The sequence below is a fragment of the Peribacillus sp. Aquil_B1 genome, assembly GCF_022603275.1.
Lineage (GTDB): Bacteria > Bacillota > Bacilli > Bacillales > DSM-1321 > Peribacillus.
The window spans coordinates 346,029-516,963 of sequence record NZ_JAKXEE010000004.1; the positions used below are offsets into that span (position 1 = coordinate 346,029).

General features: G+C 35.8%; 178 protein-coding genes, 4 pseudogenes and 1 other annotated feature (1 of these 183 running past the window's edge). Of the genes and pseudogenes, 142 read left to right on the forward strand and 40 right to left on the reverse strand.

The annotated features are described in order from the left end of the window. Positions 1 to 763, forward strand: partial view of an L-serine ammonia-lyase, iron-sulfur-dependent, subunit alpha gene (sdaAA, locus tag MPH60_RS22910; protein WP_096340651.1) — the 3' portion only. Its footprint begins 113 nt before the window's first position; only the last 763 of its 876 coding nucleotides appear in the window; the start codon falls outside the window, past its left edge; it ends in the stop codon at positions 761 to 763. A 626-nt stretch (positions 764 to 1,389) separates the two neighbouring features. Then, positions 1,390 to 1,908 carry a DinB family protein gene (locus MPH60_RS22920; RefSeq protein WP_241591958.1) on the forward strand — a complete coding sequence of 173 codons (519 nt, stop codon included), beginning with the start codon at positions 1,390 to 1,392 and terminating at the stop codon, positions 1,906 to 1,908. A gap of 200 nt (positions 1,909 to 2,108) precedes the next feature. Here the strand turns inward: MPH60_RS22920 and brnQ are convergent, their stop codons facing one another. Beyond that, positions 2,109 to 3,443, reverse strand: coding sequence for a branched-chain amino acid transport system II carrier protein (brnQ, locus tag MPH60_RS22925; protein ID WP_241591956.1), 1,335 nt, complete (start codon positions 3,441 to 3,443; stop codon positions 2,109 to 2,111). A gap of 676 nt (positions 3,444 to 4,119) precedes the next feature. On the opposite strand from brnQ, the gene MPH60_RS22930 reads away from it, so the two are divergent. From MPH60_RS22930 to MPH60_RS22955, 6 genes are all read left to right on the forward strand, one after another. Continuing rightward, positions 4,120 to 5,211, forward strand: a complete 1,092-nt coding sequence (locus tag MPH60_RS22930) for a GerAB/ArcD/ProY family transporter (protein ID WP_241591954.1) — start codon at positions 4,120 to 4,122, stop codon at positions 5,209 to 5,211. 700 nt (positions 5,212 to 5,911) lie between these two features. Then, positions 5,912 to 6,850 (forward strand): agmatinase, encoded by a 939-nt coding sequence (gene speB, locus MPH60_RS22935; RefSeq protein ID WP_241591952.1) that lies wholly within the window; start codon positions 5,912 to 5,914, stop codon positions 6,848 to 6,850. Between the two features lie 42 nt (positions 6,851 to 6,892). Next, positions 6,893 to 8,260: an APC family permease gene (locus tag MPH60_RS22940; protein WP_241591950.1), complete on the forward strand. Its 1,368-nt coding sequence runs from the start codon at positions 6,893 to 6,895 to the stop codon at positions 8,258 to 8,260. 43 nt (positions 8,261 to 8,303) lie between these two features. Then, positions 8,304 to 9,947 (forward strand): amidohydrolase, encoded by a 1,644-nt coding sequence (locus tag MPH60_RS22945; RefSeq protein ID WP_241591948.1) that lies wholly within the window; start codon positions 8,304 to 8,306, stop codon positions 9,945 to 9,947. 103 nt (positions 9,948 to 10,050) lie between these two features. Continuing rightward, positions 10,051 to 10,629 (forward strand): TetR/AcrR family transcriptional regulator, encoded by a 579-nt coding sequence (locus tag MPH60_RS22950; protein WP_241591945.1) that lies wholly within the window; start codon positions 10,051 to 10,053, stop codon positions 10,627 to 10,629. Between the two features lie 423 nt (positions 10,630 to 11,052). After that, positions 11,053 to 11,544 (forward strand): DinB family protein, encoded by a 492-nt coding sequence (locus MPH60_RS22955; protein ID WP_241591943.1) that lies wholly within the window; start codon positions 11,053 to 11,055, stop codon positions 11,542 to 11,544. A gap of 419 nt (positions 11,545 to 11,963) precedes the next feature. Here the strand turns inward: MPH60_RS22955 and MPH60_RS22960 are convergent, their stop codons facing one another. Then, the gene (locus MPH60_RS22960) at positions 11,964 to 12,494 is read right to left on the reverse strand and encodes a PadR family transcriptional regulator (protein WP_241591941.1); all 531 of its coding nucleotides are present in this window, start codon (positions 12,492 to 12,494) and stop codon (positions 11,964 to 11,966) included. A 46-nt stretch (positions 12,495 to 12,540) separates the two neighbouring features. Then, entirely contained in the window at positions 12,541 to 13,722 is a 1,182-nt protein-coding gene (locus MPH60_RS22965; RefSeq protein WP_241591939.1) for a YhgE/Pip domain-containing protein, read from the reverse strand. A gap of 664 nt (positions 13,723 to 14,386) precedes the next feature. Between MPH60_RS22965 and MPH60_RS22970 the strand changes: the two genes are divergently transcribed. Further along, complete coding sequence (locus MPH60_RS22970) at positions 14,387 to 14,830, forward strand: cell wall hydrolase (RefSeq protein ID WP_241591937.1); 444 nt, start codon at positions 14,387 to 14,389, stop codon at positions 14,828 to 14,830. 124 nt (positions 14,831 to 14,954) lie between these two features. Further along, on the forward strand, positions 14,955 to 15,149 hold the full coding sequence (locus MPH60_RS22975) for a hypothetical protein (protein ID WP_241591935.1): 195 nt from the start codon (positions 14,955 to 14,957) through the stop codon (positions 15,147 to 15,149). Between the two features lie 112 nt (positions 15,150 to 15,261). Here MPH60_RS22975 and MPH60_RS22980 read toward each other — a convergent pair whose 3' ends face one another. Continuing rightward, positions 15,262 to 15,624 (reverse strand): hypothetical protein, encoded by a 363-nt coding sequence (locus MPH60_RS22980; RefSeq protein ID WP_241591932.1) that lies wholly within the window; start codon positions 15,622 to 15,624, stop codon positions 15,262 to 15,264. Between the two features lie 398 nt (positions 15,625 to 16,022). Between MPH60_RS22980 and MPH60_RS22985 the strand changes: the two genes are divergently transcribed. Beyond that, on the forward strand, positions 16,023 to 16,778 hold the full coding sequence (locus tag MPH60_RS22985) for an SDR family NAD(P)-dependent oxidoreductase (RefSeq protein WP_241591930.1): 756 nt from the start codon (positions 16,023 to 16,025) through the stop codon (positions 16,776 to 16,778). Positions 16,779 to 17,012: 234 nt separating this feature from the next. Beyond that, on the forward strand, positions 17,013 to 18,104 hold the full coding sequence (locus tag MPH60_RS22990) for a GerAB/ArcD/ProY family transporter (RefSeq protein ID WP_241591928.1): 1,092 nt from the start codon (positions 17,013 to 17,015) through the stop codon (positions 18,102 to 18,104). Positions 18,105 to 19,137: 1,033 nt separating this feature from the next. Here the strand turns inward: MPH60_RS22990 and MPH60_RS22995 are convergent. Beyond that, on the reverse strand, positions 19,138 to 19,818 hold the full coding sequence (locus MPH60_RS22995; RefSeq protein WP_241591924.1) for a DUF1796 family putative cysteine peptidase: 681 nt from the start codon (positions 19,816 to 19,818) through the stop codon (positions 19,138 to 19,140). A gap of 769 nt (positions 19,819 to 20,587) precedes the next feature. Beyond that, positions 20,588 to 21,097: a DoxX family protein gene (locus tag MPH60_RS23000; RefSeq protein WP_241591922.1), complete on the reverse strand. Its 510-nt coding sequence runs from the start codon at positions 21,095 to 21,097 to the stop codon at positions 20,588 to 20,590. A gap of 378 nt (positions 21,098 to 21,475) precedes the next feature. On the opposite strand from MPH60_RS23000, the gene MPH60_RS23005 reads away from it, so the two are divergent. The 11 genes from MPH60_RS23005 to MPH60_RS23055 all read left to right on the forward strand — a co-directional run bounded on the left by MPH60_RS23005 (position 21,476) and on the right by MPH60_RS23055 (position 32,009). After that, positions 21,476 to 22,645: an MFS transporter gene (locus MPH60_RS23005; RefSeq protein ID WP_241591921.1), complete on the forward strand. Its 1,170-nt coding sequence runs from the start codon at positions 21,476 to 21,478 to the stop codon at positions 22,643 to 22,645. Positions 22,646 to 23,431: 786 nt separating this feature from the next. Next, positions 23,432 to 25,072 (forward strand): spore germination protein, encoded by a 1,641-nt coding sequence (locus tag MPH60_RS23010; protein WP_241591919.1) that lies wholly within the window; start codon positions 23,432 to 23,434, stop codon positions 25,070 to 25,072. Between the two features lie 300 nt (positions 25,073 to 25,372). After that, entirely contained in the window at positions 25,373 to 25,807 is a 435-nt protein-coding gene (locus MPH60_RS23015) for a hypothetical protein (protein WP_241591917.1), read from the forward strand. Between the two features lie 274 nt (positions 25,808 to 26,081). After that, positions 26,082 to 26,828: an alpha/beta fold hydrolase gene (locus MPH60_RS23020; RefSeq protein WP_241591915.1), complete on the forward strand. Its 747-nt coding sequence runs from the start codon at positions 26,082 to 26,084 to the stop codon at positions 26,826 to 26,828. 371 nt (positions 26,829 to 27,199) lie between these two features. After that, positions 27,200 to 27,484 carry a hypothetical protein gene (locus tag MPH60_RS23025; RefSeq protein ID WP_241591913.1) on the forward strand — a complete coding sequence of 95 codons (285 nt, stop codon included), beginning with the start codon at positions 27,200 to 27,202 and terminating at the stop codon, positions 27,482 to 27,484. Between the two features lie 398 nt (positions 27,485 to 27,882). Next, on the forward strand, positions 27,883 to 28,119 hold the full coding sequence (locus tag MPH60_RS23030) for a hypothetical protein (RefSeq protein WP_241591911.1): 237 nt from the start codon (positions 27,883 to 27,885) through the stop codon (positions 28,117 to 28,119). A 143-nt stretch (positions 28,120 to 28,262) separates the two neighbouring features. After that, on the forward strand, positions 28,263 to 28,436 hold the full coding sequence (locus MPH60_RS23035; RefSeq protein WP_241591908.1) for a hypothetical protein: 174 nt from the start codon (positions 28,263 to 28,265) through the stop codon (positions 28,434 to 28,436). A 570-nt stretch (positions 28,437 to 29,006) separates the two neighbouring features. Next, complete coding sequence (locus MPH60_RS23040) at positions 29,007 to 29,156, forward strand: hypothetical protein (protein WP_241591906.1); 150 nt, start codon at positions 29,007 to 29,009, stop codon at positions 29,154 to 29,156. Positions 29,157 to 29,631: 475 nt separating this feature from the next. Beyond that, the gene (locus tag MPH60_RS23045; protein WP_241591904.1) at positions 29,632 to 30,423 is read left to right on the forward strand and encodes a phosphotransferase; all 792 of its coding nucleotides are present in this window, start codon (positions 29,632 to 29,634) and stop codon (positions 30,421 to 30,423) included. Positions 30,424 to 30,565: 142 nt separating this feature from the next. Beyond that, positions 30,566 to 30,931 (forward strand): nuclear transport factor 2 family protein, encoded by a 366-nt coding sequence (locus tag MPH60_RS23050; RefSeq protein WP_241591902.1) that lies wholly within the window; start codon positions 30,566 to 30,568, stop codon positions 30,929 to 30,931. 217 nt (positions 30,932 to 31,148) lie between these two features. Continuing rightward, a complete protein-coding gene (locus MPH60_RS23055; protein WP_241591900.1) occupies positions 31,149 to 32,009 on the forward strand; it encodes a transporter substrate-binding domain-containing protein in 861 nt (286 codons plus the stop codon). Between the two features lie 342 nt (positions 32,010 to 32,351). On the opposite strand, the gene MPH60_RS23060 is transcribed toward MPH60_RS23055, so the two are convergent. Then, positions 32,352 to 32,510 (reverse strand): hypothetical protein, encoded by a 159-nt coding sequence (locus tag MPH60_RS23060; protein WP_241591898.1) that lies wholly within the window; start codon positions 32,508 to 32,510, stop codon positions 32,352 to 32,354. Positions 32,511 to 32,777: 267 nt separating this feature from the next. On the opposite strand from MPH60_RS23060, the gene MPH60_RS23065 reads away from it, so the two are divergent. The 4 genes from MPH60_RS23065 (at position 32,778) to MPH60_RS23080 (ending at position 35,508) form a co-directional block, all read left to right on the forward strand. Beyond that, positions 32,778 to 33,128 carry a nuclear transport factor 2 family protein gene (locus tag MPH60_RS23065; RefSeq protein ID WP_336275415.1) on the forward strand — a complete coding sequence of 117 codons (351 nt, stop codon included), beginning with the start codon at positions 32,778 to 32,780 and terminating at the stop codon, positions 33,126 to 33,128. Positions 33,129 to 33,537: 409 nt separating this feature from the next. Next, complete coding sequence (locus MPH60_RS23070) at positions 33,538 to 34,221, forward strand: VOC family protein (protein WP_241591896.1); 684 nt, start codon at positions 33,538 to 33,540, stop codon at positions 34,219 to 34,221. A gap of 57 nt (positions 34,222 to 34,278) precedes the next feature. Continuing rightward, positions 34,279 to 34,728, forward strand: a complete 450-nt coding sequence (locus MPH60_RS23075; RefSeq protein ID WP_241591894.1) for a hypothetical protein — start codon at positions 34,279 to 34,281, stop codon at positions 34,726 to 34,728. A 288-nt stretch (positions 34,729 to 35,016) separates the two neighbouring features. Next, positions 35,017 to 35,508 carry a DUF6584 family protein gene (locus MPH60_RS23080; protein ID WP_241592104.1) on the forward strand — a complete coding sequence of 164 codons (492 nt, stop codon included), beginning with the start codon at positions 35,017 to 35,019 and terminating at the stop codon, positions 35,506 to 35,508. Between the two features lie 137 nt (positions 35,509 to 35,645). Here the strand turns inward: MPH60_RS23080 and MPH60_RS23085 are convergent, their stop codons facing one another. Further along, positions 35,646 to 36,290, reverse strand: coding sequence for a YczE/YyaS/YitT family protein (locus MPH60_RS23085; protein ID WP_241591891.1), 645 nt, complete (start codon positions 36,288 to 36,290; stop codon positions 35,646 to 35,648). Between the two features lie 207 nt (positions 36,291 to 36,497). On the opposite strand from MPH60_RS23085, the gene MPH60_RS23090 reads away from it, so the two are divergent. The 9 genes from MPH60_RS23090 (at position 36,498) to MPH60_RS23130 (ending at position 43,485) form a co-directional block, all read left to right on the forward strand. Beyond that, the gene (locus tag MPH60_RS23090) at positions 36,498 to 37,016 is read left to right on the forward strand and encodes a GNAT family N-acetyltransferase (protein WP_241591889.1); all 519 of its coding nucleotides are present in this window, start codon (positions 36,498 to 36,500) and stop codon (positions 37,014 to 37,016) included. Between the two features lie 249 nt (positions 37,017 to 37,265). Beyond that, positions 37,266 to 37,448, forward strand: coding sequence for a hypothetical protein (locus tag MPH60_RS23095; protein WP_034310968.1), 183 nt, complete (start codon positions 37,266 to 37,268; stop codon positions 37,446 to 37,448). 106 nt (positions 37,449 to 37,554) lie between these two features. Continuing rightward, a complete protein-coding gene (locus MPH60_RS23100; RefSeq protein WP_221408526.1) occupies positions 37,555 to 37,686 on the forward strand; it encodes a DUF6254 family protein in 132 nt (43 codons plus the stop codon). Between the two features lie 1,151 nt (positions 37,687 to 38,837). Then, entirely contained in the window at positions 38,838 to 39,173 is a 336-nt protein-coding gene (locus MPH60_RS23105; protein ID WP_241591887.1) for a hypothetical protein, read from the forward strand. Positions 39,174 to 39,322: 149 nt separating this feature from the next. Then, the gene (locus MPH60_RS23110) at positions 39,323 to 39,811 is read left to right on the forward strand and encodes a GNAT family N-acetyltransferase (RefSeq protein WP_241591884.1); all 489 of its coding nucleotides are present in this window, start codon (positions 39,323 to 39,325) and stop codon (positions 39,809 to 39,811) included. A gap of 430 nt (positions 39,812 to 40,241) precedes the next feature. Continuing rightward, complete coding sequence (locus tag MPH60_RS23115; RefSeq protein ID WP_241591882.1) at positions 40,242 to 40,520, forward strand: alpha/beta hydrolase; 279 nt, start codon at positions 40,242 to 40,244, stop codon at positions 40,518 to 40,520. Between the two features lie 168 nt (positions 40,521 to 40,688). Further along, positions 40,689 to 41,219, forward strand: a complete 531-nt coding sequence (locus MPH60_RS23120) for a hypothetical protein (RefSeq protein ID WP_241591879.1) — start codon at positions 40,689 to 40,691, stop codon at positions 41,217 to 41,219. 145 nt (positions 41,220 to 41,364) lie between these two features. Beyond that, positions 41,365 to 42,120, forward strand: a complete 756-nt coding sequence (locus tag MPH60_RS23125) for a class I SAM-dependent methyltransferase (RefSeq protein WP_241591877.1) — start codon at positions 41,365 to 41,367, stop codon at positions 42,118 to 42,120. A 93-nt stretch (positions 42,121 to 42,213) separates the two neighbouring features. Then, positions 42,214 to 43,485, forward strand: coding sequence for an MFS transporter (locus tag MPH60_RS23130; protein ID WP_241591875.1), 1,272 nt, complete (start codon positions 42,214 to 42,216; stop codon positions 43,483 to 43,485). Positions 43,486 to 43,665: 180 nt separating this feature from the next. On the opposite strand, the gene MPH60_RS23135 is transcribed toward MPH60_RS23130, so the two are convergent. Continuing rightward, positions 43,666 to 44,382 carry a vanadium-dependent haloperoxidase gene (locus tag MPH60_RS23135; RefSeq protein ID WP_241591873.1) on the reverse strand — a complete coding sequence of 239 codons (717 nt, stop codon included), beginning with the start codon at positions 44,380 to 44,382 and terminating at the stop codon, positions 43,666 to 43,668. A 225-nt stretch (positions 44,383 to 44,607) separates the two neighbouring features. Between MPH60_RS23135 and MPH60_RS23140 the strand changes: the two genes are divergently transcribed. The 11 genes and pseudogenes from MPH60_RS23140 (at position 44,608) to MPH60_RS23190 (ending at position 52,809) form a co-directional block, all read left to right on the forward strand. Further along, entirely contained in the window at positions 44,608 to 45,468 is an 861-nt protein-coding gene (locus tag MPH60_RS23140; RefSeq protein WP_241591871.1) for a hypothetical protein, read from the forward strand. Positions 45,469 to 45,521: 53 nt separating this feature from the next. Then, on the forward strand, positions 45,522 to 46,433 hold the full coding sequence (locus tag MPH60_RS23145; protein WP_241591869.1) for a VanW family protein: 912 nt from the start codon (positions 45,522 to 45,524) through the stop codon (positions 46,431 to 46,433). Between the two features lie 652 nt (positions 46,434 to 47,085). Continuing rightward, entirely contained in the window at positions 47,086 to 47,655 is a 570-nt protein-coding gene (locus MPH60_RS23150) for a nucleotidyltransferase domain-containing protein (RefSeq protein WP_241591868.1), read from the forward strand. Positions 47,656 to 47,834: 179 nt separating this feature from the next. Then, the gene (locus tag MPH60_RS23155; RefSeq protein WP_241591866.1) at positions 47,835 to 48,203 is read left to right on the forward strand and encodes a hypothetical protein; all 369 of its coding nucleotides are present in this window, start codon (positions 47,835 to 47,837) and stop codon (positions 48,201 to 48,203) included. Positions 48,204 to 48,389: 186 nt separating this feature from the next. Continuing rightward, positions 48,390 to 48,566, forward strand: a complete 177-nt coding sequence (locus MPH60_RS23160) for a DUF4083 domain-containing protein (RefSeq protein ID WP_241591864.1) — start codon at positions 48,390 to 48,392, stop codon at positions 48,564 to 48,566. Positions 48,567 to 48,612: 46 nt separating this feature from the next. Further along, positions 48,613 to 49,059, forward strand: a pseudogene (locus MPH60_RS23165) (isochorismatase family protein); the annotation flags it as partial. Positions 49,060 to 49,224: 165 nt separating this feature from the next. Beyond that, positions 49,225 to 49,983: a carbon-nitrogen hydrolase family protein gene (locus MPH60_RS23170; RefSeq protein ID WP_241591862.1), complete on the forward strand. Its 759-nt coding sequence runs from the start codon at positions 49,225 to 49,227 to the stop codon at positions 49,981 to 49,983. Between the two features lie 234 nt (positions 49,984 to 50,217). Further along, positions 50,218 to 50,781 (forward strand): MOSC domain-containing protein, encoded by a 564-nt coding sequence (locus MPH60_RS23175; protein WP_241591858.1) that lies wholly within the window; start codon positions 50,218 to 50,220, stop codon positions 50,779 to 50,781. A 336-nt stretch (positions 50,782 to 51,117) separates the two neighbouring features. Then, positions 51,118 to 51,696, forward strand: coding sequence for a hypothetical protein (locus MPH60_RS23180; RefSeq protein WP_241591856.1), 579 nt, complete (start codon positions 51,118 to 51,120; stop codon positions 51,694 to 51,696). Between the two features lie 242 nt (positions 51,697 to 51,938). Continuing rightward, positions 51,939 to 52,439, forward strand: a complete 501-nt coding sequence (locus tag MPH60_RS23185) for a helix-turn-helix transcriptional regulator (RefSeq protein WP_241591854.1) — start codon at positions 51,939 to 51,941, stop codon at positions 52,437 to 52,439. Then, a complete protein-coding gene (locus MPH60_RS23190; RefSeq protein ID WP_241591852.1) occupies positions 52,429 to 52,809 on the forward strand; it encodes a hypothetical protein in 381 nt (126 codons plus the stop codon). Before MPH60_RS23185 ends, MPH60_RS23190 begins: the two co-directional genes overlap by 11 nt. Before the next feature lie 368 nt (positions 52,810 to 53,177). Here the strand turns inward: MPH60_RS23190 and blaI are convergent, their stop codons facing one another. Beyond that, complete coding sequence (gene blaI, locus MPH60_RS23195; protein ID WP_241591849.1) at positions 53,178 to 53,558, reverse strand: penicillinase repressor BlaI; 381 nt, start codon at positions 53,556 to 53,558, stop codon at positions 53,178 to 53,180. After that, complete coding sequence (locus tag MPH60_RS23200; protein ID WP_241591847.1) at positions 53,539 to 55,350, reverse strand: BlaR1 family beta-lactam sensor/signal transducer; 1,812 nt, start codon at positions 55,348 to 55,350, stop codon at positions 53,539 to 53,541. The genes blaI and MPH60_RS23200 overlap by 20 nt, the downstream gene beginning before the upstream one ends. Before the next feature lie 213 nt (positions 55,351 to 55,563). Between MPH60_RS23200 and bla the strand changes: the two genes are divergently transcribed. The 11 genes from bla to MPH60_RS23250 all read left to right on the forward strand — a co-directional run bounded on the left by bla (position 55,564) and on the right by MPH60_RS23250 (position 64,409). After that, positions 55,564 to 56,511, forward strand: coding sequence for a class A beta-lactamase (bla, locus tag MPH60_RS23205; RefSeq protein ID WP_405389026.1), 948 nt, complete (start codon positions 55,564 to 55,566; stop codon positions 56,509 to 56,511). 197 nt (positions 56,512 to 56,708) lie between these two features. Beyond that, a complete protein-coding gene (locus MPH60_RS23210) occupies positions 56,709 to 57,062 on the forward strand; it encodes a DUF6157 family protein (RefSeq protein WP_241591845.1) in 354 nt (117 codons plus the stop codon). Between the two features lie 210 nt (positions 57,063 to 57,272). Continuing rightward, positions 57,273 to 57,680 (forward strand): hypothetical protein, encoded by a 408-nt coding sequence (locus MPH60_RS23215; protein ID WP_241591843.1) that lies wholly within the window; start codon positions 57,273 to 57,275, stop codon positions 57,678 to 57,680. 565 nt (positions 57,681 to 58,245) lie between these two features. After that, the gene (locus MPH60_RS28020) at positions 58,246 to 58,542 is read left to right on the forward strand and encodes a DUF4181 domain-containing protein (RefSeq protein WP_405390679.1); all 297 of its coding nucleotides are present in this window, start codon (positions 58,246 to 58,248) and stop codon (positions 58,540 to 58,542) included. Between the two features lie 370 nt (positions 58,543 to 58,912). Then, complete coding sequence (locus MPH60_RS23220) at positions 58,913 to 59,146, forward strand: cyclase (protein ID WP_241591842.1); 234 nt, start codon at positions 58,913 to 58,915, stop codon at positions 59,144 to 59,146. Positions 59,147 to 59,220: 74 nt separating this feature from the next. Then, a complete protein-coding gene (locus tag MPH60_RS23225; protein WP_241591840.1) occupies positions 59,221 to 59,790 on the forward strand; it encodes a dihydrofolate reductase family protein in 570 nt (189 codons plus the stop codon). Positions 59,791 to 60,251: 461 nt separating this feature from the next. Beyond that, positions 60,252 to 60,638 (forward strand): DUF192 domain-containing protein, encoded by a 387-nt coding sequence (locus MPH60_RS23230; RefSeq protein WP_241591837.1) that lies wholly within the window; start codon positions 60,252 to 60,254, stop codon positions 60,636 to 60,638. Positions 60,639 to 61,446: 808 nt separating this feature from the next. Beyond that, positions 61,447 to 61,767 (forward strand): CPBP family intramembrane glutamic endopeptidase, encoded by a 321-nt coding sequence (locus MPH60_RS23235; protein ID WP_241592084.1) that lies wholly within the window; start codon positions 61,447 to 61,449, stop codon positions 61,765 to 61,767. A gap of 227 nt (positions 61,768 to 61,994) precedes the next feature. Further along, positions 61,995 to 62,204 carry a hypothetical protein gene (locus MPH60_RS23240; protein WP_063235826.1) on the forward strand — a complete coding sequence of 70 codons (210 nt, stop codon included), beginning with the start codon at positions 61,995 to 61,997 and terminating at the stop codon, positions 62,202 to 62,204. 259 nt (positions 62,205 to 62,463) lie between these two features. Then, complete coding sequence (locus MPH60_RS23245) at positions 62,464 to 63,108, forward strand: DUF4272 domain-containing protein (protein WP_241591835.1); 645 nt, start codon at positions 62,464 to 62,466, stop codon at positions 63,106 to 63,108. A 503-nt stretch (positions 63,109 to 63,611) separates the two neighbouring features. After that, a complete protein-coding gene (locus MPH60_RS23250) occupies positions 63,612 to 64,409 on the forward strand; it encodes a fumarylacetoacetate hydrolase family protein (protein WP_101226022.1) in 798 nt (265 codons plus the stop codon). Between the two features lie 119 nt (positions 64,410 to 64,528). Here MPH60_RS23250 and MPH60_RS23255 read toward each other — a convergent pair whose 3' ends face one another. Both MPH60_RS23255 and MPH60_RS23260 read right to left on the reverse strand, forming a co-directional pair. Next, entirely contained in the window at positions 64,529 to 65,218 is a 690-nt protein-coding gene (locus MPH60_RS23255; RefSeq protein WP_241591833.1) for a DUF421 domain-containing protein, read from the reverse strand. A 345-nt stretch (positions 65,219 to 65,563) separates the two neighbouring features. Next, positions 65,564 to 66,559 carry a zinc-dependent alcohol dehydrogenase family protein gene (locus MPH60_RS23260; protein ID WP_241591832.1) on the reverse strand — a complete coding sequence of 332 codons (996 nt, stop codon included), beginning with the start codon at positions 66,557 to 66,559 and terminating at the stop codon, positions 65,564 to 65,566. Positions 66,560 to 66,823: 264 nt separating this feature from the next. On the opposite strand from MPH60_RS23260, the gene MPH60_RS23265 reads away from it, so the two are divergent. The 3 genes from MPH60_RS23265 (at position 66,824) to MPH60_RS23275 (ending at position 70,070) form a co-directional block, all read left to right on the forward strand. Next, entirely contained in the window at positions 66,824 to 67,192 is a 369-nt protein-coding gene (locus MPH60_RS23265) for a winged helix-turn-helix transcriptional regulator (protein WP_241591830.1), read from the forward strand. A 301-nt stretch (positions 67,193 to 67,493) separates the two neighbouring features. After that, positions 67,494 to 69,179, forward strand: a complete 1,686-nt coding sequence (locus tag MPH60_RS23270) for a methyl-accepting chemotaxis protein (protein WP_241591828.1) — start codon at positions 67,494 to 67,496, stop codon at positions 69,177 to 69,179. Between the two features lie 468 nt (positions 69,180 to 69,647). Then, entirely contained in the window at positions 69,648 to 70,070 is a 423-nt protein-coding gene (locus tag MPH60_RS23275; RefSeq protein WP_241591826.1) for a DUF4181 domain-containing protein, read from the forward strand. Positions 70,071 to 70,293: 223 nt separating this feature from the next. On the opposite strand, the gene MPH60_RS23280 is transcribed toward MPH60_RS23275, so the two are convergent. The 3 genes from MPH60_RS23280 to MPH60_RS23290 form a co-directional block, all read right to left on the reverse strand. Beyond that, positions 70,294 to 70,758, reverse strand: coding sequence for a DMT family transporter (locus MPH60_RS23280; RefSeq protein WP_241591823.1), 465 nt, complete (start codon positions 70,756 to 70,758; stop codon positions 70,294 to 70,296). A 13-nt stretch (positions 70,759 to 70,771) separates the two neighbouring features. After that, positions 70,772 to 71,200: a DMT family transporter gene (locus MPH60_RS23285; protein ID WP_241591821.1), complete on the reverse strand. Its 429-nt coding sequence runs from the start codon at positions 71,198 to 71,200 to the stop codon at positions 70,772 to 70,774. 82 nt (positions 71,201 to 71,282) lie between these two features. Beyond that, positions 71,283 to 71,597 carry an ArsR/SmtB family transcription factor gene (locus tag MPH60_RS23290; RefSeq protein ID WP_241591819.1) on the reverse strand — a complete coding sequence of 105 codons (315 nt, stop codon included), beginning with the start codon at positions 71,595 to 71,597 and terminating at the stop codon, positions 71,283 to 71,285. 347 nt (positions 71,598 to 71,944) lie between these two features. Between MPH60_RS23290 and MPH60_RS23295 the strand changes: the two genes are divergently transcribed. The 9 genes from MPH60_RS23295 to MPH60_RS23335 all read left to right on the forward strand — a co-directional run bounded on the left by MPH60_RS23295 (position 71,945) and on the right by MPH60_RS23335 (position 80,859). After that, positions 71,945 to 72,430: a DinB family protein gene (locus tag MPH60_RS23295; RefSeq protein ID WP_054399368.1), complete on the forward strand. Its 486-nt coding sequence runs from the start codon at positions 71,945 to 71,947 to the stop codon at positions 72,428 to 72,430. A gap of 943 nt (positions 72,431 to 73,373) precedes the next feature. Continuing rightward, positions 73,374 to 75,146, forward strand: a complete 1,773-nt coding sequence (ltrA, locus tag MPH60_RS23300; protein WP_241592074.1) for a group II intron reverse transcriptase/maturase — start codon at positions 73,374 to 73,376, stop codon at positions 75,144 to 75,146. Positions 75,147 to 75,450: 304 nt separating this feature from the next. Further along, a complete protein-coding gene (locus MPH60_RS23305; RefSeq protein ID WP_241591817.1) occupies positions 75,451 to 76,101 on the forward strand; it encodes a class I SAM-dependent methyltransferase in 651 nt (216 codons plus the stop codon). 218 nt (positions 76,102 to 76,319) lie between these two features. Next, entirely contained in the window at positions 76,320 to 76,820 is a 501-nt protein-coding gene (locus MPH60_RS23310) for a GNAT family N-acetyltransferase (protein WP_214812352.1), read from the forward strand. Between the two features lie 171 nt (positions 76,821 to 76,991). Then, positions 76,992 to 77,603, forward strand: coding sequence for a Type 1 glutamine amidotransferase-like domain-containing protein (locus MPH60_RS23315; protein ID WP_241591815.1), 612 nt, complete (start codon positions 76,992 to 76,994; stop codon positions 77,601 to 77,603). A 201-nt stretch (positions 77,604 to 77,804) separates the two neighbouring features. After that, on the forward strand, positions 77,805 to 78,344 hold the full coding sequence (locus MPH60_RS23320; protein WP_241591813.1) for a GNAT family N-acetyltransferase: 540 nt from the start codon (positions 77,805 to 77,807) through the stop codon (positions 78,342 to 78,344). Positions 78,345 to 78,507: 163 nt separating this feature from the next. Next, complete coding sequence (locus MPH60_RS23325) at positions 78,508 to 78,792, forward strand: DUF3784 domain-containing protein (protein ID WP_241591811.1); 285 nt, start codon at positions 78,508 to 78,510, stop codon at positions 78,790 to 78,792. Between the two features lie 99 nt (positions 78,793 to 78,891). Continuing rightward, positions 78,892 to 79,386, forward strand: coding sequence for a hypothetical protein (locus tag MPH60_RS23330; protein WP_241591809.1), 495 nt, complete (start codon positions 78,892 to 78,894; stop codon positions 79,384 to 79,386). Between the two features lie 270 nt (positions 79,387 to 79,656). Further along, entirely contained in the window at positions 79,657 to 80,859 is a 1,203-nt protein-coding gene (locus MPH60_RS23335) for an IS110 family transposase (RefSeq protein ID WP_241591807.1), read from the forward strand. Positions 80,860 to 81,289: 430 nt separating this feature from the next. On the opposite strand, the gene MPH60_RS28025 is transcribed toward MPH60_RS23335, so the two are convergent. After that, positions 81,290 to 81,673 (reverse strand): UPF0715 family protein, encoded by a 384-nt coding sequence (locus MPH60_RS28025; protein ID WP_405389036.1) that lies wholly within the window; start codon positions 81,671 to 81,673, stop codon positions 81,290 to 81,292. 207 nt (positions 81,674 to 81,880) lie between these two features. Between MPH60_RS28025 and MPH60_RS23340 the strand changes: the two genes are divergently transcribed. The 4 genes from MPH60_RS23340 to MPH60_RS23350 all read left to right on the forward strand — a co-directional run bounded on the left by MPH60_RS23340 (position 81,881) and on the right by MPH60_RS23350 (position 84,630). Beyond that, positions 81,881 to 83,233 (forward strand): hypothetical protein, encoded by a 1,353-nt coding sequence (locus MPH60_RS23340; protein WP_241591804.1) that lies wholly within the window; start codon positions 81,881 to 81,883, stop codon positions 83,231 to 83,233. Between the two features lie 274 nt (positions 83,234 to 83,507). Further along, positions 83,508 to 83,768, forward strand: a complete 261-nt coding sequence (locus MPH60_RS23345) for a CPCC family cysteine-rich protein (RefSeq protein ID WP_144481125.1) — start codon at positions 83,508 to 83,510, stop codon at positions 83,766 to 83,768. A gap of 76 nt (positions 83,769 to 83,844) precedes the next feature. Further along, positions 83,845 to 84,216, forward strand: a complete 372-nt coding sequence (locus MPH60_RS28030) for a DUF4181 domain-containing protein (RefSeq protein ID WP_405389039.1) — start codon at positions 83,845 to 83,847, stop codon at positions 84,214 to 84,216. Between the two features lie 255 nt (positions 84,217 to 84,471). Further along, positions 84,472 to 84,630 (forward strand): DUF1540 domain-containing protein, encoded by a 159-nt coding sequence (locus MPH60_RS23350; protein WP_241591802.1) that lies wholly within the window; start codon positions 84,472 to 84,474, stop codon positions 84,628 to 84,630. A 188-nt stretch (positions 84,631 to 84,818) separates the two neighbouring features. Here the strand turns inward: MPH60_RS23350 and MPH60_RS23355 are convergent, their stop codons facing one another. Continuing rightward, entirely contained in the window at positions 84,819 to 86,054 is a 1,236-nt protein-coding gene (locus MPH60_RS23355; RefSeq protein WP_202317492.1) for an IS110 family transposase, read from the reverse strand. Between the two features lie 337 nt (positions 86,055 to 86,391). Here MPH60_RS23355 and MPH60_RS23360 point away from each other — a divergent pair, with 337 nt between their 5' ends. Both MPH60_RS23360 and MPH60_RS23365 read left to right on the forward strand, forming a co-directional pair. Next, complete coding sequence (locus MPH60_RS23360; RefSeq protein ID WP_241594732.1) at positions 86,392 to 86,640, forward strand: hypothetical protein; 249 nt, start codon at positions 86,392 to 86,394, stop codon at positions 86,638 to 86,640. Between the two features lie 125 nt (positions 86,641 to 86,765). After that, the gene (locus tag MPH60_RS23365; protein WP_095395662.1) at positions 86,766 to 87,176 is read left to right on the forward strand and encodes a hypothetical protein; all 411 of its coding nucleotides are present in this window, start codon (positions 86,766 to 86,768) and stop codon (positions 87,174 to 87,176) included. Between the two features lie 252 nt (positions 87,177 to 87,428). On the opposite strand, the gene MPH60_RS23370 is transcribed toward MPH60_RS23365, so the two are convergent. Continuing rightward, complete coding sequence (locus MPH60_RS23370) at positions 87,429 to 88,373, reverse strand: hypothetical protein (RefSeq protein WP_241594733.1); 945 nt, start codon at positions 88,371 to 88,373, stop codon at positions 87,429 to 87,431. A 288-nt stretch (positions 88,374 to 88,661) separates the two neighbouring features. Between MPH60_RS23370 and MPH60_RS23375 the strand changes: the two genes are divergently transcribed. The 8 genes from MPH60_RS23375 to MPH60_RS23410 all read left to right on the forward strand — a co-directional run bounded on the left by MPH60_RS23375 (position 88,662) and on the right by MPH60_RS23410 (position 93,327). Then, entirely contained in the window at positions 88,662 to 88,919 is a 258-nt protein-coding gene (locus MPH60_RS23375) for a hypothetical protein (protein WP_241594734.1), read from the forward strand. A gap of 67 nt (positions 88,920 to 88,986) precedes the next feature. After that, the gene (locus tag MPH60_RS23380; RefSeq protein ID WP_241594735.1) at positions 88,987 to 89,478 is read left to right on the forward strand and encodes a GNAT family N-acetyltransferase; all 492 of its coding nucleotides are present in this window, start codon (positions 88,987 to 88,989) and stop codon (positions 89,476 to 89,478) included. Positions 89,479 to 89,830: 352 nt separating this feature from the next. Beyond that, positions 89,831 to 90,274: a GNAT family N-acetyltransferase gene (locus tag MPH60_RS23385; RefSeq protein ID WP_241594736.1), complete on the forward strand. Its 444-nt coding sequence runs from the start codon at positions 89,831 to 89,833 to the stop codon at positions 90,272 to 90,274. Positions 90,275 to 90,299: 25 nt separating this feature from the next. Then, positions 90,300 to 90,830, forward strand: coding sequence for a PepSY domain-containing protein (locus MPH60_RS23390; protein ID WP_241594737.1), 531 nt, complete (start codon positions 90,300 to 90,302; stop codon positions 90,828 to 90,830). A gap of 14 nt (positions 90,831 to 90,844) precedes the next feature. Next, complete coding sequence (gene fosM / locus MPH60_RS23395; protein ID WP_241594738.1) at positions 90,845 to 91,267, forward strand: FosM family fosfomycin resistance protein; 423 nt, start codon at positions 90,845 to 90,847, stop codon at positions 91,265 to 91,267. A gap of 28 nt (positions 91,268 to 91,295) precedes the next feature. After that, complete coding sequence (locus tag MPH60_RS23400; protein ID WP_241594739.1) at positions 91,296 to 91,988, forward strand: aspartate/glutamate racemase family protein; 693 nt, start codon at positions 91,296 to 91,298, stop codon at positions 91,986 to 91,988. A gap of 158 nt (positions 91,989 to 92,146) precedes the next feature. Then, positions 92,147 to 92,476, forward strand: coding sequence for a hypothetical protein (locus MPH60_RS23405; RefSeq protein ID WP_241594740.1), 330 nt, complete (start codon positions 92,147 to 92,149; stop codon positions 92,474 to 92,476). Positions 92,477 to 92,886: 410 nt separating this feature from the next. Further along, entirely contained in the window at positions 92,887 to 93,327 is a 441-nt protein-coding gene (locus MPH60_RS23410; RefSeq protein ID WP_048687801.1) for a CoxG family protein, read from the forward strand. A gap of 474 nt (positions 93,328 to 93,801) precedes the next feature. On the opposite strand, the gene MPH60_RS23415 is transcribed toward MPH60_RS23410, so the two are convergent. The 4 genes from MPH60_RS23415 to MPH60_RS23430 form a co-directional block, all read right to left on the reverse strand. After that, complete coding sequence (locus MPH60_RS23415) at positions 93,802 to 96,261, reverse strand: SpoIID/LytB domain-containing protein (RefSeq protein WP_241594741.1); 2,460 nt, start codon at positions 96,259 to 96,261, stop codon at positions 93,802 to 93,804. 540 nt (positions 96,262 to 96,801) lie between these two features. Continuing rightward, the gene (locus tag MPH60_RS23420; protein ID WP_241594742.1) at positions 96,802 to 97,092 is read right to left on the reverse strand and encodes a hypothetical protein; all 291 of its coding nucleotides are present in this window, start codon (positions 97,090 to 97,092) and stop codon (positions 96,802 to 96,804) included. Between the two features lie 310 nt (positions 97,093 to 97,402). Next, the gene (locus MPH60_RS23425) at positions 97,403 to 97,819 is read right to left on the reverse strand and encodes a MarR family winged helix-turn-helix transcriptional regulator (protein WP_241594743.1); all 417 of its coding nucleotides are present in this window, start codon (positions 97,817 to 97,819) and stop codon (positions 97,403 to 97,405) included. Positions 97,820 to 97,902: 83 nt separating this feature from the next. Then, positions 97,903 to 98,271 (reverse strand): winged helix-turn-helix transcriptional regulator, encoded by a 369-nt coding sequence (locus MPH60_RS23430; RefSeq protein WP_272492868.1) that lies wholly within the window; start codon positions 98,269 to 98,271, stop codon positions 97,903 to 97,905. Between the two features lie 220 nt (positions 98,272 to 98,491). Here MPH60_RS23430 and MPH60_RS23435 point away from each other — a divergent pair, with 220 nt between their 5' ends. The 4 genes from MPH60_RS23435 (at position 98,492) to nfsA (ending at position 102,589) form a co-directional block, all read left to right on the forward strand. Then, complete coding sequence (locus tag MPH60_RS23435; protein WP_241594744.1) at positions 98,492 to 99,541, forward strand: LLM class flavin-dependent oxidoreductase; 1,050 nt, start codon at positions 98,492 to 98,494, stop codon at positions 99,539 to 99,541. 16 nt (positions 99,542 to 99,557) lie between these two features. Continuing rightward, positions 99,558 to 100,685, forward strand: coding sequence for an NtaA/DmoA family FMN-dependent monooxygenase (locus tag MPH60_RS23440; protein WP_241594745.1), 1,128 nt, complete (start codon positions 99,558 to 99,560; stop codon positions 100,683 to 100,685). 39 nt (positions 100,686 to 100,724) lie between these two features. Next, a complete protein-coding gene (locus MPH60_RS23445) occupies positions 100,725 to 101,693 on the forward strand; it encodes an NAD(P)H-dependent flavin oxidoreductase (protein ID WP_241594746.1) in 969 nt (322 codons plus the stop codon). Positions 101,694 to 101,848: 155 nt separating this feature from the next. After that, positions 101,849 to 102,589, forward strand: coding sequence for an oxygen-insensitive NADPH nitroreductase (nfsA, locus tag MPH60_RS23450; protein ID WP_241594747.1), 741 nt, complete (start codon positions 101,849 to 101,851; stop codon positions 102,587 to 102,589). Positions 102,590 to 102,941: 352 nt separating this feature from the next. On the opposite strand, the gene MPH60_RS23455 is transcribed toward nfsA, so the two are convergent. After that, positions 102,942 to 103,664, reverse strand: coding sequence for an NADPH-dependent F420 reductase (locus tag MPH60_RS23455; protein ID WP_241594748.1), 723 nt, complete (start codon positions 103,662 to 103,664; stop codon positions 102,942 to 102,944). Positions 103,665 to 104,155: 491 nt separating this feature from the next. Between MPH60_RS23455 and MPH60_RS23460 the strand changes: the two genes are divergently transcribed. Both MPH60_RS23460 and MPH60_RS23465 read left to right on the forward strand, forming a co-directional pair. Then, the gene (locus MPH60_RS23460; protein ID WP_241594749.1) at positions 104,156 to 104,785 is read left to right on the forward strand and encodes a TetR/AcrR family transcriptional regulator; all 630 of its coding nucleotides are present in this window, start codon (positions 104,156 to 104,158) and stop codon (positions 104,783 to 104,785) included. A gap of 22 nt (positions 104,786 to 104,807) precedes the next feature. Further along, positions 104,808 to 104,972, forward strand: a complete 165-nt coding sequence (locus MPH60_RS23465) for a DUF2197 domain-containing protein (protein ID WP_241594750.1) — start codon at positions 104,808 to 104,810, stop codon at positions 104,970 to 104,972. Positions 104,973 to 105,321: 349 nt separating this feature from the next. On the opposite strand, the gene MPH60_RS23470 is transcribed toward MPH60_RS23465, so the two are convergent. Then, positions 105,322 to 105,738 carry a hypothetical protein gene (locus tag MPH60_RS23470; RefSeq protein ID WP_241594751.1) on the reverse strand — a complete coding sequence of 139 codons (417 nt, stop codon included), beginning with the start codon at positions 105,736 to 105,738 and terminating at the stop codon, positions 105,322 to 105,324. A 500-nt stretch (positions 105,739 to 106,238) separates the two neighbouring features. On the opposite strand from MPH60_RS23470, the gene MPH60_RS23475 reads away from it, so the two are divergent. From MPH60_RS23475 to MPH60_RS23520, 10 genes are all read left to right on the forward strand, one after another. Beyond that, complete coding sequence (locus MPH60_RS23475) at positions 106,239 to 106,766, forward strand: RNA polymerase sigma factor (RefSeq protein WP_241594752.1); 528 nt, start codon at positions 106,239 to 106,241, stop codon at positions 106,764 to 106,766. After that, positions 106,750 to 107,889 carry a DUF4030 domain-containing protein gene (locus MPH60_RS23480; protein WP_241594753.1) on the forward strand — a complete coding sequence of 380 codons (1,140 nt, stop codon included), beginning with the start codon at positions 106,750 to 106,752 and terminating at the stop codon, positions 107,887 to 107,889. The genes MPH60_RS23475 and MPH60_RS23480 overlap by 17 nt, the downstream gene beginning before the upstream one ends. Positions 107,890 to 108,174: 285 nt before the next feature. Next, positions 108,175 to 108,498 carry a hypothetical protein gene (locus MPH60_RS23485; protein WP_241594754.1) on the forward strand — a complete coding sequence of 108 codons (324 nt, stop codon included), beginning with the start codon at positions 108,175 to 108,177 and terminating at the stop codon, positions 108,496 to 108,498. A 709-nt stretch (positions 108,499 to 109,207) separates the two neighbouring features. Beyond that, positions 109,208 to 109,759, forward strand: coding sequence for a GNAT family N-acetyltransferase (locus MPH60_RS23490; protein WP_241594848.1), 552 nt, complete (start codon positions 109,208 to 109,210; stop codon positions 109,757 to 109,759). A 412-nt stretch (positions 109,760 to 110,171) separates the two neighbouring features. Further along, positions 110,172 to 110,474, forward strand: coding sequence for a hypothetical protein (locus MPH60_RS23495; RefSeq protein WP_241594849.1), 303 nt, complete (start codon positions 110,172 to 110,174; stop codon positions 110,472 to 110,474). A 631-nt stretch (positions 110,475 to 111,105) separates the two neighbouring features. Further along, on the forward strand, positions 111,106 to 111,399 hold the full coding sequence (locus MPH60_RS23500; protein ID WP_241594850.1) for a hypothetical protein: 294 nt from the start codon (positions 111,106 to 111,108) through the stop codon (positions 111,397 to 111,399). 209 nt (positions 111,400 to 111,608) lie between these two features. Beyond that, positions 111,609 to 111,761, forward strand: coding sequence for a hypothetical protein (locus tag MPH60_RS23505; RefSeq protein ID WP_241594851.1), 153 nt, complete (start codon positions 111,609 to 111,611; stop codon positions 111,759 to 111,761). Positions 111,762 to 111,985: 224 nt separating this feature from the next. Next, positions 111,986 to 112,642 (forward strand): VanZ family protein, encoded by a 657-nt coding sequence (locus tag MPH60_RS23510; protein ID WP_241615867.1) that lies wholly within the window; start codon positions 111,986 to 111,988, stop codon positions 112,640 to 112,642. Between the two features lie 156 nt (positions 112,643 to 112,798). Then, positions 112,799 to 112,978 carry a hypothetical protein gene (locus tag MPH60_RS23515; RefSeq protein WP_241594863.1) on the forward strand — a complete coding sequence of 60 codons (180 nt, stop codon included), beginning with the start codon at positions 112,799 to 112,801 and terminating at the stop codon, positions 112,976 to 112,978. Positions 112,979 to 113,094: 116 nt separating this feature from the next. Further along, positions 113,095 to 113,382, forward strand: coding sequence for a hypothetical protein (locus MPH60_RS23520; RefSeq protein WP_241594864.1), 288 nt, complete (start codon positions 113,095 to 113,097; stop codon positions 113,380 to 113,382). A gap of 182 nt (positions 113,383 to 113,564) precedes the next feature. Here the strand turns inward: MPH60_RS23520 and MPH60_RS23525 are convergent, their stop codons facing one another. Further along, positions 113,565 to 114,800, reverse strand: a complete 1,236-nt coding sequence (locus MPH60_RS23525; protein WP_202317492.1) for an IS110 family transposase — start codon at positions 114,798 to 114,800, stop codon at positions 113,565 to 113,567. Positions 114,801 to 115,339: 539 nt separating this feature from the next. Here MPH60_RS23525 and MPH60_RS23530 point away from each other — a divergent pair. The 9 genes and pseudogenes from MPH60_RS23530 (at position 115,340) to MPH60_RS23570 (ending at position 124,110) form a co-directional block, all read left to right on the forward strand. Beyond that, positions 115,340 to 115,837 carry an LURP-one-related/scramblase family protein gene (locus MPH60_RS23530; RefSeq protein ID WP_241594037.1) on the forward strand — a complete coding sequence of 166 codons (498 nt, stop codon included), beginning with the start codon at positions 115,340 to 115,342 and terminating at the stop codon, positions 115,835 to 115,837. 276 nt (positions 115,838 to 116,113) lie between these two features. Then, positions 116,114 to 116,344: a hypothetical protein gene (locus MPH60_RS23535; protein ID WP_241594038.1), complete on the forward strand. Its 231-nt coding sequence runs from the start codon at positions 116,114 to 116,116 to the stop codon at positions 116,342 to 116,344. Positions 116,345 to 116,502: 158 nt separating this feature from the next. Continuing rightward, positions 116,503 to 117,069, forward strand: coding sequence for a hypothetical protein (locus tag MPH60_RS23540; protein WP_241594039.1), 567 nt, complete (start codon positions 116,503 to 116,505; stop codon positions 117,067 to 117,069). A gap of 412 nt (positions 117,070 to 117,481) precedes the next feature. Further along, on the forward strand, positions 117,482 to 118,864 hold the full coding sequence (locus tag MPH60_RS23545; RefSeq protein ID WP_241594041.1) for an aminotransferase-like domain-containing protein: 1,383 nt from the start codon (positions 117,482 to 117,484) through the stop codon (positions 118,862 to 118,864). A 211-nt stretch (positions 118,865 to 119,075) separates the two neighbouring features. Next, positions 119,076 to 120,281: an aminotransferase-like domain-containing protein gene (locus MPH60_RS23550; protein WP_241594043.1), complete on the forward strand. Its 1,206-nt coding sequence runs from the start codon at positions 119,076 to 119,078 to the stop codon at positions 120,279 to 120,281. Positions 120,282 to 120,572: 291 nt separating this feature from the next. Beyond that, on the forward strand, positions 120,573 to 121,466 hold the full coding sequence (locus MPH60_RS23555) for a DMT family transporter (RefSeq protein WP_241594045.1): 894 nt from the start codon (positions 120,573 to 120,575) through the stop codon (positions 121,464 to 121,466). A 394-nt stretch (positions 121,467 to 121,860) separates the two neighbouring features. Further along, positions 121,861 to 122,799, forward strand: coding sequence for a bifunctional helix-turn-helix transcriptional regulator/GNAT family N-acetyltransferase (locus MPH60_RS23560; RefSeq protein WP_241594046.1), 939 nt, complete (start codon positions 121,861 to 121,863; stop codon positions 122,797 to 122,799). Between the two features lie 253 nt (positions 122,800 to 123,052). Then, positions 123,053 to 123,178 (forward strand): annotated as a pseudogene (locus MPH60_RS23565) (serine hydrolase domain-containing protein); the annotation flags it as partial. A 251-nt stretch (positions 123,179 to 123,429) separates the two neighbouring features. Continuing rightward, a complete protein-coding gene (locus MPH60_RS23570; RefSeq protein ID WP_241594048.1) occupies positions 123,430 to 124,110 on the forward strand; it encodes a hypothetical protein in 681 nt (226 codons plus the stop codon). Positions 124,111 to 124,479: 369 nt separating this feature from the next. Here MPH60_RS23570 and MPH60_RS23575 read toward each other — a convergent pair whose 3' ends face one another. Then, positions 124,480 to 125,211, reverse strand: a complete 732-nt coding sequence (locus MPH60_RS23575; RefSeq protein ID WP_241594050.1) for a DUF6843 domain-containing protein — start codon at positions 125,209 to 125,211, stop codon at positions 124,480 to 124,482. Positions 125,212 to 125,491: 280 nt separating this feature from the next. On the opposite strand from MPH60_RS23575, the gene MPH60_RS23580 reads away from it, so the two are divergent. The 4 genes from MPH60_RS23580 to MPH60_RS23595 all read left to right on the forward strand — a co-directional run bounded on the left by MPH60_RS23580 (position 125,492) and on the right by MPH60_RS23595 (position 130,923). Continuing rightward, entirely contained in the window at positions 125,492 to 125,971 is a 480-nt protein-coding gene (locus MPH60_RS23580; protein ID WP_241594052.1) for a hypothetical protein, read from the forward strand. A 260-nt stretch (positions 125,972 to 126,231) separates the two neighbouring features. Next, the gene (locus MPH60_RS23585; protein WP_241594054.1) at positions 126,232 to 127,587 is read left to right on the forward strand and encodes a TrkH family potassium uptake protein; all 1,356 of its coding nucleotides are present in this window, start codon (positions 126,232 to 126,234) and stop codon (positions 127,585 to 127,587) included. 605 nt (positions 127,588 to 128,192) lie between these two features. After that, positions 128,193 to 128,663, forward strand: a complete 471-nt coding sequence (locus MPH60_RS23590) for a DUF6530 family protein (protein ID WP_241594055.1) — start codon at positions 128,193 to 128,195, stop codon at positions 128,661 to 128,663. A 13-nt stretch (positions 128,664 to 128,676) separates the two neighbouring features. Further along, positions 128,677 to 130,923: an AAA family ATPase gene (locus MPH60_RS23595; RefSeq protein ID WP_241594056.1), complete on the forward strand. Its 2,247-nt coding sequence runs from the start codon at positions 128,677 to 128,679 to the stop codon at positions 130,921 to 130,923. Positions 130,924 to 131,146: 223 nt separating this feature from the next. On the opposite strand, the gene MPH60_RS23600 is transcribed toward MPH60_RS23595, so the two are convergent. The 4 genes from MPH60_RS23600 to MPH60_RS23615 all read right to left on the reverse strand — a co-directional run bounded on the left by MPH60_RS23600 (position 131,147) and on the right by MPH60_RS23615 (position 135,018). Beyond that, positions 131,147 to 131,428 (reverse strand): hypothetical protein, encoded by a 282-nt coding sequence (locus MPH60_RS23600; protein ID WP_241594057.1) that lies wholly within the window; start codon positions 131,426 to 131,428, stop codon positions 131,147 to 131,149. 9 nt (positions 131,429 to 131,437) lie between these two features. Then, the gene (locus tag MPH60_RS23605; RefSeq protein ID WP_241594058.1) at positions 131,438 to 131,827 is read right to left on the reverse strand and encodes an SHOCT-like domain-containing protein; all 390 of its coding nucleotides are present in this window, start codon (positions 131,825 to 131,827) and stop codon (positions 131,438 to 131,440) included. A gap of 15 nt (positions 131,828 to 131,842) precedes the next feature. Next, positions 131,843 to 132,208: a DUF2089 domain-containing protein gene (locus MPH60_RS23610; RefSeq protein ID WP_241594060.1), complete on the reverse strand. Its 366-nt coding sequence runs from the start codon at positions 132,206 to 132,208 to the stop codon at positions 131,843 to 131,845. Between the two features lie 647 nt (positions 132,209 to 132,855). Continuing rightward, complete coding sequence (locus MPH60_RS23615) at positions 132,856 to 135,018, reverse strand: immunoglobulin-like domain-containing protein (protein ID WP_241594061.1); 2,163 nt, start codon at positions 135,016 to 135,018, stop codon at positions 132,856 to 132,858. Between the two features lie 508 nt (positions 135,019 to 135,526). Here MPH60_RS23615 and MPH60_RS23620 point away from each other — a divergent pair. The 5 genes from MPH60_RS23620 to MPH60_RS23640 all read left to right on the forward strand — a co-directional run bounded on the left by MPH60_RS23620 (position 135,527) and on the right by MPH60_RS23640 (position 138,635). Next, positions 135,527 to 136,177, forward strand: a complete 651-nt coding sequence (locus tag MPH60_RS23620) for a Type 1 glutamine amidotransferase-like domain-containing protein (RefSeq protein WP_272492853.1) — start codon at positions 135,527 to 135,529, stop codon at positions 136,175 to 136,177. A gap of 78 nt (positions 136,178 to 136,255) precedes the next feature. Beyond that, a complete protein-coding gene (locus tag MPH60_RS23625; RefSeq protein WP_241594065.1) occupies positions 136,256 to 136,567 on the forward strand; it encodes a hypothetical protein in 312 nt (103 codons plus the stop codon). A 22-nt stretch (positions 136,568 to 136,589) separates the two neighbouring features. Beyond that, on the forward strand, positions 136,590 to 137,087 hold the full coding sequence (locus MPH60_RS23630; RefSeq protein ID WP_241594067.1) for an SRPBCC family protein: 498 nt from the start codon (positions 136,590 to 136,592) through the stop codon (positions 137,085 to 137,087). 202 nt (positions 137,088 to 137,289) lie between these two features. Further along, positions 137,290 to 138,189, forward strand: a complete 900-nt coding sequence (locus MPH60_RS23635) for a DMT family transporter (protein WP_241594069.1) — start codon at positions 137,290 to 137,292, stop codon at positions 138,187 to 138,189. Positions 138,190 to 138,215: 26 nt separating this feature from the next. Continuing rightward, positions 138,216 to 138,635 (forward strand): VOC family protein, encoded by a 420-nt coding sequence (locus MPH60_RS23640; RefSeq protein ID WP_241594071.1) that lies wholly within the window; start codon positions 138,216 to 138,218, stop codon positions 138,633 to 138,635. A gap of 49 nt (positions 138,636 to 138,684) precedes the next feature. On the opposite strand, the gene MPH60_RS23645 is transcribed toward MPH60_RS23640, so the two are convergent. Next, on the reverse strand, positions 138,685 to 139,551 hold the full coding sequence (locus MPH60_RS23645; RefSeq protein WP_241594072.1) for an SDR family oxidoreductase: 867 nt from the start codon (positions 139,549 to 139,551) through the stop codon (positions 138,685 to 138,687). Positions 139,552 to 139,727: 176 nt separating this feature from the next. Between MPH60_RS23645 and MPH60_RS23650 the strand changes: the two genes are divergently transcribed. Then, the gene (locus MPH60_RS23650; protein WP_241594073.1) at positions 139,728 to 140,162 is read left to right on the forward strand and encodes a GNAT family N-acetyltransferase; all 435 of its coding nucleotides are present in this window, start codon (positions 139,728 to 139,730) and stop codon (positions 140,160 to 140,162) included. A gap of 115 nt (positions 140,163 to 140,277) precedes the next feature. Here the strand turns inward: MPH60_RS23650 and MPH60_RS23655 are convergent, their stop codons facing one another. Continuing rightward, positions 140,278 to 140,667, reverse strand: a complete 390-nt coding sequence (locus MPH60_RS23655) for a hypothetical protein (RefSeq protein ID WP_241594074.1) — start codon at positions 140,665 to 140,667, stop codon at positions 140,278 to 140,280. 209 nt (positions 140,668 to 140,876) lie between these two features. Here MPH60_RS23655 and MPH60_RS23660 point away from each other — a divergent pair, with 209 nt between their 5' ends. The 5 genes from MPH60_RS23660 (at position 140,877) to MPH60_RS23680 (ending at position 143,797) form a co-directional block, all read left to right on the forward strand. Beyond that, positions 140,877 to 141,053: a hypothetical protein gene (locus MPH60_RS23660; protein WP_241615868.1), complete on the forward strand. Its 177-nt coding sequence runs from the start codon at positions 140,877 to 140,879 to the stop codon at positions 141,051 to 141,053. A gap of 493 nt (positions 141,054 to 141,546) precedes the next feature. Further along, positions 141,547 to 141,810, forward strand: coding sequence for a hypothetical protein (locus MPH60_RS23665; RefSeq protein ID WP_241594078.1), 264 nt, complete (start codon positions 141,547 to 141,549; stop codon positions 141,808 to 141,810). A 62-nt stretch (positions 141,811 to 141,872) separates the two neighbouring features. Beyond that, complete coding sequence (locus MPH60_RS23670) at positions 141,873 to 142,067, forward strand: hypothetical protein (protein WP_241594080.1); 195 nt, start codon at positions 141,873 to 141,875, stop codon at positions 142,065 to 142,067. A 197-nt stretch (positions 142,068 to 142,264) separates the two neighbouring features. Then, entirely contained in the window at positions 142,265 to 143,269 is a 1,005-nt protein-coding gene (locus MPH60_RS23675; RefSeq protein ID WP_241594082.1) for a phosphotransferase enzyme family protein, read from the forward strand. A 15-nt stretch (positions 143,270 to 143,284) separates the two neighbouring features. Further along, positions 143,285 to 143,797, forward strand: coding sequence for a GNAT family N-acetyltransferase (locus MPH60_RS23680; protein ID WP_241594084.1), 513 nt, complete (start codon positions 143,285 to 143,287; stop codon positions 143,795 to 143,797). A gap of 92 nt (positions 143,798 to 143,889) precedes the next feature. Here the strand turns inward: MPH60_RS23680 and MPH60_RS23685 are convergent, their stop codons facing one another. Then, positions 143,890 to 144,687: a peptidoglycan-binding protein gene (locus MPH60_RS23685; RefSeq protein ID WP_241594085.1), complete on the reverse strand. Its 798-nt coding sequence runs from the start codon at positions 144,685 to 144,687 to the stop codon at positions 143,890 to 143,892. A 289-nt stretch (positions 144,688 to 144,976) separates the two neighbouring features. On the opposite strand from MPH60_RS23685, the gene MPH60_RS23690 reads away from it, so the two are divergent. From MPH60_RS23690 to MPH60_RS23750, 14 genes are all read left to right on the forward strand, one after another. Then, on the forward strand, positions 144,977 to 145,627 hold the full coding sequence (locus MPH60_RS23690) for an HAD family hydrolase (protein WP_241594115.1): 651 nt from the start codon (positions 144,977 to 144,979) through the stop codon (positions 145,625 to 145,627). A 113-nt stretch (positions 145,628 to 145,740) separates the two neighbouring features. Further along, positions 145,741 to 146,235: a GNAT family N-acetyltransferase gene (locus tag MPH60_RS23695; protein WP_241594086.1), complete on the forward strand. Its 495-nt coding sequence runs from the start codon at positions 145,741 to 145,743 to the stop codon at positions 146,233 to 146,235. A gap of 50 nt (positions 146,236 to 146,285) precedes the next feature. After that, entirely contained in the window at positions 146,286 to 146,525 is a 240-nt protein-coding gene (locus MPH60_RS23700; protein WP_241594087.1) for a hypothetical protein, read from the forward strand. A gap of 337 nt (positions 146,526 to 146,862) precedes the next feature. Further along, complete coding sequence (locus MPH60_RS23705; RefSeq protein WP_241594088.1) at positions 146,863 to 147,795, forward strand: ABC transporter ATP-binding protein; 933 nt, start codon at positions 146,863 to 146,865, stop codon at positions 147,793 to 147,795. Then, the gene (locus MPH60_RS23710; protein WP_241615869.1) at positions 147,792 to 148,751 is read left to right on the forward strand and encodes an ABC transporter permease; all 960 of its coding nucleotides are present in this window, start codon (positions 147,792 to 147,794) and stop codon (positions 148,749 to 148,751) included. Before MPH60_RS23705 ends, MPH60_RS23710 begins: the two co-directional genes overlap by 4 nt. A 152-nt stretch (positions 148,752 to 148,903) precedes the next feature. Beyond that, on the forward strand, positions 148,904 to 149,059 hold the full coding sequence (locus MPH60_RS23715) for a hypothetical protein (RefSeq protein WP_241594091.1): 156 nt from the start codon (positions 148,904 to 148,906) through the stop codon (positions 149,057 to 149,059). A gap of 80 nt (positions 149,060 to 149,139) precedes the next feature. Continuing rightward, positions 149,140 to 149,682: a hypothetical protein gene (locus MPH60_RS23720; protein ID WP_241594093.1), complete on the forward strand. Its 543-nt coding sequence runs from the start codon at positions 149,140 to 149,142 to the stop codon at positions 149,680 to 149,682. 584 nt (positions 149,683 to 150,266) lie between these two features. Beyond that, positions 150,267 to 156,257, forward strand: coding sequence for a DNRLRE domain-containing protein (locus tag MPH60_RS23725; RefSeq protein ID WP_241594095.1), 5,991 nt, complete (start codon positions 150,267 to 150,269; stop codon positions 156,255 to 156,257). Between the two features lie 70 nt (positions 156,258 to 156,327). Beyond that, positions 156,328 to 156,906 carry an Imm64 family immunity protein gene (locus tag MPH60_RS23730; protein ID WP_241594096.1) on the forward strand — a complete coding sequence of 193 codons (579 nt, stop codon included), beginning with the start codon at positions 156,328 to 156,330 and terminating at the stop codon, positions 156,904 to 156,906. A gap of 869 nt (positions 156,907 to 157,775) precedes the next feature. Then, a complete protein-coding gene (locus tag MPH60_RS23735; protein WP_241594097.1) occupies positions 157,776 to 158,765 on the forward strand; it encodes a DUF5050 domain-containing protein in 990 nt (329 codons plus the stop codon). Positions 158,766 to 158,905: 140 nt separating this feature from the next. Beyond that, entirely contained in the window at positions 158,906 to 159,169 is a 264-nt protein-coding gene (locus MPH60_RS23740) for a CPCC family cysteine-rich protein (RefSeq protein WP_241594117.1), read from the forward strand. A gap of 177 nt (positions 159,170 to 159,346) precedes the next feature. Further along, positions 159,347 to 159,430: a putative holin-like toxin gene (locus MPH60_RS28035; RefSeq protein ID WP_405390682.1), complete on the forward strand. Its 84-nt coding sequence runs from the start codon at positions 159,347 to 159,349 to the stop codon at positions 159,428 to 159,430. 431 nt (positions 159,431 to 159,861) lie between these two features. Next, positions 159,862 to 160,065 (forward strand): zinc ribbon domain-containing protein, encoded by a 204-nt coding sequence (locus MPH60_RS23745; protein ID WP_241594099.1) that lies wholly within the window; start codon positions 159,862 to 159,864, stop codon positions 160,063 to 160,065. Positions 160,066 to 160,318: 253 nt separating this feature from the next. Next, a complete protein-coding gene (locus MPH60_RS23750; RefSeq protein ID WP_241594101.1) occupies positions 160,319 to 161,215 on the forward strand; it encodes a DMT family transporter in 897 nt (298 codons plus the stop codon). Positions 161,216 to 161,239: 24 nt separating this feature from the next. On the opposite strand, the gene MPH60_RS23755 is transcribed toward MPH60_RS23750, so the two are convergent. Next, positions 161,240 to 162,649, reverse strand: a complete 1,410-nt coding sequence (locus tag MPH60_RS23755; protein ID WP_241594102.1) for a LysM peptidoglycan-binding domain-containing protein — start codon at positions 162,647 to 162,649, stop codon at positions 161,240 to 161,242. Between the two features lie 351 nt (positions 162,650 to 163,000). Between MPH60_RS23755 and MPH60_RS23760 the strand changes: the two are divergent. After that, a pseudogene (locus tag MPH60_RS23760) lies at positions 163,001 to 163,509 on the forward strand (DinB family protein). 69 nt (positions 163,510 to 163,578) lie between these two features. Here the strand turns inward: MPH60_RS23760 and MPH60_RS23765 are convergent. Continuing rightward, the gene (locus tag MPH60_RS23765; RefSeq protein WP_241594104.1) at positions 163,579 to 163,998 is read right to left on the reverse strand and encodes a hypothetical protein; all 420 of its coding nucleotides are present in this window, start codon (positions 163,996 to 163,998) and stop codon (positions 163,579 to 163,581) included. A 338-nt stretch (positions 163,999 to 164,336) separates the two neighbouring features. Between MPH60_RS23765 and MPH60_RS23770 the strand changes: the two genes are divergently transcribed. From MPH60_RS23770 to argS, 3 genes are all read left to right on the forward strand, one after another. After that, positions 164,337 to 165,368: a fatty acid desaturase gene (locus MPH60_RS23770; protein ID WP_241594105.1), complete on the forward strand. Its 1,032-nt coding sequence runs from the start codon at positions 164,337 to 164,339 to the stop codon at positions 165,366 to 165,368. Positions 165,369 to 165,461: 93 nt separating this feature from the next. Then, the gene (locus MPH60_RS23775) at positions 165,462 to 166,007 is read left to right on the forward strand and encodes a response regulator (RefSeq protein WP_241594110.1); all 546 of its coding nucleotides are present in this window, start codon (positions 165,462 to 165,464) and stop codon (positions 166,005 to 166,007) included. A gap of 66 nt (positions 166,008 to 166,073) precedes the next feature. Beyond that, positions 166,074 to 166,292, forward strand: a binding site (T-box leader). Positions 166,293 to 166,327: 35 nt separating this feature from the next. Then, a complete protein-coding gene (gene argS / locus MPH60_RS23780; protein WP_405389070.1) occupies positions 166,328 to 168,007 on the forward strand; it encodes an arginine--tRNA ligase in 1,680 nt (559 codons plus the stop codon). A gap of 52 nt (positions 168,008 to 168,059) precedes the next feature. On the opposite strand, the gene MPH60_RS23785 is transcribed toward argS, so the two are convergent. From MPH60_RS23785 to MPH60_RS23800, 4 genes and pseudogenes are all read right to left on the reverse strand, one after another. Beyond that, complete coding sequence (locus MPH60_RS23785) at positions 168,060 to 168,476, reverse strand: SET domain-containing protein (protein ID WP_241594118.1); 417 nt, start codon at positions 168,474 to 168,476, stop codon at positions 168,060 to 168,062. A 12-nt stretch (positions 168,477 to 168,488) separates the two neighbouring features. Then, positions 168,489 to 169,568 (reverse strand): annotated as a pseudogene (locus MPH60_RS23790) (CotH kinase family protein); the annotation flags it as partial. 114 nt (positions 169,569 to 169,682) lie between these two features. After that, positions 169,683 to 169,982, reverse strand: coding sequence for a hypothetical protein (locus tag MPH60_RS23795; protein ID WP_241594113.1), 300 nt, complete (start codon positions 169,980 to 169,982; stop codon positions 169,683 to 169,685). Positions 169,983 to 170,180: 198 nt separating this feature from the next. After that, the coding region (locus MPH60_RS23800) for an NAD(P)/FAD-dependent oxidoreductase (protein WP_241591294.1) at positions 170,181 to 170,935 on the reverse strand (755 nt) is incomplete at its 5' end.

A 170,935-nucleotide genomic window follows, 5' to 3' on the forward strand; every position in this document is an offset into this window, starting at 1 on the left:
CATTGAAAAGATGGACAGGAATTTGACAGTGATGGAACAAGCGGTGGAAAGAGGTCTGAAAGGTGTGCAATCCGTTACAGGCCTTACGGGCGGAGATGCCGTTCTTTTGCAAAACTATATCAAGTCGGGCAAGGCACTGGCAGGTAATTTATTATTGGATGCCGTCAGTAAAGCTGTTGCAACGAACGAAGTGAATGCTGCAATGGGAATGATTTGTGCCACTCCGACTGCTGGTTCTGCTGGCGTCGTTCCCGGCACATTATTTGCCGTGAAAGAAAAATTAAACCCGACCCGGGCAGAGATGATTGAATTTCTTTTCACTTCAGCTGCTTTTGGGTTCGTGGTGGCAAACAATGCTTCCATTTCCGGTGCGGCTGGTGGCTGCCAAGCAGAAGTGGGCTCGGCTAGTGGAATGGCCGCAGCTGCGATAGTGGAACTGGCCGGAGGTACACCAAGCCAAGCGGCAGAAGCGATGGCGATCACATTGAAAAATATGCTTGGATTGGTCTGTGACCCAGTGGCTGGATTGGTTGAAGTCCCTTGCGTGAAACGTAACGCAATGGGTGCATCCAACGCGATAACGGCAGCTGATATGGCACTTGCAGGTATTACGAGCCGCATACCATGTGATGAAGTTATCGATGCCATGTATAAAATAGGTTTGACCATGCCGGTTGCACTTCGTGAAACGGCAGAGGGAGGCCTGGCCGCGACTCCTACTGGGCGTAGATTGGCAAAGGAAATTTTCGGTTCATATAAATAAACATTCAGTCCCATTAACAACAGATTTGTTAATGGGATTTTTAATTTGTCTAACCCTCAACCTGCCCAAAAATAAGGTTATCTTTTAGTGAATGGAAAAAGGAAATTAGAGGAAGATGGAGGGATTTGGCGTTTATGGACACGGAGATGGAAACAGTCGTTTAAAATTCTGAATTATCAGTGAATATGGAGCCGTAGCAACTTTGTGAGTTATCACATTCAATGATAAGATGAGTACGAAATTCACTATGGGAAGGATTGATTCTTCATTAATTTTCTCGAATTAACGTACACGTCGGCAATGGAAAAAGCGATGTTTCAGGCTCATGGAATCGGCTATGCACTATATGCTCAAAAACTGGAGCAGCGCATGATGGTTGAACAAGAACGGGAACAGGATTATCTAAAAAGCAGGCGTATATCAGACGAGATGAGAGCCAATCTTTTTTTGGGTAGTTAATTTCGAAGATATCGAATAACATAAAAAGAAAAAATCTTGAACAAGCGAAAGAGCAATCTTAAAGATTGCTCTTTTTGTCCTGCACTAAAAGGTAATTTTCCACTTAAAAAGAAGGAAACAACACTTTTAAATAGAATGTACGTTGATGTAGAGGAGGATTGATCTTAGTGGAGAGAAGAACATTACTAGTATCTGCATTACCGGGATATGAAGAAGAAATTGGGCGGTCGCTATGGTGTTTAGAGGATGTTCGCCGTACGCTTATAACGAAATTAACTGGAATCAGCCAAAATATACTTGATTCGAAAATCGATGAAAGGCAAACGATCGGCTCGATGCTCTATCACATAGCTCTGATAGAGGCAGATTGGTTATACGAGGAGGTCCTTGTTTCGAAATGGGATTCGGAAATACGCGCGTTGTTTCCATTGGGATGCCGTGCTGAAGATGGCTCCCTAAACCATATTGAAGGACAAACATTAGAAGAACATTTCTACCGCCTCAATAAGGTGCGTGAAGTATTTCTTTCAAACTTTCGCACAATGGACCTAAAGGATTGGCGTAAACCGAGGGTACTTAAACAATATGACGTCACGCCTGAATGGGTCGTTTACCATTTGATTGAACATGAATCACATCATCGAGGACAGATTTTTCAGTTGCTGAGGAAATTACGGAATGAATAAGAAGTGAAAGAAATGTGATTTTTAGTGGCCTGCTATCCATATCCGTTTGTCGACAAATCTGCCGAATAACTGCTTGGCAGACGGCCGGCGGATAGAAAGAGGATTTTTGAAACGTTTGTCAAAGAAAAAAAACTGTAGACAAACTCGCTTTTCCTCGAGTTTTTGTCTACAGTCAATTTGTTTTGGACTGATTTAGATCATTAATCTATTTGGTGATTGAATTTCGACTTTAAGACGCTGCTGGCATACCCAATGAATCCTCCAACAATGGCAGGGATGACCCATCCTAGTCCTGCCTCATACATAGGAAGTATTGCAGTGAATAAATCATTGATGAATGAAATGTGTACACCTGCTCCACTTAGTCCATCAAATAAACTGACGATGAATGTTAAAAGTAAGCTGCCTTGATAAACTTCAGGTCTTCCTTTAAATAAAGAATGAAGAAATGTTAAGAAAATCAAAACAATCGCTAATGGATAAATGGCTGTCATAACAGGTACTGAAATGGCAATCAACTCGGTTAGTCCAATATTGGCAATGATTGCACTGAATATGGATAAACTTATGGCAATCGTTTTGTAAGGCAGGTTTGGAAATAACTTATGAAAGTACGTCGAGCAAGATGTAATGAGTCCTACACTTGTCGTTATGCAAGCCACTGTAATCATTAATCCTAATAATAGCCCACCATATGCTCCAAAGTAATAATCCGAGACTTTTGCCAAGACAATGCCTCCATTTTCCAAGCGACCAAGTTCCCCAACGCTTGAAGCACCCATATAAGAGAGAGCTGTATAAATGGTAGCAAGGATAACGGCCGCAATGGCAGTCGCTTTTCCACAAACGATCATTATTTGTTTTTTTGTTTTAGCCCCTTTTTCTTTGATGGCATTAATGATGATGATGCCAAAAACAAAAGATGCAAGAGTATCCATCGTTAAATATCCTTCTCTGAACCCATTGAAAAATGGTTGAACTATATAGTGCTCAGCTGGTGCTTGAAAATCTCCGATTGGATTAACGAAAGCGACTACCACCAGGATACCAATGAAAGTCAACTTGATGGGTGTTAAAACTTTCCCCACAATTTCGACAATTTTCGCAGGATTGAGCGAAAGAAGGCACGAAACTGTAAAAAAGATGATGGTGAAAATAAGTAAAGGCAATGGACCTGAATCTTCAGGCAAAAAAGGTTTTACTCCGATCTCAAAAGAAACATTTCCTGTTCTAGGCATTGCGAATAATGGACCAATGGCTAAATAAAGAACGGTTGTGAATACAATACCAAAGACTGGATGGACACGGCTCGCTAATGATTGTAAGTCATCTTTTCCCGAAAAACCGAGTGCCAGCACACCAAGTAACGGTAGTCCTACTCCTGTGACCAAAAACCCTGCATTAGCTGACCAGATATTCATACCTGCTGATTGTCCAAGCATTGGCGGGAATATTAAATTCCCTGCTCCAAAGAAAAGGGCAAATAACATGAACCCAATCACAACTATAAATGAAGATGGTACCTTATTAGACAAAATAAACCCTCCGAAAAACCAAAATTTGCTATTTTAGAAAATTATTAAATTTTCTAAAAATTATATACACAGTAATACTAAGACCGTATCGTATTATAACTAAATTAAATTGATATTTCAATATATTTTTTGTTTTTTATTTTTTACCTTGATGATCAGTGGTCCGCCCTTACCTTATTTTGAACATCTAAGAGCTGCTCATACTAATGAAATTCATTTTGAATAGATGAAATTTAAAGGAAATGAGGGTGCTGAAAATAAAAAAATTCTTAGCTTTTTGTTCCTATTCGTTGTGTTTTCAGGTGCAGGTGCCTGTAGTGGAAAGCGGCATTCGAGGTTTTATAAACCCAAATTAAAATGAGGAAACCTTAATTTTCAAAGTGTTTGTCTACAGTCTGGGCTGCTTATGCACCTCCTTTTTTATGGAGCTATAGGGGCAGCTATTTTGCGGAATATGCCGGCATTATTAAAAAGTGAATCGAAGCTCTAACGTATCCTATCAACGGGAGTCATGATTTATAAAATTTCAAACTGCCTGCAGCTTGCAGTGGCAAAAAATAACTTGTAATCAACAGGGTTTGTATATTCTTCTTCTGTCAATAATGGTTATGATGGAATCAGAATTTCTGCCGTTTGTATATAACTTACCGTTTTGTCGTGAAAGGAATTTATGAAAATGCTCGAGAAGGGTAAAATCGGAAGCCGTCAACTGATGATATTAGTGATTTTATATACGCTTGGAGATTCTATATTAGTCATTCCATCCATTGTCGCTTCTGAAGCTAAACAAGATGGTTGGATTTCGGGTATTTTAAGCGTGGCGATTGCACCGTTATTGGTTGTTTTTATATACGACGCTTTAAGGAAATGCTATCCTGATTTAACATTAGTGGAATACAGCCAAAAAATTCTGGGTAAGTGGCTGGGAATAGCCATTTCTCTTTTATTTATAAGCTACTTTTTTATAACCACAGCGACTTACCTGAGTGAAATTGGGGATTTTATGATAAATCATATTATGCCTGATACACCAAATCAAGTGATCATGATTCTTTTTATGAGTGTCGTCCTCATGGCCGCACGTCTTGGTTTGGAACCTTTGGCCCGAAGCGCGGAAATGTTTTTCCCTTTTGTTGTATTACTTGTATCAACATTGATAATTCTACTACTTCCTGAGATTAAATTTCAAAACCTGCAACCGGTATGGGAAGGGGGATTGAAACAGGTTATACGGGGATCTATACCATTTATCGTTTTTCCGTTTATTGAACCTGTTGCGATTCTAATGATCCTCCCGTTCATAAGTGAAAAAGACAGAATAAGAAAAAGCCTTTTTGTCGGTCAATTGTTGGCTGGAAGTGTTTTGATCATTATAACCATGTTAGCACTTCTTGTACTGGGTCCAGAGTCAACAGCAAGACAAAATTATCCAATCTATATGTTGGCTAAGAAAATAAATATCGCTGATTTCTTGATGCGGGTGGAAGCACTACTAGCCATAATATGGTTCATCACAATTTTTATTAGATTTAGTTTGTTTTTTTATGTGACCGTTTTAGGTCTGGCACAAACGTTAAAATTGCAAGATTATCGTCCTCTGGTTTTTCCGTTTGGTATCCTTTTGATTGCCTTTACAACGATTATGACACCGAATATCGTCCATTATAGTAAATTCATTTCAGAAATCTGGCCGTTTTATGCAATGACATTCGGGTTTCTGCTTCCATTGTTATTACTAATAATCGCCAAAGTTAAGAAAAATGATTGACGTAACTAAGGTCGGGTCTTTCTGTTAAGAAACTAGTGTGAAATTCTAAGCTCAGGTGTTTTTCCATTAAAAGGCACAATTTTTTACTTTGTCTCAATTTTTATAAGGGTTTATAAACCTCGACCGCCGATTGGAACGTAGGGCACTCGCTTTCCGCGGGCGGTCCGGGAGCCTCCTCGGCGCCTATGCGCCTGCGGGGTCTCCCCTCGACACGCTTTTCCCGCAGGAGTCTCGTACCTTCCGTTCCCATCAACTTTGTTTTAAAATTTAGTTGAAACTCCTTTTGTCTACAAACTGGTTACTTGCTCATTCTTATTAAGTATGTGAGGGGTTATATAATAATTGTCTTCGATTGGAACGTAGGGCACTCGCTTTCATCGAGTTTGTCTACAGTCTGGGAGCTGCTTTTGCAGCTCTTTTTCTTATGGAGCTTAAGGGACAGGTCAGTGTAACAAGAATCGGTGGCTTAACTTTAATGGAGATTAAAAGGGGATTTGAAAGACAATAAAAAATAGTTTGACTTTTTTTACAACTATGTTTATATTTGGTTTTATACTAACTACCGTTAGTTAATATAATTCCGAAAGTGGGTGTTATAAATAAAAAGTAAGCTAATGAACCATGGGTTGTAAGCGATTACACAACGTGTTTGTAAAATTTGCATGGAATGATTTTCATTTAAAACCAGGAGATGATACTTATGAAATATCCACTTACACCAGATGTAAAGCCAGAGTTTTGTACAACAGGAACCTTTATGCGTTTACCTTCTCGAAAGCATGATGCCAAGCTGGCAATTGTGGGTATGCCTTTTGATACAGCAGCTTCTTTTAGGGTGGGAGCCAGGTTTGCTCCTCAAGCCATTCGCCAAGCATCCATGACCCTGTTTCCTTATCATCCTATTCATAAGGTATATCCTTTTGAACAATTGAATGCCATTGATATAGGGGATATCCCTGTTATTCCCCACAATATTCATCGAAGTTATGATCTAATGAAGGATTCCATGTTTGAATTGATGTCCAAAGGAGTCATACCGATTGGATTAGGGGGAGATCATTCTGTCACTTTAGCTAGTTTACGAGCTGCGGCAAAGGTATATGGTCCAGTAGCCATGATTCATTTTGATTCCCATACAGATACTTGGGATACATATTATGAGGAAAAATATTGGCATGGATCTCCATTTATACGTGCACACGAAGAAGGTTTGCTGCAGGCAGATAAAGTATTTCAAGTAGGAATCCGAGGTACGCTAAACCACTCTGGAGATTTACAGGCAAGTCTTGATTTAGGCTATCGTTTGATTACAACTGGTGAACTATCCAATCGTGGATTTGAAGATGTTTTGAAAGAAATCAGAAAAAAGATTGGCAACACACCTTGTTTCTTGACATTTGATATAGATTTCGTCGATCCTTCTTTTGCTCCGGGAACAGGTACGCCTGAAGCAGGTGGTTTTAGCAGCTTTGAAACACTAAAAATGATACGTTCCCTAACTGAATTTAACTTTATAGGGTATGACGTGGTTGAAGTGCTGCCTTCATATGATCCAAGTCAAATCACTTCACTTTTAGCAGCAACACTTGTACATGAATTTGCCAGCCTCGCAGCATTAAGCGAGAAAGAAGATAATTGATAATTCACTTCAACTATTTAATAAAGGAGGCAGTTCTTTGCGATGAAAGGATTACCCGAGCTTAAGCGTTCACTGAATACAAGATATGTAATTGTATTTGGACTTTCCTTTATGGCGCCTGTGACAGTCTTTAGCACATATGGCATCGCCATTGATCGTACCCATGGAATGGTTCCGACGGCATACATAATTGCCTTAATCGTCATGCTATTCACTTCATACAGTTACGCAAAAATGGTTCAGGTATATCCCACTACCGGTTCAGCTTATACCTTTGTGCAAAAAGGAATTAACTCACACCTTGGTTTTCTGGTAGGATGGGTCATTTTATTGGATTATCTTTTCAGTCCTATGATCAGCGCTTTACTTTTTGGGATTATGGTGAATGCTTACTTCCCTGGTATTCCTATCATTGCAGTTATCATTTCTTTTATTATTGCTGTGACAACCATTAATATTTTTGGGATCAAGGTTGCTGCAAATGTGAATACCTTTTTGGTGATATTTCAATTTCTTTTTATCATGATCTTCAGCCTGCTTTGCATTAATGGACTTTTAGCTGGAAAGGGTACCGGAGAGCTGTTTTCTAAGGATCCTTTTTTTAGTGCTGACGTGAATATTAATAATCTGCTTTCGATTGTACCTCTATTATGTTTTAGTTTTCTTGGGTTTGATGCGGTTACTACACTTGCAGAAGAAACCAAAAATCCAAAAAAAACACTTCCTAAGGCCATTTATGCTACGACGATAATTGGAGGGTTATTATTTGTTGCATCTACCTATTTTGCACAATCTATTTTCCCGAATTTTACTGCTTTTAAGAACCCTGATACAGCTATAGTGGATATCATGATTTATACCGGAGGGAATTTACTGAATAGTTTGTTTATTTCTGTGGTAGTGACATCTGCTACTGCTTCTGCGATAGCTTCAGGAGGAAGCGGCGCCAGGATTTTATATGCAATGGGGAGAGATAATGTTCTGCCTAAGAGGGTTTTCGGATATGTTTCTCCAAAATTTCAAACGCCCATATTCAATATCTTGATCATTGCCTGTGTTGCAATGAGCGCCGTATTTTTGGATATCGCGACGGCTACTTCTTTCATTAATTTTGGAGCACTGTTTGCTTTTACATTCGTTAATCTTTCTGTGCTTATCCATTATTTTGTGAGACAGAAGCAGAGATCTCCTAAAGGTATCATTTTATATTTCCTTCTTCCCTTAATAGGCACCGGCATAACCATATTGTTTATGACAAAGTTGGATATCCATTCTTTGGTATTAGGAATCATTTGGATGGCAGTAGGGTTCATTTACTTATTGTACTTAACAAAAATGTTTAAGGAACGTCCTCCTGAACTGAATTTTACAGAGCAAAAAGAAGAGTTTGATGTAAAACTAGTTCAATGATCAGTTACTGTTTAATTATTTTGAATGAAAAGAGGTAAACTCCATGGCTATTAAAAAAGCGGATATCATTCTTTCCAGTGATGCTATTTTCACAGGGCTTACACATGAGCCAATGTCTGGTGCAATTGCGATCTTAGGTGACAAAATTATGAGTGTAGGATCAAAAGTAGAGATTGAACCTTTTATAGGAAGTGGGACAAAAGTATTTAACTATGGCAATCAATTGATCATGCCTGGATTTCATGATTTTCATCTCCACATTATGTTTAGTGCACTAAGTTTAAATAGTATTAATTTATTTGAAGCCAGATCAGCTCAAGAAGTGGCTGCAAAAGTACTTGCATTTTCTAAAGAATGTTCTGAGGAAGAATGGATTATCGGCATGCAATGGGACGCAGGTTATTGGCATGATAAACAAGAGCCCCATTATAAAATTCTTGACGCTCTCATTCCAGATCGACCTGTCGTTCTTTTTCATGCTGAAGGTCATTATACATGGGTGAACAGTAAGGCCATGGATTTAGCAGGAGTTACTGAGGATATAAGTGATCCTGATTTTGGTCGCTATGAAAGAGATAAGAATGGTTTACTTACCGGCATTTTATATGAGGAAGCCCAGCAAATCGTATTAAAAGAGGCACTACGATTAACACAAAATAAAAAAGAAACGATATTAAAAGAGTTTTTACGATTGTTATCACAATATGGTATTACTTCTGTAAACGATTTGTTTGCGCCAATAGATGACTTCCTTCAAGACTATGATCTTTTCGAGAAATTGGATAAGCAAGGAAAATTAACGACTAGATTTCATATCACTCCTGAATTGGATGGCAATTTGGACAAAGCTCAAATAATGAGAAATAAATATGAATCAAAGAAACTGCAATTCTCAGGATTAAAGCAATTTGTCGATGGAACAGTCACGGGTCATACCGCTTACTTCCTGAAACCTTACTCCGATCAATTGGATATTTGCGGTGATGCAGCTCTAAATCCAGAAGTATTGATTGATCGAGTTGTTAAAGCGGATGAACTTGGATTTAGAATCAGGTTTCACGCTATTGGAGATGGGGCAATCCGTTTAGCTTTAGACGCTTTTGAAGAAGCTGTACGCAAGAATGGAAAAAGGGACTCAAGGCATACAATCGAGCATATTGAAGTAATCGATAAGGAAGACATTGAACGTTTTTCAAAACTGGGGGTCATTGCCTCCATGCAGCCTGATCACATGGCGGCTTCATCAAGAGAGGTATATTCTTCAATTATAGGTCCTGAACGGGAAAAAAATGTTTTCCTGACGAAGTCGCTTTTACATTCAGGTGCATCTTTAGCTTTAGGAACGGATTTTCCGGTTTCCATCTCATTAAATCCAATGCGGCAAATATATACGGCCATTACAAGAGTGGATAGTAGCGGGGATCCGCAAAACACATGGCATCCTGAACAAAAGCTCACTTTGGCAGAGGCATTGCGAGCATATACATATGGCTCAGCCTATGGAAGTTTCAGGGAGCATGAGCTAGGCACGATAGAAGCGGGGAAACTTGCCGATCTTGTGGTTTTAGACAGAAATCTTTTCGATATTCCAGAAAGTGAAGTGCTCAAAACTAAAGTGGAACTTACAATAAATGATGGGAAAGTCGTGTATAAAAGCGAAGAAACTTCTTTATCCGGCATATTCTAATTCTCTTATCATTCAGAGGAACAGAGGTAGCAAATATTTAGTTTAAAAAAGGAAATGTGTTTATAATGATATTAACTAACGTTAGATAGTTTGGGGGCTCATTATGACAAAAAATGAAATTAAAAACATTTCCTTAACACTTTTTACTAAGTACGGATATGAGGGAACCGCTTTATCGGAAATTGCCAAGAGGGTAGGTATACAAAAACCTTCAATTTATAACCATTTCAAGAGTAAGGATGACCTTTTCTTGTGTCTGTTTGAAGAAATCCTGGAAGAGCATATACACCAGGTCGAACAATTTGTCGAAGAAATAAATACACTCTCTTGCGAAGAAAAGTTAAAGCACATCCTTCTTGATACTTGTAATTATTATAAAAACCATGAAGATAAAGCAACATTTTTAAAGCGGGCAATGATCTTTCCGCCGGAGCATTTGAAGCACATCTTGAATGAAAAATTCCTTAAATCCGAAGAATTATTTTCCGCTATCTTACATGATATCTTTGTCGAAGGAATTGCCAAAAAAGAAATACGCCAAGGAAAAATCGAGAACTTAATCATGTCTTATCTCTGTTTGATTGATGGGATATTCATGGAATTTTCTTATTATGGCAAAGAGAATATGGAACCTAGAATTCAGAATATATGGGAAAATTTTTGGTATGGACTGAGTGGATGATACGTTCATACATTTCATAATCTAATTTTGAGTTTGTCTACAGTTTTTAAGGGTGTGTACAATATTTATCGTGGATAGGAACGCAGGGCACTCGCTTTCCGCGGGCGGTCAGGGAGCCTCCTGGGGTCTCCCTTGGACACGCCTCTCCCGCAGGAGTTTCGTACCTAATAATCGAATTCTCTTCCAATTCTCCTGGACCATCAAACATATAAAAGATGACTTTACGCTAACCAAAATGGTTATCGTAAAGTTTCTTTTTCAGTTAACACAACTTATGATAAAATTAGTTATCGGAATTTTCAAAATAACGGAACATTCATTGTTCCGTTAAAGGGCCAGTATAATAGCTATCTATAACCGCCGCAAATGATTTTTTACCAAAAGGATTAACTATTAAAGGGATTAAATTGGAGGGAATAGAAAATGGATGTAAAGACCCTTTTGTTACAGCAATGGGCAAGCTGCTTAGATGAAGAAGACTGGTTTCCACCACTTGAAAAAGTGCTAGAGGACATCACTTTTGAACAGGCAATTTGGAAACCAGCTGATGGGACAATGAATTCCATTTGGGAATTAGTTTGTCATTTACTTTTCTTTGAAAAGAGATATCTGATGCGATTTCTTGGTGAAACAGCGAATGAACCACAGGCAGAAAATAATGACTCTACATTTCGATTACCAACTGAGACGTTAGAAAATTGGAAGGAAACAAAACGAGAATACTTTTATGTTCATCGTGAACTTGGAAAAATACTGGCAAAATCAGAACATGAAGATTTGTATAGACAGGTTCCAGGAGATAATTCATTAGTGCTTGAACTGAAGAGTTTAGCAATGCACGACGCATATCATATTGGGCAAATTGTATTCCTTAGTAAAATGCAAGGTGCTTGGGCAGCGAAACGCAGCTTTTAAAAAAGCTTCATTAGCTTTACAGTTATTCCATTATAGGGGGGCTTTAAGGGTATAAGAACGGGAACGTCCATATCGGACGTTCCCATATTTTATACCTGAAAAACAACAAATCTATTTAACAAAGCCTACTTTTTATAGGGAAGAAACCTCATTGTATTGAAGAAATTGGCGACACTCCTGCCGAACAACTGGCTAGCCGAGACCCCACAGATTGCGTCGAGGAAATTTGGCAGGCAGTCGGTGGAAAGGGAGCGAATTTCTGAAATCAACACGAAATTGTCTACAGAAAAGCTATGTGAATATAAGATTTCACATAGCTTTTATTTCTGGTTATGCGATTGTGCTAATTTCTGAGTATTTGGCAATTACTTCCATATTTCTTTTGATCTAAAGTTTGGAACGCTTGCCAAAAAGTAAACTCACAATTCCTTTGTCTTAATCCTTTTAATTAACTCTTCAAACCAATATATTGTGTGATCTGTTCTGGTCGAAAAATAGCCATCCAAAAATTCACGAATATTCTCGTTGCCTTTAGGTTCTGGCTCGAAATTCCCAAGCTGCTCCCAAAAAGCCTTGATGGACTTTACTTTTTTTTCTAATATATCTACTACTTTATCCCGATCTACATACTTGATGTTGGCTAAACCTACAATCATGTCCTTCATTTCATCCGCATTTTCAAATAATTTATATATTTTTTTGGGTAGTTCCTCACGACCCTTAGCCGTAATCGCAAATACTTGTTTATCAGGCCGATGTTCTTCTTTTATCACTTCAACTGGCTCGACTAAACCTTGTTTTACCAATGATTCAAAATGGTAGTACAGTTTGCTTTCCGTTAACCCTCCTAGGCGATCCAGTGGAATGGGCTCTGAAAGCTGCTTTTTTAATTTATAAGGATAGTTCATATCCTCCATCAGCTTGCTCAGTATAAAAATTTGAATAGACATTTTCTACGCTCCTTTAAGAAGTATTATCTCCTTATTGTAGCAAAACCTAAGCTGTGATTTCAGCCGGATTCTTTTCAACTTCTGTTTCAGAAAGCTGTCCAGGCATCGGTTTTTGAAGAAACGCGACAATAGCCATATTAATTAACATCGCAACGGCACCAACCGCAGCCATTGACCAAATATACGGACTTGGACTGATGCTGCCAAATAGGTTTGCAAAGTACGCTTGCACCGAGTAATACATCGGTGAAATGTGGCTCATCCATTCATAAGGTAAATGCATCATATCACGTGTGATAGTGGCACCATTTGCTATTGTTTGCATTAATAAAATCGGTAAGTTTAGAATCATGCCGCCTTCACCAAATAAGAAGATTAAAATCGCGGTGAAATTAAAACATACCATATAGTTTAGTATTTGTTGACCTACTATACCGAAGAATAGGTCACCGCTTGGCTTATCAATTAAATACGCTACACCTACAGCAATGACTGATGAAATAACTGCAATCAATAACGCAGTCAACTGCACATAAATGAATAAGCGTGTTTTACTAGCTTTTCCGCGGCTGGCTCTAAATGCACCTACTATTTGCATCGCTCCGATCATCGCCCCAACATAACCGGCCATTGTTAAGAACATGGGCAGCATATTATGATTCATGCCATCTGGTATTTCGTTGATTGTAACGACATTTCCTACATACGATTTCTCAATCTTTTCCGCTAATTCAGCGGCTTGTTTTTCTGGTACATTAAAGTTCATCAATACGCCCTGAGCTGTTTGCTGCGAGAATTGAGTGCTAAACTGGTTGTTAATTTCAGTTACGATAGCATTCATGGTAGAAGAAACGACTGTTGCTCCTGCCTCATTTATTGTAAAGTCGATGCTTGATGACGCTTCACCTTTTTGGATATTGGCAGAGAAGGTTTTTGGGATGTGTACGACTAATGCTAAATCATTTTGTTCTAATTCTTTTAAGGCTTGTTTATTTGTTATATCTGTCTCGATTTCTTTAAAGGGTAAATTTTCTTGTAACTGTTCGGCAATCATTGCTCCATTTTTACCAGCATCATCATTGATGATGGCGATCGGTAATTTATCGACATTTCCTGGAATGGCTGTATAACCGGGCAAGAAGATGCCTAACATGGCAACTGCATAGAAAATCCCCATAAAGATTGCCGCAGTTGCACCTCTTGTTTTTAAGAATGCAGTAAATTTCATATGTTGAATCCATCCTTTTAATTTAATTTCAGTACTTTACTCAATTTAAAGTACTCTAATTTGAGTAGTTTAAATTGAGTACTTTGTATTTTATTTTATTTTTTTAAAAAAGTCAATTGAAAAATTTTATGTATATGAAAAAACTCCCAACAAAAGCAGAACGTCAAAACCTCTGCTTTGTTGGGAGTAACTATTAGGGAGGGGGTTCATTTGGATTCCTATCGTGAAGCCGGTGCCGCATATCTTCTTTACTTGGCAGATTAGTATGACCAAAGGTTCAAAGAACGAATCCAGAGATGTGCAGTCTTCTTTTTTATCAGGCTTCATTCTTCAAATCATCAATATCAAAAGCAGTTTGTTGTATTTAACCGTGATGAGAGCGTTTATTTTACCGTTTAATGAGTCTCTTAAATTCGTTGCGATTTTTCTCAGGATTCGGCTCCTTTTCAAAATTTTTTTTGCTAAACATGACAAGTCATTTCGGTTAATTATTTGATTATTGATTTACTCTGCCGGAACAATTTTTCTGTGATTACTCAAAAAGTAGCTGTCTTTAAGTACTTATCTAACTTAAAAGATAAGCTTTAAAAATTAAGCAATCTTAATTTATGAGCAATGACATTAATGCAGTCTTTTTTTCATACGATATTTTTGGGGTGAAAAAATGGCAAGAGTAAGTTACCGGAGCTCAGACGTCGACTTAATGGCAAGGATGATGAGAGCAGAAGCCGAAGGTGAAGGGAAACAAGGGATGTTATATGTTGGAAATGTTATTGTTAATCGTCTTAAAGCAAATTGTATAGACTTTATAGATCTAAGAACAATTCCACAAGTCATTTTTCAGATACAAGGAGGAAATTATTCTTTTGAAGCTGTTCAAAAAGGTAATGTATTTTATCAAAGAGCAAGATCTGCTGAAAAAAGATTAGCAAAACAGAATTTGGATTATTGGAGAGAACACCCAGGGAAATATGCCCTTTGGTATTTTAATCCATATGCCCCATGCCCGCCAACATGGTACGATCAACCTTTTGCTGGTCAATTTAAAAATCATTGTTACTATGAACCAAAACCTGGAACATGTGCAAGTGTTTATACAGGAGGTTGACTGGGAGCTATTATTTTATTTCAAGGGGCTGAGATCAGCAGCTCCTTTTCTTATGCAGCAAAGGGGAACTCCAACAAGTAGTTAAAATAAAGGAAATGACGGATTGTTGTTTGGGGGATTTTTAGTGGAGGCTATCATATTTATTGTTTATTTTACTGTTGGGTTATTCATTCTCTATATAGTTATTGAAACAGCAGTAAGAAAAGGAATTAACCATTCAATTATCGGTCAACATCTTGAAAAAAAGTATGGAATTAAAGAAGAAAAAAAGTCTTTTCTTGATGATGATTTAGATAATGAAAATAAAACGGATCATTAAAATAAGGAGGTTGCTGCAGCAACTTTTTTTTTGTGGGAATTTTTTAAAAAGTTAATTCAAAAAGACAACAATGGTTTTACTCAAACAGATGCCAGTTGTCGGAAAAGTACACCTATTCAGCGTCTTTCCGAGGGCGACGAAATTCTCCGTAGAAGACCTTCCGCTTTTCTGGTTCGGATTCAATATTTTCGATGAAAGCTGTTTTGGCTTCCTCCAGTAACAACCCCTTCAAATTCCGAAGCTTTATTGGTCCCACTCCTGGTAACTTATTAGGTATAAGAACCTCGAAATCCCCCTGCCGTTTATAAAAACGAATGCTGCCAAGCCCCGTTCTTTCGACTTTCCCCAAGGTATATGTGAATTCAAATCGTTGCTGAATGAATGAAGATAACTCAGGCAGCCCTAAACCTTCATAGAGAGGAGGGAATTCATGATAAACTGGAGGTTCTTTGAATGATATTGAAAAGATCTTCAAATGGATACTCCTCCTTTGGTGAAATAAAGACAGACATACGTTGCCTATATTATTGTGCTATGGTCCGTTTTTTTAAACATCCTTACAGTGCTCGTGCTTTCCTGTAATCAGGAACCGTGGATTTTATTAGGGCAGCATCGGTACTTTCCCTTAAAACAATATCAACTAAGTTAGCCGAATTTGATAGGAATCAAGATGGTTATAAATGGGTGCTGAAATTCAATATGTAATAGCAATAAATCTTCAGCAAACGTGCGCGATTCTTTAATGGGGTCGCTTTTTTCAATGAGCTAACGTGACACTTCAATAAGAAGTCTATGGTATTAAAAATAGATAAACCGATAAAACTTTAAGTGGAAGGTTATTAGATGGTACTTAAGTTGAAAGGGGCTTAAAGGATGACTGAATTAAACGGGAAAGTAATTATAGTAACAGGTGGGGGGAGCGGAATCGGAAGGGAGTCTGCATTACAGTTATCAACAAAAGGTGCATCCGTAGTAATCGCAGACTATAATGAAAATTCTGCCAATGGAGTGGTTGCTGAGATAGAAGCAGCATCTGGTATGGCAGCTTCCTATAAAGTTGATGTATCTAAAGGTGATGAAGTTAGTGCTCTGATTGATTGGACAGTAGAAAGATTCGGTACCTTAAACGGGATCTTTAACAATGCTGGAATAGGTCTGGTAAAACCTTTCTTGGAGATGGATCCAGAATCATATCATCGGGTTATTGATGTTGACCAACACAGTGTATATTATGGGATGTATTATGGAGCTAAAAAAATGGTTGAATTAAATGTAAAAGGAACTATCGTTAATACAGCATCCATTTATGGAACAATGGCAGCAGTTGGAAGCTTTAATTATAACGCAGCTAAAGCAGCTGTGGTCATGATGTCTAAATCTGGGGCATTAGAGTTAGCTGAACACGGTATCCGAGTTGTAGGTGTGGCTCCAGGATTCATCGATACGCCAATACTTGGTGACAATGAAGAAGTGAAAAATGCTTTAGCTGCACAGCATATGCGGGGAAAGCTCATCCAGCCGAAGCAAGTGGCCAGCGTAGTTACGTTCTTGTTTAGTGAAGGAGCTAGCGCAATTAATGGTCAAACAATTCCTGTTGACGATGGTTTCCTAAGTTTCAAATCTAATTAAGATATTCTTAAAAAAAGACTTTACGGTGTAAATTCGAAAATTCTCGATTTCACACCGTATTTTTATGTAATTTATAGTTAATTAGTTTTTTAGGTCTAATACATGGTAGAAATGTATACCGACGTAATTAGAAATGTAACCTTCCCTTCAGTTGTAGTCCCTTTGAATAAATCACTCCTGTTAGAGCCAGATTATTAACATAGGAAATACGAGTGATATAAATGAGGGGCCTGTATGAACCAAGCTGGTGTGAATGAAAAGTATAAGGTATCGCCATTCTATGTGTTTTTTTTACTGCATTCCATGCAAACTGGATTAGGTGTGTTAAATTTTCAAAGAGATTTAGCTAAGGCGACGGGGACCGATGGCTGGATTTCCATAATACTAGCCGGACTGATTGTTCATATATTAATTTGGCTTATATATAAGATTTTTAGCTTTGTTCCTGGTGATATCATTTCTGCTAATAATTATGCATTGGGTAAATGGATAGGGAATTTCTTCAGTCTTTTATTCATTATTTATTTCTTTGTCCTTGGAATGACGATCATTATCGGCTATATAAATGTCATTCATGTTTGGATGTTTGAAGAGGTACCTTCTTGGGCGTTTGCTTTGGTTTTCCTGCTCCTGATTTATTATATAAATGCGGGGGGGTTCCGAACCATTACGGGTATTGCCTTTTTAACTGTAATCGTTTCATACTGGCTTTTATTTGTACCGTTATATGGTTTTAAATATGCTGATTTCATTGGTTTTCTTCCCATTTTCGATCATACTTTAATGGAAATAATGAAAGGAACTAGAAGTACTTCATTATCAATGCTTGGTTTTGAAATGCTCCTGATGTATTATCCGTTCATCAAAGATCCTGAAACATCACAAAAATATGCTCATGGAGGAGCCTTGACTACTACGTTATTGCTCCTATTACTTTATTTTGTTTCAACAGTCTTTTATTCACAGAAACAATTGGTCCTTACCCTATGGCCAACACTCTCATTGACCAGTGTCATTGAATTGCCCTTTATTCAACGGTTCGAATACATAACTGTTTCTTGGTGGACCATCGTCATCATTCCCAACATGGTCATTCCTTTGTGGGCTGCCAGCCGGGGTGTCAAACGCTTATTCAATGTCCAGCAAAAGTATCCCTTATGGGTAATGTCCATATTCATACTACTTGTCAATATATTTTTTTTCGATGTCGATTCCTTATATGTATTAAATAAAATGATCAATCCATACAGTGTGTGCTTCCTTGTTTTATACTTGCCGCTTCTTTTGGTTTTAATAAGCATAAAAAAAAGGAGGAAACGTTTATAATCCAATTATCACTGCAGTTTTTTTAAGAAAAAGCTCCAGGTGATTTCAGAAATCCGCTCCCTTTCCGCCAACTGTCTGCCAAGCCTCCTCGGCTCAAGCGCCTGTGGGGTCTCGGCAAGCCAGTTATTCGGCAGGAGTGTCGCAAATTTCTTTCATCTAATAAGGATTACCGAAAAAAACTTATAGGATAAACTAGTCTTAAACATAAGTAGGGATGAGACCAGCCTGAAGTTTTTTTAAGAAAAAGCTCCAGGTGATTTCAGAAATCCGCTCCCTTTCCGCCGACTGTCTGCCAAGCCTCCTCGGCTCAAGCGCCTGTGGGGTCTCGGCAAGCCAGTTATTCGGCAGGAGTGTCGCAAATTTCTTTCATCCAATAAGGATTACCGAAAAAAACTTATAGGATAAACTAGTCTTAAACATAAGTAGGGATGAGACCAGCCTGCAGTTTTTTAAGAAAAAGCTCCAGGTGATTTCAGAAATCCGCTCCCTTTCCGCCGACTGTCTGCCAAGCCTCCTCGGCTCAAGCGCCTGTGGGGTCTCGGCAAGCCAGTTATTCGGCAGGAGTGTCGCAAATTTCTTCCATCCAATAAGGATTACCGAAAAAAACTTATAGGATAAACTAGTCTTAAACATAAATCAGGATGAGACCAGCCTGCAGTTTTTTTAAGAAAAAGCTCCAGGTGATTTCAGAAATCCGCTCCCTTTCCGCCAAGCCTCATTAAAGCAAGCGTCTATTTTTAAATGAGCTATTACAGATCTTCAATCATCTTAGTTTTGGTCAAATTTACAATAAGTCTTATGTAGTTAAGGCAGGTTAGTTAACGCAGCTAGCTTACATTTACATCCAATCATTTATAGCTTTATTCAGATCCTTTTAGGAAAGCAACTTTTCATTTTGGTATATTAATTTGAAAGTATTTAATAAAAAAAAGCCAGGAAACCCTGCCTATATTAATGAAACCCTGCTTAATATATTTATCTCTTTATGAAATACTTCATAAAGGAGAAGGCGCAGCTAAAAGGGTCATCTTTTTTAATTTGTTAAAGTTATTCCTTTTAAAACCTGATCCCAAATGGCATTATTACTGGGATCATTACGAGGAACTTGTACAAAGCAAATCCCATCATGTGGCCAGTTCATGTCTTTAACTCCTTTTAAACCATCTACCGGCTGCATAAACAATAAGTTAAACTTACCCGTTGTAAGTTGAGATAAAATAGATTGTAATTCAATAATATCTTCATAGTTCGCCGTTGACCATTCATATCTGATGAATAAAGTATTTTTACTTTGTTCGATTTTTGTAAGGAAATTTTGGATGCGTTGATTCAGCTTATTTTTAAAAGCTGGATATTGAACGATCCAATCTTGGTTTGGTATCTTCGGAAAATCATGAACGGAATCGATCTTATATTGGCTATCATGAACAAAATGTGCTTTTGATGGTTGAGTACCCCCTGGTTCAAGAACAACATTTCCTTCATCAACAAAATGAGCGAGTATATTTTTCTCATGCATATTTTCTAACTCCATATATCCCTCGAATTTATTCTTTAATAATCTATTTACTTCAGGGAGAAAACCAGATTGAACCCAATCCAAGGGAAATGAATGCCTTCTTAAATTTAGCCTCTTTGTATGGAGGGCAGGACCACACCAGCTGCCCAAACCAGCGATCAATTCATATGATCCTTTTATGTCCAATAAATTCAAATAATCACTCCTCTGCTTTTTAATATTCTATAACCGAGCAATTCTATTTGATTGGACAATTAAAAAATGTGTGTAAAAAAGGTGTCAACGCGAAAAAAGGTTTCCACGGAAGCTTTTTCATTGTTGAACTATAGAAGTAAGATACCAAACTTTTCTTTTACCGAAAGCAAGTTCGTGAAGTATTGTACTTAAACTAACAGGTGCGTTCGTTCATTAGTAAGCTGTGGCGATCAGCTCTTTTCTCATGGAGCTAATGGGGCAGGGGAGTTCAAAATTTGAATACTTTGGAATATTTTACGTTTATAAATAATTACTCTTTATTGTTATTATTTTCTCAAAGGTTACTGATAATGAGTTTAATTTAATATGATATCGTTAATTCACCATTAAGGAATGTGGTTTACTGTGAGTTCAATAAATAAAATTAACTTAGTTACAAAGTTATTAATCTTTTTAATTTTCATCTCTTTTAATACATATATTTGTTTTTATGCAAAAGACAAAACAGAGGGCATAGTTACTGTGTGTATAGGTATCTTTCTAGTGACTTTAGTTGCAACTATTGGATTTCTTCTAGATAAGAAGCAAAGGTAATCGGATTTTCTACAAAATACCTTCCATAAAAAGGTGAAGGAAATTGGGAGCAGTAACAGACGTTGCATTCAAATAAGTGAATGTGGGATGCAGAAATACTTTACATAATCACAAGATCAGCAAAAAAAAGGTAGGGATCACTATCCCGACCTCTTTTTTTATACTCTATTTTTTGTTAAGCTACATTTTTTACCCCTCTTGTTCTGTTAGCAAATAGTTTTTCTTTAAGAGTAGGTATAATCATACCATCTACCCCATACCTTCCTGCATTCATAGCAGAAACAAGGATAAACATAGATAATAGAATAAGTTGTGGATTGGTACTTGTCGTACCACTAAACAGATAAGAGAAGTTCATAACTAGACCAAAAAAGACAGCTGTTTTAGTGCAACAACCCACTATTAAACCTATCCCGACGAGGAATTCTCCCCAAGGTACTAACATATTGAATATCTCTACATTAGGAATGGCTACATTCTCAAGAAATATAACCCACCATCCCTGAACAGCCGGATGCTCTCCAGTTGCATTTGCCAAAGCACCCTGTAAGAAACCAGAAGCATCAAATTGTCCGCCTGTTAACTTCCCCCATCCAGCCATAACCCACGTATATCCGAGATACACACGCAACACAGCCAAAAGGATGGAGACATTTTTGTTATGCTTTAAAAGATCAATAAACATACTTTTCCTCCCTAAAATTTATAAATAATAACTAGAAGCTATGATAACACAATTGAAAATGATTTTCATTATCATTTATGTAAATAGATATAAACAATCTCCTTTTAATACAATTTGAGGTAATATAGCCTACACTAAAAATATATAGAGGATAGGAGCGGTATTTAGGGCAGCTTTTTTCTTATGGAACTATAGGGGGCAGTTTAGTTACCTAAGGAATATGTTGCAAAAAGGGATTATTACTGTTAAGGCGAAATAGTTATTAATTGGATTTATTCTTAGATTTGTCGATTAATTATGTTTATCAACCAACGGGTGCTTTAGTTCATTACCAGGAGCTGAACATCTGCAATTTATTATTTAAGGGGCGGTTTCGAATTGAAAAACAGTAACATTTGGATATTAAGCTTCGTTAGTTTTTTTACAGATATGGGTACCTATATGGCGACTCCTTTAATCCCAATTCTTCTTGCTTCGTCAGGTCCTTTAATTATTGGGATTATAGATGGTTTATCAGAAACCCTGGCTAGTTTTTTGAAATTTTTCTCTGGTCGTCGTTCGGATCGTCGGAAAAATAGAAAAGGGTTTGCTTTGTTTGGTTATGGCTTATCAGGTCTAGGAAGAATATCTTTGATTATTTCAAGTTCTTGGGTGGGCGTTTTCATATGGAAACTGATAGATCGTACGGGAAAAGGGATACGAACGGCTCCAAGAGATGCTCTTATATCTGAGTCTGGAGGGAAAAATAAACAAGGAAGAGTCTTCGGATTACATCAAATGATGGATATGTTAGGTGCTTCTATCGGGATCGGAGCTGCTTATTTCATATTACAGATGAGTGGAAATCAAAACTTTCATAATGTTTTCTTGTATTCTTTAATCCCTGTAATTATTGGTTGGTTCCTGTTATTGGGCATAAAGGAAAGAAAGAATGAACCAATAGTTAAAGAAATTCCACCTACCACGAAACCTAAACTTGACTTGAAACTTCTAAATCCAAATGTAAAAAAATTATTGTTTATTGTATTTCTCTTTACTATTGTTAATTCATCAAATTCGTTTCTTTTACTAAGAGCAGCAGATTTAGGAGTATCTACTGCTAATGTTCTATTATTATATCTACTCTTTCATCTTACTGCGTCTTTATTTTCATATATTTCCGGAGCGTTTTCAGATCGCTACGGACGCAGAGGTATACTAACTATAGGATATGCGCTATATGGATTTGTATATATTGGTTTTGCGGAAGTAAATACAACGATTGGTCTAATCGTTCTATTTACGTTATACGGGCTGTATTCAGCTTTTACTAAAGGGGTTGAAAAGGCACTGGTTGCTGATATATCGAATCCAGAAAGTAAAGGAACTGCACTTGGTTTCTATGCTATGGTTACAGGGATTGGTTTATTTCCTGCTTCTTTGCTTACAGGTTTGTTATGGCAGATATTTGGTGCTGAAGTTTCATTCTTTATTAATGGGATAATCGCTTTGGTTGCATCTATTTTGTTATTTAGAATGCTCTCTATTAACGTAAGGAAAGCAACATAGGCTTAAATGATTGATAGAATGCTTACACATCGAGGCTGCACCTGTATACGGTAGCACACACAAGTGGTTAGGCAGATTATGAACAAAGAATGAATATACTTCCATTAAAAAAGGCGATTCATTAATCTGAATCGCCTTTCTTAATGAACTAACAGGTGCTTTACTTCAATAAATGAGTTGCTTTGGCAGCTCTTTTTCTTATGGAACTATCGGGGCAGGTTAGTTCTACAAGCACAATGTAGTCGAACTGTGCTGTACTTTCTTAAAAAATACATTGAACCTCTTACAATTTTCTCCTTTTCCAGATAAAATAGTTGCTGATAGTTTACTACTAATTTCAACTCTAAAGGCGGTAGTCCCAATTAAATTTCTTCAAAAAAATGAAACCAATATTTATATAATTCTTCTAGTACTCACTACAATTAATGGATTTTTTAATAAAAGCGCAGACGAAGGAACACTAGATATTATTATGGTTTTTGTCTTTTTCATAATTTTAATTATCAAGGTAACATTGATTTTTTATAGAAAAAGAGATGTTGATTAAGCAGTTTTAACACAGTTTGTGTCAACACTACAATAAATCTTAATGAACTAACGGGTGCGTTAGCTGAAGATCGGAGCTGTCTTTAAGGCAGCTTTTTCTTATGGATCTAAAGGGGCGGTTAGTTCCATAAAAAAGACCTAAATATTAGATTTAATAGTATCGTTGGGAATGATGGTATCCATAAAAAACAATTTTTTTGGACAGAATAAAAAGAAATAGAAATGAAAGAGGTCCGGTCTATGGTTTCTTTTTTCAAACAAAGGGGACAAATGAAGAAACGTGAGAAGCGACGGATTGATGAAAAAGACCCATCTAAAGGTAAAACAACTGAACTTATTGACAGCTCCATTTCAGCCAATCTGGAAAAGGTGAAACAGAAAACAGGTAACAGTCCCGACATTATTATCCGAAAGTTGAAAATCAGTCAAAATCCTGAGATTAAAACGACTATTTTGTATGTGCAGGGTCTGATTGATAATCCAAGCGTTACTGACTTTTTAATTGAATCCATCATGAAAAATCCTCATCTTAAAGGAAAACTACTTCCACAAGAAGCGTTGGAGGTAATCTCTAAAGACGTGGTTTCTCTCGGTGGTGTAAAAACCGTAACGGACTGGAAACAATTATTTTTGTCATTATTATCAGGAGATAGCATCATTTTTGTTGACGGAATAAACATAGCCCTGGTTGCAAGTACAAAAGGGGGAGAAAGGCGTTCCGTTCAGGAACCTAGCACAAATTCGGTGGTTCGCGGTTCAAGAGAAGGATTTACGGAATCGAATGTAATAAACATAGCCCTAGTACGCCGCATCATTAACAGTCCGGATTTATGGATAGAATCGATGAAAATTGGGACGGTGACAAAGACGGATGTTACCATCATGTATATAAATGGAATTGCCGAAGAGAGGATAGTCGAGGAGATTAAAAAGCGCTTAAAAAGAATAAATATCGATAGTATTCTTGAATCTGGATATATTGAACAATTGATAGAAGATCAGGTCATGACCCCATTCCCCACCCTTGATTATACAGAAAGACCGGATAAGGTCGCTGGCAACCTCCTTGAAGGAAGGGTAGCCATTTTTGTAAACGGAACGCCTTTTGTCCTGGTGGCGCCTGCGTTATTTATTCAGTTCTTTCAATCTGTCGAGGACTACTATGATCGCTTTGATATAGTCTCAGCAATACGTTTTTTACGTGTTTTTATTTTTTTTATTTCTCTAATTACCCCGTCTCTTTATGTGGCAGCTACAACGTTTCATCAGGAAATGATTCCGACAAAGCTGCTCATCATTATTGCAGCGCAACGGGAAACGGGGCCTTTTCCGGCAGTTATCGAAACATTGATTATGGAAATTACATTCGAACTCTTACGAGAGGCAAGCATACGGATGCCCAAAGCAATTGGTTCAACTATGTCCATTGTTGGTGCTCTTGTAATTGGGCAGACTGCAGTCGAGGCTGGCATTGTATCGCCGGCAATGGTCATCATCGTATCAATCACCGCCATTGCAAGTTTTGCGACCCCTTCCTATGCCATTACAATTTCGGCTCGCTTGCTACGGTTCGTATTTATTATTTGCGCAGGCACAATGGGTTTATATGGTATGATTTTAGTCTTTTTTGTCGTCGTAGTTCATTTATGTAGCCTACGTTCATTCGGAGTTCCTTATATGTCACCACTTGCTCCACTTAACCCGGAAGGACTAGGCGATACTTTCTTTAGGAGACCAATGTGGGCGTTTAAATACAGACCCGAATTTTTAAGCTCCAATAATAATTTGAAAAGGGAAGGCGATAATCAAAGGCCACTGCCTCCTACATCACGTGGAATAAAGACTTCTAACATAAAAAAAGGTGACGGCACTAAATCGTGACAGCTTTTGTTAGCTTAAGATCAGAGCTGTTTTTAAGACAGCTTTTTCCTATGGAACTAACGAGGCAGCATTCCTGTAATTAATGAAATGAGTTTTGAGCACACCTTTCATATTAAACAAGAACAGCTAAGTTTGTGATTTAATACACTTAAACTAACAGGTGCGTTAGCTGTAGATCTGAGCTGTCTTTAAGGCAGCTTTTTCTTTATGCAACTATCGGGGCAGGCAGGTTAGTGGGAGAAGGGAAATTTCGGTGAGATAGCGAATTATGCAATAAAATGAAACTAAAGGTGATTAGCTATGACCACAAGTGATGTGCAATATCTACGCTCAGGATTAAGAGTCAGGTGTGAAAAGGATGTAAATCCATCAGTAAGACGAACTTGTTTAAGCTTTGCGGTTTGGTTACGTACATATATGGAATTTCCTGTAAGGGTTGTTGTATATCTAAAAACGGATTATCAACTTAAAACCAGAGATACAAGAGAACTGGCAAGTGCTACTTTTTTTGCACCTTATGATAAAACTGTTGAACCTTACATAAGAATTGCAACAGGAGATTATGAAGAATTAGTTTCAGAAAGAGGGAAAAATGATGCTTTATGGGCAATTTTACGCAGCATGGCTCATGAGATAATCCATTATCAACAATGGTTAGAAGATAAGGAAATGGATGAGAAAGAAGCAGAAAACGGAAGCGAAGAATTATTAGATAGTTACTATGAATTTTTGTAATTGATATTCTTGTTGAACAAACAGGTGCGATAGTTGAGATCCAGAGCTGCCACGTGGTGGCTTTTTTGCTTAATGAACTAAAGGGGCAGTTTAGTTGAAGAGAGGTTTTTAACTTGTGTTCTACATTCGGGCCATATCCTAGAATAAGGAAGGAAATTAAAAGGTGCTTCTTGAATTGTAAGTTAAGCCCGAAAAAAGCAGGATTATTTAAGAAGATAACATAGTTTTAGTTATTAAATTATAAGATTAAATTATAATGAATGGAGGGATTTCAATGGATTTGTATTACGAAGTTAATGGTAATGGTCATCCTGTGGTTCTCCTTACCGGTGGTGCTGATGTACGGAACTGGACATTTGTTGCATCTCTATTAGCGAAACACTACAAGGTCGTTGCTTTTGACGGACGTGGGACCGGGAAATCACCGACCCCTTTAAAAGATGTCAACCATGTTGAAGATTTGCTGTCGCTGCTTGATCATCTAGAAATCAATCAGGCGACACTTATCGGTCACTCAATGGGTGGCCAAATTGCCACTGAATTTGCTCTAAATTATCCTGAAAGGGTTTCAAAACTTGTTTTGCTTGCGCCTGGATTATCTGGGTTTAGCTATTCAAAGGAATTTGAAAAGAATATGAAGGCGATTCATGAAGCTGCCCCCGATATCGGTAAGATGGTTGAGCTTTTGCTCAGTGGTCCATCGTATCGTGTTGTAAAGGTGAGTCCTCACCTGAATTTGATGGTTCAAATGTTCCGGCACCATATGAAGCGAATGTTTGAATGGCCGGCTGTTAAATTGATTTGGCCGCAACCACCGGCCATCGAAAGATTAGGAGAATTGACGGCCAAAACATTATTGATAATCGGTAAGGAGGATTCACCCGATAACCTTCGTGTTGCCAATTACTTTCGAAAGCACTCAAACGCTCGAATCATAGAAATTCCAGGTGCTGACCATATGGTCAATCTCACCCATCCCGAGAAGCTATATCGTCAAATTACTGGTTTTATGAGGGAATGAAACGTTTACAATGCCAAGGACTCCGGAAAATCATTCGTCAGTTTTGTAACTTATCTAAATTATAAAACGGGCGATAATATAATATTAATAGTTCAATTAAAGGGCGCTTTTCTTTAATAAGAAGGCGGCTTTTTGCACTAGATTCTGGAACAACCTATTTTAGGGATTGAAATATATTAAAGTTTAGAAGAGATTGTGAAGGTTTCTACTTAAACTATAGGGTGCGTTAGCTGAAGATCGGAGCTGTCTTTAAGGCAGCTTTTTCTTTAGCAACTATCGGGACAGTTTAGTTCTATAAGGTGGGAATATTTTTATATATGAAATAGAATTTTTTTCGCTTATGCTGAAAATAAAAAAGAAGGTTAAGTTGTATGAATATCACTGAATTACTTGTTTTGTCTGTGGTTTTAGGCTTAATTAATGGTTTTAAGGGCAAGAAATTTAAAAAGAAAAGTTTTTTCAACACGTTTTTAATATTTTTCACATCAGGTCTAATCTTCATCATAACAGGAGATCTATTTTTGATTGATTTATTAGATAAATATCTTCCTAATGAAGAATATGGGATATTGCTATTTGGAGGTTTGTTATTGTTATATCCTATTTATACAACAATTAAAGGATTTAAAAAAAAGACCACTAATTCACTTCGTTAATTATCTATAGGGTGCGATCCTTTCGTATTGAAAAGACGGGGCAGATTTGTGAAAGAATGATAGTTTAACAGTGATTACAGAAAATTGTTATAAAAGGTGATTTTATGGATACTTCAAGTTATATATTTTTAGCAATTTATTGGGTCGGAATTATTATATGGTCGCTTAAAAATAAGGAAAAGGCTAAGAAAGAATTACTTCAAATAAAGAAAAATTGGAAGACAGGAGTATCAATATTGCTAATTGTTTTATTTCCATTTTTAGTTTTGGCTTCAATGATATTTGTATTGTAAAGTTTGTTTCCATTGTTAAGTTAAAGTGGCAGGACTAACAGGTGCGTTAGCGCCATAAGAAGGCCACCAAATGGTATAATTAAACATATCCTAAGGAGGTAGATTATGTTTAAGAAAATCCTTTTGTTATTTGGCTTATTAATCACTTTCATTGGTCTTTTTTCTTTCCAATCTGATTTAGCAAATGCGCCAGTACCAGTAGATGAAGAAGTTATTCTTTTACCTGGAAGTGACACATTAGTTGAAGATGACATTGAAACAGCAAAAAAACAAAGAGAAAAAGCGATGCAAGACATGGCAGATCGCCCTGAATTGTATCAAGATGCAACTGAAATTGAATGATAAAGGACTCCTTTATTGCAAAGGAGGTCTTTTTTTTGGTCATTTCTCTCATGGAACTAAAGGGGGCAGGATAGTTGCATAAAGAAAAAGAAATTTCGTGGTAATATTAGTTAATTATGTAGATTAGGGAGGATATTGAATAAATGAGTAATTGGTTATACATTCTTTATGCTGTAATTTTAGGAATAGTATCTTGGTTTACAGGGGAAATAGTAACCTTTGTTATGTTGGGGGTTATTCTAATTGCACTGAATAATATAAATTTAACACTTAAAAAGATTTATTTTCAAAATAATGAGAATAGTGAAGATAAATAAATTTGAAATAAAACTAACAGGAGCTGTTCAGAAGCTCTTTTTTTTATGGAACTAAAGGGGCAGGTTAGTTAAATCAGGGATATAAGTAGAAAAGTTAATAATAAGGGGTGATATTTTGGAGAAAAATATTGGGGAGGTAGATTTTTTTAAACAAGTAGTAAAAAGACTTGCAAAAAAACAATATCTCCCCTCAGAAACCTAAATTTGAAATGATCGAGAACGTAAAGGTTATTAGTATTAAGAACCATTTAAAAGATGGAGTAGACCTAGATTGTATTAATATTTTAAACCTTATTTACCGAACAAATTGGACCTTTAGAAGAGAACTGAACAAACAAAAAATGGAATTATTGAGGCTTATGCAGAGTCTGAAGGCATTTTATTTTGATTATAGCAATGAAATGAATACCAATTGACGATGAATTATTTTACTAAGTTTTTAATGTTTTTACTGATATATGCAAAGTTAGCAGTACACTAATAAAGTAATAAGGTTTATTTCAGTAAAATAAGGTATATTATATTTGTTGAATAGATTCTCTTTAAAGACAAGAAAAGTAGGTGAACAAAGTGGGAAAATATCAATTGGATACCAAAGGTCAGGCAGCTGTGACAAAATTTCATGAAAAACAGAAGCCTGCCAAATTTGATAAAAAGAAGCAACTTGAAAAAATACGTGCGGAGTATTTGAAAAAGAAGCAACAACAAACAGATAAATAATATGAATGAAAACATAGGAAGACTAAAATCTCCCTATGTTTTTCTTATTCGAAGTTCTTTTTTCAATTGATGATAGAGTTCATATTCCCATGAATTTCAGATTCGGTGACAAAAAACTCGTCATCAGATATCCATTCCTCACTAAAAATTTCAGTAGCAGAATCAATAGACCAGCCAACGGCTGCTTTAATTCATACTTTCAATTTTGCGCTTGACGAGTTAACTGCTGGGTTTTCGCTTGGAAAAAGGAACAAGGTAAATAATTCACATTATTAAATTGTTTGTTAAGCTAACGTGTGCTTTACATCAATAAGGGAGGTTGTTGAAGCAACCTTTGAACTAACAGGTGCGTTAGCTGAAAATCAGAGCTGTCTTAAGGCAGCTTTTTCTAATGTAACCAAAGGGGCAGGAGGGTTGAACAAACAGGAATTGGTTTACGGATTATAGAAAGTCATAGTTGGGGAGGAATATATAGATGTCAAACCATGAAAACGAAGAGATGCTAGCAGGAGGGAATGTGTCTAAGGTTTATCATTCGGGAGATACAGTGAGACGAGAATTAAAGCCAGATAGTCCCAAAATTCATAAGCTATTAAAGCATTTGGAGAACAATGGTTTCAGTTATGCACCAAAGTTTTTAGGTATTGATGAAAAAAGAAGAGAGATATTATCATTTATTGAAGGAGAAGCTGGTAATTATCCTTTAAAAGAATACATGTGGTCTGAAGATGTCTTAATAGAAATAGCAAAAATGCTCCGTCTTTATCATGATTCTGTCAGTGATTTTACATTTGATGGTAGCTGGGAATCGATAGATAACACCCCCCAACAATTTGAGGTACTATGCCATAATGATTTTGCAATGTACAACATTATTTTTAATAATAAAAGACCAATAGGCATTATTGATTTTGATGTTGCTGGACCTGGTCCAAGACTTTGGGACATAGCCTATACTCTTTATACTTGCGTCCCCTTAAGTAGATTTTATCTTTCTGAAACAGGTGAGAAAGTTTATTATAATCCATTACAGCATGCTAACCGTATAAAACAAAGAGTTAGATTGTTTTTTGAATCTTACGGTGAGGGAATAGAAGGAAATTATTTGGAAATGGTATTGCTACGAGTAGAAGGGTTATGTAAAACCATTACAAGAAAAGCCCGTGAAGGTGATATTGCTTTTCAAAAAATGATTGCTGAAGGGCATCTCGAACTTTATCAAAATGATATCAAATTCATTCGACAACATGGAAAAGAGTGGATGTAATAGTGGGGTTTTGTTGAACTAATTGGTACTTAACGCTGATCAGCAGATCCTTTCTTATGCAACAAACGAGGCAGGTTAGCTTGAAGAGCGAAAGAGTATTCGGAATATTTTTATAATGGATAGTAAAAAAGGGGAGTGGAAAATGGAAAGGGAATCTTCGTTAAAAGAACATTTACGTCAACTGGAAGAGAAGTTGTTAAAACCAGAAATTCGTACATCTAAAAAAGAGCTTAATCATTTACTTGCAGACAATTTTTTTGAATTTGGAAGTTCTGGTAAAGTCTTGTACAAAGATGAGGGGATTGGTGAAGAAGGAATAGGTGAGGTAAAGATGACATTGAGTGATTTTGAAATACATCCATTGTCAGAAGAAATAGTGTTAACTACCTACCGAATTTTTAACGAAGGTAAAAAACAACATTCATTGCGAAGTTCAATTTGGAAATTGAGAGATGGAAGATGGAAAATGTTTTTTCACCAAGGCACAAAAACAAATCCTTCGCTTTAGTTACTGAACTAACGGCTGCTTTAGTTTAAGCAGAAATTAAATTAGGACTACACATTTTAGATATCACTAATATGTGTAGTCCTTTTCATATCTACTGCTACGCTAATCTGACCTACATAAAAAAGTGTTTGCTTTTGAAGGTAATTCATTTATTTTGTTGTATTTTTAATAATTAGTAAATCAAATAAAAATATATAAAAATTGGAGGTAAAATCACATGTTTAACAATTGGAAAAAAGCACTGATGGCTGGAGTGATCAGCTTATCCTTGCTAGGAACTGGTTATGTCGGTCACGACCTGATCTCCTCCCAAAACGTCTCGGCTGAACCGGCATCTGAAAAAGCACCAGGGCATTTGAAAAAAGTTGACTCTTCTCAGCTTGATGAAATAATCAAACGTGGGTACATTCGGGTAGGAATGACCGGGGACTACAAACCATTTACCTATTTGAACCCTGAAACAAATGAGTATGAAGGCTTTGACGTGGACGCTGCCGAAGAGCTTGGCAAAGACCTTGGTGTCGAGGTGAAATTTGTCGCTACCACATGGCCTGCAATGATGAAAGACCTGCAAGCGGACAAATTTGATATCGCTGTTGGCGGTGTGACTCGCAACACAGCCAGACAAAAAAGCGCTTATGTTTCCCAAGGTTACCTTTCATTCGGTAAGGTGCCTTTGATTCGCAAGGAAGATAAAGACAAGTATCTTACCATTGAAGATATCAACAAGCCTTCTGTACGCATTGGTGTAAATCCAGGCGGAACAAACGAAGAATTTGTCCGTCAGTATCTAAGCAATGCTAAAGTAACGGTTGTAGAAAACAATCTTGATATCCCACATCTTGTTGCAGAAGGTACGTATGATGTAATGATCACTGACACAGTAGAAGCAATGCTGTATGCAAAAGCTGATCCCAGATTGTATGCGGCTCAAACTGACAAGCCATTCACAAACAGTGAAAAAGGCTATATGATCCCAAGAGGTGATTTCATTTATGCAAGCTACTTGGAAATGTGGATGGATGAAATGAAGCTTCAAGGGAAATTTGATGCCCTCTACAAAAAGTGGATGGAATAGAATATGGAGATGCTCTCCAAAAGCTAATCTAAATACTGCAGTGCAGGAAGCTAACGGGTGCTTTAATAAGTAGTAGAAGTGAATTAGAAGGCTTTTTTACGGATTATAAAACCATAAGCTTGTCTCAGTCCTACTCGTTGGCCATTACGCACAGTCAACCCCATTTCGAACACAAAAGTTTTAAACAGTTAATATTCTGTATTTCACCACCTGTGTTAGTACCTTAAAAAAAGGCCATCATTTGATGGCCTTTTACATGTAAAAAAATATCCTTAATACTAAAGGGGCAGGCTAGCTCAATAATTTTGAAGAAGAAAAATAAAAAACCACTCAGAGTGTTTTTTAATCGCGCATTGCTCCTGCTTCTCGGGAAGTCATTGCACCTTGTCCTTCGCTTACATCTTTTTGAATTTGTTGTTTTACTTTTTGTGCATCAGTTCCGGCAAATTCCGGTTTCATAATTGGGCCCTTGTTACCTTTAGCTGGTTGATTTTGTTGCATACAAGTCCTCCTCAATTTATTGTTTAACAATCTTATTATTTACAAAAAAGTTCAAGAATACTATTAGATTTGTTCAACAATTGGGCCAGATTGTTGAAGAAACAGAAGCCACTTACTTTTGCAAAAGTAGATCTGAAAACCAGTAAACTTCTCGGAAACTTAGGTGATACCTACATACTTAATCGTATTATTTTGTGGGGATTGAAGGGAATATATGTGTCGTAAAGAATATATAATGGAAAATTATATTGATGTGAGGGGTATATTATGATTAGTGAAAAGAGCAAAGAAATCATTGAAAATTATATTATGGCCTACAATTCGTTTGATATTGAAAGTATGGTTAAACTCCTTCATAAAGAGATCATGTTTAGGAATTTCACGAATGGCGAAATGAACACAGAGACCAGAGGAATACAAGAGTTTAGAGAACTGGCGGAAAAGTCTTTAAAGATTTTCTCTAGTCGCCGTCAGACGGTTATTGACTATAATGCTATAGAAGATAAGGCAGAAGTGCAAATTGAATATGAAGCAATACTGGCTGTTGATTTGCCTAACGGATTAATGTGTGGAGATAAGATTCAATTAAAAGGAAAGTCCATATATGGACTTGAATGAAGGGAAAATATCATTAATTGAAGATTATAGTTGAGTGCATCTAATATTAATTGGGCAAACGGATTTCTTTATGGCAATAACGCGTGAACAAGCTTCCATAGCTTTTGATAATATGGTCGGTACTCAATAAAAGGGAGCGGTTCTTTAATAAGACATGCTTTTCTTAATGAACTAAAAGATACTTTTCTTCATTATCAGGAGCTGATCAGCAGCTCCTTTTCTTATGCAGCTAAAGGGGCAGTGATTGCAAACAATAAATATGTGAGATTACAATAAGGTGAGTTAGTATATATAGGTAAAAATAGAATAAATTTACTTGAAATGATAATTATGATTTAATCAGAATGTCAGATCGTTTTATAAATGATTTTCTTACATAATTAGATAGACAAGGAAGGTGTTATTATCCATGGAAATTAAATCGATTGTTTTACAGACTAAAAGTTTGATGCAAATGAAAAATTTCTATATTGGAACGTTAGGTTTTTCTTTAATTAATGAAGATAAGAATAGCTTTCGAATTGCTGTTGGTACAGGTGAATTTGAGTTTACAACAAAAGAAGTAAAAGGTGACCCCTATTATCACTTTGCTTTTAACATACCAGCTAACAAATTTAATGAGGCAAAATCATGGGCAAAAGAAAGAGTGAGTTTACTTGTTGAAGATGGGGAAGATGAAGCTAATTTTGCTCATTTACCTGCCCATGCTCTTTATTTCTATGATCCTTCTGGTAATATAGTAGAATTCATTTCAAGATATGAAATTGCTGAAGATAGTATGGAGCCTTTTTCGGTTAAAAGTATTATAAACATAAGTGAAATAGGTTTAATTGTAGAAGACACGATAAGTGTTAGCGAAAAATTAAATGAAATTGGTGTGTACGAGCGTGACAATCATACAATAAGTAAAAAATCCCTTAATTTCATGGGGGAAAGAAGGAATGGAGTATTTATTATATTAGCCCAACCTGGGAGAAGGTGGATATTTTCCGATAAAACATCTGCCACATTTCCTCTTGAGATTACATTAATAAATAACAATAAAATAACCATCAATCCTGATCATGAATTTCAAATATATCGAGACAGGTGAAAATTTTCTAGATTTAGTAAGTGTATGGTTTTGATTCTTTGAGGGGGAAAGGCAATTATGAAGAAAGTTTGTTTGATATGTATATTTGTTTCTGTCCTTTTTTTCGGGTGTAGCAATGAAAAAAAAGATTTGAAAGAAGACCCTGGGCTTGATAAAACCCAAAAGATAGAAGTATCGTCAGAAGAAAATCCAGACTTGGTTTTAAGCGTTATAGATAATCAAGATGAAGTAAGTGAATTTGTTAATACACTTGAAATTGATAAATGGCGTATTGCAGATGCTCCTTCAACTTCAACTAGAGAGTATATTTATAAGATGTACCAAGAAGATACAGTCAAACTTGGAGAGTCAAAAACAGATAAAAAGGAACTTGAACAAATCGCTACAATTATTACATATAAAGATAGCCCTTATATCGAACTTAGAACCAAGAAACTGCATTTGAATTTTAAAGTTCCAAAAGATGTAGCAGAATACCTATCCAAGAAAGAGAATCAAAAACATTGACCATACAACAATTTAGTCATACTTTTTTGTAACAAAACCTAAAAGGCGGTGTAAATTTGTTAACTACTATAAATATTCCAGGATTAATTCTATCTTCTCTTTTCGCAATATTAATTTTGTTTTTACTAAGAAAACTGGTGCAAACTATTAGACGGTAAAACCGTCTTTTTTATATGTCATCTCTACATAAGTCTTATGGAACTAAAGGGGCAGGTTGTTGGAGAAGGGACTATTTTGAACTGTCTAGAAATAAAGACTATAAAGAAAAAAAGATAATGAGGTGTTTGTATAGAAAAGGTACCTGTTAAAACGATTAAGAAGATAGAAGAGGACATTGAAAAAAATGATTTAGGGAAAGCAAGGGATAGGCTACACGGGTTAATTTCCACCTATCCTAATGAGTTAGAACTCCGCAGAAAGTTGGGGGACATCTATTTTGCATTAAAGTATCCTTCAATGGCAGGTCGTTACTGGTATTTAGAAAAGAAAAAGACATCACAGATGGTGAAAGCGTGTATTTTGTTCGAAAAATCCATGGGAAACGATTCTTTTAGAATAGTACGAGCTCTGAAATTTAAAGGTGATAGGGAAATTTTAATAAGACTGGAATTTGATCAGGTGATATCGCCTATACAAAATCAAGTGAAAGAGAGTCTGCTGGAACAACCTGACGATCTATTGAAAGATAAGTTGGTTAGTTTGGGTTGCTTCTCAATAATAATAGTAACAATTCTTTTTGCATTAATCGGAGTTTACGCTCTTTTCAACTGGATTTTTTAATCCGTAATCTTGCTTTATAAGAGACTTTTATAGTACTTGTTCTTTCCCTAACGGGTGCGTTACTTTTAAGATCTGGCTGCCATCGCTGGCAGTCTTTTTAGGGGCAAGTTAATTGAACAAGAAAAATAAAAACCATTCTATAATGAATGGTTTTTATCTTTATCATAATTTAGTGGTGTATTGGAGTGTGTTAATATGCGGTCTATTAATTTTTTAGTAAATGGCATAAAAAAATTAAGTATTAGCCCCCCTAAACAAACGGTTAATAAAGTTCCCACGCCAATTGGTCCATTTGAAATCATTGCCAATATCAAGAATAGGAGGTAAATGACTGTTCTCGAATAGAATATATTTGTTTTAGTTAATTCTTGTATGATTAATGTTAATCGGTCAACTGGGATCGGTGCAAAATTTGTGTGTAAATATGTTGCAGTTCCTAATCCTATAACAACTAGGCCGATTCCAAAACAAACAACTTTGCTGAACCATAGTTCAGGAGTTATCAAATTGTGCAATAAATAAAGCCACAAATCAATACCTATACCCGTTATAAATGCTGTTAACATTCCCAAAACTTCTGGTCTTTGCCTTTTTAAAAATGAATTAAAACATATCAACATTAAAGCTATAATTATTTCCCAACTCCCCACAGTAAGCCCCACATTTATGGACAGTCCCACCAAAAGTGCATCAAAAGGTGAAGTTCCAAGGTCTGATTGTATAGTGAAAGAAATACCAAGGGTTAATATTAATATTCCCAATACATAAAAAACATATTTCACTATACCGATCCCCTTCATCATTATTTTTTTGTTGCAAACGCAACAAAGTTACGTTAAATTAAATATATGCCATTTTTATTGCATTTGCAACAAAAATACGTGCTGAGGAGTTAATTATGAAGGGAATTCTTCGAGAAATTGGAATGGAATATGTTAAAAAGGGAAACAAGAGAAATTATTGATTATATAAAGGAGCGACATATTTAAATGACTAAGAATATTAAAAAGTGTACCCTTGAAGATTCACGTGAACTTCAAGAAATTAGTTATGAAACATTTAATGAGACATTTAAGCATCAGAATTCTCCCGAAAATATGAATGCCTATTTGGAAAGGGCATTTAACTTAAACCAATTAGAAAAAGAATTATCCAATATGTCTTCACAATTCTTTTTTGTTTATTTTAATAATGAAGTCGCTGGATATTTAAAGATCAATACCAATGATGCTCAGACTGAAGAAATGGGTGATGAATCACTCGAAGTCGAGCGGATTTATATAAAGAACAAATTTCAAAAACATGGGCTTGGTAAATATCTGCTAAATAAAGCAATGGAGATTGCGATGGAACGTAATAAAAAGAAAATCTGGCTGGGCGTATGGGAAAAAAATGAAAATGCCATTGGTTTTTATAAGAAAATTGGATTTGTTCAAACTGGAGCCCATTCTTTTTATATGGGTGATGAAGAACAAACGGACTTTATAATGACCAAAATACTTTTATAACTTATTTTGAAAGGCGGCACATTATTTAACCCTCAGATTCAATAATTGACGGAAAAGGCAAACCTAAAAAGATAGCGTTGGATGGTACTGCACTAACGGTTGCGTTAGCTGAAATTACCTAACTGGATCTTATTATTCACTTTGCTTTTTTACCCGAATTACATGACGGATTCATGTTACTATCGGTTTTTAATCTGGGTATATTTCTTCTTTCTGATCTCATACTAAAGATAAGAAGGAGGGGTTTACATGGCAAAACGAACAAAGAAAAATGATGCAGATCAAAAGAATAAACAAGGATTTGATTCAAGCAAAACTGATTCTGAATTCTCTAAGGAATTTGGCAGTGCAAATGCTAATCAAGCGCATAAAAATAAAGCAAAAAAAGAAAAAGCATCTAAAAATCAAGGTGAGTGGAAAGGCATGCATTAATTAATAATATTTGTCAGACTCGAACTTATGATAAGTGATGCCTCACCGAGTACGCTTATCGTGCTTCAAACTTTTTACTGAACTTTATGTAAAGGAGCTTATTTAGATGACTCAATCTAAGCGACAACAAGAACGCCAATGGAAAGATCGTAAACAATCGCAGAATCCACATGGTAAGGTCCCTTCATTTGAACAATTAGCTGAAGATACGGGCAAAAATGAATCTGAAACTAAGTAAAATTGTTTATGAATGAGAGGCGATCCCTTCTCTTTTCTTTACCTAAAAGGCCATAATCATCGATTGTGATGATCATGGTTTTTTTAGGTTTATATATACGAGCTGGCTGTTTTTATGGTAATTGGATGGATAATAATTCGTATGTAATCCCCTCAAGTAGATACTAAGACAAAAGACAAAGACTACATAAAAATACGGATTATTACAAAACCTTTTAGTAAGGAGTTTTTTGGAAGGGGGGAATAGATCAGATATATGTTTTCATTACGGGGAGATGCCCATAAAATTTATCTTCAATTAAAAAAAGCATCATACAAAGACCGATCTTTCAAAGGTATAAAGAAACTAATGGAAGTGGAAAAAATTCAAAAATTTTATAGTTCCATTGATAGCGATACGTTAAAAAAAATTTATTATTGTATGATAAAAGAGAAAAACGGATCGGGAATCATTCCTATTATAATATCCTCTGGACCTTGGCTTTTTCTTCTGTTTTCAAATCAATTGCAAGATTTCCTTTTTAAGGATGGGAGTTTGCTTTGGGTCGTCTTTAGTATAATATATATTTCGATTCTTTCCATAAGTGTGTTTCTTCACTTTCATGAAAAATCATGGTCTTTCGTTCATATTGAAATCATTCAAGAAATTTTACATGATCGGAAAGCGATAAGGGAAAAGACATGAAGTTCCCTCAATGGGGAGATCTTTCTACATATTCAATCTTTATCCCAATTACCTTTTCATTCTATTCGTAAGTCTCGGTCGATATTTGTCTACTAACTCATGAACTCTTTAATAAGAATCGCTGATTTTGTAGACAAAAGGGGTTCCCCATCTGCAAAGTTGATTGGATCTGGTGTTCGAGACTCCTGCGGGAAAAGCGCGTCCAAGGGAGACCCCACAGGCGCCAAGAGCGCCGCGGAGGCTATCGGACCTCTCGCGGAAAGCGAGTGCCCTACGTTTCAAACGACGTTCATATTTTACACTTAAAAAAATGTAGGCAATCTTAATTAATATCGAGTTTTTTTAAAGTCTGCGCGATTCTTTAATAAGAATCGCTTTTTTTTATGGAACTAACAGGGCAGGTTACTTTAACAAAAGTAATGTAAAATATAATAAAAAAGCGTGTAGTAGAGGGGTTAGAAAATAATATGGAATGTCTTTGTGAACAAAAAGAAACAAATGAGTTAAAAGTTGAAGGTGATGTTGGGGCCGACTCTATATGGTGCAATCAATGTGGTTGTAACTTGGATATAGAGGACATTCCGATTTCAAATAAGTTAATAAGAGAATTGAATGAATGGGCAAAGATGTATGGTGAATGGATTGATTGGGATGAAGATAAATGGCTTCCTAATGGGATTGAACTTGAAGAAGAACACAATAAGCAAGGATTAAATTTAACAGAAAAAATTAAGAAAGAACTTGAAGGGAAATATAGAATTAAAATTTTCACCTTCGACAATGGCAGGAGTGTATGTAAATAAAAATCATTAACCCTTATTCCACGGAGCTGTCTTTAGGACAGCTTTTTCTTTTGGCAACTATCGGGGAGGTTAGTTCATGAAGGACAAATGAAAGTTTATATCGAAATTAATGAAGTAAGAGATTAATTAATTATAAAAGAGGTATAACCATGACTGTTTCATTCAACCCCGTTTCCAAAGATGAAAAGCATATCCTTCAGAATTTATATTCCCTATATTTACATGACCTTTCGGAGTTTACCGAGGGTTTAGACATATCAACAGATGGTTCATTTGAATTTGATTCATTTGAATTAATTTGGAAGAAGGATGGATTAACACCATATTTTTTGAAGAAAGATACGAAAATTGTAGGGTTTTTATTAATGTTAGAAAGGCCGTTTTTAAATAAGGACTATGATTACAGCATTAATGATATTTTCATTTTGAAAAAATATAGAAGAAAAGGTGCTGCCATTTCATTATTAAAGGAATTGTTTAAACAAAAAAAAGGTAGTTACTTTGTTGTTCAATTAGCCAAGAATATTCCTGCCGTTATATTTTGGAGAAAGATTTTTAGTGAGCTAAATATAGATTTTGAAGAAAAAAAGAAAATTGTCGATAATGAAGAATGTTTGGTTCAATCCTTTCAAATTTAAACAGATATTAAACAATGGGCGTATTAGCTAAAAATCTGAGCTGTCTTTAAGGCAGCTTATTCTTTATGCAACTAACGGAGCAGGTTAGTAAAAATTATTGTTTTTATAAACTATAGCAAATTACATTAGAAAGCGAGTGTGAAAAATTGAAATCCAAATCATATTTATTAACATTGATTTCTCTTATGTTGGCTTTGGTTACATCTAACTTAGATATTCATACTGATATTAAATCTGTTATTTATGGATTATCGGCGTTAGGTTTAATTTTAGGCGGATACTTGAGTATAAAAAAACCAAAAGAAAATAAAGAAGTTTAGAGAGTGTATAGTGGAACTATCGGGGCAGGTTAGTTCAATATGAAATTGGTTTATTATGGTATAATTTTTAGGTGGTTGTTTTCGATACTCAATGTTAGGGTGGTAATTTAATGGTTCGAAATTTACCTCGACTTGGAATTGGTCTGCAAGCAGTTTTCTTTATTTTATTCTTTGGAACTTTATTACCTGAAATAAATAATATGGTAGCCGCCTTCGTTTGTCTATTTATAGGTTTTTCAAGTTTAATTGTTGGTATATACTCGGTTAAAAGGCAACAATACTTAATTTTATCTATTGCAGTCATCATTATTGCATTTCTTATTTTAGGCTTTACAATATTCGCATATTTTTTGGGTGAGGCAGGTTACCCACCACTAATAATGCAATAAAATTTCAATCTGTATTATATGTAACGGTGGAGATTGCTAATAAAGATAACATCTTTTCTTATGGAACTGAAAGGGTGTATTAGCTAAAAATCGGAGCTGTCATTAAGGCAGCTTTTTCCTATGGAACTGAAGGGAAGGGTAGTTTTGTGTTCTCGGAGGGGAAGATTGTTGAATAAAAGGATTTTAGGATTTACCACAGTTGCTATTTTACTATTTGCTGTAATTTTAATGTTTTATGTTAACGATTCTAAGCAGTTATATGGAAATGATAAAGAGTCCATAGTGAGAGTAATTAACTCAATTGAGGGATATGGAAATAACTCAATTGAAATTCTAGAGATAAAAGATTTTAATGACTTAAGAGTTGTAGCATTTTTATCTAACAATAGCCCAGGCTATATTCAATTTAATAAAAATAAAGATCGCAACTATAAATGGAATCATATTGAAGTTATGGATAACGAGACATTTAGTTCTTTCGTTCCTGACCTTCCTATGTTTATGTTTGTAACTAATAATGAAAATGAAATTGCTAAAATGCAAGTAATTATAAATGGAGAGAAATTAGAGCAAGAGTTTACTCCTAACGAGGCAACTGTTAATTGGATGGACTTTCCTCAATCGAATAAAAATGAATATACATTTCGGAATTATAAATATTATGATAAAGATGGAAATTTAATTGAGGAAAACGAATAATTATTATTTAACTAAAGGGAGCGTTAGCTGAAGATCGGAGCTGTTTTTAAGGCAGCTTTTTATTAATGCAACTAACGGACCAGGTTAGAAGAAGATTATCGAAGTGATGGGGATGAATTTAAAACAAAAGCAGGGAGGAGTTAACATGAATCAAAATGTTGGTACAGAAGAAGCGATTAAAAGGTGGGATAGTTTCGCGGATACATATTCTGCAAATCATACCGAGCAAGGAGATCTTCATAAAGAAGTTTTTTTAAATCCAACTTTATTATCACTTATGGAAACAGTAAGTAATAAAAAGGTTTTAGATGCCGGGTGTGGCGAAGGGTATTTAAGCCGGATTTTAGCGAGGTCCGAAGCGACTGTAACTGCTGTGGATTATTCATCACGGATGATAGAAATTGCTAAGGGAAGAACCCCAATTGATTTGTTGATTGATTATAGGCAGGGTAATTGTGAGGACTTGAATAGTTTAGAGGACAAAAGTTTCGATTTAATAGTATCCAATATGGTTATTCAAGATCTTGCAAATTACGAAAAAGCATTTCAAGAAATGTATCGTCTATTAGTAGATGGAGGCTGTTTTATATTTTCGATTTTGCATCCTTGTTTTGTTACTCCAGAAAGTGGTTGGGAGAAAACAAAGGACGGTAAAAAGCTGCATTGGAACGTAGATAAATATTTTTATGAAGGTGTGTATGAACAAGGTTTAGGAGATAAAGAAAAAATGCTATTCTTCCATAGAACATTAACAAGTTATATAAACACTTTAATCAAAACAGGTTTTATTTTAGAAAGCATAATAGAACCTAAGCCTTCAAAAGAGATGTTAGAAAAATATCCTTCATTTGAAGAAGATTTCAGATGTGCTGATTTTATCGTTTTTAAACTAAAAAAGTGAAGGTGCATATTTTATTAGGTATTAATGCATTCGTCTAGAGGAAGGTGTACATGATGGGGAGAAATTACAGAATGAAAAATGAGGTCTTAACAAATGTCCAGTAAATCATATCAAATGAACCAGAGTTATGTAGATTCTCAAGAAAAACAAAAAATGTTATACAAACGTACATTGATTATTATAAGCATTTCACAAATTTTTGGTGGTGCCGGGTTAGCAGCTGGAGTTACGGTGGGGGCACTTCTTGCACAACAAATGCTTGGCACAGACGCATTTGCTGGAGTTCCATCAGGTTTATTTACTTTAGGATCTGCCGGGGCTGCGTTAATTGTAGGGAGACTTTCGCAACGTTATGGTCGCCGTACAGGTCTAACAGCTGGTTTTATGATAGGTGGACTTGGAGCGATAGGAGTCATAACGGCAGCTATCATGAATAGCGTTTTCCTTTTATTTGCTTCCTTGCTCATCTATGGTGCAGGAACAGCGACAAATTTACAAGCTCGTTACGCTGGAACGGACTTGGCTAACAATAAACAGCGAGCCACTGCTATTAGTATTACCATGGTGTTTACAACATTTGGTGCAGTTGCTGGGCCGAATTTAGTCAACGTAATGGGGAATTTTGCCCTTTCTATTGGCGTTCCTTCACTCGCTGGTCCTTTCATTTTATCAGCAGCAGCATTTATCTTAGCAGGTCTTGTCCTTTTCATTATGCTTCGTCCAGATCCATTAGTTATAGCAAGAGCAATAGAAGCCTCCAAACAAGAAAGGAATCGAATAGGATATTCGGCTGCTACTGAACAAATAGAAAACAAAAGAGGGATTATTGTTGGTGCGACAATTATGGTTCTTACACAAATTGTAATGGTGGCCATTATGACCATGACACCAGTTCATATGAGACATCATGGACATGACTTGGGTGAAATAGGTCTCGTTATTGGATTTCATATAGCTGCCATGTATCTTCCTTCATTGGTTACAGGTGTCCTTGTTGATAAGTTTGGCCGTACTGCCATGGCTATTGCCTCTGGAGCTACGCTGCTTCTGGCCGGTTTAATATCGGCGATTGCACCAGGCGATTCTATGATTCTCTTAGTTATTGCTCTTTCTTTACTTGGATTAGGATGGAATTTTGGTTTAATAAGTGGGACTGCTCTTATTGTTGATTCAACTGACACTTCAAATCGGGCTAAAACTCAAGGTACAGTGGATGTTTTAATTGCCTTATCAGGAGCTTCTGGTGGCGCCTTATCTGGAATGATTGTGGCCGGTTCAAGCTATACAACATTATCATTTATTGGAGGGTTATTATCTTTATTATTGATTCCAGTGGTGATCTGGTCTCGGGGAAGTAAAAAATAAAATAATCATTTTCTAAAGGGTCCATACAATAAGAGAAATAAAAAAGTCATTTCCTACCATACAGGAAACGGCTTTTTGTTTATCATACAGACTTCACCGTTAACAGTCATTCGACCAATTTAATGCAGCTTTTTCTTTATTTAACTAAAGGTTCAGGTTAGCACAACCTGAACCCAAACATTATTGAAGCGTATTTAGATTTTGTGCCCTTAAAAAACTTACTACTACCTCTCCAACTTGTCTGCCTAGCTTTAAGCCTTCATTGTTATCCACATTAAAATGTACGCCAGCGTACAAACGAGATTGAGCACTTTCTTCCATTAGTTTTTTTATTTCGGAAGACTCTTGAGGGAAGATATAACTTAATACTTTCTCTGCACATCCCGCCACAGTTGCGTGTGCAGAAGGGTAAGCTGGAAAACGGGGGGTAAACAACACAGTTGACAGATTTCTGTCATATTGATTTGGTCGTGCAACATCCCATTGATATTTAAAAAACCACGTCATGACAAAGGTATCATTCATAGCAGCATGGAAATAACTCTGAACCCTTGCAACACTCGGCGATCCAAGCATATACTTTTCAGCTAAATTAAAAATTAGAGTGGTAATTTTAGCGGTTAATTCACCTGTTCCCCAATATTTTGCGATGCGTATTTGCTGGGAAGTCAATGACTTTAAGGTCTCCTCTACAATGAATAACTCTGTTTCCCAATCAATATCTAGAGGATTTTTAATTTGCCAAATGATTCGTTGATGAAAGGGGTCCAGGAAATCATTATCTCTTCCCCTTGAAATAAAAAACATTGGCCAATTTCCTGCCTCTGGAGAACCTTTAGGTGGGATACTTTCCCCTGGGTAAGGAAATTCTGTCCATCTTCTATAATTTGTTCTCATAAAGACCACCCTCAAATAAATGTTCTCCTTGTTCCTTATGATTAAGAGTAATGAAATATGACCATTTAACTTTTGGCTCCCTTAGGGGGTTGAGCCCTTTTAAGCCTAAAAGCTGATTCCAACAAACCTTTATAACATAGTTTTATTTGAAAAATTCCCAAATATTAAAAGGTATTCAAATGACCATGTCCTGAAATAATAAGAAAAACGCAGGAGAAACTCTATATGAACAGAAAAAAATGTTATAAAGAATTTTTTGCAATTTTTATTTTTATATTTGTCTTAATGTTGAATCACTCGGTCTATGCGATTGATTGGGAAGATGAAGAAGTACCTATAAACTTCAAAATTGGGATATTACCTTGGGAGATAGTAAACAACATTATTCCTAATAAAACGACTTTCACCATTATAGACATTGAAACGGGATTATCATTTAAGGTTCAACGAAGAGCAGGTAGTCATCATGTCGATGCTCAGCCACTAACCAAGGATGATACTCAGATTATGAAGAAAATTTATCATAATCAATGGAGCTGGAAAAGAAGAGCGATTATTGTATTCATTAATAATCAAATGATCGCTGCCTCTATGAATGGAATGCCGCATGGTGCCGGTTCTCTTCAAAATGGTTTTCCAGGTCACTTCTGTATTCATTTCTATGGAAGTTTAACACATCGTTTAAAAAATGAAGATTCCGCCCATAAATTGATGATACTGAAAGCGGCCGGTAAGCTTGATGAATATTTAGGCACGGTAAGTCCCTACGAACTTATCCATATTTTTACCGTTGCCATAAATCAAGGAGATCAAAAATTATTATCAATGACCTTATCAAATCCGGGTCATTCCATTCGTTCCAAAAAACTTGCTGAAAATATTACATACTTAGCGGTTAAAGATTTTTCAAGACAACCTCTTAAAGACGCAAACGGGTTAATATTCTTGGATGTACCGGTTCAAGTGAAGGTTTATAAAGAGGGAAAAGGGAGTGAAAGCAAAAACATCCATTTTATGATCCGAAGGGAGAGTTTGACGGATCGTTGGTTCATTGATCAAGATGCGATTTATGAAGCCTTAAGGTGAGATTTTTGAGGATACGGAAAAATAAATTCCAATCCAGTCTGGGGGTGCGTTCAATGCGATTATCATGGATTGCCGGACTTTTACTATTCGTTCAACCAGTGAATATTTCTGAAAGCTTATCGGTAACCCACCAAGGACAAACGATTGCCAGTGTCAACCATGATGATATTACTTTGCCCTTACTTGATGTTCCTATCTTGGACATGGATAAATACAATCAATTTGTCGAAAAAATAGATCGACAAGTGTACCAAAAACCTGTAAATGCCACAATAGGCAAACAAGGTAATATTCTTCCTGGGCGGGTAGGTTACAAGCTATACCATCAAGCATTTAAAGAGCAATTTTATTCCTTTTTGTACAGTAGTGAATCCTACAAACTAGAAGTGCCTTTGCTTGCTATTCATCCAAAAGTTGATAGCGAATTACTTGCGGAGATTCGTGAAAAAAAGATAGGTGAATATAGAACCTATTTTAATGTGAACAACAAAAATCGTACAAATAATATCTCGCTTGCTACAGAAGCCATTAATAATTATGTCGTGTTTCCTGGAGAGGTGTTTTCTTTTAATCAAGCCGTAGGCAGGAGATCAGTAAATAAAGGATATATGCTCGCTCGAGTTATCGTTAAAGGAGAGTTTTCAGAAGGGATTGGCGGAGGGATATGTCAGGTGTCATCCACCCTGTTTAATGCTATTGACAATGCAGGGTTGAAAACTATTCAACGCTATTCCCATACTAGAAGCGTTCCGTATGTTCCATCTGGCCGCGATGCTACAGTAAGCTGGTATGGTCCTGATTTTAGTTTTAAAAACACGTACAATCAACCTATCCTAATCCGAGCTACAACCCAAGGGGGAATGGTAAGTATCATGGTTTACTCTTCAGATATGATAAATAATAAGACACGAAAAGTTCCCGCTGCTTCAAATCAAAAATCAAAAGAACAGATTTACCGTTCCTAAAAGTTTTTAAATCAACAAAGCCGTACCACCTATTTATGTGGTACGGCTTGTTTTCTTTCCTATTATTCTTAGGCCTATAAGATAGAATATCTCAATATTTGAATATTCTTAATAGGGGGTAGAGGTGCAATTTATCTAAATAATGGAAATTGAACTGACCCATGGATAAGAATCAGTTCTTTTTATTTGAAAGATTCATTATAGAGTCAGTCGTTGATCCAGATCCATGCGAAACTCACTTAACGTTGTACATTTATTCATTAATAAGGTTCCTTGTATTAATTTGATCAAACTTTGTTTCAAAGCTAAATAAGACGATCTTTAAAAGGACCGTCTTATTTGAAATTCTTGTTTCACTTTTCTAAACTTCTTTGTAATGGTTCAGGCTCTCATAAGTATTATTTACAGGAGTAATAGATACTTTCTGTCATAAAAATTATTTACCATACTCTCCAATCTTGGTATTCACTTTAGTTGTTCGAGTACAACAATTTTATCCCATTCTTTATTTTTATAATCGGATTCTTCCTAACCAACGCGGTAAATGCTACCAGGTTCTGGCTTGGATACCCTGGATGGATTCAGTAAAGAGGTTTTTCACAATAGAAAAAGAATAGATAAGGATATAAGTTTTTAAGTCTGGGGGATTCATATGCCATTTGAGCAATGTCATAGCATTACTTCTTTATTGTCAGGGTTTAATAAAACGTGGTTCTTTGCAGGTGGTTGGGCAATTGATCTTTTTATCGGCAGAGAAACAAGAGAACATCAAGATATAGAGATTGCACTATTTCGAGAAGACCAATTGTATCTGAAGGAATATCTTAAAGAATGGGATTTTAAAAAGGTTATTAAAGGTAAATTCTACACTTGGGAAAATGAGTTTTTAGAGTTACCTATTCACGAAATACAGGCTTTGAATAAGTCAAATGGAGATATATTAGAAGTTCTTCTAAATGAAACTAAGGAAAATGATTGGAAATTCAGAAGGGATTTAACGATTTCCCATCCACTTAAGTCAGTTTGGAGTTATTCTGATACAGGCATTCCTTATCTAAATCCAGAAATTGTACTTTTATATAAAGTAAAAAACACAAGAGAAAAAGACCATCAAGACTTTATGGTGATAATAGACAAACTAGATAATCAGAGGAAAAAATGGCTTCATTACGCTATACAATTGCACGAACCAGAACACAAATGGCTTCAATTCTTAACATAATGTCATAAAGAACTAAAGGGGCAGGATAGTTCTATAAGGCATTTTTTTTGCCTTAATGTTGTAAAAGACAGTTTATATTATCATTTCAATCAAAGAGCAAATAGAAAAGTTTTATAAATCCAAAATTAAAAAATAAGTTTAGAGTTTCTTAAACTTAATTTAGAGGGAGAAATATATTAATGAAAAGACCTTTAGGTGTTTCTTTAATTAGTTATTTTTATATTTTAGGTGCTATTGTTTTATTATCGACATCTATTTTCTATGATTCTAATGCCAATCAAATAGGTATAGCTACAAGATTTGGGTTATCAAATGTCCCTGAACAATTAATAAGGGTGTTAGTAGCTCTAACATCTTTTATTATTATTTTTGGATATATGAGGCTTAAAAAATGGGGATTTTGGATGATGCTTGTTTATTCTTTGTTTTTTCTTGTAATAAGTTTTTCTTTATCATTAACACACAATCAACATCCTTTTACCGGAAATATGATATGGTCGATTCTTGTAATTTCATATACAATCTATGTAAATAAATACTTTTTATAAAGTAGCCCATGAGTCAATGTTCATTAACAACTTAACGGGTGCTTTACTTCAATAAGGGAGGTTGCTGAGGCAGCCTTTTTCTTATGGCACTAAAGGGGCAGGTTAGTTCCATTAGCGAGGTGTTAAAGAACAGTTCAGTAAAAATATGGTACAATAACACCGGTACTTGGAAAGGTAGGGATTAATATGAATATTGGTGATGTAATATTTCAACTATTTACGTTTATTTGTCTATTTGGGATATTTTTTGGTGTGTTTTTTCTTGTTCGTTCTCTCGTTACTAAACAACCAAGCAAGTCAGAAAATATCGAACAAAAGCTTGATAGAATTATTGATTTACTTGAAAAGGATAAGAAAAATTAATTTTTTTTCTCTTTTGGCATTAATCCTTACTGCACTATTTATTCAACTCTTCTTATGGAGGGAAAAGTGCTGGCAAGTAATACATATTCAACACATGTCCGATAACCCTAGTTCTCAATTCCATCCAAAGAATGAAGGATTCGCTATAAAAGAATTGGTTAAGCCTCTTGGGGAAGAAGTAATTATAACAAAGAAAGTAAATAGTAGTTTTATCGGTACAAAATTAGAAGAGTTTTTAAAATTAAATGATATCACAACAGTAGTAATAACAGGTTTGACTACGCCCCACTGTGTGTCTACGACCACAAGAATGAGTGGGAGTTTAGGTTTTAATACATACCTTATTTCAGATGCGACAGCAGCATTTGGCATAAAAGGCCAAAATGATAACTATTATGATGCCGAGACTATACATAATATTTCTTTAGCTACCTTAAATGACGAGTTCGCCACTATACTTACAACAGAACAATTAATAAAAGAAGTATGTTAAGTTTGTAAACTAACACCGTATTTTACTTCAAAAAGGGAGATTGCTGCGGCAATCTTTTTTCTTAAGGAATTAACGGGGCAGCTTAGTTGAACAAGCAAATCAATGCCTATGCTACAATTATTACAAGCATAGCCATTAATAAAAGTTGATGTTTGGGAGATTACTATGGGAAAAATAAAAATAGCTTTATTACACCTATTGCCTATCGCTGGTGATGTTGAGTATAACCGAAAACTCATTGAACAAGCCATTCATATAGCATCAAACAATAATGCCGAATGGATTATAACACCCGAACTATGTGTAAGCGGACTTCAATTCAATCATAAGATTGGGACTGGATGGATTAACCGGCAACCGGATGCTTGGATGGGTAATTTGAGCCGTAAACTAAAGAATTTAAAAAGCACTGTATTTTTGGGTTGCCCTGAAAAAGGCAGTAACGGAGAGTTGTATAATTCTGTGTTTGTCATAGATAAACAAGGGCATTTATTAGGTAAACAGAGAAAAATAAGTGTTATTGATGATTGGTCAGCTTCAGGGGATGTAATAGAGCCAATAAAAACAGACAATGTTGAGGTTGGTATTATGATTTGTGCAGACGCATATCCCAAAGACATTGCTTACAGCTTAGTTGAAAAGGGAGCGGAAATATTAATTGCACCTTCTTCCTGGGGACCCGGATTACACGGTCCAGAGGGAGAATGGGAACAAAGGTCATTAGAAACAGGACTGCCGGTATTTGTCTGTAATCGTACTGGAGAAGACGAAACTGTCCGTTTTTGGGATGCAGAAAGCATGATCATAAAAAATGGTGTACGCCTTTTAACACATAAATCAAAACAATCAGCCATCCTTACTTTTGAATGGGATTTACAAAGCATGGAATTAATATCCCCTCATTTCGATATCGATTACATATAATGAGTACATACTAATATACTGCACTCTTGTTGAATTAAAGGGTGCTTAGCTAATGTTCGAAGCTGCCTTAAAGGCAGCTATTTCTTTATGCAACTATAGGGGCAGTTTATTTAAGATTCTAATTGAGCTTACAAAGGGAGGTTGCTATGGCAGCCTTTTTCTTTTTGGATCTTTCTTGGCAGGATAGTTGAATAAAGATATCAAATATAAGTATTGGGGGGAGTTGAAAGAAAAATGAATGACGAAAATATCGACTCGGCTAGCGGAGTAGTAATAGCTGTAAGTAAAAGTGATAAACACACATTCAGCAAGGGAAATTGCAATAGTATCAAACTGTTGAAGGGTTTGGGCGTTGAAGGAGATGCCCATTCAGGTAAAACTGTTAAGCATCGTTCACGTGTAGCGAAGAATCCAAATCAACCTAATCTGCGGCAAGTTCACCTTATCCACTCAGAATTATTAGATGAATTGAAAGACAGGTTTAATGTTACAGCTGGACAAATGGGTGAAAATATTACGACAAAAGGTATCGATCTGCTTGAATTACCGAAGGATTCATTACTATTTATTGGGGAAACAGCAGTTATTAAAGTAACGGGCCTACGAAATCCATGTGCCCAGATTGATCAATTTAAATCAGGACTTATGAACGCTGTTTTGGGCCGGGATCGGCATGGGAATTTGATACGTAAAGCTGGAATAATGAGCATAGTTTTGGAAAGTGGTGAGGTTCACCCCGGGGACCTGGTTAGAATTCAATTACCACCTTTACCTCATACACCTCTTGAAAGGGTATAGTGTTTTCAATAGAACTGTTTTTATTTTCTTTAAAATAATTTGGGGGTTGCTAATCTCTCAGATTATGAATTCGATTTACAATCGTTTAGTACAACGGAGGAGCTACTACAACAGGCAACATTGGATGGAAAGTCTTTAGAAGAAATATGGGGTAATATGAAAATATTATAGTGTTGGCTAATTAACTAACAGGTGAGTTAGCTGGAAATTGGAGCTGTCTGTCTTTAGACAGTTTCTTTTTGAAGGGCAAGGAATTAGAGATTTATTCATGGTTTTGGGGTATTATAAAGTGCTTGGCGTTTATATAAAGTGAATTTGGCTAGCGGGGCTTGTTAAATGACTATAAAATTTAATGAAGATTGGAATTTAATGATGTTTAAAATAAGTACATTTCTAGTTGAAATGAGCGAAGGTGAAGAGCATTATATATCCTTGGATGACTCTTTGAAATTAAGAGGAATTTTTGAACATCGAAAATTCACTCCGGAGCATATTCAAATGCATATAATGATTCAATTTAATAATCAAACTGTTGCAGGAAATGATATACCTAGTGGGTTAGATTTATGGAATGATTATATATTGGGTATAGAGCAATTTTTAAACGGAAAAAGCGTTGAAATACCTTATGGGATCGATCCATATCTTATGAAGTTGATCTCCATAAACAGCAATTCATTGGATTTTTCTATTGTGGGAGATTGGGAACCTGTTGAGGTGTTTGCACAAGCTATATTACCGAAAAGAGAATTCTTTGAAGCCATTTTAGAAGGAGCAACACACTTTTGGAATACTTTGATTGAATATAAGGTATTTGAGGAAAAAGAGATGAACACAGCATCTAAAGAATATCCGAAACTAATGATTAAAGAAATTGAAAAATTGAGTGGGAAGGTAAAAACTTTGTTCAAGTAACAGGAGTTTTACTGGCAACCTTTTTAAGGACTAGCTGGGCAGGTTAGTTAAAGAGGGAATTCGTAACTGTATTGTCTGAATTTGTTTTTAAATGATTTATTCAATAAACATCGATAAGGAAGGTTGCTAAGGCAGCCTTTTCTTTGTGTTTTAAAGTTGTTTTTTTATTCAAAAAAGGTATTTTTTATTGAAAAATAATACTTTTAGTGTAAAATTACACTAAAAAGGAGTATTTAGTATATATGGAAAGAGAAGAGTTCATCAATTTAATATCGGAAAAAATGAAAATTGTCCGAACAGAACAAGGTTTTTCTCAAGATAAGATGTCTGAAATTCTAGGGATTTCAAAAAAAACACTAGTTCAAATTGAAAAAAGAAGAACAGAAGCCAATTGGACCACCGTTGTTGCATTTTGTGCTTTGTTTAATCATAGCGAATTGTTGATATCATCAATAGGTGACAATCCAGTAGATTTTGTTCATTTAATTGCTAGCAAAAATGGTGGTACGCCTAAAGAAAAAACAATGGGGGGTAAGATATGGTGGAAAGAGATCGAGTATAGAGGGGATTTTCGTTTGCAACAAAATTTGATTAGTAACCATTATCGTATTTTGGATCAATATGATTATCGTTGGCATAGTTCTTTTAATAAAGAAGAGAGTTTAAGTCGTTTAAATGAATTACAGGAGGCGGGGACTATCGAGATAGACAGAGGTACAGGGATGGGGATATATGAAGAATAAGATTTTAATAACAATATTGATAATCAGTATAGGGTTTAATTTGTTTTTATTTGGAAGATGGTTTATTTTTGAACAAGCGTATGAACCGTCCGAAAGTGAACAGGTTATTTTAAGTGAAATGGTGCTGAAAACAGTTGAGAGTAAAGAGTATAAAAAGTTAGCAGAAAAAGAGAATATTATTGCTATTGATACAAACATGGATAAAAATAAAGGTGGAATGTTCCCCTACTATTTTGGAGTAAGTGTCCGTACTGACATACAAACTTATCTGTTTGCTTGCAGTAATGAACAATGCTCAGAAATGGAAAGCGCAGGCACGACTTATTCTCGATATAAAGACGAAGATCCCCGAATTCCATTTGAAAAATAGAGAAAAGTCAAAAAAACTCAAATAAAAGAAAGCCTCCTTCCTTACATAACAAGGATCGTAGGCTCTCTTTATTCTTATAGGTGTTTAATTTACAATGTCATACCGATTTGGAAAAATTCCAAATCGACTTTTTTAATGGCTCTTTTCGTAAAGATTGTTGTTTTTAAAACGAAATTATATAAGGTTGATTGGAGCGGAAGTGCGAGACTCCTGCGGGAGCAGCGGGACAGGTGAGACCCCAAAGGCGTTTACGCCGAGGAGGCTCACCGCCCGCCCCGCGGAAAGCGAGCATCTGGAGGGGAAATCAACTACACCGCACTACTTGGTAAATAGCAACAAAGTATGCGAAAACAGCCTTTTTAATAGGATTACTTTTTGGGTTTTTTATTTAAAATAGTGCGCAGTTCATTGATATCATCATCAGATAGGGTATCTTCGTGAATGAATTGGACAAGCATGGATTTCATGGTTCCTCCATAGATACGTTTGATAAACGATTCGGTCTCGGCACGCTGGCATTCTTCCTGTGAATAGAGCGGGTAAAAGGTGTAAACCCTTTGATCTTTATTGACACCTACTACATCTTTTTGAACCAATCGATCGAGAAGGGTCCGTATGGTTTTCGGTTTCCAATCGGTACTTTCCTGTAAGGAAAGGATGATGTCATTCGCTGTTTGAGGGGATTTATCCCAAAGTACGTTCATGATTTCCCATTCTGATTCTGATATACTAGGAATGTTTTTTTCCATATTTCTCCCCTTCATTTTCATTATAGATTCCTAAGTCTTTTAAAATTGATAAAGTGATTTCTCCCGCATTGCTTCCAGATGAATCATCTTCATTTTGTATATTGGTAGCAAAGAAATAAGTATTGTTCTTCGTCTCTACATACCCGATAAACCAACCATTGATGTTTTTTCCATTCACTGCTCCTGTACCTGTTTTTCCTGATAGGCGAGCTTCTCCATTCTTTTCTAAGAGTAATGCTTGCTTCACAGCTTGGATATGCATTTCCTTATATCCAAATTGATTATTATAAAAGGCTTGCAGCAGTTGGACTTGCTCGACCGGAGAAATTTTTAATGAGGATTCGTTCCAGAAATCACTGAATTCCCCAGATACATCGGAATTTCCATAGTTTATCTCTTGCAGATTGGATTGAATTGTTTCAAATCCTGTTCTACGATCTAATTCTTGGAAATACCAGTTTACAGATTTTTGTAAAGCAGATGAGACATCCTGATCCATATTCCAAGCTGCATAGGGTTGCTCGGTCCCATCCCAAGAAAGTTTGGATTCTTCGGGTGATATCACATTTGATTCCAGTGCAAATAAGGCACTATAGATTTTGTATGTGGAATCAGGTGATACCCGCAAAGTGCTTTTCTCTTCATTATAAATCCGATATTGCTGTGCGTTATGATCATATAAAACAAAGCTTCCTTCATACCCTTTAAAGAATTGATGTAAATCCTCATAAACTACTCCGTCATTTTTAAAATAGTATCGGTCGTTTTCCGTCGCAAATGCGGAAACGAAAGGTAATTGGATTGTCAAAATGATGCTGGCCAACACATAAATAAAGACGCTTTTTCTTATTGATTTTTTTGCGGAATGACTATAGGCAGAAATTTGTTCAATTCTTTTTTTGATTTGAAGCTTCGAACCGTTTAATTGTGTCACTAACTGCAGATTACTTGACCGTTTGGAAAGAACCAAAAAATTAATGATCGTATTTCCATATTCACTAAAAGAATGATCATCCAGTAACTGTAAAACAGCTGTATCACATGCGATTTCCCGATCCAATCTCATTTCTCTAAAAGCAAGCCAAACAAGGGGATTGAACCAATAAATGATTTGATAGAACAATATCATGTAATTTGTCAGCAAATCCTTGTTTTTATAATGATTCAATTCATGAAGAAAGATATACTCGTAATCTTTCAAGCTAAGCCAGTTTTCATGTTGGGAAGGTAAGACGATATATGTTTGAAAAAGTCCGAATATCATCGGAGATTGGACTCTTTTCGAAATAACAATCTTTATTGATTTTTTTATCTGTAGTCTTTTCTTGCATTCTTCGAAAAGCGCAAGTACTTCTTGATTGGAAAACGGAGAAGAATGATTCTTTATCCTTCTGATTGTGAGCCATCCACGAACCATGGTAAAGGTAAATAAAAGCACCCCTGACACCCATAAACCCATCACTCCCACATTAAGTAAGGACAGGTCCGGCCGATTGACCGATACAGAAAAGTCTTGTATGAGGTGCAGGCCCTGCATCATATCAGTTCCAGTTTTATTCATAGTAGAGCTGGATGCATGAATCTGATATGAATCCGCACTGCTAAAGAGAGAACTGAAATTATATAAATCAGTAGGTATGAATGGAAGTGCTAAAGCCATAAAAAGAAACATCCACAAATGATAGTGCCATTTTGCTGCTAATTGTCTTCCAAACCATTTTCGTATAAGCAGGATTACAGTAACGGAAAATGAAGACACCAATAGACCTATTATAAAGTGAGTTAAAAACATGCCCTTCAATACCACCTCTCTTGACTTTTAAATTTTAAAAAAACAGGTACATAGCAAATTCATAGTGGCATGATGGTAAAAAAATAAAGAATTGACTTTGTTTGATTACATATGTAATACTATACTACAGATGTAATCAGACTACAAATGTAATCCATTAAAATTTCAATTCTTACATAAGAGTCTAATCAAATAATTAGGAGGTTTTACATCATGAACAAAAGATGGTTTTATCAAATACTGGCACCAATGGGCTTAGTGCTTATGGTCGCAGGCTGTTCAGATGAGAAAAAACAGGTTGTACAACAATCGGAAACAGAACAAACCGGGGGAACTAACCAAACGTCAGAAAATATTACGGCAAAAGAAGCAACAATGGAGAAATTTGAACAACTTGAGAAGGAATATGATGCAAAGCTAGGGGTCTATGCCATTGATACAGGAACGAAAGAAACCGTGGAATTTCAAGAAAACGAACGATTTGCGTATACATCCACTCATAAGGCTCTGGCTGTAGGAGCACTTTTACAACAGAAATCAATAGAAGACCTTAATCAAAGAATTACCTATACAAGTGAGGATCTTGTTAATTATAATCCGATTACAGAAAAGCATGTTGATACGGGGATGACTCTTAAGGAGCTTTCTGATGCTTCTCTTCGATACAGTGACAATACTGCTGGAAACCTTATCCTTGAACAACTGGGGGGACCGGCTGGATTTAAAAAAGCATTGGAGGGAATTGGAGATAATGTTACCAACCCTGAGCGAATCGAGCCAGATTTAAATGTAGTTAATCCTGGTGAAACTCTTGATACGAGTACACCAAGGGCACTTGCCACTAGTCTTCAGGCTTTTACATTGGGAGATGCACTTCCAACTGAGAAACGTGAACTTTTGATAGATTGGATGAAGAGGAATACTACTGGAGATGCGTTGATTCGTGCGGGAGTGCCGAAAGGTTGGGCAGTGGCTGATAAGACTGGGGCAGGATCATATGGGACGCGAAATGACATTGCGATCATTTGGCCATCAAAAGGAGATCCTATTGTTCTTGCTGTACTTTCAAGTCGTGATAAAAAAGAGGCTGATTATAACGACGAGCTTATTGCGAAGGCAACAGAAGAAGTAATTAAGGCCCTTAAAGTCAAAACTAAATAGAAAATGATTGTACTAAAAAAGGTTACGTTAAGTAGCCTTTTTTTAGTAGATTAATTCCAAATTTGAAGACATATGCGATACTTCAATAACGAACGACGCTTTTTTCTTATAGAGCTAAAGGGGGCAGGATCGCGGAGGAAATTAATGGTATAATAAGGTATTTAAATAAGCGCATTGCTGAATAAGGAGATTGTTATATGAGCTATAAGAATACACTTATTACGATTTCAGAGGATTCAAAAGTTACTTCAGCAAAGGTACCTGTCATCAAAAACGAAAAACCTACAATTGCTTATATCGAACATGATTTAATTAACAATAACCCCTATAAGTTTACACAAGAAGACGTACAATTCAAAACATACTTAATCAAGAATCAAATAGAAGCGGAAAATGCAGCTGAACTTCGAGAACGGTTCTTTTCAAAATCCAAGGCTTGCTTCAGGGCTTCTCCTTTAGTGAAGAATTATGGTTGGGGAATTCATTATAATAATCAAGGCAAAATTGCATATATGATGTTAACAGTGAAATGTATAACCAGTTGCTTATGAAAGATGACATTACAAAACTTAAAGGCATGCGTTCCAAAAGAAAATAAATGCAGGATAGTTCAACGAACGTAGTGACTAGAACTGTAAAACGATGAAGGTGACGCCACGAAAAGGTGTTTGATACTAAGAAGCTATAGTCATTTTTAATCATTTCAATAATCGGTTTATTCTGATATTATAAAATGGATAAAGATGGGAGGAGGAAGTGGCATGAAAAACTTATTTGCAATCTTAAGTACCTTTGTGTTAGTTCTGGTAGGTGGAATGGTATTAGGCAATTCTTCTGCTCAAGCAAGTGTTCCTCAGTATTCTTTTCAAACAGAAGATGGAAAATGGGATGGTGAAATAGGAAATCCTAACAGAGGCAGTGACTTGGAGGTACAACTGGTTTCCCCAATCTATTTAAAGACTTCTTCTGGAAGTAAGTTGTTGACTAATTATAGTAACATATGGTCCCGTCTCTGCAATGCCAGTACTGGAAAGTGCACAGGCTATCATAGCTTAGCTGGTGGAAAGACATTATTCACAGATATGAAAATAGGTAAATTTTATGTAGATGTGAAAGATGGATACTCTTCTGGAAGAGTATCTGGAAAACTGCAAATTGTTTTCAAATAATATGTAATACTAGCTACCCACTCTTGATGGGTAGCTTTTTTTGTATGAAAGGTTTTTAAAGATTGTGCTTTTCCACTGCCCTTTTTTCCAGAAAAGAAGTAAAGTATACTGACCTGACTAGTACGTTCGTAGCAAATACAGCAATGGTGTTTGGGAAGACATGAAATAAAGGTTGATACTTTATTAATGAACTTACGTGGCAGGTTAGTTCAATATAGAAATGTAATTTATGTAGATGGTTCAGAGGAGTTATTAAATGAATTAGAGTTTAGTTTATAAGAAAGCCACCAAATTAGTGGCTTCTTGAATATGTGATTCTTAACATTATCGTACATTTAATCTGTTTTCTATATAATAGTATTGGCCTGGATTCAATTCCTGTTTAAGATTAACAACAAAAAAATCAAGGTTAAAAGGCTCTGTATGAACAAAAATCCTTCTCTGTACTGGCAGAAAGGATCAGAAAGGACTTTAAATTAAGTAAGGATATAATTGGCGGTCAGGGCGGGTGAGTTTTTTGTTAAATTACTTCATTTATATTATAGTTTTTTTTATCATTGCAATAGTGTTTGAACGTTGGTTGAAGAAGAAATGGAAGATTAAAAAAAGTAAGGGGCATTTTTATAAAGCTGTCAATCCATTTCAGAGATGGACTGAAATGGCTATGATAATCGCATTTCTTATATCAATATGGTTTGTTGATAATCCTACCTCCTGGCTTATTGGCTACTTTCTTATTTCATTAAGTTTTCGTGCTTTCATGGAATGGAAATATAACAGAGAAGAAAAAGAATATATCTTAACTTTATACTCTATGTTTATTTACCTTTTAGTTTTAGTCATAGGCTTTTATTTAATATAATATTATCCATTATTAGCGGGATCGTTCGTGTTCCCTGGGGGCTTTTTGGGTAAGGGGAATTTGAGTTTTTTTATCTTTTATTTAATCGTTTTAGTTTTGGAGTCTTTTTTCCACCCTTATCCTTAAGGACATAGTTGCTGATAAAAATAAGCATTTAATGAACGGGTGCGTAGCTGAAGATCGGAGCTGCCTTTAAGGTAGCTTTTTCTTTATGCAGTATCTGGCCAGTATAGTTGAAGGAGGTAATTGGTTTTTTCGTCTAGAATATGTCTATTGAGAACAGTTGAAAGGTGTAAAAACCCTGTGTTGTTGCCAAAAGGCAATTTATCAATGCAATTGCAGTATTAATCAATATTGTAGGAGGGTTCAAATGGATAAAAGAGTTCAATTTGACTTTGAAATAGCGTTTAGTAATGGCGGTGGGCTTCAAGGGCAGGAATTCCGCCTTGATATTGATGGAGATGACATCACTGACCAAGAGTTAGCCAAGTATATTGTGGAGGATATGAGGTTACTAATGGTTGGAGAAGTTAAGATATTTAATAAAAAGATCATTAATGAAAAACATAAACGAAAACCTGTTGATGAGAACTCTGAAAAGTAATCGACTTCAGCTAACAAGTGCGTTAGCTAAAGCTTGGAGCAAACAATATTCAAATGATTGAGGGAGGTAGAATTATGTCCAATAATGTAAGGCCAAGAAGAATGATTTTAGATTTAGCAGTTACTTTAGATGGTTTTATAGAAGGGAAAAATGGGGAAGTTGATTGGTGCATCATGGACCCTGAGATGGGATTTATTAATTTCTTAAATCAAATTGATACTATTTTATATGGGAGAAAAAGCTACGATTTATGGGGACAATTCACTCCAGGAAATGAAGATGCCGATACTGAAAAAGAACTTTGGGATCTAGTTCATAGTAAAGAAAAATACGTGTTTTCCCGAACGCAAAAAGGGACTGATAATAAAGCAATATTTATAAATGATAATATTGTTGAAGAAGTAAATAAATTAAAAAATAAGCCCGGTAAAGACATCTGGCTATATGGCGGAGCAAGTCTTATTACAACATTTATCAATTTAGGGCTTGTTGATGAATTTAGATTATCTGTTCATCCTGTTATTTTGGGAGCAGGGAAACCTTTGTTTATTGATATAAAAAAGAGGTTGAATTTAAAATTGGTTAATACAAAAACGTTCTCCTCTGGCGTTGTGCAACTAATATATCATTTGAATGAAAATTAATAATATTGTACATTCCAAGGATGAAATACAATAAATATCATTAGGAAATATTCGATAGTCATTGTTGTAAATTCTTCAACAATCGGGCGCTTTAATACTGCAAACGATATTAGATATTCTAGATGATGAGAGGAAAAAATGGTTTTAGTATGCTATAGAATTGCACCAACCAGAGAAAAATGGCTTAAGCAGGAGCTGTACAGCAGCTCCCTTTTTTTATGCAACAAACGAGGCAGTTGAACAAATCTTCATATATCTTGTTGTTGTGATTATTGAAAACGAAGAATTAAATTTAAACCCATAGAATAAGTATTAGATGTGAAAAGGGATTGCCTTAGTTCTTTTTTTCTTGTTTTTGTTTTATCTCCTTTTAGTTATTAAGGGAAAAGACTTTTTTTCAATCTCATGAACTTCTTTTGAATTTCTTTCCTGCTTATAATACTACCCTAAGGTGAGTGAACATGGAAAATAGAATAAAAACAAAAATGATAAAGATACTCAGCGGAAACAGGGAAACTAGATTAACCGTTCAAGTTGCAGATACTCAAAGAAAAAGAGATAAGGGCTTAATGTTTGTCAGTAAATTACCCGAAAACGAGGGGATGTTATTTGTGTTTCCAGTAAAGATATATGGTGGCTTCTGGATGAAAAACACATTGATTCCTTTATCTATTGCTTTTCTTGATTGGGATGGGGAAATTCTGAAAATACTTCATATGGAGCCTTGTAAAGAAGATATATGTCCTAGCTATGATCCAGGAATTTCTTATCACTATGCAATTGAAGTGAACCTTGGCTGGTTTGAAAAGAATCAAATTAAAGAAGGGGATTATGTAAGGTTTTATTGAAATTCATCTCATCTCATCTCACTTCTAGTTCTTAGTGGTAAAAAGATTTTTCAGTTAATATTTCTGAAAAAGCTGTTAAGAAATGTACTAAATCGAACAAGTGCGTTAGCTGAAGATCGGAGCTGTCTTTAAGGCAGCTCTTTCTTATGCAGTTATCGGGCAGTTTATAGGGGCGCTATTTGATATTTGTTCAAAGCTCTTTTCATATTGCTTATTGATGTTAAGTAACAGGAGGGGGAATTTACTTTTTATGGTATTGTAAATGTAAGGACTTATTCAGCTAAAGAGCAGTTATTTTGAATGTTTAGCTGAAACGTATGAATTGTGCTTTCTTAAAGGGGGGATTAGCATAAATCGCTCACGGACAAATATGTTTCTCTTATTTTTGGCGATTTTATTTTTCGCAGGTATTATTCTTTTTTCATATAGGTTGTTTGTTTGGGGATTATTGCCACTCATATTCTTGCTGATTCTCTACATCTCAACTAATAAATACCGTTCAATAGTTTCTTTGTTGATGTTCTTCTTATTAGGTACATTGGTATATCAACTCGGAAGCAGCTATATCAATGAATGGAATATATCCAAAGAAATGAAAATCATAATAAACAGATGTTTACTTATGTTTATTATGATTGGAACAGTGATTTCACTTATGTTGTCTAAGCAGAAGATATTTTTCTACGCACTATTACCAGATTGGCACAGTCGTATCACAATGCCGTTTCATACAATTAAATTACCGTATTTTTTACTTATTGGGCTAATGGTATCGAGCACAATACTTATACCATTATTTAGTCAAGAAATGAGCGATTTAAAACCAGTATTACTTTTCGGTATATTGTTTGCCATCATAAACGCTACACTTGAAGAAGTGATTTGGAGAGGTATTATGTTATTTAGTTTAAAAAGAAATGTTTCCACCTTTTATGCGGTTGTAATAACCAGTATCGGATTCGGGTTCCTGCATATATCAATTGGAATTCCTTTCATAATAAGCTTACTTTTTTCTTTTGGGGGGCTTTTTTATGCAATCGTAGTTTTAAAGACCAATAGTATATATCCATCCATAGTTTTTCACATGGTTATCAACTTGGGTATGGTTTTCAATGGATGGATAATTTGAACTTATTCCATACAGGGTTTCTTATGAGGCAGAGGGTCCTTTAACTCATTACCAGGAGCTGATCAGCAGCTCCTTCTCTTTATGCAACTTCGGGGCAGGTTAGATACATCCATCTGTTTAATTGAGTGCCAGCTCATGTTATAATGAATAGCTTACGATAATTACTGTTTCTGAACGGATGCCAGAAAAGCCTCCGCATAGCGATAAAATATGGAGGTGTAGGAGAAATGAATAAACAATGGACGATTGGTAAAATTAAAGAATTTGTTGAGAACAATTCTGAAAGTAAGTTGCTAACGACTGAATATCACGGTTTTTCTCAAAAGTTACTATTTAAATGTACATGTGGCAGTAACTTTGAAAAAACATTCAAGAAATTCAAAAATAATAACCAACGTAAATGTGATGTGTGCCAACCGCCTAAAGCGGCACGATAACGTATAGTGAATAAACCGAAGTGCTAATTTCTATTAAAGAGAAGTTGGCACTATTTTTATTTTCACTAAAGGGGAGTTTAGACGAATATTCCTTTTGGAACGAACGGGTGCTTTAACTGAAGATTGGAGCTGAGCTTTTTCTTTATGCAACTAAATGCCCAGGTAAGTTGAGTGCCATGTTACGATAAAAGACGGTATGTGGAAAGTTTTTCTAATAATAATTTTAAAGAAGCGGGATCAGCTAGTAGTGAGGTGCGGAATGAAAAGTTCGAAAAAGAGAAAAAAACAATCCGAAAAAATATTAAAGACCCTAAAGGTACCAATAAATAAACATTTACCCTTAACGGAAAATGAAGAAGAAGTCTCCCTTAGAACAAAGGAAGAAATTATAAACAGAATGATTTCATTAGCGATAGTTTCAGCGAAAGCGATGGACGCTCCGCCAGAAAAAATTGAGGAATTCATTGAAAGGTATAAGGCTAATGAATTATTCACAGAAGAAGAACAAAAGTTTTTAAAGAAAGAACATCCTAATCAGAATGAGCTGATCCAATACTCGTGGAAGTTAGAATGTATTTGGCTTCTGCTTTGGTCTGTAAATCTAATATCCGATATAGATGTTCCAGCCGATACGTGCAATGCTGAATACGTTTTTGAGACGGTTTTTTCTCATCATTCTAAACAAGAGCTGCTTGATGAATCCACCTTAAAACCAACCGGTGATATATTAGATAGTCTTGATTTTATTTATAGGGCACATTGGGCGGTACGAGAAGCCCAAATAAATCATTTGGAAGTTCCATCATTTCTAGATGAAGGCGTTGTATATGAACGGCACTACACTCTTAATTGGTTAGTAAATTATATGGATCAAGAATGGGAGGAAATTAGTACAGATACATAAAAGCTGCAATACATCCTTTGATGTTCCTATATCAAGGTTAAATGTGAAGTTATCCATTTAATCTAACAGGTAGGAAGGTTGCTGAGGCAGCCTTTTTCTTATGGGACTACCGAGGCGGGTTAGCTGAATAAGGGACGAATTACCAGTACAAAAGTTTTGATATTTTGAGATAATCAATAAGCACCGAGACTTTGATTTGTGCTTGGTTTTAGGGATGTATAAAATTAAGTAAACATTTCATCGGGAATGTATACTAGGTCTGTAAATCGGAATATTTATTTGCGGCCTAAGGCACTACACAGATAAAATTACATATAAATTGTAGGTTCCATAAAATAAATAGTTAAATAACTTTAGCTTAGTTACTATAGGTCGGTTTAGTTGAAGAGTGAGTCGCGATGAGAGCTCATTTTTCACGTAAAAGAACAGGCATGTTATAGTATAGGAGAACCGGATTTTATATGATCTGTGGTAATCTTAATCATCAAAGGAGTTTATTCATAATGCATGTGCTACAAAAAACACAAAAAATAGTTCGCTATCAGAATCAACAGGGCAAAATACATTACGGAATTGTTGAGGATGACATGATATTACAACTGTCTAGCAGTTTTGCTGAACTTGTCAACAAAGAAATAAAGTATGACGGGGTCGAGCTAAAATATAGTGACGTGAAAATCTTGGAACCTGTAAAACCTTCAAAAGTGGTTAATTTCGGCTGGACATATGCAGGTCATGCGAAGGAAACGGGTGGAGAGGCAAACCTTGTTGAACCATTTCTATTTTTAAAGCCATTATCTTCACTTATAGCAGACAAGGAGAATATTATCCTTCCTCCAAACGAGCTATCCAATCAAGTGGAACTTGAAGGGGAAGTGGCCCTTGTCATTGGAAAGCGCGGAAAAAACATTAAAGAAGAAGATGCGCTTGATTATGTATTTGGGTGCACGATATTTAATGACGTCACAGCAAGAGATCTAACAAAAAAAGATCCACAGTTTACGCGGGGCAAAGGATTTGATACATTCGGACCTTTGGGACCGTGCATCGTTACCGGCGTGGATCCTACAAATTTAAGGATTGTGACCACTTTAAACGGCCGTGTTGTCCAAGACGGGAATACCAATGAAATGTCTCTAAGCATACCGTTTCTAATCAGCTGGCTTTCTCAGGTAATGACACTGGAGCCAGGTGACATTTTGGCCACTGGTTCACCATCTGGCAGCTGCACGATCAAGTCGGGGGATGAAGTCGTTGTTGAAGTCGAGAATATCGGTCGGTTATGTAATGGTGTCCAGTAAGATTTGCTGGAATTCTTAATAAGTAAAAAAAGATTAGAGCTGCCATTAAGGCAGCTTTTTCTTAAATTAAGATTAAGCAGCGCAAAAAATTAAAATCTCTTAAGTTATTTATTTGTATATTAAGAATTTTTTTTGGGGTATGGCTGTATAAAGAATCCATCTGTTTCTGACCATTCTCCATATAGGATATCCTCAATTGTTTTATAATTTTTTTTCTGAAGTCCTTCCAGAAGCCATTCTTTTGATTTTTTCAAGGATTGAAGTTCTTCCTCTTTTATTTGGCCTTCCTCAATTACTAAGATAGAAGGGGCTTCATCCAAAGGATTGAGGCTAAGCATATCCGGAGTGACGCTTCCTGCCTTAGTATGAAGTTTTACACTGATGTCCCCGCCAGGTTCAAGATATAGATCGCGCACTTCCCGGAGAGTGAACACACCCTGTTTCCGCAGCATGGTTCGAACCTGTTCAATATCCAGATGATTTTTTTTCATTTGTTTTATATCCAATTCGCCATTACGAATAATCAAAGAAGGATGTCCTTTGAGCAATTTTTTCATGCGATCACTTTTTTGAGCGCAGATCTCTATGATATAAACGGAAATTCCCCAAAGGCAAATTGCAAATAGAATCTGCCAGATCGAGACTTTTTCATCGTAAATGCCTTCTTCTAGAATGCCACCCAATACTAAAGCGTAAATAAAATCAAAAGGGTTCACTTGAGACATTTCTTTTTTTCCAAGAAGTCTTGTCACTGCCAGGAGTCCAACCAGCCCAATCACCAGCTTCATTGCTATATCCAGATAAATCATTTTTTCACCTCGTCTTTTTTTCCTTTTCTCCCCTTTAATCACCATTTAAACCAAATTGCACCTGGTATTTATTTCACACTCAGATGAAGTAAGGGTTTCCATGCTTAGCGCACCGATTTCACCCTTCTTTATGTAAGGTAAAGATTACCCAGTATCAGAGGCGGTATTAACAGTCGGTAAAAGTAAAATTCTTTGGAATAAATGAATATTTATTGAAGTATATAACAGTGGAATGTAGAGCTAGAGGATGTTTTACGGTAATAAAAAATAGAAGCAGACGATACAGTGAGGATCTATAGAGATTCTCACTGTACCGCTGCTTTTGAATGAACATTGAAAATAAAATTACCAATTATTTTTCAAAACAATTTTTCCTATCGCTTTGCCTGACTCCAAGTACTCATGGGCTTTTGAGACTTCTTCAAACGTAAACATGTTTGGGTCCACAAGCGGGCGCAGCTTACCTTCCTCAACCACACCGGCAACCTTCTTCAAAATTTCTCCATATTGCTTATGCATGTCCTTGTTTAATATCTTCAACAACATAAAGGTAACATGTAGGGAGAGTCCCTTTGAATGCACGGGGGAGAGGTCATGAGTGGAACGAGCAGCAATGGCTGCTACTGTTCCATGTACCGCGGCTGCCTCAAAAGAACGATCAAGATTTTCTCCACCTACCGTGTCAAGCACAACGTCAAAACCTTTTCCGTCTGTATATTTTTGTACATAATCGTGAACGCTTTCTTCTCGATAATTAATCGTTACATCTGCACCTAGACGCGTGCCGATCTCCAGCTTCTCTTGCGAAGAGGCAGTTGTATAGACTGTCGCTCCTTTCCATTTGGCTAGCTGAATGGCGATGTGTCCTACACCGCCGGTGGCTGCATGGATCAGTATATCTTGTCCAGGGACAAGATTTGCCCGATTAAATAAAGCTTCCCATGCGGTAATGGCAACTAGCGGTAAAGCAGCGGCTTCTTCCATCGTCAAATTTTTCGGCTTGTGAGCAAGTAAATCAGCATCTGCCAGCATAAACTCCGCAAGTGCACCGCCAGTCCCTTTAAAACCACCCGCGCATCCAAACACTTCATCGCCAACTTTAAACTCCTTCACTCCTTCACCCACTGCAGAGACAAAACCTGCCACATCCCCATGTAAAACGGCTGGAAACTCGGGGGCAACGGCCGGAACTGCACCAGCACGGACTTTCGTATCAATAGGATTTACACTTGTAGCCTTGACTTGAATAAGTACATGTCCAGGTATTAATTCGGGTTTTGGAAGCTCTTTAAATTGAAATACGGATGGAGCACCAAATGATTGAATAATTTGTGCTTTCACTCAAATCACTCCTTTTTATTTTTTTATGGAAAATGTCTCGTCACTATTCATCGTTAGGATGAATGGATATTGCCACAGCAGAAACATAAGCCTCCGATTAGTAACATCCTTAAATGGTATGAAAAGTACGAATATTTAGTCTTTACTTGCAAAATCAATGATACTTTATATAATATAAAATTAAAAGTACGCACATTTTTGTTGAATAGGATAAATTTTGTAATATAGTATACAATTTGATACTTAAAAAGATTGGGGGGCAATATGAAGGATTTTAAAACGGAAAAGTGTCCCGATACCACTGCTTGTCCTGTTGCAGTTACAGTAGATGTGATAGGAGGCAAATGGAAAGGGATCATATTATATAACTTAATTTCCGGCCCTAAACGTTTTAACGAATTAGGGAGACTTATGCCCTATACCACAAAACGTATGTTAACGTTGCAACTTCGGGAATTGGAACAAGATGGGATTGTCCATCGTGAAATATATCGCGAGATTCCTCCAAAAGTTGAATATTCCCTTACTGCTTTTGGGGAAACATTAAAACCTATTATTTACCTAATGCGAGATTGGGGAGACGTGTACGGAAATGAGGTAGTAATGAAACGAAAGGTCTCAGAAAATATGTAGCATCCATAGGGGCTCTGTTTTTATTACTTATATATCAGTGGGGGTAGCGGGTTATCATGGTATTTGGCGAAGGTGGTGCCAATAATTTTTTATCATCTTATGAGTTTTACATAAAGGAGAATGCCCATACCATTTGTAAACATAAGCATCATATCTATATTAGTTGAAGAGTGAGCTGCCATATAGGCGGCTTTATTTTTTATTGATACAAAGGGTTTTTATCTTCATAAATAAGCTGAAATTCCGATATAAATGGTGCGTGGATGTTAAAAATTTATCGCTTTTTAGGAGATGTAAAGAATTGAAAATTAAAACGAGGTTGATAACTACAGTATCCATTCTTATTGGAACTATTCTAATACTGGGGAGTTTTGCTGTTTATGTGATAGATGCATCATCCAAAAGAAATTCTATACTTCAGGATAAGATGGAAATTCAAAAGTCTGTTATTGGAATTCAATATCGCCTGGCAGGTTTATCAAATGATGAAAGGGCATTTATCATAACTGGGGATAAACAGTTTGCCGAAGAGATGGAAGAAAAAGCAAATGATGTGCAAAAGAAAATCGAAAGAATCAAGGATCTTAATAACGAAAAGAATTATGGGGAGAAAATAAATAAGCTAGAAGAAAACTTTAATGATTCTTGGGAAATGAACAAGCAGGTAATTAGCATTCATAAGGACGATCCTGAAGAAGCTAAAAACTTGCACTTTGGAGAAGAAAGAACTCTTAGAAAAGAAGTGCTGGATCCATCAGTAGATGAATTGGTGGAAGCTCTCGATACTGATGTTTCCAATATACAATCGTTAAATGACAGCAATTCTGATTTTAGTAGGGGAGCCTTTCTCTTCCTGGCAATTGCGTCATCGATAATTGGACTTGCGTTATGTATTTTGCTATTAAGGTCAATTCTACTGCCACTTGGAAAGTTAAATCGCCAACTAGAGGAAATCGCCACAGGTGATGCTGATTTAACTAAGCATATGGAGGTCACAGGCAATAATGAATTTGGTCAACTGGCTAAATCGTTTAATATCTTCGTGGACTCGCTTAGACAAATGATTTCTCAAATTGGCATATCATCCGAACAAGTGGCAGCTGCTTCTGAGGAGCTTTCGGCTAGTACCGAACAGTCTATAGTAACATCGGATCACATCTCGGAAACGATGCAAGCGATAACTCATAGCAATAATGAACAAAGCCAGATGACAGTCAACAGTCTAAAGGCGGTAACTGATTCACTAAACAGCATCATTTTGGTAGCTTCGAATACATCAAAGGTAGCGGAAGTTTCATCAAATATGAGAGGGCAAGCTGAAAGTGGTGAAAGCTCAGTAAAAGAAATGCTCGAGCAGATGAAATCCATCAATCTGTCCGTTGACATGGCGGATAAAGGAGTCACCTCATTAGTATTTAGTGCGACACAAATTAAAGAAATTTCCACTCTTATTACTGATATATCAGGTCAGACGAATTTACTTGCATTAAACGCTGCAATTGAGGCTGCTAGAGCCGGGGAGCATGGCAAAGGATTCGCAGTTGTTGCAGAAGAGGTTAGAAAATTAGCCGATCAAACTAGCCAATCTGCAAATAATATCCATAAGCTTGTTTCAACCATCCAAAATGAATCAAATGAGACCGTTAATAATATTCAAATTGTAAGAGATAATGTGGACTCAGGAATAAAGCTTTCTGAAGAAACGGTAACAAACTTTGAAGAAATTTTAATTTTAATTGAACAGGTAACATCTCAGATTCAAGAAGTGGCAGCAGCTACCCAGTTTATAAAGAATGGATTTGAAGAACTGCAGCAAACCATAGAAATAATTGCGGAAGGGTCACAGGAAACACTAGCTAGCACTGAAACAGCAGCAGCTGCCAGTAAGCAGCAATTGGCCTCAATTGAGGAGGTTTCGAATGCAACAATTTCCTTGAACGGATTGGCGGAGGAATTGCAGGAGATGATTTCCCGCTTCAAGGCTTAACGAAAAAAATGCCCCGAAGCGATTAGGTTTTGGGGTATTTTTGGTGTTTGAAACTATTTATCTGGTATTTGTCATCCAAACAAGTTAATCAGAATAGAGATACATCATTATGGTACGGGTGTGCGAGACTCTTGCGGAAAGAAGTGCCTGGAGAGGAAATCCACTTCCAAATTGTACAAACCATAAAGAAACGGTAGACAGTCTCAATTTTCATCAAGTTTGTCTATCGTCTGGAAGTTGTTTAGGCAACTCTTTTTCAACTAACAGGTGCGTTAGCTGAAGATCAGAGCTGTCTTTAAGGCAGCTTTTTCTTATGGACTAAAGGGGCAGGTTAGTTCAAGAGTGCATATGGAGTTGTTCAACAATTGGGCCATTTTATTGAAGATGGGTCTTGTTTAGAATGAGTATATTTGAAATAATTGGAAACTGATATAAAGAAAGTGTTTTTTTGTAGGTGGTGATTCGTTCGTGGAAAGTGTGTTCGTAAAGTTAATTTTAGTGTTATCTATTTTTGGACTTTTTCTCTTTTTCATTAATAAAGTTTTGAGAAAATGGCTTAATGTTGAAAAGAAAAAATTGTTTTCCTATGGCCATGTAAATGATAAACACAAAAAAATTGATTGGACAATTAGATTCATTTTTATTGTCTTTGTGTTTATCGGTTTTTTCATTAACGTCAAACGTGACCCTTTAGAGTATATTTGGTTTTTGGAAACGCATATCGTGTTGTTTGTTTTTATAATTGCATCTGAAACAGCTAGAGTAATTATGGAGAAGAGATATGCAGAAAATAGAAATGATTATATTTTTTCAATTATTCAATTAGTGATAATATTAATATTTTTACTTTCGGTGTTTACGACTGATTTTTTTGGATTGTTGAAATGGTAAAAAATCTATTTTCAGCAATCGGGCGCGATTCTTGAATAAAGTTCGCTTTTCTTATAGAACTAACGGTTGCGTTAGCTGAAGATCGGGCTGTCTTTAAGGCAGCTTTTTCTTTATGCAACTAACGGGGCAGTTTATTTGAATAATATCGGGAGTATATAAAAAATTATCTTATATCTATTTAAAAACGCTGCAACTATGCAGCGTTTTAACTTATATCAATATGCTATGCTTTTGATTCTTCGCTTGAGTGTTTATTCCCTTTATAGATAAAATAAAGGGAAATAAACATAAACAGTAATGCGAAGGCACGTTTAATATCTAATTCTATGACTAAACTATTGAACCATCCAAAATGATCAATAATTACACCAATCACAAGTTGCCCAGCTATACCAGCAATAGTAGCTGCGATAACCCCAATTTTAGTAACGGCCATCACACTCAGAAGTAAATACATAGTGCCCAAAAATGCTGCACTTAATTGCCATTTAGGTGCTTCTAGAAGTGCAAGTACATTTCCACTACCAAAAAATAAAATGAAAATGGTTAGAAACATTGTGCCAGTGAGAAAGGTTAAAAATGTTGTTTCAATTGTTCCAGCTTTTCGACTAAATGTTCCATTGATAGATGATTGTGCACTTAATGTGATACCGCCAATCAATGTAAATAAAATCATAAATACCCCCATAATTATAGACCTCCTAGTTTATTAAAATAAGTGCGATAATCATTGAAATAACTGCAAAAATCTTCTCCTTATTAATCCTGATTTCCTTACTACCAAGCCAACCAAAATGTTCAATAACCATACTCATTACTAATTGTCCGATAATTACAGCAACCATTGTGATACCAACACCAACAAATGGGACACTTACAACAATTGAGGTTATATAAACAACACCCAAGATACCTCCAAGTAATGACCATCTAGGTGCTTCAAGTGTATAGGAAAGCTTACCTTTTCCAAAAAAGAGCCATAACAGCCCCATGATTATCGAACCCATAAAGAAGTTATAAAAACTTGTTTCTATTTGTCCAATTGTTTTTCCTAGTTCAGCATAGATAGCTCCTTCAAAGCTAAGTGCTGCTCCAGCCAATAGGGCTAGTAAATAAGATATAAAACGCATAGATGAAATCTCCTTTTTTGTATAATTAAATATCTAGAAAAGTAGATATAACTTGTAAAAAAAAACGGAAATCCAACATAAATTAGATCTCTGTTTTAAAATATTTAGCTAATTGTTGAATAAATTCTTCATTGCGCCTGTAGTATGTCCATTGTCCATGACGAATCGATTCAAGTAGACCAGATTTTTGCATCATGTTTAAGTAGCTAGAAACGGTAGATTGAGAAACTTTGGCTTTTTCTTGAATATCCCCAACACATACTCCGCCTTTGTAACTTATCTCCTTTGGTAGGTGAGCGCCTTGTTTTGGGAAATGCTTCTCGGGTTCCTTTAACCACTCTAGGATATTGAGTCTTGTTTCGTTAGATAACGCTTTAAATACATTAATTGGTTCCATGGGTGTAATTATATATCTAGATTTCTCGATATGTCAAGCTGAAACAAAAATAAGATATAGCATGTGAAAGAAATAGGATTACAGTTGATAAAACTATCTGATTTCTTTAGGCTTACAATCATTAACAATCTCCGGCAAGCTTTGTTTCTTGTTCAACTAACGGGTGCGTTAGGGCTGAAGATATGAGCTGTCTTTAAGGCAACTTTTTCTTATGGCACTAACGGGGCAGGATTGTTGAAAAAGGAATTCAACCTATGTTTGTATAAATAGTAATATTTAAAAATGTTTGGCGTTGCTCTAATAGTATTTTAACAGTTAAATTATTTTCTAAATGGGGAGGGGCATTTTTGCAAACTTTTTTTAGATATAACTGGATGGTAAGAGAAGACTGGTATCGTTGGTGTGAAGAGTTAAGTGAAGAAGAACTTCTGCGGAACCGAACAGGTGGAATGGGAAGTATATTGCATACACTTTTCCATATTGTTGATGTCGAATGGAGCTGGATACGTCTCTTACAAGGTAAAACTGACTTTCAGGAGAGTTTCGATAGTTATAAAAGCTTGAACAAAGTTCGAAAATTGGACGCTGAATTTCATTTAGAAGTGGAAAACTTTGTGAACAACTGGGATGCTAGTATGGAAAATCAATTATTTTATGATACCTTGCAAGATGGAAGAATTGTGACGGATACTTGGGGTGAAATAATGCGACATACTATTGCTCACGAAATTCACCATATAGGGCAATTATCAATTTGGGCAAGGGAATTAGGGAAAAAGCCCGTTTCTGCAAACCTTATAGGTCGGGGTCTTTCCTCTCATTCCAATAAATAATTCAAATAGATACTAATTTAGTCGGTTTCTATAAATATTGGGTGTATCCTTCAATTAGAAATCGCCTTTTCGAGGTTTTGCTGGAGGTCAGTTTTGTTAAGCAATATCAGTTTGTGAAGAATGGTACTTAAAGTAACGGGTGCGTTAGTTGTGCGAAATGTTTCTAACTTAAATTGAGAATGGTCACATTACTCAGGTAAAGGTTAGACAGTTCCTTACGGAACTGAAGGGTTATATCGAAGAATCAAATGATAGGGTAACGCCTTGAAGGGTTCTCTCTAAGTCGAATAGCATTGATTTAGTAAGAATGACAGTGTTATAAGCTCGGCAAAAAGGCGTGAGAATTTACCGTATCAGTTCGGCTGGCGAAAGCCTACCTGCGGAGGTGGTGTAAATCATGATGCTTGAGTTGAATGAATATGGTGAGAATGTAAATAAACCTAAATTAAAGGTTGAGCTGACGAACTTCCGAATGTACGGGTCTACACGCACAATACATAGAAATGTGTATATCACCAAATGTGAGGTTAGCAGTGGATAAGTAAGACTAGCTTATATGAAAATCCATGATATGTTACAGGCATATGAACGGCTAACAGGCTTAGAGGAAGCACCTAAGTTCTTTCTATAATAGATATAATTCAACGTTGTAAGCTGATAACGTGGAGGGCTTACTCCTAAAGAAGCGTTGATAAGGAAAACACTAGTGAGAATAGCTAATGTATAACTTATCTTTGTATCAGTGAAAGTGGTGGCACAGTACCGATGAAAGGTCTAATCAACCCGAAGGGATAGCCACTAAACTAGTGAAGAATCATTCAACCATGTAAGACAGTTCTTTATCGGTTAATAAGGTTCTTGTGAGACTAAAAGAGGTTCAACTCCCAAGGGAGTCACCGACTTGTTGAAACGAAAGAAACTGAGACACAGTGAGTATTACGATATGCAACATTGTTTTGACAACTTGTATGCTCAAAGTGTCGATGGTCAAAATTTCTATGGCTTAATGAAACTGATTAGTTCCAATGAAAATATACGTCTCGCTTATCGAAATATCAAGAGAAATACAGGGAGTAAAACGGCAGGGATAAATAAGTTAACGATTGATGATATTAAATTTTTATCAGTGGAAAAGGTAATTGGACATGTCAAAAATATGTTTCAAGCATATAAACCAGAAAATGTTCGGCGTGTTTTCATTCCTAAAGCAAATGGGAAAGTAAGACCATTAGGAATCCCAACGATATGGGATAGAATTCTCCAACAATGTATCTTACAAGTATTAGAACCCATTTGCGAGGCAAAATTTCATAAACACAGTTATGGATTCAGACCGAATAGAAGCACTCATCATGCGAAAGCAAGATTGGAATCACTAGTAAATATGGTGGGTCTCTATCATTGTATAGATGTAGACATAAAAGGATTTTTTGATAATGTGCATCACAGTAAATTACTTAAACAAATATGGTCACTGGGAATAAAAGATAAACCATTACTCTCTATCATATCAAAGCTATTAAAAGCAGAGATTGATGGAGAAGGTGTACCATCAAAAGGAACTCCGCAAGGAGGTATTCTATCACCACTTTTATCGAATATCGTTCTAAATGAACTCGATTGGTGGATAAGTAATCAATGGGAAAACTTTCAGAGCAACCATGAATATAAACATAATGGAAGCAAAGTAAAAGCACTCAAGAAATCAAACCTAAAAGAATGTTACATTGTTAGATACGCTGATGATCTCAAGGTATTATGCCGTACTCGCTCACAAGCGATTAAAATGAATTATGCCATTAAGGATTTTCTTAATACTAGATTACACCTTGAGACAAGTGATGAAAAATCAAAGGTCATTAACTTAAAGAAGAATTCGTCAGAATTCCTTGGGTTCTCTTTCCGAGTGATTAGGAAAGGAAAGACAAGGTTGGGATATGTAGCTCAATCAAATATGACGAAGAAAGCAAAGTCTAACGCACTCATAAAAATTAAGGATTCTATAAAAGAAATTCAGAAAAAGCCATGTGCTGAAACAGTTTGGCATTACAATACTGTCGTAATGGGGATACAAAACTATTACGCCGCAGCCACTGAAATTTCTAAAAATCTAAGTGAGTTGTCCTCCCATCTAAACAAGGCTTTATATAATCGATTGAAGAATATCAGAACAGAAGCTAAGTTTGATGACATGACTAACACACTACAAAAACGCTATAAAGGTTACTTACCACAATACTTTAAAATACAAGACATGGTGTTTGTGCCCATTTATGCCCAACGGCATAAGACAAACCTATGTTTTTCTCAAGAAACGTGTAACTATACTGCCCGAGGCAGATCGAAAATACACAACAACCTCAAAGCGATTAACAAAAGGGTGTTAAGCAATGTCATGAAAAAATTCATTCCAAATCGAACGATTGAATACAACGATAACCGCATTAGTAAGTTCATAGCCCAATACGGAAGGTGTGCCATAACAGGAGTTGAGCTAGGTGCAAATGACTGGCACTGTCACCACAAGAATCTGTTTCATTTATCAAAAGATGATAGGTTTTCCAATCTGACAGTGCTTCATGAAGCAGTCCATCGACTTGTACATTTAAAAGATATTAAGAAAATCAAAATTCTAGTTAACTCCTTCGAACTGAACAAAAAACAAAAGGAAAAGGTCAATGAATTGCGAAAACAATGCGGAAACCCTACAATCTAAATTTGGTACCAAACTATGCTTCATTTAAATACTTAGAATTGAATGAATTGGACTAGTTGGAGCGCCGTATGCGATGAAAGTTGCACCTACGGTGCGAGCAGGGGGAAAAGGGAACGATAACTTCAAACCCTTACCTATCTGCATCATTAAGAAGGCAGTCAATTTGGGGGTTTTAGAAGTAAAAAAACACTGAAATACAACTAAAAATCAGGATAGTGTATTTGAAATAGCTCTGAATTATTAGTTGGAAGGATATTTGAAAATTTTATGGAAAACAATACTTTAACAATCGGGGGTGAAAAAAATGAAACAAAATATATGGGAGAAAGAATATAGAAATGTTGAGAGTTTATGGGGTTTCAATCCTAATAGTATCTTATCTCAATATGTTGAAATGCTTCCTGAAAACGGAGAGGTTTTAGACATAGGTATTGGAGAGGGAAGAAATGCCCTTTATTTTGCTAAACAGGGATTTGCTGTTGAGGGTATCGATATTTCGGAAACAGCAGTAGAACGATGTTTGGAACTTTCGAAAGAGCACAATTTGAATATTAACGCTAAAGTTCAAGATATTACTTCTTTTGAGATTGAACCAAATAAATATTCTTTAATTATACTTTCTAATGTACTTAATTTTTTTCCTGATAAGGATATTAAAATCATTATCGAAAAGGTGAAAAAAGGGTTGATTAAAAATGGGTTGGTATATATTAATGCCTTTGATGATAAAGAACCAGGTAGAAAGAAAGCTCCAGAAAAGTATGAGCAGTTAGCAGAGCATACGTTTTATATTGAAAGTTCAAATATGTTTCTTCATTATTTTACAAGAAGTGAATTAGAAGGCTTTTTTGCCGATTATAAAACGATAAGCTTGTCTCAGTCTTACTCTATGGACATTTCGCACGGTCAACCTCATTTCCATAGCACATTAGAAATAATGTCACAAAAGTCTTAAAAAAGTTATCATTCTTATTACACTAATAGCAGTGTTAGTTCCTGAAAAAGGATACCATTTGATGGCCTTTGGAATGTGAAAAAATATCCTTAATGAACTAAAGGGTGCGTTAGCTGAAGATCGGAGCTGTCTTTAAGGCAACTTTTTCTTATGGAACTAAAGGGGCAGGATAGTTCATTAAGATGTATAATATTGGATATATTTAAGGGAGGATTCTGATGTTAATTAGAGAGGTAAAACCTGAGGATGCTGAAAGTTTTGATTGGCTAATGAAGCAAGTTGAAACTGAGGCTGATTTTATGCTTATGGAACCAGGAGAAAGAAAGGGTTCTCCTGAACAACAACGTAAATGGTTGGAACGAATGGACAAAGAGAATAATTCAACTGTACTTGTTGCAGAACAAGAAGGTGGACAGTTAGTAGGATATTTAGCAGTCATTGGGGGAGATACAAGAAGAACCAAACATTCAGCCTACCTAGTTATAGGTATTTTAAAAGAATACACAGGGCGTGGTATAGGAACAAAACTATTTCAAAGGTTAGAAGAATGGGCAATAACTCATAATATCTTACGGTTAGAACTTACAGTAGTCACTCAAAATGAAGCAGGAGTATCTCTATATAAGAAAATGGGATTTGAGATAGAAGGAATAAAAGGAAACTCACTAATGATAGATGACACACTTTTCGACCAGTATTTTATGTCCAAATTATTATAAGGTCTTGCTAAATTACAGGTGCTTTACTTCATTACCAGGAGCTATCAGCAGCTCCGTTTCTTATGCAACTATCGGGGCAGGATAGTTGCATAAGAAACGGCTAAAAAGGAAGGGGTTTACTGTTTTTACTGGAACATATAAAAGTATATTAAATAAAAGAGGTTGATTTGAATGACTAAGATTTTATTAACTTCTAATGGATTTTTTACAGATTTAATTAAACAACAATTTTTGCAACTAATTGATGGAGATTTAAGTAATCTAAAAGCAACAATAATTACTACAGCTTCTCATAAAAAACAAAAGAATAGATTCGCAATGAAAGCAAAAGAAGACCTTTTAGGATATGGATTTAAGAAGGTTGATTTTAATGATATTGAATTCGACAAACCAGAACTACTTGAGAAATATAATGTAATCTATATCAACGGAGGGAATCCGTTTTATTTGCTGTATCATATGAAAAAAAGTGGAGCTGACTTAATATTAAAGGACATAGCGAAACAAAACACTGTCATTGTAGGGGTAAGTGCTGGAGCAATTACTCTTGGACCAAACATTGAAGTGGTAAATTATTTTACACCTCAGATAAACATAGTAGATTTGCAGGATTTTACAGCACTAGGGTTAACTGATATAGCTATTTTTCCTCATTATGATAGGGAAGATTTATTTCCAAATAACTCTGGCAGGTCAATAGAAGATAGGTTGAAAGTGTTCGAAAATATAAATAAATGTTCTGTTGTTAGACTCAAGGATGACGAATCTTTACTTATACAATAAAAATGTCTTATTAAAGCTAACAGGTGCTTTACTTTAATGCCAGGAGCTGATTAGCTCTTTTTCTTATAGAACTAACGGGGCAGGATAGTTCGTTAACGTAGTGTTTTAGTACTGCGAAACACTAATACTAATTGTCTGAATAATGGTTATCGTATGTAAGTGTATAATGAAATATATTCCATTAAAGAAAGGAGATTAATTGTGTTAACCAGTGATAATGTTTACTTAAGACAACTTAAATTATCAGATGCTGAAAATTTACTACAACTACTAGTTGAAAATAAGGAGTTCTTTGAACCATTTTCACCAAATCGTTCATCTAACTACTATTCTTTAGAAAAACAAAAGGAATTAATAAAAACTTGGGAACAAAAATCAAAAGAAAATATTAAATACCAGTTTGGAATTTTCCTGAAAAAGAATCATAAGTTACTAGGAACTATCAGCCTTTTTCAACTTAATCGGGGTCCCCTTCAAAGTGCATTGATAGGTTATTACTTAGATCAAAAAAATAATGGTAATGGGTACACTACAGAAGCAGTTAATTTGGTTATTGATTATGCTTTTAGAACTCTTAGTTTACATAGGATTGAGGCAGGCGTTATGCCAACTAACATAGGTTCAATACGTGTTTTAGAAAAGGCTGGTTTTCATAAAGAAGGAATCGCAAAACAAAATATAAAAATAAATGATCGTTGGGAAGATCATCAGGTTTTAGCCATAATAAATCCAAATGATTAATGTCTGCGTATGAGGTGCTTTAGATGAAAATCAAAGCTGTCTTTAAGGCAGCTTTTTCTTATGGAACTAAAGGGGCAGGTTAGCTCAATAAAAGGGAACTTTTACCTTTTTAGTTCGTATTAAAAGTATCAGGAAATAAAATTGTCCTTTGGGGGTGAAAAAGGTGGATTATGGATTATTGGTTATTGGTATAGCTCTTTTACTTGTATCATATTTAGTAGCTGTGAAAAAACAAACCTGGTTGTTGGCAGGATTTAATGAAAAAATGATAAATAATAAGACTTTATTAGGTACAGTAACAGGTGGGGTATTTTTTCTACCGTTAGGATTGTTAGTAGTGATCAATAGTTTTATTGACTATCCTTATGAATTAATGGTTCTAATAATTGCTATGTTGATTTTATTAACAATTGTGTACGTATTTATCAATAGAAGGTTACTTGATTAATTCAACTAAAAGGTACTATAGCTTTAATGAGCTGTGCCGATCACGATCAGCTCTATTTCTTATGAAACTAAAGTGGCAGGATAATAAAGGAGTGTTTTTTTGAAAAAGGTGTTAATAGGTATTGTTAGTATTGTGGTCTTATTTATAGGTTTTTTATTTTTTCTGAAATTATACCAGCCCTTAGTAGCTTATCCAAGTGCTTCAGCGAATGATAAACAGGTACAATTGGTTTCGGTAGGAAATAAAAGTCCATTTGGGGATATTCAAATTGAAGAAGTTCTTGTCAATGATAAAGTTGTACCTTCCAAAGTGAAAATACAAGAAAGTTATCATCCAAAAGGGTTTATTATCTCTGACAATTTTAATGGCGAAGAAGAAAGTAAATATATCTTCAAAGGATTAGATTCTATAACTCTTAAACCAAAAACAGACCCACAAAAGCAACTCAATAAAGTAAATGCTGGTACTGCAACAGAAGATGATACTATTTATGCTCTTTCGTTAGTGCATGAACAAAGTATTGACAGAGTCATAATTAAATACCACCATCTTAGCATGTCACATGAATTGGTTGTGTCAATGGTTGGATTGTGAAATCCTGTACTTAAACTAACGGGTGCTTTCGTATTATAAGGTTAGCCAGTTTTTACTGGTTGACCTTTTTTTAATAGAATCTATTATATCAGTAGCCAGGGTAGGACGTACGGGTGCGTGGGACTTGATCCCGTGAACTAAACTGTCCGCCCCCTACTTGTAGAAACATGTTTGAGGCTGGTTGGGACGCAGATCTCGAATAACAAGCGAAGCTATGACACTACATGGAGGACTAGGGGTACTGGTTAGTAAGTAGAGGAGGAAAAAACAATGAATCCAGTTGTTGGTCTGGATGTGGCAAAAGGAGAGAGCCAAGTTCAGGCATTTTTAGATCAATCTAAACCGTATGGGAAGAGCTTTTCAATGAAGCATATCAAAGAGGAGTTAGATCATTTTTTAGAATTTCTAAAAGAAATTGAAGAGGTGACAGGGCAAATGCCTATGGTCATTTTAGAATCTACAGGGCATTACCATTCTCCTGTTATTCAATACCTGGAGGAACAAGGGATTTCATATATCTTACTAAATCCGATTATTTCTTATCAGGCAAAGAAGTCCAGCTTACGGAAGGTGAAAACGGACGCTATCGATGCGTACCAGTTGTGTGTGCTGTATTACAAAGAGGATTTAGAACCTCATAAAATTAGAGGAATTCAGCTATTAGACCTTCGGAATTTGTCCAGACAACAGGAAATCGTAACGAATATGTATGTGGAAGCTAAACTTCAGTTTCACACCATTTTAGATCAAGTGTTTCCTGAATACCGGAAGGTTTTTGGTGATTTATATTCAAGGGTTTCTTTATTGATATTAAAGGAATATCCCACTTCAGAGGCGGTATTAACAGCCGGGGAAAGTAAACTAGCAGAGAGTGTTATAGAGTTCTGTCCTAGCCGATCGGGTCAATGGGCATGGGAAAAAGCAAAAAAAATAATGGACTCCGCGTCTCGAAATCCATTTCAAATAAACGTGTATCAAAGTCACGTAATCAATCTTCGTATGTATATTGAGTTGCTTTTTCATTACCAGGGACACCTCTCTGAGTTGGAAGATCGTATAGTGGCCCTGGCAAATGAACTGGAAGAATATAAGATCATCCAATCGATTCCCGGTATCGGAGAAAAAATCGCAGCCACGATTATCTCTGAAATTGGTGAAATCGATCGGTTTAATCACCCGAAAAAACTAGTTGCCTTCGCTGGAGTAGATCCAAGTGTTCACTCATCAGGTAAGTTTACGGCAACCATTAATCGTATTACTAAAAGAGGTTCGAGCAGACTACGTCATTCTCTGTATCTTGCCGTACTATGCGGCATAAGGAGTTCAAGGAACAAAAAGCTTAAAGCTTTCTTTGATAAGAAAAAATCGGAAGGAAAGCCAGCCAAAGTGGCGATCGTTGCCTGTATGAATAAACTTCTTCATTGGGTTTACGCTTTATTAAAGAGAAAAGAAGCATTCCTAGATTTATCCTGATTAACAGTTTTATGAAACAGAGAAAAATCCTTCCAAAAGGGTTTTGGAGGGTTATTTGTCATGAACAAAAATAGTATATCATAAGGGAAATGAAAATTTTAGAGAAAGATATTGACATCCTATTAGCTGGTTTAGTTCATTAAGAAAATAAAAAAAGTTGATTCCTTAAATTAGGAATCAACTTTTTTATTGGGAGAATACTTCCTTAGCGTTGTAAATCCGCATTTTCCTGACTCTACCCCTTAGAATGCATTCTCGGGCTCCTCGTCATACTTCGCATTTGAGAATGTAGCACCTTCTTCATCACTGCCATTATAAAGAAGGACTGCTAAACGATAAAAAAGCCAAACCTTGTATTATCAAGGGTTTGGCTTTTTAGTTTACTTCTAATAGTTACTGTTATGTAAACTAAACAATAAACCACAAATGATTATGAAGTTTTATCTTGTAGAAAAACTGAATCGAAGATCCAAAAAATTATAGCAGATAAAATAAATGTAAGATAAAAATTTAATGAAACAAAGGGATTTTCATATCCATAAAATTTAGTAATAATTGCTGTTACAATTGCAGATCCAAATCCATAGATAATTAGATAAATAATATTAAATTTTTTGGGCTTCTTATTTAATTTAAATTGTATGGGTGATCCAACGATTAAATAAAAAAGAAAGAAAATTAAAGCGTATATTACGGTACCTAATAAAGAGAAATTAGCTAAACCCATTGAAATCATACAAAAAATACTAAGAGTAATAGCTGATACAAGGGAACAGAGTAAATAGAGGAATATAATATCCGAAGAAGTTTTCATGTTTTTGACACACCTCGATAAAATAATGTTATTTTTTAGAAAAGATATTGCAATAAATCGTCATATTTGTAACAATAAACCATATCACCGCATTTAAATGGATTTTTTATCAGTATGGAAGTGGATTAAATTTTCCTACTAAAATTATATCAATTATTTATATAAATTTGGTATTTTTTTAAAAAAATAGAAAAAGAGGTAACTAAGTTGGATATAGTTAAAAACATTTTTTGTAAAACAATAATTATTTTGGGATTTATTTTAGCCATTCCTATGGTATCCTATGCTTCTTCTGAGAGTCAAAATGTTAAAATTGACAAAAGTAATGGTGAACTTACTTTAAAAATTGAAGAACCAGGAGATCTTTATAAAATTTATAAAGACGAAGAATTAGTTTATGAAGGTGCAAATAATACTTTCAATGAAACTATGGATTATGAATTACAAAAATACAAAATTGGTGTATATGAAAAGAATGAATTAAAAAAGGTTATATCTTTAAAAGTAACAAATAAAAAAGAAATAACAAATCTTAGAAGTGCTAGCACAGAAAATAAAGAAGATTTTGTAGATAAAACAATCAAAAACACAAGACTTGAAACAATTATTGGAGATAATTCTGTAACATTACAATGGCCAGAATTACCAGATGAAGATAAGTTATATGAAATTTATAAAGATGATGAAAAAATAGCTGAAACTACTGAATTAAATTATATTGATACAAATGTAAAACCAAATACAGAATATACATATACAGTAAAAGTCGATAATGTTTTATCTGAGACTGCTAAAAAAGAAGTTGCCGAAAAAGCTAAGTTAAGTACTAAAGAACTCAAAAAAGAAGACTATACATACAGTGGGACAGTTTCTACTTTGATTATGACTCCAGATAATAGCGAAGAATCTTTGAAAAAAGATGAAGTTATGAGTCCTATAGTAGAAAGCATGAAAGTAGAAAGTACGAAAAAATCAGGTATAAGTACAATGGCAGTTCCAAACTCTAATGAATTTAGTTTTGATTACAGAACGTTTATTCCATATAAAGGTGTTAAAAATCCTAATAAATATAGTGCGTATAAATATTTGAAAGGTGATAATAGAACTTCATTTGCTGCATATAGTGATGTATACAGAACAGAGTCTAAAGTTTATGCTATGCTTTCTAATCCTGCTGCATTAACACTTTGGCCAGATGTTCATGGTACATATACGTGTTCTACTTCAGCTTGTACAGATCCTAAATATGTAGCTACAGCTAGTAAATCTGGAATACAACTTAATAAGTACACTGTAGCAACAAACAATTTACGATGGTCAGTTAACCATGTTGTTGGTATTCCATTACCAGGTGTATATCCGGCCATTGATTACTACTATCTTGCAATATTAAGTAAAAGTTCATTTAGTGTAAGTGGTGATCATGATAAAGCTCCTAACCATGAGTTTTATATGAATTATCCAGCAGGAAGTAAAAAAATTCACACCTATGCTGTAAGTAGTGCAAATGATTTCTGGAAATTAATGGGTATTAAAACAACCTGGAGTTTTGATATGTAATTAAATAAAGATATTTTTTAAGGGTACCTAAAGGATCTTCGCAAGTTTGAAGATCCTTTTCTTATGCCAATAACATCTGATATTGGAACCAGCCTTAGCTCGGTAAATGTGATAAAAAGTTGGGGCTACCCCTAAGAGAGTACAATGGCTCGTAGAATGAAGGGGAAAGGTAAACCGAAATGATCTAATTTTGGTTTTTCTTAATGAACTAACGGGGCAGTTTAGTTGAACAAGAAATCATGGTAAAATTCATAAGAATTGTCGAGGTGATTGTATGAAATATACTTGTCCTTGTTGTGGATATAAAACATTAGATGAAGAACCTCCAGGAACACATGATATTTGTAGAATTTGTTTTTGGGAAGATGATAATTACCAATATGAATATCCAGATGAAGACGGTGCAAATAAAATTTCTTTTAGAGAGTCACAACAAAACTTTATAAAATTTGGCGTTAGCGATCTAGATTTTTCGGAAAACGTAAGAAAACCAAATAATTCCGATATAAAGGATCCAAATTGGAAACCGATATGAGTTTATATAGGGAATTATTAAACTAACGAGTGCGTTAGCTTAAGATAAGAGCTGTCTTTAAGGCAGCCTTTTCTTTATGCAACTAAAGGGGCAGGTGAGTTTTTTGTTAAATTACATCATTTTTATTATAGCGTTTTTAATTATTGCAATAGTGTTTGAACGTTGGTTGAAGAAGAAATTAAAGATTGGCAAAGGTAAGGGTCATTTTTACAAAAGTGTTAATAAATTTCATAAGTGGATTGAAACGTCTATGCTAATAGCGTTTCTTATCTTAATATGGTTTGTTGATAATACTATCCCCTTGCTTATTGGCTACTTCCTTATTTCATTAAGTTTTCGTACTTTCATGGAATGGAAATATAAAAGAGAAAAAAAGGAATACATTTTAACTCTATACTCTATGTTTATTTACCTTTTTGTTTTGATCACAGGCTTTTACTTAATTTAATATTATCTAAATAAAAACAGCCCCAATAAGGGACTTTTTTTTACTGTGTCCTTTATGAACTATCGGGTGCGTTAGTTTAAGTAGGTATGGCGAATTCCATTCTATATGCTCTTATGGTCAGCAAAGAAGGCTAGTGGGAGCTTGGTTTTACAGACACTTGGGTAATTCCATAGAAGAAGGAAGAAGCTTATGTGAGTTTATCCATATACAAAAACGGGGATATGTTACTAAACGATAAAGAGGAGGAGACATTTTATGAAACTCGAAGTTTTGTGTAACGTAGAGAATTGTACGTACTGGGCCGAGGGAAATCAATGTGTTGCCGACTCCATTTATGTCGTGGGCCTTGATAACAATGATGCTGACAATGTTGAGGAAACGGCTTGTAAAACCTTTGAACCTTGCAAACAATAATAGAATACTAAAGATTGAAGCTGTCTCTAAGGCAGCTTTTTCTTATGGAACTAAACCAGCCAATAGTTTGTCAACATTTTTCAATAAACACTTAAAATGTTTCATGTTATACTAAATTTGCGTATGCCAAATAACCCTCCAAGGTTCTCTGTTTGGAAAGTTTTGGACTGTTTAGTTATACTTTAAAACTAGGCTAGATCTTGGAAAGTTGATTTGCTTTTTAAAAGTGCATAAATCCAATGTAAGAATTTATTGGCACATGCTATCACCGCTACTTTAAAGGGCTTTCCTTCCTCACGTTTCTTATCATAAAACTCTCGTAATCTCTTGTTACGAGGAATGATTTCATCTGTCGTTTTCTTTTTGCGACAATCACGAATGGCACATTTTACAGCCATATACAAGGCGTGTCGTAGCCTACTAGAACCTCTTTTGGTAATCCGATTTAAAGTACCTTTGAATGTACCAGATTCAAAAACACTTGGATCGATTCCGGCAAATGCAACCAGTTTCTTAGGGTGATTAAACCGATCAATTTCCCCAATTTCAGAAATTATCGTGGCAGCGATTTTTTCACCGATACCAGGGATCGATTGGATAATCTTACATTCTTCAATACCTTTTGCTAAAGCATCTATCTCATCTTCAAGCTTGGATAGATGCTTTTTGTATTCAAGAAGCATATTAATATACATATCCAGGCTTAAGGTCAGACTATGATATAAGTTTTTCTGAAATGGATTTTGAGCTGCGGCGGCCATCAATTTTTCTGCCTGACTGTCTGCCCATTTTTGCGAACGACTTTTACATAATTCCTTTATTTTTTTGGCGACTGTCTCTTCACCAGTATCCAGGATTTTTTGTGATGTAGGAAATGTTTGTAAGGTTAGTAGAGAAACATATGAATGTAAGTCACCAAAAACCCCACGGTATTCAGGAAACACTTGATCCAGAATTGCTTGAAATTGTAATTTAGTTTGTACAAACAGGCCTGTAATATTTTCGTGTTGTCTTGTAAGGTTACGTAAGTTTAAGAGTTGGATTCCTCGCTGTTTATACGGCTCTAAGTCCTCTTTATAATACAGCTCGCAGAGATGACGAGCGTCAATAACATCTGTCTTTACCTTGCGTAAACTAGAACTCTTAGCTCGATACGATATGAGTGGATTTACGATAATCAATAAGTACCCTATATCCTCGAAAAACTGGACAACTGGTGTATGATAATGTCCAGTGGATTCTAATACAATGGGGGGCCGTCCCCCGGATACATTTTCTACTTCTCTAATAAAGTCTAGGAGAATAGCTAACCCTTCAAGAGTATGTGCTACTTTAAAGCTTTTTTTGTAAGGCTGCTTTTTATCCAAGAAAGCTTGAACCTGACTTTCCCCTTTTGCCACATCCAGACCAACAACTGGATTCATAAATTATCTCCTCCTAATATAAAGTCACCGGTACCCCATTTCCTTCTTGTAGTATCATAGCTTCGCTTGTTATACGAGATCATAGTCCCAACCAGCCTCAATCATGTTTCTACAAGTAGGGGGCGAACTGTTTAGTTGACGGGATCAAATCCCACGGGTGCGGACGTTCTACCCCGGCTACGGTTATCATATATCGATATAAAAAATGGTCAACCAGAAATATTTTCTGGATGACCTTATAATACGAACGGGGCAGGTTAGTTCATTAATAACTCATTTATGAATTGATTAATGATAAAATAATGGAATAATTTCCTTGATTAAATGGGGTGAAGAAATGTATTGGAAATTAAGAATTCCTCTTTTTTTGTTTGTTATGGGTGTTACATCTGGTCTTTATCAAAAGTTTCCTAACCTTTTTCTTGTAAATACATCTTATTTTATAAGAAGTGTTGTATATATTGGCCTAATTGGAATCATCTTTACCATTTTAGAAAATTCAAAAGTGAATGAAAAAAAAGTCCATATCATTATTGGGATGATGTTAATTTTTTCAGGAATTTTATTTGATAATCTAATGGTGTAAAGATCATCCTTAATCAACTAACAGGTGCGTAGCTGAAGATCGGAGCTGTATTTAAGTCAGTTTTTTCTTTATGCAACTATCGGGGCAGAATAGTTTAAAAAGGGTTATCAAAGGAGTCGGTAAGAATGAGTTTAGCTTCCTACATTGGCTGTAATATAGAATTACCTATTAACGATGATGAATATTCAGATGATTCTTTTTACATTGGAAGATGTTTTGCAGGAGATAGCGAACTGCAAAATTTAAAAAAATATCAGTTTACTAACCCTTATGTTTACGAGGTATCAAGTCATTGGGGAATTGAGATTTCGGAATATATGAATCAAGAAACCTGTGCTGAATCAAAAGTAAAACTGTTAGAACTTTGTAAAAGAATGGACAGCTATCTTGAAAAAGGGGATTATTTTGAACTGTATAGCTGTTGGATTGGAGATGAAACTGATAAGCGAGAGGGTGAGATAACTCTCCAAATCAATAACTTTGATATTGACCAGATTGAAATACCAGAAAAAACGTTAGTGAGATTTGAAAAATAAAGGCTTCTGTGCGTTAGCTGAAGATCGGAGCTGTCTTTAAGGCAACTTTTTCTTATGGAACTAAAGGGGCAGGATAGTTCCATAAGGAATACTGTTAAGTGACATTAAAGTTGTTTAAAAACGTCATTCATATTATTCCATTAAAGGGCCAGATTGTTGAGGAACATAGCAATTAGCAGCAAGCTAGTTTACTTAATAAATCCTATATACAATTAAAAAGGATCTTTGATTGGAAGATCCTTTTTTTATTGCTTAATTTATTTTCTTATTGTCTTTACTTAGAACATGAATTTCATAAGGGCCAGGAAATGATTTTTTTATTTGTTTATATTGAAAAAATTCATTTGTGAGTTCTTCAATACGTTTTCCTATTTCTTTAGCTTTTTTATCTGTACTGTCCATGGAAGTATTAATAATAATGGGATTCTGATTATCTAATATAGTTGTAGATGTAACTTTTAGATCCTTTATTTCTTTCAACCCTTGATCTATTGATGGCATAACTTTCATTTCCCAATCTCGTTTTAAATTTGATTTAAAACGTATTGGAATATCCTTAACATTGAATCCTTTTTCTTGAGCTAACTTAAGAAATTCTTTATGAAAATTGTTAACCTCATGTGGCTCAATAACTTCTTTATCGTTTCTATAGAACATTAAGTCCAATTGTATAATGCGTCCGTCAGTGGCTGAATATGAAGTTCCTGTCAACAAAACATCAATTTTATCGACCTTCTTCATTTCATTTGCTACTTCCTGAATAATTTTTTCCTCTCGTTTTTGTCTTTCTGTCTGATTGGTGTCATTCCAATAAGCAAGAACTTTTACTTTATAATCCATATACTTTTTTGTTTTCAATACTTCTTCAATATTACTTTGAAGATCGTCTTTTAAATAATTAAAATTTTTCTTGGAATAAGGTCTAATCACGAGAATGACTTCTTTCTTCTCTCGAGAAAGGGTTAAATCATAGCCATCTGGATGCCCTTTTTTCTTAAACACATTTTTGTTAAAAGAAGATTCAATGGCATTTTCTAATTTGATTGTTTCATAATAAGAAATTAAATTATTTGGACTACCTTTAGATGTGACATTATTATCAGAGCTTTCCATTTCGTTATTGGTTTTATTTGATGTACATGCTGCTACAAAAAATAACATACCGAATAAAATGAATAACATTGATATTTTTTTCAAAAAATCATCCCCTTGACTCATTAGCATTTTTACCCAACATTGTTAATTGTAACATAGTTTTTAATGTTCTTATTAAGCTTCTCCATTAGCCACCTATGAAGTGTTAATGTTTCAATAAGTGGGGAACCCTTAAACAGCTTTTAATTTTCCACAATCGGGCGCGATTCTTTAATAAGAATCGTTTTTCTTAATGAACTAACAGGTGCTTTACTTCATTACCAGGAGCTGATCAGCAGCTCCTTTTCTTATGCGAAAATATGGTAAAATGAGTAAAAAAGGAGGGGCAATATGAAAGTCGTTCTTCAAGCAATTATAGGTTCAATATCGATTCATGCAATCTATGTAGTCGTTATGATGTTAGTCGGTTATATAAAAACAAAAAACTATAAACCAGATATTGAGAATGCATGGGGAGCAGTAGAAAACCTTCACAACGAGGTAGAGTTTGTGAGTGCTACACCCTCTCATTTTTATGTATTATCATTTTTAGGAGTTTCAGTAATATGTGGAATTGTAATTTTATCGTTTGAAAAGTTAATGAACTAACGGGGTATGATAATTAATTATAGAATGACTAACGTGATAATGACCTTAATGATTAAGGGGGAGAAGGATGGAAATTCGTTCAGTGAAAGGTTCAGATTACTATGCAATATCACCGCTAATCAATGAGTGGTGGGGCGGAAGGCAAATGTCTGATAGGTTGCCGAAATTATTCTTTGATCATTTTACAAATACAAGTTTCATAGCCGAAAAGGATAGGGAAAAAGTCGGTTTCCTAATAGGGATTCTATCTCAATCTCAATCTGGTGAGGCATATATTCACTTTGTCGGAGTGCATCCTGAATACAGAAAAAATGATATCGGAAGACATTTATACAATCAATTTTTTAATGTCGTTAATGAAAATGGCTGCAATGTTGTCCGTTGTGTAACGTCTCCTGTCAACAAGTCCTCAATTGCCTATCATTGCAAGATGGGATTTGAAATGGAAGAGGGAGATACATTTATTGATGGTGTTTCAGTCCACTCTGACTATGACGGACTAAATCAAGATAGAGTTTTATTCGTGAAACAGTTATCAAATTACAAAGATTTTCAATGAAATCCTATTCTTAATAAAGTAAGGTCGACCAGTAAAAATCCGGTCGACCTTTTTTATAGAATCAACTAAGGAGGGACTGTCAGCTAAAGTGTGTTTTTTATACATTCCTAATGCTATCTAGAATAGCACTTACAATACCTGTTCTCTGTAATATTTCTCTGTAGCGCCTCATAATTATCTAATCTGCCCAGTGTATGCCCACCATGGTTAGTCGACTGGTATTTAGGTGATTTTCTTCTTCTTAGATAGCTCTTCTTTTATGGTCCTATAGGGACAGGATAGTTCACATCAGATAAGATATAATTTGGATTAATATACAAAATTTTGATGGGAATAGAAAGGAAGCATGAAAATGACAGAAATGATACCACTGACATCGGAGAATTTGGAGCAATGTATCGAACTCTACATGAACGTGTTTAATCGTGAACCATGGAATGAAAATTGGACATATGAAACGGCTAAAGAGAGACTTTCCGACTTATTGCATACGCCTAAATTTCTGGGTTTTTTATTTCAGGTTGATCACCATGCAGTTGGTTTTGTTGCTGGAAATAGTAAGGTGTCTTATCAAGGTTTAACTTATTATTTGGCAGAACTTTGTGTGAATAATGAAATGCAAGGTAAAGGGCATGGCTCAAAGATGCTTCAATCTTTAGAAGATGAACTGCAGAAGAGAGAGATTGAAAGTCTATATTTATTAACTGCCAATGACGGGCTTGCAGAAGCATTTTATCTGAAAAATGATTATGTTGTAAATGAAGATCGGGTGGTCATGAAGAAAAATTTATTTTGAAAAGTAGCCAAGGGGTGATGGAATAGTGTCGAAATCTGTAAAGTTGTATCAATTAAGCAGGAAAGTACATAAATGGACTGGATTGGTTTTATCCGTTTTTTTCATGTTCATCGCAGTCACAGGCCTCGTGCTTGTTTATATGTTACCACTCGGAGTGGCTGATGAGTTAAGGACGGGGAAAGAGGCGGATCCAGATCAAGCGATACCTATGGAGAAGGTCGTGTCCATTGCTACATCTCAGGATCTTCCAGGTGCGGACTCGGTTGAAGATATCTTTAGAATTGAATACAGACCAAGTGCAAATGTGTACCAGGTTCGCTTTAATAACGGTCAAGGTGTTCAAATAGATGTGAGTACGGGAAAAGTGCTATCCACAAATCCAGATTACTCGACGTTCCTCATCACTTTGCATGATGGAACCTTCTTTGGCGATTGGTATAGATACAGTATCCTTACAATGACGGGTTTATCCTTAATCCTGCTGTCATTTTCCGGGTATTACATGTTCGGGTATCCTCTCTATAAGCGTCTAATGGCGAATAAAAGGCAATCTTAATAGGAGGTGGTAATGTGTCTATAAAAGGTTTGAATCACTTTTTATTTTCAGTTTCGAATTTAGAGAGTTCCATAGAATTTTATCAAAATGTTTTTGATGCTAAATTGTTAGTTAAGGGGAGAAACACTGCCTATTTTGATTTGAATGGAATATGGCTTGCCCTGAATGCAGAAAAAGATATTCCCCGTAATGAAATAAGCCAATCATACACACATATCGCATTTTCAATAGAAGAAGCTGACTTTATGAACATGTACGAGAAACTAAAGGAATTGAATGTAAACATCCTGACAGGACGTCCAAGAGATGAACAAGATAAGAATTCCATTTATTTCACCGATCCTGATGGTCATAAGTTCGAGTTTCATACAGGTACTTTACAAAACAGAATAGATTACTACAAACAAGAAAAAGCCCATATGGAGTTTTACGACTGATAATTAAACGATGAAAAGGGGAATGTTTGTGAAAACTATTGGCCTTATTGGCGGAATGAGCTGGGAATCGTCGCTGGAGTATTATCGACTCATCAATGAGGAAGTAAAAGCCAAATTGGGAGGATTGCATTCAGCAAAATGCATTTTATATAGCGTGGATTTTGAAGAGATCGAACGCCATCAAGCTGAAGGGGATTGGGAAAGTTCCGGTAAATTATTAGCCGATGTAGCCCTGTCTTTGGAAAAGGCAGGTGCCGAAATGATTGTCATCTGTACAAATACGATGCATAAAGTGATTGGACATATTGAAGAAAAAATCAGTTTACCGATTTTACACATTGCTGATTCAACGGCAAAACAAATTCAAAAGTCCAAAATCAGTACCGTTGGTTTACTGGGCACTAAATATACGATGGAGCAAGACTTTTATAAAACACGAATTGAGTCTAATGGCATCAAGGTTTTGATACCAAATGACGAGGATAGAAACGTGATCAATAAAGTAATTTATGAAGAATTATGTTTAGGGGAAATCCAACAATCATCAAGGGATCATTACAAAAAGGTCATCAAGAGATTAGTGGATGAAGGAGCGGAAGGAATAATATTAGGCTGCACCGAAATTGGATTACTGGTAAAAGCAGAGGACTCAGAAGTGCCATTATTCGAAACAGCTGTTATACATGCCATTGAAGCCGTTAATATGGCTTTAGAAAATTGATGTGATTAGACACTGTAATAAGGAAGGTTGCTGCGGCAGCCTTTTTTTTGTGGAGATGAGGGGAAGGAGAATTCAGGTGATTTAACCGAAATAATGGAATGGTATGGTATGTTAAAGTTTTACTAGACGATATGACTCGAATTTAAAGGGAGATAAAGATGAGAAATGTAATATATATATTTATTACTAGTTTGATTTGGCTTTTATCAGGAGCTTTTTTGTTCATCCATAGTAAGGGGATGATGAATGTTAGCCCTTGGGGGATGCACAATGTTGTTCATATAACGATACAAATAGCCGTTATTCTATTACCGGTTATTGGGCTATTTTTATCCATTCTTATTAAGAAAAGAGTCATAAAATACGTAATGATTTTAGGATGCTTAATAAATATTCATTATCTCTCCATCCCATTTATCTTTGCTTGGTTACATTACTTTAAGGTGTTTGATACAGTAGAATGCTTTTTGCAACAATATCATGCTTAAGCTGTGCTTATGCAGGTAATTAGTCAAAATGAAAATGATATGATATTTATTTTGCAGTAAAGGAGAAGGTTGGCTTATCTAAAGAAAGATGCAATCTTTTCATATGTTCTTCTCGGTTAGGCTAACGGGTGCTTTACATTAATAACAGGGTTGCTGTGGTGGCACTAAAGGGGCAGGATAGTTCCAGAAGGAATACTGTTAAGTGACATTAAAGTCGTTTAAAAACGTCAGTCCTGTTATTCCATTAAAGGGCCGGATTGTGGAGGGGAATTTTGATTCTACAAATAATTGGGGAATCGGAAGAAGGAAAGCTATGGATAATTAGTGATGTAAGTTTATGCTTTTTATGTAATAATTACTTTGTAGAACTGTAAAGTTACAATTCATACATAGTGAAGGTGGGGATCATAATGGCAACGGGAACGCATACTGTAGTAGTTCCAGCAGATGTACAAGCAGTTTGGGATTATGTCAGTGATCTCGAAAAATGGGCAACGACAGTACCAGCCTATAAAGAACATGAAATCATAAATGACAAGCAATCTATTTGGACATTTGAAGGTAGTGTGAAAGGTATTAAAAAAACCATACAAGCGCAGGTAGATATTACCGAATGGAATGAACCTTCAAATATTAAGTTTGAACTAAAAGGTTTATCAGATAATTTTACAGGAAGCGGTCACTTTACTGCAGAAGATGTTAATGGTAAAACAATAATGACTTGTACAGTGGAAATCCATGCAGGCGGATTATCTGGTGCGGTGTTAACACCAATTATTAAATGGGCTGTTCCAAAAGTAGCATCTCGTTTAACAGAATCTATCGCACGTAAAATTGCAGTATTCTCATAGTTTTTTCAAAGATTGAAAGCCAATTCATTTTGGAGATACCTTCTCTGAAGTATAGATGGTAACATTCTGAAGTGACCAATATAATGATATCGAGCTCTACTAGAAATTTTATAATTAGCGGAAAGGGGGCTGTCCCAAAAGGATGGCCTCTTTTTTTCAATATTCCAGAATCGCATTTCTTAATGAACTAACGGATGCTTTAGTTCATTAAGGGTCACTAAAAATAATCAAACTATTTTATAAAAACTTTATAATAATTGACAAGAAAAGAATCCATTTTGATCAATCTTTTTTCAAAATGGATTCTTCTTTATTTACGTTAATATGTGAGTTTATGGGGAACCTTTGATTAATCTTTATTACAACAGAAAACTAACGGAAATGAAAATTTATAGAGAAAGACCATCTTAAAAAAATCATGGTCTTATTCAGTGCTCACCAACTTTAATTAGGGCTTTTCACTGATTGAATTCGTTATCGGACGTTCGATAGGTATTTTTCGTGTACATAACCTGTTCCCTTACCATACTGAATTTTATACCAAGAACTGCTCTTAGTGATAACTGTAACGATTTGGTTTTTCTTCAAAGAGCCAAGAACTTTCCCTGATGTGGATGGTTGGGAACGGACATTTAACTTCGTAGCATTGACCTTCCCAGTCATTTTCTTAGCTGCCGGTTTGTTTAATGTGTAGGAAGTGGTCGTTGTACGTTTGTTCTGGCTTGGATCAATCGCTGTAATGGTAAACATATACTTTCCGTTCGATACCTTTGATACATTCCATGATGCACTTTGGACACCGGCAGTGTTTGCAGCATTATTGGTTAGCGTCGCCACGGTTTTGCCTTTTGCATCTTTTACTTGAACGGTTACCTTCGCCTTTTCATTAATCTCATACTTCAAAGCAACATTACTCGTTTTTGAATCATAGGAGGTCTTTATATTATTAATGGAAGGTGCCGTTATATCGGGTTTTGTTAAAGTAAATGGAACCGTTGCTGAGCTTTTATTTTTATTGCTGTCGATCGTTGTGATTTCAAATGAGTACTTACCGTTCGAAATCTTCGATACATTCCAAGATGTCCATTGGACACCGGCATTTTTGTCTACATTATTGATCGGAGTAGCTAAGATTTTGCCTTTTACGTCTTTTACTTGAACGGTAACCTTTGCTTTTTCATTGATCTCATACTTCAGGAAAACTTTATTCGTTTTTGAGTCATATGAGGTATTTGTATTTTTAATAACTGGAGCCGTTGTGTCAGGCTTTGTTATTGAAAATGGAACAGATGCTGAACTAGTATTATTACTACTATCAATCGCTCTAATTTCAAAGGTGTATGATCCGTCGCTTGCCCTTAAAGCATCCCAAACGGCTATTTGCAATCCTGACGGCTTTTCGTCCCCTTTGACAAGAGTAGCGACGACATGCTCTTTTTTATCCTTAACTTCCACTGTCACCTTCGCTTTTTCATTCGTGACAAAGGTTAATTTGACTTGGTTTGTTTTAGAATCGTAATACGTTTTTATATCTTTAATCGTTGGTGCTGTTTCATCTTTAGGTGCAGGGTCTGGAACTGGTGTTGGTATTGGAGTTGGAATGACAGGTGCCGGATCCGGCTTTACTGGTTCCACTTCCTCAGCTTCTGGCTCATAGGCCTGTTTTAAGCTTGTCCCTTCATAATAGAAAGCAAGAATCTCGGGATATGTACGTCCCTGTTCGCCAGCCTGTTTCGCTCCATACTGACTTAGTCCGACACCATGGCCGTAGCCCTTGCCTGAAACGTTAATCTCATCCCTTGCCGTATCCACTTTGTCTACTAAAAAGCTTTTCATGAAGCTCAGACCAATAATGTCTCTTATTTTCGAAGCCGTTACATCTTCTAATATTACACTTTGCTGTAGCGCTTTCCCCTTTTCTTTCACCATAAATTCAATTGTAATACTTCCTTTACTCACCCTGCCGCCACTTGTTGGTGCATGAAGGGATAGGAAAGGGACAGCCGTAATTTTAATGTCTTTACCTGTATAGCCATTTGTCTGTAGCCATGCTCTTATATTAGAAATTACTGGAGTTTGTTCAGCTTCCTTGGTATTAGCCCACCATGTATCTGCTTTTGTCAAATCTAAATTTGTTAGGTCTATTTGTTGCTTTTTTACACTAAAACTCCAAACGATTTGCGGATCATATGGATCGTCTTTGACCATAAAATATGGTAGCTCTGCACCAATCCAAACATTATTGTTGGACTCGGTTTTCCCTCCATTGCTAGAGGAAAAAAGTGCATCTGAACCTATATGTAGTTTTTCACCATAACCGATGACCTGACCTTCTGTTGCTTTAACAGCTTTTGTTGAGTTTTCGTGCCAAGTGTAGCCACCGTATACCTGGTAACTCATTGTGTCATCGGGCGTTCTGTTGATGTAGCTCATCGCATAGGTTCTTGCCGCAACAGCCTGTGCCTTTAAAGCTTCCTGATTCCATAAAGCCGGCATTTCAGCTGGAACAACCCCTTTTAAATAATCTTCAAGACCAATTGAGTTATATGGACGGATGAATTTCCCATCTTCCATAATGAAACGGAAACTACCTAAGTATGTACGACCATTAATCGAAAGCGGACCGTTCCCTGTTTCAGACTTCACTTCAATCTCAGAAGCTTTGCCTATTTCTTTTGAATCTGTCAGAACAACAATGTCCGTACCGCTGACCCTTAACGTATACTTCTTGTTCGATTCTAGTTTTACATTTGCTAGATTCGTAGTGTACGTGACTTCCGGTTCGACGGTAATCTCAGATTTGTTACCGAGATAGCCTTTTAATTTAACCTTAATGATCGAATCGGCTGCCGCCTTAACTGATATTTCTGGAAGCAAAAATAGCATGAGAACGAGTGTTACAAACATCCATATTCCAAACCGCACCTTTATCATTGAATAACCTCCTCTGAATTTGAAAATACACTAAATAATAGTATACCATCCATAATTAGACATCAGGTATATTTTACTATTTTAGGAGTCCCACCTAATTGCCATCACCAGCACAACCAGTAAAAGATGAAAAGACGGCATTCAAGACAGCCTTTTCTTATGGAACTAAAGGGGCAGTTTAGTTGTATAACGCTCTTCAACAAAACGCACAGTTTTTTGAAAAAAGGATAACGCTGAATGTTCGAGAAATTTTAATATGATGAATTTTATTGTTGTAGTACACATATTGGACAAGGTTTAATGGAATTTCAGTGTGTTTTTACAAATTGAGGCTAAATAAGGTATGACCATCCATATGGACAATCCAAATAAAAAAGTAGACTCTAAAAAAAAGTCTACTCTCATAAGCTTATTTAATTAATTATATACTTGAGCACGTGGTGCTGGTGTTGATGCTCATAATTCTTCAGTATAAGCTAGCTTGCTTACAGATTTCTGTCGATGAAACTGAAACTCCTACAAAAAAGTTTAATACTAATACTATTTTGATTGCTCTGTACCTACAATTTGGATTTCAAGCCCCCACGGACTAGTAATATAGAAGAAGCCGATTGGACTATATACTCTAACCGATACACCAGGAGTATTTTCAAAATAAGTGTAGGCCATTTTAAGGTCCGTTACTGAAATTGCTAAATGCGCTGTACCAATATCTGCAGGTTTTGGTCCAACATTTTGTTCAGGGTCAGTCCATTGAACAAGCTCTAATTTCTTCCCACCATATTGGAGGAATGCTGCGCCTTGTACAAATGTCAAACCATCAAAGTTCATTGAAAGGCTACCAAAGTAAAGTGAAATAAAAGACATTGTTCCTTAATCAACTAACGGTTGCTTTAGCTTAGGATCAAAGCTGTCTTTAAGGCAGCTTTTTTCTTATGGCACTATCGGGGCAGGATAGCTGAAGAAGAACAAAGAATAATATTAATGTTTTTCTTGGGTTTAGACATTATTTAATATGTCTATGTTTATGCTGGAAAGGTTTAAAAAAGCAATACCTTGGCAGGCATTGCTTTTTTTTTGATCTGAGGTGGATTAGTGAGTAAGTAGGATGAGGATATCAATGTAGAAGTAGCAACTTTTACTAGAAAAGATTTGCCTCCATCTGTTTTAGCAACCTTCTTAGAAGCATCCTTTCGTCCAAAGTAATATCTGTTAATAGCCTATCTTGTTGTTTTCTCCACTTTTCATTAACAGGGGCTTCAAGATTTTTTCCAGCGTCGGTAAGGAAAATCCTGGTAATTCTTTTATCGTCGTAATCTTTTCGTCGAATAATTAGCTCTTTCTTCTCAAGAGCTTTAACCATATTAGTAACTGTGGGAGCCTCGCAATTTAATTTGTTACAAAGTTCAACTTGAGTTAAGCCATCTTCTTTCCAAAGTTTACATAAAAGGTTATCTTGTCCAACATGCAAGTTAAGATCATGTAGTAAATAATTGTAATTTCTTCGTGTCTGTGACGAAATTTTGTCTAATAGCTCTCTTATTTCATCATTTAACATATAAAAACTCCCCGTCTAAAATCATTAGTGACCTAACTATAACTTGGAGTGTATTTTAAGTCAATTTATGGGTCATAGCCCAACTAATCGTTTGAACTTTTTGCCTTTTCACCATACTCTTTACCAAACGCTTCCATCATATCTAGAACAGGGATTAATTTCATTCCTTTTTCTGTGAGTGAATACTCTACTTTAGGAGGGACTACAGGAAACACTTCACGTTTAATGACACCATCGTTCTCTAATTCTCTTAGTTGATTAGTGAGTGAACCTTGTGATAGGTCCCATAGAAAATTTTTGATGTCAGAATAACGACGTTTAGTTCCTTTTAAGTACCAAAGAATAAAATACTTCCAACGTCCAGATAAAACATTTTGAGTAAATGCTATTGCGTACATATCTTCTTTTTCATCTATAAATTCTCTTTGAAATCCATCTTTACAAACCTTCAATTTATTTCACTCCTGTCTATAAGTACAAAAATATGTACTATATCCATTTAGATTGCCCTCTTTTCAACTAATTATAATGACTTTATGATTGTGTACATAAACCAAAGCAAATAATTACTAGTTAATTATTTTTATCTGAAAGACGATAAGATTAACATTATTTTTTGGTTTTATAGTTAGTAGGCTAACTAATTATAACATAGATAGGAGTTTTTGATTAGTGGATATAGGAAATTCAGGACTAAAATTGTCGATCTTAGACTTCGTTCATATTTATAAAGAAAGTAATGCTAGAAAAAGTCTTCAAAATACAACAGAAATGGTTCAATTAGCAGACCGTTTAGGATACACCAGGTATTGGTTCACTGAGCATCACAATACAACTACTTTGATGAGTACCTCACCTGATATGTTAAGTATGCATGCAGCTGCTCATACCAAAAACATTCGTGTAGGTTCTGGTGGGGTTATGTTACCTAATCACAGTCCTTTGAAAGTGGTGGAGAACTTCACTCTTTTAGAAGGATTATATCCAGGTCGAGTGGATCTTGGTATAGGGAGGGCCTCTGGAACGGATGGCTGGACTATGTGGGCTTTGCTGAGGTCCAAAGAATTATTAGGAGTAAATGATTTTCCCGAGCAATTAGACCATTTGCTTTCCTTTTTTGACCGTAACTTCAAAATTACTCATCCTTTTAGTAACATAAATCCTCCTGGAGACAAATCGATGGTACCTGATATGTATATGTTGGGTTCTAGCGAGGGGGGATTACAGTTTGCACTCGAAAAAGGCTTGGGATTTGTATTTGCTGCACATCTCGCACCACAATTAGCTGTTCCGATGTTAAGAACTTACAATTCTAACTTTAAACCTTCGTCTTATTTAAGTGAACCGAAAAGTATGATGGCGACTATTGTTATCACAGCCGAAACTGAAGAAGAGGCTAAGTATATTGCAGGACCGGCAGAGTTACTATGGACACGGATGAGTACAGGTTCAAAAAACCTTACATTTCCTACACCAGAAGAAGCCAAAAATCACAAATATACTCTAGAAGAAGAAAGAGCTAAGGAAAGAAATAAAGAACGCTTTATTATTGGCAGTGTAGCAAACGTCGCTGACCAACTTACTAAGACTGCGAAGGCAAGTTTAGTTAATGAAATTATTATTGCTGATTTTTATCCAGATCAAGAAACTCGAAAAAGAGGACATGAATTATTGGCAAAGGAACTAGGGTTAATACAAAAAAATAATGAACTCGGTATGTAAGAAGGAGAATTCAATAGTGATTGGAAGAAAACTTAAACTTGGAGGCATCATCGACGGAGTTGGTTGGAACTATTTTGGATGGCGACATCCTGATATACCAGCAAACGCCAGCGAAAATATTGATTTCTATGTTGAAAAAGCCATCCAACTTGAGAGTGCGAAGTTTGATGCGGTTTTTTTAGCTGACGTCAGTCATATTGGACCGGGCATGATACCACATTATCTTAGCATGTTTGAAGGAATATCTATCTTGTCTGCATTGAGTATGGTAACTCATTCTATAGGATTAACTGCTACAATAGCTACTTCATATGCTGATCCATTTACAGTTGCCAGACAGATAGCTTCGCTGGATAAGATTAGTAATGGTCGAGCCGGATGGAATGCTATCACTTCTAATCCAGGAGGTTTAGCAAATTATAGCCGTACTCATTTAAGAAAATCAGACCTTTATCCACTGAAAGAAGAATTTCTAGAAATTGTTGAGGGTCTTTGGGATTCGTATGAAGATGATGCATTTATACGTGATAAAAAAAGGGGAGTATTTTATGACCCAAGTAAGATGCATTCATTAAATTATACAGGCAATTACTTTTCAGTAGATGGACCTTTAAATATTAGTCGTTCTAGACAAGGAAGACCAGTTGTCTTTCAAGCTGGCACTTCCTCAGCTTTTATGGATATAGCTGCTAAGCATGCTGAAGTCATCATGGCGCCTGGAGATAATTTTGATTATCTAAAGGGATATACTGCTGAACTGAAAAGAAGAGTGGAAAATCAAGGACGATCACCAAACGCACTACTGATAATGCCTTCTCATAGCCCAATAGTGGGTAAAACAGAAAAAGACGCACTAGAAAAATTGAGAGAAATAGAGTCATTAATGCCTATTGGTCATAGACTGCCAAGGCCTCAATTGATGGGATCAGCGGAGAATGTGGCAGAGAAAATAGAACATTGGTATAGAGAAGGGATAATGGATATCTTACTAATTAGACAAGATTACCCAGCAGGATTTGAGGACTTTATTAAGTTAGTTGTCCCAATATTACAAGAAAAAGGCATATTCAAAAATGAATATGAGGCTAATACACTTCGAGGAAATTTAGAGCTACCTTACCCTGAGAATATGTATAAAGAATAACAAAAATTAAACCAGACAACAGAAGGAGAAGTTAACAACATGAACAGTAACCGAATTACAAATCTATTAGGTATAAAATATCCCGTTATTTCAGCTGCAATGACATGGGTCACATCAGCAGAGTTTGTTGCAGCAGTATCAAATGCAGGTGGAATGGGTGTATTGGGGCCAAATGCAGGTCAAAAAGAAAAAGCGACAAGCGCAGAAGATATGGCAGACCGATTAACAAAAGAAATTCGCAAAGTGAGAGAATTAACTAACAAACCATTTGCAGTAAATTACATTTTTCCAATGGGAGGGGCTTCAGAAGATCCATTTACTAATGCTGTTTTTGAAGTATTGGTTAAAGAGAATGTAAAGAATGTTATAGCAATTGGACAGGGGGTCGTTGATCGTGAATTGAAACGACTTAAAGAACATAACATTAATGTGATTTACAGAGATCTAAGTCCTACAGTAGACAAACTAGTCAAAGCTGAAAAAACAGGTGTAGATGCATTAATTGTTACAGGTTATGAAGCTGGTGGTCATATGAGTGATTATAAAATTAGTACTCTTTCTCTTGTTCCACAAATAACCTCCCTAGTAAATATCCCTGTTATTGCTGCTGGAGGGATTATAGATGGTCGTGGAGCGAAAGCAGCAATGTCTATGGGAGCAGAAGGGGTATATATGGGGACTAGATTTATAGCGACAAAGGAGAATCCAGCAAGTATAGAAACAAAAAAAGCTATCCTTAATGTAAAGAGTGAGGAGTTTATTGAATTTAAATCAGGTACGGGACATTTGAGGACGATACCGACAGAAGCGGGTAAAAAGGCACTAGAATTAATCAACCAAGGTAAACCTAAGGAAGCATATAAATATTATGGAGAAGGGTTCAAAATAGGGATGTTAGACGGAGACCTTGTTAATGGTACCATAAGTGTATCTGAATCAGCTGGAGGCATTAAACAAATTCTAACATGCCAAGAAGTGGTTGAAGAAATTGTTCGTTCAATTGGGTAAAGATTAGCTTTAATCTCAAGGGAATTCAAACTAGGTAAGTACACTTGGTTTCATGACCGGTTTACCACTATCGGTAAACTAAGTGGATAAGAATCAAGTAGGTTTGGCGTTTTGCAATCTGACAATTAAAATAATCAATAGAGAAGAGGATACAAATGAATGATACCATTAAATTGCTTAATAAGCATACATCCATACGCTCTTATACAAATCAACCACTGACAGAGGAACAAAGGGTTGCAATATTTAAGGCAGCTAATCAAACATCATCTTTTAGTCTATTACAGGTAGTTTCTATCATTAGAATTACTGATCCAGTTCTTCGAAAAAAGGTGATGCAACTATCTGCAAATCAGCCTTATATTGAAGAAGCAGCAGAGTTTTGGATTTTCTGTGCTGATTTTAACCGAAATCATCAAATAGCCCCAAAGGTGGACCTTAATTATATTGAATACCTTTTAATAGGTTCATTCGACGCTGGGTTAATGGCTCAAAGTGCTTTAACTGCAGCTGAATCAATGGGACTCGGTGGTGTATATATCGGTGGAGTAAGAAGTAATATTAATGAATTAACTGAGTTATTAAGCTTACCAAAGTATGTGGTTCCTTTAGTAGGGCTATGCATAGGCCATCCTGCTGAAGAGAAACCTGGACTAAAACCACGTTTACCTCAATCAATGGTAATGTTTAATAATCAGTATCAATCTCTAGATGAACAAAAATTAGCAGATTATGACCAACAGATGCGTGAATATTACCGAAATCGTACTGTTAGAGCGCCATTCACCGTTAAGAAAGTAAAGGGATGGAAAGATCATATTGAGGATCATCTTGAAAGAAGCAAACAGCCATTCATGCTCAAGTATTTAAACAAACAAGGATTTGCAAAAAAATAGCAGTTATTAAAATGTTTCCACAAAAATAATGTACTTTTGAAGACTACACTTAAACATCGGTGCATTGATCTAAAAATGATTAATGCCCTCTTTTATTTTAGTTTCATTTGAAAATAACCTGGCAGGATAATAGGAAAAAGGATAAATTCTTTATCATCTAAGGTTTATTATTTTTAATAAGCTGTTTACCTAAAACTAATGTAGATGAACAGTGTTAACAGTAAAAGATATAAAATATGCAAAAATAGTGATCAAAGTTATTTTGATCACTATTTTTGGTTCCAAATTTTCTATGTCTTCTATTCAATCTAAAATTTAATACCAGAGCAATCATCAATATGGGTTTCCTGAATTATGAATTATAAGTTTCTCTGTTTAGATTTACAATATCTTCATGAGATAATTCAGCTGATAACTTCTCTATTACCTTATCCCGTAGGAATGGGGCTTTTTCTTTATTTGCTTTTTTCAATGCTTTTGTTAGTTCTTCTTTTGTTAGTTCTGTGCAGTATGCAGGAGTTCCTGGTTGTTGTCTCCACGAATCATTTAAAGAGCCACCATCCACTGCATCAAAGCCTAGTTCGTTTACTACGTCCATGATTACTTGTTGAAGTGATTGGTCATTACCGGCAATCGCCATAGCAATGCGACCACTAGCACCTTCGGGGGTTCCTTTATTTTCTAACGTATAAGCTAATTGGTTGTTGAAAGCTTTAATGACAGGTCTACCTAATTGATTTGAAACCCATACACTTTCAACCATCCCGTCCTCAATTTCTTCAATCTTATTGTCTCTAAAAGGATAATAATTTGTAGTGTCTACAACGATTACTTCCTCTCCAATTTTATCTACAATGTTACGAATGCTTGGCATTACAAGAGAAGGGAGAGATATTATAAGAACATCAATATTTGTTATTACATCTTCTAAACTCACAGGTGTTCCAGCAAGCTCTTTTCCTTCCAAATGTTCAATTCCTCGTGCATCTGCAATTTTGACATCATTTCCAGTCTTAACTAATTTTTTAGAAATAATTGACCCGATAGTTCCTGCACCTATAATTCCAAATCTCATTATTGTTCCTCCTAAGAATGTGTATATCAAAGAATTATTCTGCTTAAAGTTAACAATGATATTATTATCCCTATCAATAATAAATATCACCTCTTTATCAATCCATCTCATTAGATAATAAAAACGTATTGAGTGTTTGTTACATATACTAGAATGCATCCAATTCTAATTTTTTTGAAGAAGGCAATAAAAATTGCCTTAGTACATTTTTTTGTACTTAACAATAGAATGCAGGTGAATGAGTGTCTAGAAAAGTAAGGATGGATGTATAGTCTAACGGCAATTTTTTCTTATGATAAAAGATTGTGAATGAATACACTTAAACTAACGGATGCGATAGCTGAAGATCGGAGCTGTCTTTAAGGTAGCTTTTTCTTTATGCAACTAAAGGGGCAGGATAGTTGTATAAAGGGGTTCAAAAACATTTAGATAATCTTCACCTAAATGTTTTTTTGTTTGGTTTTTTTGTACGACTGTACTAAAATAAGAACATGAGTAAAAAAAATAATCCAACTAACCAAAAACAAATGTCATTCATCGAAAAAGCTCGTAGAGCTCAAATTGTGGAATGTGCGATTGAAACAATCGCAGAAGTAGGTTACGCTCAAGCCTCTTTAGGACAAATTGCAAAACGTGCAAAAATCAGTAAGGGGGTTATTTCTTATCACTTTGCAAATAAAGAGGAATTATTGGAGCAAATACCTATTGAATACTATATGGCTTGGCAATCATATATTGCTCCACGAATAGAAGCTCAAAAATCTCCTAAAGAAATGCTTCGGGTGTATATTGAATCCAATCTTACATTCGTAGATGAAAATCGGAAGCATGTTTTCGCTGTTATAGAAACGGTTTCTAATCAGAGAACTGCTGATGGTAAACTTCGGTTTGCAGCAGACCATGATGAAACTATTTTACTTCCAATTGAAAATATTCTCACCCTAGGGATGCAAGAAGGAATTTTCCGAGAATTTACAAGACCATCGGCAAGGGTGATGGCGTTAACAATAAGAAATGCCATTGACGGGTTCACCATTGAATTAATGAGAAAGCCACATTTAGATGTTCAGGAGTATACTAGAGAACTGGTTACAATCTTCGATAAATCAACTAAAAAGTAATGTGTCACATAGGAGGATAACAATGATTTACTATGAGGTACTTTGTTATAGTTGTAAAAAAATATTCAGAGTATACGAAGGTTCACTAAAATATAAACAATTTAAGGAAAGAAAGAGTAGGACTTTTTGTTGCGATGATTGTGGTCATAAAATACGCATTGAAGCAATCAAAAATTTCTTTAGATAGTAATAGATTGTGAAGGATTGTACTTAAACTAACGGATGCGTTAGTTCATTAAAAACTATGGAAAATGATAAAACAATTTTATAAAAGAATCATTCAATTGAATATATTAAGAGCGTGTTTTGGTCAATCTTTTTTCAAAACACGCTCTTTCTTTTCGTCTACCAAGGTTTTTAATAACAATATGATTAAACTTTATTTTAAAATACAATCAAAAAAAATGGATAAGTTGGGTATAATTGAACTTACCAAGGAGAAACTTGTCCTTTTCCACCGACCATACCGCATAGATTATGGAATCTCAAAGACAGAAGGATTAGTCGCTTTTGGTGTGGGTCATACACATCTTCAATTATTTAAGATGAAAACTATCAGTATGGGATTTTCCTTTATCCTTCCAAGTAACATGAACTTTATAAATATGCCCTTTCTTAGGCCTATCTCCACCATAAAATCTTGCAGAAAATGGGTATAATACCGTTTCTTCACCGTCTTCGGCTATTCCTTCTTCAAAATCTCCTACAGACATTAGATTTTTATTATTATCTGTAAAAGTTATATCTTCTACAGTAACTTTATCTCCAGACTGTTGCTTAAGGGTGCCAGTCCAACCCTTTTCAACATATTGATCTTGATTCTTTTTATAAGTTGCTTTCCACATTCCGTTTTCAGATGTACCCCAGATTGCAATACTGTTGTAATACCAATATACTCCTCCACCCAAAAGTACAAAAATAATTAATAATTTTAAATAACTTTTCTTTTTCATGAAATTCCCCTTATATAACTTTTTGTAACTGCGTTTCTTTAATTTACCAGAAGTTATTAAAGCAAACTATCTTTTTTTATTAAAATAAAATATGAATATGATATGTAGAGCTAGTTTACATAAATTTTTACAAACCCAGTGATATCAATGGGTTTAAAATGGCATCGAATTATCCAATATACAGGATTTGATACATCGTTGATACCAGGCCTTTTGTCGGGAAATCATGGCAGCTTTTTCTTATGGAACTAACGGGGCAGGATAGTTCCATAAGGAATACCTAAATATCAGATCTAACGAGGAAACTATTTTAAGGAGGAAAACATGAGCTTGGAGCATGTTTTTCACCTTATTTCTAAGATGATATAAACGTCAGTTCTATAAAAGAACGAAAAAATCTCTAATCTAAACTTTTAGAGATTTTTTTAATGCAAAAACACAACTTTTATTTAGCTAATACGTCTAAGTATTGAACATTCAAGAAAAGGAGGGTTGGTAACTTGTCGAAGAACATAAAAGAAGAACTTGCAGATTGGTATGACCGACATAGTAAATCCATTTTAAGTTTTATTTTATTGATGGTTAAGGATTATCAACAAGCAGAGGATTTGACCCATGATACCTTTGTAAAAGCGTATTTATATCATAATTCATTTAATCAGCATTCGAGTGAAAAAACATGGCTATTCAGTATCGCTCACAATTTAACGGTCGATTTTTTAAGAAAACGTAAACCCAGCAGATTCTTTAAAGAAGTATTTCTTTTGCAAAAGGACAATAACTCATTGCCTGAAGAAATGATTCAAATAAAAGAGGATTCATTTGAACTATATAAAGCGTTAGGGGAAATCAAAGATACATATCGAAAGGTGATCGTTTTAAGAAAAATCAAAGGTTTTTCTATTGAGGATACGGCAAAGATATTGGGCTGGTCTGAGAGTAAAGTTAAATCGACTCTTTTTAGAGCCATTCCAGCATTGAAAAAACAATTAATAAAGGAGGGGTATTTGGATGAAAAAACAATATGAAGATACTGATTTTGATAGTTCCTTTAAGAAGTTAAATGCCGATCTAATGTGGAAAACAAAAGAAAAACAAGAACTGAAAAAACGAATCTTTACTGATATTGAAAAGTTGGAGTCCCAAAAGAGAAATAAGAATCCCCTCCTATCAACTCGTATCAAAAAAGTAAGTTTGATCAGAAAATTGACATACTCTGGAATCGCGTTGATATTATTATTGGGTTTATTTATTGGCTCTACATTTGTCTCTCCAGCTATGGCCCAAATTGCAGCTAAAATTATGCCACTGAAAATTACTTCAAGTTTTTCAGCTAATAATATAGATGAAAATCTTCATCAAAAACTGATAAAGCTCATAGAAAATCAAGGATACAAGGTGGACTCTGTAGGATCGATTTATGATCCATTTACTATTGATATTAGTCTCATACTCTCTAACGAACAACTAAAAGAAGCAAAAGAGCAACTTACTCCATTGGTGAAAGAAACATTAAGTAATCATGGAATTGACGACTATAATTTACTGATTAGAAATATTGAATCATCTGAAAGATCTACTAGCTTATCAAAAAGAGATGTTAAAAGGCGAGTTATGTACGATTCTTTACGTCAAATCGTATTCGATGTTTTTACTAAATACGGATATGAGGAAGAGGCCAATTATGAATTAGCAGGTTTGAACCAAACATGGTTTTCAAACATTTTACTGTTAGATATGCCTGATCATATTAAAGAACGAAATTCTATTATCTCAGATATTCAACAAGAAATCGAAGCACAAAATCTAGATATCAAAGATATTAAAGTCCATTCTTTTAACTTGGAACATCGAAAGCAAGACAGTCGTTGGTCTTATATTGCTAGCGATCTCCATGAATCTCTAGCTGGTAAATCGACTTACAAAGTCACTGGCTTGTCTTATCAAGTGAAAAAGGGCCATGCCTATATCGACTTAGGAACAAATTGGACTACTACCCCTAGCACACCATTACTAGATGAGCTTGAAAATGCTATTAAGACGTATCTAGCTTTACCCGACGTTAAAAAACAAATGCAAGGAGATCCATATACAATCAAATTATTAATGGAAAATGGTGAAGATTTCATGGTCATTTCACCTGAGGGGTGAGTTCAACAAGGAATATAGATTTTTTATGATGAAATTAACTAGTGGGATACTCGGCAAACTTCTTTTAAAAACAGCTTTATTTCAATAAAGAAGGTTGCTGTGCTAGCCTTTTTCTTGATCAGAGCTGTCTTTAAGGCAGCTCTTTTCTTATGGAACTAAAGGGGCAGGTTAGTTGATTAAAGAAATGCACAGTGGCATATTTTCCTTACATAAGTATAGAAGTATTTCTGTTAGGATATTTATCGGAAGGTGATTATATTTTGGAGATAGGAACGAGGATAATGTATGAATGAAAAAAAAGAAGTTTTGCCATTAAGGAAATCTTATTGGAGTATTTTATCAATGGTTTGTGTTTTATTAGGAATTCTGTTTTGGTTTATATTCTTTTTGGTTCCTAGTCAAAATATAGGACTTGATCAAGGGTTTCCTATTTGGGCTTGGACTTTTATTATGAATCCAATTGGTCTCATCTTGGCTTGGATAGGTTCAAAATACAATAATGAATTTTCCTTGTTTGGGATTGCAGGGAATCTATTTATGACATTTAGTATATTTTTTGCTTGGTATATTGGTTATCTAGTTGAATGGCTGTCCTCCCTAATTCATTAAAAAATTTCCTAATATTTGCTGCGTACTGGTGTGAACAGGGGGAAAAGGGATCGATAACGTAAAACCCTTACCTATCTGTATCAAAATAAGTAAGGTTGTTGAGGCAGCCTTTTTCTTATGGCACTAACGGGGCAGTTTAGTTGAATAAGACAAGAAATCTATTATTAAAAAAAGAGTGATTAACAGAGATAATTTTATTAAGCTAACTTGTGCTATAGTTCAAGATGTGTGGCTGCCCCCACCATTATCAATTGAATTGAGGATGGAAATTGAAATGAAGAAAAATATGTTTAGTTTTACGTCAGCCATAGTTGGAGTTATGGCTCCATTACTTTTATTTGCTGCAATTGAAATAATTAAGTTTAGTGATATATTACTAATTAGTAGTTTGAGCCTGTATGGTATTTCTATTATATGTACGATTTTCGCTGTGATAAGGAAAGAACAACATAAAATGAAGTACATCCCATTCCTTACACTAATCCCCTTTACTCTTTATCAATTATTAATTTTATTGGTTTATTCATTAGGGAAATTCATAAATGGGTAAACTAATGGTTGCGTTAGCTAAAAATCGGAGCTGATCGGAGCTGTCTTTAAGGCAGCTTTTTCTTATGGAACTATCGGGGCAGGTTAGTTGAATAAGAACTTTTGGATAATTATAGTAAATATATGTAAGGATTAGTATCCAAAATTAGGGGGGATTCTTATGATATATGATAATCTAAATAAAACAATTACCACTAAAAGGCTAGTACTAAGACTTTTTCAAAAATCTGATGCAGTAGCTGTTACTAAACTTTGTAATAATTATAATATTTATAAAAATACATTGTACCTACCTTATCCATACTCTATAGAGGATGCTTTATCATGGATTGAGCATCATCTTAATAATTTTAATGCTAATAAATCATATGAATTTGCTATAACAGATAAGGAAAGTGGAGAATTATATGGTGCTATAGCGCTATCTAACAACCAAAAGTTTAATCATGGTGAAATAGCCTATTGGATAGGTGAAAAATTTTGGGGAAATGGATATGCTACAGAGGCAGCGCAAGCAATATTACATTTTGCATTTGAAGAAAAGCAATACCATAAAGTATTTGCTCGTTACTTTAATTCAAATCCAGCTTCTGGAAGAGTGATGCAAAAATTAGGCTTGAAAAAAGAAGGGATATTAATTGACCATGTGAGGAAAGAAAATCGATTTGAAGATCTAGTATATTATGGAATTATAAACTCAGTAGGATTATAGATTATACTGCTTATTTGTAATCGATTCCTTTTTCGTGAGGGAGATATGCTAAATCATTTGCTAAATGGTGGACCGACGGTGATTTAATGGGGTTCAACCAGAAATATCTGGCTGAACTTCTTTTACTAAAGGGTGCTGTACTTCAATAAAGAAGGTTGCTGAGGCGGCCTTTTCTTATGGTACTAAAGGGGCAGGTTAGTTCCATAAGCTCAGTGTATTCACAAAGCGCTATAACAACTGATGGAACCTTGCTAGGATTGGTTTTTAAATAGCTCAAAATTTGATAACAGTACTCTTCTAAGCCGGATTGCTTTTTTAGAGTGTTTCTATGTTTAATTTTTAAAAATTTTACAGAGATTATCCCCTTTTTCATTTAGGTAAATTTTGGTATTGTGAGGGGAGGGGTGAAGTTTTGGAAAATACAAGAAAATCGAACAAACAAGAAGCAATACCTTTGATATTGACTGTTGTTTTAGTTATAGCTGCATTACTGTTTTTTTTTATCGGCAGATCGGTACCGAATTTAGATTTAAGGATATCCATTTTTTTATTTTTTTTAATTGATATTGGATTTTTAGTGGCTTTGATTTTGGGAACCAAGGCAAAGCAATTTGGTATAAGAGTAATCAGCGTTTTATCAAATGGCCTATTTTTTATTGCTTTATCTTTTTTTACTTTTGCACTAGCTTTGGCCTATGGGCTTTCGGGACCATAAAGCAGGTTATTAGCCATAATAAATCCAAATGATTAATTTTAGGTGCTTTAGGAGCTGTCTTTAAGGCAGCTTTTTCTTATGGAACTATCGGGGCAGGTTAGTTCATTACCATAGTTTATTCGAACTGTACTGTACTTTCTTATAAAATACATTAGGCCTCTAACAATTTACTCTCTTTTCAGATAAAATAGTTGCTGATAATTTACTAATACTTTCAACTCTAAAGGGGGTATTCCCAATTAAATTTCTCCAAAAAAATGAAGTATATATTTATATAATTCTTCTAGCATTCACTACAGTTAATGGATTCTTTAATAAACCCGAAGACGAAGGAACACTAGATATTAGTATGGGTATTGCCCTTTTCATAGTTTTAATTATCAAGGTAGCATTGATTCTTTATAAAAAAAAAGATGCTGATTAAGCAGTTAGGACAAATTTTTAATCCACACAGTTTGTGTCAACTCTGTATAAGTCTTAATGAACTGACGGGTGCGTTAGCTGACGATAGGTGCTGTCTTAAAGGCAGCTCTTTCTTTATGCAACTTAAGGGGCAGGTTAGTTGACGAAGACCCTTTTGCTTTATGGTATAGTTTATTAAATTCAGTTTGTAGTTTATGGGGGAAATTTAGTGTCAAATAAGTTGAAATATGTAATGGGATTGTTTTTTGAAAAAAGAGAAAGTACTAAACGTACTAAACCATTTATACTGATTGGATATTTAATGAGAATATTAATGGGCTTAATTTTAATCTTAGTTATAATTAATGATTTTAATTTTATTTTCATAAAATATATAATTCTTTTATTAGGAATTGGTTCAATAATAGATGGATTTGAAAGTTTTTTAAAAAAGGAAAATAAGAGGCAGATGTTATTAGATTTTGGTATTGCTTTTATATGGTTCGTAGTATTTTTGGTATAGCATTTATAAGTGGCTCGTAATGTTTTTTATAGAACTAACAGGTGCTTTACTTCAATAAGAGAGTTGCTTTGGCAGCTCTTTTTGTTATGGAATTATCGGGGCAGAATAGTTAAACAAAGATTGAGACCTTGCTGATGGATTTATATATGAAGTAAAGGAGTGTCAAACTATTTAGTGCAACAAGAATTGAGTGATTGGGAGTTAGACAGATGAAAAATAAAAAAAGAAAAAAAGAAAAGCAGAACGGCTTTTTTAAAGAAATCCTAATTGAGCTTAGGGATTCAATCTTTTTTGAAGTGGCTTGGAACATCTTAATGTTTATACAAAGAATGATGATTCGCTTAATAAAGAACATTTGGTGAAGTTGTTAGTCAGAATAGAGCTAACGGTGCTTTAGCTGAAGATCAGAGCTGTCTTTAAGGCAGCTCTTTCTTTATGGAACTAATGGGGCAGGATAGTTCAATAAGAAACGCAATAAAATCTTGGTTTTATTGGTGATAATTGAACGAGCAGAATTAAATTCCAACAAAGGTAAAATTTATGGTAAAATAAGGTTTTGTTTGAGCTGGAAGGAAGGGTCGATGGAGTGTATTTAATTAATGGTAGTTTGCTTATTGGAATTGGAGTTATATGTTATTTGGATGGAAGAGGTATTTTAATAGGGTTTAAATTAAAAAAAGAAAAACAAGTATATTGGTTAAGGGAAGTTATTAATTTTCTTTTTGTTTTATACATACTTATGGTTGTTTCCGTTACACTGTTTCCATTAGCTTTATGGATTGATTTTAATATGCAAAATATTAAGTTTGGCTTAAATCTAATTCCACTTGTTGGAATTATAAATGATATTAAAAAAATAGGTATTGCATATGACGGTGATACCGTGTTTATGATTAAACTAATTATTAGAAATGTGGGTGGAAATATATTATTATTGATGCCTTTGGGTGTATTATCACCGATAATATGGAATAAATTAAAGGATTTAAAAAATATTGTACTATTCGGATTTGTTATATCAATTAGTATAGAATCTATACAATTTACTGAACTAATAGCAGGTGGTTGGGGAAGAACAGTTGATATTGATGATGTAATTTGTAATGTATTAGGTGTTATTCTTGGATACTTCATTTATAAATTTACATTTAAATTAGCCGATAAATTTCAAATCGAAATATTACAAAATTTAAACTCTGGGAATTCAAGATTGTTTGATAACGATAAAGGAACTCAATTATAAATTTTATTGAACAAACAGGTGCGTTAGCTGAAGATCGGAGCTGTCTTTAAGGCAGCTTTTTCTTATGGAACTATCGGGGCAGGATAGTTGCATAAAGAAAAAGAAATTTCGTGGTAAAATTAGTTAATTATGTAGATTAGGGAGGATATTGAATAAATGAGTAATTGGTTATACATTCTTTATGCTGTAATTTTAGGAATAGTATCTTGGTTTACCGGGGAAATAGTAACCTTTGTTATGTTGGGGGTTATTCTAATTGCTTTGAATAATATAAATTTAACTCTTAAAAAGATTTATCTTCAAAATAATGAGAGAAGTAATAACGAAGATAAATAGATGTGAAAATAATTTGTTTTAAAACTAACCGGTGCTTTACTTCATAACAGGAGCTGATCAGAAGCTCTTTTTCTTATGGAACTAAAGGGCCAAATTGTAGTCACGAGGAGGGAGTTATGGTTAAAAAGGTGAAAAAGTTTAAACTATGGGTTCCGTTGTTATTATTATTTATCAACATTATCCTAATTTCATTTTTGATTGATGAATTGATAGATGCTTCTCCACCTAATCACGGTGATTTAGCTTTTTTAACACCAATAATTGGTTTAATTTCCTTTGCATACATTAGAAAATCCATGGATAAAAATTATACGCTTTTGATATGGATTTTACAGGTGCTAAATTGTCTTTTTATTGTTTTTCCAATAGCTGTTTTTGCATTTTTTATGTTAGCTTTTATTTAGTTAACGGGTGTGACTCTTTAATAAGAATCGCTTTACTTAATGAACTAAACCAGCCAATAGTTTGTCAACATTTTTCAATAAACACTTAAAATGTTTCATGTTATACTAAATTTGCGTATGCCAAATAACCCTCCAAGGTTCTCTGTTTGGAAAGTTTTGGACTGTTTAGTTATACTTTAAAACTAGGCTAGATCTTGGAAAGTTGATTTGCTTTTTAAAAGTGCATAAATCCAATGTAAGAATTTATTGGCACATGCTATCACCGCTACTTTAAAGGGCTTTCCTTCCTCACGTTTCTTATCATAAAACTCTCGTAATCTCTTGTTACGAGGAATGATTTCATCTGTCGTTTTCTTTTTGCGACAATCACGAATGGCACATTTTACAGCCATATACAAGGCGTGTCGTAGCCTACTAGAACCTCTTTTGGTAATCCGATTTAAAGTACCTTTGAATGTACCAGATTCAAAAACACTTGGATCGATTCCGGCAAATGCAACCAGTTTCTTAGGGTGATTAAACCGATCAATTTCCCCAATTTCAGAAATTATCGTGGCAGCGATTTTTTCACCGATACCAGGGATCGATTGGATAATCTTACATTCTTCAATACCTTTTGCTAAAGCATCTATCTCATCTTCAAGCTTGGATAGATGCTTTTTGTATTCAAGAAGCATATTAATATACATATCCAGGCTTAAGGTCAGACTATGATATAAGTTTTTCTGAAATGGATTTTGAGCTGCGGCGGCCATCAATTTTTCTGCCTGACTGTCTGCCCATTTTTGCGAACGACTTTTACATAATTCCTTTATTTTTTTGGCGACTGTCTCTTCACCAGTATCCAGGATTTTTTGTGATGTAGGAAATGTTTGTAAGGTTAGTAGAGAAACATATGAATGTAAGTCACCAAAAACCCCACGGTATTCAGGAAACACTTGATCCAGAATTGCTTGAAATTGTAATTTAGTTTGTACAAACAGGCCTGTAATATTTTCGTGTTGTCTTGTAAGGTTACGTAAGTTTAAGAGTTGGATTCCTCGCTGTTTATACGGCTCTAAGTCCTCTTTATAATACAGCTCGCAGAGATGACGAGCGTCAATAACATCTGTCTTTACCTTGCGTAAACTAGAACTCTTAGCTCGATACGATATGAGTGGATTTACGATAATCAATAAGTACCCTATATCCTCGAAAAACTGGACAACTGGTGTATGATAATGTCCAGTGGATTCTAATACAATGGGGGGCCGTCCCCCGGATACATTTTCTACTTCTCTAATAAAGTCTAGGAGAATAGCTAACCCTTCAAGAGTATGTGCTACTTTAAAGCTTTTTTTGTAAGGCTGCTTTTTATCCAAGAAAGCTTGAACCTGACTTTCCCCTTTTGCCACATCCAGACCAACAACTGGATTCATAAATTATCTCCTCCTAATATAAAGTCACCGGTACCCCATTTCCTTCTTGTAGTATCATAGCTTCGCTTGTTATACGAGATCATAGTCCCAACCAGCCTCAATCATGTTTCTACAAGTAGGGGGCGAACTGTTTAGTTGACGGGATCAAATCCCACGGGTGCGGACGTTCTACCCCGGCTACGGTTATCATATATCGATATAAAAAATGGTCAACCAGAAATATTTTCTGGATGACCTTATAATACGAACGGGTGCGTTAGCTGAAGATCAGAGCTGTCTTTTAGGCAGCTTTTTTCTTATGGCACTAAAGGGGCAGGATAGTTCAAGAGTACATAAGGAGTTGTTCAACAATTGGGCCAGATTGCGAAGGAAGAATTGCTGACTTTACAAAAGGTAAATAGTTAAGAATAAATAGTGGTGAACGGAAAAGAAGGCGCTTTTAAGTGGAGCTATTATTTGGAAATTAATGCGTGAGTTTGGAACCAATGCCCATTTCAAACGTAAGTAATGTAAAAGACTTAAGGTTGGGAGGCATAAGTATGAGGCAGCTTTATATAAAGCAGAAGGTATTCAGTCTTAGCGGGAAATTTACAGTAAAGGATCAGCAGGAGGAGGATATATATTACGTGGAGGGAAGTTTTATGCAAGTTCCAAAGACTTTCTCCATTATGAATACAGCAAGAGATGAAGTAGCACTCATTACGAAAAAGGTGTTAAGCTTTTTACCAAAGTTTTTGGTTGAGGTGAATGGTCGAGAGGTATTAACAATAAAGAAGGAATTTTCCTTCTTTAAAGCACGATATACAATTGATGCGGCAGGCATTGAAGTACATGGAAATTGGTGGGATATGGATTTTCAAGTTTTACAGCATGGTAAAATCGTAGGTGAAGTGGGCAAGGAGTGGTTCACTTGGGGCGATAGCTACAAGGTTCAAATAATTGATGAAGAGATGGAAACCATTATTATTGCACTCGTTGTTGCAATTGATTGTGTGAAGGCTGATCAAGCAGCTGCTTCCTCAGCAGCGTCGATTTAAAGTAGAGTGTAAAATTAAAAGGCCAACAGTTTTTAAAAAGTCACTGCTTGAATAGGTGCGGCGAACCGTATCATAAATACAAGGCCACTTCGTACCAAGGTTTTATATTCGTTCTTCAGTAATCGAGCGTGATTCTTGAATATGGTTCGCTTTTCTTATAGAACTAACAGTCTGAAGATCGGAGCTGTCTTAATGGCAGCTTTTTCTTTATGCCTATTGGGGCAGGTTAGTTTAATAAGAGGTATAAGTTTATAAAAGCTCACAGGTGGTGGGAAGATGACTTTAAAAGAGTTTATTGAGTTCCAAGAAGGTATAGCAATCGGGGAAGAATACTCATTTATATATCAAAATGAAGAATATTGGATAAGCCAAAATCCAGGTTCATATTATCTAACCCGAGTCAGAGGTGCCTATACTCAAGAGTTTAAAACTTCTGAGGCTCTTTTTAAATATGGAACAATCGAAGAAAAACTACTTTCAGAAATTTATATGGATTTTGAGTGGTAAAAAAATCGTTGATATATTCTTGTTGAACTAACGGGTGCGTTAGCTGAAGAGCGGAGCTGTCTCTAAGGCAGCTTTTTCTTATGGAGTTATAGGGGCAGATTAGTTCAACAAGGGTAATTCATAATTTGTATAGAATATGTAGTGTAGGTTCATTTGAATTGAATGAGGTGGCTATCATAAAGAAAATTCTTAGTTTATTGTTTTTGTCTATATTGTTAATTGGTATAGTTGCTTGTAATAAAGATGTCGTCAAAGAAAACGGTGAGGAAAAAGAAGGAAAATCCGTTAAAGAGGAAAATGTGGTCAAAGAAGAAGAGGCAGAAAAATTATTTAAAGATTATAGTACAGAACTATATACGGTTAAAGATCCATCCAATCCCCCGAAATTTGATGAAATCGCTGAAAAGATTAAAGGATATTTAACCGAAGATCAATATAATGCTGAAATCGCTAACCGTAAATTTCAAATACCAGAATTGGTATCCAAGCAAATTAATAAAAGTATTGAAGTACAAGATGTGAAACTTAAAGAACAAAGTAAAAATGATGATGGCACAATCGATTACTTATATACAACGACATTTAAAGTTTATGACAAGAGCTCATCTAAAATGTATGAGAAAAAAGGAGAACTAACCCTATCCACCAGCAATAATGAATTAAAAATCGATCGCGAGTGGAGTAGGGGGGTAAAAATTGACGGTCTAGAACAAGGTGGGCTTTAAGAGCTTTTAGAACTAACGGGCCATGGCTGAAGATCGGAGTTGTCTTCAAGGCAGCTCTTTCTTTGTGCAACTAACGGGTGCTTGGCAAGCCTTTTTTTCCTATGGAACTAAAGGAGCAGGATGGTTGTAAAGTGCTGTTTGATTTTTAATTGGGCCTATTCTGGAGTAACTGATTGTGCAAATGATCAAAATATGAAATAAATGTTCTTAAGCTAAATGGCTGCAAGTAACTCCATACTTTTTTCGGCTAATGGATTCCTTTCCGGAATATCCATGCTGCATGTATATTCCAGGGCACGAGCGTTCCGCACACTACTAGTAAAAAATTTTAAAAGAATTTATGGATTTGAATTTGTTGCCATACAATTTTATAATTGTATGATTAATGATTGTATGAAAAAGGATGAGGAATGTGCCGATTAATTCGTTTGAGGATTATCCAATGACATGGAAGCCGACAATAAATCGAGAAGACAGACCGATTTATCAGGCATTAGCTAAGCAGTTAGAATATGACATTATAGAGGGGCGCTTAGTGCCTGGCACGAAACTTCCACCACAAAGGGAGTTAGCGGATTACTTAGAAGTGAATCTAAGTACGATTTCGAAAGCTTTTAAAGTATCTGAGTTAAAAGGACTTGTCAGTGCGACCATTGGTAGCGGCACTTATGTTTCGTATGATGCAATTTCGAACGCTTATTTGCTTGCAGAAGAAAAGCCAAAGCATTTAATTGAAATGGGAGCAATTTTACCAGACCGTGTGTCGTATGGACCTTTATTTGACTTATTGCAATCGATGTTACAAGAATCAGATTGTGCGAGATGGTTTGGTTACAGTCGGCCAGGCGATGCGATTTGGCAAAAAGATGCCGGCGTCAAATTATTGAAATTTGCCGGTTTTGAAACGACTAGAGAGCATATCTTACTTGCTACTGGCGGACAAAATGCCATCACAGCAACACTTGCAGGCCTTTGTCAGCATGGAGATCGAATTGGTGTAGATCACCATACATATCCAGGCTTAAAGACAGCAGCCGCAATGCTGGGAATTCAGCTTGTACCAATTCGTTCAGAATCTGATGAAATGAGTCCTGAAGCACTGCTTTATGCATGTAAAAATGAAAATATTAAAGGATTATATATTATTCCAGATTATCAGAATCCGATGACATATACGATGAGCGTTGAAACTCGTAAGGCTATTGCTGAGATTGCTGTAAAGTATAATTTATTTATTATTGAAGATGGAGCGTACCATTTAATCCAAGAAAAAGTGTTGCCGGCTGTAGCGACATATGCCCCTGAGCATACGATTTATATAGCGAGTTTATCGAAATCGATGGCACCTGGACTCCGTCTTGCTTATGTGGCAGTTCCTTTAAAATACCTGGATTCTACTCGAAAGGCTCTTTATAATTTAAATATTTCCGTATCGCCACTACTTGCAGAGTTAGCATCTCGAGTAATTGTATCGAATCAGTTTGAAAACATTGTTGCATTTCATAAAGAGGAAACAAAAGCTCGCAATCAGTTGGTTAATCGCTATTTAGGTAAAGAGAACTGTTTAGGTGAGGAAACAGGGATTTTTCATTGGTTACATCTGCCGCATCAGTATACAGGTGACCAATTTGAACAACTAGCTGCAGCACAAGGTGTACAGGTATATAGTGGAGGGCGATTTGCGGTAGGTAATGTCGCACCAGCAAATGCCGTACGTGTGGGGATTTGTGCTCCAGAAACGAGAGAGGAACTTGAAAAGGCTCTTATTATACTTAGAAAAATAATTGAAAAGTAAAATAAATATTGTTTGCCATACAATAATTATATTGTATGGCTTTTTTTTAACGTGTTATGATAGTTCAAACTTAGTTGGGGATAAAGAAAATATTAATTTTGTGTCATACGCCTATCTTTGGAAAAAGTCTATTATAAAAAAACTGAATATTCCAACAAAAATAGAAGCGGCTAGGTAAAAAATTCAATGTTAAAGGAAGGAATGTTTACAAATGGAAAATAAATTTGCTGAGCGGGCCTGTCTAGTTAATTCTTCTGAGACTCGTGAAATATTAAAAGTAACAGAAAGGCCGGAAGTCATTTCTTTTGCAGGAGGACTTCCAGCTCCGGAGCTGTTTCCAGTGGAAGCCCTTAAAGTTGCGTGCAATGTCGTATTGAATGAAGAGGGCGCGGCTTCTCTCCAATATAGTACTACTGAAGGCTATGGTCCGTTGAGAGAAGCTATCTGTCAAAGGATGAAAACCATTGGGATTAACTCTGCTATTAACAATGTTCTTATCACTTCAGGGTCCCAGCAAGCGATAGATCTTACTGGAAGGCTATTTATTAACGAAGGAGATACCATTATTTGTGAAAGCCCAACCTATCTTGCAGCAATTAATGCATTTAAATCATACAATGCAAACTTTGTGGAGGTAGCTATGGACAATGATGGGATAATAATGGAAGAGCTGGAGAGGAAACTGCAAGAGCATCCAAGGGCAAAATTCATCTATACTATTCCCGATTTCCAGAACCCTACAGGTCGTACATTAACACTTCAAAGACGTAAAAGAATGATCGAACTTGCTAATCAATACGATGTACTCATTGTAGAAGATAATCCTTATGGAGCTATAAGGTTTGCTGGAGAGGGAATCCCGCCAGTGAAACATTTTGACACGGAGAACAGAGTAATTTATATGAGCACGTTCTCTAAAATTTTCACTCCAGGCATGCGAATTGGATGGATTTGTGCAGATCAATCGTTTATTGATAAGTACGTGGCTTTCAAGCAAACAGCTGATTTACATACCGACAGCTTTGCTCAAAGGATTACAGCAAAGTATATGGAACTTTACGATATGGAAGAGCATATTAAAAAAATCAAAGCAGTATATAAATCAAGATGTACAAAAATGTTAAAATGCATAAAAGAATTCTTTCCGGAAAATTTGTCTTACAGTAAGCCAGAAGGTGGTTTATTTATTTGGGTTGAGCTCCCAGAGGGGGGTGATTCCAAACATATATTTACAGAGTGCTTGAAAAATAATGTTGCTTGTGTTCCTGGTGTTCCATTCTTTCCAAATGGCACACAGAAGAACACTCTACGTTTAAATTACTCGAATATGCCTGAAGACCAAATCATTGAAGGCATGAAGCGTATGGGTGATGTATTACATCGTGAATTAATAAAGAGACAATATGTTTGTAACTAAAGGAAACAAAAAATAATTAAATCAAACACCAAAGCCATTTATAAATATAGTTACCTTCTATATGTTTAATGAAAGCACTATTCTTAAAAATATCCAATTCAAAAATTAAGATTGTTATATTGAATAATCAGGAGGCTTATTATGCCAATATCATTTATAAATCCATATATTACAAAGCCCGTTTCGACATCACCACCACCACCGTTTACTCCTTTATATACGCTTATTTATAAAACAGATTAAGAATCTGCGAAATATATAAGCTGTTTCGCAGATTCGAAGGAGTAGACGATGAAATCTAAAATTCAGTTTATATTATCAATGATTATTTTCGGTACAATGGGTTTAGTTGTGAAATACATTGATTTATCTTCGAGTGAAACAGCTTTTCTAAGCAGTTCAATTGGGTGTCTATTTTTAGTGTTTGTATTTTTCATTATGAAGAAATCCATTCCATGGAAATTAGCGAAAGTTAATGCTTCTACCCTTTTTCTTTCTGCGATTGCATTGGGAGGGAATTGGATTTTTCTTTATCAATCCTACGATCATACTACACTTGCTAATGCAACACTTGGGTATTATTTTGCGCCAGTATTTGTCATGGTTCTCTCGCCATTTGTACTTAAGGAACTTTTACCAATTAAAAAAATTGCTTGTATTGGTGTAGCGATATTAGGCATGTTGTTGATTATTGGAAACGGCATTAGCGCCTCTGGTAAAGATGATCTACTTGGTATCCTTTTCGGGTTAGTTGCGGCTGCATTTTACGCAGCCTTAATGTTATTAAATAAATTCATTCAAAACATGGGCATGTTAGAGATTACAATCATTCAACTTGGAACAACTGCTTTCCTTCTCTTTCCTTATGTAATATTCACTGAGGGACTTGGTATCTTGGAAGTCTCAAGATCTTCCATTCCTTTCATAATAGTCTTAGGCGTTGTTAACACTGGTATTGGCTTTTGGTTATTTTTTTCCGGTATGCTAAAGTTAAAGGGACAAAGTATTGCTATGCTAAGCTATGTAGATCCTTTTGTAGCTATACTGATTTCCGCTGTAATCTTACAAGAAAAAATGACAATTGTTCAAATCATAGGTGGCACATTCCTTTTAGGTTCAACTTTTATTAGTGAAAATAATTCAATTAATTTTCGAAAAAGATACATAAGGACTTTAACAAAATAAAGAAACGGGGCAGTGAGGGGGAATTCCTCACTGCTTTTTACTATATTCCAAGCAAAAATTTTATGTTTTGTTAATCACCCTACTCGCACAGTTTGTGTCACTCTACAATAAGTCTTAATGAACTAACAGGTACGTTAGCTGAAAGATCAGAGCTGTCTTTAAGGCAGCCTTTTAATATAAAACTAAAGGGGCAGGTTAGTCCAACAAGGATATAAAAAGCTTTATGAATGAAGGACGGAAAATCACTGTCTCCTATATAGGTTACCTGTCCTGCAATATGCAGGAATATGGTTTTTCAAATATAAAACCTAATTATTTTATATAGTTGATTCAGTCAACTATATGCATTATACTATCATTAGTTTAAAGTTTCTGAATATTAAGGAGAATGTCTATGGAATCAAATAATTATGTAGAAAAAATTCGAAAATTCAACCGGTATTATGCAAATGTTCTGGGCAAAATTGATCAAGAAATTTATAATCGACCTTTTCCATTAACAGAGGCACGGGTAATAACAGAAATTAATTACAGAAATGGTTGTACTGCAACTGAAGTTAGAGAAAACCTAGGAATTGACCGAGGCTATATGAGCCGAATTGTCCAACGATTTGAGGATGAAAATATCATCATAAAAAAACAGTCAACAGAGGATAAACGACAGTATTCACTCTATCTCACCGAATATGGAGAAAATATTTACAATGACTTAGTTGAAAATGCAAATCGCGGAGTAGATAAAATGATTGATCATTTATCAAAAGGTGATCTGTCTAAGCTAGTCACATCCATGGAAAGAATCGAATCCATTTACTCGGAAGAACGTTCTTCCCATTCAGAAGCCTTAATTCGACCATTTCAACCCGGAGATGTAGGATACGTCGCATACCTTCATGGAAATTTATACGATAAGACATATAAGTTCGGACAGATGTTTGAGTATTACGTCATGAAAGGTTTAACAGAATTTTTGATTGATACCGATGGGGGAGAGCTTTGGATTGCGGAAGTGAATGGCGAAATAGTCGGTTCGATCGCAATTACGAAGTTCAGCGATACAGTAGCACAGCTAAAATGGTTTATTTTAAATGAAAATTATCAAGGCATGGGTATAGGAAAAAAACTTATGGAGACTGCCCTCAACTTTAGTAAAGAACAAAATTATCAGCATGTGTTCTTATGGACGGTAAGCACGTTAGAAACGGCTCGCCATCTTTATAAAAAATATAATTTTAGACTAACTGAAGAAAAAACGAATGATGAATGGACTACAGCTAAATTAATCGAAGAACGATGGGATCTCATTCTTTACGAAGAAAACCAAACAAAGTAAAGGAAAAAACCAAAAATAGAAAAAGAAAAGGGATGTTGGATTCAATACCTATGGGGATAAGCTTAATCGATTTTGGAAGTGTTTTTTGGGTGATGTCGATTCAAATAAGCTTATCTCCTATTGAAAATGTTTTTCTTTTGCATGTTCGGCACAACTATTTGTTCTTCCCATGATAGCCGAAAACTCGTGCATCTCTGCAATGGTTTTAACAAATACAAATCATTCAATGGCATTTTAATTCATTCAGCTTCCATGTATGATGGTTGCATGTCCCTATTTAGAAAAAGGATTAGTTATAATGACAAATACTGATTTAGGTGTCCATCAATTGAAAGGGATCATTGGTGAAATATATGATTCCTGCGCTTCTGGATTGTGAAGAAATGTAATTAAACTAACGGGTGCGTTAGTTGATTAAGGAAGACAAAAAAGATCAACGTTTTTATAAAAGAATAATCCAATAGTATAATGGCATGTTTTGATAATCTTTTTCAAAACATGCCCTTTCTATTTATTTATTAAAGTTTTTTGTTTAGGTACTCTAAATAATCCTAGTGCTTTTCTAGTTCAATTAGATTAAGATGGATTAGTTAATATTTACTACATGAGAGAAAATGGGGAAAAATTGTTATGAGAAATTATTTTATTTTAGCAGCAAGTGTTATCTCAATTGGATTGCTTGGTGCATGTATGCAAGAAGAAAAAGCAGTAGATAAAAAGGCTCCAGTCGAAGAAAGTGCACATGCTGAGGAAACGACAGATGTTGAAGAGCTCTCTTCAGAAGAAGTAAACGAAACTAAATCTATTTATACGGTGGACAGTTATATAAAGTCAGTCGAAGAAAACCTTGATGCAAAATCGGAAATATTAATCAGTAATATAAAGGAGTTACATAAATACACCATTTACTCTAAAGTGGAATTATTGGATTTTGTAGCATTTGTAGAAGATCCTTCCGAGTTTAACTTATCCATTACTATGTTCTCAATGGATAGACAAGCTAATGAAGTCTTTAACGAGAGTAAGGATTCTTCTATCTTTGCAGGTAGTCTGAGTATGATTGAAAATGTAAGATACACCCACCTTTTAGGTAATCAAACAGATGACTTTTGGGATTTCTACGAAAAAAATGAAGAGGAACTTAACCTTGCAGAAAAACAAGCGTTTGCTACTTGGGTCGCAGATTGCTGGAAAAAAGCGGATGGACAAGCAATCACATTGCCAGCCTACTTTTCTCTTCACGATGATTATGAATCCTTTGATTTAAAGAAAAATCAGTGGGTTACAGATGATGAGAAATGGTCTTATTGATACATTAACGGAGGGGCCTTTATCCTCATTGCTCCTCATATGAGTAAAGACCTTCAATTGAAGGTCTTTTTTGTTAGTACATTGGTTACATAGTAAACCTGCAATAGATAAATATACTATTCTTGTTCAACTAACGGGTGCGTTAGCTAAAGATCAGAGCTGTCTTTAAGGCAGCTTTTTCTTATGGAACTAAAGGGCAGGTTAAGGACTATGATAAAATTACAAATAAACAATGTACATAGAAACCAATAAAGGTTTTAATCCAAGGAGATTTTTATGAATAATCACTGCTGCGAAACTATGAAAGACCAAGTTAATATGCTGGGTAGTTCATAAAGCATAGTTTGTTCCAATTCCAAGTCTACAATTTTAAAATAATTGTGCTTCCATATTATAATACTTCTTTAAAATATCATTAATCATCTGTACGTTTCCATCTTCATTCTGAGCTTCCTTCGAAAATTCCTCACTGCAGTTATTCTTTCTTAGCTTAAATCCTGTATAAGTAATATCTATATTATCCTCTAGAGTGGTTCCACCTGTTCCAAATGTACTTACACACTTATCATCTATAGGTGTTCGATGTCCTTTATCATTAACATAGAAGTATTTGTCTGTTACTGTACCGTAGTCCAAGTCCTTGGTCCGGGTCGCATAATAGCCCTTTTCATTGATTTTATGCACCTCATAGCCATCTTCTTTCTCAACTTCAGGAGCTCCTTTAACATTGTAAAAGACAAAAACATCTCCTTCATATCCTTCAGGTATTAAATATATATCATTTGTCTTTCCTTCTTCACTCAGCACTAACGAAATGATTATTCCCATTCCAATTGTAACCCCTAAACTTACAATCACCTTACCCCATTTTGGTAAACGCCTATTCTTACGTAACGATGAATACACTACAAAAGAACCTACACTGAGTATAATCAACACAGGAGTTAAATAAACCAAACCGTAAATAAAACTTTCAACTATAGTAGGATAATATACATCCGGATCTCTATCTAAATATGGAGTATAGAACATTATTGATCCAATAATAGAGATAATGAAGGATAAAATCACTGCTGCTACTATCACCTTTAATACATTCACAACTAAATCATCTTCTCCTCATAACACGTAATAAAAACACCTTAATTTTAACAAACTAAGATCTGGAAGAATACTCCTACTGATAATAATATAAAGAGGAATCCATTTAGAATCCTCATAATATAAAACTTATATGTGCTTTACTTCACTGCCAGGATCTGATTAACAGCTCCTTTTTTATGGAACTAAAGGGACAGGATCGTTCATTAAGAGTAATTTTCTTAGTTGGGAAAAATTGTTATAATTAAGTTTCATATTTGTTAGGAAGGTTGTTGTTAAGGTGGAGAATATTTATAGATCTAAAAAGGCAGTATTGAGTATAGCTTTGGGTATTATTTGTATAGCTATCTTTATAAATCTATTAAAGAAAGATTTATGGGATGTAAACGAAGGGTTGTTAAAAGAAGAAGTGTTATCAATTGGGCATTCCGTTGAAACAATAAATTTATTAGAAGTAACACCGTTTGACTGGGATGTAGTATATTCCTTTCCACCATATACCCCGAAAGGTGCTATATATGAAACGGTAGGTTATAAATGGGATACGATTAGCGAAACTGTAAATGAAGGAATGAACCAAATTGTATTTTTAAAAGATGGAAAAGTGGTCTGCTATTTATATGGTTATCCTGAGAATAATGGATATGGCATATCTTTTGAATTGGAGAATAATAAAGATGTTGGTTATATGCTTAATAGTAAGGATGATTTAAATTTTCAAGTAGAACGAAGAAACAATGTTGTTTTCTTCAATAAGTGAGGTTGCTGCGGCAACCTTTTTTCTTGCAGAAATGACGAACGATAAAAACGAAAGACATAAAACCCCTTAAGACCCTTAAGGAAATTCACTTTAGGTAAGCTAGATTTGTATAGCGTAGTCATTCGATCGTATGAGGTCTTCTTCATGTGGTAGTTTATTTTCTTAATTTAATGGACAAATTAGTATAAGTTGAAATTGTTCAAATGGACGTTAAAAATTAGATATATGTTTGTCAAAAAATCTATAGAAGTTGGGGAGAAATGAATAGTAAAATAGAGAACTTAACAAAACGACTATCTGCTGCTCAAATCATTGTTTTTTATTACCTGGTAGCTGTAGGGGTTTCAACCATTTTATTGCTGCTTCCCATTACTCAAACGCAAAATGCAGACCTTTCATTTGTTGATGGAGTATTCATTTCTATTAGTGCGGTAACTGTAACAGGATTATCTACGGCAGATGTAAGCCAGCTGCTTAGTGTACCCGGTACGTTTATTTTTACAATCATCCTCCAGTTTGGTGGAATTGGGGTAATGGCTTTCGGAACCATACTATGGCTTGTATCAGGAAAGAAAATAGGACTCAGGGCAAGAATACTCATGACGACAGAACAAAACAGCCCCACTTTTTCCGGGATTGTTCGGTTCATACGAATGATTTTCTTTTTCTTTGTCATGATTGAGCTAGGAGGGGCTGTTGTCTTCGGTACATATTTTTTGAAGTATTTTCCAACATGGCAAGAGGCTTATTTGCAGGGTTTCTTCGCCTCTGTGTCAGCTACGACAAATGCCGGCTTTGATATCACAGGAAAATCATTGATTCCGTTCGCAGACGATTATTTTGTCCTGACCCTAAATATAGTACTCTTCATTATCGGATCCCTTGGCTTTCCTGTTTTAATGGAGGTAAGTCAGTGGCTCAGGCATAAGGGAAGGACGCCATTCCGGTTCAGCTTGTTCACAAAAATTACAACCGTAACTTTTTTCATACTGATCGTCATTGGAGCCATTTTCATCTATCTGTTTGAGTACAGTACTTTCTATTCAGAAATGTCTTGGCATCAATCCTTTGTCCATTCTTTGTTTTATTCGATATCTTCAAGGACTGGTGGAATGGCAATCAGCGACGTCAACCACTTTTCAGTACCTACCATATTGTTGCTGAGTATTTTTATGTTCATAGGGGCATCCCCCAGCAGTGCTGGGGGTGGGATAAGAACCACCACGTTTGCTGTGATGCTGCTTACCATTTACAACTATGCGAAAGGGAACAGAACAATAAAAATATTCAAAAGGGAAATAGATGAGCAAGATATCATCAAGTCATTCATCGTTTTCACAACAGGCGTGATACTGTGCAGTGTGGCAGTTGTCATGCTTGAATACCTTGAATCTGACTTTTCCCTATTGGAAATTTTATTCGAAGTTTCCTCTGCGTTTGGCACCGTAGGCCTTTCACTTGGCATTACACCGGAATTGAGTACTGCCGGGAAGGTCGTCATCATGACTTTAATGTTTATAGGGAAAATCGGGATGTTTACCTTCTTATTCAGTATGGGGGGCAAACCAGTTCAACATGCGTACCACTATCCAAAAGAGCGCATCATTATAGGATAAAAAATGTACGACTGCAAAGGTAATCCATTAAAAAAGGATAAAAACGTAATCAACATACAAAAGTGCAATAATTGTATTGAAAATCTTTTCTCCTTCAACTTTCCTCCACTTATATTAAATAAGCAGCAAAAAGGATCTTTCAATTTGAAGATCCTTTTTTTATACCGATAACAATTGATTATGTTAACCATCCACTTGCAAAAAAGGTTTTAGTTACATTGATGGCTACCTTTTAGCACGTGTTTATTTAAACAGAGCGAAAAACCTCTGTTTTTTCAATTCCTTTTTCAAATTTTTCATCGTACAAGAGACATATATAAATCAGAATCTCGAATATACCTCGTTTGAATATTTCTAATAAGGCCCTTCCAAAAATTATTTGATATTCTTCAAACATAATCAATTTTATTATACATAATAATAAACTAAATAAACTTTTGTTTTAGATATAGCAAACAAAGTAATATAATGTTTGTTAATTAACAGTGGTAGAGTGTGGGGGTTTAAAATGTAAATTCCACCTGTCCTATGTTTATCATAAACGTAGGAAATCACTAAAAGTCCCGAAGAAATCGGGACTAAAACGAAAAATAAGGAGAAATGATATGAATAAGGATGAATATAAGTATAAATCGATTATCACTGTTGAAAATTACGACAAAGTAGATGGTAAGGCTGCCTATCGTAAAGAAATCGATTCGTTAAGCATAGGTATGCTACAGGGGAAATCTCCCAGAACAGGGGATATCGTTGGGAAAATTGTAATGACTGATGATTCTGCTCAAGAAATTGAGCTATCTGCCACTAGAATTTTAGACTTAGCCATCCTTGTATTAAAGACCAACTTATACTTTAGAGATGCTTATAAATTTGAAAAACTGTATGATCCTGAAAATCCAATCGTTACTGCTTTAGGATTCCAGGGAAATAAGATGCAATTAGAAATTGACACAAAAAATGAGAATTTAGATAAAGATATTCAATATTTTTATGATATGTTGCAATCGGATGGCGAAATTTTGGGAGAAAGATTTAGAATCATCAACGATATTATGAAAGATATGGGATATCGGTAAGGGGAATTATAAAATGATAAGAGGATTTGTCGTTTCAGATGGCAGGGAATTTACTGAAGAAGAAAAACAAATGATTTGGAAAAAGCCTCCTAGTCATCAAGAAAGTGTGGAGGAAGTACGTGTTGCCAATACAATCAAAAGGAATTGGCATAATGGAGAACTGCGAGTCATCAATGTACTGCTAGAGGGGGATGCTGGCTCAGGTAAAACACAACTTGCCAAAGCTCTCTCTCATGATCTTCAATTGCCATATACGAAAATTACCTGTTTTGCCGACATGGATAAATCAGATGTTTTCGGCTCACTTTTGCCTGTAATGGAAGAAGCACAAGTGGATGATAAAAAAATAGTTCAGTTTTTTGAACATAATAGCACGACGCAGCAGCTTTTAGAAAATTTGTCTTCCTATCTACAGTTAAATATGGCAGAAACGAAAGAATACTTGGCAAAACTTGAAAAAAAAATCAAAGACACCGGTAAGAATGTAACGTATAAGTATTATCCATCAGAAATCGTTCGTGCCCTACAAGCAGGCTACTTGCTAGAGATACAAGAACCTACTGTCATTAGAGATGCATCGGTTTTGGTTGCATTGAATTCCGCTCTTGAAATGGATGGTATTTTAAATACTCCAACTGGAATGATCAAAAGGCACCATGATGCTGTAGTAGTTATAACAACCAATAGAAATTATCAGGGGAATAGACCTCTTAATGAATCATTACGTGATCGAGTTCAACACACGGAACGAATGAATCTTCCTTCTAAGGAAGTGATGGTCAAACGGGCTTTCAGCAAAGTTGGTTTTGCAGATGAAGAGCTATTAGCAATGATGGCTGAAATCATTATTTTATTAGATGCTACTTCAAAAGCTAATGGAATCAAAGGTGTAGCAGGAATGAGAAGTTATTTCTATTGGGTGAATGCAGTGCATCAAGGAGAAAATATTTTTGATTCTATTTATCAAAAAGTTATCTATAAAATCACTACCGATGAAACAGAGATTAGAATACTAGAAAAAGAATTAGAAAGCAGTCAATTATTGGAACGTATTCAATCTTATTTACTGAATCAAAAGAATCCAATGAATAAACCCAAAGCTCCTTTAGGGTCACCAATGGTAGATAAATATGAGGAACAACAAGGTGGCGAGGAGGACCTTCAAAAAGATACATCTTCCTTTGATTTTCCAAAAAAAGAGGAGAAAAACCAAAATAGTGATTCCGCTCTGCCTCAACAAGAAAAAGGGAAACCGCTAGAAATTTTTTCTGAAAGGAGATCAAAGGACATTGAAATCGATAGTAATAAAGGAAAAGAGCATGAGGAATCTCAAACAGGCATTTCTCAGCAACAAGTAAAACAGTTGCCGGAAATACTGGAGAAGCAGGAAGCTGATAAGAAAAAAGAGTTGAATAAAGAAGCTCGAACGCTTATGAAAAACACGATTCATCAAAAAGAAGGGATCATTATCCACCGCCCTCATGCAACGAAGGAAAGTATAAGTGAAGCAGAAAGTATTAAAAAGGAAATAACACCTCTTGTAGAGAGTATGGCAAGAAAAATTCTTGCTGTATTAGAAAAAGAAGAGTCAGTAACATACACTCAAGGGAAGTTATATGGTACTCGATTTAATGCTTCTAAAATTGTGATAGGAGATTATCGTTACTTTGATAAAAAAAATCCTCCAACTGAAAATCCCTCTCTAGCTGTAGCAATACGTATAGATGAATCTGGTTCCATGGTTCGGGCTCAACGAATGGAGAGTGCCAAAAAAGCAATAATCGCTTTAACAGAGTTTTGTAGAATGTTACATGTTCCTTTGATGATTTATGGAGACACTGCAGATATTAGTCAAAGGGAAATGACTTCACTATACTCGTACAAAGAGTTTGATGATGGGTACGAAGGGGTTATAGGAAAAATTGCGACAATGAAGCCTCGCCAAAATAATCGTGATGGTGTGAATTTACGAATATTGGCAGAAAAATTATCGAAACAAATCGCTTCTACCAAGCTATTGATAAATATTAGTGATGGACAACCAAAAGCCATGCCTAATTATTCAGGAGATGCAGCGAGGGTGGATATCCAATCAGTTATTAGTGAATATGAAAGAAAAGACGTGCTATTCCTGTCCGTTGCTATTGGAGAAGATAAAGAAAAGATTGCGGAATTACACGGAAGAGAGAGATTTCTCGATATGACAGACCTTAAATCGTTTCCTCAAAAATTAGTGGAAACAATCAGTCGCTTTTTATAGGAGGGATTTGAAAATGGATGAAAAACGCAAAAAGGCACTGATACGGTATCAATAAAGATTTTTCCGTTTGTATAACCCCGTCCTATATATAGGACGGGGTTATACTTGTTTGAGGTAAAATTAAATAACTCTATTGTTTGTTTACAATTTTCTCGGTATTGTAAACGAGAAATAGGCCTTTTCTTCAATATGCCAGTCAGTGGTCGGTGAATTCCATGATAAATTATAGTCTAACCTTAACTTCAGTGCCGTCCTTAGCTTTGACATCTACTAGCACGATCCCCTTATAATTTTTCAGTTCCTTGACGATAGGCTTTAGCGTTTTTTTGTCTATTAGTGGAAAGGTAAAGTCCAGTTTTTTTCTTTCGAAGTGTTCTTTTGTCCATTTGTTTGCATTTTGCCGAATAAATTTTGAAGATAAAATGGAAATAACAATGTTTAAAATGGCATATGGAATTGGAATGGTAAACCGGACGTCTTTCGCTTTCACTTTTACATGCATCATAAGCAATTACTAATCAATGATGACCGAAACGGTATCCCCGTTTGCCGATTTAATATCAACAATTTGGCCATCTAATTCGTTTTCGATTGCTTCAATAATAAGGCTTATGTCTATATCTTTAACGTATTTTTCCGATTGAGGAATACTCGATGCGATGCTGTGTCCAGCCACTAATACTGCCTTGACAAGTTTTATTGGCAAATTGACCGTGACGTTATCATTTTCGGCTGATACAACACGAACTTTTAAGGTTTTATCTAAATAGTTAGTCGGTTTTTCATGAAGCTTATTACCTGTTTCTTCTTTCTCTTTTAATATTTGAATCAGTTCTGATCCCTTATCTGCATCAATCTTCCCTTCTTGAACCATTGTTAACACTCTTGTAATTTCCTCTTTCATATGATAAATCCCTCCCTATTCCTCTTTTAAGAGCTTAATGGCCTCTTCTGGTGTGATTTCGCCATTTTCCAACATGGTGACAACTTTTTTCTCGTCTACTTCATTTTTCTTCTTCTGCACAAATCCAAGGGATGAAATGATGTCTGTTAGCTTGCCTCGAACCGTTGGATACGAAATCCCCAGTTCCTTTTCAACTTCTTTGATATTCCCTCTGCATGTTAAAAATACTTCCACAAAATGAAGCTGATCATTGGATAAGGATGCCAGCTTAGATAATTCAAACTCATTTTCAATCGTAGTGTGACAATGAGAGCACTGCAACTTTGTAATTTTCAATGTTTTACTGCAGACAGGACAATTTGTGATTACTTTATAAGCCATAATGAAATTCCTTCCTTTTAGTTGATTCGATTATATAACAAGTGATTAAAAAAATGATTAATAAAATTTAATTTTTTTAATAAAAAAATCAATAATATTAATTTTTTGTTTAACATTATTGATTATTCTTTTTTAATCATTCAAGGATTCCGACTATGATGATTCAGCGGTCGTCGGCATGGTTGTATTATTTAATGATTTAGAACTTGAAAATTATTAAGCTTACGGGTTGATTAATCTCCGATTATGCAGTTATTTGAGGACCCAGTCTTTATTAGGAATACCTTCTTCATTTAAACTCCTCTGGGTCCACCAAAACAAGGGTAATTAGGAGTTTGAGATTTTCAAGTATTGTACTATGATAAATTTAAATCATTTGAGTTTGGAAGGGTATGGTAAAGTGATCATACTCTTACAGAATTATCTAAGGAGTGGTGCGGCAGCCTTTTTTGTGGAGCTAAAGGGGCAGGTTAGCTCCACAAAGGAAGTAATGAATAGCTTATCAAATAAAGCCTCAGACCTTCTTACCAAGCTAATTTTAAAATTGCGGATAGTAAGACAGGGTTCTTTGATTTAAAGAATAGTGTATTAGAAACGGACCAATATTAAAAAGGGACTCTAATAGCTTAGAATCCCTTTCGTTATGTTTATTTAACAGTTATTTTCCTCTTCACTACTGTTTTGTTTTTTGATTTATCAGTAACAGTGTAAGTTAATGTATAAGTACCTTTTTTCTTTGTATTAACAGAACCTGTTACGTTAATCTTATTTGTTAAATTGCCATCCAGATTGTCTTTTGCTGTTACACCTTTTTTGGAACTGAATGATGAATGTAATTCAATCGTTTTACTCTTAGCTCCTGAAATCACTGGTTTGGTGTTGTCGATCGTGATCTTTCTTGTAATCGTTGTTACGTTCTTTGAATTATCAGTAACGGTGTACTTCAATGTATAAGTACCCTTTTTCTTTGTATTAACGGTTCCGCTTACTTTAATTTTACTAGTCAAACTGCCGTCAACATTATCCTTCGCAGTCACACTTGTTTTTGGATTAAATGAAGAATTTAGTCGAACAGTTTTATTAGTGGCACCTAATATCACAGGTTTAACATTGTCATAAACAGTTATTTTTCTTGTGATTTTTGCTCCATTTCCTGACTTGTCTGCTACAGCGTAAGATAAATCATAAGTGCCTATTTTCTTTGTATTAACCGTACCAGTCACTTTTATAGCACTTGTTAAATCACTGTCAACATTATCCTTCGCAGTCACACTTGTTTTAGCATTAAAAGTTGAGTTGATAGGAATGGATTTCTTTGTTGCACCTGAAATCACAGGTGCCGTTTTATCTTTGACCGTTTTCGAAGGAAGGGAGAGTGACTTCCCGTTTTCCTTTAATACCACTTGAACGATGGAATTTGCTTTTTGTTTACCGATATTTAATTTAAACATCGAGTCATTATTAAGCGTGAATTTCCCAATACTTTTCTTCGAGTTTGTTTTTATTTCTCCAGTTGTAGTCAATCCGTTAGAACTCAAACTTTTCTTCATCGAATTATTTGGAATGGGATTCGATTCCAAGAGATAGACTTCGGCCTCGTTCCCAAATGAACTTTGTCCAGTAATATAAGCATTGTTGTCTGAGAGTTCTTCAATATAGACTTCCTCTACAGAAGTATAACTATAATCATATTGATCCGTATTTGGCATTCTTGTTTCCACTTTTATTATTGTGTCAGGATCTAGTCCATTAACAGGTACGGCAAATCTTCCATTTTCATTAGTCGTACTTTCACCTAACTTGGTATTTTGTTCATCCAAAATGGTAATTAGACTATTTGCGGTTGCAGTTCCAGTTACTTCTTTTGAAATCTGTGAAACTGGGTCAATTTCTGGTTTCGGCGACGTTGTTAATCTTAAAGTTTCGACACTAATCACATTTTCAAATTCTTCTTCATATAAAGTTAATGGTTTCAAATCTTTTAATGTTGTATTTTCATCGAAAGATTGTTTAATTACTCCCGTTGCTCCAGTTGGAAGAACATCCTTGTTTTTATTAAATAGACCACTATATTTTAGATTCGGCGGAAGATAAACGCTGATTGAATCTGACCATGTCGTAATTTTTGAAGTGGAAATAGGGTAGTCAACCATAAACCAATCATATATGTCATAGGATGTCGCCAATAATTCATAGGTTTTTATTACCTTTCCTTTTGAAACCCTTATCTTTACAAAATCTCCTAAATGTATTTCGGGACATTCAAGGGAACTATAACTCCCTCCTGCTAAAACATTTTTTACGATCTTTTCATCGACTATAACCTCAATTTTTGAACCTTGACTCGCTTTATAGTAAATTCCAGTCATAGGTCTTTTGGTCGGTGTTTGTCCAATTTCGCCTTGATCATCAATCATCATTTTACTGCCAAAAGAAATTGAAAAGTAAGCTTCAAGCGATGCTTTTAATACAAATACTTCATCAGAATCGATTAAGTTTCCATTGGGATCATACGTATTAATCGTAAAAGTGGTATTTGCTTGATGCTTTCCTACATATATTTTAAAAATTCCATCTTTATTCGATACTGCACTGAAAACTCCGTATCTCTCATCGTAGTAGTTTTTGCCCGCATATTTCACTCGTGTGTTTGGTGTAGTCATACCAGAAACTACTTCGTCAGCAGAGTAAAAATGATTTACCTTTGTCACATCATCTTGAGCAGAAACTTTCCATGTAGAAAAATTGAATGTGCTAAGAAATAGAAGTACTGACAAGAATAAAATAATAAAATTCCTTGTATTTTTCATAAATCCCCCAAAATATTTATTTTTTCATTACCTTTTTTAGTATAGTTTATTTTTTTTATAAAGTTGGATTTTTTTCTCAAAATAACCTAGTTTTATAATCTTTTATATCATTTCTTGCTTAAACATCCTGCCCCTTTAGCTGCTTAAGAAAAAGAAAACCGCAGCACTCCTTATTACTGAGGTAAAGAAATTTAGTCATTATGTTATGAATAACAGTTATTAGTGAAAGGATCTTGGCAATCAATAGGGGGGATGTGTTGGTTGCTTTAATCCTAGTATTCAAACTATCGTAAACATAGGTGTTACTAAACTTATATCATCACTAAAATAGTTGATGATGTTATATAACTAACGGATGTGCTTTAGCTGATTATCGGGGCTGTCTTTATGGCAGCTTTTTCTATGCAACTGTCGGTGTATATTAGCTGAAGAGTGCTGACATAGAGGTATTGTCCTATTTACATAGAATATTTTAAGAGAATAGCATGTGAATAAATGGGGGACATATATGGACATTTGTTTTATTGGTGGTGGAAATCACATGGATAATGAATTAGGTGTGGTGTTCCTGGAACTTTCAAAAATGATTAAACGTGATGCTAAGCTTTTAATCATTCCTTTTGCAACCGACAATTCCAGGTATGAAAGTTGGATGGCAAGTATCAAAAAAGTCTTTTCAATCATGGATAATATAAGCGTTGATTTATTAGACGAAGATCTTTCAGACGAAGAAATGAAAAAGTCTATAAAAGAACATGATATTCTTTACTTTATTGGTGGAAAGCCAGAAAGGTTAATCCATGTTATAGAAGAAAAAGGACTTGTTTCAATTATCAAAGACTTTCAAGGTTTAATCATCGGATATAGTGCGGGTTCATTGGCCTTCTGTAATGATTGCATAATAACAAAAGATAAAGACTATCCAGAAACGGTAGTGATCAACGGCTTAGGATTAGTTGGGTTTAGCGTTGAGGTCCATTATGATGAAAGTATAGATGGAGAATTATTTCCCCTATCAAATGAACGAAAGATATATGCAATACCAAATGGAAGTGCGATTTTCTCCAAGAACGGGGAACTATTTAAAGTTGCAAATGATATCTATTCCTTTCAAAATATGAAAAAGGAAATAGTGAATTCCAAAGTCATAAAGATCTAGCATAAGATGCGGCTGCATTTTTCCTATTTCAGAAGCAAGGTCGCCGGGCGCTAAAAGGATAGCGAAAAGGAGAACGCAATGAATATAAATTTAATGATTTTCATTACAACAATAAAAGAACGAGAAAAGAATAGGCTAATGATGAAAACATTTGAATCTGATATTCGTCCTGTTAAAGGGGATATAATCGATGATCCTGGGTTCGATCCAGGTTTTCATAATGGATATGAAGTTGTAAAAGTTACCATAAATTATGCTTCGAATGAATGTTTTGTATCACTTCACCCGCTTGCGATCGAAATTGAGGAAACCAGGATGGAAACGTATTTGGAGAAACTGGAAGCACATGGTTGGCGTGCTGTCTCAAAAGAAGAATTGAAAAGTATGTAAAAATGACGTAAGGAGTATGTAAATGGAAAAATACTCAACAACCACTTTAAAAATGATAAGAAATTTTGATGTAGTGCCTGAAATGGTTTTTGATGCATGGTTGACCCCTGAGATGATGAGAAAATGGCTTTTTACATTGGAAGGGACAAATAAGGTGGCACAAAATGATCCTCAAGTGGGAGGCACTTGGGAAATTATTGATCATCGCGATGGAAAAGATTATCGGGCGATAGGGGAGTACCTTGAAATGGACCCTCCCAATAAATTAGTGTTCACTTTTAAAATGCCTCAATTCAGTGAATCAGTAGATACAATTATAATTGAACTGAAAAAACTTCAAAAGGGCTGTGAAATGACATTTTCACAAAAAATCATCGTTCCTCATGAAGAAAATTGGACAGAATCCGATATCGAAAAAGCTCTTGGGGAGTTTCACGATGGATCTGAACATGGCTGGAACTTAATGTTTATGGGTCTGAAGGAATTGGTTGAAACTGGACAAGTCAGCTATAAAGGCTAATAGTCGTTAGCCTATGAAAAGCTCTCCAAATTAACTGGAGGGCTTTTTCGGTATTTATATATATTTGACAATTCCCTTTGGATTGGTAATATTTACTTTATTATTTAATATAAGGCGGTTAAATTATGGATGGGAAAATCATTTACGACGAGTTTAATAAACTGATAGAAAGTGGGCGATATCGCAAATTGGTCATTTTATTATGACTAACTTTATGTACATATTTTGTTTATTAGTATGGGGACTTAATTTTATTGCCGTTAAAATTCAAGGTACACCTGTGAGTTTAGAATTATCTTTAACATATCGTTTAGGTTTGACTGCAATCCTATTTTTCATTTTATTGTGCATTCTTAGACCTAAAGGAAAACCAAAGAAAAAGGATGTTCCATTTATCATTGTGTTTGGAATTTGTAATTTTGCTTTAAGCTATTTATGCCTTTATTACGCCACTATCTTAAGTTCAGCGGCAATGGTTACTTTAATATTTTCATTGAAAGTCATTTTAACACCCATTGCCCTTCGTGTTTTTTTGAAGGAACCATTACATTCACGTATCTTAATTGGTGGGATAATTGGTGTGCTGGCTGTTTGTATTGTTATTTATCCGAGTTTAAATAATATTCATGGATTCAATGATATAAAGGGTATCATGATGGCTGTTCTTGGTACCATCCTTACTGCATTGGGTGATGCAAGCTCGGCTAGAAATGCCAGGAAGAAAGTGAACCCAATCTATGCTAATGTACTTGGATTTACAGCAGGAGGAATTCTTTTAGCGGCAATTGTGTTCATTCAAGGACAAGCAGTCACTTTACCGACATCTATTACATATTTATCTGCTTTGTTTTATTTAACTATATTCGCTTCCTTTGGAGCTTGGCTATTCTACCTCAAGCTCGTTGAAAAAATAGGTGGGGCGAAAAGTGGATACATGGTCGCCCTTTTTCCGGCAATTGGAGGTATAGCTTCAGTAATGATTGGCGAATCAGATCCATCCATTTTCTTGGGAGCTGGCTGTCTTTTCAGTTGTTTAGGTGCCGCTATTGCATTAGGCTTTGGCATGAATATTGGTAAAAGTAATTTGAAAGAAGAAATTTAATTCGATTTTCAGAGAGGGATGGGACAATGGAAAGTAAATGGCCAAATGATATGAAAGTAGCGCAAATGCGGATTGCACGTCCTACTGATCAACTAAAAAAGGTTGTAAACTTCTATTGTGAAGGATTAGGTTTGAAAAAGATCGGTTCTTTTGAAGGGCACGAGGGATATGACGGTATCATGATCGGGCTTCCTGATTCCAGCTATCATCTGGAGTTTACCCAACATAAAGATGGCAGTCCATGTCCTGCCCCATCAAAAGATAATCTGCTTGTCTTTTATATTCATGAACGTAAAACCATTGAGGAAATCACGAATAGGTTGAAAGGTATGGGTTATGAACAGGTTACTCCGGAAAATCCATACTGGGAAAAATCAGGTGTTACGATTGAAGATCCGGATGGTTGGAGAATTGTATTGATGAATACTACCGGCATTGGAAATTAAATTTCAAAATGACCGAAAAGCATCATGCTTTTCGGTCATTTCGGGTTTTTTATGAGGACATCGTGATTCCGCCATTGATGTGAATGCACTGTCCTGTAATATAAGCACCTTCATCAGATGCTAGCAGCACGTAGGCACCAGCATGATCTGCCGGCTGCCCAGGACGGCCAAGAGGTGCTTCGGTACCAAATTCGGCAACGGATTGTTCGTCGAACGTCGCCGGGATGAGCGGAGTCCATATCGGGCCTGGTGCCACCATATTGACCCGTATCCCTTTTTTTGCGACATTCTGTGCAAGGCTGCGTGTGAATCCGACGATTGCTCCTTTTGTCGCTGTATAATCCATCAAAGTTGCATGTCCTCTGTAAGGATTGATCGATGTTGTGTTGATGACCGAATTGCCTTGTTTCATATGAGGGACCGCGTGCTTGCTCATGTAAAATACTGAATAAATATTGGTGCGGAACGTTTTGTCCCATTGCTCGTCCGTGATATCCTCAATGTTTTCCGTCGGGAATTGCACTGCAGCATTATTGACGAGGATGTCCAGCCTTCCGAACTCATCCAACGTTTTCGTAATCAATTCCTTACAATTCGCCTCCACGGAAACGTCACTTGGAAGCAAGAGGCAGCGAACGCCTTCCGTTTCAATCAGCTGCTTTGTTTCTTCGGCATCACCGTGCTCATCTAAATAATTCACAACCACATGGGCGCCTTCTTTTGCATAAGCAATGGCTACCGCACGTCCGATGCCGCTATCTCCGCCTGTAATCAAGGCAACGCGGTCCTTTAGCTTACCGCTCCCTATGTAATCCTTTGGCTGAATCGGAAGAGGTGTCATCTCAGATTCAATACCAGGCTGTCTGTCCTGTGTTTGTCCGGGCTGTCCATTTTTTTGCTGTTCATATATATTCAAAGAAATCTCCTCCTCTTAAACTATTGATCTAGTCATACTTTAGCCGTTAAAAAGTACGGTTAAACATCGTCATGCCTGCTGATTCCATCTGCAAACGATTACAAAAATATAGTAAAGAAGGACTTACGGTGTTCAAAGTTGAATTGAATTTTAATAAAACTTTCAGGGGTGTTAATGTGAATTCGACAGAATCAATACAAGAATTGACCAAAAAAGAACAATGGTTAGAAGCCTTTCCAATCATGAATCAGTTACGTACTGACTTAACTCAAAAAACATATCTGGAGTTACTTGAAGAAATGAGGAAGGACGGGTACTGTTTGTTTGCTTTATATAAAGATAACCAGGTTGTATCTTTGGCTGGTTTAAGCTGGAGAGTGAACTTTTATAATAAACGCCACGTGTTTATTTATGACCTGGTAACAGATTCTGCACACCGCTCATTTGGATATGGAGAGAAGTTATTAAGTTATATACATAACTGGGCAAAAGAAAACGGAGCTGCATATGTGGCATTGGAATCTGGGATCCAGCGAAATGAAGCACACCGTTTCTATGAAGAGAAATTAGATTTTGATAAATGGTGCTATTCATTTAGAAAAACGCTATGAGTAAGAATAGCGACGTGAAAGAGCTGAGTATTCAGCTTTTTTTTGTGCCATTGAGGAGTAAATGGAGTGAATGTAATACACATTGTCTACTATGTGTATTGGATTATAAATATTTTTAGTAACTAAAATTCACGAGTAAAAGCGTGAAACTCACGAGTAAATCGGCAAAATTCACGAGTAAATCGTTGAAACTCACGAGTGAATCGGCAAAATTCACGAGTAAAACGCTGAAACTTACGAGTAAACGCCGATTCACGAGTAAAAGCGTGAAACTTACGAGTAAATCGGCAAAACTCACGAGTAAATCGTTGAAACTCACGAGTAAATCGGCAGAATTCACGAGTAAAACGCTGAAACTCACGAATAAACGCCGATTCACGAGTAAAAGCGTGAAACTTACGAGTAAATAGGCAAAATTCACGAGTAAATCGTTGAAACTTACGAGTAAATCGGCAAAATTCACCAGTAAATCACTAAAACTCACTAGAATAAGCCCCAAACTCACAGCAAATGCTCCAAAACCTACGAGATTCAACAACTTATAGAAATTGGCACGTTTATTGCAAGTATAATAACGAATCCAATTCCTTTGAAAAAATATATAGAACTACTCATCTTACTAACGAGAATATCCTTTTGCTGCAGAATTTGAACAAAAGTCCTTATTTTGATGTTGAATGCCTAAAGAATTTGATGATACGAAAGAGGAGGGAAATGATGATAGCAGGAGTAAATGTCGGGGATATTATTTTTCAATTATTAACCATGGGAGTGCCGGTATTTTTTATAATAATTCTATTCGTATTTTGGCGTTCATCCAAAATTAAAAAAGAACAATTTAACCGCATTGAGGAAAAGTTCAGCTCGATGCAAAAAGGGAGTTCTAATTGATGAGCTAGTGTGTAGATTCGAGGGATGGATTCGCCCAGATGAAAGATGGCGAAGGTGCAGAAGGGACACAATGAATAATTTTCTACATAGAAGCCAGCTAGATAGTTAATTAAGCTTCAGGTTGCTGTTGCAGCCTTTTCTATACGGAAAATCGTACATACCAGTTGAAAAGTGAGGAGTTCGATGAAGTGTTGGAAATGCTAGTTTGTTTTTTTGTTTTTATAACGGGAGTCGTGTTTCTATATTTTGGTTTGTTTCAATACAATTGGCTGTATAAAGGTGTAAAGGAGATTGAAGAAGACAATCATTTTCCTTTCATAAGCAGTTATTGGTTCTGGCGGATTTTGTTTATCGTAATCAGTTTATTCATCATTTTTACGACAATAAATTCATTCTTTCGCTAAAAAAACCAAATTTTCGTAATGATTTATTTAGCCTTGGACATACTTAATTAAGATATCAAAAAGTAACATTTCATTAAGGAGGAAACCCAATGGCTAACGAAAATATACAAATGAAAATGGAACATATTTGGCAGGAAACATGTGGATCATGGGAAAATTGTACGGAAACCACAATTCAGTCATTCTTGGCAAAATCCGAAGAAAGCAATATAGATCCGCAATATTGCATGAGCTGGGTGGAACAACATAAAGCCCAAATACCTGAATGGGATGCCGTATCAAAAGTATCGCTTGACTGGGTTAATCAACATACATCAACGGGGTCACCCATTTCAATCAAGGAAGATTATTAAAAGTTATACTTTTGCTGCTTATGAATGTTTCGAACTCTACTATGTTTAAGAGGTGAAGATAGTTGTCAAATAATGAGGAACAAAACGGTAAATCAAATCGTCGAGATCCAGATTTCAGAGTTAATGCTTGGGATGAAATGAATGGTGAAGATAAATTTGTACAATCAGCCATCCAAGAGGAATTCAATAATCCTGTAATCGAAGAAACAATTTTGAAGTTCAATAAAATAGCGAATGAAGAAGAAAAGGAAACTTGATTTTCGGACGCGCCCTATAGGGCGTTTTTTTTTTGAAAAGGTAGAAGGAGCCATAAATAAATTATTATGCAAAAGCTTTACCTTTTAAATTTATAAAAAACAATAATATACAAATAAAGGGAAAAGGCATCTTGGTATCGTATAAAGCATAGTATAAATCGTTTTTATTAATAAAGTTGGTAATGGGAGTGAGAATCATGGAAGCAGCGGTAGAACGAATTTTTTCTAATGAATTGGTGAAATTGGCGGGGGATTTTTTTCAAGTGAATGCGGGGAATCCGGTTAAACTTGGAGATGCAGAGAACTACGTATTTGAGGTTTACAGGGATGGAACGCCATACATCTTAAGAATGACACATCAATCACATCGTACAAAGGATCAAGTGCTTGCTGAGTTGAAGTGGATTGAGCATTTACAGAATAATGGAAGTGAAATTCCTAAAGTTCTCTCTTCGAAAGAAAAGAACTTAGTTGAAGTTGTAAGGGGCTCGGATGGTACGGAATTTTCTTGTTGCCTGTTTGAAAAAGCTCCTGGTGTCAGGATGAAAGTCACCGATGAAAACTTCGACGGACCTTTATTTTTTGAATGGGGAAGAACCATTGGCCAAATGCACAAACAAACTAAAAGTTATAAGCCAGAAGCGGAATATAAAAGGCTGGATTGGCATGAAGAAGAATTATTGAATGTCCAGCTCTATCAATCCGATGTACCGGAGCAAGTGATTCACCAACAAGAAGTAATCACGAGGAAGTTAAACGCCCTTCCCGTTCATCAAGATAATTTTGGCTTGATTCATTCTGATATACATAACGGCAACTTTCATTATCATGAGGGGAAGATTCATGTTTTTGACTTTGATGACTGTTCTTATCACTGGTTTGCCAGCGATTTGGCGATTCCTCTGTACTATCTGATGTGGAGTTTGGAACGTGAAGGGATAAAAGGGCTCGATGAATATGCTGCCAAGTTCATGAGGGAATTCATAAAAGGGTATGAGACGGAAAATATCCTGGCACCTGTGGAATACGAAGCGATTCCTCTATTCTTAAAGCTAAGGGATTTAACGTTATATAACTTTTTTCATAAAAAGTACGATTTGAAGAATGCGGATGGTCCATTATTCAAAACGGTTCAAAACATCGAACAAAGAATCATCGAAGGCCGTCCTATTGTTCACTTCGACCCGAACATGGTTCATTAAGGGGGGATATCAGTAATGACAAATCACATGATCCGGACGGGTGGATTGGAAGATGCGGAAGCCGTTTTGGATGTACAGAATTCCGTCATTTCCGAAGGCGAATATTTTATTGCCGTATCGGAGGAGTTCAATAAAACACCTGAACAGCAACGAGATTGGATACGACGGTTATTGGAAAATGAACGGGAAACCATCATCGTGGCCGAAATGAATGATGAAGTGGTTGGATGGATAGCCTTTCAATCGGACAATAGGAAGAGAATGTCCCATAAGGGCTCATTTGGGGTGATGATCAGAAAAAGTTTCAGAGGGATGGGAATTGGAAAAGAGCTTATTGAAGCGTTATTGGATTGGGCAGAAGCCCATCCGGTGATTGAAAAGGTGAGTTTAGGAGTTTTTTCAACAAATCATCGGGCAATATCATTGTATAAAAGGATGGGGTTTATTGAAGAGGGCCGTAAAATAAAGGAATTCAAGATGAGTGAAAATGAATACGTTGATGATATTATCATGTACAAAATGGTTTGATCAGACCGAAAGAGCATGAATGGATTCAATACATGCTCTTTCGGTTTGGTTATGTATCTATTTTTATAGTAAAACGATATTTATGTCATGCATCATTTAATGACTCTTACCTTCACTTGCTTTCTTCCCCACGTTAAAGCATCCGCTTCTTTCGCGATGAATACATCGATTCTGTTTCCTTTGATTGCACCGCCCGTGTCTGCAGCGATGGCTTGTCCATAGCCTTCGACTTCAACGATGGAGCCTAGCGGAATCACGTTAGGATCGACTGCTATCAGTTTGGCATCATCATATTTTTCTAAATCCACGCCCATTCTTGTAGTGCCTGAACATCCCTCGCAGCTCGCTGTATATGCTGTACTTGTTACCGTTAGTTCTTTAACGGCTGAGCTTGCCGAACTGGCTCTTTCTTCTAATTTACTGAAGGTCCGTGCACCGGCTATACCGTCAGCTGATAATCCCTTTTGCTTTTGAAAGTTGATAACGGCTTGCTTTGTACCTGATCCATAAATGCCATCGACCGTTGATGAGTAAACATCCCAGGCTTTCAATAGCCTTTGCAGTTCAGCTACCGGCCTTCCCATATCCCCGCTTTTCAGGACCTGTATTTTCTGATTCGTTTGTGTTCCTGCTATTCCATCGGCTTTCAGCCCTGATTTTTCCTGAAACTTCTTTACGGATTCTTTTGTAATCGGTCCGTAGTAACCTGTCGCTTCATGATAGGGAAAAACCCCTTTTGTCAGTAATAATTCTTGTAATTGTTTAACATCACTATTACTCATCCCAAATGAAAGTGTGCGATCCAAAGTAGCGGCTTCGCCTTTAGTTGGCATGCAAACTCCTAGAATGAATACAGAAGCCGTTAGGATCGTTAATAATATTTTCTTCATGTTTATCCTCCTCGTTGTTTCCTGCATTAAACCATTCGTTAAACTATCACCCTTTTAGGCGCAGTTAAGGAAAAACACCGCGAAGGCACTAAGTAATTGTTAAAACATGTAACATATAAAAAAGAAATGAGGCGGACATCGGGTTACCATATCCTTAGTGATTAACTAATTATGGAAAAATCAAGCTTTCTAGGAATGAACGGTACCGTTTGGTTGAACAGGGGCATTCATTCATGTACGTTTAAGTTAATGGAAATTCTATTGTAAGATTAAAGGAGGAAATCATTTGATTAAGGCAGTTATCTTCGACTTTGATGGTTTAATTTTAGACACGGAAACGGTTTGGTATGAGGCCTATAAAGAAACGATGGCTTTTTATGAATCTGATTTGCCTCTCGAACATTTCGTAAAATGTATCGGAACCGATAATACTGAACTAAATCAGTACTTCAAAGATCAGCTGGGGGAAAGGTGCAATATTGAGGAAATTGAATCCAAAGCAAAAAGCCTCCATGAAGTAAAAATGAAAACAGCACAGGAACGTGAAGGTGTAAAGGATTATTTAGAAGAAGCAAAGAGAAATGGATATACAATCGCCCTCGCTTCAAGCTCGACAAAAGAGTGGGTCACTCATCATTTGGGTGAACTCGGACTGTTACACTATTTTGAAGTTATCATCACGGGGGATGATGTTGATAAAGTTAAACCGGCGCCTGATTTGTATGTAAAGGCAATTGAGATCCTAGGCATTCAGCCTACAGAAGCCGTAGCATTTGAAGATTCGTTAAATGGGCTTCAAGCGGCCCTGACTGCTGGTTTAAAATGTGTGATCGTTCCTAATCCCGTGACGAAAGCTTTAGCTTTTGAAAATCATCATTTACGCCTCCGTTCCATGGCGGATAAGAGCTTGTCTGACGTCATAAAACATATTGAGAAATAAGCGTTCGAAGGAAAGTATAGTATGATAAAGGAATGAAACCGCGCCGAAGATGGCAGAGTCTTCGGTTTTTCTGGTTTTAATGAAACTTATATTTTGGTGGGGAGGGTGAGTTTATGGGAGTGCATATCAATGGCGAAGGAGTCCGGCTGCGGGAGGTCAATGAGAGTGATCTTCCTATCTTTTTCGAGCAGCAATTGGATCCTGCCGCAAACTATATGGCTGCTTTCACATCTAAAGATCCATCAGATAAGGCGGCTTTTTTGACACACTGGAAGAACATCTTATCGAACCGGGATATTCAAAAAATGACGATAATCCACAACGGATGTGTTGCGGGCAGCATTCTCAAGTTTGAACAGTTTGGTAACCCGGAAGTGAGTTATTGGATCGGGAAGCAATATTGGGGTAAAGGTATCGCTACAGGTGCACTGCTCCATTTTTTGCCGAAAATAAAAGTCCGCCCTCTATATGCCCGCGCAGCCAAGGATAATCATGGTTCCATCAGGGTGCTGGAGAAATGCGGATTTGAAAGATTTGATGAAGACAAAGGGTATTCCCATGCAAGAGGCAAAGAGGTTGAGGAATTCATTTTGAAACTTGAAAGATAAGATAATAATAATAAATATCGTTTAGCCTATGAGGAAACGGGTGACAGACAATGGGATATAAGATTTTTTCCATCATTTTTATTTTATGCGGTCTTTTTGTAATGTGGTTCGCCATATTTGGCAAAAAGAAAGAAATCAAAGAGTTCGGCTCCGGAATACCCACAAATTTCATCGATGTCATTTTAATGATGATATATAAGCTTTTACCTTCTACTATTAGAAAAATCCTTCTATTTGCAATGGGTCTGGCCATTTCAATCGGATTTACCTATATATTGTTTAAGTTATGATAAATTTTCCTTATTAGATAAAATAATCCTGAAACTTTATTCTTACGAAATCGTATTAAATGGTAACGATATATGGGAGTTGTTGCTATTTCGAAGAAAAAAAGTGAAGTCAGTGTTTAGGATAATGGGGGCGGGAAGTTGACGCCGGCGGAAAACTTGGTGTTATTTCACAATAAGGTCACGGACGAAAAACCATACTATTCAAATCTATTGATTGCAGCTGATTCAAGATGTGTCTATATCCAAATTGAAGAATATCAATATAGTAATAATATGAATAATATGGTAATGTTTAATTTGTGTGATTTTGGAAAAAAATGAAAAAGGAAGGTATTATATGTCTGAATCGGTTCTTAAGGTTCAATCCTTAACTAAAAAAATTGGAAAAGCAACCATCGTAGACAATGTTAGCTTTGAAATAAAAAGCAATGAAATATTTGGTTTGCTTGGTCCGAATGGAGCTGGAAAGACCACGATCATCCGTATGATCACAGGTCTGATCAATCGTACGGGCGGTACTGTCATGATCAATGGAAGTGACCTCGATCATGATTTCGAAGGTGCAATGAATCAATTGGGGGCCATTGTTGAAAATCCTGAGTTTTACAAGTACATGACAGGCAGAAAGAATATCCTCCATTATGCTCGAATGTCATCCAATGACATATCCAATGAGAGAATAGAAGAGGTCATTAAGCTTGTCAAACTGGATCATGCCATCGATAAGAAGGTTAAAACATATTCATTGGGCATGCGTCAGCGCCTTGGCGTGGCACAGGCCATTTTACATAAACCGTCGTTATTGATTTTTGATGAACCGACGAATGGCTTGGATCCGCAAGGGATTCGCGAGTTTCGTGATTATTTGAAAGTACTGGCGAGTGAAGGCGTCGGGATATTGATTTCATCCCATTTACTATCGGAAATGCAATTGATGTGTGATAGTTTTGCCGTTATCGAAAAGGGAAAGCTGATCCATACGAAAGAACATATTGTTGATGAAAAAACCGAAACGATCAATGAAGTTTCATTCACTGTCAGTGATGGGAAGCTAGCTAAAAAAATCCTTCAAGAACAGTTTGCGGATATTACGATCCTAAAAAATGGTGCGAAGATAATCTCCGTATCGGCCACCCGAGAACAAACGGCCCATATAAACAGGAGTTTTAATGCAAATGATCTGGATGTCTTTGAAATTGGCATAACCAGAAAATCGCTTGAAGATAAATTCTTCGAAATCACAGAGCAGGAAATGAGGGAGTCTGTATGATGTCCTTAGTAAAAAATGAATGGATGAAAATCTTTTCAAAAGTATCAACTTATATATTCATCGCTTTTCTATTATTGGCAGCATTAGGGGCTGCGGTCATTGATTATAAACTAAGTCCTGACGAAACGAATAAAGATTGGAAGCAAGAGTTAAACGCCGATATCCAAGAACAGGAAAAGGCTTTGGAAGCTAAGGAAATCAGTGAAGAAGAAAAAGCCGCCATCATGGAAGACATTAATTACAACAAGCAACTGTTGGCTGATAATATAAACCCTGACTTAAACACGAATTGGACCTATATGGCTGAATGGACTACATCATTAACATCATTTGTCACTTTATTCGTCGTTATTGTTTGCAGCTCGCTCGTTTCCTCGGAATTTTCCGATGGCACCATTAAACAACTGTTGATCAGGCCTTATAAACGTTGGAAAATCCTGCTTTCCAAATATATTACTTCCCTGTTATTTGCAGCGTTACTACTGGCGAGCCTGCTTATATTCAGTTATCTAATCGGAATCATATTCTTTGGCAATGGCTCGTATTCAGACAAAATTCTAGATCCAGCATCTTTCGGTGAATTCAGTCCGGTAGTAGTCGGCGACTATTTCGTAGACATGATCGTTTACTGGATACCGGGATTCCTAGTCATCACGACCATCGCTTTCATGTTAAGCACATTATTTAAAAACCAAGCACTTGCAGTAGGTATATCCATTTTCATCCTATTTGCTTCTTCGACATTAAATATGGTCATTCAATCATTCATCGGTAAATACGAGTGGTTAAAATTCGTCTTATTCCCCCACCTTGATTTAAGGGGCTATATTTCCGGAACCATAGAAATGTTCGATGGAGCTACACTTGGATTCTCGATGGGTGTTCTGGGAATCTATTATCTTATCTTTTTAGCGCTAACTTTCTTCTTCTTCCAGAAAAAAGATATCACGAATTAAATAGAACGAAAAACCGAAATCAGTGGCTGATTTCGGTTTTTCTTATGCAAAAGGAAAGTTGCTGCCTTGAATCTGGCATAAAGTGAAACCTTTATCCAAATTTATCCGTATAAGATAATATGAGGATATTCAGTTGGGTATAGGGGTGTAAAATGAATAAAAATAAGGTTCTATTAATTGGGCTTATCGGATTTTCTTTATTTCTAATGGGCATGATTATATCACAATGGACAGTTGCTGGCGTAGTGATCGGGATAGGCGGAGGGTTCGTAATGGGAATCAGTTCTTACCTGTTTGCTAGTCAGTAGCTTCATTTACATATGTACAATACACGATTTAATTGCGCCCTGCGCGGAAATAATCTGATAGAGATGGAGCAGATTTAAAGATGGGGAAAAGGCATGATAAACGAAAGTTAGTCATTGTACTTATTATTATTGGAACAGCATTAGGGCTCTATGTGTACTCGGCATTCTCTGAAAAATTGACAAAATCAACAGATTTGTCTGATGAATCTATCGGGGGATTTAAAGTGCTGGATAACATATCGAGTCCAGACTTCATTAGGGAATATGGTGAACCCATCGATCGGGATAACAATAACGCTTATGATTATTATTATTGGAAAGGCGGGTTAAAAACGGCCTCTATCAATAAAGACGAGGATAAAGGGAAAATCATGCGGTTGATCATTTCAAGTACGGACGACGCTCTATATGAAAATGCCCTTCAAACAAGCAAAGGTATTAAATTAGGAAGTAAGAAAGCGGACGTCCTTTCGAAGTACGGTGATCATTATTATAAAAGTTATGAACAGGGAGCCGATATTATCGGCTACATTGACCATAAACGAAATATTACTTTAGAATTTTGGTGTGTTCCAGGTGGAAGGGTTGCAGAAATACGATTGGATGATGCAGATGTCATTTAATGTTTTTTCACCAGAGTTCTCGAGTATCGGTTTTACTTTGGTTAACACACAAGACGAATAATTCGACCTACACGGAAATAATTCTGCGATACAATGTTATATCCATTCTCTATATATAGGTGCGATACTTCTCAAATGAAGTGTCGCTTTTTTGTTTTTGCATTAGGTGATTAAAACAACTTCATCGTTCATAAAACATCAAAACTCTTTCAGGAGATTATTATTATAGAAATCGACTGTGTTAGTCCCCTCACCCTCCCACTCTAAAGTTTGTAATGCGAATCTCCATTTTGATTGAAAATTGAAAAGTTCTTCGAAATTTATCGTTACTATAAATTTTATTTCCATTAATTTTGGCTACCCGATAACAATATAAATAGATTTTCTTTAACATTTTGGGTGCTTTTAACCTGATCGTTTATGATTATATATCATTAATTAAATGTAGGTGATTATTTAGTTATGATTAATAAGTCTAGTTATATAGTTATATTTTGTAAAAGATAACGTTTATTTGTTGATTTGCTAGGAAATATTGACTGTTGTATAATCTATTGGAGTAGATTGGCATAGGAGGGAATATTTTGGTTGAAATCAGAAAGTATATAGCATCGATTTTAATTTTGGCTTTGCTATGTAGCTTGTTGCCTAGTTATACAGGTGCTTCAAGTGATAATACGAGTCAGACAATCCAAAATGAAAAGGAAACAATCAATACTGACAATTTGGATGAAGTGGTGAAAGAAAGAACGGAAAGTTCAAAAACATTCACTGATGGAGAAGGAAACTTTGTTAAAGAGATTTATCCAGAAGAAATACATAACAAAGTAGATGGAAATTACAAGACCATTTCCGAGGAGTTAGTGGAAAGCGATAATAAGGGCTACATAGAGACAGAAACAACAAACTTGGAATTTATGTTTCCTGAAAAATTAGGGCAAGATAAGCCTTTAATTTATCAATCTGGTGAACACAAGTTATCATTTGAGTTAACACATGCCTCTGATGGAGAGAAGCAAACTGAACCAACTTATACATCGGGTTCAGTAAAAGAAGATAATTCAATAACTCATAAATCTTTATACCCGAATATTGATTTACGGCATGTTGCCTTAAATAATGAGGTAAAAGAAGATTGGATTATGAATGAATATAATGGAATCAATGAATTTCACTATACCATTCAAACGGATCTATACGGTCAAGTTGAAAAGGACGGATCAATAGAATTCTATGAAAATGAATCTAAAGAGAAATCAGTTTTCACCTTACCAAAGCCTATAATGGTGGATTCAAACTATAACGACACGTTAGGCGACGGTGTACGATCAACAGATATCCATTATGATTTAAATAAAAAGTCGGACGATAGTTATGAGTTAGTTTTAAATGCTAGTAAAGAATGGCTATCTTCGTCTAAGCGAGTCTTCCCTATTTATATTGACCCATCTGTATCGATTGATGCATTGGGAGATACATTCGTGATGAGTGCCTATCCAAATAACAATTACAATAAAGAATGGGATCCATCACAAGGGGAATATGTATTAAAAACAGGATATTATGATAGCACTACAGGGACCAATTACCCATTTATTAAATTTAGTGTTATTGGGGATTTAAAGGGTGCAACCATTGATTCTGCTGAATTAGCTGCGTACGTTACCCATTCTTATTATGTCGATACAAAAACGGATATATGGGTAGATGAGGTAAAAGCACAATGGTATGTAGATGAATTAACATGGAACAATAAGCCATCATCCACCAAAATAACGAGTACGTCTGTTGCTAGGGATCAGTGGGCTTATTTTGATGTTAAGAATACGATTCAGGCTTGGGTGGACGGTACAAGAGAAAACTATGGATTTAAATTCCATACGAACGGAAATGGCAAAACACATTGGAAAAAAATCACGGCAGCAGAAAGTGCGAAAAAAGCTAAATTGGTCATTAGTTACCACTATGAAAAGATGAAGAATCCTACAGTCAGTTCTTACTCTTATGGTGAGGGGAAGGCTGATGGATATATTGACGTTAAGTGGAGTTCCGTTCATGGAGCAAAGTCTTATGATTTGCAAATGTATGATGGTAAGAGTTATCAGACCATTTATTCTGGTACATCTACAAGTTGGTCATCAAAGGGCAAAAAGATTTTCCCTAAAGCTCCTTATTCAACAAGTACCACGTATAAAACGGATAGTACGGGTGTTGAATTACCGGTAGATCCAAGTGCATTTTATAGCGCGAAAAGTGGAACGACAACTACGAAAAAAGATTACGGATTTCGTGTCGTAGCAAAATTTGCAAATGGAAATAGCCCGGCTTCAACAGCGATTTACAAATCCATACCAGTTGTGCAAGTGGGAATTCCGGATATTCCAACCGTAAAACCATATGCGTACCCGGAAACAGATACAGTAAATAAAGGGCGTGGTTGGCTTGATATTTCCTGGAAACCAGTAACTAATGCAACGGGTTATAAAGTTCTTATTTGGAATGGTACAAAATATAAAGAATTTTCGGTAGGTAAAGGAACCAGTGTCAGTACAAAGGGGAAAAAGATCTGGCCAACGGATGCGGATTTGAAAAATGGGCTTAAAGAACTTTATCCAGTCGAATTAGACAAATCGACAAGTATAGGTAAAGGGACAGAATTACCAATGGACCCTAGTATTACTTATGGAAATGGTTCAAATCGTTATAGTATTCGAGTCAAAGCAATTTCTGCAGCAGGGGATTCGGCTTCATCTGATGTTAACTATGGATACATCCCACTATATGCACCTAAAAATGCAAAGCTAACTAGTAATTTAGTGGATATGGTCAATAACAAAAGTAGTTTGACAGTGAAGTGGGATGCGACACCTTCAGCAAAATATTACGAGGTACAGATTGCAGATGATAAAACAAGTAAAACATATCAAATAAAAGGCAAAACGTCTTTCACAACAGAGCCTATTTATGGTATTTCATCAAATTATTCCGCAACGGTTAAAGCCTATTTTGTGGACGACGATAATGCTTCAGAAACAGAGCAAGGTAAAATTACAGGAAATCGTGGTTTAAGCCCTGCTTCGAATAAAGCAACCGCATCAGTTGATCCTAGAGAAGATTTAAACGGGTTAGAAGATTATTTCACTTATGAAGACCACTCATTTGGAAATGCAACAGCTTCCGTTAATGTAACGACGGGGAATATGGTCATGGAGTTCACGGATCAATCCCTATTCACTCAAGGACTCTTGGGGTTTGATTTTACCCGTTACTATAATTCACGGTCCACTCGTACTTCTGCGCTTGGGCAAGGGTGGACATTTGCAGGAAATGAAAATCTTGTAGAAGTAGATGCTACGAGCACAGAACCAGCAAAAGTCATTTATTATGATGAAGATGGAACCAAACATGAATTTAGCTATGATTCTAGTAATAAAAAATATATCTCTCCAAAAGGTAAATATTTAACCTTAACAAAGGAAACGGTTAATGGTGCACAAGGATTTAGCCTGAAAGAAAAAGATGGATTTTCCAAAATATTCGAGGGGAATTCAAGTAAAACTAAAGAGTATCGCTTATATGCCTACAAGGATATCAATCAAAATACAATCCGCTTTTATTACAATCAAGATAAGTTATCCGAAATCTCTGAAGTAAATCACCAGGGCGAAAAAATTCGGACTAGTATTCAATTAACCTATAACGCTGATGGACTAATCAATAAAGTAGGATACGGAAGTAATTGGAAGGAAATTGGATATCAGAATAAGCAGTTGGCATCCATTGTAACGAAAGATTCGCGCACAACGGAAAGTATCACAGAAAGGCTTTCCTATAATTCAGTTGGCCAACTAGCATCTTATATAGATGGCAAGGGTAATGAAACCAAATATCTTTATGATGAAAATGAATTGAAAGTATTCGACAAACAAGAAAAAGATGCATCCATATCCGTCTCTACCACGTACCGTTATGATCTTGCAAAAAATGAATTTACGGTGACAGATACAGACGACAATGAGACGGTTTATAAACGAGATACGAAAAATGGAACGTTTGCCGTTAGCCAGATCATGAATAGTGATGAGACAACGTCCAGCTTCCAATATGATGATCAATATAATTTGTTACATTCTATCGATGAAAAAGGTACAACCAGGACGTTTAGTTATGATGCTAACGGAAATTTAAAAACCAGTACAGACTCTAATGATACGACCTTATATGAATATGATGAAAAATACAGAATTACCAAAATTACTGATCCATCAGGAAGTTCAACAATAAACACCTATAGAGGTGAAAACTTGTCAAAAAGGAAGATTGGTGAGGAAATAACTTCCTTTGATTATGATTTATTTGGTCGTGAAACAAAAGTATTATATCCTAACAATACATTTGAGGAAGTAATTTATGACGATTTAACGGATACAGTTACAGTAAGGGACGCTAATGGTCAGGTTTCAAGCACCTCTTATGATCAGTTTGGGAATGTGAAAATAAAAAAAGATGCTGGCGAAAGAAGTTTATCTTACGAATACCACCCATTAATGATTGATATAATAACCGCTGTTATAGATGGGAAAGGTAAAACTACTAAATACCAATATGATAAAAGCGGGAAGTTGACTAAACTAACTGATGCTTTAGGCCGAAATAAAATCTACGAATATAATGACAATAATCAGGTTACTAAAGCAAGCTTACCAGGTATGTTATATACCTATCACTACAACTCGAATGGTAATTTAGATAGGGAAGTAACTCCTTCTGGAAATATTTTAACCTATTCATATGATGAAATGGATCAAGCAGAGAGTGTGACAGTCTCTAATCCATCTAATGGGGAAGTTTTAAAGTGGGATCAAACATATAATGATTGGGGATTATTATCAAAGGTAACTTTTCAAGATTTAAAATCCAATCAAAACATTCTACAAAAATCTTTGGATTATAATAACCTTTCCTTATTAGCGTCTTATACACAAGGAAACTTTAGAATTATTTATAAGTATAATGAGAACGAACAACCATTAAGTGTGATGCTTAACTATACTCAAGGAGTAAATCCTTGGAAGGTTGAGAAATCATTAACTTATACAGATGAAGGAAATAAGGATGTTCAGACAGTTCGAGTTGGCGATCAAAAATATATGATTTTTGAGAAAGTTGTTGATTTAACTAACAATCAAGAAAAAGTTATTGTTAATGAAAATCTCTATCAGCAAACAAATATATTTAATCAAAGTAACCTTTTAGAGGGGGTTTTTTATAATAAAGGCACTGGTACGCTTCTTGAATATTCTTATACTTATGATGGTTCTGGAAATATTTTAGAAGAAAAGAGTACTAATGGTGATACACGTTTTACTTATGATGAGAATAGTCAATTAATTCAAGAGGTATTACCGGATGGAAGCATAAATAAATATAACTACGATGATGTTGGTAACCGTAAAGAAAGTATTCGAGGTAAACATACTGATACCTTTAAGTATAATGCATCTAATCAAATTGAAACAAAAAATGGAAAAGAATATCTGTATGATAAAGATGGAAACTTACTACAAGATGATCAATACAAATTTGAATATAATGCTCTTGGATATCAAACTAGAATTTCTGATTTACAGGGTAATGAAATAGCCCGTTACGAGTATGACGAAACCGGATTGCGAACTAAGAAGTATTTGGGTTTAAATATTCATGAATATTATTATGATGATACTCAATTATCCTTCGAAGTTATAAGTAAGGGAGATACTATCGTACAATATAGAAATTACCAATGGGATGAAGACACACCTCTAGGGATGATTATTCGTGAAAAAGATGAAAGTGGTAACTGGAAGGATCATGTGTTTCACTATTGGACGAATATTCGTGGCGATGTTTTAACGATACGTGATAACGAAGGAAAAGAAGTAGGATCTTATATTTATGATTCTTATGGGAATTTATTGGGGGAAAAAGGGAGTGTTGCACAAGAAAATCCGATTCGATATGCAGGGTATTTTTATGATTCAGAAAGCAAGAACTACTATCTTAAAGCTCGTTACTATAATCCAGCGAATGGTAGCTTTTTATCATTAGATCCTTATTCTGGAGATGATAATTCAATTTCACAGAATGGATATAATTATGCAGGAAATAACCCTGTTAAATATGTAGATCCGGAAGGACATTTTTGGACGTACCTCGTTAGAGGAGGTATGTGGGTTTGGAAGGGAGGAAAATGGGCTTGGAAAAAGGGGAAAAATTTATATAAGAAAGTCACAATCCCTACTACCAAATTTTCAGCCAAAAAGTTACAGAAGAAGTTTAAACATGCAGATGATTTTGGTGTGAAGGGGAATTATTCCAAAAAAAATGCTGCTAAATTTGAAGATGCTCTAAAAAAGCATATAAAGAATGCTGACGAAATTATTGAATCAAAATACCATGGTGATAAGGTTTATGTTTTTCTCAAGGGTAAAAAAGGAGTCTTAGTTGATCCCAAAGGCAATTTTGTGAGTGGATGGAAGTTTTCTTCTGATCAATTAAATTATCATAGGAAAAATGGATATAGACTAAAATAATTACCAATGCTACTCTTGTCCTGTAAGTATTAAAGAATTTTTTTTATGAAACGAAGTAGGTAGGTGAAAAATGACTAATATCTTATCTCTGGGTATTGTATATGATAATTCATTTGATAAATCTGAAGAATTACAAAGTATAATACAATATTTTTTGAATTTAAAGAGCGATATATTAGGTATAAAGGTAAGTATGGATGAAGACGGTGAGAATTGGTTAGAAAGTGAACGAAATGAAAAAAATTTTATTCTAGACTATACCTTATTAACAGAAAAATATTTTGGAGAAATACAAATGCAACTAAATGACTTTTGGAGTCTGAATGGTTTATCTTTGACGCTTCGCATTGTTAAAGAAAATGAATTCTTTGGGTATTCATTAGATTTTGAAATGGAGCAACTTCTAAATCGATATAGTCTGGATTTAATTAATGAACTAATTATTGATTTAGTAAAAGATATCTATAGCGTAACAAAATTTATATACGCTTTTTGCGATCATGATTCAGAAATTGAGTACTCTCCTTCACAGTATAAGGATTTAGTGGAAGCCTATTCAATATTAATTTTACCAAGGGAAAAAAATGGCTTTGATGTAATAAAAAACAACTGGCAAATAGACGGTATTACAAGTAGAAATAAAATATAATATTTCCAAATTAGTTTTAAAATAGATGGTCATGAAGACATCTTCCGAGTTAAAACAGATAGGACCGGAAATACCTTATTTTCAAAGCGTAAATAAAGTAAAGCGCCTGTTACTCCTGTTGTTTTGTAAAATACTAATAGATTTGAAGAAAGCTTTGTAGAATGGGATTTTCTACAGAGCTTTTCTTTTTTTGAGGAAGACAGTTTCTACCTGTGGATGGACCAAATATATAATAATAAGAAAAACACCCCTTTTACATGGGGAGGTCGATATTAAAGAATTTAGCCGTTTAAGTAAATAAGAAAGCGATGCGATAAAGAATATGTTCATAAAAAATTTCATCTATCATTACATCATTTATCCGATTATATTTGTTGGGGTATATGCATTATTTGCTATTTTTAAGCTTGATGATACCCCCGTTCCTATAAGTGATGCTATGCATATGATTTTAATCTATTATTTTGCAATTAGTGTGTATAATGCTTTTCCTACCATAAAATCTAACCATAATAAAAAAGGCGGCCAAGAAAAATAGAAAAAAGTAAAAAACGACAAGAAGAATGTATTTCCCATTATTTTCTATGAAACTGTAATGGATATTTTTAAAAATTATCATTTTTGGTGATTTTGATTATAATGTTCATTACTGATAGTGATAGGATATTTTATGGAACCTATAAACATTCTAAAAATTATTAAAATATAATGTTCGTCGATACTGGAAATTACTTTGTTCCATTTCTAGGAAAGTAGCTTTAAATGCCACAGGGTGTTCGTATTGGAAAGATGATATTTCAATTCCCCACAAAAACAAAGGTGTTTACGCTAATTTTGGCCCGTCATTTTTTAATAAGAAGGTAGGTAAAATGAAAAAATACTTCGTTGTTTTAGTGCTGATAGTTTTAGTAATGGGTTGTGAAAATGAACACACGAAAGGATTGGAAGGGCCTGAAATGCCTAATGTAACCGGGAATTCATATGGTAATATGATCAATCACGGATTTGTCGCTAAGCAGGACAACCTTTTAATTTATATGAAATTTAATGATTCCACTATTCCTTTTAGCAATAATGCCATTATGGCAAAAAAAGATGATGCAACCAACGAGGTAAAACTCACATCAAAAGGCTTTGGAGATATAACTATAATGAAGGAATGGGTTTATTATACGGTAATGCCCTTTTCAGATGTACCGATGTTATATCGAGTCAAATTGGATGGATCGGAAAGAGAAAAATTAGTCAAGGGTGCTGACTATGTCCAAGTAAAAAATAATCAGGTTTACTATTATGATTCGATTAAGAATGGTATTTATAAAATGAACTTGGACGGGACGGATAAGGTTCAAATATATTCACCAAAACCGGAAGTTACAATGAATTTCTACGTTGATCGTGAACAGATTTACTTTTATAAACCTATAGATGAAGATGGTGATGAAGGAAAACTATATTCGATGTCACTAAACGGAGAAATTATAAAGAAATTAAATGATACAGTTTCGTATACTCAGATTATTGATGATGCAGATGAGCAGTTTCTCTATTATACAGATACAGAAGAGCACTTGTATAAAGTCGATAAACAAAAAGGTAAGGAAATGAAAATAACCGATCAGGAGTTTTCATCCTTAATCGTTGATGAAAATTGGATTTATTACTTGAATCCAAGTGATAAGTACCATATCTATAAGATGAAAAAAAATGGCGAACAAAATCAATTACTCCTAGATAAAGAAGTATCAGATATAAATGTGCTTGATAATTGGATTTACTACAAAATAGATGGTCATGAAGACATCTTCCGAGTTAAAACAGATGGGACAGGAAATACCTTATTTTCAAAGCATAAGTAAGGGGACTATCACTACTCTTACTTTTTAAAAAGGACGAATAGTTTCGAAGAAAGCTCTGTGGAGGGAATCGCTGCAGAGCTTTTCTTTAACAAGCAATGAATATGTTAAATATTAATACTAAGAGGTGAATTAGCGTGGAATTGAAGTATACATGCCCATGCTGTGGTTACAAAACTTTAGATGAAGAACCTCCAGGAACGTATGATATTTGTGAAATCTGTTTTTGGGAAGATGATAGTTACCAATATGAACACCAAGATGAGGATGGAGCAAATTATGTTTCCTTTAGAGAAGCACAACAAAATTTTAAAAAATTTGGGGCTAAAGGTGAAAGAAGTTTACAATTTGTAAGAAAGCCTAATAAGTCCGATATAAAAGATCTAAATTGGAAACCTCTTGAGTAACAGGCTCAATGTATGTTTTCTCGTCCATGCAAATAATCCTGAAGGCTAATGGTTAATAGAATCGGAAAAACTAGGAGAGAACAATATGTTTTACGGTATAATACTAGTATAAATGTCATAGTCTGCTTCATGGGTGGAAGCTTCTTGTATTACCCCTTATAGAAAGGGGGTGATTACATGAGCGTATATGAAGCTTTATCTTTGTGCATAGCACTTTCGATGTTGATTCTTGCTATAACAGATAAAAGCGACAAAAAATAACCACCCCATGGCCAGCAAGCTTGAGGGTGGTTATTTTTTCTCTTGTAACACCTGAGTGAGCTTTCCCCCTTGAAGGGAATTCTATGATGTTTTGGGCAGGGTGTTAGAGCACCTTGCCTTTTTTAATTTTATTCTATTCTTGCCTTTAGTATACTATATTACTTTCGGAGATTCATGTGTTTAGCGTTATTCACCTTCGCCAGTTTATCGAATTCCTTTAAACGTTCTTTTCAATTTTAGCCAAAATAAAATCGCCTCCTGGTAATGGACCTACCATAAGAGGATAATATCGCCAGATTTTCTTGGATGTGTTTTTCATTGCAGGCTGAAACTTTTTTCCATTTTATCCGTATATGTAAGTATGAACGGCGCTGGGAAGCTCCGGTATTTATCGGCATTTATCATTTTAATAAATTGGGAGATGAAGGATCATGAGTGAAAAGGGTTGTATGAAATGCGGAAGCAATGATGCTGCCAAGAAGGATGTAGCCATGACAGGAACAGGCTTGTCAAAAATGTTCGATGTCCAGAATAATCAATTTACGGTCGTGTATTGCAAGAATTGCGGTTATTCGGAGTTTTATAATAGGCAATCATCTGCAGGCAGTAATCTGCTGGATCTATTCTTGGGATGATCACTGGCGCGAAAAGAATCCCCTTTTTCATGAAAAGGGGATTCTTGTTTTTTTCATTTTAGGTGGAACCGGATTGGGCCGCAAAAATTAAGGAAGGCAGGGAAGCCGAGATCATGACAACCTTGCCGCGAGATAGCAGGTGTAAATTGAGTATTCCTGATCAAATGTTGGGCAAATATCATTACTCGTGACGGCATGCCCGAGAAATGATAGTATGAATGTAAAAAATGGAAATTCCATGAGGGGAAATTATATGAATAAAATAGCACTTCTTCAACTGTCTCTAGCTATGACAATCTTTGGTTCTGTCGGTTTCTTTTCGGAACTATCAGGACTTCCAGCATTGGAGCTGGTTTTTGTTCGTTGCATTTGTGCCGCCGTATTCTTATGTGCAGCCTGGATGATCACCGGACATTTCAAGAATGAAACATGGAATGGCAGAGAGGTAATGCTCATCATTTTCTGCGCGGTGGCCAACTTGTTGAACTGGATATTCCTCTTTAAGTCTTTTGAGCTGATATCGGTGACAATCGCCATTTCGCTTTATCATTTAGCGCCAATCATTGTACTTATTATAGGGAGCTTCATCTTTAGGGAGAAAATGAATGTATTCTCCATCTTGGCGATTTCCCTTTGCTTCATTGGCACATTGCTCATTATGGGAACAGATGGATTTCGATCATCATCTCCTGAATGGGAAGGCATCATGTATGGAATCATTGCTGCCTTTTTCTATGCGGCAACCATGCTTTTAGGAAAGAGCATTGCAAAGACCAGTGTATATGCGACTACATTTCTGCAAATGTTCATTGGATTTTTAGTACTGATTCCTTTTGTCGATTATTCCGTATATACAACGTTAAAATCTTCCGAATGGTTTTATACGGTGCTTACCGGCATCATCCATACAGGCGTCGTGTATTTGCTGTTTTTTAATAGTATCCGCCATTTGCCTACAAATGTAGTATCTTTCATGATTTTTGTCGATCCGGCAGTTGCCATCCTTTTGGATATTCTGCTTTCAGGATTTAAACCGGATGGTATTCAAATTCTGGGTATTTCCTTGATATTTATTGGGGTGGTCTATTCACTTAAGACGACGAGACCGAAAGAAAAAGATGTCATGCAGAAAAGGCCGCACACAATGTGAGGCCTTTTTCCTTTATCCGTTTACCTATTGATTAAAATGATAGACATCCCAAATGTCAGGGGTTTCTGATCCAATGTACCAAGCAGCTGCACCGCCTAGATGATTTTGTTTTACCAGGTCAATACGGAGCTTAATCGATTTTTTATCCTCTATCCAAATTTGATGCTTTTCCCCTTTGGAAGTATACTCCACGTAATTTTGTTGAGTCTTTTTATCCCATTCCTTTTTAAGTTTATGAGATGAAATGATTTTGTTGACCTCAGCCATGGTACGGTCATGACTTTTCACTTTTTTTGTCGACAAATCGGTTACCCATTCTCTCGTATAAAAGGGTACAGCCAATATGATCTTATGGGCAGGTACTTCTTTCATTAAAAGCTTGGTTCCTTCTTTGATCCAAGGTAACGAGGAAACGGATCCGGCCACCGGGCTTCCGCCCCAATGCTCGTCATAACCCATTATGATTATATAGTCCGCTATTTTGCCAAGTGCTTTCCTATCTAGACTTTTTGACCAAAAAGGGTCCTCATTTTCTCGGGTGACATCCACAGACACTATAATTCCATGCGGTTTTAGTGCCTTTTTTAGTTCGCCTATGAAAAGTACAAAATCCTTCTTATTTTTTGGATCGATGTTTTCGAAATCTACATTTATTCCATCACTTTTCGTTTTAACAAGTGAATCTCGTAAAGCTGAAACTAATTTCTGGCGTTTTTTTGTATTGCCTAGTACAGAACCAGTTAAAACAGGGTCAAATTTATTACCGATAAGCTGCCAAACTTGTTTTCCTTGTTTATGGGCAGCTTGGATGTATTTTGTATCTACAGAAACGGAAACGTAATGACCGGTATCTGTCAGCGTATAAGAACGGGGAGATACTACATTCAAATTGGGTTGTTTAAGTTGCTGCGTATAGTTTTCTTTCGATCCATTATGCTTCCAGCCCATGACGATACGGTTTTGCGCCTTTTTTTGAAGCTGGGATTTCTTTATCCAGCCCTTTTTTCCGCCAAGCAATTGAACCTGGTAGTAATAATCCGGAACCTTCAATTTTTGGCCAACTTTAAGGGTAACCGTATGTAAGTTATTTAATTTCGTCAAATCACTTGTAGTTACCTTGTATTTAGTAGAAATCTTCCACAATGTATCTCCTGATACAACCTTATGAATCTTATATTTCTGGGGAATCTTCAGGTTTTGGCCGACAGTTATTTCGGAAGAAGTTAATTTATTTCCTTTTTGCAGCTCACTTACTGAAACACCATATTGATTTGCTATTTTCCATAATGTGTTTCCAGTCTTCACTTTATGAATGATGGGCCCAGCGGAATCACCAACGGACGAAGAAATGATGGGAAACTCCTCGCCCTTTTTTAAGGTCTTTAATTGTGTAGAACCTAATTTAGGAGAACTAAACACTTTTGTATTGTCCACTTTAACAGAACCTATGGATTGGGTTTTACTTGATGAATGACCACTGGTTGGAAAAAGACACATACAAAGAAGGGTTAACATAATAAAACATCTATAGAATTTTTTCACAATTATTTTATTCCCCTTTGTAAAATTTAACTTTACTAGTTTACTATGGAGAATAGCTTTAAAATAGAGGTACATTGTGGAAAGGCATTTCTAACCTTTGTGTGGGTTGAATAAATCTGTTCGTAGGTCGAATTAATTCATGTGTAGGTCGAATTTATCCTTGCGTAGGTCGAATTATTTCACTGAAGGACGGAATATTCGATATGAAGGACAATTGATTTTGAAGTAGAAGGGGAGAGGCGTATGTCACATTTTGCATTACAGTTTTATGATTTTAACATATGGGCAAATAATCAGATTTTCAACCGTTTAAAAGAGCTTCCAAAGGATGTTTACCATCAAGAAGTTCAAAGTGTGTTTTCATCGATATCGAGTGTGATGGCCCATGTGTATCTTTCCGATCTGGGGTGGGTGGAGGTTTTTTCCGGTAAAAGCATGAAACATGCATTGGTGCTGGCTGAACAACTGAAGGAACATATAGAGTCAAAGGAATTAGAGGAAATGGAGGCCATGTTTTTTGAGTTGTCCGAGCGGTACAAATCGCTGCTTAGCCAAAAAGAAAATGTAGATAAGCCTCTTATAATTGAGAATCCAGCTGGCGGTCTAATGAAAACAAGTGTTGCCGAATTGATTACGCATGTCGTGAATCATGGAACATATCACCGTGGCAAATCACAGCCATGTTGCGCCAAATGGGTTATGCCTCTACTTCGACGGATTATGGTCTTTATTTATTTTTAAAAGGGGAGTGACTAAAGATTGATGTTGATATTTCACTAGAAATAGGACTATAAAATTAGTAGTCCTATTTGTGTATGCAATTATATATGGTTTCTTTTAAGCAAAAATCTTGGAGATGGAAGGACTTCTTGTTCAGCTTCAAAATAAGCGAGTTTATTTGGGATACAGGATATGATTGCCGGCATCCCCATCCCAACAACTTTTTCTAAGGCGGTTAATAAGGGGATTTCCATACCATCAATATCTTCATCCCAGGATATTACATAACAAGAGTGTCCAGCACCATTCTGTTTCAGTAACTTAGCTATACCTACTGGATCTGAATTAGGTTTTGAAATCTCCATGATATATTCTTCACGAAGAGTCGTTCTGTAAGTATGACAAAGTCGACTTAAGGCATCTTTGCGTTTCTTGTTTGAAGACAATTCGAACAGAACTCTATCTTGGAGCCTTTTGGTGAAAAATGATTTTACGATTATTTTCTCCATTTCCTTATCCATTTTAATCCCCCTTTATAGCTTTTCAAATGGTAAATCCTTATAGTCTAAGCCTATCATAAGTAGCATATGTGGATAATAGGCATCTCTCTAAAAACATTTTACTTAATGTTGTATTGTCAAATAATGTTGCCAAGCCTTATTAGAGGACGATAATGAAATCCTATACATATGAACAGGTCAACCGGTTTTTACTGGTTGGCCTTTTTTTACGTTTGCCTCTGGAAATGACTTGTACATGACATTTGTCATCTTCTAGTCATGACACCTGGTACTAATAAAATGAGGTTGGTTTCTTTATACTATGGATAACGACAAATAAAAGGAAGTGCAATTGAAATATGACCTTGCAAAATACGAAAAACTTGAGAAAACAAATTGCTCCTTTTGAACAATCAACGACAAAGCAAAGTATATGGCAGATCATCAATACCCTGGGGCCATTCGTTATTTTATGGTACCTAGCATATATAAGTCTTTCCGTTTCTTATTGGTTAGCTTTGATTCCTGCTGTGTTTGCTGCTGGCTTCTTGACAAGAATATTCATCATATTTCATGATTGTACGCATCATTCATTTTTCAAAAACCGCCGTGCGAATAGAGCAGTCGGTACGATCATGGGTGTTTTGACTTTATTCCCGTTTGATCAATGGGGACATGAGCATTCTGTGCATCACGCAACAAGCGGTAATTTGGATAAGCGGGGTACAGGGGATATTTGGACCCTTACTGTCGATGAGTATTTGGCTGCACCGTTTAAACTTCGTTTTGCCTATCGTTTTTATCGCAATCCAATTGTTATGTTCGGTTTGGGACCAATTTATGTTTTCCTTCTTAAAAATAGATTTAACCGTAAAGGCGCTAGAAAGAAGGAAAAAAATAATACGTATTTGACGAATGTATTAATCGTCGTTTTAGCGGCATTGCTTTGCCTGGCAGTAGGCTGGCAGTCATTCCTTCTGGTACAAGGTTCCATTTTCATGATTTCCGGTTCAGTCGGCATTTGGCTGTTTTACGTCCAGCATACATTCGAGGACTCTTATTTTGAAGAAAATGAGGAGTGGGAATATGTATTGGCAGCAGTGGAAGGAAGTTCCTTTTATAAGCTTCCAAAACTCATGCAGTTCCTTACTGGTAATATCGGTTACCATCATGTTCACCATTTAAGTCCAAGGGTACCTAACTATAAATTGGAAATGGCCCACAACAATACGCAGCCTTTAGAGAACGTTCCAACTATTACTCTTGCGACAAGCTTGCGCTCACTCCGTTTCCGTTTATGGGATGAGGAATCCAAGAATTTTATCGGTTTCAAAGATATAAAATATTTAACGAAAAAAAGTGTTCCAGCTCAAGTGAAATCTGAACTGTAACGTTCATGTATCATACCAGACTCCCTTAATAATCCTCGGATTTGGGGGAGTCTTTGCTTCATATAAGGAACTCGATAAAGGAGAGAACTTAAAATGATTCGAATTGTCATTGCAGAGAATCAGCAAATGCTGTTAGAGGCAATAAGTTCTCTACTCAATCTTGAAGAAGATATAGAAATTGTCGGGCAAGCCGGTAATGGAGAAGAAGCGGTGGCTCTTGTACACCAATTACAGCCTGATGTGTGTATCATGGATATGGAGATGCCTGTAATGAGCGGACTTGAGGCAGCAGAAGCATTAAGGTCAATTGAATGTAAAGTGGTCATTTTAACGACATTCCGAAGGACTGGTTATTTTCAACTCGCACTAAAGGCTAATGTAAGTGGTTATTTATTGAAGGATAGCCCGGGTGAAGAGTTAGCTTGCTCCATTCGCAGCATAATGGATGGCAAGCGAATATATTCCCCAGAACTTATGGATGAGTCTTCCAGCAATAATGGCCGGGAAATGGGAGTGTTAGGTTTGTTAGCCGATGGTCAATCAAAAATTGAGCCGTCTAATCAGCAAAGCGGCACAATTGGGACAGTAAGGAAATATTTTTCCACCATCAAGGATAAAATGAAGTTACCGGCTGGTTAGGATTTGTTGCTTAATTCTGTTGACACGTATTTTTAAATTGTGTACGATGGATTAAATTATAATATTGAAAATTCTGTGATGAAGAGAGTAGTTCATTTTGAAATGGAAAGCGAGTTAGGGATGGTGGGAGCCTAATGCAGGACGGATGAATGAAGCGCACTTTGGAGAAATTTCTTGAACCGTTTAGTAGGGAATATCGGGGAGTCACCTCGTTAACAATGGAAAGTGGTCACAATTTGTGGCAACTAGAGTGGTACCACGGGAATTCATGCTCTCGTCTCTTATTTAGAGGCGGGGGCTTTTTTTGTTTAGGAGGGAAAATGACGATGAATAAACCAATTGCAGAATTGATTTCAACTGCTTTGAACAATGAAATGCCAGCTAGTGAAATAGAGAAATTAATGGAAAAGCCAAAATTGATGGAATTAGGTGATGTCGCCTTTCCATGTTTTACTCTTGCGAAAAAATTCAAAAAATCGCCTCAGGTGATTGCGTCTGAAATAGCCCAACAATTAAATAGTAAGTTGATCCAAGAAGTGAACGTTGTGGGTGGTTATCTGAATATCTTCGTCAATCAACAGATGGTGACGGAAAATGTGCTGCAAACGGTATTAAGTGAAAAGGATCAGTATGGTTCGATGCAGCCTGTACAGGAAAATGTTGTGATTGATTATTCCTCCCCAAATATTGCCAAGCCTTTTTCCATGGGGCACTTACGCTCAACGGTCATAGGGAATGCACTGGCTAATATCGCCGAAAAAAATGGCTACAATGCCGTCCGTATTAATCATTTAGGAGATTGGGGCACGCAATTCGGCAAGTTGATTGTCGCGTATAAGCTGTGGGGCGACAAAGAGGCAATCGAAGCTTCGCCGATTCAGGAATTATTGAAAATCTATGTGAAGTTCCATGAAAGAGCAGAAAGTGATGAATCGTTGAATGAACAAGCACGCGCAAGCTTCAAGTCGCTTGAAGATGGGGACGAGGAAGCACTGGCATTGTGGAAATGGTTCAGGGATGCGTCTCTAAAAGAGTTTGAGACCATTTATGATTTATTGGGCATCCGTTTTGATTCCTATGCCGGCGAAGCGTTTTACAATGACAAAATGGATGCGGTTGTCGGGGAACTAAAAGAAAAAGGATTACTTACCCTATCTGAAGGTGCCTATGTCGTGCAATTGGAAGATATGCCGCCTTGTTTGATTACGAAAACGGATGGTGCAACACTTTATGCCACGCGTGATTTAGCTGCCGCCATGTATCGTAAAAAACAGTATGAGGCTAAGAAAACATTTTATGTTGTCGGAAACGAACAATCCCTGCACTTTAAACAACTATTCAACGTCATTGAAAAAATGGGGTATGAATGGTCAAAAGACTTACAGCACGTAGCATTTGGAATGATGTTAAAAGACGGTAAGAAAATGTCGACACGTAAAGGGAAAGTCGTGCTCCTTGCGGATGTTTTGGCAGAGGCGATCGAAACTGCGAAGCGCAATATTGAAGAAAAAAATCAAGCGCTTGAACAGAAAGAACTGGTTGCAAGACAGGTCGGTGTCGGAGCAGTTATTTTTAATGATTTAAAAAATAACCGCATGAATGATATTGATTTTTCATTAGAACAAATGATGAATTTTGAGGGAGAAACGGGTCCATATGTACAGTACACATATGCGCGAATTTCTTCATTGCTTGAAAAGGGCGAATTTAAAGAGCAGGCCATCACTTTTGAAGCTTTAGGTGAATATGCGTGGCCAGTCATCCAGCTGCTGGAGCAATATCCGAGCATTGTCCAAAAATCGTTTGAACAAGCCGATCCATCACAAATCGCAAAATTCAGCTTGCATGTATCGCGTGCATTCAATAAGTATTATGCACATACAAAGATCCTAGTTGAAGATGAATGGAAACAAATGAAACTCTCATTCGCTTTTTCCGTAGCGATTGTATTGAAGGATGCTCTAAGTTTATTGGGAATTTCCGCGCCGAAAAAAATGTAAAGGTAAAATGAAAGAATCCATTTTGAACTTTCAAAATGGATTCTTTCATATCTTACTCGATGACATCGAACCATAAGGGAGATTTATCATCAATTTCACCGTTGTAATTGATCGTGATTTCCTCGCCAGCCTTTATGTCTTTATGTGCATAAAAGTCTATCGTTAAATCATCTAAATTATTATCATACGTCGCATTCGGAGTGTATGAATGATTGAATAGCGATCCATTTCCTAAGGCAATGGCCGTTTCATCGTCATCTCCCCAATAGAAACAGTGATGAAAGAGTGACGTTTTCTTTAAATATTTCCATTCGCTTTTCGGTGAAATGATGACAGGTGATGCCTCGATGAGTTCATCCTTTTTAATATCCCTTACCGCATATATTCCCCTGCCATATTTCCCCGTATTTTTTATACAGATTGGTGATACGGCCTCAATTGCTTTTTTCCAGTCCTGCTTGGCTTTCAGTTTTGTTTCATCTAGGTCACCAAGATGCTTATTTAAGTAATCACTGCGATTACGAATGAATTCGAAGATGAATTCCGGTTCCTTGTCAAACAGATCCACTTTATTCTTTTTATATGGATCAAGAAGGATATGGGGGCGTATCGCCTGGTGCAGTGATAATACTTTATTTTTCATGTGATTCACAGTAAATGTGGTTTCCAATTGTTCAACCAAGAGGTCTTTGTAGAACTTACGGTATTCCGGAACCTGCAATAGAAGATGACTTAAGTGATTTGTCCTTTTTCCTCCAATAGGGACGTATGTGTGCTCCATGATCCCGCCACTGACTTTGCGTCCCCAAGTGGCATCATAATCCCAAGGAATGATTTCAAATAAGTTTGTTTCACTATTGCGATATAATGCATAGTTATGAGTGAAACCGTCGTTATTCATTGTACATACAGCTCCAGCCAGCCAGCGTAAGTATTTATGGATATCAAGATGCTGCGAGACTTCTTCGGGAAATTTGGCAAGCGGGGTGGTATTGATTTTTCTGATCAATTCAATAAGGTATTCATCGTCGGACGGTTTTCCAAACGCTTGTTTATAGCCTGATACAAGGGAATCCTTCGGTTTTCCATCCCTTTCCAATGAAAAATTGGCACTATTGTTGACTGCATAATAAATGGGGCCGGCAGGAAGTCCTCTTTTTTCCAAAAAGAATTCATCAACGGACTCCAGTTGTAAATATACCCCTTTACAAGAGCCGTTACGGTATAAGTCAATATGCTGGCTATAGGGGGAAAGAACTCCAAGGTCTTGGAAGTAATCGAGTGAGAGTTTATTACGAATGAGGGAAGGATCTTTGTATTCGGCATTGAGATGGATTTTGTGGGCGCCAAAGAATTTTTCTGGGTCGATGAAATCAATCCAATAGGATCTTTTCCGGAATTTTCGGGTATAAGAACCCCGATAGGCAATATCGATATCATAAATGTCGTTTTCCACTTTCAAATAGGCGGGAATGGGGTCATTACTCCATACGTCCGCACGTAAATCTTCTAGATCTTCTTCTTCAATCATTAAGAAATAAGATGGAATATGATAAGGCATACACTCACCTTCCTTTCTTGAAGATGTATGATGGTCAAGCGCAAACATGTAATGTATGAAAAAATTCAACTTGATCAATCAGAGATTGATCAAGTTGAAGCTTTTTAGATTGAACTATCTATCTTCTTCTTTTTTTCTTTCCACATCCAGTGGATGTACTTGAAGTAGAAGTGCTGCAAGTGGAAGTGCTTCCAGTGGATGTGCAGCCAGTGGACTTGCTTCCAGTGGACTTGCTTCCAGTGGATTTGCTTCCAGTGGATTTGCTTCCAGTGGACTTGCAGCCAGTGGACTTGCTTCCAGTGGATGTGCAGCCAGTGGACTTGCTTGAGCTACAGCTGCTGCTGCCAGATGAGCCGCCTTTTCCTTTTTTTCCTTTCGGCATAAAGACCCCTCCTTTAATAAGGTTAATTTCATGATATGCAGTATGGTACAAACTTGAACGTCGGATAACGACAAACGGGCTAATAAAAATGGCGGAGAGAAACATAGTGATGTAGAGTCATGACGGGACCCTTCAAGTAGATTGTCCGTCTTTTCTGAAATGAAAAATGCCCCTTACTCCCAAATGGGAATAAAGGGCATGTACCGTGAAAATGTCACGGCGATCATGAATTAATAAGCCAAGCTGAATAGGGCTTTGATGTGTGATAGATAGCGAACATTACTTGCTTCTTTCATCAATGTAGCCGGAAGGCCTTTAAGGGACGTGTTATTGGCCCCAACCGTTGCCACCGCATCCTTACGGCCAAGGCTCGCAAGTGTACCTGAGTTTACAGGTGAGAATTCTTCGAGTTTCTTGCCTTCAAAGGCTGCAAATAGGTTGTAACCAACAAGCTCACCCATTTGCCAAGCATTTTGAGCAGTAGGAGCGTATGGACGGCCGCCTTCTGGAGGGAAAGCAACGGCACTGTCCCCGACAACGAATACGTCTTTATGGGATTTGGATTGCAAATACTCATTAACGGTTGCTTTGCCGCGGTCCACTTCAAGGCCTGATTCGCCTACGATAGGAAGAGCCGCAACTCCGCCTGTCCAAACAAGCGTATTGGCCGTTATCGTTTGTCCGTCTTTCAATTCGATTTGATTGCCTTTAACACCCGTTACAGGCAGACCCGTCAAGAACTCAACGCCGCGTGCTTCCAAGCTTGTCATCGCACGTTCGATTAAGTGGTCAGGCAGGACTGGAAGGATTTTTGGACCAGCTTCCACAAGCTTGATTTTCAAGTCCTTGAAGTCCACTCCGAACTTTTTAGCGATTTTAGGGAAATGATCCACGATTTCACCGATTAGCTCAACGCCCGTCAATCCGCCGCCGCCGATTACGATGGTTGCGTCCGCTTCATTATTTGTTTGTGCATATTCGCGAA

What these genes read in the sequence shown, in the direction of transcription:
- MPH60_RS22930 (WP_241591954.1), top strand. Translation starts at nt 4,120, where the DNA reads ATGCTCGAGAAGGGTAAAATCGGAAGCCGTCAACTGATGATATTAGTG.
- speB (WP_241591952.1), top strand. Translation starts at nt 5,912, where the DNA reads ATGAAATATCCACTTACACCAGATGTAAAGCCAGAGTTTTGTACAACA.
- MPH60_RS22940 (WP_241591950.1), top strand. Translation starts at nt 6,893, where the DNA reads ATGAAAGGATTACCCGAGCTTAAGCGTTCACTGAATACAAGATATGTA.
- MPH60_RS22945 (WP_241591948.1), top strand. Translation starts at nt 8,304, where the DNA reads ATGGCTATTAAAAAAGCGGATATCATTCTTTCCAGTGATGCTATTTTC.
- MPH60_RS22950 (WP_241591945.1), top strand. Translation starts at nt 10,051, where the DNA reads ATGACAAAAAATGAAATTAAAAACATTTCCTTAACACTTTTTACTAAG.
- MPH60_RS22955 (WP_241591943.1), top strand. Translation starts at nt 11,053, where the DNA reads ATGGATGTAAAGACCCTTTTGTTACAGCAATGGGCAAGCTGCTTAGAT.
- MPH60_RS22960 (WP_241591941.1), bottom strand. Translation starts at nt 12,494, where the DNA reads ATGTCTATTCAAATTTTTATACTGAGCAAGCTGATGGAGGATATGAAC.
- MPH60_RS22965 (WP_241591939.1), bottom strand. Translation starts at nt 13,722, where the DNA reads ATGAAATTTACTGCATTCTTAAAAACAAGAGGTGCAACTGCGGCAATC.
- MPH60_RS22970 (WP_241591937.1), top strand. Translation starts at nt 14,387, where the DNA reads ATGGCAAGAGTAAGTTACCGGAGCTCAGACGTCGACTTAATGGCAAGG.
- MPH60_RS22985 (WP_241591930.1), top strand. Translation starts at nt 16,023, where the DNA reads ATGACTGAATTAAACGGGAAAGTAATTATAGTAACAGGTGGGGGGAGC.
- MPH60_RS22990 (WP_241591928.1), top strand. Translation starts at nt 17,013, where the DNA reads ATGAACCAAGCTGGTGTGAATGAAAAGTATAAGGTATCGCCATTCTAT.
- MPH60_RS23000 (WP_241591922.1), bottom strand. Translation starts at nt 21,097, where the DNA reads ATGTTTATTGATCTTTTAAAGCATAACAAAAATGTCTCCATCCTTTTG.
- MPH60_RS23010 (WP_241591919.1), top strand. Translation starts at nt 23,432, where the DNA reads ATGGTTTCTTTTTTCAAACAAAGGGGACAAATGAAGAAACGTGAGAAG.
- MPH60_RS23015 (WP_241591917.1), top strand. Translation starts at nt 25,373, where the DNA reads ATGACCACAAGTGATGTGCAATATCTACGCTCAGGATTAAGAGTCAGG.
- MPH60_RS23020 (WP_241591915.1), top strand. Translation starts at nt 26,082, where the DNA reads ATGGATTTGTATTACGAAGTTAATGGTAATGGTCATCCTGTGGTTCTC.
- MPH60_RS23025 (WP_241591913.1), top strand. Translation starts at nt 27,200, where the DNA reads ATGAATATCACTGAATTACTTGTTTTGTCTGTGGTTTTAGGCTTAATT.
- MPH60_RS23030 (WP_241591911.1), top strand. Translation starts at nt 27,883, where the DNA reads ATGTTTAAGAAAATCCTTTTGTTATTTGGCTTATTAATCACTTTCATT.
- MPH60_RS23035 (WP_241591908.1), top strand. Translation starts at nt 28,263, where the DNA reads ATGAGTAATTGGTTATACATTCTTTATGCTGTAATTTTAGGAATAGTA.
- MPH60_RS23045 (WP_241591904.1), top strand. Translation starts at nt 29,632, where the DNA reads ATGTCAAACCATGAAAACGAAGAGATGCTAGCAGGAGGGAATGTGTCT.
- MPH60_RS23050 (WP_241591902.1), top strand. Translation starts at nt 30,566, where the DNA reads ATGGAAAGGGAATCTTCGTTAAAAGAACATTTACGTCAACTGGAAGAG.
- MPH60_RS23055 (WP_241591900.1), top strand. Translation starts at nt 31,149, where the DNA reads ATGTTTAACAATTGGAAAAAAGCACTGATGGCTGGAGTGATCAGCTTA.
- MPH60_RS23060 (WP_241591898.1), bottom strand. Translation starts at nt 32,510, where the DNA reads ATGCAACAAAATCAACCAGCTAAAGGTAACAAGGGCCCAATTATGAAA.
- MPH60_RS23065 (WP_336275415.1), top strand. Translation starts at nt 32,778, where the DNA reads ATGATTAGTGAAAAGAGCAAAGAAATCATTGAAAATTATATTATGGCC.
- MPH60_RS23070 (WP_241591896.1), top strand. Translation starts at nt 33,538, where the DNA reads ATGGAAATTAAATCGATTGTTTTACAGACTAAAAGTTTGATGCAAATG.
- MPH60_RS23075 (WP_241591894.1), top strand. Translation starts at nt 34,279, where the DNA reads ATGAAGAAAGTTTGTTTGATATGTATATTTGTTTCTGTCCTTTTTTTC.
- MPH60_RS23090 (WP_241591889.1), top strand. Translation starts at nt 36,498, where the DNA reads ATGACTAAGAATATTAAAAAGTGTACCCTTGAAGATTCACGTGAACTT.
- MPH60_RS23095 (WP_034310968.1), top strand. Translation starts at nt 37,266, where the DNA reads ATGGCAAAACGAACAAAGAAAAATGATGCAGATCAAAAGAATAAACAA.
- MPH60_RS23100 (WP_221408526.1), top strand. Translation starts at nt 37,555, where the DNA reads ATGACTCAATCTAAGCGACAACAAGAACGCCAATGGAAAGATCGTAAA.
- MPH60_RS23105 (WP_241591887.1), top strand. Translation starts at nt 38,838, where the DNA reads ATGGAATGTCTTTGTGAACAAAAAGAAACAAATGAGTTAAAAGTTGAA.
- MPH60_RS23110 (WP_241591884.1), top strand. Translation starts at nt 39,323, where the DNA reads ATGACTGTTTCATTCAACCCCGTTTCCAAAGATGAAAAGCATATCCTT.
- MPH60_RS23115 (WP_241591882.1), top strand. Translation starts at nt 40,242, where the DNA reads ATGGTTCGAAATTTACCTCGACTTGGAATTGGTCTGCAAGCAGTTTTC.
- MPH60_RS23125 (WP_241591877.1), top strand. Translation starts at nt 41,365, where the DNA reads ATGAATCAAAATGTTGGTACAGAAGAAGCGATTAAAAGGTGGGATAGT.
- MPH60_RS23130 (WP_241591875.1), top strand. Translation starts at nt 42,214, where the DNA reads ATGTCCAGTAAATCATATCAAATGAACCAGAGTTATGTAGATTCTCAA.
- MPH60_RS23135 (WP_241591873.1), bottom strand. Translation starts at nt 44,382, where the DNA reads ATGAGAACAAATTATAGAAGATGGACAGAATTTCCTTACCCAGGGGAA.
- MPH60_RS23140 (WP_241591871.1), top strand. Translation starts at nt 44,608, where the DNA reads ATGAACAGAAAAAAATGTTATAAAGAATTTTTTGCAATTTTTATTTTT.
- MPH60_RS23145 (WP_241591869.1), top strand. Translation starts at nt 45,522, where the DNA reads ATGCGATTATCATGGATTGCCGGACTTTTACTATTCGTTCAACCAGTG.
- MPH60_RS23150 (WP_241591868.1), top strand. Translation starts at nt 47,086, where the DNA reads ATGCCATTTGAGCAATGTCATAGCATTACTTCTTTATTGTCAGGGTTT.
- MPH60_RS23155 (WP_241591866.1), top strand. Translation starts at nt 47,835, where the DNA reads ATGAAAAGACCTTTAGGTGTTTCTTTAATTAGTTATTTTTATATTTTA.
- MPH60_RS23160 (WP_241591864.1), top strand. Translation starts at nt 48,390, where the DNA reads ATGAATATTGGTGATGTAATATTTCAACTATTTACGTTTATTTGTCTA.
- MPH60_RS23170 (WP_241591862.1), top strand. Translation starts at nt 49,225, where the DNA reads ATGGGAAAAATAAAAATAGCTTTATTACACCTATTGCCTATCGCTGGT.
- MPH60_RS23175 (WP_241591858.1), top strand. Translation starts at nt 50,218, where the DNA reads ATGAATGACGAAAATATCGACTCGGCTAGCGGAGTAGTAATAGCTGTA.
- MPH60_RS23180 (WP_241591856.1), top strand. Translation starts at nt 51,118, where the DNA reads ATGACTATAAAATTTAATGAAGATTGGAATTTAATGATGTTTAAAATA.
- MPH60_RS23185 (WP_241591854.1), top strand. Translation starts at nt 51,939, where the DNA reads ATGGAAAGAGAAGAGTTCATCAATTTAATATCGGAAAAAATGAAAATT.
- MPH60_RS23190 (WP_241591852.1), top strand. Translation starts at nt 52,429, where the DNA reads ATGAAGAATAAGATTTTAATAACAATATTGATAATCAGTATAGGGTTT.
- blaI (WP_241591849.1), bottom strand. Translation starts at nt 53,558, where the DNA reads ATGGAAAAAAACATTCCTAGTATATCAGAATCAGAATGGGAAATCATG.
- MPH60_RS23200 (WP_241591847.1), bottom strand. Translation starts at nt 55,350, where the DNA reads ATGTTTTTAACTCACTTTATAATAGGTCTATTGGTGTCTTCATTTTCC.
- bla (WP_405389026.1), top strand. Translation starts at nt 55,564, where the DNA reads ATGAACAAAAGATGGTTTTATCAAATACTGGCACCAATGGGCTTAGTG.
- MPH60_RS23210 (WP_241591845.1), top strand. Translation starts at nt 56,709, where the DNA reads ATGAGCTATAAGAATACACTTATTACGATTTCAGAGGATTCAAAAGTT.
- MPH60_RS23215 (WP_241591843.1), top strand. Translation starts at nt 57,273, where the DNA reads ATGAAAAACTTATTTGCAATCTTAAGTACCTTTGTGTTAGTTCTGGTA.
- MPH60_RS23220 (WP_241591842.1), top strand. Translation starts at nt 58,913, where the DNA reads ATGGATAAAAGAGTTCAATTTGACTTTGAAATAGCGTTTAGTAATGGC.
- MPH60_RS23225 (WP_241591840.1), top strand. Translation starts at nt 59,221, where the DNA reads ATGTCCAATAATGTAAGGCCAAGAAGAATGATTTTAGATTTAGCAGTT.
- MPH60_RS23230 (WP_241591837.1), top strand. Translation starts at nt 60,252, where the DNA reads ATGGAAAATAGAATAAAAACAAAAATGATAAAGATACTCAGCGGAAAC.
- MPH60_RS23235 (WP_241592084.1), top strand. Translation starts at nt 61,447, where the DNA reads ATGAGCGATTTAAAACCAGTATTACTTTTCGGTATATTGTTTGCCATC.
- MPH60_RS23240 (WP_063235826.1), top strand. Translation starts at nt 61,995, where the DNA reads ATGAATAAACAATGGACGATTGGTAAAATTAAAGAATTTGTTGAGAAC.
- MPH60_RS23245 (WP_241591835.1), top strand. Translation starts at nt 62,464, where the DNA reads ATGAAAAGTTCGAAAAAGAGAAAAAAACAATCCGAAAAAATATTAAAG.
- MPH60_RS23250 (WP_101226022.1), top strand. Translation starts at nt 63,612, where the DNA reads ATGCATGTGCTACAAAAAACACAAAAAATAGTTCGCTATCAGAATCAA.
- MPH60_RS23255 (WP_241591833.1), bottom strand. Translation starts at nt 65,218, where the DNA reads ATGATTTATCTGGATATAGCAATGAAGCTGGTGATTGGGCTGGTTGGA.
- MPH60_RS23265 (WP_241591830.1), top strand. Translation starts at nt 66,824, where the DNA reads ATGAAGGATTTTAAAACGGAAAAGTGTCCCGATACCACTGCTTGTCCT.
- MPH60_RS23280 (WP_241591823.1), bottom strand. Translation starts at nt 70,758, where the DNA reads ATGGGGGTATTTATGATTTTATTTACATTGATTGGCGGTATCACATTA.
- MPH60_RS23285 (WP_241591821.1), bottom strand. Translation starts at nt 71,200, where the DNA reads ATGCGTTTTATATCTTATTTACTAGCCCTATTGGCTGGAGCAGCACTT.
- MPH60_RS23290 (WP_241591819.1), bottom strand. Translation starts at nt 71,597, where the DNA reads ATGGAACCAATTAATGTATTTAAAGCGTTATCTAACGAAACAAGACTC.
- ltrA (WP_241592074.1), top strand. Translation starts at nt 73,374, where the DNA reads ATGCAACATTGTTTTGACAACTTGTATGCTCAAAGTGTCGATGGTCAA.
- MPH60_RS23305 (WP_241591817.1), top strand. Translation starts at nt 75,451, where the DNA reads ATGAAACAAAATATATGGGAGAAAGAATATAGAAATGTTGAGAGTTTA.
- MPH60_RS23310 (WP_214812352.1), top strand. Translation starts at nt 76,320, where the DNA reads ATGTTAATTAGAGAGGTAAAACCTGAGGATGCTGAAAGTTTTGATTGG.
- MPH60_RS23315 (WP_241591815.1), top strand. Translation starts at nt 76,992, where the DNA reads ATGACTAAGATTTTATTAACTTCTAATGGATTTTTTACAGATTTAATT.
- MPH60_RS23335 (WP_241591807.1), top strand. Translation starts at nt 79,657, where the DNA reads ATGAATCCAGTTGTTGGTCTGGATGTGGCAAAAGGAGAGAGCCAAGTT.
- MPH60_RS28025 (WP_405389036.1), bottom strand. Translation starts at nt 81,673, where the DNA reads ATGAAAACTTCTTCGGATATTATATTCCTCTATTTACTCTGTTCCCTT.
- MPH60_RS23345 (WP_144481125.1), top strand. Translation starts at nt 83,508, where the DNA reads ATGAAATATACTTGTCCTTGTTGTGGATATAAAACATTAGATGAAGAA.
- MPH60_RS28030 (WP_405389039.1), top strand. Translation starts at nt 83,845, where the DNA reads ATGCAACTAAAGGGGCAGGTGAGTTTTTTGTTAAATTACATCATTTTT.
- MPH60_RS23350 (WP_241591802.1), top strand. Translation starts at nt 84,472, where the DNA reads ATGAAACTCGAAGTTTTGTGTAACGTAGAGAATTGTACGTACTGGGCC.
- MPH60_RS23355 (WP_202317492.1), bottom strand. Translation starts at nt 86,054, where the DNA reads ATGAATCCAGTTGTTGGTCTGGATGTGGCAAAAGGGGAAAGTCAGGTT.
- MPH60_RS23360 (WP_241594732.1), top strand. Translation starts at nt 86,392, where the DNA reads ATGTATTGGAAATTAAGAATTCCTCTTTTTTTGTTTGTTATGGGTGTT.
- MPH60_RS23365 (WP_095395662.1), top strand. Translation starts at nt 86,766, where the DNA reads ATGAGTTTAGCTTCCTACATTGGCTGTAATATAGAATTACCTATTAAC.
- MPH60_RS23375 (WP_241594734.1), top strand. Translation starts at nt 88,662, where the DNA reads ATGAAAGTCGTTCTTCAAGCAATTATAGGTTCAATATCGATTCATGCA.
- MPH60_RS23380 (WP_241594735.1), top strand. Translation starts at nt 88,987, where the DNA reads ATGGAAATTCGTTCAGTGAAAGGTTCAGATTACTATGCAATATCACCG.
- MPH60_RS23385 (WP_241594736.1), top strand. Translation starts at nt 89,831, where the DNA reads ATGACAGAAATGATACCACTGACATCGGAGAATTTGGAGCAATGTATC.
- MPH60_RS23405 (WP_241594740.1), top strand. Translation starts at nt 92,147, where the DNA reads ATGAGAAATGTAATATATATATTTATTACTAGTTTGATTTGGCTTTTA.
- MPH60_RS23410 (WP_048687801.1), top strand. Translation starts at nt 92,887, where the DNA reads ATGGCAACGGGAACGCATACTGTAGTAGTTCCAGCAGATGTACAAGCA.
- MPH60_RS23415 (WP_241594741.1), bottom strand. Translation starts at nt 96,261, where the DNA reads ATGATAAAGGTGCGGTTTGGAATATGGATGTTTGTAACACTCGTTCTC.
- MPH60_RS23420 (WP_241594742.1), bottom strand. Translation starts at nt 97,092, where the DNA reads ATGAACTTTGATGGTTTGACATTTGTACAAGGCGCAGCATTCCTCCAA.
- MPH60_RS23425 (WP_241594743.1), bottom strand. Translation starts at nt 97,819, where the DNA reads ATGTTAAATGATGAAATAAGAGAGCTATTAGACAAAATTTCGTCACAG.
- MPH60_RS23445 (WP_241594746.1), top strand. Translation starts at nt 100,725, where the DNA reads ATGAACAGTAACCGAATTACAAATCTATTAGGTATAAAATATCCCGTT.
- nfsA (WP_241594747.1), top strand. Translation starts at nt 101,849, where the DNA reads ATGAATGATACCATTAAATTGCTTAATAAGCATACATCCATACGCTCT.
- MPH60_RS23455 (WP_241594748.1), bottom strand. Translation starts at nt 103,664, where the DNA reads ATGAGATTTGGAATTATAGGTGCAGGAACTATCGGGTCAATTATTTCT.
- MPH60_RS23460 (WP_241594749.1), top strand. Translation starts at nt 104,156, where the DNA reads ATGAGTAAAAAAAATAATCCAACTAACCAAAAACAAATGTCATTCATC.
- MPH60_RS23465 (WP_241594750.1), top strand. Translation starts at nt 104,808, where the DNA reads ATGATTTACTATGAGGTACTTTGTTATAGTTGTAAAAAAATATTCAGA.
- MPH60_RS23470 (WP_241594751.1), bottom strand. Translation starts at nt 105,738, where the DNA reads ATGAAAAAGAAAAGTTATTTAAAATTATTAATTATTTTTGTACTTTTG.
- MPH60_RS23480 (WP_241594753.1), top strand. Translation starts at nt 106,750, where the DNA reads ATGAAAAAACAATATGAAGATACTGATTTTGATAGTTCCTTTAAGAAG.
- MPH60_RS23485 (WP_241594754.1), top strand. Translation starts at nt 108,175, where the DNA reads ATGAATGAAAAAAAAGAAGTTTTGCCATTAAGGAAATCTTATTGGAGT.
- MPH60_RS23490 (WP_241594848.1), top strand. Translation starts at nt 109,208, where the DNA reads ATGATATATGATAATCTAAATAAAACAATTACCACTAAAAGGCTAGTA.
- MPH60_RS23505 (WP_241594851.1), top strand. Translation starts at nt 111,609, where the DNA reads ATGAAAAATAAAAAAAGAAAAAAAGAAAAGCAGAACGGCTTTTTTAAA.
- MPH60_RS23515 (WP_241594863.1), top strand. Translation starts at nt 112,799, where the DNA reads ATGAGTAATTGGTTATACATTCTTTATGCTGTAATTTTAGGAATAGTA.
- MPH60_RS23520 (WP_241594864.1), top strand. Translation starts at nt 113,095, where the DNA reads ATGGTTAAAAAGGTGAAAAAGTTTAAACTATGGGTTCCGTTGTTATTA.
- MPH60_RS23525 (WP_202317492.1), bottom strand. Translation starts at nt 114,800, where the DNA reads ATGAATCCAGTTGTTGGTCTGGATGTGGCAAAAGGGGAAAGTCAGGTT.
- MPH60_RS23530 (WP_241594037.1), top strand. Translation starts at nt 115,340, where the DNA reads ATGAGGCAGCTTTATATAAAGCAGAAGGTATTCAGTCTTAGCGGGAAA.
- MPH60_RS23535 (WP_241594038.1), top strand. Translation starts at nt 116,114, where the DNA reads ATGACTTTAAAAGAGTTTATTGAGTTCCAAGAAGGTATAGCAATCGGG.
- MPH60_RS23550 (WP_241594043.1), top strand. Translation starts at nt 119,076, where the DNA reads ATGGAAAATAAATTTGCTGAGCGGGCCTGTCTAGTTAATTCTTCTGAG.
- MPH60_RS23555 (WP_241594045.1), top strand. Translation starts at nt 120,573, where the DNA reads ATGAAATCTAAAATTCAGTTTATATTATCAATGATTATTTTCGGTACA.
- MPH60_RS23560 (WP_241594046.1), top strand. Translation starts at nt 121,861, where the DNA reads ATGGAATCAAATAATTATGTAGAAAAAATTCGAAAATTCAACCGGTAT.
- MPH60_RS23570 (WP_241594048.1), top strand. Translation starts at nt 123,430, where the DNA reads ATGAGAAATTATTTTATTTTAGCAGCAAGTGTTATCTCAATTGGATTG.
- MPH60_RS23585 (WP_241594054.1), top strand. Translation starts at nt 126,232, where the DNA reads ATGAATAGTAAAATAGAGAACTTAACAAAACGACTATCTGCTGCTCAA.
- MPH60_RS23590 (WP_241594055.1), top strand. Translation starts at nt 128,193, where the DNA reads ATGAATAAGGATGAATATAAGTATAAATCGATTATCACTGTTGAAAAT.
- MPH60_RS23595 (WP_241594056.1), top strand. Translation starts at nt 128,677, where the DNA reads ATGATAAGAGGATTTGTCGTTTCAGATGGCAGGGAATTTACTGAAGAA.
- MPH60_RS23600 (WP_241594057.1), bottom strand. Translation starts at nt 131,428, where the DNA reads ATGATGCATGTAAAAGTGAAAGCGAAAGACGTCCGGTTTACCATTCCA.
- MPH60_RS23605 (WP_241594058.1), bottom strand. Translation starts at nt 131,827, where the DNA reads ATGAAAGAGGAAATTACAAGAGTGTTAACAATGGTTCAAGAAGGGAAG.
- MPH60_RS23610 (WP_241594060.1), bottom strand. Translation starts at nt 132,208, where the DNA reads ATGGCTTATAAAGTAATCACAAATTGTCCTGTCTGCAGTAAAACATTG.
- MPH60_RS23615 (WP_241594061.1), bottom strand. Translation starts at nt 135,018, where the DNA reads ATGAAAAATACAAGGAATTTTATTATTTTATTCTTGTCAGTACTTCTA.
- MPH60_RS23620 (WP_272492853.1), top strand. Translation starts at nt 135,527, where the DNA reads ATGGACATTTGTTTTATTGGTGGTGGAAATCACATGGATAATGAATTA.
- MPH60_RS23625 (WP_241594065.1), top strand. Translation starts at nt 136,256, where the DNA reads ATGAATATAAATTTAATGATTTTCATTACAACAATAAAAGAACGAGAA.
- MPH60_RS23630 (WP_241594067.1), top strand. Translation starts at nt 136,590, where the DNA reads ATGGAAAAATACTCAACAACCACTTTAAAAATGATAAGAAATTTTGAT.
- MPH60_RS23635 (WP_241594069.1), top strand. Translation starts at nt 137,290, where the DNA reads ATGACTAACTTTATGTACATATTTTGTTTATTAGTATGGGGACTTAAT.
- MPH60_RS23640 (WP_241594071.1), top strand. Translation starts at nt 138,216, where the DNA reads ATGGAAAGTAAATGGCCAAATGATATGAAAGTAGCGCAAATGCGGATT.
- MPH60_RS23660 (WP_241615868.1), top strand. Translation starts at nt 140,877, where the DNA reads ATGATGATAGCAGGAGTAAATGTCGGGGATATTATTTTTCAATTATTA.
- MPH60_RS23665 (WP_241594078.1), top strand. Translation starts at nt 141,547, where the DNA reads ATGGCTAACGAAAATATACAAATGAAAATGGAACATATTTGGCAGGAA.
- MPH60_RS23675 (WP_241594082.1), top strand. Translation starts at nt 142,265, where the DNA reads ATGGAAGCAGCGGTAGAACGAATTTTTTCTAATGAATTGGTGAAATTG.
- MPH60_RS23680 (WP_241594084.1), top strand. Translation starts at nt 143,285, where the DNA reads ATGACAAATCACATGATCCGGACGGGTGGATTGGAAGATGCGGAAGCC.
- MPH60_RS23685 (WP_241594085.1), bottom strand. Translation starts at nt 144,687, where the DNA reads ATGAAGAAAATATTATTAACGATCCTAACGGCTTCTGTATTCATTCTA.
- MPH60_RS23695 (WP_241594086.1), top strand. Translation starts at nt 145,741, where the DNA reads ATGGGAGTGCATATCAATGGCGAAGGAGTCCGGCTGCGGGAGGTCAAT.
- MPH60_RS23700 (WP_241594087.1), top strand. Translation starts at nt 146,286, where the DNA reads ATGGGATATAAGATTTTTTCCATCATTTTTATTTTATGCGGTCTTTTT.
- MPH60_RS23705 (WP_241594088.1), top strand. Translation starts at nt 146,863, where the DNA reads ATGTCTGAATCGGTTCTTAAGGTTCAATCCTTAACTAAAAAAATTGGA.
- MPH60_RS23710 (WP_241615869.1), top strand. Translation starts at nt 147,792, where the DNA reads ATGATGTCCTTAGTAAAAAATGAATGGATGAAAATCTTTTCAAAAGTA.
- MPH60_RS23715 (WP_241594091.1), top strand. Translation starts at nt 148,904, where the DNA reads ATGAATAAAAATAAGGTTCTATTAATTGGGCTTATCGGATTTTCTTTA.
- MPH60_RS23720 (WP_241594093.1), top strand. Translation starts at nt 149,140, where the DNA reads ATGGGGAAAAGGCATGATAAACGAAAGTTAGTCATTGTACTTATTATT.
- MPH60_RS23730 (WP_241594096.1), top strand. Translation starts at nt 156,328, where the DNA reads ATGACTAATATCTTATCTCTGGGTATTGTATATGATAATTCATTTGAT.
- MPH60_RS23735 (WP_241594097.1), top strand. Translation starts at nt 157,776, where the DNA reads ATGAAAAAATACTTCGTTGTTTTAGTGCTGATAGTTTTAGTAATGGGT.
- MPH60_RS28035 (WP_405390682.1), top strand. Translation starts at nt 159,347, where the DNA reads ATGAGCGTATATGAAGCTTTATCTTTGTGCATAGCACTTTCGATGTTG.
- MPH60_RS23745 (WP_241594099.1), top strand. Translation starts at nt 159,862, where the DNA reads ATGAGTGAAAAGGGTTGTATGAAATGCGGAAGCAATGATGCTGCCAAG.
- MPH60_RS23750 (WP_241594101.1), top strand. Translation starts at nt 160,319, where the DNA reads ATGAATAAAATAGCACTTCTTCAACTGTCTCTAGCTATGACAATCTTT.
- MPH60_RS23765 (WP_241594104.1), bottom strand. Translation starts at nt 163,998, where the DNA reads ATGGATAAGGAAATGGAGAAAATAATCGTAAAATCATTTTTCACCAAA.
- MPH60_RS23770 (WP_241594105.1), top strand. Translation starts at nt 164,337, where the DNA reads ATGACCTTGCAAAATACGAAAAACTTGAGAAAACAAATTGCTCCTTTT.
- MPH60_RS23775 (WP_241594110.1), top strand. Translation starts at nt 165,462, where the DNA reads ATGATTCGAATTGTCATTGCAGAGAATCAGCAAATGCTGTTAGAGGCA.
- argS (WP_405389070.1), top strand. Translation starts at nt 166,328, where the DNA reads ATGACGATGAATAAACCAATTGCAGAATTGATTTCAACTGCTTTGAAC.
- MPH60_RS23795 (WP_241594113.1), bottom strand. Translation starts at nt 169,982, where the DNA reads ATGAAATTAACCTTATTAAAGGAGGGGTCTTTATGCCGAAAGGAAAAA.